The sequence below is a fragment of the Polyangium jinanense genome (genome assembly GCF_028435365.1).
This window is the reverse complement of sequence record NZ_JAGTJJ010000001.1, coordinates 1,029,974-1,194,008: the sequence shown is the minus strand read 5'-3', so window position 1 is coordinate 1,194,008 and position 164,035 is coordinate 1,029,974. Positions and strand designations below refer to the sequence as shown.

The 164,035-nt window shown below is 67.7% G+C and carries 134 protein-coding genes; 60 read left to right on the top strand and 74 right to left on the bottom strand.

The window, feature by feature from the left end; translation table 11 throughout:
• Nucleotides 1–3,829: ATP-binding protein (locus tag KEG57_RS04955; protein ID WP_272458201.1), on the bottom strand; the 3,829-nt coding region annotated here is incomplete at its 3' end.
• 391 nt (nt 3,830–4,220) lie between these two features.
• The gene (locus KEG57_RS04950) at nt 4,221–5,342 is read right to left on the bottom strand and encodes a lysine-2,3-aminomutase-like protein (protein WP_272458200.1); all 1,122 of its coding nucleotides are present in this window, start codon (nt 5,340–5,342) and stop codon (nt 4,221–4,223) included.
• Nucleotides 5,343–5,479: 137 nt separating this feature from the next.
• Between KEG57_RS04950 and KEG57_RS04945 the strand changes: the two genes are divergently transcribed.
• A complete protein-coding gene (locus KEG57_RS04945; RefSeq protein ID WP_272458199.1) occupies nt 5,480–8,263 on the top strand; it encodes a tetratricopeptide repeat protein in 2,784 nt (927 codons plus the stop codon).
• Between the two features lie 85 nt (nt 8,264–8,348).
• On the opposite strand, the gene KEG57_RS04940 is transcribed toward KEG57_RS04945, so the two are convergent.
• The 4 genes from KEG57_RS04940 to KEG57_RS04925 form a co-directional block, all read right to left on the bottom strand.
• Nucleotides 8,349–9,044, bottom strand: coding sequence for a hypothetical protein (locus KEG57_RS04940; RefSeq protein ID WP_272417729.1), 696 nt, complete (start codon nt 9,042–9,044; stop codon nt 8,349–8,351).
• A 75-nt stretch (nt 9,045–9,119) separates the two neighbouring features.
• The gene (locus KEG57_RS04935; RefSeq protein ID WP_272458198.1) at nt 9,120–10,088 is read right to left on the bottom strand and encodes a tetratricopeptide repeat protein; all 969 of its coding nucleotides are present in this window, start codon (nt 10,086–10,088) and stop codon (nt 9,120–9,122) included.
• 27 nt (nt 10,089–10,115) lie between these two features.
• The gene (locus tag KEG57_RS04930; protein WP_272458197.1) at nt 10,116–11,672 is read right to left on the bottom strand and encodes a serine/threonine protein kinase; all 1,557 of its coding nucleotides are present in this window, start codon (nt 11,670–11,672) and stop codon (nt 10,116–10,118) included.
• Nucleotides 11,673–12,106: 434 nt separating this feature from the next.
• Nucleotides 12,107–13,033 (bottom strand): hypothetical protein, encoded by a 927-nt coding sequence (locus KEG57_RS04925; protein ID WP_272458196.1) that lies wholly within the window; start codon nt 13,031–13,033, stop codon nt 12,107–12,109.
• Between the two features lie 96 nt (nt 13,034–13,129).
• Here KEG57_RS04925 and KEG57_RS04920 point away from each other — a divergent pair, with 96 nt between their 5' ends.
• Nucleotides 13,130–14,884 carry a M1 family aminopeptidase gene (locus KEG57_RS04920; RefSeq protein WP_272458195.1) on the top strand — a complete coding sequence of 585 codons (1,755 nt, stop codon included), beginning with the start codon at nt 13,130–13,132 and terminating at the stop codon, nt 14,882–14,884.
• Between the two features lie 229 nt (nt 14,885–15,113).
• Nucleotides 15,114–15,575 (top strand): hypothetical protein, encoded by a 462-nt coding sequence (locus KEG57_RS04915; protein ID WP_272458194.1) that lies wholly within the window; start codon nt 15,114–15,116, stop codon nt 15,573–15,575.
• A gap of 3 nt (nt 15,576–15,578) precedes the next feature.
• On the opposite strand, the gene KEG57_RS04910 is transcribed toward KEG57_RS04915, so the two are convergent.
• From KEG57_RS04910 to KEG57_RS04875, 8 genes are all read right to left on the bottom strand, one after another.
• Nucleotides 15,579–16,439 carry a sugar ABC transporter permease gene (locus KEG57_RS04910; RefSeq protein ID WP_272417735.1) on the bottom strand — a complete coding sequence of 287 codons (861 nt, stop codon included), beginning with the start codon at nt 16,437–16,439 and terminating at the stop codon, nt 15,579–15,581.
• Nucleotides 16,436–18,697, bottom strand: a complete 2,262-nt coding sequence (locus KEG57_RS04905; protein WP_272417736.1) for an extracellular solute-binding protein — start codon at nt 18,695–18,697, stop codon at nt 16,436–16,438. The genes KEG57_RS04910 and KEG57_RS04905 overlap by 4 nt, the downstream gene beginning before the upstream one ends.
• Nucleotides 18,698–18,701: 4 nt before the next feature.
• Entirely contained in the window at nt 18,702–19,781 is a 1,080-nt protein-coding gene (locus KEG57_RS04900) for an ABC transporter ATP-binding protein (RefSeq protein ID WP_272417737.1), read from the bottom strand.
• A gap of 17 nt (nt 19,782–19,798) precedes the next feature.
• A complete protein-coding gene (locus tag KEG57_RS04895) occupies nt 19,799–21,730 on the bottom strand; it encodes an alpha-amylase family glycosyl hydrolase (RefSeq protein ID WP_272417738.1) in 1,932 nt (643 codons plus the stop codon).
• A gap of 25 nt (nt 21,731–21,755) precedes the next feature.
• Nucleotides 21,756–23,435 (bottom strand): carbohydrate porin, encoded by a 1,680-nt coding sequence (locus tag KEG57_RS04890; RefSeq protein WP_272417740.1) that lies wholly within the window; start codon nt 23,433–23,435, stop codon nt 21,756–21,758.
• Between the two features lie 67 nt (nt 23,436–23,502).
• Entirely contained in the window at nt 23,503–24,822 is a 1,320-nt protein-coding gene (locus tag KEG57_RS04885; protein ID WP_272417741.1) for an ArnT family glycosyltransferase, read from the bottom strand.
• Complete coding sequence (locus KEG57_RS04880; RefSeq protein WP_272417742.1) at nt 24,819–25,607, bottom strand: BtpA/SgcQ family protein; 789 nt, start codon at nt 25,605–25,607, stop codon at nt 24,819–24,821. Before KEG57_RS04880 ends, KEG57_RS04885 begins: the two co-directional genes overlap by 4 nt.
• Before the next feature lie 22 nt (nt 25,608–25,629).
• A complete protein-coding gene (locus KEG57_RS04875; RefSeq protein WP_272417743.1) occupies nt 25,630–26,475 on the bottom strand; it encodes a coiled-coil domain-containing protein in 846 nt (281 codons plus the stop codon).
• Between the two features lie 115 nt (nt 26,476–26,590).
• Here KEG57_RS04875 and KEG57_RS04870 point away from each other — a divergent pair, with 115 nt between their 5' ends.
• Nucleotides 26,591–27,466 (top strand): hypothetical protein, encoded by an 876-nt coding sequence (locus KEG57_RS04870; protein ID WP_272417744.1) that lies wholly within the window; start codon nt 26,591–26,593, stop codon nt 27,464–27,466.
• A 34-nt stretch (nt 27,467–27,500) separates the two neighbouring features.
• On the opposite strand, the gene KEG57_RS04865 is transcribed toward KEG57_RS04870, so the two are convergent.
• The 7 genes from KEG57_RS04865 to KEG57_RS04835 form a co-directional block, all read right to left on the bottom strand.
• Entirely contained in the window at nt 27,501–28,247 is a 747-nt protein-coding gene (locus tag KEG57_RS04865) for a hypothetical protein (protein ID WP_272417745.1), read from the bottom strand.
• A gap of 1,075 nt (nt 28,248–29,322) precedes the next feature.
• Nucleotides 29,323–29,958: a cyclase family protein gene (locus KEG57_RS04860; RefSeq protein WP_272417746.1), complete on the bottom strand. Its 636-nt coding sequence runs from the start codon at nt 29,956–29,958 to the stop codon at nt 29,323–29,325.
• A 233-nt stretch (nt 29,959–30,191) separates the two neighbouring features.
• Nucleotides 30,192–30,905, bottom strand: a complete 714-nt coding sequence (locus KEG57_RS04855; RefSeq protein ID WP_272458193.1) for a hypothetical protein — start codon at nt 30,903–30,905, stop codon at nt 30,192–30,194.
• Between the two features lie 25 nt (nt 30,906–30,930).
• Nucleotides 30,931–31,392, bottom strand: coding sequence for a hypothetical protein (locus KEG57_RS04850; protein ID WP_272458192.1), 462 nt, complete (start codon nt 31,390–31,392; stop codon nt 30,931–30,933).
• An 82-nt stretch (nt 31,393–31,474) separates the two neighbouring features.
• Nucleotides 31,475–31,777 carry a CPCC family cysteine-rich protein gene (locus KEG57_RS04845; RefSeq protein WP_272458191.1) on the bottom strand — a complete coding sequence of 101 codons (303 nt, stop codon included), beginning with the start codon at nt 31,775–31,777 and terminating at the stop codon, nt 31,475–31,477.
• A gap of 540 nt (nt 31,778–32,317) precedes the next feature.
• The gene (locus tag KEG57_RS04840; protein WP_272417750.1) at nt 32,318–32,782 is read right to left on the bottom strand and encodes a hypothetical protein; all 465 of its coding nucleotides are present in this window, start codon (nt 32,780–32,782) and stop codon (nt 32,318–32,320) included.
• Between the two features lie 98 nt (nt 32,783–32,880).
• Entirely contained in the window at nt 32,881–33,852 is a 972-nt protein-coding gene (locus KEG57_RS04835) for a PAS domain-containing protein (protein ID WP_272417751.1), read from the bottom strand.
• Nucleotides 33,853–34,545: 693 nt separating this feature from the next.
• On the opposite strand from KEG57_RS04835, the gene KEG57_RS04830 reads away from it, so the two are divergent.
• Genes KEG57_RS04830 through KEG57_RS04820 form a run of 3 tightly spaced genes read left to right on the top strand, consistent with a single transcriptional unit; the run spans nt 34,546 to nt 37,047 of the window.
• Nucleotides 34,546–35,148, top strand: a complete 603-nt coding sequence (locus tag KEG57_RS04830; protein WP_272458190.1) for a hypothetical protein — start codon at nt 34,546–34,548, stop codon at nt 35,146–35,148.
• On the top strand, nt 35,145–35,831 hold the full coding sequence (locus tag KEG57_RS04825) for a hypothetical protein (protein WP_272417753.1): 687 nt from the start codon (nt 35,145–35,147) through the stop codon (nt 35,829–35,831). Before KEG57_RS04830 ends, KEG57_RS04825 begins: the two co-directional genes overlap by 4 nt.
• A 7-nt stretch (nt 35,832–35,838) precedes the next feature.
• Nucleotides 35,839–37,047, top strand: coding sequence for a hypothetical protein (locus KEG57_RS04820; RefSeq protein WP_272458189.1), 1,209 nt, complete (start codon nt 35,839–35,841; stop codon nt 37,045–37,047).
• Between the two features lie 32 nt (nt 37,048–37,079).
• Here KEG57_RS04820 and KEG57_RS04815 read toward each other — a convergent pair whose 3' ends face one another.
• The 13 genes from KEG57_RS04815 to KEG57_RS04755 all read right to left on the bottom strand — a co-directional run bounded on the left by KEG57_RS04815 (nt 37,080) and on the right by KEG57_RS04755 (nt 48,088).
• Nucleotides 37,080–37,631, bottom strand: coding sequence for a hypothetical protein (locus KEG57_RS04815; protein WP_272417755.1), 552 nt, complete (start codon nt 37,629–37,631; stop codon nt 37,080–37,082).
• A 34-nt stretch (nt 37,632–37,665) separates the two neighbouring features.
• A complete protein-coding gene (locus KEG57_RS04810) occupies nt 37,666–38,667 on the bottom strand; it encodes a hypothetical protein (RefSeq protein WP_272458188.1) in 1,002 nt (333 codons plus the stop codon).
• Nucleotides 38,668–38,700: 33 nt separating this feature from the next.
• Nucleotides 38,701–40,404, bottom strand: a complete 1,704-nt coding sequence (locus KEG57_RS04805; protein ID WP_272417758.1) for a VanW family protein — start codon at nt 40,402–40,404, stop codon at nt 38,701–38,703.
• Nucleotides 40,405–40,566: 162 nt separating this feature from the next.
• On the bottom strand, nt 40,567–41,322 hold the full coding sequence (locus tag KEG57_RS04800) for a trypsin-like serine peptidase (RefSeq protein ID WP_272417759.1): 756 nt from the start codon (nt 41,320–41,322) through the stop codon (nt 40,567–40,569).
• A 15-nt stretch (nt 41,323–41,337) separates the two neighbouring features.
• Complete coding sequence (locus tag KEG57_RS04795) at nt 41,338–41,769, bottom strand: cysteine peptidase family C39 domain-containing protein (protein WP_272417760.1); 432 nt, start codon at nt 41,767–41,769, stop codon at nt 41,338–41,340.
• 59 nt (nt 41,770–41,828) lie between these two features.
• Nucleotides 41,829–42,266: a hypothetical protein gene (locus tag KEG57_RS04790; protein WP_272417761.1), complete on the bottom strand. Its 438-nt coding sequence runs from the start codon at nt 42,264–42,266 to the stop codon at nt 41,829–41,831.
• A gap of 50 nt (nt 42,267–42,316) precedes the next feature.
• Complete coding sequence (locus KEG57_RS04785) at nt 42,317–44,323, bottom strand: tyrosine-type recombinase/integrase (RefSeq protein ID WP_272458187.1); 2,007 nt, start codon at nt 44,321–44,323, stop codon at nt 42,317–42,319.
• A gap of 202 nt (nt 44,324–44,525) precedes the next feature.
• On the bottom strand, nt 44,526–44,924 hold the full coding sequence (locus KEG57_RS04780) for a hypothetical protein (RefSeq protein ID WP_272458186.1): 399 nt from the start codon (nt 44,922–44,924) through the stop codon (nt 44,526–44,528).
• A gap of 459 nt (nt 44,925–45,383) precedes the next feature.
• The gene (locus KEG57_RS04775) at nt 45,384–46,301 is read right to left on the bottom strand and encodes a hypothetical protein (protein ID WP_272458185.1); all 918 of its coding nucleotides are present in this window, start codon (nt 46,299–46,301) and stop codon (nt 45,384–45,386) included.
• A 6-nt stretch (nt 46,302–46,307) separates the two neighbouring features.
• Entirely contained in the window at nt 46,308–46,670 is a 363-nt protein-coding gene (locus KEG57_RS04770) for a hypothetical protein (RefSeq protein WP_272458184.1), read from the bottom strand.
• Between the two features lie 397 nt (nt 46,671–47,067).
• Nucleotides 47,068–47,661, bottom strand: a complete 594-nt coding sequence (locus KEG57_RS04765; protein ID WP_272458183.1) for a sigma-70 RNA polymerase sigma factor region 4 domain-containing protein — start codon at nt 47,659–47,661, stop codon at nt 47,068–47,070.
• Nucleotides 47,658–47,921, bottom strand: coding sequence for a hypothetical protein (locus tag KEG57_RS04760; protein WP_272458182.1), 264 nt, complete (start codon nt 47,919–47,921; stop codon nt 47,658–47,660). Before KEG57_RS04760 ends, KEG57_RS04765 begins: the two co-directional genes overlap by 4 nt.
• Nucleotides 47,918–48,088 (bottom strand): hypothetical protein, encoded by a 171-nt coding sequence (locus tag KEG57_RS04755; RefSeq protein WP_272458181.1) that lies wholly within the window; start codon nt 48,086–48,088, stop codon nt 47,918–47,920. The genes KEG57_RS04760 and KEG57_RS04755 overlap by 4 nt, the downstream gene beginning before the upstream one ends.
• Before the next feature lie 24 nt (nt 48,089–48,112).
• Between KEG57_RS04755 and KEG57_RS04750 the strand changes: the two genes are divergently transcribed.
• Nucleotides 48,113–48,541 carry a hypothetical protein gene (locus KEG57_RS04750; protein ID WP_272458180.1) on the top strand — a complete coding sequence of 143 codons (429 nt, stop codon included), beginning with the start codon at nt 48,113–48,115 and terminating at the stop codon, nt 48,539–48,541.
• 149 nt (nt 48,542–48,690) lie between these two features.
• On the opposite strand, the gene KEG57_RS04745 is transcribed toward KEG57_RS04750, so the two are convergent.
• Entirely contained in the window at nt 48,691–49,788 is a 1,098-nt protein-coding gene (locus KEG57_RS04745) for an oxidoreductase (RefSeq protein WP_272458179.1), read from the bottom strand.
• Between the two features lie 214 nt (nt 49,789–50,002).
• On the opposite strand from KEG57_RS04745, the gene KEG57_RS04740 reads away from it, so the two are divergent.
• Together KEG57_RS04740 and KEG57_RS04735 are read left to right on the top strand one after the other, a co-directional pair.
• Nucleotides 50,003–51,226: a hypothetical protein gene (locus KEG57_RS04740; RefSeq protein WP_272417763.1), complete on the top strand. Its 1,224-nt coding sequence runs from the start codon at nt 50,003–50,005 to the stop codon at nt 51,224–51,226.
• A gap of 46 nt (nt 51,227–51,272) precedes the next feature.
• Nucleotides 51,273–54,722, top strand: a complete 3,450-nt coding sequence (locus KEG57_RS04735) for a VIT domain-containing protein (RefSeq protein ID WP_272458178.1) — start codon at nt 51,273–51,275, stop codon at nt 54,720–54,722.
• A gap of 12 nt (nt 54,723–54,734) precedes the next feature.
• Here KEG57_RS04735 and KEG57_RS04730 read toward each other — a convergent pair whose 3' ends face one another.
• On the bottom strand, nt 54,735–55,514 hold the full coding sequence (locus KEG57_RS04730) for a hypothetical protein (protein ID WP_272417765.1): 780 nt from the start codon (nt 55,512–55,514) through the stop codon (nt 54,735–54,737).
• A 522-nt stretch (nt 55,515–56,036) separates the two neighbouring features.
• Here KEG57_RS04730 and KEG57_RS04725 point away from each other — a divergent pair.
• The 8 genes from KEG57_RS04725 (at nt 56,037) to KEG57_RS04690 (ending at nt 68,595) form a co-directional block, all read left to right on the top strand.
• Nucleotides 56,037–57,479: a sigma 54-interacting transcriptional regulator gene (locus KEG57_RS04725; RefSeq protein ID WP_272417766.1), complete on the top strand. Its 1,443-nt coding sequence runs from the start codon at nt 56,037–56,039 to the stop codon at nt 57,477–57,479.
• 164 nt (nt 57,480–57,643) lie between these two features.
• Nucleotides 57,644–59,086 carry a serine/threonine protein kinase gene (locus tag KEG57_RS04720; protein ID WP_272417767.1) on the top strand — a complete coding sequence of 481 codons (1,443 nt, stop codon included), beginning with the start codon at nt 57,644–57,646 and terminating at the stop codon, nt 59,084–59,086.
• A 15-nt stretch (nt 59,087–59,101) separates the two neighbouring features.
• A complete protein-coding gene (locus KEG57_RS04715) occupies nt 59,102–60,232 on the top strand; it encodes a tetratricopeptide repeat protein (RefSeq protein WP_272417768.1) in 1,131 nt (376 codons plus the stop codon).
• Between the two features lie 21 nt (nt 60,233–60,253).
• Nucleotides 60,254–62,965 carry a MopE-related protein gene (locus KEG57_RS04710; RefSeq protein ID WP_272417769.1) on the top strand — a complete coding sequence of 904 codons (2,712 nt, stop codon included), beginning with the start codon at nt 60,254–60,256 and terminating at the stop codon, nt 62,963–62,965.
• Nucleotides 62,966–63,042: 77 nt separating this feature from the next.
• On the top strand, nt 63,043–63,606 hold the full coding sequence (locus tag KEG57_RS04705; RefSeq protein WP_272417770.1) for a hypothetical protein: 564 nt from the start codon (nt 63,043–63,045) through the stop codon (nt 63,604–63,606).
• A 154-nt stretch (nt 63,607–63,760) separates the two neighbouring features.
• The gene (locus tag KEG57_RS04700; RefSeq protein WP_272417771.1) at nt 63,761–65,569 is read left to right on the top strand and encodes a DUF3604 domain-containing protein; all 1,809 of its coding nucleotides are present in this window, start codon (nt 63,761–63,763) and stop codon (nt 65,567–65,569) included.
• A 161-nt stretch (nt 65,570–65,730) separates the two neighbouring features.
• Nucleotides 65,731–67,350, top strand: a complete 1,620-nt coding sequence (locus KEG57_RS04695; protein ID WP_272417772.1) for a sensor histidine kinase — start codon at nt 65,731–65,733, stop codon at nt 67,348–67,350.
• 195 nt (nt 67,351–67,545) lie between these two features.
• Entirely contained in the window at nt 67,546–68,595 is a 1,050-nt protein-coding gene (locus tag KEG57_RS04690) for an SGNH/GDSL hydrolase family protein (protein WP_272417773.1), read from the top strand.
• A 4-nt stretch (nt 68,596–68,599) separates the two neighbouring features.
• On the opposite strand, the gene KEG57_RS04685 is transcribed toward KEG57_RS04690, so the two are convergent.
• Genes KEG57_RS04685 through KEG57_RS04675 form a run of 3 tightly spaced genes read right to left on the bottom strand, consistent with a single transcriptional unit; the run spans nt 68,600 to nt 72,218 of the window.
• A complete protein-coding gene (locus KEG57_RS04685) occupies nt 68,600–70,951 on the bottom strand; it encodes an Eco57I restriction-modification methylase domain-containing protein (protein WP_272458177.1) in 2,352 nt (783 codons plus the stop codon).
• Nucleotides 70,948–71,811: a hypothetical protein gene (locus KEG57_RS04680; protein ID WP_272458176.1), complete on the bottom strand. Its 864-nt coding sequence runs from the start codon at nt 71,809–71,811 to the stop codon at nt 70,948–70,950. The genes KEG57_RS04685 and KEG57_RS04680 overlap by 4 nt, the downstream gene beginning before the upstream one ends.
• Complete coding sequence (locus KEG57_RS04675; protein ID WP_272417776.1) at nt 71,796–72,218, bottom strand: hypothetical protein; 423 nt, start codon at nt 72,216–72,218, stop codon at nt 71,796–71,798. Before KEG57_RS04675 ends, KEG57_RS04680 begins: the two co-directional genes overlap by 16 nt.
• Before the next feature lie 164 nt (nt 72,219–72,382).
• Here KEG57_RS04675 and KEG57_RS04670 point away from each other — a divergent pair, with 164 nt between their 5' ends.
• Nucleotides 72,383–74,986: a DUF2169 family type VI secretion system accessory protein gene (locus tag KEG57_RS04670; protein ID WP_272417778.1), complete on the top strand. Its 2,604-nt coding sequence runs from the start codon at nt 72,383–72,385 to the stop codon at nt 74,984–74,986.
• Nucleotides 74,987–75,043: 57 nt separating this feature from the next.
• Nucleotides 75,044–75,310: a hypothetical protein gene (locus tag KEG57_RS04665; protein WP_272417779.1), complete on the top strand. Its 267-nt coding sequence runs from the start codon at nt 75,044–75,046 to the stop codon at nt 75,308–75,310.
• Here the strand turns inward: KEG57_RS04665 and KEG57_RS04660 are convergent.
• The gene (locus tag KEG57_RS04660; protein ID WP_272417780.1) at nt 75,249–76,922 is read right to left on the bottom strand and encodes a sensor histidine kinase; all 1,674 of its coding nucleotides are present in this window, start codon (nt 76,920–76,922) and stop codon (nt 75,249–75,251) included. The genes KEG57_RS04665 and KEG57_RS04660 overlap by 62 nt on opposite strands.
• A gap of 537 nt (nt 76,923–77,459) precedes the next feature.
• On the opposite strand from KEG57_RS04660, the gene KEG57_RS04655 reads away from it, so the two are divergent.
• Entirely contained in the window at nt 77,460–78,302 is an 843-nt protein-coding gene (locus KEG57_RS04655; RefSeq protein WP_272417781.1) for a sigma-54-dependent transcriptional regulator family protein, read from the top strand.
• A gap of 6 nt (nt 78,303–78,308) precedes the next feature.
• Here KEG57_RS04655 and KEG57_RS04650 read toward each other — a convergent pair whose 3' ends face one another.
• The 10 genes from KEG57_RS04650 to KEG57_RS04605 all read right to left on the bottom strand — a co-directional run bounded on the left by KEG57_RS04650 (nt 78,309) and on the right by KEG57_RS04605 (nt 90,942).
• Nucleotides 78,309–79,040, bottom strand: coding sequence for an N-acetylmuramoyl-L-alanine amidase family protein (locus tag KEG57_RS04650; RefSeq protein ID WP_272417782.1), 732 nt, complete (start codon nt 79,038–79,040; stop codon nt 78,309–78,311).
• A 60-nt stretch (nt 79,041–79,100) separates the two neighbouring features.
• Nucleotides 79,101–79,811 (bottom strand): N-acetylmuramoyl-L-alanine amidase family protein, encoded by a 711-nt coding sequence (locus KEG57_RS04645; RefSeq protein ID WP_272417783.1) that lies wholly within the window; start codon nt 79,809–79,811, stop codon nt 79,101–79,103.
• Nucleotides 79,812–79,895: 84 nt separating this feature from the next.
• A complete protein-coding gene (locus tag KEG57_RS04640; protein WP_272458175.1) occupies nt 79,896–82,031 on the bottom strand; it encodes a type VI secretion system Vgr family protein in 2,136 nt (711 codons plus the stop codon).
• 15 nt (nt 82,032–82,046) lie between these two features.
• Nucleotides 82,047–82,907 (bottom strand): DUF4123 domain-containing protein, encoded by an 861-nt coding sequence (locus tag KEG57_RS04635; RefSeq protein WP_272458174.1) that lies wholly within the window; start codon nt 82,905–82,907, stop codon nt 82,047–82,049.
• Entirely contained in the window at nt 82,904–83,266 is a 363-nt protein-coding gene (locus KEG57_RS04630; RefSeq protein WP_272417787.1) for a PAAR domain-containing protein, read from the bottom strand. Before KEG57_RS04630 ends, KEG57_RS04635 begins: the two co-directional genes overlap by 4 nt.
• A gap of 14 nt (nt 83,267–83,280) precedes the next feature.
• Nucleotides 83,281–85,365, bottom strand: a complete 2,085-nt coding sequence (locus KEG57_RS04625) for a type VI secretion system Vgr family protein (RefSeq protein WP_272417788.1) — start codon at nt 85,363–85,365, stop codon at nt 83,281–83,283.
• A gap of 134 nt (nt 85,366–85,499) precedes the next feature.
• On the bottom strand, nt 85,500–87,608 hold the full coding sequence (locus tag KEG57_RS04620; protein ID WP_272458173.1) for a type VI secretion system Vgr family protein: 2,109 nt from the start codon (nt 87,606–87,608) through the stop codon (nt 85,500–85,502).
• Between the two features lie 18 nt (nt 87,609–87,626).
• Complete coding sequence (locus KEG57_RS04615; RefSeq protein ID WP_272417790.1) at nt 87,627–88,484, bottom strand: DUF4123 domain-containing protein; 858 nt, start codon at nt 88,482–88,484, stop codon at nt 87,627–87,629.
• Nucleotides 88,481–88,843, bottom strand: a complete 363-nt coding sequence (locus KEG57_RS04610; RefSeq protein WP_272417791.1) for a PAAR domain-containing protein — start codon at nt 88,841–88,843, stop codon at nt 88,481–88,483. The genes KEG57_RS04615 and KEG57_RS04610 overlap by 4 nt, the downstream gene beginning before the upstream one ends.
• Nucleotides 88,844–88,857: 14 nt before the next feature.
• The gene (locus KEG57_RS04605; RefSeq protein WP_272417792.1) at nt 88,858–90,942 is read right to left on the bottom strand and encodes a type VI secretion system Vgr family protein; all 2,085 of its coding nucleotides are present in this window, start codon (nt 90,940–90,942) and stop codon (nt 88,858–88,860) included.
• Nucleotides 90,943–91,040: 98 nt separating this feature from the next.
• On the opposite strand from KEG57_RS04605, the gene KEG57_RS04600 reads away from it, so the two are divergent.
• Nucleotides 91,041–92,261 carry a hypothetical protein gene (locus KEG57_RS04600; RefSeq protein WP_272417793.1) on the top strand — a complete coding sequence of 407 codons (1,221 nt, stop codon included), beginning with the start codon at nt 91,041–91,043 and terminating at the stop codon, nt 92,259–92,261.
• 7 nt (nt 92,262–92,268) lie between these two features.
• Here the strand turns inward: KEG57_RS04600 and KEG57_RS04595 are convergent, their stop codons facing one another.
• The gene (locus tag KEG57_RS04595; RefSeq protein ID WP_272417794.1) at nt 92,269–92,469 is read right to left on the bottom strand and encodes a hypothetical protein; all 201 of its coding nucleotides are present in this window, start codon (nt 92,467–92,469) and stop codon (nt 92,269–92,271) included.
• A 1,087-nt stretch (nt 92,470–93,556) separates the two neighbouring features.
• On the opposite strand from KEG57_RS04595, the gene KEG57_RS04590 reads away from it, so the two are divergent.
• The 4 genes from KEG57_RS04590 to KEG57_RS04575 all read left to right on the top strand — a co-directional run bounded on the left by KEG57_RS04590 (nt 93,557) and on the right by KEG57_RS04575 (nt 99,125).
• Nucleotides 93,557–93,865: a hypothetical protein gene (locus tag KEG57_RS04590; protein ID WP_272417796.1), complete on the top strand. Its 309-nt coding sequence runs from the start codon at nt 93,557–93,559 to the stop codon at nt 93,863–93,865.
• 135 nt (nt 93,866–94,000) lie between these two features.
• Nucleotides 94,001–96,985, top strand: coding sequence for a hypothetical protein (locus tag KEG57_RS04585; protein ID WP_272458172.1), 2,985 nt, complete (start codon nt 94,001–94,003; stop codon nt 96,983–96,985).
• Between the two features lie 96 nt (nt 96,986–97,081).
• Nucleotides 97,082–97,594, top strand: coding sequence for a hypothetical protein (locus KEG57_RS04580; RefSeq protein ID WP_272417799.1), 513 nt, complete (start codon nt 97,082–97,084; stop codon nt 97,592–97,594).
• Nucleotides 97,595–97,727: 133 nt separating this feature from the next.
• Nucleotides 97,728–99,125: an STAS domain-containing protein gene (locus KEG57_RS04575; protein ID WP_272458171.1), complete on the top strand. Its 1,398-nt coding sequence runs from the start codon at nt 97,728–97,730 to the stop codon at nt 99,123–99,125.
• Between the two features lie 38 nt (nt 99,126–99,163).
• Here the strand turns inward: KEG57_RS04575 and uvrC are convergent, their stop codons facing one another.
• A complete protein-coding gene (gene uvrC, locus KEG57_RS04570; protein WP_272458170.1) occupies nt 99,164–101,308 on the bottom strand; it encodes an excinuclease ABC subunit UvrC in 2,145 nt (714 codons plus the stop codon).
• Between the two features lie 93 nt (nt 101,309–101,401).
• Between uvrC and KEG57_RS04565 the strand changes: the two genes are divergently transcribed.
• From KEG57_RS04565 to KEG57_RS04535, 7 genes are all read left to right on the top strand, one after another.
• Nucleotides 101,402–102,676, top strand: coding sequence for a S1C family serine protease (locus KEG57_RS04565; RefSeq protein WP_272417802.1), 1,275 nt, complete (start codon nt 101,402–101,404; stop codon nt 102,674–102,676).
• A 5-nt stretch (nt 102,677–102,681) separates the two neighbouring features.
• Nucleotides 102,682–104,226: a substrate-binding domain-containing protein gene (locus KEG57_RS04560; protein ID WP_272417804.1), complete on the top strand. Its 1,545-nt coding sequence runs from the start codon at nt 102,682–102,684 to the stop codon at nt 104,224–104,226.
• A gap of 35 nt (nt 104,227–104,261) precedes the next feature.
• Nucleotides 104,262–104,654 (top strand): hypothetical protein, encoded by a 393-nt coding sequence (locus KEG57_RS04555; protein ID WP_272417805.1) that lies wholly within the window; start codon nt 104,262–104,264, stop codon nt 104,652–104,654.
• Nucleotides 104,647–105,771: a D-Ala-D-Ala carboxypeptidase family metallohydrolase gene (locus tag KEG57_RS55450; RefSeq protein ID WP_272417806.1), complete on the top strand. Its 1,125-nt coding sequence runs from the start codon at nt 104,647–104,649 to the stop codon at nt 105,769–105,771. The genes KEG57_RS04555 and KEG57_RS55450 overlap by 8 nt, the downstream gene beginning before the upstream one ends.
• Nucleotides 105,772–105,849: 78 nt before the next feature.
• Entirely contained in the window at nt 105,850–107,295 is a 1,446-nt protein-coding gene (locus tag KEG57_RS04545; protein WP_272417807.1) for a serine/threonine-protein kinase, read from the top strand.
• A gap of 8 nt (nt 107,296–107,303) precedes the next feature.
• Nucleotides 107,304–108,275 (top strand): hypothetical protein, encoded by a 972-nt coding sequence (locus tag KEG57_RS04540; RefSeq protein ID WP_272417808.1) that lies wholly within the window; start codon nt 107,304–107,306, stop codon nt 108,273–108,275.
• 17 nt (nt 108,276–108,292) lie between these two features.
• Complete coding sequence (locus tag KEG57_RS04535) at nt 108,293–109,111, top strand: hypothetical protein (protein WP_272417809.1); 819 nt, start codon at nt 108,293–108,295, stop codon at nt 109,109–109,111.
• A gap of 21 nt (nt 109,112–109,132) precedes the next feature.
• On the opposite strand, the gene KEG57_RS04530 is transcribed toward KEG57_RS04535, so the two are convergent.
• The 3 genes from KEG57_RS04530 to KEG57_RS04520 all read right to left on the bottom strand — a co-directional run bounded on the left by KEG57_RS04530 (nt 109,133) and on the right by KEG57_RS04520 (nt 112,865).
• The gene (locus KEG57_RS04530) at nt 109,133–110,044 is read right to left on the bottom strand and encodes a M23 family metallopeptidase (protein ID WP_272417810.1); all 912 of its coding nucleotides are present in this window, start codon (nt 110,042–110,044) and stop codon (nt 109,133–109,135) included.
• A gap of 61 nt (nt 110,045–110,105) precedes the next feature.
• Nucleotides 110,106–112,361 carry a hypothetical protein gene (locus KEG57_RS04525; RefSeq protein ID WP_272417811.1) on the bottom strand — a complete coding sequence of 752 codons (2,256 nt, stop codon included), beginning with the start codon at nt 112,359–112,361 and terminating at the stop codon, nt 110,106–110,108.
• Between the two features lie 105 nt (nt 112,362–112,466).
• A complete protein-coding gene (locus KEG57_RS04520; protein WP_272417812.1) occupies nt 112,467–112,865 on the bottom strand; it encodes a PilZ domain-containing protein in 399 nt (132 codons plus the stop codon).
• A gap of 42 nt (nt 112,866–112,907) precedes the next feature.
• On the opposite strand from KEG57_RS04520, the gene KEG57_RS04515 reads away from it, so the two are divergent.
• Nucleotides 112,908–114,611, top strand: coding sequence for a class I adenylate-forming enzyme family protein (locus KEG57_RS04515; RefSeq protein WP_272417813.1), 1,704 nt, complete (start codon nt 112,908–112,910; stop codon nt 114,609–114,611).
• A gap of 31 nt (nt 114,612–114,642) precedes the next feature.
• Nucleotides 114,643–115,578, top strand: a complete 936-nt coding sequence (locus KEG57_RS04510) for an ATP-grasp domain-containing protein (protein WP_272417814.1) — start codon at nt 114,643–114,645, stop codon at nt 115,576–115,578.
• On the opposite strand, the gene KEG57_RS04505 is transcribed toward KEG57_RS04510, so the two are convergent.
• The 7 genes from KEG57_RS04505 to KEG57_RS04475 form a co-directional block, all read right to left on the bottom strand.
• A complete protein-coding gene (locus KEG57_RS04505; RefSeq protein WP_272417815.1) occupies nt 115,579–116,589 on the bottom strand; it encodes an AAA-type ATPase lid domain-containing protein in 1,011 nt (336 codons plus the stop codon). It lies immediately after the preceding gene.
• A gap of 203 nt (nt 116,590–116,792) precedes the next feature.
• Complete coding sequence (locus KEG57_RS04500) at nt 116,793–118,187, bottom strand: Ig-like domain-containing protein (RefSeq protein WP_272417816.1); 1,395 nt, start codon at nt 118,185–118,187, stop codon at nt 116,793–116,795.
• Nucleotides 118,188–118,246: 59 nt separating this feature from the next.
• Nucleotides 118,247–119,434, bottom strand: a complete 1,188-nt coding sequence (locus tag KEG57_RS04495) for a serine/threonine-protein kinase (protein ID WP_272417817.1) — start codon at nt 119,432–119,434, stop codon at nt 118,247–118,249.
• Nucleotides 119,435–119,436: 2 nt separating this feature from the next.
• Entirely contained in the window at nt 119,437–120,495 is a 1,059-nt protein-coding gene (locus KEG57_RS55445) for a LysM peptidoglycan-binding domain-containing protein (RefSeq protein WP_272417818.1), read from the bottom strand.
• Nucleotides 120,496–120,535: 40 nt separating this feature from the next.
• On the bottom strand, nt 120,536–120,862 hold the full coding sequence (locus KEG57_RS04485; RefSeq protein ID WP_272417819.1) for a tellurite resistance TerB family protein: 327 nt from the start codon (nt 120,860–120,862) through the stop codon (nt 120,536–120,538).
• Nucleotides 120,863–120,884: 22 nt separating this feature from the next.
• Nucleotides 120,885–122,333, bottom strand: coding sequence for an ArnT family glycosyltransferase (locus KEG57_RS04480; RefSeq protein WP_272417820.1), 1,449 nt, complete (start codon nt 122,331–122,333; stop codon nt 120,885–120,887).
• On the bottom strand, nt 122,326–123,954 hold the full coding sequence (locus KEG57_RS04475; RefSeq protein ID WP_272417821.1) for a helix-turn-helix domain-containing protein: 1,629 nt from the start codon (nt 123,952–123,954) through the stop codon (nt 122,326–122,328). Before KEG57_RS04475 ends, KEG57_RS04480 begins: the two co-directional genes overlap by 8 nt.
• A gap of 93 nt (nt 123,955–124,047) precedes the next feature.
• On the opposite strand from KEG57_RS04475, the gene KEG57_RS04470 reads away from it, so the two are divergent.
• Genes KEG57_RS04470 through KEG57_RS04455 form a run of 4 tightly spaced genes read left to right on the top strand, consistent with a single transcriptional unit; the run spans nt 124,048 to nt 127,063 of the window.
• Nucleotides 124,048–124,593 carry a hypothetical protein gene (locus KEG57_RS04470; protein ID WP_272417822.1) on the top strand — a complete coding sequence of 182 codons (546 nt, stop codon included), beginning with the start codon at nt 124,048–124,050 and terminating at the stop codon, nt 124,591–124,593.
• Nucleotides 124,594–124,648: 55 nt separating this feature from the next.
• Nucleotides 124,649–125,872 carry a DUF1015 domain-containing protein gene (locus tag KEG57_RS04465; protein ID WP_272417823.1) on the top strand — a complete coding sequence of 408 codons (1,224 nt, stop codon included), beginning with the start codon at nt 124,649–124,651 and terminating at the stop codon, nt 125,870–125,872.
• A 58-nt stretch (nt 125,873–125,930) separates the two neighbouring features.
• A complete protein-coding gene (locus KEG57_RS04460; RefSeq protein WP_272417824.1) occupies nt 125,931–126,518 on the top strand; it encodes a hypothetical protein in 588 nt (195 codons plus the stop codon).
• A gap of 11 nt (nt 126,519–126,529) precedes the next feature.
• Complete coding sequence (locus KEG57_RS04455) at nt 126,530–127,063, top strand: hypothetical protein (RefSeq protein ID WP_272458169.1); 534 nt, start codon at nt 126,530–126,532, stop codon at nt 127,061–127,063.
• Between the two features lie 32 nt (nt 127,064–127,095).
• Here KEG57_RS04455 and KEG57_RS04450 read toward each other — a convergent pair whose 3' ends face one another.
• Together KEG57_RS04450 and KEG57_RS04445 are read right to left on the bottom strand one after the other, a co-directional pair.
• Nucleotides 127,096–128,007 carry a hypothetical protein gene (locus KEG57_RS04450; RefSeq protein WP_272417826.1) on the bottom strand — a complete coding sequence of 304 codons (912 nt, stop codon included), beginning with the start codon at nt 128,005–128,007 and terminating at the stop codon, nt 127,096–127,098.
• A 32-nt stretch (nt 128,008–128,039) separates the two neighbouring features.
• A complete protein-coding gene (locus KEG57_RS04445; protein WP_272417827.1) occupies nt 128,040–129,383 on the bottom strand; it encodes a hypothetical protein in 1,344 nt (447 codons plus the stop codon).
• Nucleotides 129,384–129,479: 96 nt separating this feature from the next.
• On the opposite strand from KEG57_RS04445, the gene KEG57_RS04440 reads away from it, so the two are divergent.
• The 9 genes from KEG57_RS04440 (at nt 129,480) to KEG57_RS04400 (ending at nt 138,339) form a co-directional block, all read left to right on the top strand.
• Entirely contained in the window at nt 129,480–130,235 is a 756-nt protein-coding gene (locus KEG57_RS04440) for a hypothetical protein (protein WP_272417828.1), read from the top strand.
• 277 nt (nt 130,236–130,512) lie between these two features.
• Nucleotides 130,513–131,460: a tRNA glutamyl-Q(34) synthetase GluQRS gene (gene gluQRS, locus KEG57_RS04435; RefSeq protein WP_272458168.1), complete on the top strand. Its 948-nt coding sequence runs from the start codon at nt 130,513–130,515 to the stop codon at nt 131,458–131,460.
• A 12-nt stretch (nt 131,461–131,472) separates the two neighbouring features.
• The gene (locus tag KEG57_RS04430; protein WP_272458167.1) at nt 131,473–132,435 is read left to right on the top strand and encodes a serine/threonine-protein kinase; all 963 of its coding nucleotides are present in this window, start codon (nt 131,473–131,475) and stop codon (nt 132,433–132,435) included.
• A 140-nt stretch (nt 132,436–132,575) separates the two neighbouring features.
• A complete protein-coding gene (gene pcnB / locus KEG57_RS04425) occupies nt 132,576–133,886 on the top strand; it encodes a polynucleotide adenylyltransferase PcnB (RefSeq protein ID WP_272458166.1) in 1,311 nt (436 codons plus the stop codon).
• A gap of 61 nt (nt 133,887–133,947) precedes the next feature.
• Nucleotides 133,948–134,394 (top strand): nuclear transport factor 2 family protein, encoded by a 447-nt coding sequence (locus tag KEG57_RS04420; protein WP_272458165.1) that lies wholly within the window; start codon nt 133,948–133,950, stop codon nt 134,392–134,394.
• Between the two features lie 61 nt (nt 134,395–134,455).
• On the top strand, nt 134,456–136,102 hold the full coding sequence (locus tag KEG57_RS04415) for a transglutaminase domain-containing protein (RefSeq protein WP_272417833.1): 1,647 nt from the start codon (nt 134,456–134,458) through the stop codon (nt 136,100–136,102).
• Nucleotides 136,078–136,536: an NUDIX hydrolase gene (locus tag KEG57_RS04410; protein WP_308215608.1), complete on the top strand. Its 459-nt coding sequence runs from the start codon at nt 136,078–136,080 to the stop codon at nt 136,534–136,536. The genes KEG57_RS04415 and KEG57_RS04410 overlap by 25 nt, the downstream gene beginning before the upstream one ends.
• A gap of 176 nt (nt 136,537–136,712) precedes the next feature.
• Entirely contained in the window at nt 136,713–136,862 is a 150-nt protein-coding gene (locus KEG57_RS04405; protein ID WP_153823572.1) for a hypothetical protein, read from the top strand.
• 283 nt (nt 136,863–137,145) lie between these two features.
• Nucleotides 137,146–138,339, top strand: a complete 1,194-nt coding sequence (locus KEG57_RS04400; protein WP_272458164.1) for an RCC1 domain-containing protein — start codon at nt 137,146–137,148, stop codon at nt 138,337–138,339.
• Here KEG57_RS04400 and KEG57_RS04395 read toward each other — a convergent pair.
• Nucleotides 138,326–140,584, bottom strand: coding sequence for a carboxypeptidase-like regulatory domain-containing protein (locus KEG57_RS04395; protein ID WP_272458163.1), 2,259 nt, complete (start codon nt 140,582–140,584; stop codon nt 138,326–138,328). The two genes, KEG57_RS04400 and KEG57_RS04395, sit on opposite strands and share 14 nt — an antisense overlap.
• Before the next feature lie 64 nt (nt 140,585–140,648).
• Here KEG57_RS04395 and otsB point away from each other — a divergent pair, with 64 nt between their 5' ends.
• A complete protein-coding gene (gene otsB, locus KEG57_RS04390; protein ID WP_272417837.1) occupies nt 140,649–141,455 on the top strand; it encodes a trehalose-phosphatase in 807 nt (268 codons plus the stop codon).
• Here otsB and KEG57_RS04385 read toward each other — a convergent pair.
• Nucleotides 141,433–142,002, bottom strand: a complete 570-nt coding sequence (locus KEG57_RS04385; protein WP_272417838.1) for a TlpA family protein disulfide reductase — start codon at nt 142,000–142,002, stop codon at nt 141,433–141,435. The two genes, otsB and KEG57_RS04385, sit on opposite strands and share 23 nt — an antisense overlap.
• 170 nt (nt 142,003–142,172) lie before the next feature.
• Here KEG57_RS04385 and KEG57_RS04380 point away from each other — a divergent pair, with 170 nt between their 5' ends.
• From KEG57_RS04380 to KEG57_RS04360, 5 genes are all read left to right on the top strand, one after another.
• On the top strand, nt 142,173–142,772 hold the full coding sequence (locus tag KEG57_RS04380; protein ID WP_272417839.1) for a hypothetical protein: 600 nt from the start codon (nt 142,173–142,175) through the stop codon (nt 142,770–142,772).
• 81 nt (nt 142,773–142,853) lie between these two features.
• On the top strand, nt 142,854–143,108 hold the full coding sequence (locus KEG57_RS04375; protein ID WP_272417840.1) for a DUF4266 domain-containing protein: 255 nt from the start codon (nt 142,854–142,856) through the stop codon (nt 143,106–143,108).
• A 74-nt stretch (nt 143,109–143,182) separates the two neighbouring features.
• Entirely contained in the window at nt 143,183–145,372 is a 2,190-nt protein-coding gene (locus KEG57_RS55440; protein ID WP_272417841.1) for a DUF3570 domain-containing protein, read from the top strand.
• Nucleotides 145,369–145,971, top strand: coding sequence for a hypothetical protein (locus KEG57_RS04365; RefSeq protein WP_272417842.1), 603 nt, complete (start codon nt 145,369–145,371; stop codon nt 145,969–145,971). The genes KEG57_RS55440 and KEG57_RS04365 overlap by 4 nt, the downstream gene beginning before the upstream one ends.
• Nucleotides 145,968–146,510, top strand: a complete 543-nt coding sequence (locus tag KEG57_RS04360) for a hypothetical protein (protein ID WP_272417843.1) — start codon at nt 145,968–145,970, stop codon at nt 146,508–146,510. The genes KEG57_RS04365 and KEG57_RS04360 overlap by 4 nt, the downstream gene beginning before the upstream one ends.
• 802 nt (nt 146,511–147,312) lie before the next feature.
• Here KEG57_RS04360 and KEG57_RS04355 read toward each other — a convergent pair.
• On the bottom strand, nt 147,313–147,825 hold the full coding sequence (locus KEG57_RS04355) for a DUF3224 domain-containing protein (protein WP_272417844.1): 513 nt from the start codon (nt 147,823–147,825) through the stop codon (nt 147,313–147,315).
• 586 nt (nt 147,826–148,411) lie between these two features.
• Between KEG57_RS04355 and KEG57_RS04350 the strand changes: the two genes are divergently transcribed.
• From KEG57_RS04350 to KEG57_RS04340, 3 genes are all read left to right on the top strand, one after another.
• Nucleotides 148,412–148,915 carry a hypothetical protein gene (locus tag KEG57_RS04350; protein ID WP_272417845.1) on the top strand — a complete coding sequence of 168 codons (504 nt, stop codon included), beginning with the start codon at nt 148,412–148,414 and terminating at the stop codon, nt 148,913–148,915.
• Between the two features lie 171 nt (nt 148,916–149,086).
• Nucleotides 149,087–151,084: a hypothetical protein gene (locus tag KEG57_RS04345; protein WP_272417846.1), complete on the top strand. Its 1,998-nt coding sequence runs from the start codon at nt 149,087–149,089 to the stop codon at nt 151,082–151,084.
• A gap of 49 nt (nt 151,085–151,133) precedes the next feature.
• The gene (locus KEG57_RS04340; protein ID WP_272417847.1) at nt 151,134–152,483 is read left to right on the top strand and encodes a hypothetical protein; all 1,350 of its coding nucleotides are present in this window, start codon (nt 151,134–151,136) and stop codon (nt 152,481–152,483) included.
• A gap of 19 nt (nt 152,484–152,502) precedes the next feature.
• Here the strand turns inward: KEG57_RS04340 and KEG57_RS04335 are convergent, their stop codons facing one another.
• From KEG57_RS04335 to KEG57_RS04325, 3 genes are all read right to left on the bottom strand, one after another.
• Nucleotides 152,503–153,948: a S41 family peptidase gene (locus KEG57_RS04335; RefSeq protein ID WP_272417848.1), complete on the bottom strand. Its 1,446-nt coding sequence runs from the start codon at nt 153,946–153,948 to the stop codon at nt 152,503–152,505.
• 117 nt (nt 153,949–154,065) lie between these two features.
• Complete coding sequence (locus tag KEG57_RS04330) at nt 154,066–154,473, bottom strand: GFA family protein (protein ID WP_272417849.1); 408 nt, start codon at nt 154,471–154,473, stop codon at nt 154,066–154,068.
• A 407-nt stretch (nt 154,474–154,880) separates the two neighbouring features.
• Nucleotides 154,881–155,090 (bottom strand): RtcB family protein, encoded by a 210-nt coding sequence (locus tag KEG57_RS04325; RefSeq protein WP_272417850.1) that lies wholly within the window; start codon nt 155,088–155,090, stop codon nt 154,881–154,883.
• A 290-nt stretch (nt 155,091–155,380) separates the two neighbouring features.
• On the opposite strand from KEG57_RS04325, the gene KEG57_RS04320 reads away from it, so the two are divergent.
• The 3 genes from KEG57_RS04320 (at nt 155,381) to KEG57_RS04310 (ending at nt 160,869) form a co-directional block, all read left to right on the top strand.
• The gene (locus tag KEG57_RS04320; RefSeq protein ID WP_272417851.1) at nt 155,381–156,415 is read left to right on the top strand and encodes an STAS domain-containing protein; all 1,035 of its coding nucleotides are present in this window, start codon (nt 155,381–155,383) and stop codon (nt 156,413–156,415) included.
• Between the two features lie 62 nt (nt 156,416–156,477).
• Nucleotides 156,478–159,621 carry an amino acid adenylation domain-containing protein gene (locus tag KEG57_RS04315; protein ID WP_308215609.1) on the top strand — a complete coding sequence of 1,048 codons (3,144 nt, stop codon included), beginning with the start codon at nt 156,478–156,480 and terminating at the stop codon, nt 159,619–159,621.
• 948 nt (nt 159,622–160,569) lie between these two features.
• Nucleotides 160,570–160,869: a hypothetical protein gene (locus KEG57_RS04310; protein ID WP_272417852.1), complete on the top strand. Its 300-nt coding sequence runs from the start codon at nt 160,570–160,572 to the stop codon at nt 160,867–160,869.
• A 144-nt stretch (nt 160,870–161,013) separates the two neighbouring features.
• Here the strand turns inward: KEG57_RS04310 and KEG57_RS04305 are convergent, their stop codons facing one another.
• The 4 genes from KEG57_RS04305 to KEG57_RS04290 all read right to left on the bottom strand — a co-directional run bounded on the left by KEG57_RS04305 (nt 161,014) and on the right by KEG57_RS04290 (nt 164,007).
• A complete protein-coding gene (locus KEG57_RS04305) occupies nt 161,014–161,400 on the bottom strand; it encodes a hypothetical protein (RefSeq protein ID WP_272458162.1) in 387 nt (128 codons plus the stop codon).
• Between the two features lie 219 nt (nt 161,401–161,619).
• Nucleotides 161,620–162,042: a hypothetical protein gene (locus KEG57_RS04300; RefSeq protein WP_272458161.1), complete on the bottom strand. Its 423-nt coding sequence runs from the start codon at nt 162,040–162,042 to the stop codon at nt 161,620–161,622.
• A gap of 85 nt (nt 162,043–162,127) precedes the next feature.
• A complete protein-coding gene (locus KEG57_RS04295; RefSeq protein ID WP_272458160.1) occupies nt 162,128–163,189 on the bottom strand; it encodes an RNA polymerase sigma factor in 1,062 nt (353 codons plus the stop codon).
• A gap of 107 nt (nt 163,190–163,296) precedes the next feature.
• Nucleotides 163,297–164,007, bottom strand: a complete 711-nt coding sequence (locus KEG57_RS04290; protein ID WP_272417858.1) for a hypothetical protein — start codon at nt 164,005–164,007, stop codon at nt 163,297–163,299.
• Nucleotides 164,008–164,035 lie beyond the last annotated feature (28 nt).

The following is a 164,035-nucleotide window of genomic DNA, read 5'->3' as shown; positions in this document are numbered from 1 at the left end:
GGATCTCGCATGGGACGAGGTCGGGGTACGCGCGCTCGAGGCGCCGCATCGCCTCCGTCGCGCCCCATCGGCCGTAGGCCCTGTGCGCCTCGGTGAGGTAGGCGCGGGCGACGGTGGTCTTGCCGAGCGCGCGGAAGGAGAGGCCGGCGAGCTCGTTGGCGAGCGCCTCGTCGTGGAGGTAGCCGCCGCGCTGGGCGAGGACGATCGCCTCGTCGTAGCGATTCCACGCGGCGAGCATGTCGCCGCCGGCGCGCTCGAGCTCGGCGCGGAGCAGGGCGCTGCGGTGCGAAAGGTTCTCCGGGCAGAACTCCGCCCAGCGCGAGAGTTTTTGAGCAAAGCTCTCCGCGCGGGCGAGGAAGAGCGCGCGCTCGTCCGGGGAGACCACGTCCGCCGCCTGCGTGAACGCGACACCGGCGTAGAAGAGGAACGCGGAGGTGCCGAGCCAGGCGGCTACGGTCGGGATCTCGATGTTCGGCAAGAGCGCGGCGCGCGCCGCTTCCTCGAACGCGCCCTGGAATACGTCGAGGATCACCATGTAGAAGTGGGCGAAGAAGAGCGAGCCCTGGCTGTCGATCCGGCGGGCCACTTCGAGCACCTCGTCGATGTCGATCCACGCGCCCTTGAGCATCGCCGGGCGCGCGGTCTCGACGGAGAGCTGGTGCGCGATCTGTCCGACCGCGCCGTTCATCCAGGTGATGGCGTTCCACTTGTCGAGCTTGCATATCGGCTGGTGGCTCTGCGCCTCGGCGAGGAGGTCGGAGAGCGGAAGGCCGCGCAGGAGGCTGCTCGTGCTGACGTTGACCGTGTTGTAGAACGCCCAGATGTACTGGCCGGTCTCGACGCCGGCATGCATGCCGAGGAGCACCGTCTCCCTGCAGGCGGCGTAGCTTTCTCTCCATTGCTGCACCATGGAGCCCCACATGTTGAGGAGCATCGACTCGGACTTCTTGTCCGGGTGGCGCTTCGAAAGGTCGACGGCGGCGCGGCCGAAGCGGTAGCCGAGTTCGATGTCGCCGCGGCCGCAGAGGAACATCGCGAAGGTGACGCAGCCGTAGATCGCGTGCTCCGATAGCCCGTGGCGGAGCGTGTTCTCGAGGATCTTCGCGGTCGTGATGGCGAGGTTGTTGGGGCTCACGAACCAGCCGGGAGCAAAGAACTCCTGGAGCACGTCCTGCATGGCGCGGATCTCCGGGTCCGCGAGCGGCGGCAGGCCTGGGAGCGCATCGAGCGTCTTTTCCCGGACGAGATCCATCGTCGCCTGGACTTGGGCGTTGACCATGAATTCGTCGGGGAAGGGAGGCAGGTCGAGCCCGAACGGGCGCAGGGCTGCGAGTCCCTCCGCGAGCGCGGCGGGCAGGTCGTTCTTGAGCACCTGCACGCCCATCTTGAGCCGCAGCACCTCGGTGCGATCAAGCCGACTCGCGGCCCGCTCCAGGCAATCGGAGAGGATCGCGAGGGCGTCGTCGTGCAGGCCGCAGAGCGAGAGCATGAGGCCGGTCTTTTTCGCGTACGCGAGGCGGAGCCGGTACTGCGACGTCCAGGCGTCCTCCGGGAGGCGCAGGAGGCCGAGCTTCAGGTAGCGCAGGGCGGCGCCGAAGGCGGCCGCGTCCTCGGCGCGGCAGGCGGCCTCGAAGCTCATCCGGGCGAGGCGCAGGCGCTCCGCAGGGTCCGACACGAGGTCGCCCGCGCTGCTCAGGTGGCCGACGACGTCGAAGAGGTTCTGGCTCTCGGAGAGGTCCAGCTTGTCCGCGAGCAGCCGGCCGATCCGGAGGTGGAAGGCGGGCCGGTCCGCCTCCGGGATCATCGCATAGGCGCCCTCCTGGACCTTGTCATGGGCGAAGCGGTAGTCCTCGCGGCGGGCGATCACGAGCCCCTCGCTCACGGCAGGATCGAGGCGGCCGTACGCGTCTTCCGGCGAGCACTCGCTCACCGTGGCGAGCACGTCGAGCTCGAACCGGTTGCCGATCGCCGCGGCGAGCTTCAGGGCCGTCTGGGTCGTCGCTGGTAGCCGCGCGATGGTGCGCACCATGAGGTCGACGACGTTGTCCGTGTACGCGAGCGCTTCGATCTTGGCGAGGTCCCAGCGCCATCCCGACCCGGCTGCGAACGTGAGCACGCCGTGGTCGTGCAGCGACCGGACGAATTCCTTGACGAAGAACGGGTTGCCGCCGGTCTTCTTCAGCACCACGTCGGCGAGCGGCGCACAGTCGTCGCGTTTGAGGCTGTCCGAGAGCATCTCGAGCAGGTGCGGGCGCGCGAGCGGGGCGAGGACGATGTCGCACACGGCGAGCCCGGCGCGCTTGAGCTCCTCGATGGCCATGACGAACGGGTGCCCGGGCGATACCTCGTTGTCGCGGTAGGCGCCGCAGAAGAAGAGCGACTCGAGCGAGTCGTCGGCGAGCAGGGTGCGGAGCAGCACGAGGCTCGCGGGGTCGATCCACTGCAGATCGTCGAGGAAGAGGACGAGCGGGTGCGCGTGCCGCGCGAACACCGAGACGAACAGCAAGAAGCACCGGTTCAGGCGGTTCTGCGCCTCGAGCGGGCCGAGCGCCGGGACGGGCGGCTGCGGGCCGATCACATGCAGAAGCGAGGGGACGACGTCGCAGACGACTTGCCCGTTCGGCCCGAGCGCCTCGAGGATCGCGCTCCGAAAGCGGAGGATGCGCGCCTCGCTCTCGGTGAGGATCTGCCGCACGAGGCCGTCGAACGCCTGGATCACCGCGCTGTAGGGCGTGTCGCGGTTGTACTGGTCGTATTTGCCGCTCGTGAAATACCCCTTCTGCCGCGCGAGCGGTTTGAGGATCTCGTGAACGAGCGAGGACTTGCCGATGCCCGAGTAGCCGGAGACGAGGACGATCTCGCGGCTTCCCTCGAGCGCGCGCTCGAACGCGGTGGTGAGCGCCTCGATGTCATGCGCGCGGCCGTAGAGCTTCTGGTGGATCCGGAAGAGGTCCTGACGATCGCGCAGGCCCGCGACGAAGGGCTCGATCGTCCCCGTGCCGCGCAGGGCCTCACGGCAGCGCTCGAGGTCGGCGAGCAGGCCCTCGGCGCTCTGGTAACGGTCCTCGGCGTTTTTCGCGAGCAGCTTGAGCACGACGTCGGAGACGGCCTCGGGGATCGTCGGATCGACGCGGGACGGCGGCGCGGGCGCGAGGGCGAGGTGCGCGTGAATGAGCTCCATCGGGTCCAGGGCCTCGAAGGGGCGTTGACCCGTGAGCATCTGGTACAGGATGACGCCGAGCGCGTAGAGGTCGGTCCGGTAGTCGACGCCGCGGTTCATGCGGCCTGTCTGCTCGGGGGAGACATAAGGCAGCACGTCGGCGATGACCGCCGGCGCATAGAGCCGTTCGTGCGCGTGGGTGATCTCGGCGTCGACGCCGAAGCTATTGATCTTGACCGCGCCGCGCGCGCCGACGAGCACGTTCTGCGGGCGCAGATCGCGGTGGACGAGCCCGGCCGCGTGCACCACGGCGAGCCCTTCGGCGAGCGCAGCCGCGAGATCGAGCGCTTCGCCGACCGGCATCCTGCGTGACGGGCGCGCGGCGAGGATCCGCGCGAGATCGCGGCCCGGGAAGTCCTCGAGGACGACGATCAAGGAGCCGGCGAGCGCCTCGACGCCGCACAGCGCGACGAGGCGGGGCGAGGCGAGGCGCGCGATGCGCTCGTACTGGTGCTTGAAGCGCGCGACCTCGGCGCCAGTCGCTCTTTCCGCGCGCAGGATTTTCAGCAAGACCGGGACGCCGTCGCCCTCGCGGCACGCGCGGTACAGGGAAAAATCGGCGGTTTCCTCGATCTTCTCGCGGAGCGCGTAGCCTCTCCCGACGATCATCGAAAACCTTGCTCGCTCGCCCGTCAAGGCGACGCACTACGACCAGCTATTTTTATATCCCAAAGGGGGTGACTTGGCACCGGCGGAGTTTGGCCCACGCAGAGCTCGTGCGACTCTTGGGTGTGCAGGCGCGTGAGGTCGTCATGAAACTCCGAACGCCGCCCTGGAGTCCAGACGCTCGGCGCACCCCTTGGCGGCCAGGGGTCTCATGGGAGGGGCGCTATGGGCAGCGTGGACGTGGTGCGTCCGAGCTGCGGACAGGAGAGGCGTCGAACCATCCCTCGGCTCTCGGTTCGGCCCGGGAGGTGCTGGCATGCGTCCAGGTCACCCACGCCATGCATTACATCGATACGGTCTGCGCCTGGAAACGCCCCGCCTGACCTGCCCCCCTTCAATCCCCCGTCTTCCCGTTCCCCGGCGGATACTCATGCCTCCGCCCCCACGGATCTTCCACCGTCCGCCGCCCGTCTTCCCCTTCCGCGCCCAGATACCCCGGCCCGATCGGCACCTTCCCGTAACCGCCCGGGATATCGAGCACGTACGTCGGCTGCGCGATCCCCGACAAGCTCTGCCTGAGCTCGCGCAGGATCGTTTGCCCCTCCGCGATGCTCGTCCGGAAATGACCCGTCCCCACCGCCAGATCCCCGTGGTGCAGGTAATACGGTTTGACCCGTAAAACCACGAGCTCGCGGAACAGCTCCTTCAAGGTCTCGGCGTCCGCGTTCACCCCGCGCAGGAGCACCGTCTGCGACAGCATCGGGATCCCCGCGTCCACGATCCGCGTGCACGCCTCGCGCGCCTTCGGACCGAGCTCGCGGGGATGGTTGGTGTGCAAAACGACGTACGTCGTCAGGCCCGGCACGCGCAGCGCCTCGATCATCGCCGCGTCGATGCGCCCGGGCTCCATCACCGGCACGCGCGTGTGCACGCGCAGGATCCGCACGTGCTCGATCGCGGCGAGCGCGGAGGTGATCTCGGCGAGCTTGCGGGGCGGCAGGATCAGCGGATCGCCCCCGCTCAGGATCACCTCCCACACCTCCTCGTGCGCGCGCACGTACGCGAGCGCCGCCGCGAGCTCCTCGCGCGACAGCACCTCGCTGCCCGGACCGACCTTCTCGCGCCGGAAGCAGAAACGGCAGTACGCGGGACAGACGTGGACCGGCTTCAAGAGCAGCCTGTCCGGGTAGCGGTGCGTGATCCCCTTGACCGGCGTGTGCGGATCGTCGCCGATCGGATCCACGCGTTCTTCCGGCAGGATCCGGAGCTCGCGTTTGCTCGGTACGAACTGCTTCGCGATTGGGTCGTTCGGATCACCCGGCGTGACGAGGTCCACGAGGTCGGGCGTGATGGCCACGCTGAAGCGCTCCGCGACACGCTCGAGCGCCTCCATCTCGCCGCGATCCACGAGACCCTTCTCGACCAGCTCGCTGACGCGTCGCGACGTCCGGCGCGCGTCTTCGTGCGCGCCCTCGCGCTCTTGCGCGCGTTCCACTTCGCATGCCCTCGCACCCACGGCGCCGCTCCTCCTAGACTCCTTTCGGTCCAAAAGCCAGCGACGTCGCGCGCCCGCCTGCTCGCCAGCGTACGCTCGCCCTGGAAAGGGGCCGGCGCGCGTCGTAAGAAAGAACCTGCCTTTCCGGCTCGACGAACATGCGCACGAACCGCTCCTTCCTCGCTGCCCTCTTCGCTGCCACCTTGCTCGCTCCGGCTGGATCCTTCGCGGACGACACGTCCGGCAAGGCCGTCGGGCGCGCCGCGATCCTCGCGCAGAAGGGCGACTACGCCGCCGCGCAGAAGGAGCTCGACGCCGTCAAGTCCGGGCCCGAGCGCGGCCCGGCCCTCGTCGAGAAAGCGCGGCTCGAACTCCTCCAGGGCCGCTACGCCGACGCCGTGAAGACGGCGAAGAGCGCCGCGGCGCTCGGCAAGGACACGAAGATCCAGGCCGCGCCCATCATCGCCGAGGCGCTCGCGTCGCAAGGGAAGGTGAACGAGGCGATCGACGCCGTGAAGGACGTCGCGGACGAGGACACGGCGCACAGGGCGCGGCTCGTTCTCGGCGAGCTCTTGATCCGCAGCGGAAAACGCGGCGCGGCGAGCGTGCCGCTGCGCAGGCTCGTCGAGGCGTACAACGACGACACGATCAACGATCGTGACGCCGAGGGCCTCTCGCTCGTCGGTCGCGCGGCGCATCTCCTGCGCTCGGCGCACGACGCGAACCAGGCGTACGGCGAGGCCGAGAAGGCGGGCGCGAAGACGCGCGTCGAGACGCTCCTCTGGCGCGCCGAGCTCTTCCTCGACAAGTACAACCCCGGCGAGGCGGGCGAGTCCGTCAAGGCCGCGCAGAAGATCGCGCCCAAGGATCCGCGCGTCCACGTCGCCATGGCGCGCGTCAAGCTCGAGAACGCCATGGACTTCGAGGCGGCCGAGAGCGAGATCAAGCAGGCGCTCGAGGTGAATCCGAACCTCACCTCGGCGTACGTGATCCGCGCCGGACTCGCGCTGCGCACGATGGACATCGCGGCGGCCGATGCAGCGGTCAAGCGTGGCCTCGAGGTCGACGCGACGAACCTGGAGCTGCTCTCGATGAAGGCGGCGACGCGCTTCCTCGCCGACGATCTCGCGGGTTACGAGGCCACGAAGAAGCAGGTCCTCTCGCTGAACCCCGAGTACTCCGCGTTCTTCCAGATCGTCGCGGAGTACGCCGAGTGGGAGCATCGCTACGAGGACATCGTCCGCATGATGGACGAGGCCACGCAGGTCGACGCGCAGGACATGAAGGCCTTCGCGACGCTCGGCTTGAACAAGATCCGCCTCGGCGACGATGACGGCGGCCTCGATGCGCTCCGCAAATCGTGGAAGAAGGATCGGTTCAACGTCCGCGCCTACAACACGCTGAACCTGTTCGAGAAGACGATCCCCGGGGAGTACGTCGCGACGAACGGCACGCGCTTCCGCATTCGGTATCACAAGGAGGAGAAGCCCGTCCTCGAGCGCTACGTCCCGCGCATGCTCGACGAGGCGTGGGATTCGATGGTGAAGCGTTATGGCTTCACGCCGAAGATGCCCGTCTCGATCGAGCTCTACGCCGACTCGGAGCACTTCAGCATTCGCACGAGCGGCCTGCCGAACGTCGGCATCCAGGGCGTTTGCTTCGGCCAGTCCCTCGCGGCGCTCTCGCCCGGCGCAGGACCGTTCAACTGGGGCAACGTGCTCTGGCACGAGCTCGGGCACGTCTTCGCGATCCAGTATTCGAAGAGCCACGTCCCGCGCTGGTTCACCGAGGGCCTCAGCGAATACGAGACGATCATTCGCCGCCCCGAATGGCAACGCGAGGAGGACCCGGCGCTCTTCGCCGCGCTGAAGGGCGGGCGCATCCCGCCGCTCGACGGTTTCAACCGCGCCTTCACCCACGTCGACTCCGTGGAGGACGTGACGATGGCCTATTTCGCGGCGAGCCAGCTCGTCGTGTTCATGGCCGACAAATACGGATTCGACAAAGTCGCGGCCATGCTGCCGCGCTGGGGCAAAGGCGAGCGCACGCCGGACGTCATCAAGGGCGCGCTCGGCGTCTCGCACGACGAGGTCGATCGGCAGTTCCGCGAATGGCTGAAGAAGCGGCTCGCGCGTTACGAAAAGCAATACGTGCCGGACCTGCACGCGCCTCCGCTCGACGAGGCGCGCAAGGCGCTGCGTACCGATCCGAAAAACCCGAAGAAGCTCGTGGAGCTCGCGCTCGCGCTTTTTTCGGACGGGCAGAAGCCGGAGGCGCTCGCGGTGCTCGACGAGGCGCTCGCGCTCGATCCGAAGCAACCCGACGCGAACTTCGTGCGCCTGCGCCTCGCGATGGGCGAAAAGAAGCTCGACGACGCGGCGCGGATCCTCGACAAGATGGTGGCGAACGGCCACGACGGCTACGTCCTGCGCATGAAGGCCGCCGACCTCGCCGAGATGCGCAAGGACAAGACGCGCATGAAGGCCTGCTTCGAGGCCGCGTTCAAGTTCGACCCCTCGCAGGCCGAGCCGCTCCAGGGTCTCTACGACCTCGCGAAGGAGCAAAAGGACATCGCCGGGCAGCTCGACGCCTTGCGGCGGCTATCGCTGCTCGATCAGCACGATCGGCGCGTGTGGGTGAAGCTTCTGGAGCTGCTCGTCGAGCGCGGCCTCTGGGAAGAGGCGGTCAAGGTGGGCGAAAGCGCGATCTACGTCGACGTCTCGAACACCAAGGTCCACCGCCTCTACGCCAAGGCCCTCGCGCGCTCGGGCCAGCAGGTCTCGGCGATCTTCGAGCTGAACAGCGCAATCCTCACGAAACCCGAGCCCGCCGAGATGACCCAGATCTACGAGGACCTCGCCAAGGGCTACGACAAGCTCGGCAAAGCCGATTACGCCAAACAAGCCCGCGACCTCGCGAAGCTCGTCGCGCCGAAGGGCTGAGCGCCTCTTTCCCTCGTCTCCCCTCTCCCGCAAGGGAGAGGGGCCGGGGGTGAGGGAGTTGTTCGGGGGCGAGGGAATCGTCCCGTTACGCGCGTTTTTCCTTCGCGTCGGCGCGCTTCTGGGAGAGCTCGTCGAAGCCGCCGAAGATCCGCTCGTCGAGATCACGCGGCATGTGCGGGTGCTCGACCAGCTCGTCGCGCAGCGCGGCGCGGAAACGGCCGAGCAGGCCGATCGTGGTCACGCGCAGCGCCGTCTGCTGCCGGAAATACTCGAACCCCGTGGCTTGCCCGCGCCCCGCGAGGAGCTGCGCGAGTTTGTCGCCGTGATCCACGAACGCGCTCGCCCAGTCGTAGAGCGTCTTTCCGTCGGGCGTCGGCGCGGCGCGCAGATCGGCTTCGAGCTCCGCGAGCTTCGGCCGGTTCTGCTTCGCCGCCGCCGCTTCCTCCGCATAGCTGTCGCTGAGCACGCCGAGGTCACGGATGAACGCCTCGCGAATGCGACGCGCCGCCGCGCGCCGCTCCTCGGGCACGAACGGATGGGAGAGGACGGCCTCGGTGTAATGCCAGATCGCCGTGCCGAGTCCGTCGTGATGCGCGTCGGCCTCGGTCAGATCGCCGACGGGCCTGCCCCCCGCGTCCTCGAGGTTCTCGATCGCCTTGCGCTTCGCGGCCAGGATCGGACCATACAGCTTGCCCGTCTGCGTGGCCTTCAGCGCCTCGTCGCGGTGATGGAACAGGTCCAAGAGGCCCGCGCGCAGGTCGGACAGGGTCAGGTTTCGCATGACAAATCCCTCCGTGATCCTTCGTTCCCGACGGAGGGTAGCAGCCGGGCTTGGCGCGGGGGAAGAACGAGCGGCTCAGAATCGTCCGAGGAGGGAAACGCCGCCGCCGAGGGGACCGACGGTGGGCACGACGGCCATGGCCGCGCCGCTGTCGCGCTTGGCTGGTGGTGTGACGAGCCAAAGGACGCCCGCAGCCACGACGCTCGCGCCGCCGAGCCCGAGGCCGATCGCGGACGTGGAGCGCGTCGTCCCAGACAAACCTCCCGTCGCCAGGGACACCCCGGCGATGCCCGCGCCCACGAGGAAGGCGCTGGCGCCGCCGACCCCGAGCACGAGCGCGGCCGTGGTGCGCACGCTCGGGGCCGGGGTCGCTGCGCTCGCGTGCGCCACGGGAATCGTGGCTTCGACATGAGGCACGGGCGGTGCTTCGTGCTCGCCGCGCAGCGTAGGCACGCTGAGCTCGACGGGGACGGACGTATCGCGCACGGGCACGACACGACGATAGGGCTTTCGCCCGGGCGCCATGGCTTCGAGCACGTGCTCGCCGAGCTCGACCGGGAGCGGATCGCCGGTCCAGGCTGCCCGATCGAGTGGCCTGCCGTCGATCGTGACCTCGAGATCGGGCGTCTCCGCGACCTCCTTCGGCACCCAGACGACGAGCCGCGCGAGCATCGCCGACAGCGCCTCGCTGCGCAGGCGCGCCCGGCTCTCCCGATCGGTCATGCCGGCGCGCTTCGCCTCGATCGCGACCTCGGTATAGAGCCGATACGCGGTTTCGCGGTGGCTCGTCTTTTCATAACATTCCGCGAGCCTGTACCGTGTGCCCATGGCCGGATCGAGCTCGAGGCTCTGTTCGAGCATGGGACAGGCCTCGACGTCGCGTCCCTCGGCCGAGAGCTCCATCGCGCGGGTGAAGAGCACCTCCGCGCGCTCGACCGGACCGAGCCCGTGCGTGGACGTGGGCTCCTCGGCGCGCGCGGCCGTCATCGTGCAGAAAAGGGCGATCGCTGTGAACAGCGCGGCTCCTGTGTGTTTTCCGGACATGTCGAAGCTCCTTCCTCGATCGCCGCGTCAATGGCGCCCCGTGAAGGGGTCGTAAGGGCGGTGCCCGGTCTGCCCGGGTTTGGTAGGGCTTGCCGCCGTGGGCGTCGATCCCGGCGTTTTTCGCGAGGGCTTGCGGTCCGCGTCGGCGGACGCCGAAGCGGTCGGCGCGGGCTCGATATCGATATCCATTTCGTTCGCCGCGGGCGTCACCGTGGACGCGGGCGCGGGTGGCTGCGCCGCGGGCGCGGGGAGCGATTCCCGCGTGGTCGTGAAAGGCACGTGCACGCCGAGGGCCCTCGTCTCCTGGGTTCGTTGCGGCGCTGCCCGGAAGGCGGGCCATTGCACGCCGATCGCCGCGACCCCCGCGCCTGCGAGCGCCGAGAGCGCGGTCAAGCCCGCGACGAGCACGAGGCGCACCGGCCGTGAGGCAGGTTTGTCGTGCGAGCCCTCCCAGGGCCCCATGCTCCGATCGTCTTTCTCGATCACCTCGGCAGCGGGCTCCTGCTCCTCGAGCAGGGCGAGGTGGGGACGGCTCGGCATACGCACGGGCACCGAGGGCGGCGTGGACGTCCGCGCCGGCGTCGGCGTCGGGGGCGACGATTCGAGGGTTTCTCGCGGCGTGACCAGCCGGAGCCGGCCGGGCGGAATGCTGCTGCGGCGCGCGAGGGTGCCAAGACGGGTCGCTTCCCCGTCCTCCTCCAGCGTCGCGTCCCACGGCCCGAACGGCCGGAGCGCGTTGAGCAGCTCGGTGGCCGAGGCATACCGGCGCGAGGTATGTTTGTCCAGGCAACGCATCACGACGTTATCGAGGCCGCGCGGAACGTCGGGCCGGATCGCGGAGGGCAGCTTGACGGGTTTGGCGAGGACGGCCGCGAAGATCTCGGGCACCGTGGCCGCCTGGAACGGAGCGCGCCCCGTGAGCAATTTGTAGAGAATGGCGCCGAGGGCCCAGACGTCGGCCCGTGCGCAAACCTTGCTCGCCGAGCGCATTTGCTCCGGCGCCATGTAAAGTGGAGAGCCCATGAGGTCGCGCGCGCCGGTCATCTCCGGATCGTCCACCTCGGGCCTCGTGTGCTTGGAGATCCCGAAATCGAGAACCTTGATGCAGGGCGATCCGTCCGAGCGGCGCGTGAGGAAGAGGTTTCCGGGCTTCAAATCGCGGTGGACGATCCCGGCGGCATGGGCCTCGGCGAGCGCATGGCAGGCTTGCGCGACGTACAGGACGGCCTCCTCGATGGGGAAGGCGCCGCGGCGCTTTTGCATTGCGGCGAGATCCTGTCCTTCGAGCATCTCCATCACGATGTAGGGCGCGCCGGAATCGAGGCGGCCGACGTCGTACACCTCGGCGACGTGCTCGCTGCGGAGGCGAACGACGGCGCGCGCCTCGCGCAGGAAACGCTCGACGCATTGCTCGCTCGACGCCTCGGGACGCATGAGCTTCACGGCCCGGACCTCGCGCAGGTCGAGGTGCGTGGCGGCGACGACGACGCCCATTCCGCCCATCCCGAGCACCTTCTCCACGCGATACTTGCCGGCGAGGACGTCCCCCACCGAAACGATGTTCGATGCCTCCTGCTTCGACATGGTGCCTTCCGATCAAATGAAGAAAGGTAGGTATGGCCCCCACGCCCCCGAGGGCGCGCAGCGGCGAGCGCACGAAAGCCCTGCGTCCGCCGCTGAATCAGCGTCACGGACGTTTCGTTGTGGCATGGCCCGCCGGTCGGGCCGTAATGTGTCCCACCCCTGGAGCTTTGCAAGTCTCTGCAAAACCGGGCGACCCGAGATCGCGGCGAAAAACCACGAAATCATGCCAAGGATTTTTTTCGTGGTCGGCAGCCTTCTACCCGGGTCGTCCGGGCAGCAGCGCATGTCCGCGTCATGCGGAGGCTTTTCCCCGATGCAGGGCGTTCCTGAAGGAAACACGCGATCAGGACGAGATCGCGGTGTCGTGGGTCGGAAGGAGGGAATGCGGGGGAAAACGCGGTGCGCCGCGACGGATGCGCGGGCGCCCGGAACGATTACTTCCGCGGCAGCGACACGCGCACGACCTCACCGCCGCTCGTCCCGACCCAAACCCAGGCCGAGCCTTTGTTCGTGATGAGCATCGTGGTCGGCTCCCCGCGTGCGCCGAGCGCGAGGGAATGCGTCGGGGTCATCGGCCCGCCGCCCGCGGCGTCGAGCGTCTGGCCGTCGAAGAGCGCCGCGCGTCCGTCGGCGAAGCCCACGACGAGGCTCGTCTCGCTCACCGCCGCGCACGTGATCGGCACGCCAATGTCGACCAGCTTCGCCGCGAGCCGTCCCCCGCGCTGGGTCACGATGCACGCGGCGCTATCGCCCTTCTTGTAAAGCACGTGCAGGGCCGTGCCGCTGCTCAGGCGGTCGAACTTTTTTGCCTCGGCGGGAAGGCCCACGCGTCCGTTCGCGCCGGGCTCCGGCGTCGGGCCGGGGTGCATGCGCAGCTCGAGCCCGCCGGGGACCTCCACGACGACCGTCGTGTCGACGGCGCCGAGGTCGGCGGCTTTCACGGTTCCGCGCAGCACGAAGGGCCGCGCCTCGACCTCGTTGCCCGACACCGAGAGCTGGATGGCGTTGCCGTCCCAGGTGAGCGCGAGCGCGTGTTCGCCCGAGGGGCGACCGCGGAGCGAGCGCACGTCGCTGGCGACGCGCTCGAGCTTGGCGCGGTGGTGGATGTCGAGCACCGCCCAGACCTCGTTTTCGCTGCGCACGAGGGCCACGTCGCGCGACAGCATCGCGACTTCGTCGCCCTGGCCGAGCGAGAGGTTCACCGTCTTGTTCGTGCCGCTGCCGATCGGCACGACGGCGAGGCGCGCGGGCGCGGCGGAGACCATGGCCACGAGGCCCGGATTGTCGATCGCGGCCGCGCCGCGGACGTCCGCGTCGAGGGACTCGACACGACGGGGAGCAGAGAGGCTTTTGTAGGGCATCGCGAGGAGCGTAATGGATCCCGTGCCCGGTGCGGAAGCACCTTTCGCCGCCCGCGCGCATCTTCTCGGGTGGGCATTTTCCTGTACGATGCCCCCATGCGCTTCCCCTCAAGCTCCTGCCTCGATTCGCCCCGAAAGCTCTTTGCCGGCCTCACGGCGCTCGCCTTGCTCGTCACCGGTTGCAGTGACGACCCCGCCGCCAACTGCGGCGTCGCCGGATGTGGCGAGGGGGGGGCCGGCGGCGGCGGCGGCGCGGGCGGCGCCGGAGGCGGCGGCGGCACGGGGCTCACCGGAGACATCACGGCGAACGTCGTCCGATACGACTACACGTTCGATCTCGTCACGGCCGAGGCGCAGTCGTTGCTCGCGCTCGACGTCGCGGCGCCGGGCGGGGATTGTTACAGCGTATCGTGCGAGGCTTCCTCGCTCACGGACGTCACGTGGAACGAAGGTCCCGCGGCATCCGCCGAATTTGCGAGCAACGTGCTCAAAGCGTGTGGCGCGGGCATGCCCGCGGGCCCGACGGTCACGGTCGGGGCAACCACGACGGTTTCGAAGGATACGTGGTGGGGCCTCGACGTCGGGTTCTCACGCAAGAAGGACCTCGCGGGCGGCGAATTTTCGTATCTGCTCTCGTGGGTCGGCGGCTGCGACAGGTTCGGTCCTTGCGACGATGATCCCGCGCGCATGAGCGATTTCCATTTCGAGGTCACGCACCCCGCGGGCACCGTCGTGCTTTGCCCGGGGACGCTCACGGCGGGCGAGACGAAGACGACGTGCGATGTCACGAATGCGCCGACCTATTCCGCGTTCGCGATCGCCGCCGATCCGCTCTGGGAACGCGCGCCTTATGGCACGTTCGCGGACGTCGAGCTCGTGTTTTACGAGGTCCCGCTCGGCACCCTCGCCGCGTCGCTCGACAAGCAGAGCGTCGGCGCGTTCATGGACTGGATCACCGCGCTGCTCGGGCCGTTCCCGTATGGCAAGGAGCTGCGCATCGCGGGCGGGCCGACGGCATGGCTCGGCTTCGAGCACCCGGGCAACATCGTCTTGCAGGAGCAGCTCGACAAACTCCAGACCGATTACGCCGACGCCCCGATGCACGTGCTCATGCACGAGATCGTCCATCAATGGGCCGGCGACCACACGACGCTCGCGTCCGCGACCGATTTCGTCTGGAAGGAGGCGACGGCGGAGTATCTCGCTTACGTCTTCGAGGAGCTGGCGCGTCCCGAGGGCGAGGCGGCGGCGACGCGCGCCTACTGGGATGGCGTCTCGCCGTTCTCCACGCATTGGCCCCGCCCCATGGACGAGCCCGCGCCCGAGGTGCAGGACTTTTACGGGGACGTGTATGGCCCCGGGCCGATGGTGCTTTACCTCCAGCTCGAACCGCTCATCGGCAAGAATGCGGTGCTCGCGGGCATCGCGGACTTCCTCTCGAAATCGGGGGGTCGCAGCGTGGCGGAGCTCAAGGACGCGCTCGAAGCTGCGTCCGGGCAGGACCTCGACGTTTATTTCGACGCGTGGGTCTTCGGCAAAGGCGCGCCGGTCTGGCCCACGTTCGACGTCTCGGCGACGCAGCTCGACGGCCTGGCCACGATCACGGTCACACAGCAAAACCCCGCCGGAAAACTCTTCCCCTGCGTCGTCGAGGTCGAGGTGAAGGGCGCGACGGAGACGGCGCGCGTCAACGTCGATTTCGGCCTCGCTCCCCAGAACGCCACGGCCACGATGCAGGTCCCGTTCTCCGAGGCGGTCGTCACCGTCACGCTCGATCCGGATCATCGCCTCCTCGGCACGAAGGCGGGCGTGCAGCCGATCACGATCGCGCGGCCGGTCTGGATTTTCTGACTCTCCGCGTTCGACGCCATTTTCGCGAGCGCGCCCGCAAGCCCTGACGACGACGCCCGCCGGGCATCCGTTGGCATCATCCTGGCAATCGCTCCGGGACGAGGGGTCCGGTTGCCTGGGGCGCGCGCAAAACGCGCTCCCCCGGCAGGGCCGCTGGAGGGATATGGTCAGGTCCAAAGGTACGGGACTCGGTCGACTCGCTGCATTCGCGCTTCTTCCGCTTTCCGGCGTGGCACTCGCGGATACGGTCTCGCTCCTGGCGCAGCGAGGCGGGCCCGACGGAGGGGCCGAGGTTCCACCACCCCCAGGCGGACCAAGTGTTTCGTCGGACTGGTCCTACGACGAGCTTTTCACGTTTGCCCTCGATAACGGCTGCTGGTACAGCGCCAGCATTCGCGGCACGGTGCGCCCGATCGTCGCGGGCCGCGATGCGGGGCAAAAGGTCGAGCCCAACCTCGCGGTGACGGCCGTGCTCTCCTGCCAGGGCGCGCCGACGGTCAAGGTTGCCGAGCGCGTCGACAGTACGGGTCCGATCACGCGGGCGCAGGTGGAAAACCTGCTCGAACGGCGCGCGAGCATTCTGACCGACGAGGCTGGGAAGAAATGTTCGTACGTGCCGGAAATCGATCTCGTGGGCGAGGGGCTCGTGGGGGCGGGCGTCACCTACCTTTGCCCGCTGTCGAGGCCGTAAAGACTACCCCTTCACGCCACCTGCCGTGAGACCTGCGACGAGATGGCGCTGCGCCACGTAAAAGAGCGCCATCACCGGGAGCGACACGACGAGCGCGCCCGCGGCGAATTTTTCCCATTGCGCGTCGTACTCGCCGATGAACCGCTGCAGCATCACGGGCAGCGTGAACATCTCCTCCTTGTCGAGCAGCGTCGCGGCAAGGATGAACTCGTTGTAGGCGCCCATGAACGCGAAGAGCGCGGTCACGGCAATCGCAGGGCGCGCGGCCGGCAAGACCACGCGGACGAACGCGGAGAAACGCGTGGCGCCGTCGACCATCGCGGCCTCTTCCAGGTCGACCGGGATCGCCTCGAACGCCGCGCGGAGCTGGAAGATCGAAAAAGGCACGCTCGTCGAGGCATAACAGACGACGAGGCCCGTCCGCGAGTTCAAAAGGCCCAGGTAATTGAGGATCATGTAGAGCGGGATCGCGCTCGCCACGGCCGGGAACATCTGCGTGGCGAGCAGCGCCCGCACGCCGGACTCCTTGCCGGCGAAGCGGAACCGCGCGAGGGCGTACGCCGTCGGAATGGCGATGAGCACGCCGACGAGCGTCGTCGCGAGCGAGACGACGAGCGAATTCGCGAGCTGGCGGCCGAAGAGCCAGGTCTCGACGCCATCGACCTTGCGCGTGGCGCCCACGACGGCCGAGAGGTGCGCGAGCGTCGGCGCCTCCGGAACGGGAATCACGCGGGGCGAAGGCGTTTGCGTGCCCGAGAACGCGAGCGCGACGACCCAGAGGACGGGATAGAGCGCGAACGCCACCGCAATCACGAGGACGACGTGACACGCAGCCGATTCGAGAAACGGAGGCTTCTTGTTCACGCCGCACCTCCCGCCGCCTTCGCGATCGCCGCCGCCGAGGCCTCCTTTTCGCGCGCCTCGCGCCGCTCCGCGAGCCAATCCGAGAGCCGGGTCCGACCGAAGAGCAGGAGGAAGATCAGCACGGCGTACGCCGCGGCGTACCCGTATTGCGCATTGCGGGTGAAGGCCCAGCGATAGGCCTCGGTGACGAGGATCTCGGTCGTCCCGTCGGGCTCGCCGCCCGAGACGAGGAAGACGACGTTGAACATGTTGAACGTCCAGACCGCGCCCATCGTCACGGCAGGCAGGAGGCTCGGCCGGATCATCGGGAGCGTGACGAGCCAGAGCCTTTGCCAGCGGCTCGCGCCGTCGACCTTCGCCGCTTCGAGCACGTCGTCCGGCACCGCGGTGAGCGCGCCGATCGTCACCACCATCATGAAGGGAAAGCCGAGCCAGACGTTCGTCGCCACGTTCGCCGCGAAGGCCGTGGAGAAACGAGCGAACCACGAAATGGGCTCGAGGCTCGTGCCGAAGGTTTCGTTGAGGGCCTGGATGAGCCCCGTGACCGCCCCGAACTGGCGGTGGAACATGCCCTTCCACGCGAGCGCGGTCACGTAGCTCGGCACGGCCCAGGGGATGATCAGGAGCACGCGGTAGAGCGCGCGCAGCCGCAGCATCGGCCGGGAGAGCAGGAGCGCGAGCGCGACGCCGATCGCGACGTGGAAAAACACGTTGATCACGGTCCAGAGGACGGTGACGAGCAGGACCACGTAAAACGATCCCGTCGAGAGGAGCGGGCTGCCGCGCGCCGTGAGGATCTGGACGAAATTGTGGAGCCCGACGTAATTGTTCCAGCCGACCTCTTTCAGATTCTGGATCGAGCCGCCGAGCAGCGACGTGAGCGCGCCGAGCACGAGCGGCAAGACCACGAGGACGCCGACTGCAATCATGGCATGCGCGACGTACGCGTACGCGGGCAGCGAGCGCTTCACATCTTTTCGGAATTCCGGATCCTTCGCGCGCCGGACGAGCGTCAACGCGCCGAGCAGGAGCAGCGCGCCGAACACGACGAGCCCGGGCGTGCGCGAGGCGGGCGGCGGCGCCGGGCGGCGCACGTCGTCGAATCGACGCTTGGCCTCGGAGAGCGCGGCGGCGGGGAGCGCGTCGCGGCGGAGGACCTTGCGAATGGCCCGGTCCGCAGGCTCCCACACGGAGTTCATCGCGAGCGAGGAGGGCATCGCAATCGAGGACCTGGCTTGCTCGGCGAATGCGGCGAGGAACGCGTCCTCCGGCGGCAAGGGGACGTCGATGCGCGCGGGCAAGGTGCGCGCTCGTTCGAGGCGGATCTTCGTGGCCTCGGGGCTCGCGAGCAGCCGCGCGAGCGCGCGGACCTCGGGGCGCGTCGCGCCTTTCGGCGTGAGCATGACGGCCTCGACGCCGAGATAAGGCTGGATGGGTTTTCCCGCCGCGCGGATGAGCGGCAGCGGCGCCACGCGGTAATGGAGCGAGGTCGCTTCCGCCAGGCTCGTCGCGAGCCACGGGCCGTCGATCGCAAACGCAGCCTTGCCAGAGCGGAAGAGGTTCGTGACGACCGAGACGTCGGTATCCTCGGCGACGACCTTTTTCGCGCGCAGGTCGAGGACGAAATCGAGCGATTTTTCCGCCGCGGGCCCCGCGAACCCGAACTGATCGTCGGGCGTCAGCATGAGCCCGCCGAACGCGTGGACGAACCCGGCGTGGTAATACGTCGACTGCGAGTAGTAGGCGAGGGGAACGACCCCGGCCGGGAGATTTTTGGCGAGTGCCTCGATCGATTCGAGGTCGGCCGGGATTTCCTTGACGAGGTCCGTGTTCACGTAAAGAGCGATGCTCTTCTGCGTGATCGGAACGCCATACGGCTCGCCGTGGAGCGAGACGGCGGCGAGCGTGGGGCCGGCGAACGCGTTTCGGTCGAGCGCGTCGCCCACGGGCGCGACGACCTTGCGGCCGTCGTAATCACCGAGCTTGTCGTGCGCGTCGACGAAGAGGTCCGGCCCCTCGCCGAACTGGACGGCGGCGGAGACCTTGGATTTGAAGGCGTCCGAGGGGAGCGCGAGCAATTCGACGCGCTCGCCCTGAAAGCGGGCGACGATCTCTTCGAGCGCCTTTTGCTCGTCGCCGCGTTGCGCGTGCCAGAGCCGGATCGGCTCGGCCCGGGCCGCGGGCGCGAAAAAGACGACCACGAACAGCAGTGCGAAGGCCCAGAACCCGCGGAACGGTCGCCGCTCGGTCGATTTCACGCTTTCACCTCGCGCGGAGCGATTTTCCGGTGGCCGCGTCGAACAGGTGGATCGATCGGAACACGAGGGGAAGCGTCTCGCCTTTTTTGATGCTTCGGCGAGCTTCCACGCGGGCAATGAACGGCGCACCCGCGATCTCGCCGTGCGCATACGTCTCCGGGCCGAGCGCCTCGACGACCGTGACCACGAGCTTCGTCGTCTCCCCGCCACCCTCGGCGAGCGCCACCTCGTGCGGCCGAATGCCGAGCGTCACCTTCCGCCCCGGTTCGAGCCCGCCGAAGGTCGCCTCGTCGACCGGCACGACGAGGTGATTGGCGCGAAACACCCACGCCGAGTCTGCCCGTTCCAGCGCCCCGTCGATGAAATTCATGGCGGGGCTCCCGAGGAACGCCGCGACGAACTTCGTCGCCGGTTTGTCGAAGATTTCCAAAGGCGCGCCCGATTGCTCGACCTGGCCCTTGTTCAGCACGAAGATCACGTCGGCGAGCGTCATCGCCTCGACCTGGTCGTGCGTGACGTACACGCTCGTCGCGCCGAGCTCGTCGTGGAGCTTGCGGATGTCGACGCGGACCTGCGCCCGCAAGGCCGCGTCGAGGTTCGAAAGCGGCTCGTCGTAGAGGTAGAGATCCGCTTTGCGGACGATCGCGCGCCCCATCGCGACGCGCTGCCGCTGCCCGCCCGAGAGCTGCTTCGGCAATCGATCGAGCAGCGCCCCGAGCCCGAGCATGTCGGAGGCGCGCTTCACCTGCTTTTCGATCTCGGCTGGGTCGGTCTTGCGCAGCTTGAGCCCGAACGCGAGGTTTTCCCGCACGGTGAGGTGCGGGTACAGCGCGTACGATTGGAACACCATGGCGATGTTCCGATCGCGCGGCTCGAGCCGCGTGACGTCTCGATCCCCGAGCTCGATCTTGCCGGTGTCGGCCTCTTCGAGCCCGGCGAGCAGGCGCAGGAGCGTGGATTTCCCGCACCCACTCGGGCCGACGAGGACGGCGAAATGGCCCTCGGGCACGCGCACGTCCACGCCCTTGAGCACTTCGGTTTGTCCGAACTTCTTCTTGAGGGCCGTGACCGTGACCGACGCCATCGTGGGGAGCTCCGGGGCTAGCGCTGGGACTCGGGGACGAGGACGGCGCCGCTCGAAGGCGGCAGTTGTATGGAAAGGCGGCCGTCGTTCGTGACGGTGTAGGTTTGTCCGCCCTCATTGAGCACGTCGACGAGCACCGTGCCGGGCGCGGCGCCGACCTGCATGGGCTGGCCGCCGAATTCGGGCGAGCCTTCCTTCTCGATGTTCGCGTTGATCACGACGATCGCATAAGAGTCGCCCGCGTCGCCGCCCGTGCGCTCGAACGCGAAGACATTCGCGTCGGGATCACTCGGGCCCGTGCGATCGCTGGCCCAGAGGATCTGGAGGTCGCCCTTGCTCAGGGCGGGGTACTTGCGCCGGATCTCCGAGAGGCGGCGAATCCACTGGAACGTGGGCGCCCCCATGTTGTAGCCGGACGTCCAGAGGTCCTCGCGATTGCCGGGGTCGTTGCCGCCCTGGAAATCCTGCTCGGTGCCGTAATACACGCAGGGAATGCCCTCCTCGGTGAAGAGGAAGAGCAATGCGTTGTGCAGCATCTTTCGGCGCGTCTCGAGCGAGAGCGGCGTGCCGAAGGTCGGATCCTCGGGGTACATGCCCGCGCCCGTGAAGAGGAAGCGGGGCACGTCGTGGTTGTCGAGGAAGTTGACGAGCAGCTTTTGCGGGGAGACGCCCTGGCCCGCCGCGTTCACCGCGCCGCCCTGCGCCGGCGTCGCGCCGTAATTGACGACGCGATCGGCCCAGAGCTTCTGGATGTTCGAGGTGGGCCCGCGATAACGGAAGACGTCGCGGATGACCTGGAATTGCTGCGGGAAGTAGAACACGCTGTCGAGCATGTCCGCCGTCAGCGGGACGCCGTCCGTCACGCACTGGTTGTCCGTGGCGAGCTCGTCGGCCGGCGGCGGGGCGTCGTTTCCGTTTTTCGTGAACGAACCGACGAGCTGATCGCGGCCGTCGAACGCCTCGCCGAACATGAAGAAGTTCGTCTTGCCCTTCGCGGCCAGGCGCTGCCGCACCTTCTGCGTGAAATGCCGCCAGAAGCCGTTTTCGACGTGCTTGACCGTGTCGATGCGGAAGCCGTCGATGTCGGTGAGCTCGATCCAGCGCGTGTAGGCGTCGACCATCGCGTCGCGGATCGGGCAGAGCTCCGTGTTGACGTCCTTCAATCCGCCCGGGAAGTCGCCGCGCACGAGCTGATCGGGGTCGTCGAAATTGTACGTGCGGCCCTTGCGGTTGTAGGCGAGGGGGTTTTGCAGGATCTCCGGGAACGGCGGCATGTGGTTCGACGCCGGGTCGTGCGCGAAGATGATCGGCGCGAGGCCCGATTCCCCGAGGGAGGTCTCCGCCTGCACGCCGCGGACGTCGTAGGTCGGGTCGTACTCGTTCTCCTTGAGGACGTTCGGCGTGCCGGGCACGGATTGGTTGAGCGGGTCGTCCGCCTGCCCATTGCCGTTGATGTCGTAGAAGAAGAGCTGCCCCATGTGGTTCGTGACGATGTCCAGGATGACCTTGATGTTGCGGCCATGCGCCGCCTTCACGAGGCTCTGGAGCGCCGCGAGGTCACCGAACTGCGGGGCGGGCTGGGTGAGGTCCTGCGCCCAGTAGCCGTGGTATGCGTCGAATCCGGCGTCCGTGTAGACGTTCTTCACGACGGGTGAAATCCACAGCGTGGTGACGCCGAGCTCGTCGAGGTAATCGAGCCGCTCTTCGAGCCCCTTCCAATCGCCGCCGTGCCATTTGCCGGGCGCCGACGGGTAGACGGCAAAATTGTTTCCCCAGTCGCCGTCGGCGAACCGGTCGACGAGGATCTGGTAGATGATCTCCTCGCGCCAGTCGACGACGTTCGTCTTGAGCTCGACCTCCGGCGGGTCCTCGAACTCCATGCAGCCGCTCGTCGCGAGTCCGGAGACGACGAGGCCGAGGATTGCGGCCGATGAACGCGCTCGATTCATGAGGCTCCTTCGATTCGCTTTCATGTCATCCACCGTAGGTCGTCTGCGCGTTGAACCACCACTCGACCCCGACGCCGAAGAAATGCTCCCATTCCCGCAGGCTGAACACGTCGTCCTTCGGGTACATCGAGCGCGCCCCCTCGTCGCGGTGCGTGAGGAGATAAATCAGGCGGAGCTGCGGGCGGCTGTAGCTGCCCTTGCCGGCGGGATTCAGGAAAGGCACGAGGCCGATGCGGAAGAGGCCACCCATGACCGGATCGTTCGTGGGCGCCGGAATGGGCTGGCCCGGCGGCGTCGGCGGCTGGTACCGCACGCCGCGCTGCTGCGCCTGGTAGGAGATCTCCGTCGCGATGCCGCCCCACTCCGTGAGGAAGAAATGGGGACGGGCCATGATGATGCCCTCGTCGACGTCGTTGTAGTCGAGGGACGTGCTCGCATCCCGAAAACTCCGGAAATAACCGGCCGCCATGAGCCCGAGCGGGCCTGTTTCCCAGTTACCGCTCAGGGTGATCCAGAGCTCGCGCGCGCCCGCCGAGGTGCGGTCCGGCGCGAGCTGGAACGGCGTGCCGAACTCGCCGTACGCCGCGGCGCCGCCCGCATACCGGATGAACAGGTTCACGTGCGAGGCGTCGCGCCCCGTGAACGCGCCGAATTGCGCGCCGACCACGTACCCGAAATCGGCCGGCATGGTCTGGAACGTGCCCTTGACCTCGGTCTCGCGCTGGCCCGAGGGGATGTCGTGGAGCTCGCCGTAAAAGACCGCCTTCACGCCGGCCGTCTCCCCGACCTTGACGACATGGCTCGCCTTCAGGCTCGTGATAAACTTCTGCCGGTCGAGGATGTTGACGTTCGTCGCGCCGACCTGGTTCAAGGCCGGCGTGCGCGTCACGGTTTGGCTGAAGAAACCCGTGCGCGGCTGGTTCAGGCCGGCGTGCCAGGCGATGAAGGTGCGGCCGTTCGCGAAATCGTAGCGCAGGCCGCCGCCCATCGTGTTCAGGTTGTCGAGGGGCCAGTAATCGATGAGGTAGGCGTCGTCGCCGCGGTACATGCGCGAGCCGACCCAGGCCGAGAGGCCCTTCGTGACGATGTTGTTCGCCTGGAGGAACAGGTTCCGGACCGCCATGCGGATGTTGAAGTCCGCATTGTAATGAAAGAGCGGCGCCGAGGTGCCGAGCGTGATGACGGCCCGCGTCGTCGTGCCCGTGGCTTTCCAGTAATCCTGGCGCTGGACGTCGAGCTCGAAATAAGGTGATTCGTCGAGGCGCGATCCACGCGCGACGATGTCGGCGTCGCGACCGGGGCGCTTTCGGAAATCGGTGGCCGCACCGACGCGGCCGTACGAGCCCAGGAAAAACCCGCTCTCCGGCGGCGGAGGTTCGGCCGCTTTGGGCGCCTCGGCCGTTTTCGGCGGCTCCGCCTTGGGCTCGGCGGGCTTCACGTCGCCTGCGTCGGGGCGCCTTTGCTCCTTTGCGCCGTCGTTCGCGGGGGGCGGATCCGCCTGCTTGCCCGCTTCTGCCGCGGGCGGCGGCGGCGCATCGGGCAGCGGCGGCGCGCCTTCGGACGCGGCAGGCTTCGGTTCGGCGGTGGGCTCGGTTTGCGCTGCCGCGAGAGACGGGGAGGCACAGAGCGCCGCGGCGAGGAGGGCCAGCGGGACGCCGTGAACACGGCTCCTTCGCGGCCCGAATTCGGGTCCGGGTCGTCGCACGCCGGCACGGTACACCAAGGTGCGGCCCCGCGTGAAGATTGCATCGTCGAGACGCACGACCCCGTCGTCAAACCCGGGCTCTGCGCGACAGGATGCTGCGGACCCACCCGAGCACGCGCGCGTACCCGTCGAATGCGAGGGCGATCACGATGCCATCGTAGGGTACGCGATACCGTACGTCTCCAAAGTAAACCATCGCCATGAGCACGAGCGCGACGAGGTGCGCGGAGAGGAGCGCGTGCCGCGCGAGGTGACGGCGGACGGAGGCGGCGAAGGCCACGAGCATCGGCGGCAGGAGCAGCACGTTGTGCAGATCGATCGCGCGCCGCATGGGGCGGCGATAGTCGTCGGTGCCCGAGTCGGGCCAGACGATATTGTAGCCCCAGAGCAGCACCACGTGGCCGAGGGCGTATCGCGCCTGCCGGAGGAGACCGGTCGTCGCGACGCACTTCCGCGCGAGCGCGTAGAACGGGCCGTCATTCCACATCGTGCCCTGGACGGTGAGCCTCACGCCGAACGCAGGATCGAGCCGGACGAACGCATCGGGGTATTTCTTGTCGCGATAGGCGAGGTAGCCCATCGGAGGCGGCCCGAACGAGGCGTAGTAGCCACGCGTGCGCGCCTCGATGTCGACGGCGTGGCATCGGCCGAACGCATAATTGAGCGGGCCGTTCGCGGAGATCAGGCCGACGCGGTCCACGTGGTGATGAAAACGCGCGGCGGAGACGGCGAGCACGAGGACGACGGGCACGAGGGCGCGCGCGAGGTGCGCGGGGCGGATGCGCGGCAAGGCGCGGCGGCGCGCGAGCCAGACGAGGAAAAGCAAGGGGAGCGAGAGCAGGATCTGCGGGCGGAACGTAGCGCCGAGCGCGACGGCCGCGCCGAAGAGATAGGCGTCACGCGCGCGCCCCGTATCCGCGAGGCGAACCGAAAAGAGCGCGGCGGCGGTGACGCAGACTGTGAAGGGCAGCTCGCTCAGGAAGTATCCACCGAGCGAGATCCACGGATAATAGAAGCAAGCGACGAGCGCGGCGATCCGCGGCGCCATTCGGCCGCGGCCGATCCGCTCCACGAGGAGCGAGACGAGCGGCACGAGCGAGGCGCCGAGGAGCGCGTAGAGGACGGCCGGCGCGGCATGGTTTTCCCGGCCAAACACGGCGCGGACGAGGGCGAGCAGGACGTGGGTGCCGTACGGGAAGAAGGCGGCGGAGGGGTCCTTGCGGAGCGGGGCGTCGAGCAGCGCGGTCGAGCGCTCGAAGTAACCCGCCATGTCGGAGTAGAGGTGCTCGGACGGCGGGTGGACGACGAGGTTCCACACGAGCCGGAGCGCGAGCGCGAGGAGCGTGACGGCGACGAGGAACGTGCGGCGCGGAGGCCGGATCGTCATCGACGCGAGGCGCGGAAAGCTTCGGCGAAGCGCGCGGCGAGGTCGCGATCGATCGGAGCGCCGGCGCGACCGCCTGCGCGGAGCGCGGAGCCGACGATGATGCCGTGGGCTTTTCGGACGGCGGCGAGGTTTTCCGTGGTGACGCCGCTCGCGACGTAGACGGGGACGGAGACGGCGCGCGAGACCGTGTCGAGATCGGCCTCGGAGGCGGCGCGGCCGGTGCCGCTGCCCGTGACGAGCAGGGCGTCGGCGAGACCGCGCTCGGCGAGGTCGTGCGCTTCTTCTTCGATGGGGCGCGGCGCGAGGGGCGCGGAGTGCTTGACGTCGACGTCGCAGAAGATGCGGACGCGATCGGCCGCGAGCGCGCGGCGCGTGCGGAGCGTGTGGTGCGCGGCGCCTTGCACGAGGCCCTGATCGGTGACGCGCGCGCCGGTGTGCACGTTGACGCGGATCATGTCGGCGTGTGCGGCGACGGCGACGGCGAGCGCGGCGTCGGCATCGTTGCGCAGGATGTTCACGCCGAGGAAGAGGCCCTTGCTGCCTTCCCGCGCGGCGCGCGCGCAGGCGGTCATGCACGCGATCGTGATCGGCGGGACGGGGCCGGGGAAGAAGGGCGCGTCGCCGAAGTTCTCGATGACGATGCCGTCGTAGCCGGCGGCCACGAGCAGCTCCGCCTCGCGAAAGGCGCGCTCTTCGGCGGGGCCGAGATCGCCGTCGGATCGAGGGCTGCCGGGCAGGGGCGGGAGGTGGATGACGCCGAGGAGGCTGGGGAGGACGCTCGTCACGCGGAGACCCTTACCACGAGGTTCAAGACGATCGCTTCTTCGCCGTGAACTGGTTGTAGGTCATACGGATCGTCTCCTTCTGACCGCGGTTCAGATAGGGATCGCCATCGAGCGCCGCGATGAAATCCCCAGCGCCGCCGCCGCTCGCCGCTGCGGCCGCGGGGGCGGGCGTCTTCGCTGCTTCTTCGCGGGCTTTTCCGAGTTCGGCTTCGAGGGCCGTGGCCTTCTCCTGGGCTTCCTTCGCGGCCGCTTCACGCTCGTAGAGCTTCGCCTCGATCTCCGAGAGTTGCTTCTTCGCGGCGACGGCCCCCTCCTCGGCGGCCTTCTTCTGCCGCTCCACGTCGGCGAGCTTTTTCGCGGCGGCTACCGCCTCGGCGCGCGCGGCGCTCTCGGCCTTCGCGAGCTCGCTGATCTTCTGCTCGCTCGCGGCCGCTGCGCTGCGACCTTCCTCGGCGACCCGGGCGAGCTCGGCGATGGTCTTCTGCGCGACGTCGCCTTCGAAGGCCTTCGCTTCGAGCGCGCGTTTCGCTTCTTCCTGCAGCTTCTGCGCCGCGTCCCGCTCCTCTGCGAGCCGCGCGACCTCGGCCTCGCTCGCTTCGAGCTTCTGCCTCGCCTCGGCGGCCGCTTCGGCTTCCTTCTTCGCGGCCTCGGCCTCCTTCTTCGCGGCCTCGGCTTCCTTCTCGGCGGCGGCGCGCTGGGACTTCAGGTGGATGAGCTCGCTCGTCGCGCGCTCGCGATCTTTGCGCTCATCGAGGAGCTGCCGCTGCGCGGTTTTGAGGCGCGCGACGGTTTGTCGCCGGAGCAGCGAGAGCATCACGCAGAGGCCGAGGGCGATGAGGGTGAGCCAGTAGAGCGAGGACTGCGGCATCGAGCTTTGGGGTCTACGGTAACGGAAACGGCGCTTCGTTTCACCTCCCGCGGGGGAGATCGGCTCGCCTCGATCCTGTGGGAAAAATCCCGAAGACGGACTAGGCTCCGCCGCCATGTGGTGGCTGTGGATCGTCGCGCCGATCGCCGCGGGGCTCATCTTCGTGCTCACGGGGCAGGTCGACAAGCGAGCACTTTCGGCAATCGAAGCGTGGCGTGACGCGCTCGGCGCGCGGCGGACCGGGCAAGGCAAGGCCCGGGCGAAGGCGGCGGGCGCGAAAAAGAAGAAGGGCAAGGACACGCGTCCGAAGCGCGTGGGGAACCTCCCGCCCGTGCTCGGGCCGGTGGCGGAGCTCGCGGGCGGCGGGAAGTTGCTCGGCGATTACGAGATCGTGCCGAAGGTGGCCTACGCGCGGTTCGTCCAGGGAGACGTCGCGGGCAGCAGCGATCACCAGACGGTGATCGTGGCGCTGGAGGAGGCGGGCCCCGCGTTCACCGCGCGGCCGCTGCTGGTCGTGGACGGCAAACCCGCGCCGAACACGGGCATCCAGTTCCGCAAGCACCCGGAGTTCATGGAGGCGTACGTCGTCGAGGGATCAACGGCGGTGGCGAAAGCGATCGGCAAGTGGCTGACGCGACCGCTGCGCGATCTTCTGTGCGAGTCGGGCGAGGTGTGGGTGCGCGTGGAGGGGAAGGCCATGGCGCTCTCGATCTACGGGACGGTGCGCGAGGAGAAGATCGCGGCGCTGCTCGAGATCGCCGACCTGTTCGTCGCGGAGCACGGCGCGGCGGGCGGGCCGTCGCTGTTCGGTGAGGACGAGGAGACGCGCGCGGCGCGGCTCGCCGAGGACGAGAGCGACGACGAGGACGAGAGCGACCTCGAGGACGACGAGGACGAGGACGAGGACGAAGAAGAGGACGACGAGGAAGAAGAGCCCGCGAAGCCTGCGGCGAAGGCGCCGGCGAAGTCCTCGAAGTCGGCGAAGGGCTGAGGGGCCGGCGCCTAGATCCGATTGGGCGGGCTTGTCAAGCCTGGGCGGGGAGGGGTGCGTCCTCGGACGGGGCTCCGCTCTGCATGGCGGCGCGCGCGCGGTCGGCGCTCAGCTTGTCGATGTAGGCGAAGAGCGAGGCCTCGTAGTTGGCGGGCAGGAGGGAGGCTTCCTCTTCGAGCTCGTCGCGGAGCGCGTCGCGGAAGCGGCCGAGGAGGCCGAGGGTCGAGGCGCGGAGAGGGGCGGTGCTCGCGGCGTTCTCGGCGCACGCGAGGAGCTTGGCGCGCTCGCGGAGGAGGGAATCGATCGAATCGCCCGCGGCGAGGAAGTCCGTGGCCCAGGCGAAAAGGTTTCCGCCGCCAGGGGTGGTGATGGCCGTGAGATCGGGTTCGAGGGCGTCGAGCTGTTTGCGCGAATCGAGCGCCGCGGCGGCCTCGTCGATATAAGGACGGCGCAGAACGGCGAGCTGGGGGATGAAGGTCTCGCGAATGCGCTTGGCGGCGTCTTTCTTGGAAGGCGCGAGCATGGGGTGGGCCTCGACGGCAAGGCAGACGTAATGGATGGCGGTGCCAAGCCCGTCGTGGAGCCCGTCGGTGGACGCGAGCTCGGCGGCGAGGGGGGCCTGGGTGAGCGCGGGATCGGGGATGGATTCGATCTCGGTTTGCTTCTTGCGGAGGCGCGGCTCGTAGAGCTTGCCGGTCTTCGAAAGGCGCAATTCGTCGACGCGAGTATCGAGGAGATCACGGAGCGAGAGCCTGAGGTCACCGAGGGTCAGATTTCGCATGGTATGCCTGCCTTGTAAATTGACGGCACGGGTACAGACGAACGAGGGGCACGGAACGTCAATGGCAGGGCGGGCGAGCAAGAACTGGACGGTGCTGTTGGCAGGTGTGTGGGTTGGGACACGGATGGTTAGCGGATGGCAGGAGACGGGACGAACGCGAAGAACGGGAGTGTGCGTCGACCGCGAGATACAATCGGGGTACGGGCAGATGCCCGCGCCATACATGTCGCCGCATCCCTCGCATGCTCGCGGGATCCGCAGGGGACTATGAGCAAGCGTCGCTACGCGCCTGCCACATACGGCTATACGCGCTTGCCCTTCGGATCCTCTCCTGGCAGGCCGCGTTGTTGTCGATGGTATCGTCGTAGCCCCGGCGGCAGGCCGCTCGGAACCGTTCCGTGATGGGCTCCGGCTCAGGGAGGCTCCCGAAGATGCTCGCAAGGGTCCCCACCCCCTCGTAGCGCAGATCGCGGCAGAAGTCGTTCGCTGCGTCCGATCCCGTCTCGTACGCCTGCAGTTCGAGGTCGTTGGCCAGCGCAGAAGCGCCGGCGACCATGGACAGCGCCGCACAAACGATTCCGAGTATCATTGCTGATTTCATGTCACGTCTCCTTTTCGAGTGCTCGTGATCGTCGTCGACCTATGCGCTCTGCATTCTGCCGGGCGCATCGATCGTGATCCGATCCGTCACATGTCCGTTCACGAAGCAAGGCCTGTTCCGTGTGGAAGGTATGGCTAAAGGAGCCGACGAGGTGCATGAGCTGGAATCGATTGCCTAGGATATCCCGAGGCGCACGCAGGCGATGCTGCACGGCACGGTGCGAGGAGCGCTATGGACCTGGGCATCCTTGCGGTACGTTGCCGGCTGTCCGTCTTTCGTCTTGTAGCGGATGTCAATGAACAGCCGGGTTTCCCCGCGGCGGTTGGCTCCGCGCTTGGACCGGGACATTCAGTTGCAGGTGGGGGCACCGTCGATGAACAGCACCCGACCGGATTGGGTCGGGAGCACGACGCTGCCGCTCACGGGTGCATCGTAGAGCCCGGAGACCGGATCCCAGCGGTTCCACTTCCTGCATCAAAGCGAGAAGAGCAGCGCGCGCACGGGGCTCGCCTCGAGTGCGACCGGCAGAGGCGGGCAAACGAGCGTGTAGCTGCCCGTCGCGACGCCATCGAGATCGAGCGCGACGAGCGCGGGCAGCCCCGCGGTCGCAAGGCGGGTGTGGGCGGGGAAGGTCGTGGAATCGAGAGGGTCGAGGCTGTAGGCATCGAATCCGATAAGGACGGGGCGGCGAGCGAGCAGCGCGTCAATCGCCTGCGGATCCAGAAAGGCGAGGTCGACAGCGGGAGAAGGACCATGCCAGCAGGCGCTGTTGCGCGTGCGGAGGAGGAGGCGACTCCGGCGCGGGATGCGGGTGAGGTCGCCGAGGTCGGAGGCCTCGATGCGGTCCTTGGGGAGGCGCGCGAGATCCACGACGAAGGCGGGGCCGACGAAGGTGTCGGGCGGAAAGGCGGAGAGATCCGGCGCGCCGAGGAGGAAATGGGAGGGCGCGTCGAGGTGGGTGCCGACGTGGGCGTGAAGGTGGAGGCTGGAGACGTCGAGCGGGGCGCCGTCACGAATGCGCGCGAGGGGACGCAACTCCGGGGGTGGATCGCCGGGAAAAACGGGGGTTGTCGCGGCAAGGGGGAGCGAGAGGTCCTTGACGAGGCGCATGGCTTGCGAGGGTAGCCGGCCGAGCGGGGAGGTGTCGAGGGAGTCAGCGTGTCGAGCGGCTACCCTCGTGTGTGCAGCGCTCGAGGAACTGCTCGCGACGACGGAGGTACTCCTCGTGCGTCACGCGTGGATACGTTCCCGACACCTCGACATATCTTCATGAGCTTCCTGCGGGTCGAACGCTGGGCTGTGCTGCGGACGCGGGAGCAATAGGCGCGCCATATGCATCGCGCCTATAGCCCACGAGACACCCATGCTTCCAGTCCCGTGCGCTTTCGTGGAGCCATGCTCAGAGCGGGATTCGCGAGTACGTCGCGAATCATCGGCTCCAGCTCTGCGGCAACATCGTATATCCATGTATTCTGACCGCTCCTGGCATGACGAAGTGCCACCCAAACAATCTCCGTGGCAAGTCGCAATTGAACAACCTCGCCCGAGCGCAACAGTCCGCACAAACGCCGTGGCGCGATGGGAATATCAGCGAGAAGGCTCGCGGCGGTCTGCCAACGAATGCGCCCCGTCGTAGCAGCCTCGAGAAGAGCCGCCTCCGCGCTCGGAGGCCCGAGGCGCTTTAGGCCGTAGGCGGCACCTTCGCGAGATATCTGCTTGGGCGCATCGCGAAGGAGGGCGCAGAGATCCGGGAGAGCCCGTTCTCCAAGGATCTTCGCAAGCGCGGGACCGGCGTAGCTCTCCGCGAGCATCCCCGGTGCATTCAATAGAATCTCGCGTACTGTGGCGTAACCAAGCTCGTGGCCGATGCAACCGAGAAGGTGCGCAGCCAGCCAGGGCGGGGCCTCTTCGGCGCGATAGGCCTCTACAAGAGCGCTGGCAGCGTCGGCATCGGGCGTACGCCGCTCGAGCTCGGCCGCGACGTCCTTGAACCGGGCATGATTCGCAATTGCGGTGGTAACGAGCTTGGTGGACGTATCCGACATCATCGTCGACAACCTCGTGACTCTAGAACGTTGACGCTCAGCCGCCGGCGGAGCCGGTCGGCGGCGGGTTCGCCTCCGGCACTTCGATCCATCCGGTGCTCCAGCATCCGCCACAACGAGCAGCGCACCCAGAGAACTCAACGCTACCAGTACCGTTGCACGCCTCGCAATCGACGGCGCTCACGGGACGCGTCGGCCGGAGGAAGCTGAGTTGGGGATACCGCTCGCTGGCAGCGATCCGGGCCAAAAGGCGCCACTGGGGATCTGCCTCCGTCTCCCATTTGGCGTTCCGATCCCACACTTGGTTGGTCGAGACGATGAGAACATCGCCCTCCGTGGTGATCAGCAAGGCCCCGCCCATGTCGGCGTACACCGGAAGAGCTGAGGCCTCCCGGGCGGCATCGACCAGATCAGCGACCATCTTGCGCGAATCTGTCGACTCGAGATACCGAGACAGTTCCTCGCCAACCAGGGCTTGCTGCTCAGCCGTCAGCTTCATCGAGCAGCCTCTCGCAAGAGGCTAACGAAAGCTTCTGCCGCGGCGCAGAGCGCCGTCGACAGCAGGCGCTTGTTGGGCTGCGTCACGCATCCGCCTCCGGTGGCGACAGCGGCTCGTACCGAAATCTTCCGCGGTCATGCACGGGGAGAACGTGCACCAGCATTTCTGCATCACACGCGCCGATCTCGATGAAATTGGCCCTTGCTTGCCGCAGGGTCATCTTGTTGCAAAGGGAATACTCATCCAATTCATTGCCGATGAACGCGTCATCCTCCCAGAAGCATACGAGGCAGATGAGGCTCATGCCGCGCTCGGGCAGACTTATGTACCCGCAGCAAGGACATTGCTCACGCGGCGTCGTATCCTTTGGTTCGTACCACGGCATGAATTTCTCCGCTCGAGCTTCTCTGACGCCGACGCCCGAAGCGCCTGAAGCACGCTGCCGGGCAGCGTACCACGAGCAGGGCAACAAAGCTCAGGCTCAACCGTCGCCGATGACGATGGGGACGAGGCCGGAAAGGTCGATCTGCACGACGGTGGCAAATCGGATGCTTGGGAAGCAGACAAGGCGTGCAGCGCGACGAAGAATGGAGGGCGCCTCGGGCTCTCCAGTGATAGCGACTACAGCGGGTGATACCCAAGCCGTTGCGGCAATTAGCTTTTGAACCAATTTGGGCGAGTAGACAGTGGGGCCATACGAGCAACCTAACGGTGTAACTAGACCGCCGCCGCATAACCCCGCCTTCGCGTTGGTTAGCCCATTGCGGCCTCATGGCGCAACGCAGCGGGATAGACAGCGGCCGCACAACCCGCCTAAAGGTACGTGCGTGGGCCCGCCGCGCGGGCTCGAGATCGGAGAGCTGGACGAAGCCCCCTACGTCCATGGCGACCGAATCGCCCCCGTGCCTCCCATTCGCCTTTCCGTCTACTGGGCCTGCGTGTTCTGCACTGCCTTGCAGCCGCCGACAGGGCAATCGAGGATGTAGCTCGCCTTCTTCCCGCACCCCTCTGCGCCGAACGTATCGGCGTTGAGTGTCGAAAACTTGAGCTGCTCGGCGCTGCACGAAAGATCGAAGGTCGCCTGCTTCGTGATGATTGCCTTCACGTCGGTCCCTTCCGTATTCCCGCCCGGCGGGCTCACGTAGCGCCAGAGTTTGTCGCACCCTTCGGCGTAGTACGGCCCCGCGGGTGGCCCCGACGGGGATGCTGGACGCACCTGAATGGATTGTGGGTCGCACTGAAGATCCGTAGGAGCGCGCGCGCGCACCCCCTCGATCCCTCCCCCGCATGCGGGGAGCGCGATGAGCGCAAGGAAGAGCCAGACGGGGGGATGGTTCGCGCGCCGGTGCATCGAAATGCTCGCTTGTTTCGGTTCAAACAAGTTCATCATGCGCCCCGTATCATGTCCTTGCGACGGGCGAAAGGGGACTGCCAGAGCTGCCCGCGCGCACCAAGTGCCGGATGTAGGTCACCAAGACCCACGCGGGCTCACTTTCCCACGCGCGCGATTGCCCCCGGCCGCGCGATGGTTCCGAGCGCATATGCGATACCGCTTCGCAGCGTGCTGCGCGTGATGATCCCGGTGATGTCTGCGTTCATGTCGACGAGGGTCTGCGCGATGGCCGGCTTGATGCCGGTAAGCACCACCTGCGCGCCGAGCAGCCGCGTGGCCTGCGCGGCTTGCACGAGCGCCTGGGCCACCTGCTCGTCGATCTCCCGGACCCCGGTGATATCGATGATCACGATGGTCGCCGCGTGCATTGCGACGCCCGCGAGCAACGTCTCGAGGATCTGCTCGGCTCGTTCCCCTTCGATTGCGCCGACGAGCGGCATGGCCACGACCCCGCGCTCGATCGGCAGGAGCGGCGTGACGAGCTCACGGATCGTCTGCTTCTGGGCCGCGATGATCCTGTCCCGGACTGCGGCTTCTTGTGTCTCGAGTTGCTTGCGGGCGGTAACATCGGTGGCCGTCACGCCGATCGCCACGATGGTTCCCTGGTGGAAGATCGGAAACTTCAGCGTGAGGAAGACGCGTTCGCCCTGGGGGTGCTGGATCGTGTCCTCGGCCTCGACCGATTTCCCTGTCGCGAGGACCGTGGCGTCGGACGCCTCGATGACCTTTGCAAACTCAGGTGGAAAAAGGTCCCGATCGATGATGCCGAGCAGCTCTGCCTTCTCCATTCCAAAGAAGTTTGCGCAATGCTGGTTGACCAGGATGAGGCGCCCCTGCAGATCTTTGGCGTACATCGGCGAGGGGGCATGATCGACGAGCGCCTGGAGGATGTTGAGGTTGACGCCTCGCTCCTCTACGGCACTCCTCGGTCCGCTGGCGAGCGCCCCTCGCGCGGATTCGAGCTCCGCTTCGAGCGCGACCACGCGCCCCTCCAGCTCCTCGACGCGCGCTCGCCAGGCGAGCGCATCGACGGATGCTGCCATCTCCTTGTTCGCGTCTTCCGTCACGCGCGGCCCCTCCCTCCCGTCGCAGCTCATCTCGCACGGTAGGCTTTCGTCCGCGGCAGATCAAGACAGCTGGGTACTCTTGAGCTCGTGCGGCAGAAGTCCCTTCTGCCCCAACACCGAATCGCCACAGCGTGAGCGAGCGTTATCGGCGTCCAACCTCTACGGGGAATCCGAGTTCACCATGCGGGAGATGCATCCCTCATGGCTTGCGCCGAGGTCCCTCTGTGCTTCCGAGTCTTCTACGGGTTCCTCCATCGTGAGGGCATGCGACGATCGGAGGCGCCTCGCGTCACGTGGTCGACGCTTGATCTTGTGCGTACCCGCTTGCCGCTTCCACTTGCCGCTTCCGCTCCTGACTCCGCTACTTGCCTCGTCGCCGAGCCCCCGGCCGTGATCGGACTCCGTCGCTTGCCTCGCCGCCGAGACCCCCGCCCTGATCGGACTCCGTCGGGTGCCTCGTCCGCGAGACCCCGGCCCTGATCGGACTCCGTCGGGTGCCTCGTCCGCGAGACCCCGGCCCTGATCGGACCTCGTCGGGGCCTCGTCGACCAGGCACCCGACGAGGTCCGATCTCCTCCGGGGTCTCGTCGACGAGGCATCCGGGTGAACTTACCTTGTGCTGGTGTGTAGGTCCCGCTTCATGGCAGTGGTGATGCGTCGGAAGGCGCGTTACAAGGGTAGGGGGAGGATGTCGTGACCAGCGACAGCGAACGATTGTCGACGGCGATCCAGCTCACGGACGGCGCCATGGCGATGGACGGCGGCTCTCTCGTTCTTCACGCCGTGGACCAGGACGGAGCTCGGGTCGAGCTCTTCCTCGATTGGTCCATCCGGAGCCATCAGGAGGGCAAGACGCAGTTTTACGCAAACGGCCAGCCTGTCCCCCGAGGGTCGCCCGAAGAGGCTCGCTGGCTTTCGCTCATCGGGGGTGCGGTGCCAAAGCCGTCCAATTCACGGCCCACGCCCGAGGAGAAGGGCAGGGCCGGCAAGACCGTGATCTTGGCAGAAGACGCCGCCGGGTATTTCAATGCCATCGAGAAAGGACCCGCGTCCGCCCTCGCGCACCTGGCGAACCGCTTCGTCTCCCTGATCTCATCGCAGGCCTATAAGGAGGCCCGCGCGCCCGCTCCGCCGCAAGCTCCAGAGGATCGCGTCGAGTCGTTGTTGAGGGAGGGCAAGACGATGGCGGCCATTCAAGCTTTTCGTGAAGCTCACCCTCACATCGGGCTCGAGGCGGCCAGCAGGGCCGTGAAGGCAATGGCGGCAGAGATGGAGGAGGCTACGCTGCGGCGATGAGCGTCCCCATGGCAGAACACCTTTCTCGGACGGTCGATTATTTTCTGGTGCTGTCCCGCGCACGCGACCTCCTGCCAGATGCAAAGGCAGTTCTCGACGAGAGGGCTCTCGTGAGTCCCGACCGGATGGTCGAAGCATTGCGGATGTGCGGCACGACGCCAGCGTGGGCGACCTTCGATCCCGAAGATGCCTCGCACCTCGAACGGCTGATCGAGGCGGTCGACGGGGACGTTTATGTCGTTGGTGATTCCGCGTATTCGGCCGGCTTGCAAATGATTCACGTTCGACATGACGAATGGGATGACGTTCAGCTCGACGTCGATCTTGGTTTCGACGCCACGCTGATCGGAGTCACCGCTCCAGCCATCGTTCTCCTTCATCACGAAGGACTGTGCGCAGTCGTGACCGGCCTCAGAGCCCACGGGTCGCCAGAAGACGCGCGAGAGCTCGAACGACATCTGGTGGAGCAAGCCGAGCGACGACGTCGCGAAGCGCTGGAGCGCGTGCCACGGGGAGTGCGGGAGGGCATGCTGGCGATTCTCGAAGAGAAGAGGCGCGTGGATGCCATCAAGTATCTTCGAGCACAGCTCGGGTATTCGCTGGCGACCGCGAAAGACATCGTCGACGCCGTTCAACCGGGGTGGTGGACTTGCGGCGCGGATGGGCGACTTGCGACTCGATGAGGAAGCAATGGCCACGTACCCTTCCGACATCGAGGAGATCCCCGGGTTCATGGACTGGTTCGTGGGGGAGCCCGCCGCGTCCCGCGGGGAGCCGGCCGAGAGCGTCGAGGTTCATGGATTCGGTTGCTCGTTCTCTCGCTCGCTCACCGAAGAAGAGCGGGCCGAGGTCCTCGACTTTCTTCGCAGCCACGTCGACCCATACAAGGAGTACCGACTGATCGGAACCCTCTCGTTGCCTCTGGCGGAGATCTCGATGGAGCGCATCGATGAAATTCGCACCGTCGCGCGCGGGATCGAGGTCGCAGGCGGTCATGGCGGCCGCTGGCTGAGTTTGGAATCGAGGGTGATCCTTTGTTTCGGCACGCGTCGCGAGGCCGCCGAGAAGAAACTCGAGACGCTCGGGCCCAGGGTGTATGGCAGGCGGATCGTGGACAGCGACGGAGAATGCCTCTTGATCGGGCAGCTCCAGATTCCCCTCCGCGAGGACCTGGGGACGAGCGCCGAGGTCGAGCGGTACATCGCTCTCGCACGCAAAGAAATCGGCGACGACGAGTTCGAGGCCCCGCCGAGGTTTCTTGCCGAATTATCCATGCTCTTCGACGAGCGCGCTGCGGCCGAGGCCATGCGTCCGCGGTTCGGCGCCATCGGGCTCGGGACCAAGGTCGTCGAGGAAATCCACAAAATGGTGCGCTCGACGGTCGTCGCGTGGCAACAGGCCTGGCTGGTGACGTCGGGGCGTGTCGAAGAGCTGATGCGACCGGGCGTGCTCTCCACGGCGGGATTCCTGGGAGAGGCGGAGCGCCTCGGGGACGTGCTGAAGGAGGACGCGAGCACGCTGGCAGCGCTGGGGGTCACCCCCGCCGATGTCGCTGGCCGTATTCGCGAGATCGTCCGTGCGGCACTCGGCTCTCGGAAGAGAGAGTGGGAAGAGGGCGGTGACGTGATCGGCAGGTTTCGTGTTCGATTGAGGCACTGGGGCGGATATCAGCGATGCCCTTGGCTTTGCACATCCAATACCGCCTGGGGTTCGTTCGATTTCATGATCGAGAACCGCCGCACGGGCGCGAAGCTCGAGGGACCCGGCCTCATCGTGCACTTGATCGCCGAGCATGGCTTTTTCGAGGGCAAGGAGAGCCCCTACCGCGTGGACCCCAGGCATGCGGCGGAGGTCCTGGGGCTCCCGCGCACCTTCTGGGATCGGCTCTTGCGGCGCTAGAACATCGATCGGTTTGACAACCGCTCGATGTTCTAGGCGCGCCGTCCGCCGACGGCAGCGTGTAGCCGACCGAGCATGACACGCCCTCGTTCGATGAGCGCTTCGTGCTCGGCGGAGAGGACGAGCATGCCTTCGTCCTCCACCGCGCCAGGGATGTGAGGCGCGAACTCCTCGGCGAGCCCCTCCTCGGCGATCTCCGCGAGGTATTCGGGCTGTTCGGTGCAGCGCAAGGCAGTCATGGCGCGGCGAAGTTTCGGGACGGAGTTCTCCTTCAACGCCTCCTCGGCTTGATGGAGCGCCGCCTCGATCACCGACGGAATGAGCGCCGGCCAGTACGAGCGCAAACGCTGCTCGGGCGTCTGCTGCTTCTTCTTCGCGAGCGAGACGTAATTTGCGAGATCGCCGAGCTGCTGAACGATCACGGTCAATCCGCGGTTCGAGGCCTTCCGGCGCAGCGATCGGAGCTTCGAGCTCACCGCCTCGAAGTCGTAGCCGGCAAAGTCTGCATCGCGCGCCGCGTGGTATTCGCTCCAGAGTCGACGGGACTCTTCTTCAAAATCCAGGGGGACGTCCGATTCCTTCATTTACGTCGTGAGCTATTCGTGATGCGGCGCTAGGTCAATCGTCCCGCACGAGCAGCTTCCGCAAGAGCTCCAGCGGATGGAAGCCGAGCATCTCTTCGAGCTCTCCATGCTGCGCGCTCTTCGCCGCCCGATCCCACAATCGCTCGATCGACCCCGCCACCACGCCATTCGAATCGACCCGCTCCATCACCTTGCGCACCGCCAAAAACGCCGCCCGGCTCGCGTCGATCCCCAGCGGAATCGCCATCGGCGCAGGCAACGGCGAAAGAATGATGTCGCGCACGAACGCCGCACGCGCCCACGCGCCGGGGCTCGGGTCCACTTCGAGCGCGCGGAACGTCGCCGTCTCCGCATAACAGCCGAACGCGATCGGCCCGACACGATCCTCGATCGCATGCGACAGGTGCCGGTAGTCGCGGCGCCAGTCGCCCGAGAGCAGGCCCATGTCGCCGCGGATCTCGTCGGGGCCGAGGATCAAGCTGATCCCATCCTGACCACGACGCAGCGCCACGCTCGTCCAGAGCTCGCCGCCCTCGAAGATGCCGAGCACCATCGCCTTGCCGATCGGACACACCGCGTCGAGGCTCGTGCGCACCATGCCCGACGTCGGGATCGGCACGCCGCGCAGGCGCAGCGGCCACGCCGAGAGACGGCCCGCCGCGAGCTCGGTTTGCGCGAGCGAGAAGAGCGTGACCGTCTGCGCCGCGAGGTCGTCGCCCTTGCGCGAGCGCGAGGCGAAGCGCTCCATGATCCGTTCGAGCGTGCCGCTCTCGAGCACGATGCAGAAGCTCGCGTCGTTTCGCTTCGCGAGCTCTTCGGCCGTCATCGGCCACTCGATGTCCTCGATCCCGAGGCGGCCCACGTTCGTGTGCAGGAGCTTGCGCAGGCGGCCGCGGTCGTGGATGGCGATCACGCCGCCGCGCGGGCGGTTCGGATCACGCAGCTCGCCCGTGGTGCGACGCGGCCGGAAGAGCGACAGGACGCGGACCCAGTCCGTCGCGGTGAACCCCTCGAAGCGTACGTGGGGGGAGAGCACGGCGGCGGAGGGTACCCCGACGCGTGGAGGTTGTCAGGTCCCGCTCTCGGCCGCGGGCTTCTTCTTCTTGCGCTTCTTCTTCTTGCCCTTGTCGTCCTCGGGCTTCTTGGCCTTGCCCTCGTCCTTCGACTCCGCCGAGGCAGGCTGCGCCGCCGGCGCCTCGCCCTCGCTCGCGCCTTCGGCCGTGTCCTTGCTGCGGTAGTGCGAGAAGCCGAGCTTCTCGTAGTAGCCCGGCTTGCCCGTCGGTCCGGGCTCGCGGCTCTCGATCGTGCCGCCACCCGGCTGGGCCTCGGTGACGCCCGGCGTGCGGATGTCGGGGCCCTGCGTGACCACGAGGTACTCGTCCACGACGTACTCGGGGTGCTCGTCGTCCTTCGCGTTGACCTCGAGCTCCTTCGGGCCCGTGCCGACGTTGATGATCTGCGCCGTCGGCGGGTACGAGTCGCTCCACTTGTAACGAAGCGCGTGCGCGCCGTCGCGCACGACGCGCGAGCTCGTGGTCTTGAAGCCGGGGATGCCGCGCTGCGCGAGCACGCGCATGCCCTCGGGGAGTTTTGGTGTTTGGCGCTCGACCTCCTCGAACGGGAGGACCTCGTCGATGCGCCGGAAGTACGTGACCGTGTGGCGGCGCTCGGGACCGAGGATCTCGGCGCGCACGACGCCGTTCGAGACCGTCTCGTGCAGGACGATCGGGAAGTCGAAGGGGTTGCGGAAGCGGAAGCTGATCGTCGGGTACACGACGGTCGCGTCGAGACCAAGCTTGATGTAGGAGCTCGGCCGCGAGTGCGGGTAACGCTCGACGATGTCGAGGCCCGCGAAGAAGGCAGCGCCGTGCAGCGTGCCGGAGATCTGGCAGGTGCCGCCGCCGAGGCCGTCGACGAGCTCGCCTTGCGCGATGACGGTCGCGACGCGGTAGCCGTGCGCCTCGTCGCGCGGGCCGACGACGTCGTTGAAGTCGAAGACCTCGCCGGGCATGACGACGGCGCCGTCGAGCTTCGAGGCCGCGAGGCGCAGGTTGTACGTGCGGTCCTTGGTGCGCTCGCCTTGCGTGTAACGCGTCTCGAAGTAGCCGAGCACGTGGCTGAACTGGACGTTGCCCATCTGCTCGGCGCGGCGCTTCGGCGGGACTTTTTCCACCGCGGCGGCGACCTCGTCCGCGCCCTGGCGGAAGGCCGCGTCGATGCGCGCGATCGTGCCGTAGACGTCGAGCCGGTGGCCGTCCTTCTCGGGGACGAGTTTTTTCTGCGCGAGGTCGACGTACGCGTCGGTCGCGGCCGCGTCGAGCTCGCTCTTCAGCGCGAGGAGTTTGTCGACGGCGGCCTCGGCGTCGAGGATGAGCGGCAAGGGGACGTCGAGCGGCTTGCCGGGGTTCGTTTCGTCGTGCGCGCGGCGGAGGGGGCTCTCGGGGCGAAGCGCCTCGCGCACGAAGCCGGCGAGGCGGACGCGATCGATCTCGGCGCCGAGTGCACCGCGGCGGATCTTTCGGCCCGTGCCGTCGGGCAGCTTGATCGTGATCTCGCCGGCGGCGTACCTGCGCACGAGGTCGAGCGCGTTCGCGACCGGGTCGCCCTGCATCGGCACGGCCATGCCGGCGACGCGCAGCTCGGGCGTGGGATGCACGACGGGCGTGTCGGGCGCGGGCGGCAAGAGCAGCCACGTGATGCCGAGTCCGGAGGCGATCGCCACGGCGGCCATCGCCGCGTAACGTTTTACCTCGGAGGATCGCGGGGCTCGCATCGCTCCGGCATCTTGGAAAGAGAGGCGGGGCGCGTCAAGAAAGGGAAGTGTTGTTCGGGGGAGTCAGCGGTCGGTCCCACACGCCGCGCTCATCCTCCTTGCGCTGGAGCATCGCAGTCATCGCGTCGTGCAGCCCGTTCAATGCTCTGGCAGCGGTGTGCATCACCCCCGAAGGAGATCGAGAAGAGGTGCCACCTTCGTCGCAAGGATCAGCTTCTCGTCTGGGCACCACGTCGTAACGATGCCGACGAGCAGGCAGAGATCGGGCTTCCACGCGTCGACACGCTGCCCGCTCGCGCCGATGCGCCACACTGGGCTACCCGAGAGGCCGTGGGGATCAAGCCAGTCGGCGGCGTTGCCATCGCGCAAGAACATGTTCGTGGGATCGAAGTCCATCGCGAACTGGAACGGCTTCATGCTGGCGGGAAGCTCGTCCTCTCGCAGCATGACCCCGTACGGAAGCGACTGTTTCGCGAGGCTGCCAAGGAGCGGGCTGAATCGCGAGCGGACTCCAGGGAAGCCATGTACGAAGAGATAGTCCGTCGAGAGCTTCTCCTCGTAGGGATCGATGCGCTCCTTGGGCCAGAACGCGAGCCCATGGGTGGGGTACTCGGCGGGGAGGAAGTACGCTGCCACGTCGAACTCGTCGTCGATACGGGCAGGATCGCCGTGCAACTCGAAAGGTGCCTCGCCACGCACCGCAGTGACGGCGAACCGTCCACCGCTCCGTGCCTCACGGACGACGTGCGCTGCTGTGATGATGATGTTGCGACCAGCGACCGCGCAGCGCAGCGCGGACCCGACGTGACGACCGGTGTCATCTTCGATGGCAACGAAGCCAGCGATGTGCGGGTACGTGTGCAGGGCCATCGGCTCGATGGTCGATTGGACGAACCTGATCTTATCCTGGACATCCATGGATCGTCGATCTCCTCATCCAACTCGCCACAGGACACCATTGTACGCTCGTGTCCATCGCTCGAGGAACGTCGCCCGCTTCATCACCACGACCGCGCCAACTGACGGTTCTGCTTCCGTTCCAGCAGGATCACGTAGGCGGACGTCAGTCGAGCCGACCTCATCGACGATGACGAAGTGTCGCGAAGGCATCCGCAGTAGGGCGATGAAGGGTGCTTTTCCTGCCAGAGCGTCAAGGTCTTCGGGCCGAACTCCGCCATGTCTATAGGTCGCGCCAGGATGGAGCACAGTGAGGGCGTCGGCTAATCCGTCCAGAAGCATGGGCATCTCTGGGTGGTAACCTGCGATGTCGCGGATGGTCGCCTCGGGCACGTCGATCTGCGCCTCTAGCAAGATCTGACGCACGCAGGCGGCGCCGCATGACATCGGCAGTTCCTGCCGGACCATGAGAATGGTCGGTTCTCGACACATTGTTCAGGTCGCGCTGATCTCGATATGTCGTTCGATCAACGACCGACCTCGGCAGAGAGCATGCCTCGATCGCGGTAAACTCGGAGGATAAACTCGACCGCCTGGGTGAGGGTAGCAACGGTGACTTCTTCGTCGGCAAAGGGTCGAACGCCAGCAACCGCTGCGGTGAAGTGCCCTTCGGGCTCCTCCAAGATCATGAAGGGGCGCTCGAAGCCTCGAATGCCGCAGTCAAGGAAGGCGCTCGTGCCTCCCAGGATGTGAACGCGCTCCCCTGGGCCACGCCCACAAGCAAGCCCTGCCTGCGACAGCTTTGCGAGTGCCGCGTCGACCGTCAACTCCGCAGGCAACGTCGCTCGAGCTGCATGGCCGGAGATCACACGGAGGCGATCAATACCCCTCCTCAACCATGGGTTGCGAAGGAGATCAGGTAACAGGAACAGGCTGCTGGTCGGCATCTCCGTGGAATGCGCCATTTCCGTCCTTCTCTATCGTTCCTGATCTCACCACACGTTCGGCACTGGGATCATGCATCCCGGTTGGGACGTCGGTCAACCCTCGTCCTGTGCGCTGTACCGCGCCTCGGAGCAACCAAGGACTTGGCTGCGCACGACGTCGCCATCCGCGCGGCCATCGCCGCGTAACGTTTTACCTCGGAGGATCGCGGGGTCCGCATCGCTCCGGCATCTTGGAAAGAGAGGCGGGGCGCGTCAAGCGAACGGCTCGATGCAACAGTGTTGCAAAAGCATCCGAGGTCGTTTAGAAGGGACGTCGTGGCACGACGGTGCGTTGGTCGACCGTCGTGCGTCACGCCGCTCGCGGGGGCGCGGGTTCCCGGACCCCTTCTTCCCCGCGCCTCCGCGGGCGTTTTCTCTTTCTCCTGTGCTTTCGCGGGTTTGTGCGATCCCGCGTGTCGCCGGGGCTGCTGCCGTTGCGAAGCTTGGGCCGAAACCTTTTGGCGCCACGTCATCGCCGTGTGCGGTCGCTCGGTCATGTCACCGGGGTTGCGCACCAGTCGGGGCGGGGGGAGAGGAGCGAGGCCGACGAGCGCTGCAAGCTCAGGAATCGCGCGGACGCTCGGCGCGAGGTCTCCTAGCTCCGTCTCGGCCCACCGGCGCGAGGGACGTTGATACCCCTCTAGCGCGTCGAGCGTGTGTCCCGTCCGATCCGTGATCCAGGACAACGGGCGCCCCTTGGCGAGAGAGTACGTGCAGAAGAGCGCGCGGAGGTCGTGCTCTTCATGCGGCCATGAGTGCTCGGTCCGTGTGAAGAGCGAGGCGCGGCGGATCCCCGCGTCCCAGATGGCAACGCGGATCGTCTCGGCCAGGTTCGAGCCCGACAAGGGACCGCCGTTTGCTCCGACAAACAAGGGTGACGTCGGCCCGAGTTGCTCTCCCTGTTTCCGACGATAGGTGAGCCATGCGCGGATCATCGCGGTGTCGTCGGCGTCGAGCGCCCACGAACGCGGATCGCGATCCTTCGTCTTGCAGAGCGTGATCGTGGCGCGCTCGCCCTGGAACGTGATCGACGCGAGGGTGAGCCGCGACGCGTCCGCGTAGCGCGTCCCCTGCCGCGCTTGCCACGCCATGAAGACGCGGAGCCACACGGGGATCGCGCGGCAGGCGAGCACGGCGTGCTCCTCGCGGGGCATGAGGATCTGTCGTTCGAGCTTCGATCGGCCTTGCGGAACCCAGCGCGGCGGCAGCGGGTTCTCTTTCGCCCACCGAAGCGGAAACACGGCATAGGAAAGGAGCTGCCGCACCGTCATGGCGATCCGAGCCCGATACGTCGGCCCGATACGCGTCGGGATGGCCGAGAGCGCCGCCTCCCCATGGTCGAGCGTGAAGCCGCGAACCGGGACTTTCGCCAGCACAGGGAGCACGTGGGCGAGGGCGGGACGATCGGCCGCGTGACTCTGCTTTGCGCGCACGCGGCCCGGAAATGCGGCGGCGAGTTTTCCAGCCATCCAAAGCTCGGCCACGTGGCCGAAGGTGCCCGGCGTCGTGCCCGGGCTCGGCGCGAGCAGGGCGGCGCGATCGGGCGAGAGGCCCGGCGTGATCCAGTCGGCCGAAGGTGCGTCTTGCGGCAGGGCGGCGCGGCCGTCGGCGGCGAGGCGGGCGAGTCGAACCGCGGCGCGCGCGGCGTCGTCACTCGGGGCCGAGACGATGCCGCCGAGCACGGCGGCAAGCTCGTTTGCGGGGCGTCTCGCGCCGAGCAGCAACTCCATAACTTCCCGCGCCGCGTCGAGTCGCGTCTCAGGCAGGGCGGCGAGCGACCGCGCGAGAGGTTCGAGCGTGGCATGGGGAAGCGCTCGACCGTCGCGGGCGAGCGTGGCGATCACGTCGCGGTAGCGTCCGGCGCGCGTGGTCGCCTCCGGTGTCTCGGTTCGTCCGAGCGCCGAGAGGCGGATCGTTGTGCGCTTTCCGGCGAGGGTGATCCGGACTCCGTAGCCGTTCGCGCGGAAGCAGGCTTCGCCGGTGATCGGCCGCCCGCCCCGGGAATTTGTCCCGTCGTTTGTCGTGGTGCTAGTCAAGGTGAGCCTCCGGCCCATCGGTTGTGGGTTTGGGGGTAGGCGCCTCTCTCCGGTTCCAGCGGGGGGAGGCGCCGCTTGTCTTGCCGTGAGCCTCGATCATCCGGCCGAGTCCGCTCGGCTGCAAGCGGTGATTAGAGAACGCGGACCTTGATTGTCCGACCACACTACTCTGCGACGTGCCCGTTTTAGCCCCACCTCGTCCCTATCCCTTGGTTTCCCATCCCACAACGAGATCGTCTTCCAGCGTGACGCGCAAGCCGTATCGGTTCTTGCCCAATTGATGGTACTTGAATATATGGCGTGTCTGTTTCGCAGTCACCCGCTCGTCAATGTCAAGTGGCTCGCCCAACGCTTCGATCACCATCTCCCGTGTCGCGCCCTGCCATATCGTTCCGTCAATAATTCGCGTCGCATCCCGTTCGCCAAATCTGCTGATTAGGTCTTCGAGGCGAGCCGCTTTCTGCTCGGCTTCCCGTTGGGCGATTGCCTGCAAGCGCGCCTGCTCCCGTCTCTTTCGTAGTCGGTCTCTCGCCGACAATAGTGCAGCCGCTATCGCCGTGGCAATGCCGAATGTAACGACAAATGCGATCATTAAGTCCATTTTTTTTTGCCTCAATCCCGCCAATAGGCACTCGCTCGACAGTTACAAGAACGGCAATGTGTCTGTCAAGTCGCGTTGCAGGCTCCGGTACTGCGTTGGCTCATAACCACCGAAGTAAGCAGGTCGAGCAGGTCGTCGTCGGCTGCCGTGCTGGTCGCCGGGCCCGAGGTCGAGCAGGTCGAGCAGGTCGTCGTCGGCTGCCGTGCTGGTCGCCGGTCACTTCCCGTTTGCTCGCGCGAGACGGGCCCGTGCTGCGATCGGGCGTGCCCGGGTAGCGGCGCCGCCTCTCGATGCGTCCTTGCCCCCTTGGCGGCTGTTCTAAAGGGCATCGTGGCAGGGCTGCGGAGCGAGGGGCGAGCATGGTCGTGTGTGACAATGTGTGTATGGGTAAGCAGTTCCCCACATTGGGGCACAAACCTAAACTTTGCGGCTTGGCAGGGGCCTGGCATCCGAGAGCAATCAAGAGCGCGGCACGTTCGCTTGCTTCAAAACGGGGCGTCCCCAGTGGTCCGTGGTAGCCATGCGAGCTTTTCGCAGAGCTACCAGCGCAGGAATGTCGTCGTGGATCGCGGGCGGAATGCGATATAACTCGTATGGCGAAATCTTCGCGAGTTGATCCGGATCCGCCTTCGATAGCGCGAGGTGAAGCGCCTGGCGGTCCCCTTTCGCCAGACCAGGGGCGTAGTACGCGCCGATCGCAGCCAGCACATCGTCACTGGTGATGGACTCCGCGTACTCGGTCTTCGTCCTCTCCCTGGATCCATCATCCCTCCCTAATAGTCTCCCATCATCTCTCCCTAATAGTCTCCCTTCGTAGTCTACTATAGAGGGAGAACTATAAGGAGAGTAGGTGCGCGGTACGCACTCCGGCGAGGTGCGCGGTACGCACTCCGGCGAGGTGCGCGGTACGCACTCCGGCGGCGACTCATCCGCGTCCTTCATGGGTGCGTGACGCGCACGGGGGGGACTATCCGAGTCCGGAGCCCTCTGTGTGCGGCGCGCGCGGTTCACCTTCTGCTTTGGGCTTGCAGGCGTTGGGGGAGGCAATGCCGCATCATAGACGAACCGCACAATCGTACCAATGAGGAGATCGCCCTCTAGACGTATGTTCGTCACGCCTCGTGCATTCAATACGTATATGGTCTTTCGGACAGTCTCGGTTGACATGTAGGCGCCTGCGACCTTGGCAAGGGTCAACCCGTGCGTACTCTCGATGGCCCCATCCCTATTGGCCTTTCGGACGAGTGTTTCCAGCACGATCGCCTGCACGAGAGCCGACGCACTCGGCTGAGTTTCAAGACGACACGCGCCCATGTGCACGCGTTCAAGCGCGACGAACGTGAGCGCCGCGGCCTTCGGCGTCGATGTCTCGGTCATGGCCGATCACCTCCTGCTCCGACGCCGCGATGCAGGCGCATCGGACGCAGGCTGATCCGTGAAGGTGAAGCCGAGATCGGAGCCGAGCTTCCGCGCGGCGGAGTCCTCACTCTCGGGGCTCGGCTCGGCGGCAAGGTCCGTGTCGTTCTCGACGGGATGCTCCTCCCTGTTGAGGTTCGGAGGCGCCGCGCCGAGCGCGCGCAAGTAGGCGATCATCGCCTCCGTGTCGACCATGCGGAGTTTGCCAATCGGGGTGACAGGCAGCGGGAATCCCGGCGCGCGGACCAGTGCAAGGTAACGATCCCGCGGGATCCCGAGCAGGTCGAGCGACGTTCTCTGCGATACGAACGCGGCGCGCGGAGCGACCATGGTGATTACACCGACGGGAAGCTCGATCGCGACCGTGGGGGGGGCGAAGGGCTGGCGAGAAGATGCATTCGGCATGCGCCCCACCGTACGGGGGCAATCCGCGCTCGTCTAGCCTTTGGCTTGAACAGCATACCAGCGGACGCCGCCAAACGTCAACGGTTTTTATGTCAGCAGGCGATAGGCGTGTCGCCGTCGTTCCCCGGGGTTTTTGCCGCGTTGTCAACATGTTTTCGCGGCGCCCCGTTTTGATTCACGGAATGCATCTAACTGCAAGCGAAAAGATTGCGCTCCCAGGAAAAACGTAGGTTGGGTCGTGATGGTTGTTGGTTGTGATGCGTGTTGCTTTGACCGGATACTGAGACGATCGGGCGCCCAGCGGAGGGCGCCCTCTCGACGTTCAGCGCTTCCGCTTCCGCTGCTTCCACGTGGGGCGTGGAGCCTGCTTCGGGGCGGGAGCCGCGCCGAGCTTGCGGAGGGCGGCGCGGAGCTTCTTCTCGTGGGCGTGGTACGTCGCCCGCGGTTGCCCGACGGCTCGCGCCGCATCCGACCCGATGAGCCCGCGCGCGGCGAGCGCCACGACGTGGGCGACCTTCGGACTCGACGCCATGACCCGCGCGAGCAGGTCCGCCGCCTCGATCGCCTGCATTGGATCCGGCGACAGGAGGATCGGCACTGATCGGAGCGAGGACACGGGATCCTCGCGTCCTGAGCCGCGCCGCGAGAGGTTCATGGCGTGAAACCACGCCGTTGTGCGGGCGAAGCCACGCAGGGCCGCATCGGGCGGCGTGCGCTCCCCGCCGCGGACACGTCCCTCGTTCAGGGCTTCCCACGTCGTGATCATCGTGTCCTGCACGACGTCGTCCACGTGCCGCCGTTCCACGCCGATCACTCGGGCATGACGGAGGAGCATCGGGCGCATGGCCTCGATGTCCCCCGCGTCCGCCTCGACAATCGGCGCGCCCCCACCGGGGGAGGCGCGGTAGCGGATCACGGCGCCGCACCGGGAAGCCCGAGAAGGGCGGCCAGATCCACACGCGTCACGCGCGCCACCTGGGCGGCGAAGTGCACCGACGGGCGGATCTCGCCCGCGATCACCGCGTGCATGTAGCGCCTGGCGTAGCCGAGGCTCCGCGCGGCGATCCGCACGCTCGTCCCTCGGGCGAAGCGTTCGAGTCGTTCCCGGACTCGCGCGGCCTGTTCGTCCGTCAGCACCGCGGGGGTGCTCGGCGGCTCTTTCTCGTGCTCGCTCACGATGCACCCCCCTTCCGCTTCGGGGGCGTCACGAGGACGAGGGCGGGCGCCTTGCGGGGCGGCGCCTTTCCGGAGAGCGCGTCCTCGACCGTGAGCCCGACGGCGCGGGCGATGCTCCGCGCGAGCGCCATGTGCCCGGGCTCGGTCCCGTCCATGAACGCGAGCACGACGGAACGCCGGAAGCTCAGGAGGTGAGCGACCTTCGTCCACGTTCCGTGCTCACGGTGAAGGTGTCGAAGCAGGGCGCGGAGGTGCGACCGCTGGATCTCGATCAAGCCTCCGGAGTAGAGAGGCCGATCCATGCGAGCGGGGCGGGTCATCGGGCACCCCCCTTCCGCCGCATCGGGATCACGTTCGTCGGAGCAGACGACGACGCGGGCGCAGACGACGACGCGGGCGCAGACGACGGCGCGGGACCGAGCGCGGCGAGGGCGGCGAGCCATCGCGCCGCACCTTCATGGTCCCCTGCTTCATCGGCGGCGAGCGCACGGGCGGCGAGGCGCGCGCGCATCGGGTCCACGCTCGTCTCCTGCACGGGCGCAGCCGAGAGCGCGGAAAGCGGCGGCTCCGCGTTCGGCGTGGACGAGGACGAGGACGAGGGCGGGAGCGTTTTGGCGTGATCGGCGCCCGGTTCCGGTGAAGCAGGGCAGCGAACGAACGCGATCGGGGTCGGCGTGCAGCGGGGATCGCCGCGATCGGCGTCGGTTGGGTCGTCAGAGCATGCAGGACCCCTTCTTCCCCGCGCCCTCGCGAGCGTTTTTTCTCGGCGTCAGCGCGACTCGTCCGCCACAAAACCCTTCCAGCGGCGCATGTAGTCGATGAACCTCGGGCTGAGGCCACGCTCGGCGAGCTCCGCGGCGGGCATCGGAGGGCGCCTCGGCTCCCACGTCGCATCGCGCGCGCGGAGCGGCCAGTCGGGGTTCAGGATGGCGGAGCGCGCGAGCGAGACGCCGTCGGCGCCGAGGGCGAGGAGCGAGTCGGCCTCGGCGCGCGTCCAGATCTTGCCCGCGACGAAGAGCGGGACGGAGGCAGGGAGAGCGCGACGGAAGAGCGGGATGGGATGCTCGTCGGGGCGCTTCTTCGTGCTCGCAAAACTGTCCCAGAGCGAGACGCCGAGGAAGTCGATGCCGTCCTCGGCGAGCCAGCCCGCGAGCGTGAGGTTTTCGTCGAGGTCGAGGCCCTTGGCCTGGCCCCAGTCCTCGGGCGAGATGCGCACGCCGACGAGGAACGACGCAGGGACGGCGGCACGCACAGCGCGCGTGGCTTCGCGCAGGAGGCGCGCGCGGTTCTCGAAGGAGCCGCCGTAGGCGTCGTCGCGCTTGTTGCCGGTCGCGCTGAGGAACTGGCCGAAGAGGTAGCCGTGCGCGCCGTGGAGCTGGACGCCGTCGAAGCCGGCGCGGTGCGCGCGCACGGCGGCGTCGCGGAAGGCGGCGATCACGCGCTCGATGTCCTCACGCGTCGCGGCGCGGGGGTTACCGGGGTCGCCTTCGATTTCGCTCGCGCTCCAGGGGCGCTCGCCGGTGACGCTCGCGTCCGCGCGGGCGCCGCCGTGGAAGATCTGCACGATGGAGAGGGTGCCACGTTCGCGGAGCGCCGCGGCGAGGCGCGTGAGACCCGGTAGGAGCTTGTCGTCGTAGATGCCGAGCTCACCGGGCCAGCCCTGGCCGTCCCGCGTGACGTGCGCGGCGCACGTGGCGACGATGCCGAAGCCGCCCTCGGCCCGCAGGGCGAGCCAGCGGAGCTCGTCGTCGGAGAGCGTGCCATCGGCGTGGCTCTGCTGGTTCGTCATGGGCGCGAGCGCGATGCGATTGCGCGCCGTGCGGCCGTTGCGAAACGTGATCGGTTCGAAGAGGTCTTTCGAGGCCATCGTGCGGCGAAGCTAGCAGCGGCGGGAGCACGGGTCACCTTCGGTCATACAATGTCCGAGCAAAGAGCCTCGTGCATTGAAATGGGCCCGGCGATCCATTAAAGAGAGCAGACGCACCGCGGCCGGTAGAGGGACGCGGCGAGGGTGGGCCGGACACGCCGGCTGCCCGCGCCGCGCGGGCGCGCGGACGCACGCTTTTTTCCACGAGGCTCGCATGAACCTTGCTGCACAGCGCTCGCCTGCGGCGCGCTCGGGCGTGGACGATCGATTCGTCGCCGATGAATTCCTCACGCTTCGCGGCCGCGCGGTCCGATGGGAGCTCGCCGCCTGGTCAGGGGCCATCACGCAGGCGCTCGCACGGGCGCTCGCGCAGAGCCGCGAGGACAGGGTCGCGGCGCTCGCCCCGTGCTTCGAGGAGGCCACGATCGTGGCAGGGCACCTCGGCCGGCACGAGGACGCGCGCCGCGTCGCGGAGGCCGCTGTCCGGTTCTATGCGGCGATCGCCCGGCAAAAGCGATCGGCCGAGGCGCTCGCGTTCGCGGTCTCGGCGCTCGTCGGGCTCGGCGCCGCGGAGCGCGCAGCAGGTCGGCTCGACGAGGCGCTGCTACACCTCGGGCGGGTGCGTTCGCTCGGGCTCGGCGCGGAGATCGGCGCGGGGCTGCTCCGCGTGTCGCGCGCGCAATGGGAGAGCGTGCTCGCGCTGGAGCCCGCGGCGGCGCGGTCGATCGCGCTCGCGTCGGCGACGGAGACGCTCTCGGCGTTGCTCGCGGCGCGCAGGCTCGAAGACGTGGTTTCGCTGGCGCTCGTCTCGCGCCGTGGCGCGACGGATCCTCCGACGCTCGAATGGGCGCGCAAGGAGGCCGCGCTCGCCGCGCTTTGCCACCTCGGCCGCCCCGACGAGGCGCTCGCGCTCGCCGCGCGTTACACCGTGGAGGCCGGCGAAGGCGAGCGGCTCGTCTTCGAGCTGCGCCGGGCCGAGGTGCTCGCGTGTTTCGGCGACGCTGCGAAGGCGCGCGCGCTCGCCGAGGTGGTGCTCGGACAACTCGAACGCAAATGGCGCGCGCGCCCCGGCACGCTCGAAGACGTGCGGCTCGCCGCGCGTGTGGCGAGGCTCTGCGCGCTGCTCGGCGAGGCGACCTCGGCCGATTTCTGCTGGGCCGCGCTGGCCGAGGCGCTCGCGATCGGCGACGTGCCGCTGCAAGCGGAGCTGCTCGTGTCCATCGTGGAGACGGATTGGGATCAGGAGCGGCGCGAGGACGCGTCGGACCTTTTGCGCGCGGTGGCGCTCGGGTCGGGGTATCGATTGCCCGCGGCCGAGCGCCTTCTTTCGCCTGAGGACGGACCGCGCTCGTCGCGTTCGGCCGACGAGCGTGCGCCGGGCTTCACCTCGCTCGTCGCCTCGCTCTGCGCGCTCGACCCGAGCAAGCGCACGTCGTGACCCTCGAAAGCCGCGCCGATCCGTGTAGCATCGGTGTCGGCCCGCCATGACCGATCCCACGACCGACCGAATCACCCAGGGGACGATGCGCACGTCGAGCGGCGCGCCTTTGCCGCTCGAGCACACCGACGTCGAGGCCAAGATCAGCGGCCCCGTCGCGAGCGTCACGCTGAAGCAGCGCTTTCGCAACACGACGGGCGGTCCCATCGAGGCCGAATACCTCTTCCCGCTTCCGCACGAGGCGTCGGTGCACACGATGCGTTTTCGCATCGGCGCGCGCACGGTTGAGGCCGTCGTCAAAGAGAAGGAAGAAGCGAAGCGCGCCTACGAGGCTGCGCGGCGAGAGGGGCGCAGCGCGACGCTGCTCGAACAGGATCGGCCGAACCTGTTCACGTTGAGTGTCGCGAACATCCCGGACGGCGAGACGATCGAGGTCACGCTCGGTTATCAGGAGAAGCTCGCGTTCGACGAGGGGGAGTGGCGCTTCGTGTTTCCCATGGTCACGACCGAGCGTTACCACGCGAGGACGGCCGCCGACGTGCCGGACGCGGGGGCGATTCAGCCGCCGCGCCCGGCGACGGGCGAGCGGAAGGCGGACGTGAGCGTCAGCCTGGAGATCCGCCCCGGCGTGCCGATCGAGCCGCCCCGCTCGCCGTCGCACCGGATCGACCTCGAGCCCCTCGAAGGCGGCGCATTCCGGGTGAAGCTGCACGCAGCGGAGACCGTCGCGAACCGGGATTTGGTCGTTGCTTATCATGCGCAGCACGACAAGGGCGTGCGGCCGCGGGTGTATTTCGAGCGCCAGGCCGACAAGATGGGCACGTTCCTGCTCGTCGTGACGCCGCCAGTTGCGCCGATCGAGGATCTCTCGCTCGCGGAGGCTGGCCCGGCCGGCGATCACCGCACGTTCCGCTGCAACAATTGCGGCGGCGCGCTGCGGGATCCTTCGGTCGTGAAGGAATGGCCGGGCCTCGGGCCGGCGTGGAAATGCGAGTATTGCGGCGTCGTCGTGGCGGCGACGCGCGAGCTCGCCAAGGTCGGGCTCCCGCGCGACGTCGTTTTCCTCGTCGATCGATCCTGCTCGATGCGCGGGCAAAGCCTCCCGCAGGCCCGGCGCGCGGTGCGCTTGATCCTCGATCACCTCGGGCCGGGTGATCGCGCGCAGGTCTTCGCGTTCGATCACGACCGGATCGCCGCGGATCAGCAAGGAGAAAAATTCGTTCCGATCTCGAAAGAATGGGCCGAGCAGATCGACGTGTTCCTTCGAGGCATGACGTCGCGCGGCGGCACGGAGCTCGAAGAAGCCCTCGTCCGCGCCGCGAAATTGCAATCCGACAAGGGCCGGACGCGGCTCGTCGTCTTGCTGACGGACGGCGCCGTGGGCAACGAGGGCCGGATCTTTCGGCGCGCGCCGGAGATCCTCGGCAAGGAGACGCGCCTGTACGTGCTCGGCGTGGGGCCTTCGGTGAATCGTTATCTCGTCGAGCGGCTCGCGCGGGCGGGAGGAGGCGCGAGCGACGTGCTCTTGCCCGGCGAGGACGTGGAGACCGTCGTGCCGCGTTTCGCGCGCCGCGTCCGCCAGGCCGGCCCCGTGCTCACGAATTTGCGTTTGTCCTGGGACGACGCGATGCCCGTGGACGTGTATCCGCATCCGGCGCCCGAGCTCTTTGGTGGACAAACCGTGCAGCTCCTCGGGCGTTTCGCCGGATCGGGAAAGAGCAGGCTCGTGCTCACGGCCGAGCGCGCGACGGGGGAGCCGTTTCGGCAGGAGGTCGACGTGGAGCTGCCGGAGCAATCCGATCAGATCCCGGGGCTCGAACGGCTCTGGGCAAGGCTCCGGATCGACGCGCGTTTGGCTCGGCTCGCCGAGGCGCCCGGGGAGGCGGCCGAGGTGCGGATGGAGGTGCTCGCGCTCGCGCTCAAGCACAAGCTCTTGAGCCCGTACACGGCGCTCGTGGCGGAGGACAGCGAGAAACGCGTCGAGGGGCCCGCGAAGAAGGTGCAAATGGAGGCCGTGGCCTCGCACGAGGACGCGTTCGTGGAGGAGGCAGAAGACGAACCGGTCGCGGAAGGCGCCGGGGGGTTCGGCGAAAAAATGGCGAAGGGGGGCGGGGCAAGGCGGGAGAGAGGGGGCGGCGGCGCGATGGATATGCTTTCCGCCCGCTCGATCTCCTTCGAGGACGAGCTCGACGACGGCGCCGAGGAGCATTCGAGGAGCACGCGCGCCGGCACGATGGGAAGGTCTGCGCCCGTCGCCGCGGCGGCGCGCCCGGCGATAGCCGTGCCCCCCGCGCCGGGAGCGCCTCGGTCGCGAGGATCGTTTGGCGCGCCACCCGGGGCCAAGTCTCCGCCGCCGCCCTCCTCGGCGTCGGTGTTCGATGCCGAATCGGTCGAAGCGCCCAAGCGCGGCGGAGGGTTTTTCTCGAAGGTAAAGGATGCCCTGGGGATCGGCGGAAAAGAAGAGGCGCCGCCCCCGGCGCCGGCCATGGACTTCATGCCGATGGAGGATGAGCCGGCTCCGGCCGGTCGGGCGCAGCAAGGCCGGTCGCAAGGCGCGCCGCCGTTGCAATCGAGCGATTCCGAGGCCTATTCGCCCGAGATGATCGCCCGCGTGGCGAGCGCCGGGGTCGGCGAGCTCGATCTCGTGTTCCTCGTCGACGAGACGGGCAGCATGGGCGAATACATCGAGGAGGTGAAGCGCAGGCTCGTCGAGATCATCGACGCCCTCCGGCGCGCCCCGCTTTGCCGCAGCCTGCGCCTCGGCCTCGTGAGTTATCGCGACCATCCTCCGCAGGATCGCTCTTTCGCGAGCCGCGTCGTGCCCCTCACCGACGATATCGCGTCGATCAAGAAGGGAGTCGAGCGCATGCAGGCCTCGGGCGGCGGCGATGGCCCCGAATCGGTGACGGACGGGCTGTACGACCTCGTACGGCTCGATTGGCGGCCCCGCGCGGCGCGTGTCGTCGTCTGGGTCGGCGACGCGCCCCCGCACGGCGTAGAGCCCTCGGGCGACGCCTTCCCCCAGGGCTGCCCCTGCGGGCACCACTGGTATGCGCAGGCCGAGAACGCCCGCGAGATGGGCATCGTCATTCACGCCGTCGGCTGCCTGCCCACGCTGCGCCAATACGTGGGCGCCGAGGACGTGTTCAAAACGGTGGCGCGGACGGCCCGCGGCCTTTACTTGCCGCTCGAACGCGCGAACCTCTTGATCCCCATCATCACCGGCGTCGCCGAGACCGAGCTCGACAAGCAACGCATCGAGGAGCACATCGCCGAGGTGCTCGCGAAATACGAAAACGTGCTCGTCCCGGCCGATCAGGAGGAGCGCGTCCGTTTCGTGACCGACGTCCTCCGCCAGGGAAACGTGCGCCCGCGCGGCCTCGTCTACGACCCTTCCAAATCCGGCCCCTCGCCGCTCCGCTTCCGCGACATCACGTCCGCCGACGTGGAGGAAGGAATCGAGCGGCTCCGCAGGGTCGCCCGGACCTCCCTGTAAAACTCATTCCTCTCAATGGCAGAGCTCGGGCTGCGAGCTCCGCGGACTCGAGGGCCGCTCGCCCGTGATCGCGCGGGCGCTCGCCTGCGCGGCTTGCACGCATTCGCGCAAAAAATGCCGGTAGATGTCGAGCGCGCCCGCGCCGATCTCCGCGAGCTGCTCGGCGGACTCGGGCATTCCGTCGAGGATCGTCTCCAGCGTCGAGCCATAAAGCGCCGCGCGCTCCACGCCGACCGACGCGCGCTTGCGCAGCCACGTGAGCCGCTCGGCCATGTCCACGCCGAGCACCCGCTGGGACTGGATCAGGAGCCCGATGGAGAGCGCGCTCGTGATGCGCTCGATCTCGTACTGGATCGCCGCATACCCGAGGGGAAGGTCTGCCCCGAGGACCTCCTCGTTCAGCACACGATAGGCCCGCATGACCACGGTCGGGCGCTCGGCGAGCATGGCGACGTCGATCGAGATGCCGCATCGCATGGCGATGATCTGGGCGACGGCGCGCGCGTCGCGCAGGACGAGCGAGGCGCGGACGTCTTCCTCCGCCGCGTGCTCCCGGAACGACTGGGCGACGGCGTGGAGCCCGAGCTTTTCGCATTGCTCGGCGGCGCGCCGCGACCAGCGCGCCGTTGGCTGCGTGAGGTAGGGCGTCCGGGCGAACCATTCGAGCAAAAAGCACTCGACCAGGACGGGGGATGCGTCCGCCGCCAGGATCTCCCCGAGGACGTGATCATTCTCGACCTCCGCACGGAGAGAAAGGACACGTGGCTCGTAGAGGGTCTTCAAGCTGTTCATAGGAATGCCTCGTACGGATGAATTTGCATTCGCCATGCCACGAGCGAAAAAGGCCGGGAAACTGAAACCGTCACGGGATTGTCGAGCCGATTCTGCTCGATTGGCGCTTCGAGGGCCCTCGTTCGCGCGAGATCGTACTGACGCGCGTGCCCTACGGTGATGCTTCGCCGCATCAGGGATGCGACGCAGGCTCCCCATCGCGGCGCACCTCCGCACCCGAGGTTGTTTCGTATATGTTCACACATCAAACTTGACTGTTGACAAGGAAACGTTTTTCGTGTGGAGGGCCCGTCAGGTGTTCGTGTCGCCTGGACGGAGTGAGCGGGGACGCCGGGAAAAAGGAAGCAAGTTCACCGAGACCACGCCCGACCGCCGCTTCGCGAGGTCACACACGGCGCGCGGTCACCTCGGGGGTGGTTCGAAGCGAACACGCAGGCGCATGGTGGCTTGCGTTTCGGGTCGTGCTCGACCTACGGTTCCGCGAGCGGTGCTGTCCATCGGAACGAAGGGAACGACGAGAACGTGAAGGGGCGCCTCGAGCTCGCAGTCTTCGCCGCGGGCGGCGTCACCCGTCACCCCCTGCCCGCCGAGGGGAAGGTGATCCTGGGCCGCGCCGAGGAGAGCGACATCCGGATCGACGACGGCTCGGTCTCGCGCCGTCACGCGCAGATCTACCTCGGGCCACCCTTGCGCATCGAGGACCTCGGCAGCGCGAACGGAACCACGGTGCGTCGCGAGAAGGGCGCAGGCGGAACGGTGCGCCTGCTCGACACGCGCGTCGAACCCGGGAAACTCGTGGAGTTCGGCGTCGGCGATGCCATCAACCTCGGCTCGACGATCCTCGTCGTTCGCAAGGTCGACGACGAAGAGCCCGAGGTGCGCGGTGACGGTTCGCCGAGCAGCTACGTCATCCGCGACGAGGCGATGAAGCGCCTCTACGCGCTCGCCGAGCGCGTCGCCGAAGGTCCGATCAGCGTGCTCTTGCTCGGCGAAACCGGCTCCGGCAAGGAGGTCCTCGCCGAGACGATCCACCGCAAGTCGCCGCGCGCGTCGGGGCCGTTTTTGCGCTTGAACTGCGCCGCGCTGAGCGAGTCGCTCCTCGAGAGCGAGCTCTTCGGTCACGAGAAGGGCGCGTTCACGAACGCGGTGCGCTCGAAGCCGGGCCTCTTCGAGACCGCGGAGAAAGGCACGGTTTTCCTCGACGAGGTCGGCGAGCTGCCGCTCGGCATCCAGGTGAAGCTCTTGCGTGTGCTCGAGGACCGCCAGGTGATGCGCGTCGGCGGGCTTGCGCCGCGCCCCATCGACGTGCGCTTCGTTTCCGCGACGAACCGCGACCTCGCGAGCGAGGTGCAGAAGGGCACGTTCCGCCAGGACCTGTACTTCCGGCTCAACGGCATCGCGCTCTCGATCCCTCCCTTGCGCGAGCGTCGCTCGGAGATCGAGCCCCTCGCGCGGACGTTCGCGGGGCGCGCGGCGGCCTCGATCGGCAGGAGCCCGCCGGAGATCACGCGCGAGGCGCTCGCGGCGATGACGAGCTACGACTGGCCGGGCAACGTGCGCGAGCTGCGCAACGCCATCGAGCGCGCCGTCGTGCTCTGCGAGGGCGTGATCCGGCCCGAGGACCTCGTGCTGGAAGGGCGCGTGCAAGGCACGGCTTCTTCGCCGCGGAACGTGCCGCTCACGGGCACCGTCCCGCTCACCCCGATGATGGAGCCGCTGCTGCCGTCGTTCACGGTCGCCGCCGACGATGCGACGTCGCAGCTGCGCGGCAGCGTCGTCGACACGAGCTCGTCGGGCAGCTTGCGCGAGGAGCTCGGCTCGCTCGAGCGTCAGCGCATGATCGACGCGCTCGAAAAATGCGCGGGCAACCAGACTGCGGCCGCGGCGATGCTCGGAATGCCTCGACGTACGTTCGTCTCGAAGCTCTCGGCCTACAACATCCCTCGGCCGCGGAAGAAGGGCTAGAGCGCCGAACCGTTCGGGTTTGACCGTAGGGGCGTAGTAGCTCGGCGAGCCGAGTCACGCCCCATACCCCCCGAGGGGTGTCGGGATCCGGATCGCGCACGAAACGTACGATCTTGGTCCCCCGCGCCCGAACTCTGGCATAATGGGGAATAATCGAGGAACGCATGGGCGCGCCGAGCGTGGTCTTTCTCCCGACTGGAACGCTATTTCACGAGCGTTATCGTGTCCTTCGGGGCATCAAGGCGGGCGCGATGGGCGCGGTGCACGAGGCGCGCGACGAGCGCACCCACGGCCTGTGCGCGCTCAAGGTGATGCTGCCCGGCGTACTCGAAGACGCGGTGCTGCGGGATCGCTTCGCCCAGGAGGCGCGGATCACCGGCGAAATCCGGAGCGATCACGTCGTGCGCGTGACCGACGCGGGCATCGATCAAGCGACGAGCATGCCGTTCCTCGTGATGGAGCTGCTCCACGGCGAGGAGGTCGGCGCGATGCTGAAGAAGCGCGGCCACATCCCGATCGACGAGGCGCTCGTCTACCTCGGGCAGGTCGCGTTTGCGCTCGACAAGGCCCACGCCGGGGGCATCGTCCACCGGGATCTGAAGCCGGGCAACCTCTTCATCGCGGAGCGCGACGACGGCACGCCGTGCGTGAAGATCCTCGATTTCGGCATCGCGAAGATCGTCTCCGAAGGGACGAACTCGAACATGACGCAGGCCGTCGGAACGCCGACGTACATGGCCCCCGAGCAGATCGCCGGCAGGAGCAACCAGATCGGGCCCGCGACGGACATCCACGCGCTCGGCCACATCACCTACACGATGCTCACGGGCGAGGCGTACTGGCAGGAAGAGGCGCGCGAGCACGGCGTCTACGCGCTCATCCGCCGCGTCGTCGACGGGCCGGAGGAGATGCCGACGGCGCGCGCGCTTCGCCGTCGCGGCATGGTCTTGCCGCCCTGGTTCGACGGCTGGTTCGCCCGCGCGACGGCGATCCACCCCGAGGATCGTTTCCAGCGCGCGACGGAGGCGATCGCGGAGCTGCGGGATCAGTATGCGGAGTCGGGGCCGGATTCGTTCCGGATGAACTTGACGATCCCGCTCGTGCGGCGCTCCGAAGGGCCGGAGCGGCCGCTCGAAGAGGCGTCGACGACGCGCGCGTCGGTGGCCTTGATTCAGGCCTCGACGCCGCCTGCGCCGCCGCCTGCGCGGTCGCGCTGGGCGACGGCCGTGCTCGTCGCGCTCGTTTGTAGCGTTCTCACCCTCGTAGGTGGGCTCGGGGTGCAGGCGCTCGTCGGCGCGGCGCCGCTCTCGGTCGCGCGCGCGGGGTTGCCCGATACCGTGCCGCTTCCGCCGATCGCGGCGGGCGAGGTGCCGCGCACCGAGCTCGCGAATCCCGCGCCCGAGGCCTCCGCCGAGGCGATCGACATCGAGCCTGCCCCGGCGGCCGGGACGCCTGCGGCTGCGCAGACGGCTGCCTTGTCCGGAAAAACCGGATCGATTGGGCAACCTGTACGCCCGGCTTCCACCGGGGCACAACCTCCGTCCACGAAGAGCACGGGGACGAAGTCGACCCGCAAGCCCTACGAGCCTCCGACCTCGATCGATTAGGAGACCGCTTTGCCCATGATGAGCGGAAAACCCAGCGCGTGGATCGTTCGTTCGTTCGTCGCGCTCGGGGGTATCCTCGTCGCGTCGGGCGCGCGCGCGGCAGACCCGGCCGACGAGGCCCGGGCGAATACGCTGTTCCAGGAGGCGCGCGCGGCGTTCATCGCGGAGGATTACGCGACGGCGTGCCCGAAATACGAGGAGGTCGTCAAGCTGCGCCCGGGCCTCGGCGCGCGTATCGGTCTCGGCGATTGTTACCGGAAAATGGGCCGGCTCGCGCGGGCGTGGGAGACGTACCGGGGCATCGTGGACGACGCGGCGCGCATCGCTTCGACGTCGAAGGGTTTTACCGAGAAGTCGACGGCCCAGAAGCGCGGGAGCGAGGCGAAATCGCGAATGGGCGAGATCGAGCCGCGGCTCGGCTGGATCACGGTTTCCGTGCCCGAGGCGGTCCTCGCGCTCCCGAATCTCGTGGTCACGCTGGACGGCGTCCCGCTCGCGCGGGAGGTGTTCGGCACGCGCCTGCCAGCCGAGCGTGGCGAGCATGTGGTCGACGCCAGCGCGCCCGGGAAAAAGTCCTGGGAAAAGAGCCTGGCCATTGCCGAGGGCGCGGAGCTCACGGTTGCGGTGCAAGCGCTCGAGGATGAGGCCGCGCCGAAGCCCGAGCCGAAATCGTCCCCGCAGACGATGGGGCAGGAGTCGCCCAAGGGGACGAATCCGGCGACGACCGCAAATCCGGCGATGATGCAGGGCCCCTCCGGACCGCTCGGGCCCCGCGAGCCGGACCGCATTCCGGAAGCGCCGACGGAGAGCTTTTTCAGCACCCAGCGCATCGTCGGCCTCGGCCTCGGCATCGCGGGGCTCGGGGCAGGCGCCGTCGGCACGTATTTCGGGCTCCGCACGATGCAAAAACGCGACGAGAGCGAGGTGGACGGGCATTGCGCCGGCAACACCTGCAACGAGTTCGGCTACGACGCGCGCAAGGATGCTTATCAGTCGGGAAACCTTTCCACGGGGCTTTTCGTCGCGGGCGGCGTCGCGTTTGCCGGCGGCCTCGCCCTCTTCTTGACCGCGCCGAAGCGCACGAAGACGCAGACGACGTCGCTCATTGTGGGTCCTTCTTCTTTGTACTGGACGGGGCAGTTCTAGCGCCCGAAAGGGAACTCGGTCATGCGGCGTGCATTGGTGCTTGGGCTCGTGCTCGTGGGGATTGGGGCGGGGGCCGTCGGGTGCAATGCAGCCCTCGGGGTCGACGATCCGGTGCTCGTGCAGACGGGGCCTGGTGGGACGGGCAGCGGCGGCCAGGGCGGCGTCGGAGGCCAGGGCGGGAGCGGCGGGGCGGAGTGCACGGCCGTGGAGACGGCCTGCGACGGGATCGACGACGATTGCAATGGAACGATCGACGACCTGCCGCTCGCGAGCTGCGGGGACGGCGTCTGCCGTGTGACCGTGGAGGCGTGCGTGGACGGCATGCCCGTGCCGTGCGTGCCCGGCTCGCCCTCGCAAGACGAGCTCTGCGACGACGACAACGACGGCATCGACGACAACTGCAATGGCCAGGTCGACGAGGGCTGCCCCTGCAAGGTCGGCGAGACGCAGGCCTGTTACACCGGCTCGCCGGACACGCGGAACATCGGCGCGTGCAAGGACGGCTCGCAGACGTGCATCGCGGAGAACACGTGGGGGCCCTGCGAGGGCGACACGCTCCCGTCGCTCGAGACCTGCAATGCGGTCGACGACGATTGCGACAACCTCGTCGACGACGGCTTCCCGGAGATCGTCTGCGGCGAGGGCGCTTGCCAGGTGACCGTGTCCACCTGCAATCCGGCCGGCGGCGATCCGCCCGAATGTACGCCGAAGGACCCGGTCGAGGAGACCTGCAACGGCCTGGATGACGATTGTAACGGCGTCGTCGACAACGGCGATCCGGGCGGCGGCGGGGCGTGTATGTCGGGGGTGCCGGGGCAATGTGCCACGGGGACATACCATTGTGATGGCGGCGCGCTCAACTGCATCCCCGACGCGAAGCCCACGATGGAGACCTGCAACGGCGTCGACGACGATTGCGACGGCACGACGGACGAGGACAACCCCGGCGGCGGCATCGACTGCCCGACGGGCCAGATGGGCGAGTGCGGGTTCGGCAAGACGAAATGCTTCGTGGGCTCCTTGATCTGCGCCGCGCCGCCCCCGGTGGACGAGATCTGCGACGGCAAGGACAACGACTGCGACGGCGAGGTCGACACGCACGGCGTCGACGCCGACAAGCCGTGCACGACGGGCATGCCGGGCGAATGCTCGCCGGGCAAGACCCTCTGCGTGGCGGGCGAGCTCCAGTGCAAGCCTTCGATGTTGCCCCAAATGGAGTATTGCGACGGCAAGGACAACGACTGCGACGGGACGACCGACGAGGGCAACCCGAACGGCGGCGCGGCCTGCACGCTTTCCTTCAACAAGGGCGTGTGCGCGGCGGGGACCGAGACGTGTGTGGGCGGCATCGTCACCTGCGTGCAGAACGTGCAGCCGTCGGCCGAGACGTGCGACGGCCTCGACAACGATTGCGACGGCGACGTGGACGAGAGCCTCGCCTGCGGCACCTGCGGCTCGTCGACGATCGCCTCGGGGAGCTGCACGAGCTTCGCGATCCCCGCGCAAAACCCGCTCACGACGAATTGCGAGCAGGTCTTCCCCCCGGCGTCGAGCATCCAGAACTCGATCGCGGAGACGGCCGTCAAGTATTACGTCAATGCCGCGGGCGGCAATGACAACAACGACGGCAAGAGCCCCGCGAAGGCCTGGGCGACGCTCTGCAAGGCCGTGGCGATGGCGCCCGCGGGCAGCACGATCCTCGTCGCGCAGGGCGGCTACGCGTCGACCTCGGTCATCGTGGCCAAGGAGCTCACGATCAAGGGCGGATTCAGCTCTTCGTTCGCGAACTGGAACCCGGACACGTACACCACCGCGTTTTACGGGCAGCTCACGCTCGACCACAACAAGGCGGTCTGGGGCGGCTTCCGGATGCACGCGTCGCCCACGAGCTCGCTCACGCAGCACAACCTTCGTGCCGGCACGTTCGTGCGCAATTACGTGGAGACGCTGTTCAGCGGCGGCGCCACGACCTCGGCGGCCCTCGGCGCGACGGCCTGCCCGGGAAGCACGTCGACGCTCTTCGGCAATGACGTGTATGCCCGCTCCACCACCTCGACGACGCACGCGGCCATCCAGTTCGGCAACCAGCGCGGCACGACGATCCTCGATTCGAACCGCGTCTGCGTCGAGGGCAAGAGCAACGGCGCCACGACGTATGCCATCAACGGATCCGGCCCGAGCACGGCCAACGTGGCCTCCCTGATCGCCCGGAACAACGTGCTCGAAGCGGCGAGCAACAATGCCTACCTCGTCAATTTCCTGGGCAGCAACGGCGGCGTCGATTTCAACCTGATCTTCACGAACAACACGATGTTCGCTCGCACGTACGGCGTCTGGGGCACCGCGGCGACGAGCGGCAAGATGCGCTGGCGGTTGACGAACAACATCCTGTTCAGCATCACGGGCGGCAGCACGGCGGTGAACCTCGGCGCAGGCGCGGGCGTCTCGCTCGACTCCGCGGAGGGCAACCTCGTCTTCGGGTTCAACAACAACCTCTTCAGCGCGCCCGTCCCCCTGGCCTCGTCCGGCAACGACACGACGAACACGCCCACGGTGACGAGCGTCTTCATCAATGCGACGGGCGGCGATCTCCGGCTGAAGACCGGCGGCCAGGGCGACGGTACCGGGAAAAACGTCTACAACCAGGCCACGTACGGTACGGTCACGACGGACATCCTGCAATCGGCGCGGCCCCAGGCGGGGGTCTGGGATCGCGGGGCGTTCATGAATTGAGGGCCAGGCCTCGGGGAACGGCGCGGTTGGTGCGCCCGGCCTCTTGCGACGCGCCGCGGATCGAGGCTCAATGAGGCATGCACAAGCCGCTCCCCGGAGCGCGCATGGACCGCCGTGTCGCGCTCCAGAACCTCGTCCTCGCGGTCGCAGCAGCCGTCGTCACGAGCTGCGACAACATCGATAACTTCGAAGTGGACGTCGGCGCCAAAGCGACGATCCCCGCTGGCACCGTCCTCGACGAGCTGCTCGGCGTCCTCGCGTTCAACGAATTTCAGAGCATCAATCTCACGCAGGAGCTCGACAACCAGGGCGTCACGAAGGACGACGTCGATTCGGTACGCATGATCTCGCTCTCGCTCGTCATCGATGGGCCTGCGGGGGCGAACTTCGATTTTCTCGAATCGCTCGCATTCTACGCGGAGACCGAGGGACAACCCAAGGTGCTCGTCGCCGAGCTCGATCCCGTCCCGAAGGGGCAGACGTCCCTCGATCTCGTCGTGTCCGGCGCCGAGCTGAAACCGTACGTCGTCGCGCCCTCGATGAAGCTCACGACCACGACGAAGGGCAAGCGCCCGCCGGAGGAGACGATGGTCACGGCCGCGGCGGTGCTCGACGTCGACGTCACCGTGCCCGGTTGCTGAGCTTGACGACGGCGCCGAGCACGTTTTCCATGGCCTGGTGAGGATCGTCGGGCTCGCTCTTTTTCTTCCCCTCCTCTTCGACGGATGCGCGGAGGCGCCTTCCCCCGCGGCGCCCCCACGCGTGCCGCGGCCGCGCGCTCCTTGCGCGGAGCGCGTGCCCACACGCGTCCCGCTCTATGGCGATCTTCACGTCCACACGGCATTTTCTTTCGACGCACGCTCCTACGACACCGTGGTCACGCCGGCCGACGCGTATCGCTTTGCGCGCGGCGAGGCGATCCACCTGCCGCCGCTCGACGCGTCGGGCAAGGGCACGCGCGAGGCGCGGATCGACAGGCCGCTCGATTTCGTGGCCGTCACCGACCACGGCGAGTTCCTCGGCGAGATGTACCATTGCACCACGCCCACCTCGCCCAAGTACGACACGTTCACCTGCCAGACGTACCGCGAGGAGGTCGGGCAGGGCGCCTCCACGTTCGCCGTGCGCCTCTCCCAGGCAAACCCGATGCGCGTGGCCGAGCTCTGCGGCGAGGGCAAGGACTGCGAGGCGGCGGCGCGGGAGCGCTGGCAGGCCATGCAGGACGCGGCCGAGGCGGCCTATGATCGCACCGCGTCCTGCTCCTTCACCACGTTCGTCGGGTACGAATACACGAACACGTTCGGGATCTCGAACCTGCACCGGAACGTGATCTTCGTGAACGACATCGTGCCGGACCTGCCGGTCACCTATTTCGAGGCCCCGACGCCGCTCGACCTCTGGACGCTTTTACGCGACGGATGCAGAAGCGCCGAGAACGGCTGCGACGTGCTCGTGTTGCCGCACAACTCGAACCTCTCGAACGGCCGGCTCTTCGACCCCACGTACCCCGGCGGCGCGACGATCGAGGAGGAGGCCTCGCGCGCGGAGCTCCGGGCGGAGATGGAGCCCGTCGCCGAGATCTTTCAGCACAAAGGATCGAGCGAGTGCCGCAATGGCTTCCTCGACGTCGAGGCCGACGTCGATCCGCTCTGCGACTTCGAGGAGCTCCGGCCGGACGACGACGAGCAATGCGGGGACAAACCCGGCTCGGGCGGCATGCGCCTCTGGGGCTGCACGCACCGGCACGATTTTCTCCGGTATGTCCTGAAAACCGGCCTCCTCGAGGCCGAGCGGCTCGGGACGAACCCCTTTCAATTCGGCCTCATCGGCTCGACCGACACCCACAACGGCACGCCGGGCAACACCTCCAGCGTGGGGTTTCCCGGGCACGTCGGGCTCGTCGATGATACCCCGGACAAACGCCTCGGCGCCGGCACGGAGACGCACGACGGCGTCATCAACAACCCCGGCGGCCTCGCGGGGGTCTGGGCCGAGGAGAACTCGCGCGAGTCGATCTTCGAGGCGATCCGCCGCCGCGAGACCTTCGCCACGAGCGGCCCCCGCATTCCGATCCGCTTCTTCGGCGGCTTCGGCTACGACGCGGGCCTCTGCGGGCGTCCCGAGCGGCTCGAAGAGGCCTACGCGGCTGGCATCCCGATGGGCGGGATGCTCGGGGCGTCGTCGGGATCGGAGCCGACGTTTTTCGTGCAGGCGAGCGCCGATCCCGGCACGGCGAGCTGGCCGGGTCGGCCGCTCGAGCGGCTCCAGATCATCAAAGGTTACGTGCGCGAAGGAAAGGTGTACGAGAAGGTCTATGACGTCGCGGGCACGGCCGCCGCGGAGCCCTCCGTGGATACCTCGACCTGCGAGGTGCTGGCCGAGGGCGCGGAGGAGCTCTGCGTGGTCTGGACGGACCCCGATTTCGATCCGAAGGAGCGCGCGTTCTATTATGCCCGCGCCCTCGAGGTGCCGAGCTGCCGCTACAGCACGTACGAATGCAACGAACTCGATCCGGCCTCGGCGCCCGCGGCGTGCGCCGATGCGTCCCTCCCGAAGACGGTGCAGCACCGCGCCTGGAGCTCGCCGATCTGGTACGGGCCGTGAAGGCCGCCCGCCTGTCAGTCCCGGGCGGCGGTCGCGGGCCCTCGACAACGTCCGCCGTTGCGCCTACGAACTTTCCGGAGTCGTGCGCGCCCGACTCGTATCGAAACGAGAGGAGGCCGGAATGGAGCAGAACGAGGGCCAATGGGTAGCGCGAGGAGCCCATGACGGAACACGCCTTCTCCAGCATTCATGACTTTACCGCGGAGGCCGTCCTTCTCCTCCGCAGCGCCCTCGATGTGCTCGACGAGGCGATCATCATGGCGGATCAGACCGGCCGGATCGTCGCGTGGAACAAGACGGCGGCGCGCCTCATCGGTCTGCCCGTCGACGCCTCGCCCGAGGCGTGGAACGAGGCCTTTGGCATTTTCCTGCCGGACGAACGGACGCCTTGCCCCGCCGAGGCCGTCCCGCTGTGGCGAGCGCTCCAGGGCGAACGCGTGGACGACGTCGAGCTTTACGTGAAGAACCCGCGTATGCCGCAGGGGGTTCACGTCTTCGTCTCCGCGCGGCCCATTCCGGGCGAGCAAGGGCGCGTCCGCGGGGGCATCGTGGTCTTCCAGGACGCGACGTTCCCCAGGCTCGCGCAGGTCGCGCGGAGGCATGGCGAGACGCGCCTGCGCGCGATCGTCGCCAACACGCCGAACGTCGCGATCGAGGGGTACGACATGCAAGGCCGGGTTCTCTACTGGAATCGCGCGGCCGAGCGTCTCTTCGGCTGGTCCGAGGAGGAGGTCGTGGGCAAGACGCTCGACGGCATGATGCTGGATACGCCCTCGACGCAGAAGTTCGTGGAGACGCTCGAGGAGATCGCGCGCACGGGGAAACCGAACGGGCCCAATGAATGGTCGTGCCATCGCAAGGATGGCAGCGAGGTCTGGGTCTACTCGACGATCTTTGCGATCCCAACGATCGCGGGGGCCTGCGAGTTCGTCTGCATGGACGTGGACGTGACGCCGCTCAAGCTCGCCGAAGACCGGATCCGCGAGCAGGCGAAGCAGATGGAGGCGCAGGCCATCGGCAACGCGAACCTTTTTCACGAGGCGCTGCAGGCGATCTCGGCGCGCGACGACTTTCTCGCCGTCGCCTCGCACGAGCTCCGCACGCCGCTCACGCCGCTCAAGCTGCAGCTCGAGCGCCTCGTGCGCGACGCGCGCGCGGGCGTCTCGCAGGAGCGCATGGCGCCAGCGCTCGAAGTGGCCTATCGGCAGGTCGGACGGCTTGCGGCGCTCATCGATCGCCTGCTCGACGTCTCGCGCATCACGGCCGGCAAGCTCGATCTCTGCCTCGACGAGGTCGATCTTTGCGCGCTCGTGCACGATGTCGTCACGCGCTTCGGGCGCGAGGCCGAGGACGCCGGGTGTCTCGTCGCGTTCCACCATGACAAACCTATCTGGGGCACGTGGGATCGGCTGCGGATCGAGCAGGTGGTCACGAACCTCCTCGGCAATGCGCTCAAGTACGGCCGCGGCAAGCCGATCGAGATCGAGCTCGAGGCGGACGAGGGCACGGCGCGCCTCACGGTCCGCGACCACGGCGTCGGCATTGCGCCCGAGGATCAGGGCAAGATCTTCGAGCGATTCGAGCGCGCCGTCTCCAACCAGTCTTTCGGCGGCCTCGGGCTCGGGCTGTGGATCGTGCGACAGATCGTGGAAACGCACGGCGGGACCGTGCGGGTGGAGAGCGCGCCGGGCGTGGGCTCCACGTTCCGGGTGGAGCTGCCGCGGCGGGGGAAATCGCTCGACGAATCGCACGGCACGATTTCGATTGCCCCGGGGACGTGATCGCTGTTGCCAGCGGCGCGCCGGGGAGCGATCCTCGCGCGCATGCAGAAGCTCGCGCTCGCCTCCTTTGCCTCCTTCGCTCTTTTTGCCCTTGCTTGCAGCTCGCCTTCGGGCGGGGGAAGTTCGCAGGGTTCGGGCTCGGGGGGCGGTGGCGGTGGCTCCTCGTCATCAAGCGGCAGCGCGTCGTCGAGCGGCATGTCGTCCTCCTCGGGCTCCTCGTCGTCGAGCGGCGCCGGGGGCGGCGGGCCCATGGCGGAGGTGCATTTCATCGGTCGATTCACGAACGAGGCGGACCCGCGTTTCGCCTGGCCGGGCAGCACGATCGTCGCGCGCTTTTCGGGCACGGGCCTCGACGTGCGCCTCGCGGACGCCGGCAACAACCATTTCGCCGTGGTGATCGACGACGGGCCGCCGACCGACCTCGCGACGAGCAGCGCGAAGGATACGTACACGCTCGCAGCGAACCTGCCCGCCGGGGAGCACACGGTCCTGCTCGAAAAACGCACCGAATCGTTCGTGGGCGTCGTGCAGTTCAAGGGCTTCGTGCCAGCGGCCGGCGGCGCGCTCGTCCCCACGCCCGCGCCGTGGACCCGCAAAATCGAGCTCATCGGCGACTCGATCACCTGCGGTTATGGCAACACCGGCGCGGGCCCGCTCTGCCCGTTTTCGCCCGAGACCGAGGACGAGTATTCGGCGTACGGCGCCATCGCGGCGCGCAAGCTCGGAGCCGCACACGTGGGAGTCTCGTATTCGGGGATCGGCGTGTACCGCGATTACGGAGGTGTGACGGAGAACCAGATGCCGGTCCGCTTCGAGCGCACGCTCGCCGATGATCCTGCCTCGACCTGGGATTTTTCCTATCTTCCGGACGTCGTCGTCGTGAACCTCGGGACGAACGATTTCGCCAAGGGTGACCCCGGGCAGGCGTACGTCGACGCGCTCTCCGGGTTTCTGGACAAACTGCGCGGGCATTACCCGAACGCGTACCTGCTCTGCGCCGTCGGCTCCATGCTCAGCGACTCGTACCCGTCCGGCGCGACGCACCTGACGAAGGCGAAGCAGTACGTGAACACGGCGGTCGAATCCCGCAAGACGAAGGGCGATACGAACGTGGGGTTCGTGGACCTTGGCGAGCAGAACTCGGGCGTGGACGGGATTGGCTGCGATTACCACCCGAGCGTCGCCACGCACCAGAAGATGGCGGACAAGCTCGCGGCTGCCATTCAAACGGCCAAGGGGTGGTGAGGCGTCAAGGCGAGGGGGCGCGATCCGGGGTCACGGTCCGCGCCCATCGTTCGATGGGCCCCCGCTCCGGCGGCGCGACGCCGAGCGCGCGGGCGACGAGGTCGTCGAGCGTGTCCTGCTCGGACCGGCTGATGCCCTGATTGCGGGTGCCGAAGTGCCCGGCGAACGCTTCGATCTCCGGGACGAGCTCGGGATGGGCCGGCGCGGGGAGCGCGCGCAGGTGGGTGATCTTCACCTGCGGCATTCCTTGCCGGGCGTCACGGTGCCGCATGTAATGGTAAAAGCGAATGGGGCTCGCGTTGAGCCAGCCGAGCAGAAACGCCGCGCTCCATTGATCGTCGGAAAAACCCGCGAGGATCGAGTTCCGGAAGGCGATGCCGTCCGACAACGCGACCATCGGGAAGCGGGCCGTCTGGCGGATGAGGAGGCGCACGGCGAGCCATTCGACGTCCTTGCGGAAGCGACCCGAGAAATCGGTGGGGTCGCAATAAAGGCGCGGAGGACGCCGGGAAAACGGCTCGATGTCGCCGCCCACGCGCAGGCCGATCTGGAAACGGCCGTCGGGCGCCTCGCGCTCGTGGAGGTGCCGGACGTCGTCGCCGTTGCTCTGAAAACCCCGCTCGCCGAAGAGGTGCGGCGGGAGCTTCGGCAGGGCCGAGAGTTTTTCGAGCAGGGCTGCCGTCTCGGCGTCGAGGTCCGAGCGCGCGAGGGGCCAGGCGAGGGCCGTGCCGAGCGAGGCTTTCTCGTTTCGACGCGTGGAGAGCAGGCCCATGCTCGGCTGGAAGACGCCTTCGAAGGCGTCCCCGAAATCGGGCAGCTCGTCGTCGCACACGCAGAGCACGTCGTGCGCGCGGCGTGAGGGCTCGTAGCCGCCGAGGTCGGACATCGACGTGGGCAAGACGAGCCCGAGCCGACCTCCAGGACGGAGCATGCGGGCGCACTGGTGGACGAAGAGGCCCTGCAGATTGCGATATCCGGCGAAGGCGGGATTCGTGCGTCGATAAAATTCGCGAAGATCGTCCGCGAGCGGCTGCGCGGCGCGGCCGGCGTACGAGACCCAGGGCGGGTTTCCCACGAACGCGTCGAAGCCGCCGCGACCGAAGACCTCGGGCAGCTCGATGTGCCAGTGAAACGGAAAGCGGGTGGCCGCAAGCGCCGCGGCCTCGGCTTCGAGCTCGGCGAGACCCTCGCCGGTGAGATACCTCGCAGCGAGATCGGGCAGGGCGGCGAGGCGTTCTTTCTGGGCTTTTTTGTCCTTCGAGGCAAAATGCGCGGCGAGCAGGGCATGGCCCACGGTGCGCAGCGGCGCGAGGGCGCGATCGGCCTCGGCGAGCAGATCCGGATTGGCCGTCTCGAAAAAACGTCGCCGCGCCGTCGCTGCCTCGGCCAGGCGCTCGCGTACCGGCGCGGGGGAGACGTTTTCGATCTCCTCGCGCCCGAGGCCCACGAGCGAATCCCCGTGGCGCAGGCTGGCTTCGAGGAACAAAAAGGGATGCGTCTTCGGCGCCGTGAGCAGCCATAACGAGACGCGGGCGAGGTCCACGGCGATGGGATTGCGATCCACGCCGTACAGGCAAACCTCGGCGACCCGCCTCCGCGCGAGGGATTGCGGGTCCTCGTCGGGCGCCTCGGGCGCGGACATTCCTGCGCGCTCCCAGGCGGCGACGAGGCGATCGGCGAGCCACCGACAAACCTGCACGAGAAATGCGCCCGCTCCCATGGCGGGATCGCAGACCGAGAGGCCGAGGATCTCCTCGGCGCTCGCGTCCGGGCGCACGAGCGGGGCGAGCGTGCGCTCGACCATGATCCGCGTGAGGAGCGGCGAGGTGTAATGGGCGCCGAGGCGCCGACGCTCCTCGGAAAAACCCATCAGGGTCTCGTAGACGGTGCCGAGGTGCTCGACGTCGAGCTCGGCGTAGGCGAGGCGCTCGCCCGCGGCGAGGAGGAGTTTGTCGAGGATACGCAGGACGACGGCGTCGGAGAGCGGCCCTTCGAGGAAGGGATACGCGTCCGCGTCGAAGAGCGAGCCGCGCCGGGCGGGGCCCGGGGGCGGGGTTTGTCCGAGGAATCCTTCGTGAAGATGGCGAAACAGGGCGAGGACACGCGGCCAGGCGTCGTGACGATCGGCGAGCGAGGCGCGGTCGGCCGCGGTGAGCTCGGCGTGGAGGGCGCCGAGGTCGTCGCCTGGAAAGAGCCCGCGCGACGACGCGAAAAGGACGACGACGAGGCGCAGGATCGCGCTCACGAGCCCCGCGGCGTCCGCTCCCGGAAATCCGGAGGCGAGCTCGCGCAGGGCGAGGGGTGCCTGTTCTCGCAAAACGCCCGCGCCTCGGGCCGCCTTCACGCTCTCCGTCACTGTTTTTCGCAATGGATGAGCTCGATCCAGGGGAGCGCCGCCTCGCTCGCGTCCGCCTCCGCTTGGCTCGTGTACGTGTCGTTTCGCGCATACCCGGTCGCGGCGCCGTTGCTCACGAGCCCGATTCCGTGGGAGGTCGTGGCGAGCGAGACCTCGCCTCCGTGGAGATGCGTGCGCGGGGTCGCGCTCGAAAGAGGTTCGCCGCCGAACGAGAGATCGGCAGGCGCGTCTTTCGGCAGGCCCACGACGAGCCGCCCTTGTGTCGCGGCGGCCTGCTGGAAGCCCGTGGGGCACGTGGGGCCGTCGTAAAAGATTTGCATGCCCTTCGGCAAAGGTTTGACCCCGGCCACGGGCTCCGCGAGCTTTTTGCACGCGAGGAGCTGAACGTAGGGCAAACGCGTGGTCGATTCCTCGGAGGTCGTCACGAATTCGACCGTGCCGGCCGCGGCGACGCCCTGGTTGCCGCCGCCCGGGGCGCCCGCATACGTGATGGGGACGAGGTCGAACGCCGCGCGCACCCCGTGCGTGTGGGGCCGCTCTTCCCCGCTCAGGAGCGGCTCGCCCACGGTCGTGCCACCCGACGCGTCGGCGATCGTCGGCAAGATCGTTCGTCCGGCCGCGGCCTTGTACGGCTCCCATCCGCTCGGGCAGGCGGGTACCTGGAAAAACCCGATCGTGTTCGTGGGCAATGCGTCGCCGCGCGCCCCGGGGCCGCCGCCCGCGCCGCCGCCGCTCCCGCCGCTTCCATTCCCGCCGGCGCCGTCCGACGATCCACCGGTCGTCGAAACCGACCCGGCCGCGCAGGCCGTGACGAGGGCGATCGCCGCGATCGTGACCATGCTTTTCATTGCTTGACGCATGCGATCACCTGCACGAAAGGAAGGCCCGACACACCCGGATCGGTGGTCCCTGCAATGGCGTACGTTTGCGCCTGCGCCCCCGCCTGATTGCTCCCGTCGGCGGCCGCGATCGCCTTCGAGGGCAGGGCGATCTCCCCCGCATAGTCGTGGGTGTGCGTGCGATCCTCGCGGTCCGAAAGCGGCTCGCCGACCTGCACGCCGACATCCTTGCCCTCGGCGACCGCCACGACGAGCCGTCCCTCGATGTTCGGCGCGGGCGCCCATCCAGGGGGACAAACACCACCCTCGACGTGAGCCACCATGCCGGGCGGCACACCATCTTCCTCCACGGGTTCCCCGGACGCGCTCCGGCTCGCGACGAGCCCGAGGCCAAGACCGAGGCCGAGGAGCAGAAATCTTCCTGTCATCGTACCCGAGATTGGTTTGTGCATGTGCGAGGCGTATCGACCCGCTCCCGCGGCGTCAACGGGTAGCGTATGACGCACCGCTCCCGTGTCCGACTCCACAGCGTCGACACCCCCTTCCATTTTTCCCGTCGGATCCCGTGCCATTTGAGATAGGCTCCGGCGCGATGCAAATCCTCTCGGTCGGTCCCCTGCGCACCGGATCGCTCGTGTGGCAGAAGCGCGCCGGGGGCTTCGTCCTCACGGTCGTTTGCAAGGCCACGTATTGGCTTCAGCCCGGCGAGGCCGTGCTCAACAACGAGCAAGAGGCCCTCAATGAGGCCGACGATCACTGGGACGACGACCCGAACCGGAGCTTGCGCGCCGCGAGCGACCTCGTGCCGCTCAAGCCGCGCCCCGAGGTCACGCTCGTCGGTTATGCCTACGCGCCGAACCAGCAGCCCGTCCGATCCCTCGTGGCCCGTCTCATCGTCGGCGAGGTCGACAAGTCGATCGAGGTGTTCTGCGATCGCTCGTTCCTGCCCGATGGCTCGCTCCAGGAAGGCAGCCGGTTCACCCGCATGCGCCTCACATGGGAGCGCGCAGGCGGCGGGCCCGGGACGAACAACCCCGTCGGCGTGCGCGCCGACGTGCGCGACGGATATGGAAGACGCGCGCTGCCGAACCTGCAGCCCCTCGGGATGTACGTCTCCTCGGCCGACGATTTCGTGCCGCCCGTGTGTTACGCGCCGATCGCGACGAGCTGGCCCTCGCGCGCGGACCTCGTGGGGCGCGCGCCGCCGCCTGCAGGCGTGGGCCTCGAGGGGCCGAGCGAGGCGTATTTCAATGCCGCGCCCTCGGATCAGCTCCTCACGGCGCTGCGCGACAACGAGCGTATCGTGCTCGAGAACCTGCACCCGGAGCACACGCGGCTCGTGACGAACCTGCCGGGCGTGCGGCCCGCCATCTTCGTCGACCGTGGGCAAGGGCCGGCGCAACGGCAGAAGGTGCGCGCCGACGCGCTCTGGATCGATACGGACCGCGGGATCGCCACGCTGACGTGGCGCGTGCAGATCCCGCTTTCGCGGCCGGACGAGCCGGGGCGTATCATCGTCGGAATGGAGATGCCCGGCCACGAGATGAGCTGGGGCGAGATCGTCCAGGCCATGGCGGCCTCGGAATCGAAGGGGTATTCGGAGGAAGACCATACCCAGACGAACGTGATCTCGCAGGCGGAGGCCGAAGCGGCGCGCCGCGCGGCGCTGCCCTTCGCAGCCGCATCCCTGCAGCCGGCCGCGCGCGAGCCGCAGCCCTCGCTCGCGGGGGATCTGCCGTTCCAATCGTCGGCGCCGCGCCCCTGGCCGCAGCAGCTCCAGACGCCGCAGCCGCCGACGATGAAGCCCCCGCCCTTGCCCTCGGCGGCGCGGGGCTCGCTACCGGGGACCGTCGTCTCCCCCGCGATCGTGCCGCCCGTGCCCAAGCCCGCGCCGTCGGTGCCACAGGCCACGCCCAAGCCCGCGTCGATCTCCACCCCCGCGTTCGTCCCGCCCGTCGTGCCCGCGCCGGTCGTGCCGCCCGCGCCCGTGGCCGCACCGCCGCCGGTCGTCTCCGTGCCCGTTCCAGCGCCCGTGCCGGTCCCGGCGCCCGTTCCTGTCTCCACGATTCCCGCGGCGCCCCCGTCGCGCCCGCCGGCTGTGCCTGCGCCGGTTCGTCCTGGAACAACGTCGTCGTCGGAGGGCGGCCGCGCGCCGAGCCCGTGGGCCGGCGGCGCGCCCGGCGGCGTGGCTCCGGGGCGCGAGACGCTCGGCACGGCGGCGGCCGCGGCCGCGGCGGCGGTCGCGGAGGCGCCCAAGGAGTCGGCGTCCGACGGCGGCGCGCTCGGCGCTTCGAATGATGCCGCGGGCTTGCGCCCGTGGAGCGCGCCGCGCCGGGAGATTCGCTCGCTCGTCGCGGAGGAAGAGGCGGCAAAGCCCGTCATCGTCCGCGAGCTTTTGCACCTCGTATGGTTCGAGCCGAGCTTCGTGCCGCGCATCCGGCGCGTGCCCGCGTGGAAGAGGTTGCTCTCCGAGCTCGAGCAGCGCGGCGCCGACAAGGAGATCGACGACGTGCTCGCCGGCAAGGAGGCGTGGGAAATCGAGGATCGCCGCGAGATCTTCGAGATCCTCGCCCGCGCCGATCGAATGGACGACCGGAGCCTCGTCGAGCTCATGGACCAGGCCATTCGCGAGGACGGGAAATACGCGACGCCGATCGTGCTCGTGGGCGGCGAGATCGAGACGCCGTTCGACGAAATGGAGACGCTGAAGGCGCTCTCGACCGCGGCGGCGCCGCTCGTCGGGCCCACGGACGAGGGGCTGAAGGCGGCCGTCGAGGCGGCGGACAAGTTCATCGCGCGGTCGGGGCTGTCCTGGGCGCCGGTCGTGCCGGAGGGTTTGTCGAACCGGATCCGCGAGGCGTTCGCCCGGGAGAAGAAGGGTTTGCCCGCGGACGCGCTCGACATGCAGGCCGAGCGGGCGCTGCTCGGCGGGCGTCATTATCAGAAGCGCGAGGTGCTCGGCGGGACGTACCTGCGGCTGCTCCTGCGCATCCATTCGGACATCCTGCCCATCGTGGCGTACGCGCCGGACGCGGTCGCCCGCAAGCTGCCGATGTTCCGCAAATTCCGGGCGCGGCTCGTGGGCGAGCTGCACCCGGCGCAGGACCAATACGAGGGGCGGGGCGAGGCGCTCCGGGCGCTCGCGATCGGGACGGTGACGGTGCCGGAGCGGGGGACGGCCGGGGCCAAGAGTTGATGGTGGAGCCCCACCCTGGCGACGGCGGCGCCTGGCCCCACATGCGGGCAGAGGCGCATGACGGAGCTCATTGGCTGGGTCAGCTCGCTCATCCTGCTCGCCACGCTCACCGGGCAAAATTGGAAACAGTGGCGCAGCGATTCGGTGGCGGGCGTATCGAAATGGCTGTGGATCGGACAAACCGCGGCCTCGATCGGGTTCACGTCGTACAGCGTGCTTCTGGGAAACTGGGTGTTCATCGCCACGAACGCGCTCTTGCTCGTCAATGGCCTCGTCGGCTTCGTGGTGGTCCACCGCCGGGCGAAGCGTGCTCGATCGGTTTGACGGGGAGGGTGAACGAGAATGTCGTCCCCACGCCGAGCTTGCTGTCGACGGACACGATCCCGCCGTGGGCCTCGACGATCCCCTTGACGATGTACAGGCCGAGCCCCGCTCCCGCGCCGCGCGCCGCGCGCGGACGCCAGTAGCGATCGAAGAGACGCGGGACGTCTTCCGGCCGGATCCCCGGCCCTGTGTCGGCGACCGAAAATCGCACCCAGGCGTCGTCGAGCTCGGCAGAGAGCGTGATCATCCCGCCCCCGGGGGTGAACTTCAATGCATTGCCGAGGAGGTTCGAGAGGACCTGGATCACGCGGCCGCGGTCGCACGTCGTCGAAAGGGCGCAGCCCAGCGTGCGGGTGCCGAGCTCGATTTTCTTTTGCTCGGCGATCGGCGCGTGGATGTCGGCAACCTCGGCGAGCAGCGCGTCGACCTCGCACCGCTCGCGCTCGAGCGCCAGCGTGTTCGCCTCGATGATCGCGGCGTCGAGGAGGTTGTGGAGCAGCTCCATCGCGTGCTCGGCGGTCACCTTGAGCTTTTGCGCCCGTTCCCGGACCCATTTCCCGATTTCGTCCTCGGGCGCCGTCCGCATCATGGACGAGGCGACCAGCGTGATCGCCGAGAGTGGATTCCGGAGGTCGTGCGCCGCAATGGCGAGCGCCTCTTCCCGCGCGAGCCGCGCCCGCTGCTCTGCCTCGTACAGGCGTGCCCGCTCCAGGGCCTGCCCGCATTGCTGGGCGAGCGTGCACATGTACGCCCGATCGTCCTGGTTGATCCTGCAGGTATCGAGGTACGTGACGCCGAGCGCGCCGATCGTCCGATCGCCGACCTTCATCGGGACAACCACCCAGGTCTTGGCCCAGCGCTGCGAAGGCGCATCGGGGTAGGCCGCGCGAAACGCTTGCGGGGAGTCGTAAACGAGGAGGCGGCCGGTGCGAATGCAATCGGCCCACGGCAAAGCTGCGGTGAGGAGGGGCACGCGGCGCAATCGCTCGAGGTCATTTTCCGGATAACCGGGGGCGAGGAGGACCTCGATCATGCTGCCCTCCGCCAGCGCGACGTACCCCGCGTCCGCGTAGACGGCGGCGAGCCCCTGCCGCAGCACGACGTCCGCCACCTCGGTGGGCGTCACGGCGCGCGCAAGCTCGGACGTGATCGTCTGGAGGCGCGCCATTCGCGCCTCGGCCAGCTCGACCCGGATGCGCGCCGCCCGTTCGCCGGCGAGGTCGCGCTCCCGCGCCTCCTCGGCGCGCTTGTAGCGCCCGGTTTCTTGCATGACTTCGAGGATGTGGAGCGGAGCCCCCGAGGGGCCGCGGGCGACGGAGCGGGTGACCGCGACCCATAGCGACGAGCCATCCCTTCGTAGCAAGCGCTCCTCGGTCGTGGCGGATTGCACGACGCCCTCGCCGAGCACCTGCATGTGCTGGAGGGCGGCCTTCGTGTCGTCCGGATGTCGGAGGTCCTGCGCGGGGCGCCCGGCGAGCTCTTCTTCCCTGCGGCCGAGCAAATCGCAGAGCTTCGGGTTGGCGCGGAGCAAGACGCCTTCGAGGGAGACGACCGCCATTCCCACGGCGGCCAGATCAAACGTCGCGTCGGGTCGCTCCCCTAGGTCCGCCATGGCGCGGCTCGACTCCATCTTTCGCCACGGAAGGTTTCGTCAGGCACCTCGCGCTCGTACACTTCTCAGGATGTAGTCTAGACACAGCGGAGAGCGGAAGATGGCCATGTGCACCAAACTTTCGCTCGGAGATGGGAGGGGCCATGGTCACGGTGTCCCAGGAAGGCGTTGTCGAAGCAGGGCGGCTTTACCGGTCGACGGGAGCCATTTCGTCGGCGCTTTTGCGTCCGCACGTGCGGAACTCCTGGGAGCGCTCGCACCTCGGCGGCGCCAATCCACGACGCCCGTTCGCCGAGAGGCTCGGTGTGCTCGACACCGAGCGCCTGCGCGCGCGGCACGACACGCTGGTTCGCGCCGCGCAGCCGTACATGCAGGCGCTCTCGCGCGCCTCGGGACGCGAGCTGCACGCGGCCATTCTGGGGGATTCGCGGGCGGTGGTCCTCGACGTGCTCGGCGACGCGCGGACGATCCATGGCCCCGGGCCGATGCCCGGCCCCGGCTCGTTGCTCGACGAGGGCGTCTTCCGGGACGAACGGGGTGGGCACGGCAATCGTGGAAAACGCATACGTGGAGATCGTCGGGCCGGAGCATTTCATCGAAGGGTTTCAGGTCTTCAACTGCCAGGCGATCCCGGTGCGCGACGGCGCCGGGGCGATGGCCGGCGTGCTCAGCATCTCCGTGCGCAAGCACGAGGCCGGGCATCGGCTGCGCGAGATCATGCTCTGCGCCGCGCATGGCATCGAAATGGAGCTTTTGGCCGCGCGGCTGGAGGAGGAGCTGAAGCAGGCGCTCGTGGTGGGTGGGCAGCTCGAAGAGGCGCTCGAGCGGCTCCTCGGCGACATCCTCCAGGCGCAGGCGGGCGTGCGCCTTCGGCTCGCGTTTGCCGCGGAACAGCTCTCCTTCGACCGGTTGACACACGCGCGCGACCTCCTCGCGCTCGTGACCACGATCCTCGAGCGGTTCCGGCTTCACGCGGCCTTGTGGAGAGAGCTCGCGCGGGACGAGCCCGCCGCATCGCGTCCGGTTCCTCTCGACGCGCTGGTGCATGATCTCCTGGAATTGCTCCAGACCGAGGCGTCCATGCGCAATGTCGAGGTCGTCCTGCACGACATCGAGCCCCTCGTGATCGAGGCGGATCCGAATACCCTGTCACGAACGGTGTTTCGTCACCTGCTCGGGGCCATGCGGGCCGCCCGCGGCGGCGCCATGCAGGTGGACCTGCGCCGAAATGCCGATGGCGCCGAGCTGCACATCCTCCCCATTCCCGGCCCGGGTTTGACGCGGGAGAGCCTCGCGCCGTGGAAGCTCGTGGTGCCGGGCCGTCTGATCCTCTCGCCCGATCTGGGCGACGGGATCGCAGGGGCGTGGCTCAGCTCGTGAACGAATTCATCGATTGGCCGGGCGGGGCTGCGGGATGGGCACGTTCTTCGGCAGGCTGGAGTCCTCGCTGAAGATGGCCTTGTTCGCGAGGATGAAATCCTCGACGCCGTCGGCGATCTCGGCCGCGATCTCGCTCTGCTTCGTCTGGCAGGCCGTGCGGTCGGCGTCGTTCGAGATGAACCCGAGCTCGATCAGCACGGAGGCTTTCGTCTCCTTGCCGAAATGGTTCTTGTTGAGCACGTGGAGGTCGCTCCTGGGACTGATGGCGCCCTTCGTTTTGGGCTTGACCACCTTGGCGCGCGCGGAGATCGCAGTCGCGAGCTTGACCGAGTTCTTGAAACTCGGGTGATGGCAGACCGACTGGCCTGACGCCGACGCGCCGGCCGCGTCGAGGTGGAGGCTGATGAAGATGTTCGCCTTCTTGTCCTTGGCGATGTTGGTCCGCCAGTGGAGCCTCCTCCGGAGCTCGCTGATATCGCCGTCGCGCGTCAGGTGGACGGACTCGACGCAACTGGTCTTCGCCTCGAGCTTCGGCTTCAGGAGCTTTCCAATGGCGAGCGCGAGGTCCTTCTCGTAGATGTCGCCATGGACGCAGCCGGGGTCGATCGGGTTTCCCTTCTTGAGCCGGTCTCCGTGCCCGGGGTCGATGACCACGATGACGGCGCATTTCTGGACGGCGCTGCCGTCGCTCTGCTCCGTTGCGAGCGCCTTTTCTTGGTCCGGGGATACGGTCGTCATGATGGGATCGAGCCTCCGATGTCGTCGAGCAATCGGGAAGCGTGAATTGCTGAGCTCTGGTCAGGGGCCGCAGAGCGCGGCGCGATTGGCGCTCGCGTACGAGCAGATCCCTTCGCAGAGATACTCGGCGATCGGGTCCTTGTTGTTGAGGACGGCCGTGCGGTCTCCCGTATTCGAGATGAAGCCCAGCTCGAAGAGCGCGGCAGCCTTCACCGATTGGAAGATCGTGGAATCGCGCCAGATGCCGAGCTTTTTCGACTTCCACTTGTACGTGGCAAGCACGCTGAGGCCCATCGTTTTGACGCCCCGGGGGTCGAGCGGCAGTTTGTATGCCGCGTACAGCGAGGCCGCGAGCTTCGCGCTCTCCGCCTTGTTGGACGCTTTCTGATTGTAGTAGACCTCTTTGCCCAGGGCCGCTGTATTCGCGTTGGAGTTCAGGTGGAGGCTGACGAAGATATCGGCCTTCTTGGCGACAGCGACCTTCTGGCGCCACAGAAGCTTCTCCTGCGAGGGGTCATTGGCGATGCCCTCACGGGTCAGGTGCACCGCCTCGATGACGTCGGTCCGCGCGGCGAGCTTGCCCTTGAGGAGCTTCGAGACCTCGAGGACGTAGTCACTCTCCTGGAGGCCACCGCCGACGGCCCCCGGGTCGACGACGCTGCTCTCGTCGTGTGTATCGCCGTGCCCCGGATCGATCACCACGACGACGGCGCACTTCTGGACGCCGTTTGCACCCGCGACCTGCTGCTGCTGCTTGGACGAAACGTTCATGCCGGAACCCAAAAAATCGTGGCTATTCGTTGGCTTCCAGGAAGATGGTCCAGCTTGCCAGGACGAACCTCTTTGAAACGGACGTCATGACGGGATCGAGGTCCCGTCCTCGTCGGCGGGATCATCGACCGGGGCGTGATCATTCGGGCTCTCGTCGGACGTGGCCTGCTCCTCGGGCGGGGGCGGATCGAAGGGCTCCTCGGGCTTGCTGCCGCTGCCGTCGCCAGGCTCGCCGCGCTCGTTGATCCACACCATCGTGCCCCAGATCGTGACGCCCGCGCCGTCGAGCTTGATGAAGCCGCCCGGGCCCTTGATCGTGGCCGCGCCGCCCGCCTCGCCAACCCACTCCTCGCCGGCCACGTGGTGAATCTCTTGGCCTGCCCGGAGCGCGCTGCGACCCTCGACCTTCTCGTGGCGGCTCTTCTTCACCGTGAGGGATTGCTTGCCGTCGATCCGCTCGCGCCGGCTGCCCTTCACCACGAGGTGGACGTCTTTGTTGTACGTCTCGTTCTTGTTTTGCTTCGTGACCTCGTCGTAATCCTTGCCGACCCAGAACTTGCGGTTGCCCATCGTCTGCTCGGATTCGTCGTTCTTCACGAGCTTCTGCCGGTCGTGGACGATCGTGGCGAACTCGTCGTTGTTGACGTTCCGGTTGCGGTCCTTCTGCGCCTGCTGCCAGACGAGCTCTTTCTGCGCGAGATCCTCGAACATGATCTCGTTGAACCCGTCCGAGCCGAGCGAGGAATCGCTCTTCCACGTGCTGCGCGTCTTGTCTTGCGGCAGCTTGTACGGGACCTGCTGGGCGGCGTTGTAGACACGGCCCACGATGATCGGGTGGTCCGGGTCGCCCTCGAGGTACGCAATGAGCACCTCGTGGCCGATGCGGGGCACGGTGACCATGCCATAGCCCATGCCGCCCCAGCCCTGGCTCACGCGGATCCAGCACGAGCTCTGCTCGTTCTTCTGGCCCTCGCGATCCCAGTGGAATTGTACGCGCACGCGGCCGAACTCGTCGACGTGGATCTCCTGGCCCGAGGGCCCGACGACCGTCGCGCTTTGCAAGCCGTTGATGCGCGGCTTCGGCGTCTGCCTTGCCGGACGATAAGGCGCCTCGGCGAAGAACGCGTGGCCGTAGAAGCTGAAATCGCCCGTGTCCGTGCCTTCGAGCGAGGCGCCGACGACGAGGAACTGGCGGCTCTCGGGGAGTGCTGCATGCGGGTGGCGCGCCATCGAGAAGATGACGCCCGGCGCGAGGTCGAACGTGTTGGCCGCGAAGGAGACCATCCGCTCGCCCGTGCGCTCAGCTTCGAGGACACGCGTCGAGAGCTCGGTGCCGTATTTGCCATCGTGCCGCGCGAAGCCGCGATCATCGGCGTTCGGCGTGCCTTCGGCCTTGCCCGTCTCGACGAGGAAGGAGCCCGCGTCGTAATGGTATTGCTCCATCTTGCCCTCGATGCCGGCCGTCGGCTCGGCCTTGCCGAAGAGGGCGAGATCGGGCTTGCGCGGGTCGTAATCGCGGAACGTCGCCGCGCCGGGGCGAACCTCGCGGCCGAAGCGCACGCGGCTGATGAACTCCTTCTCGGCCGCCTCGTTCGGGTTGTCGACGTACGGAATGGGCGGGCCGGAGCGGGGCGGGTTCGTCTGGATGCGATCGCCGAAGACGAGCGTCGTGCCACGTTCGGGGTGCTCGCTCAGGGTATACGCGATGCCCGCCTCTTCGAGGAGGCGGCACATGAAGGCGTAATCGGTCTCCCGGTACTGGACCTTGTAATCGAGCTTCGGATACTTGTCGCGCTCGATGCGCCAGGTCGGCCGGATGTTCCACTCGCCGAGGAGGCGATCGAGGATGTCCGGAATCGAGACCTGCTGGTAGATGCGATTGTTCTGGCGATGCGTGAGCAGCCAGAGCTCCGGCACGATGTGGATGTGGTACGTCGAGAGCCCGTCCTCGGCGGAGACCTCTTGCAGCGCGTGCGCCTGCTCGGCGCGGGACACGATGCCCGTCCACGTGCGCTGGGCGCCGCTCTGCACGTGGGCATACCCGGCGTGCAGGCGGAAGCCCGCGGGATACCCGACCACGGCCCCGAGGTCGAGGCTATGGTCCGGCGAGCGGACGAGGAGGTGAATCGAAAAGAGGTTCGAGACGGCTTCCCGGACGGAAAAACGCCGCACGTAGAGGTCGCGTTGACCGGAGGCGAGGGAGAGCTCGAGGTTTGCCACGGCATTGACTCCGAATCAGTGAGGCCTTACGAGCGCCGAGATCGAGAGGTCCTCTTCCTCGACGAAGATTTCCTCCATGCCGGCCGAGAACTCCTGGCGTTGCGCGGGGCTGCAGGTCGGCCAGAAGACGCGGAACACGCCCGGATCGTAGAAACGGAAGTAGACCTTCTCGTTCGTCGATTCGAGGGTCACCATCAAGAAGCGCCGCCAGTGCCGCCGCACCTCCACGAACTTGTCGTAGCTCGTGCAGAAGATGCCCCAGCGGTTGCCGAAACCCTCGGCGAGGAGACGGTCGAGCAGCGCCGAGTCCTTGCGGAACGGGCCCACGAGATACGGCGCGACGTCTTCGAGCGTCTCACCCTGCAGGCCGTCGTAGAGCGATTGATGCGGCTCGACACCCTCGCGCAGCACTTCGAGGATCCGGCGGTCACGCGCGCCGTCGACGACGGCATAAAGCGGCGCCTTCGCCGCCTCCGCGCGCAAACGCTCGCACGCACGCGCCGCCGCCTCGATGCGCGCTTCTTCGTCCTCGGGTGAACGTTCGAGCTTTCGCCGCGGCGGCTTCGTCTTGCCCTCGACGTACACCAGGAAATCGGTCTCGCCCGCCTGAATCCAGCCGCCGTGCGGGACTTCGCCCTGCGTGGTGGCCTGGCCGCCGAGGCGCGTCCCGCCCTGGCTGCTGAGGTCACGCAAGAGGCACGACGCGCCGTCCCATTGCAGCTCGAAATGCGTGCCCGACATCTGCCCGTCGTGCGCGATGACGAGGTCCGCGAGCTCGGTGCGGCCGACCTTCAGCGCGTGACCCGCCTCGACGGCCTTTTTCGTGCCGGCGAGCTTGCCATAACGCACCTCGACGATGAGCCGAGGCTCCGTCACGACCCGTCCCTCCCGGCCTTCTGCCGCGCGGCGCGCTCGGCGGCCTTCCTGGCGCAGTCCTCGCAGAAAGGTTTGTCCGTCTGGAGGACGGCCATCGGATTGGAGCCGATGATGACGGTTGGGCACCCCGACGCGATCGTTCCGCCGTGGTTCGTGGGGTCGCCTTTTCGCGCGGCGTCCTTCCCGCCGATGATGACGGTGGGCTCGCCGGCTGAAATGGCCGCGCCGCAAGCCTCGGCGTCGCCGACGCGCGCCTGGGGCTGAAAGCCGACGATGACCGTGCCCTCGCCCTCCACGATGACATTCGGCGGATGAATCCCGCAGTTGTGGCGATCCGTGATTCGTGCGGCAGGAGGCATCTTCGTGGCTCCTTTTATTGCGCGATGAGCGTCTTGCTCACGTCGTCGACGACCGCCTCGATCGCCTCGTCCGGCTTCTCCGGCGACGCGCCCGAGCCCTGGCCCGCCGCGCCGCCGCTGTTGATGTAGACCTTCGTGCCGCGGATCGTGACGCCGCTGCCGTCGATGCGGATGAACCCGCCCGGGCCCTTCAGCGTGAGATCCTCGGCCTCGATCACGAGCGCCGTGCCCGCCTTGATGTGGAGCTCCTTCGACACCGCGAGCGCGTGGTTCTCGCCGATGAGCTCGTGCCGATCGCCCTTCACTTCGAGCGACTGATTGCCCTCGATGCGCTGGTTGCGCTTGCCCTGCACGTGCAGGTGGCTGTTGCCCTCGACGCGCTCGCGTTTGTCCTGCTTGATGACGATGTCCTGGTCCTTGCCGACGAACACCTTGACGAAGCCGATCGTCTTGTCCTGCTCGTCGTTCGAGACGAGCTTCTGCCGATCGTGGCCGATCGTGATCGTCTCGTCGTTCTTGACCAGCCTGCGCCGGTTCTTTTGCGCCTGCTCCCAGACGAGCTCCTGGCCCTTGAGATCCTCGAACATGATCTCGTTGAAGCCGTTGCCGCCGAGCGACGTATCGCTCTTCCACGTCGAGCGCGTCTTGTTGTCCGGCAGCTTGTACGGTACGGCCTGCTTCGCGTTGTAGACGCGGCCCACGATGATCGGCTGATCCGGATCGCCGTCGAGGAAGCCGACCATCACCTCGTGCCCGATGCGCGGGATCACGATCATGCCGTACCCCGTGCCCGCCCAGCCCTGGCTCACGCGGATCCAGCAGGAGCTATTGTCGTCGTTTTTCCCCTCGCGATCCCAGGGGAACTGCACGCGCACACGGCCGAACTCGTCGGTGTGGATCTCCTGGCCGGATGGACCCACCACGACCGCGCTCTGCACGCCCTCGACCTTCGGCTTCGACGTCTTCTGCTGCGGCCTGTAGGGCGCGTCCGTGAACACGGCTTGCCCCGACATGCTCCACTCCTCGCCTGGCGTGCCCTCGACCGTGAACTCCGTCACGAGCAGGCGTTTGTCGTCGCCGAGCTCGGCGTGCGGGTGTTTGTCGACGGAGAAGATTTGCCCCGGCCAGAGATCGATCGTGTTCGTCTCGAAGGCGATCGTGCGCTTGTCCGCGCGCGTGCCACCGAGCATGCGGTCCGCGCGGTCCTTGCCGAACCCTTGATCGTAGCGCGCCGTGCCCTTGTCGTCCGCGGTCGGCGTGCCGCCGCCGCCCTTGCCGTTCTCGACGAGCGTGGCGCCCGGCTGATAATGATACTGCTCGTACTTGGCCTCGGGGCCCTCGGCCTTCGGCGACTCGCCGAAGAGCGCGAACATCGGATTGCGGAAATCGTAGTCGCGAATCGTGTGCGCGCCCGGCCGGACGAGGTGCGTGAGGCGGACCTTCGAGAGGTACTCCTTCTCGGACTCGCGGTTCGGGTTGTCCACGTAGGGCAGGGCGCCGCCGGGCCGCGCGGGGTTCGCTTCGAGGCGATCACTCAGCGTGAGCTTCGAGCCCTTCGCGTCGTCGTCCGGGAACGTGTACGAGATGCCCGCCTCTTCGAGCAGGCGGCTCACGAAGGCGAAATCGGTCTCGCCGTACTGCACCTTGTACTCGAGCTTCGGGTAGCGGCCCCGATCGATCTCCCACTTCGACTCGACGTTCCACTCGCCGAGCAGACGATCGACGATGTCGGGGATCGAGAGGTGCTGGTAGATGCGATACCCGCGCCGCTGCGTGAGCAGCCACAAGGTCGGCACGATGCGGAGCGAATACGTCGACAGCTCCTTGCCTTGGCCGCCCGGCTGCACCGCGTGCACCTGCTCGATCGAGCTCACCACGCCCGTCCAGAGCCGCGCGCCGCCGAGGCGCGCGTACTGCCAGCCGCTCACGACGCGGAGGCTCGCTGGCTGCCCGACGATCGCTTCGAGATCGATCGAAGGGCTCTCCGAACGCGCCATCACGTTCACGCTGAACAAGCTCGAGACGCTCTCTTGCACCGAGAAGTGGCGCACCGACAACGACGTCTCACCACTAGCGAACGATAGCTCCAAGATCGGCATGGAAGCCGCCTCCTCGACGTGACGTGACCGCCAGGACCAATGCGCGTACTGTCCGAATTTTGGCACCGGCACCCTAAACCGGCTTCGCGGTCGGGCTCAAGATCAAAATGGGCGCAAAAACGTGTCGCTCTGCGTCAATGCTGGCAGCTCGCCTCTTCTTCGTCGCCGAGCTGGCCGGACCCTTCGCCGAGGCCCTCGTCGAGCTTGGGGCCCGTCTGCTCGCCGAACGCGGGCGCCTCGGCCTTCGCGCCGCGGCCCTTGCCGGGGGATCCGCGCTCGTTGATCCACACCATCGTGCCCGAAATGGTAATGCCGCCCCCGTCAATACGGAGGAAGCCGCCGGGCCCCTTCACGGTCGCGTCGCCGCCACCCTCGCCGACCCAGTTTTCGCCGGCCACGTGGTGCACGTCGCTCCCCGCGCGCAGCGCAAGGCTTCCATTGACCTTCTCCTGGAGGTCTTTTTTCACCGTCAGTGAATGCTTGCCTGTGACTTCCTCACGTCGGCTGCCTTTCACCACGAGGTGAGCGTTTTTCTCGATCCATTCGTGCTTGTTCGTTTTCGTGACCGCATCGAGATTCTTACCGACCCAAAGCTTTTGGTTGCCCTCGATACGCTCGTTCTCGTCGTTCTTCACGAGCTTCGTCCGGTCGTGAACGATCGTGGAGAACTCGTCGTTTTCGACCTTGCGCCGGCGGTCTTTTTGCGCCTGTTGCCAGACGAGCTCCTTCTCGGCGAGGTCCTCGAACATGATCTCGTTGAAGCCGCCGCCGCCGAGCGAGGTGTCGCTCTTCCACGTGCTGCGCGTCTTGTGCTGCGGCAGCTTGTACGGGACCTGCTGGATGGCATTGAAGACGCGGCCGACCACCTCGGGCTGATCGGGGTCGCCTTCGAGGAAGACGACGAGCACCTCCTGGCCGACGCGCGGGAGGTTCAGCATTCCATACCCGAGCCCGCCCCAGCCCTGGTTCACGTGGATCCAGCAAGAGCTGTCGTCGTCGCGTTTGCCCTCGCGATCCCAGGGGAACTGGACGCGGACGCGGCCGTATTCGTCGGTGTGGATCTCCTGGCCCGCGGGGCCGACGACGGTCGCGCTCTGCACGCCGTGGAGGAGCGGCTTCGGGGTCTTCTTCGGCGGGCGGTATTTGTAATCGGTGAAGAAGGCGCGCGCGCTCATCTCGAACTCGCCTGTGTCGGAGCCGGAGAGCTTGCTCTCGACGACGACGAGCGAGCGGCCCTCGGAGAGCTCCGGGTGCGGGTGGCGCGCGATCGAGAAGACGACGCCGGGCGAGAGGTCGAGCGTGTTGCCTTCGAGGGTGACGTCGCGGTGATCGGCGCGCGCGGCTTCGAGCGTGTGGCGGGCGAGGCCGTAGCCGTACGTATGATCGTGCCGGGCAAACCCCTTGTCGTCGGCGACGGGCGTGAAGCCGGCCTTGCCCGTCTCGACGAGGAAGGAGCCGGCATCGTAATGGTACTGCTCGAGGGGTTTTTCCACGCCGGTGTGCGGCGCGGCGAGCGCGGTGAGCTCGAGCTCGGGGTGGCGCGGGTCGTAATCACGATACGCGACGGCGCCGGGACGCACGACGCGGCCGATGCCGACGTTCTTGACGTATTCTTTTTCGGCGGCGACGCTCGGGTTGTCGACGTACGGAATGGGCGGGCCTTTGCGCTTCGGGCCCGCTTCGAGCGCGTCGCTGAAGACGAGCCGGCCGCCGTCCTCGAAGACGAACGCGACGCCGGCCTCTTCCAGGAGGCGCGAGACGAAGTCGTAATCGGTCTCGGCGTACTGGACCTTGAACTCGAGCTTGGGATACGCGCCGCCGTCGATGCGCCACTCGCCGCTGATTCCGAATTCGCCGAGGACACGCTTGACGATGTCCGGGATCGAGAGGTGCTGGAAGATGCGATTGCCGCGGCGCTGGGTCAAAAGCCAGAGGTCGGGGACGATGCAGAGGACGTAGGTCGAGAGTCCATCCTCGGCGCTGACCTCCTGCAAAGCTTCGACCTGCTCCGCATAGGAGACGATGCCCGCGAGCGCGCGCGTGCCGCCGCCCGCGACGTGCTCGTAGCCAGCTTGCAAGCGGAAGGTGGCGGGCTTTCCGACAATGGAGGAGAAGTCGAGGCTATGGTCGCGCGAGCGGACGAGGAGCGTGACCGTGAAGAGCTCGGAGACGCCCTCATCCATGGAGAAATGACGGACGAAGAGCTCGTGTTCTCCGGCGACCTTCAAATCCAGGATGGCCATCGCAAAACTCCCAGTGCGTCAGCGCGGCAGGCGGAGGAGCGAGAGGTCCTTGCCCTCGACGAAGATGTCCCCGAGCGTGCCGTAAAGCTCGGTTCGTTGCGCGGCATTGCACGTCGGCCAGAAGACCCGCGCGACCCCGGGGTCGTAGAAACGGAAATAGACCTGCTCCCCGGTTTCGTCGAGCTCGACCATCAAGAAGCGCCGGAAATGGCGGCGCACCTCGACGAACTTCTCGTCGCTCGTGCAATAGATGCCCCAGCGCTTGCCGAAGCCCTCGCGCACGAGGCGATCGAGCAACGCGGAGTCGCGGCGCATCGGGCCCACGAGGTACGGCGCGACGTCCTCGAACGTCTCGCCCTGCGGACCGTCGTAAAGCGAGCGGTGCAGCTCGACGTGCTCGCGGACGAGGGCGAGGATGCGTCGATCCCGGGCCATGTCGAGGACGGCATAAAGAGGCTTGTCCCCGGCGAGCGAGCGCAGGGAGAAGAGCGCCTGTTCGGCCGCGAGGACACGCGCCTGTTCCCGCGCGAGCTCGTCCTCTTCGAGGAAGTCTACCGGCGGATTCGTCTTGCCCTCGACGTAGACCATGAAATCGGTCTCGCCCGCTTGAATCCAGCCGCCGTGCGGGACCTCGCCTTGCTCGACGGCCTGCCCGCCGAGGCGTGTGCCGCTCTGGCTGTGGAGGTCCCGCAAGGCGCAGCGCGCGCCGTCCCATTGCAGCTCGAAATGCGTGCCCGACATCTGCATGTCGTGCGCGATGACGAGGTCGGCGAGGTCGGTCCGGCCCACGCGCAAGCCGCGACCGGAATCGATCACGGTCTTCGTGCCGGCGAGCTTGCCATAACGCACCTCGACGATGAGCCGAGGCTCCGTCACGACCCGTCCCTCCCGGCCTTCTGCCGCGCCGCACGCTCGGCGGCCTTCTTGGCGCAGTCCTCGCAGAAAGGTTTGTCCGTCTGGAGGACTGCCATCGGATTGGAGCCGATGATCACGGTTGGGCAGCCCGACGCGATCGTGCCGCCGTGGTTCGTGGGGTCGCCTTTTCGCGCGGCGTCCTTTCCACCGATGATGACGGTGGGCTCGCCGGCCGAAATGGCCGCGCCGCAGGCCTCGGCGTCGCCGACGCGCGCCTGGGGCTGAAAGCCGACGATGACCGTGCCCTCGCCTTCCACGATGACGTTCGGCGGATGAATCCCGCAGTTGTGTCGATCCGTGATGCGCGCGGCAGGAGGCATCGCCCGGCTCCTTCCTATTGCCCGATCAGGGTCTTGCTCACGTCGTCCACGACCGCCTCGATCGCCTCGGCCGGCGCCTCGGGCGACGCGCCACGGCCTTCGCCGGGCGATCCGCCGCTGTTGATCCAGACCTTCTTGCCGCGGATCGTGACGCCGCCCGAATCGATGCGGATGAACCCGCCGGGGCCCTTCAGCGTGAGATCGCTGGCCGCCTCGATGACGATCGCCGATCCGGCCGCGACGTGGATGTCCTGCACGACCGCGAGCGCGTGGTTTTTCCCAACGACCTCGTGCCGGTCGCCCTGCACCACGAACGAGCGGTTGCCCTCGATGGCCGTGCTCTGCTTGCCCCACACGGCCAGGTGATCGTCACCCTCGACGCGCTCGCGTTTGTCCTGCTTGACGACGACGTCCTGGTCCTTGCCGACGTAGATCTTGAGGTTGCCGAGCGTCTTTTCCTGCTCGTCGTTCTGCACGAGCTTCTGACGATCGTGGCCGATCGTGATCGTCTCGTCGTTCTTGACGAGCCTGCGCCGGTTCTTCTGCGCGTGCTCCCAGACGAGCTCCTGATCCTTGAGATCCTCGAACATGATCTCGTTGAAGCCGTCGCCGCCCTGCGAGGTGTTCGTCTTCCACGCCGAGCGCGTCTTGTTCTCGGGCAGCTTGTACGGGACGGCCTGCTTCGCGTTGTAGACGCGGCCCACGACGATCGGCTGATCCGGATCGCCGTCGAGGAAGCCAACGAGGACCTCCTGCCCGACGCGCGGGATCACGATCATGCCGTACCCCGTGCCCGCCCAGCCCTGGCTCACGCGGATCCAGCACGAGCTGTCGTCGTCGTTCTGGCCGTCGCGATCCCAGGGGAACTGTACGCGCACGCGGCCGAACTCGTCGGTGTGGATCTCCTGGCCCGAAGGCCCGACCACACGCGCGCTCTGCACGCCCTCGACCTTGGGCTTCGGCGTCTTCTGCTGCGGCCTGTAGGGCGCGTCCGTGAACACGGCTTGCCCCGACATGTGCCACTCCTCGCCCGGCGTGCCGTCGACGGAGAAGCGCGTCACGAGCAGGCGCGTCTCGTCGCCGAGCAGCGCGTGCGGGTGCTTGTCGATGCGGAAGATCTGGCCCGGCCAGAGGTCGATCGTGTTCGTCTCGAACGAGGCCGCGCGCCGGTCGCTCCGCGCCCCGCCGAGCATCCGCGCCGCACGATCCTTGCCGTGCGACTCGACGTACCGCGCCGTGCCCTTGTCGTCCGCGACCGGCGTGCCGCCGCCCTTGCCGCCTTCGATCAGCGTGGCGCCGGGCTGGTAATGGTACTGCTCGTACTTGGCCTCGTTGCCTTCGGCGTTCTGGGCGTCGCCGAGGAGCGCGTAGCTCGGGTTGCGGAAATCGTAGTCGCGAATCACGTGCGCGCCGGGGCGCACGGCCTGCGAGAGGCGGACCTTGGAGACGTACTCTTTCTCGGACTCGCGGTTCGGGTTGTCGACGTACGGAAGCGCCGGGCCCGGGCGGAGCGGGTTCGCTTCGAGGCTGTCGCCGAGCGTGAGCTTCGAGCCCTTCGCGTCGTCGTCGGGGAACGTGTACGAGATGCCCGCTTCTTCGAGCAGGCGGCTCACGAACGCGAAGTCGCTCTCGCCGTACTGGACCTTGTACTCGAGCTTGGGATAACGGCCGCGATCGACGGCCCAGGTGCGCTCGAGGCTCCACTCGTCGAGGACACGATCGACGATGTCGGGGATGGAGAGGTGCTGGAAGATCTTGTAGTTGCGGCGCTGGGTGAGGAGCCACAACGTGGGGACGATCGTGAGCGAATAGGTGGAGAGCTCCTTGCCCTGTCCCCCGGGCTGGACGGCGTGCACCTGCTCGATCGAGTTGACGATGCCCGACCAGAGGCGAGCGCCGCCGAGGCGGGCGTAGAGCCAGCCGCTGACGACGCGCAGGCTCGCGGGCTTGCCGATGATCGCTTCGAGGTCGATGCCGGGGCTCTCGGACCGAGCCATCACGGACACGGTGAACAAGCTCGAGACGGCCTCCTGCACCGCGAAGTGGCGCACGGACAAGGACGTCTCTCCACACGCGAACGAAAGCTCGAGAATCGGCATGAAAGCCGCCTCCTGGGGGGCCATGACTCTAAAGCGGCCCTTTCCTGGAAGACAAGCGTAAACTGCGACGCGGCTCGCGGCGGCGTCGCTCGGGCCACGTGGATGTGGTATCCACGAGCGTGCCCTCGTTCCTCGAGCGCTACGTCGATCCGGTGCCCATTCGATCGCGCAGCGCGTACAACGTCGTCGCAGCGAGGCGCGCGGACGATGGCGGGCGCTGCACGGTGGTGCTCCCTGGAGCATCCGCGAATCCGAGGCGGATCGGCGAGGCGCTCGCCGAGGTGGAGCGCACGCACGCGCTTCTCGATCACCCGCGGATCCCGAAGGTCGCCTTTCGCGGCGAGGCGCAGGGGACGCCATTCCTCGAGCTCGCCTGCGACGCTGTCGTCGACGGTCAGGACGTGGTGCGGGCGATGGCCGATTCAACGCAAAAAATCCCCTATGGCGCGGCCGACGGGTTCATCGTGGGGCTGCGCACGGCGATGCAGGCCGCGCACGCGCAGCGTGACCCGCGCACGGGCGGGCCGATCTGCCTCGGCCGCATTTCTACAGGCAATGTGCTGTTCAACGCCGAGGGCCGTTTCTTCCTCGTAGGATTCGGCAGGAACTTCCCGGTCGAGAAGGACGACGGGACGAGCGACGGCACCCTCACGCCGTATCAAGCGCCCGAGCTCGCAATGCAGGGGAGCGCGTCGCCGATGGGCGATTACGTGGCGCTCGTGCTTTTCATGCGCTCGCTGATGCCTTACGTGGACATCTCGGACGCCGTGGGTCGCATCGTGCGGGGCGAGCTCCAGCCGTCGGACGCGGAGCTCGTCGATTGCTTGCGCTGGGTGGAGCAACGCGTGCTCGGCGAGCTGCCAGCGCTCAGGGCGAGCATGGAGGAGGCGATCGAGGTGGCCGACCGCATCCGCGCCTGCGTGGGCGCCGTGCCGGAGCCGGAGGCCTTCGAGGCGCACGTCGCCGCGCTGATCGGGCGGGGCGGAGCGCGGACGGGCGCGGAGCTCATGCTCACGCTCGGACAGGACGCGGCCTGGGTGGCGGGATCGGATGGAGAGCGGCGCCGGCTCGGCCGGGCGCAGCGGCGCATTTTGCTGGCGCTCGTGGAGAAGCAAAAGGCGGGGTCGGGCGAGCCGCTCACGATGTGGGAGCTGCTCGAAGCGGGGTGGCCCGGCGAGCGGCCGAGCTTCGAGGTGGGCGCGAACCGGGTGTACGTGGCGCTCACCCGGCTCAGGCATTTCGGGCTGCGTGAGGTGATCGAGCGATTCGAGGACGGCTATCGGCTGGCGCCGAAGGCCATGGTGCGCGTCGTCGATTGAGGCGCCGTCAAGGCGCGGGCTCTTTCACCACCGGCTCGGGGTCGAGCGGATCGACGGGATCTAGCGTGCCCGTCCCCGGGTCCGTGGCGGCCGCCGGCGGGCATCTCGGGGGCTGGTCGCCGCCGGCGCCGCTCCATCCGCACGATTTGCACTGCACCCAGCCGATCGAGCCGTAAGGTCCCTTGATTGCTTCCACGTCGTGAGCCATGGGGCATTCTCCTTCGAGGTCCGGTGAACCTCTCTCGAAAGGATCGATATCACCCTGCGGCTCGGTGGTGTCCTTACAGGTCCTTTCAATCGAACGATACGCACCTTACCCGTGGGATTGGGGCGGGGGTGGGGTCGGTGTTTCGTGAGGCGAGGGGCGGGTATGGCGGGGAGGGATTGGGCGTCGGGGGCAGGTTTGAGCGGGGTGGATGGGAGGAGGGATCAGGCTGGATTGGGGAGCTGGTGGATGTCGGTGCGGAGAGGAGTGGGCGTGGGGGTGAGGGAAAGGGGTCTCGGGGGGAAGAGGGGCGGGACTGGGGGCGGCGGTAGGTGAGGGGGTCGAGGGGAGAGGTGCGAGAGGTCACGGGGGGAGGCGTGGACATGTCCGGGCGAATTCGGACAGTTTTGGGAGATGGTTCGGAGTGGATGCGCGGCCAGGTGACAGTGGGTCGCGGGGGGGTGCGACTGTCTTGGAGGTGTGGTGCGACTGTCTTGGAGGTGTGGTGCGACTGTCTTGGAGGTGTGGTGCGACTGTCTTGGAGGTGTGGTGCGACTGGTGCGCGACGTCCCCCGAACACGCGCGCACGGTCCGGCGGACGGAGCGACAAGGAAGCCCCCGCCGGTCCGGTCATCGACGCGCCGCCGAGCGAACCCATGTAGCCCTGCGTGCCCGGCAGGCTTTGCCGGGGAGGGGGAGGCATGGGTCGAGGTGGCAAGCGCTGGTTCCATCCGGCGCGGATGAATGACCTCGGCGCTAGAGTACGCGCACAATGAAGCACTCGCCCCAGGAGTTGATCGAGCTCGCTCGCCAGTACTATCCCGGAATCGGCATCTCGCCTAGCGAGCGCGAATATAGGCAGACAGCGGAACATCGACGGCTGATCGAACGGCGCAGACAGGCCATCACAGGCGCGGAATACGAGGTCTGGCGCGGCCTGCTCCGCCGCCTCCGGGACCGGTTCCCGGAATGCGACGTAGAGAACGCGTTTCCGCATTTTTGGGGGGCAGGACCGGTCGGGGCTCACGTGGGGGGCATCCGTCTCCCCACGTGAGCCCGGGACGTTGGTTTTCACTCGCTCGCCTTCGGGGTGAGCTTTCTCGTACCCTACTACGTCCTTCATAGCTATCGCTATCTCTTCTTCGACGAGCCGGACGGCCACGGCAATCTCTTCCCACCGGCGGAGCGGCGTATCGAGCTCACACCCGAGGAGCAACCCTATGCGGATGGGATCGCACAGGAAATCGCAGTCGCGTATCCCGGGTACGAGCTCATGCCGCCCGAAATCGGTCATGTCGTCGTTCCGGACGTTCAACACCCGTCGAAATGGGCAGGTGAGGCCACGATCTACGATTGCCTGATCGACGAGCTGACGCTCCCACCCAAAAAGGACGCATGAGCTGATCAGCCCACGCTGCAGCCTTCGCGCAAGGCTGTTCTTGACGTTCGGGTGCAGTTTGTCTTACCTACGCCAAGCGTCGCCGTAACCCGCGGTCCGACCCCGGCCCCTTCGACCCACCCCCCATCGAAAACCATGCTCACTGCCCGCCAGATCGAAGAGATTGCCTTGCGGTTCCTCCCGTTCGAGCACGACGGGGTCACCTTCGGGTTCAGGAGCCTTTTTTATCAAGACAAGTCGCCATCCGACGACATCGAGATCGAAGGCGATACCCTCACCCTGACCTACATGCTCGTGATAAGAATGCCCGATGGCAGCATCTCCGACGTCATGGAGTTTGCGAGGACGTACGACCTGACGAAGCTCACCGAGGAGCGCTGGGTGGCCTATCTGGAGGGCTTCCGGCGGGCGTTTCCCTCCCTCGAGCACGACCCCGGCGTGGCGCGTGAGGAGGCGTTCGACGATCCGGCGAACGTGACGGCGGACGATTTCGAGCGGGCGTTCCTGACGCCTGATCCCGAGGACGAGGACGACCGGACGTTCCTCGAGAAGACCGAGGAGGGCTACCAGGCCTACCTGCAGAAGGCGCGGCCCAAGGGCAAAGAAGACGCCCGGCGCCGGCGCGCCGAAGCCGTCGACCAATGCATGGCTCGCCACGCGGAGGTGGCGGCCCGGGTCGAGCAGACCTACGGGCTCCTCCTGCCCAAGCATGCGGCGCTGACCTGGGCTTTTTTCTCCAGCCTCTCTCCGTATGAGTGGCGGGCACCAGCCCAGCGCCTCGGCATCGGCCCCTATACGGTGTCCTCGGGGGTGCTCAGCTTCTATTCGGAGCGCGCTTTCCAGCGGCCGCTCAAGGAGGGCTTCGAGCCGCAGATGCACTTCGTTGCTCCGGCCTTCCCGCCCGAGGCCCTGATCATGTTCCTCGGGGACTTCCACGCGTTCGCGCTCTTTTATGACGATCCGGCCTACCTTCCCAGCGGCGCGGTCATTTACGACATGGAAGACAAGTCCCGTTGGATGGGAGAGACCTTCCTCGACTTCTTCCGGGACTGGGCCCGTGAGCTCATCAAGTACCCCTGGACTCTGAGGGGCGAGGACGGGAAGATCGACGAAACCACGTTCTTCAACGTCCGCTTGTTCCTGGAGGCGCTCGAGGAGTTCGAGGAGTATACCGAGCAGGTCCGCGAGGAAGATCGCGCCCGGATGCGCTGGCCTTACAGCGAACGCGCGCAGATGGCGGAGCATCGCTCGGGGGTCGGCATTTGCACCGACCTGGGGGACGGCGCGGGCTTCGAGATTCCGTCGGACATCCATGCCGCCGAATCCCAGGAGGCCGTCACGCAGGCGGTCGCGCGCGCCAGGCAGCTCCTCGCGGAAGGAGATCCGCGATATGCATTGGCGCTCGGCCGGGAGCTCCATTGCGCCTGCGGCGTCCCGGATCGGCAGAACTTCTCCACCCTCTGGCAGGCCGAGGCGCTTTCGTTGATGGTGGCCGCGTACGAGGCGCTCGGGCGAGGTGCGCTCGCGCGCAAGGCGGAGGTCCACCACGCGAATCGTGGGATCTTCATGAAGGACGCCTACAAGGACGCAGATCCCGCCACCGAGCCGCTGGGGCTCGAGTTTGCCGTGTCGCTTGCGGGAGACTACTTTCCCTTCCTGATCCAGCGCGGCGAATACAAGCTGGGATTCGAGACCGCGGACGGACAGGCCGCGGATCCGAGCGACTGTATCCAGCTCCAGGATGGAATCCTTACCATGACCCTGGCCTTCACCCACACGGATCCCGAGGACGATTCGGCCGTGGGGTTCTTCGTTACCGCGCAGTACGACGTGAAGAACGTCTCCGTGCAGCGCTTTCACTCGTTCCTCGCCGGGTGGCAGAAGGGGTTCCCGGACATCGCGAGGCGCTGGAAGCCGTGCATCGACCGCCTTCGAGCGGAGGAAGACGCGGGTCAGGAGGTCATCGACGCGATGGACATCCGTGACATGTGGAGCGACTACGCGCTGGCCAATGAAGCGAATACCACCGAGGAGGACTTCGCGTGGGCCATCCGGGACGGTCTCCAGAACGGCGGCAGAAACAAGGAGCAGCAATACAGGGCCTATCTGGAGGCCGAGCACCCTTCGGACGCGGAGCAGGACAAGCGTCGTTGGGCCGCCGCGCTGGAGACCGCCCTTTTGCGCTTCCCGGCGGTCGCGGCGCGGGTGGAGAAGACGTACGGGCTGCGGCTGCCCAAACATGTCGCGCTCGCGTGGGCCTATTTCTCGAGCCTGCAGGAATCCGAGGCGCGTGGTTTCCGGGAGCTGTTCAGCATCGACCCCGCGGGCGTGATGGAGCTATTCGAAGACGGCGGGCTCGATCGAAAGGTCAAGGAGGGCTTCGACGAGCGACTGCACCAGGTCCAGCCGTGCGATGCCCCCGAGTACCTGCTCGTCGCGGCAGCCGGTTCCGACCATCGGCTCGCCCTGGTGTACGACGATCCGTCCTGTACGCCGAGCGGCTTGATGCTCGTCGATAATAGCTTGCACTTCCAGGTTTGGCGCGGGGAGACGCTGCTGGACCAGATCCGCGCGTGGGCGAACGGCGTCCTCGAAGACAAGGTGGGCGCATTCCACTGCCGAAAGGACCAGATGCTCCTGGCGCGGCGGCTGCTCGAGGTGCTGGATGGGTTCGCGGAGCACGAAGCGCGAATTCGACGGGAGGACCGCGCCGCCATGCGCTGGTCCTACGAGGAGCGGAGCGCGGTGGACCCTAAGATGGGTATCTTCGGCATCCGGACCGACCAGGGAGATGCCCAAGGAATGGAGCTCGAAGGCGCGCTGGCGAAGTACCAGGATGCGGAGGACGAGGTCCAAGCAAAGCTGCCGAGCTGGATTGCGCGCGCCAAGCGAGAGCTCGCGGACGGAGATCCTCGTTATGCGCTGACGCTCGGGCGGGAATTACACGCCTCCTATCCCTGGCCTCCCCAGGACGAGCGCCCCCCGCTTTGGCAAGCCGAGGCCCTGGAACTGATGGTCGCAGGGTATGAGGCCCTCGGACGGCACGCCCTGGCGCGTCGGGTGGAGGCCCACCACGCCCATCGGTCCCTGTTCGACGAGAGCGCATTCGAGGACGGCTGAATCTCGCCACGGAGCGCGATCCGAGCATCGACGCGACGCCGAGCGGACCCATGTAGCCCTCGCGTGCCCGGCAGGTTCTGCCGGGGAGGAGGAGACATGGTTCGAGCTGGCAATCCCTGGTTTGCGTGGATGGTCGCGGCCTTTTGTGCAGCGATTCCTGCGATTGCGCAGGCGGCTTCGGAGGATGTCCCGGAGGACACGGAAGGGGTCGCGGAAGCGGAAAGTCCGATCGTGTGGATCGGCGGCGTCTCGGAGGCAGAATTCCCCTTCATCACCGTCGTGGCCGACGGCGGGACGGAGCAAGCCGGCGGATGGCAAGCCGCCGGCACCACGCTGCGCTTCGTGGATGGTCGGGGTATTTTCTTCTCGAATGCCTGGTCTTGCCAGGTCTTCGTCTGGATGCCGATCCGGCACGCGGTTCACGGGGTGATCACGCCGCAGAAGGCCGCGCAGGTGACCGCCGCAGCCTCGAGCAGCGCGTCCACGCTCGTGATGCATCGAAGGCCGCACTGGATCCGTGCGTCCTTCTGTTCGGACTTTGCGACCGAGCTGGAAACGCAACTGAACACGCAAATGACGGGGCTCGGCGCCAAAGCGTCGGCACGTTGACGCCGGAAACCTGGGTCGCGGGTGACGACGCCTGGTATTCGTCAATGCGTTGACGATTCATGCCGCCGCGAAGCCCGGGCGAGAGCGTGATCCCTGTTGCAACGCTTCGTGCCGCTCGGATACGTTCGTTTTCATGAATGGCTCTTCCGAGGGGGGATCCGACGAGCGGGGATCCGTGGAGGCGCTGTCGCGGCGTATTGCAGCGCTGGAGGAGCAGGTCGCTCTGCAGGAGCGAACCATCGAGGCCCTGCGCGCCAAGGAGGCGCTCCTCGAACGCATGGGGGAGGAGCGGCGCGTCATGATCGCCGCCCTCGAGTGCTGCACGGATTTCGTGGGTATCGCCTCGCTCGAGGGGGAGGCCATTTTCGTCAATTCGGCCGGCCGCAAGCTCGTGGGGCTCGAGAGCGCGGAAGCGGTGCAGGGCACCGTGATGCCCGATTACGTGATGCCGGAAGAAATCCCCCGGCTGATAAACGAGATCGTCCCCATTCTCATGACCGAAGGCCGCTGGGAGGGCGAGCTCAGGTTCCGGCACATGCCCACGGGCGAGCCCGTCGCCGTCTATTACAGCGCGTATCTCGTCCACCACCCCGAGACGGGGGCGCCGCTCGCCCTGGCCACGGTCACGCGCGACCTGCGGGCGTCGAAGCGGGAGGCCGAGGAGCGGCAGCGGCTTTTGGAGCAGCAATCGGAGGCGGCCGCGGCATTGCGCCACGGGCAGGCGCGCATCGAGACCCTCGACGAGGAGCGTCAGCAGATGATCGCCGCCGTGGAAGCCTGCGCCGATTTCATCGGCATCTGCACGCTGGACGGCCGCACGATCTACTGCAACGCGGCCGGCCGCAGGCTGATCGGATTCGACGTCGACGCGGACATGCGAGGCTTCGACGTCACGAAGGTGCTCACGCCGGAGGCCACCCGCTATTTCGTGCAGGACATCATACCGGTGATCCTGGAGACGGGGTGCTGGAAGGGGGAGCTCGAGTTCAGGCACCTCGAGACGGGCGAGGCCTTCCCCACGCAATACAACGCGTTCCTCATCAAGGACCAGCAGACGGGACAGCCGATCGGTATCGGGGCGGTCACGCGTGATTTACGGGCGGCGAAACGGGCGGAGGAGGAGCGGCAGCAGCTCGCGGAAGAGATCATCCGGGCGCAGGCGGCCATGCTGGCGGAGCTTTCGACGCCCCTCATCCCCATCAGCGATCACGCGGTCGTGATGCCGCTCATCGGTACGGTGGACGAGGCGCGCGCCGAGCGTGTGCTCGATAGCTTGCTTTCGGGCGTGGCGGCGCGGGGCGCGAAGGTGGCCATTCTAGATATCACGGGCGTGGCGACCGTCGACGCCGCGGTGGCCGAGGCGCTGCTGCGCGCCGCCAAGGCGGTGCGGCTGCTCGGCGCAGAGGTGGTGCTCACGGGGATTCGCGCCGAGGTGGCCCAGGCGCTCATCGGTCTCGGCGTGGATCTCGGCAACATCGTCACGCGCAGCACGCTCCAGAGTGGGATTGCGTTCGCCATGCGGCGCGTGTAGGGCTCTCTGAGCCGTTCTCGATCGTGCGAACGGCTCACCTAAGCTTCGTCCTTGCGGTCTTCTGCGGGCGTAGCCTCTGCGGCAGCCGGCCCCGGCGCAGGTTCCGCCACCGCCCCCGGCGCCGCAATCACCTTCCGAATCGCCGTCAAATGCCGCTTCGTCACGCCCGTCACGGCGAGGATCTGCGCATCCGTCGCCGTGCGCAGCGCCGCCATCGAGCCGAGCTCGCGCAGGAGCGCCTTGCGCACGGCGTCGCCGAGGCCGGGGATGTCTTCGATCTCGGAGCGCAGTCGCCGCGCTTTGCCGAGCTTTTCGCGAATATGGTTCGCGAACCGGTGCGCCTCGTCGCGTGCACGCGCCAGGAAGAACAGTGACGAGCTGCCCGGCCGGAGCAAGATGCCGTTTTTCTGGCCAGGCAAATACACGCGGTCGACCATCTTCTCGCCGATCACGCTCTCCCGCTCCTTTGCGAGGCCCACGATCGGCAAGTCGTGCAGGCCCAGATCGCGCGCCGCCGAGAGCGCGACATTGAGCTGGCCCCGGCCGCCGTCGACCACGAAAAGGTCCGGCAAATCCCAGTCGGCTTCGGCCTTCTTTCCCGACGACGGCGGCGGCGGCTCCGAGGGCGTCTCCGTCCGTGCCTCGTCGATCACCTCCGCGGCCGCATCGAGCTCCGTCCCCGGCTCCGCAATCGCGGAAGCCTCCGACGCGAGCTCCGCCTCCGCCGCCGCTTCGGCAGCCAGTTCCGCGGCCAGCTCCGCCTCCTTGACCTCCTTCGCCGTGCGGCCGCGCCGGAAGCGGCGGGCGAGGACCTCGTACATCGCGGCGTAATCGTCGCCCTCGGTCTTCGTGCGCACCCGGAAGCTTCTGTAATGCTTGCGGTCGGGCTGGCCGTCCTTGAGCGAGACGATCGAGCCGACGGTGTCGCCGCCGCCGAGATGCGAGATGTCGCAACATTCGATGCGCCGCGGGAGCGCGGGCAAACGCAGGCGCTCGCGCAGGTCGTCGAGCCGCGCCTCGATGTCGTCCGAGGCGCGCTGCTTTTCCTTGAATGCGTGCTCGGCATTCTCGCGCGCCATCGCGAGGAGCTCGACCCGCGGGCCGCGCTGCGGCACGACGAGCGCGACCTTGCGGCCCCGGCGATCGCCGAGCCATTCCGAGACACCCTCGGCGCCGTCCGGCAAGACAGGCAGGAGGATCTCGTCCGGGATGACGTCGACCGGAACCTCGGCCTCGTCGCCGTAGTATTGCGTGAGGAAATTGCCGAGGATTTCTTCGTCGGGCAGCTCGACGCCGCGCAGGGAGAACGAGACCGTGTCGGCGACGCGGCCGCTCCGGACCTTGATGAGCTCGACCTCGGCGATCGAGCCCTCGCGGTAGAGGCCGACGACGTCCTGGTCGACGTCCTTCACGGAGACGACGCGTTGCGATTCGCGCGCGCTCTCGACGGCCTTGAGCTGGTCGCGGTAGATCGCCGCGCGCTCGAACTCCATGGCGCGCGCCGCTTCCTTCATGCGTTTTTCGAGCTCGCCCGTGAGCTCGTCGTGGCGGCCTTCGAGGAAGAGCGAGACGGAGCGGACCTGCTCGGCGTATTCGTCACGGTCGACCTCGTAGACGCACGGCGCGGGGCAACGCTTGATCTGGTATTGCAAGCAGGGCCTGCGCCGCGAGGCCATGTCGAGGTCGGTGCAGGTGCGGAGCTTCCAGTGCTTGTTGACGAGGTGGAGCGTGCGGCGCGCGCTCGTCGCCGAGTGGAAGGGGCCGAAGTAACGGGCGCCGTCGGGCGAGGGGCGGCGCACGGTCTCGAGGCGCGGCCAGGGGTTTTTCGTGTCGATGCGCAGGCAGAGGAAGTCCTTGTCGTCCCGGAGCTTCACGTTGAAGCGCGGCTTGTGCTTCTTGATGAGCTCGTTCTCGAGGACGGCCGCTTCCTTCTCCGTGGAGGTGACGACGGTCTCCAGGTCCCGCACGATCTTGCGCAGGATCGGGATGAAGTACCGCGAGTCGCTGCCACCCTCCTGGAAGTAGCTGCGGACGCGCGAGCGCAGGCTCTTCGCCTTGCCCACGTAGATCGCGGCGCCGGTCTTGTCGTAGAAGAGGTAACAGCCGGGTTTTACGGGGAGCGTGTCGAGCTTCGCGAGGACGGGATCGGTCTCGGGCTCGGGAGCACGTGCGTCGTCGGACACGTCCTTCGTCTAGCGCCGGATCGGCGCTCCTAGCAAGCTCTGGCTTGACGCGACGCCGAACCGAGAGCGACGCTCCTCCCCGCGAAAGCGTCCATGCCCAGCCCCAAACCTACGCCCAAGCCAGCACCCAGGCCCACGCTGAGCCAGCCTTCGGCAGGCTTTCGTGTCGCGCTGGTCCTCCTCAAGATCGTCGCGATCGTCTGGGGGTTCGTCGCCACCCTGGTCTCACTCATGGCCGCGGTCGGCGCGTTGACGGAGAACGGTTATGCCCGGGCGCTCATCGCGCTCGCCGTGACCGTGATCGTGCCGCTCGGGATCGCCGACAGGCTGCTGCCCGAAGGAGAAACCAAGGGCGGGGCGAGCGTCGTTTCCGACGTGCTCGCGATCTTCCTGCTCGGCGTGTCGCTCGCGTTCACGGGCGCCGCGAAGTTCACCGGGTCGCTCTACGTGAAGGAAGGCGATCGTCTCGCCGCCTCGGGCTACAAGACGCTCGCGCAGGTCGCGTACCTGCTCGGCGGCGTAAAGCCCGCGTTCCCGGAGCCCGTGCCTGCGCCCGCGCCCGCAGCGGACGCGGCCACGGATGCCGGCGCGGACGCGGAAGCCGCAGCGGATGCAGGCGCAGCAACGGACGCGGCGGCGGTGACGCCCGCGGCCACGGACGCAGGCGTGGCGGTCGATGCGAGCGCGCCCGTGGACGCCGGCGCGACGGGGAAGGCCGACAAGACGCCCGCCGAGCTCTTCCGTGATCTCTCGCCGTCGGTGGTGACGATCTTCGTGAAGAAGGGCGAGGCGCAGGGCGGCGGGACCGGGTTCTTGATCGACGAGGCCGGAGTCGTCGTGACGAACCACCACGTGATCGACGGCGCCGGGTCGGCGCGGCTCAAGTTCGAGAACGGCGCGACCTACGCCGACATCCAGGTGCTCGTGGACAACCGCGAGGCGGACCTCGCGCTGCTCGCGATCGAGATCAAGAAGCCGCTCGAAGGCGGCACGCCGCCGAGCGCGAAAGTGCTCGACCTCGGCGACTCGGACAAGATCGTGGTCGGCGAGAGGGCGATCGCGATCGGCAATCCGCTAGGGCTCGAGCACACGCTGACCGACGGGCTCGTGTCGGCGCGTCGGCTTCACGAGGGGCGGCAGTGGATCCAGATCTCGGTGCCGATTTCCCCGGGAAACTCGGGCGGACCGCTGTTCAACATGCGCGGTGAGGTGATCGGGATCAACACGGCCCAGTTCGGTGGGGCCTTCGCAGGGGCGCAGAACCTGAACCTCGCCGTGCCGGTGAACGAGCTCAAGCGCCTCGTCAAATCGAGCTACCCCGGGCGGCGCAAGCTCGGCGATCCGAGCGCCTCCTCCAGCCAGTGGTGAGTCCATTGCGCCAGAAAATCGTCTTCGTCTTGCTCATCTGCCTCCTCGGAGGGTTCGGCGCGATCTTCGTGACGCGGAGCCGCGCACCCCACACAGCGCCGCCGCCGCCGAAAGGCGAGGCCGCCGATGCCGCGCTGCCCGTCCCGAGCGGGAGCGCGAGCGCAGGCCCCGGGACGAGCGCCGTCGCGAGCGCGGGGCCTGTGCCAGGCACGAGCGCGAGCGCAGGCCCGGTGCCCGTGGCGAACGGGAGCTCGAGCGCAGGCGCGCCGCCGGTCGATGCGAAGCCGCAGGCGCTGCTCGATCGGCCGCTGAAGGTGGTGTCGCTCGGCTGGGAGCTCGCAGCGCCGGGGATGCTCGCGAACGAGGGACAAACGCCGGGGCCGAAGAGCGTGTTCACGGCCGCGGGGCTCGACGTGCGGATCTCCGTGTCGGACGCGATGAGCGCGGTCGAGGAGGCGCTCGCGCGCGGCGGCGGCGACGAGAACGGCGCGGACGTGGCCGTGGTGCCGCTGCCGACGTTCATCGCGGCCTACGAGCGGCTGCGGGCGCTCTCGCCCGAGGTGTTTTTCGTGGCCGGGTTTTCCCGCGGGCGTGAGGCGTTCGCGGCGAAGGACGGTTTGCCCTCGGGGCCCGTGAAGGGCGACGTGACGCTCGTGGGTACGCCGGGCGCACCGTCGACGTTCGTGGGGCTCTTCTTGCTCGACGTGGCGGGCGTGCCGTCCGCGAACGTGAAGGTCGTGGCGCCGGGAAGCCACGACGAAAAAGAGGCTGGGTTCGTCGCGTTCGATCGGACGGAGATGGGCGCGGACGGGGCCGCGGGACGCAAGATCGTGCTGACGACGGCGGACGCGCCGCGGCTCGTTCCGCTCGTGGCCGTGGCGCCGCGTGGGCTCGTCGCCGACAAGGAGCGCGCGCTCGTGGCGCTCGCGAAGGGCCTGCTCGAGGGCCAGAAGAAGCTCGCGACGGATCCGCCGGGCGGGGCGCGGATCGTGGCCGCGGCGAAGGGCGCGCCGGAGCCGCTCACGCTCTTGCGACGGCTCGGGGACGTCGCGCCGGCGTCGATCGGGGACAACGCGCGGATGGCGGGATTGTCGGGGCGCGGGGCGCTCACGTTGACGACTTTGTTCCAGCGATCGTGGCAGCTCTATCGCGGGGCTTCGGTGCTCGCGACGCCGCCGCCGGAGGCGCCGCCGATCGCGACGAACGTGATCGCGGCGCTCGCGCGGTCGGGCGCGCTGCCCGGCGGTGACGCGAAGGCCGAGGCGGGCAAGGGCAAGCTGGAAGAGGGCGCGAAGCCGCTCGTCGTGTTCCGTCAGGAAAAACTCGACGAGGAGGCGCTGATCGACACGATCGGGCTGCTCGCGGCGGTGTTCGAGCGGAGCGTGGTGCGCGTGTCCGTGACGAGCGGGGCAGGCGTGGACGGGGCGAAGACGAAGAAGGTGATCGAGGCGGCGGCGGGTCGCTTCGATCTCGAGAGCGGAAAGCTCGTGGCACCGAAGAAGGCGGGTGCGAAGGGGGCGGCGGTGGTGGAGGTGATGGCGCTGCCGTAGTGGGGCGCCGTGATTTCGGAGGCTGTGGCCGGGCCATGTTGAGAATCCTTCGCGAACAGGTCGATGCGCTGCGCCAGGCGGAGCTCGAAGAGTACCGGGAGCGCGTGCTCGCGCAGATCCAAGGGATTTTTCCGGCGGAATGGTCGAGGCTCGGCGAGGAGGGATGCGCCGCGCTCGTCGATCGGGCGCTCGGGCGCGCGGCGCGTCACGGGTGCAAGTCGGAGCAGGACGTGTTCCGCTACGTGTCGCTGATGCTGGTGCTCGGGCCCGATTTCGAGGAAGATCCGGCGCTGCCCTGGGTGCGCGAGATTCTCGAAGACCCGGAGGCGAGCGGGTGGCAGAAGGTGAGCGCATTGATGGACCGGGCCATCGCGTGGCTGCGCGAGCGCGACGCGCCAAAGGCTTCCGAGGAGGTGGGTCGTGAGTGAAGGCGATGTGCCCATTCCGCGGCCGCGGCCGGAGCGGCCGGAGGACCAGACCGCAACGGCCAACCAGCTAGAGAACGCGAACCAGGCCGCGTCGAACATGCCCGCGTCCGAGGCCGGCGCGGCGTGCGCGGATTGCCCGGCGGGCTTCAAGCTCGAATACAAGAGCCGCTACACGGAAGCCGGGCAGAAGGACAAGACGCCGAACCGGTACACGAAAGAGGTGTGGGTGCCGGCGAAGGAGTTCATCTTCCTGATCGGGCAGGATCGGAAGCTGACGGTCCGGACAAACCCGCCGATGGCCGACGCGGAGTGGGAGGTGAAACCCATCGGGAGTCACAGCGGGACGCCGACGCCGAACAAGGGCAAGGGCGCGGAGTTCACGTGGGTCCCGAAGGTGACGGCGTCGCAGCGGCCCGTGGGCGGCTCGAAGTCGCCGAACAAGCCGGTAGGCTACGAGATCACGGTGAAGCTGACGCGGGGGCGGTCGACGACGTACACGGAGAAGATCGAGCAGGACGTGCGCGACATCATCCGGCAGGAGTACGTCGATTATCGTTCGCTGGCGGCGAAGAAGACGTCGCTGCACGTGCCGTATCGGGACCAGATCGTGACGGCGCCGCGGGAGGAGTTCCTCAACAACAACAACTACGCGTCGCACCGCGTGGTGCTGAACTCCGGAATGCTGGAGCTGCTCCAGGCCGTCGAGGCGGAGTATGGGGAGCGGGTGACGGTGAACAGCTCGTGGCGGTGCCCGCAACGCAACAAGGCGGTCGGGGGCGTGCCGAACTCGAATCACCAGCACGGCGGCGCGATCGACATGGCGCCCGGCAATTACAACAGCACGCGGGGGACGCAGGCAGGTCGGACCGCGATCCTGAACCTCTACCGGGCCGCGCTGCGGGCGAAGGAGACCGCGGGCGGGCGGATGGTGCTGCTCGAAAAGGGGACGAAGGCGCTGCAAACGGGCAATACGGATCTGCCGCTGCCGAACGCGAAGAACCCCGACGAGAACAACGACGGGCTCCGCGACAACGACACGACGTCGGTCGGCAAATTGAACATCGCGTCGCACGTGCACATCGACAAGGAACCACCGGGGGGCGGGAACGACGATTAGCCGGCCGTGACGAGCCCCGCGAAGGGCTCGTGATCTGGAGGACTTCCAGAGATCGGGGCCCTCGTGTACCCTGGTCGGATGGCATCCGAGCGCGGCCGTTACGACAAGCTTGCCGAGATCGCGTCCGGCGGCATGGCCACGGTCTACCTCGCGCGTGCCCACGGCCTCGGCGGGTTCGAACGGCTCGTCGCCGTGAAGGAGATGCATCCGCATCTCGCCAAGGAGCCGGAGTTCGTCGCGATGTTCCTCGACGAAGCCCGGCTCGCCGCGCAGATCCGGCACCCGAACGTGGTCGCGACCCTGGACGTGACCGAGAACGAGGAGGGCTCGCTCTCGCTCGTGATGGAATACGTCGAGGGGCCGAGCCTGCAGCAGATCCTGCGGCGCGCCGTTCGTCAACACGATCGCGTGCCGATCGACCTCGGGCTCCGGCTCTTCCTCGACGCACTCTCGGGCCTCGAGGCCGCGCACGAGCTCACGGACGAGAGCGGCACGCCGCTGCACATCGTGCATCGTGATGTGTCCCCGCAAAACATCCTCGTGAGCACGGATGGGATTGCCAAGCTCACGGATTTCGGGGTCGCGCGCGCCGATTCACGGCTTTCGAGCACGCGCACGGGGACGGTGAAGGGGAAGGTGCCGTACATGGCGCCCGAGCAGATTCGCTCGAAGTCGCTCGATCGGCGCACGGACGTGTATGCGGCGGGGGCGGTGCTGTGGGAGATGCTCGCGTGCCGGCGGCTCGTGCAGGGCGATAGCGAGGTCGCGATGATGTACCAGATCACCGAGGGCGTGGCTGTCTCGCCACGCGAGGTGATTCCGGAGGTGCCCGAGGGCGTTGCGCGCGCTTGCTTGAAGGCATTGGAGAAAAACCCGGACCAGCGATACCCGAGCGCCGCCGAATTCGCCGAGGCGCTGGAGGCGTCCGCGCGCGCGGAAGGGGTCGTGGTTGCGAATCACCGCGCGGTGGCGGCGTATGTCCGGGCGATCAACGTGCACCGCGCGCCGTCGGCGCTCGCCCCGGAGGGCCGGCGCTCGGTGATATCCGGCCTTTCGAGCGTGACGGGCTCGGGGTCGGGGCCGGCGAGCAAGGAGGCGCCGCTGTCCCCGCCCGCGACGCCGGCGCGCACGGCGCTCACGAGCACGCGGGATGCGGACGTCGAGGCGTCGAAGAAGAGGTCGTTCCGGGGGGTTTTCATTTCAGTGGGCGCGGTGGCGGTGGCGGCGCTCGCGTTGTTCGTGTGGATCCGGTATGGAAAGCCGCCCACGGACGCGAATGGGCCGAACGAGCGGCCGGCCGCGCAGGGCGCGCCGGTCGAGACGCAAGCGCCGCCCGCGACGACGGCCGCGGTGCCGCCGCCGGCCGCGTCTGCCACGGCGTCCGCGGCGACGTCGGCGAATGCGGCGCCCGCGGAGGTGGTGCAGCCCGCGGTGGCGAAGCCCGCGGCGCCTCCTTCGACGGCCACGACGAGCCGAACGGCAAAACCTCCGGTGAAGGGGGGCTATCGCCCCCGGGAGTTATGACGGGTTTCATGCGACGTTTTCTCGCTTCATTCGTGGTGGCGGCCCAGCTCACGATTTCGAGCGCGCCCGCGTTCGCCGAGCCGACCACCGCATCCCCGGCCGCGGCGCAGAAGGCGTTCGACGCGGGGCAGGATCTATTCGACAAGGGCCGGCACGAGGAGGCGATCGCCAAGTTTCGCGAGGCCTACTCCATCACGAAGAGCCCGAATGCACGATTGATGGTCGCACGCGCGCTCCTCGCGCTGGGCAAGGTCGTCGAGGCGTACGAAGAGCTCGCGGCCACGCGGATCGAGGCGGCGACACTCGCCGAGCAGCAACCAAAATACGAGCGGGCCCGCGACAGCGCGGCCGCCGACCTCGCGGCGCTCGAGCCCAAGGTGGCGAAGGTGATCGTGGCGCTCGCGCAGCCCGAGGGCGCGCGCGTGACCCTCAATGGCACGGAGCTGTCCGCCGAGCGGCTCGGCGTGGCCATCGTGGTGCTGCCGGGCAAGGTGGTGGTGGACGTCGAGCCGGCGAAAGGCGCGCCCATGCACCGCGAGGAGGTCGTGGTCGGCGGGCAGACGAAGACGATCTTCGTGGCCCCGGGCGCCGAGGCGCAAAAGACCGAGCCGAGCGCGCCCGCGCCCGCAGAATCGACGACGGGCGGCGGGGTGCGGATCGCCGGATACGTGGTCGCAGGGCTCGGCGTGGTGGGGCTCGGGGTGTTTGGCGTGACGACCGCCATGGCGCAGAGCAAGTATGATGGGCTCGTCGCCGATTGCGGGGGCAATCGGTGCACGGATCCGCGCTATGCGGACGTGATCGACGAGGGAAAACGGCTCGATACGATCGCGCTCGGCTCGCTCGTGGGCGGCGCGGTGGGCGTGGCAGCGGGCGCGCTGATGATTGCGCTCGGCGGGCCAAAAGCGGCGAAGAAGGCGGACGCGAGGGTGATGGTCGGGCCCGCGGGCGCGTTCGTCGAGGTGGGCGGGGCGTTCTGAGCCGGGCGAGGTTTGGCATGACGTACAACAACACGATTTCGAGGCTCGCCTGGTTGCCGCTCTTCGTGGGTCTCGTCGGTTGCAGCCGAGACTGGGACGCATACGATCCGCGGCTCGGCGGCGGAGGCGCGGATACGGGGACGAGCGCTTCGAGCAGCGATTCCGGCGTGGGCGTTTCGGTGAGCAGCAGCAGCGCAAGCTCCGGCACGGGCGGCGCCGGGGGCGCCGGGGGCGCGGGCGGCGCGGGCGGCGCGGGCGGCGCTCCGCAGTGCACGATCGACTTGAAGGACGATTTCGACGATGGGATGACCGATCCGGCGAAATGGTCGATCTACGTGGAAAACGGCGGGTCGATCGCCGAGTCCGAGGGCAACCTGGTCGTGGAGATCCAGTCCGGGGCCCCCGGGTACGCGGTGCATTACTCGACCCAGCCGTACGACGTTTCGAATTGCGGCGCGTTCGTCCAGGTGCTGGAGGTCCCGAACCCGGCCGCCAAAGCTTATGCGTCGTTCCAGATCGGCACGGGGAGCGACAACGCGGTCGAGATCGCTTTCTACCAGGGGACGCTGTACTTCCACAAGATCCTCGACAACAACTACACCGATGTGGCGTTCACCGAATACGATCCCACCGAACACGCGTTCTGGCGCATTCGCGAGCAGGACGGGACGACGCTCTGGGAGACGTCGCCCGACGCGCAGCAATGGACGGTGCAGGCGAGCGAGCCGAACCCGCTGCCCTTCGGGGAGATGTACGTGGCCTTGACCGGAGGAATCGACGAACCGGCGCAGGACCCGGGCCGCGCGCGTTTCGACAATTTCAACATCCTGCCCTGACGCGGGCAGGTTTTCCGCGCGTCACTGCGATTCGACGCTGATCTTGTTGCCCTTCACGTCGACGGCCACGGCCCGGACGCGGAGCATGCCGCTCGTGACGGTGCCGACGAGCCCCGTGAACGTGAAATCGATCTCCTGCGCCGGCATCGTGTTGTTGTATTTTTGCGGCCGGACGAGGATTCCCTCGTTGTTCGGGTCGTCGATCACGACGTCGGATTCGCTCGACGTATAGGTGCGATTCCAGGTCTCGATGTCGTAGGTCCGCTCGGAGAGAGGCACGAGGCCTTCGAGGATGGCGGCCGCGTCGGCCTCGTAGGTGGCGACGGAAACGCTGCGAAGATCGAGCTCGCCCGCGCCCACACGGGCCGTGACCGTGACCTTGGGCTGGAGAGGGGTTGTCATGTCCACCTTGCCGATCTCCAGCGTGGGCGCGCCTTTGTCGGTATAGGGCAGGACGTCGAGCGGGTGGACGCAGTCCTTCTTGTTGTCGCCGGGCTTGCGAATCTCGAAGTGCAGGTGCGCAAAGCCATTCGAGGCCTTGCCGCTCTCGGCGATGAACTCGCCGGCGTCGACCCTGTCTCCGACGTCGACGTCGACCTCGGAGCAATGCACGTACGTGCTGTAATAGCTGCCGTGATCGACCTTGACGAGCATACCGCCAGCGCTCGTGTCCTCCTGAATCTCGCTGACCACGCCCGCGGCGATCGAGTAGATGTCCGTGCCCTCGGGGACGGCAATGTCGATGCCACGATGAAAGTCGTATACGTCGTCGTCCGTACGAACGCGGGGACCAAAGGTCGATGAGAGCGGAAAATCACCGTCTGTCGCGCCGCTGATTGGCCAAACGACAGGCCCGTCGGCGCCGCAGCCGCCGAGGACGAGCGCGCTTGCAGAAACGAGGACGGAAGCACCCCGCGCCAATAAGAATTTCATGAATGTATGATAACATTCGTGGCCGGTCGCGGGAGGGAAATGCGCTTCCCAGGGCGACCGTTCAGGGCAGCGCGGCGCCCTGTGGCAGCTCTACGCGAAAATTCGGCGCAAGCAGATCTCGCGCGAGCTGAACCTCGACGAGATCGAGGACCGGACTGTCCGCGACTTTGCGCAAACGCTCCGCCGCCGCCGGGTCGCCCGACGCGCGGCGTGCCATGGCCGTGTAAAACTCCGCCTCGACTCGCTGCGCCGCATTCTGTGCCGCGGCGAGCAGGCCGTCGTCCGTCATGCGCCCGAGCGCCCATTGCGCGAGCTTGACGACCCACGCGTCCCGATCGCCGTTCGTCGCAAGCGCGCGCGTGGCCGTGTCATCCGGCGTCGCGCGGAGCTCCCGTTCGAGGAGGTGGAGCCAGAGGCCGCCGTAGATGCGCTCTTCCTGATCGACGTCGGCTTCGAGGCCCTGGCGGACGGCCGCGCGCGCCGCGTCGAGGTCGCGACGCACGAGCGCGCGGGAGGTGACCTGGAGGATGGTGGCGCCGAGCGCAGGACGATCGGTGGCCGCGACGGCGAGGGCACGATCGTGCGCGCGCCTTGCAGCCTTGGCATCGCCGTACGCTTCGAGGACACGGGCGAGCAAGGTCTCGGCCCGCGCGCGCATCCCTGCATCGCCACGTTGCTTCTGCGAGGCGAGCGCGGCGGTGAGCGCGTCCGCGAGCTCGGCCTTGGCGGCGTCGGCAGCGCCGAGGTCGCGCTGGATCTCGAACGCGAGCAGGTGCGCCTCGGCGAGGTCGGCGAGGGCGACACGCGCGTCGGGCGCGGCATACGCGCGGCGCAGGTTGTCGAGTGCGGCGGCAGAGTCCTTCGCCTGGCGATCTGCGCGCGCGACGCGGATCCACGCGGCGACCGAGGGATCACCTTTCGCGGCGGCCACGAAGAGCGGGCGCGCCGCGGCGAGGTCGCCACTGCGGACCTCGACGGAGGCCATGAGCAAGCGCAGGCGCGCGGGCGTGGGTTCGAGGCCGGCCGTCGCGATCTCCGGTCGATCCGCGGCCGCGAGGATCGGCGCGGCGGCGCGGAAGGTGCGGCGAACGGCGTCGACGTCGCCCGCGTCGGCGTCGACGGCCATGGCCTCGAAGACGATGCGGTTCGCGGCCGCGACGAACCTCGCACTCGGCTGCGCCCCGAGCGCGCCCGCGAGCACGGCCGGCGCGCCCTCGGACATGCCGAGGCGCACGAGCTCCTCGGCAAGGAGCGCGGCCATGCGGAAGTTCTTCGGGTCCTTGCGGTACGCCTCGAGCACGCTGCCCCAGACGCCCGCTTCGACGAGGCACGGATCGAGCCGCTCTTCGCGTTCGTCCTCGTCCTCGCTCGTCGGCGCGCCTTCGTTGGCGAACGCCGCCGCGACCATCTCCCACGCCTCTGCATCGCCGTCCTCCGAGGCGACCATGAGGCTCCTGCGCAGCGCGGGCTCGGTGATGAGCCGGACCTCGGAGCTCTCGATGCGCGACAAGGCGCCCTGGGCGTCGCCGTGGCGGATGAAGATCGACGCGAGCATGACCGCGCCCGTCTCGATGGAGCGCGCCGCCTCCATGGCCTCGGCGCGCTCGGGCCGCTTACCCGTTTGCCGGAAGATGCGGTTGATCTCGATGCCACGATTGACCCACGCCTCGATCGCGTTCGCCGCGGCGTCGAGGGTCTCGCCGGACGGATCGACCATCGCACGCGCGGCCAGGTAACGCGCTTCGGCGCCGAGCCGCACGCCGGGGCTGCCCGCGTGGGTGTCGCCGATCCACCGTTCGAGGTTCGAGAGGTGCTCGTCGAGCTCGGCGCGGCCCGGGGCGCTCGTGCCGAGCGCGGTGGCGCGCATGCGCATGAGCGCGTGCACGCGGCCCTCGTCGCCGAGCGTGCTCAGGTGTCGGATCGCGCCGTCGAGCGCGCGCGCGCCGGACGCGTCGACCATCGCGCCTTGTCCCTCGCCGACGCGGACGAGGTAGAGCGCGCCCATCACGCTCGAGGTCCCTCGCTCGGGTGCGCCGAGCGCGAAGCGTCGCTCGGCGTGGGCGAGCTGGCGGCGCACGACGCCCGCGACGGTGCCGAGCCGCTCCGGGGTGCGCGAGCCGTCCGAAAGGACACGCGCGAGCGTCGTGGCGAAGTCCGCGTCCTGGACGTCGACGGGTTTGACCGGGCCCTCGACGACCTGCACGGGGGTCTTCGTGGGCCGGGCCGACGTCCCGCAGCCCGCGGCGCCGGCGGCGAGGAGCGAGGCGAGGATGGCTCGGGCGAACGCGCGCGCGCGGGGCGTAGATCTCGGAGGCATCTTCGCGGAGTGTACACGGCGGGCGCGAACCTGCACGAGGCGACGAGTCCCTCCGGACGCCGAAGCAAGCTTGAAACCGGCGTAGACGAACGGAGCTCTTCGCGCTTACGCCTTCGTGTTCGGCTTGTGTCCGAGGAGCTTGCCGGCGAGCTCGTCGCCAAGCTCGTTCGCCATGAGCTTCTCGACGATCGCCTCGGTCTCGCGGCGCTCTTTCTCGTCGTTGTACTGGAACTCGATGCCCATGCCGGCGGGCGAGTCGGGCGTGGCGTCGACGGGGCGCACGATCCACTTGACCCGACCGCGGAGGCGGAGCGGCTCGGCGAGGTTCTTGATGCTGAGCGCGAAGACGAACTCGGTGTTCACGTCGAGGGGCCGATCCGTGCGGATGAACGTGCCGCCCTTCGAGATGTTGCGCGTGTAGTCGGCGAAGAACGTGTTGAGGCGCTTGTACTCGACGTTCAGCTCGATGGCCGCGCGGCCTCCGGTGGTTCGCCGGTCACTCACGGGAGTAACCTATCCCCAACGTCGCGAGACTACAATCCGCGCATGCACTGGAAGGAGAGGCTCTCCTCGCTGAAGCAGGCCGCCGAGGGCATGGTGTTCGGGGCGCGGACGGTAGGCCGCGTCGCGATCCAGACCAAGATGCCGCGTCACGTCCACTGGTCCGGGCTCGAAGCCGCCGCGCGCGAGCTTTTTCGGACCAAGAAGGCCGCGCCGCCGCTCTTGTTCCACTTCATGGCCCACAACGATCCGCACACCGTGGGCCTCGTGGGGCTTTCCGCGCTGCCGAGCGGCAGGCTCGTGGAGGAGCGCGCGTACTCGTTCGCCGAGATGAACGAGCGGATCGAGCGCATCGCCGCAGGCCTCGCCGAGCGAGGCGTTCGGTCGGGCGATCGCGTCGCGTTGATGCTCAAGAACCGGCCGGAGTTCGTGCTGCTGCAGATCGCCGCCGGCAAGCTCGGCTGCGGGGCGGTGAGTTGTTCGTTCCGGTCGACGCCGAACGAGCTCGAGTACGTGGCGACGCACTCGGGCGCGCGTGCGCTGTTCTTCGACGTGGACGTCGCCGAGACCGTGCAGGAAGCAGGGCCGAAGCTCGCGCAGATCGGCGCATCGCGATGCTTCTCGGTGGGCGGCGCGGCCGCGCCGTTCCCGACGCTCGAAGCGCTGGTCGCGTCGGCGAAGGGGCCGCCGCCGGACGCGGGCGACGAGCCCGCGGTGGTGATGTACACGTCGGGCACGACGGGCAAACCAAAGGGCGCGGTGCGGCAGTTCGCCAAGGGCGCGACGACGGCGGCGCTCGCGTTCATCGGGGAGACGCCGATGGAAATGGGCGAGGTGCACCTCGCGGTGTGCCCGCTCTATCACGCGACGGCGTTCGGGTTCATCACGATGTCGTACCTCGTCGGGAGCACGGTGATCGTGCTGCGTGAATTCCGGCCCGAGTCGTTCCTCGAAGCGATCGAGCGCTACCGCGTGACCACGACCGCCGTGGTGCCGACGATGCTGCACCGGATCGTGGAGCTCGGGGAGGAGAGGATCCGGCGCTACGACACGTCGTCGCTGAAGGCGATCTTCACGGGCGGCGCGGCGATCTCGGTCCCGCTGGCGAACGAGGTGCTCCGGCTCTTTGGGGACAAACTGTTCAACTTCTACGGGGCGACGGAGACGGGCGTGGTGACGCTGGCGAAGCCCGCGGATCTGCGCGCGGCGCCGGGCACGATCGGACGCGCGATTCCGGGCGCGGAGGTGCGGCTCTACGACGAGTCCGGGCGGATCTGCGGGCCCGGCGCGGTGGGCGAGCTCTACGCACGGAGCGGGCAGCTTTTCTCGGGCTACCACGCCGACGACGCGGGGACGCGCGACGCGATGCGGGACGGGTTCTTCTCGGTCGGCGATCTCGCGCGGAGGGACGAGCGCGGCTACTTCTTTCTCGAAGGTCGCAAGCGCGACATGGTCATCTCGGGCGGCGTGAACGTGTATCCGGCCGAGGTGGAGGGCGTGCTCCACGATCATCCGGCGGTCGCGGAGGTCGCAATCGTGGGCGTCCCGGACGAAGCGTGGGGCGAGCGGGTGCGCGCGTTCGTGGTGCTGAAAGCGGACGTGAGCGCCGAAGCGAAGGAGCTCGAGGCGTTCGCGCGCGCGCGGTTGTCGGGCGCGAAGGTGCCGCGCGAATTCGTGTTTCTTCCGTCCTTACCGCGGAACCCGACAGGCAAGGTCCTGAAGCGCGAACTCCGCAGCATGGCCCTGTGACGAGCGCAGAGGTTTGGTGTAGGACGGCCCTATGGTCCTCCGCGTTGGCTTGCTCGTCGGACGTGAGCGCTCCTTTCCCGATGCCCTGATCGCCGAGGTCGCGCGGCGCGACGCCGGCGTGGTCGCGAGTTACGCAGAGCTCGACATCACCTCGATCGATCGTCCGCCGCCGTACGACGTGCTCGTCGATCGCATCTCGCACGAGGTGACCTGTTACCAGCCGGTGCTGAAGCTCGCGGTGCTGAACGGCACGCGCGTGGTGAACAACCCCTTCTGGCGGATCGCCGACGACAAACTCTTCGGGACCGCACTCGCCGCGCGGCTCGGCGTGCGCGTGCCGAGGACGGTGGTCTTGCCGTCGAAGTCGTACGGCGAGGGGGTGTCGAGCCAGACGCTCTGCAACCTGCGTTTCCCGCTCGACTGGGAAGGCGCGGCGCGCGAGCTCGGCTTTCCGATGTTCATCAAGCCGCACTGGGGCGGAGGGTTTCGCGACGTCTACCGCGTGAGCTCGATGGAGGAGCTCTGGGGCGCGTACGATCGGACCGGGACGCTCACGATGATCGCGCAGGAGGCGATCCCGTGGTCGCAGTACGTGCGGTGCATCGTGATCGGCAAGGAGCACGTGCGGCCCGCGCTCTGGGATCCGCGGCTCGGGCATTTCGACCGGTATGTGCGGGCGAGCGAGACGATGCCGCCGCTCGAACCGGCGCTGCTCGCGCGCTGCGTGGAGGACGCTCGCTCGCTCTGTCGCGCGCTCGGCTACGACATGAACACGGTCGAGCTCGCGATCCGCGACGGCGTGCCGTACGCGATCGACTTCATGAACTCGGCGCCCGACTTCGACATCACGTCGCTCGGGCCCGAGCACTTTCCGTGGGTGGTGGAGAAGATGGCCGACCTCGTGATCCGGCTGGCCCACGAGGGTTCGCCGAAGCCGGCCATGAGCTTCAAGGACGTGATGCGCTGATCACTCGGCGTCGGCGAGCACCTCGTGCGCGTCGGCCTTCGTCGTGGTCGGCTTGCGCGCGCCGAGCGGCGGTGCGAGGCGCTTGCGCTTGATCATCTCGACGAGCGTCGTGCGGTTCAGGCCGAGCAAGCGCGAGGCGCGGTTCTTGTTCCAGCCCGTGCGCTCGAGCGCCTGGAGGATCATGCGCGTCTCGAACTCCTCGACCGCGGCGCGCAGATCGAGGCCGTTCACGGGCAGCGCGCCGAGCAGGAGCGACGAGCCGAGCGGCTTCGATCCGCGGATCTCCTCCGGCAGATCCGAGACGGTCACGTACGGGCCTTCGGCGAACGCCATCGCCTGATCGATCGCGCGGTCGAGGCCACGCACGTGGTCGGCGAAGGTGTGCCCTTCGAGCAGCGCGGTCGCCTCGGGCGACAGGCCGCGCAGATCGGTGCGGCGCGAGCGCGTCGCGTGCAGCTCGAAGAAGTGCTGGATGAGCTGCGGGACGTCCTCGGCGCGCTCGTGCAGGCTCGGGAGCTTCACCGTGCTCGTGGTGAAGAGCGCGCAGAGCGCGGCGTGACAGCAGCTCGGATCGAGCGCCATCGTGGAGGTTGCGACGAGGCGCGTGTCGCCGCGGCTCGCCAGCGCGACGAGCTCGTCGGCGAGCTCGGGGGTGAGACGATCGATGTCGACGACGACGAGCGTGCCGCCGCGAGCGCTCTCCGTGGCGGTGCGGAGCGCGGCGGCGTCGATGGGCGCGGCTTCGTCGGAGAGCAGAACGAGCGGACCCTGGGCCGTCGTCTCGTGCAGGACCCGGGCGAAGAAGCGCTTGCCGGCGCCGGGCTCGCCCACGAAGAGCACGGGCGTGCGGGACGTCGAGAGGACTCCGATGTTGCGGACGACCTCCTCGATCGCCGCGCCTTGTCCGACGACGCGCGATCCCATGGAGACGAGCGCCTGGCGTACGGCGCGGGTCTGCGAAGAGGGCTGGGTTTCGTGGATGTGCTGGTCCTGCTGCGTGGCCGTCGACATGTCAGGAACTCCCCGATGCTGAAGTCAGGTCCGGAATGGACATCAGCAACGGTCATGCCAGCCAAGGAATTGGCGGAGTTTCGCAGGTTTTTGTCGGACGGGGGGTCGCGACAGACCCAGGGGTGAGTTTGTAAGCTGGCGAAATGCCGTGTGCGTCGTTCCTGTGGCGGGCGGAAAGGGGGGTCGCACAGGACCCATGGGGGTCAACCTCGACCCACCCTCCGATTTCGCCGTACGAGGGCTGCGAACCCAGCGAGGGCGGTGAGCGCGAGGCCCGCCGGGGCGGAGGTGGGCGCGTCGTTTCCGGCGGCGCGGCAGGCGCACCCGCTCTCCTGCGAGATGTCCTGCGACGGCGCCACGGGGCCGCCGAAGCCCACGCCCTTGAGGACGATCTCCTGGACCGGGTCGTTCGGGTCGTTGGACGCGATGAACAACGTCGCCTCGAAGGGGCCGTTTTTCCGGGGCATGAAGCGCACGGCCGTGTCCGCCGTGACGCCGGGCTCGATGTCGATGCTCGGATCCCACGCGGGGAAGAGCTCCGGGCTGCTCGACACGAGCGTCACCTTCGCGCGCGCCTCGCCCGCGTTCCACACGCTGAAGCTCTCGAGGCTCTTCTGGCCGACCTCGACCTCGCCAAAATCGATCTCGGCCTTCGGCAGCACGACGTCGGGCAGAGGCACGTGCACGCGTTGCTTGGGGAACGACCACGTCGTCTGCGTGATCGGGAAGGTGATCGGGATGTCGACGAGGTCGAACGCGAAGTTCTGGCCGAGGATCTCGATCCACATGCCCGGGATCAGGTGAATGATGCCGTCGTAGTCGATGTTCCCTTCGGGATGCACGTCGAGGTCGATCGCGGGGCCGTTCAAATACTCGGCCTTCGTCTCACCGTCTTCCTCGGTGATGTCGCCGCCTTTGACGCTCTTGCCCTCGGCGGTCTCCACGACGATGCGCTCGGTCGTGTACGTCGCGGCGAGCTCCATCTGCACGTCGACCTTGAGGCCGCCGTCCACGAAGACGCTGGGGATGCTGATGATGTCGCTGAGGCCGACCTCGATGATCGTCTGCGGCTGCGTCTTGCTGGCGAGCGTGGCGCCGGGGTTCCATCCCCACGCGTTGAAGACCTGTTCGCCTTCGACCTGGAAATCGATCTGCGGGATATACGGGATGTCGCCGACCCAGTCGTACGGGATGCCCGCGATCTCCACGTGGAACTGCGCCTGCGCGCCGAGCTCGACGCCGTAGTGATACGAGAGCAAACCGCCGTCGACGTTGCCCGGCGCGCGGAGGAGAAGCGCCTCGGGCCAGCTCGTTTCGAGCGCACCCTTGAGCGAGACGCGCGTGGTCGCATAAACGCCCGCCCAGATGTGGACCTGCAAGGGCGAGTTCGCCGGGACCCAACCCGTGTCGAAGCTCCATTCGATCGGGAGAGAGTCGCTGTGCGAGAAGCCGATCGGAGCGGTCTTGCACCAGTCGGGATCGACGTCGCAATCGACGGCGACGACCTCGGCGCGCGCCGCGCTCGGAAAAAGCGCGACCCCGAGTGCGACAGCGGAGGCCGCGAGGAAACCTTTCTTCCCAAGAAAGCGCGTCTTCATGATCGCGCGCATTATCGCCGCGATGCCGCGCGAAAGCCATCCGCGATGCGCGTTGCCTGCTATCGCGCGCCGGCCATCGCGCCGACGGCGATCGCCACGGCCGCGAGCACGACCGCCACGAGGATCCACGGCCACCGCACCGGCTGTCCCGGGCGCTCCGCGGCGGCCTTCGTCGTCGACGCCTTCTGCTCGAGCGCGACGGCCTTCGCGACGGCCGTGCGGAGCTCGAGCTCGGTGTCGCCCGTGGCGAGCGCGTCGGCGTCGTCCACGGCGGCCGGCGCGATGACGTGGTGTTCGTCGCGCGCGGCGGAGAGGGCCTCGGCGAAGGCGCGCGCGGTCTCGTATCGCTCGTCGGGGTTTTTCGCGAGGGCGCGATGGACGACGGCTTCGAGCGTGGGCGGGATGTCGCGATCGGGGCTCGAGGCGCGCGGGGAGGGGACGGGCTCGGTGAGGTGCGCGGTCATGGCCGCGATGGGCGTTTTGCCCGCGAACGGCGCGCGGCCCGTGAGCATCTCGAAGAGCAGGACGCCGGCCGCGTAGATGTCGCAGCGATGATCGAGCTCGTCGCCGCGGACCTGCTCGGGCGACATGTACTCGGGCGTGCCGAGGATCATGTTGCGCTCGGTGAGCGAGGTGCCCGAAGGATCGCGGTGCAAGGCCTTGCCGAGGCCGAAGTCGACGACCCAGACCATGGGCGGGGGGTTTGGGGGCGCAGCTCCGCTTGTCGGAGCGGAGCCCCCATGCGTTGGCTGACGGCCCGTGCCGAGCTCGCCCTGGATGATGACGTTGCCGGGCTTGAGATCGCGGTGCACGAAGCCACCCGCGTGCGCGGCGCCGAGCGCGGCGCAGATCTGGAGCGTGATCTCCACGGCCTCCTCGATCGTGGGCCTGTGCTTGCGCAAGGTCGCTTCGAGCGAGAGGCCCTCGACGTACTCGAGCACGAGCACGGGCAGGCCGTCGTCCTCGGTGACGTCGAGCAGGCGCACGATGTGGTTGCCTTCGAGCTGCTTCAGGATCGAGGCCTCGCGCGTGAAGCGGCGCGAGAAGTGCGGGTCGAAGCAGAGGCTCCTGTGGATGACCTTGAGCGCGACACGCGCGCCCGTCTCGCCGTCCGTGGCGACGTAGACGATGCCCGTCGCGCCCTCGCCGACGACGGACGCGACGGTGTACCGCGAGGCGACGACGGTGCCCGGCGCGAGATACTCGGCGTCGGAGGAGGCCGGGGCGCGCGTCTCGCCTTGCTGCACGCCTACCGACCTCCCACGGGCGAGCGGCGCGGCGCGCTGGGGGGCGTGGACGAGGCTGCGGACGCGGATGCTGGGGCGGACGGGATCACGGCGGCGGGCGGAGCCGCGGCGCCGAGGGTGCTCGCGTTCGTGCAGGCACGCACGATCTTCGGGGAGAGCTCGATCGGGTCGAGGACGAGCGCGGGATCGGCCTCGCGCCAGGCGAGGCAGGACGTCTCGGCGAGGCCCTGGGCGTCGAGCGCGACGTAGGCTTCGACGAGGCGCTGGTGGATCTGGGCGAGCTGCGTGCGCGAGAGCTCGCCGGAGCCGAGCATGCGGCTCGCGCGGGCGACGGCGTCGACGTAGCGGCCGCTCCGCACGTCGGCGGCGAGCTGTGGCAGCTCGGTCTCGGCGCGACGCTGGGCTTCGCGGGCGCGGCCTGCGCCTTCCGAGCGGACGAGCGCGCCGGCGCTCGCGGCGAGGGCTTTTCCTTCGGTCGTGAGCTCGAGCTCGGTGAGCGGCACGAGCACCACGTCGCCGCGCTGCAGCGACTCGCCGCCGAGGCGGTTGTACCGATCGAGCATCCACGCCTTGTCGCGCTGGCCGAGGAAACGGTAGGCGACGGTCAGCGTCGAGTCGCCCGGGCCGGCGACGTAGCGCAGGTTGTAGGGGACGCGGATCTCCTGGCCTTCGGTGGGCTGGATCCAGGGCTTGGCTTCGTTCGCGAAGGCGAGGACGTCGCTGCGCTCGGGGTGGCCGAGCAGCGTGTCGGCGAGCGAGGTCCAGGTCTCGCCGGCGGTGACGCGGTGGTGCCCGACCGACGGGATCTCCAGGCGCATGCCGGGCACGATCGACAGGCCTCTGCCCGCGTCGAGGGAGTTTGCCGCGACGAGGATCTGCTCCATCTCGACGCGGCCGTACACGCGCTCGGCGATCTGCGCGAGCGTCTCACCGGAGCGGACGACGTGCGGGAACGCGCCGGCGGGCCTTGCAGGGGTGATCGTGAGGGCGAGCGCGGTCGCCACGCACGCGAGGGTGATCCCCCACGGCCCGTGCCGGCGACCGAGACCTTGGCGAAGCACGCCCCGAGCGTACCAGACGGACGCTGGGGGTGGCGAACGGTTACGCTAGCAACTGCTCGAGAAGCTCGAAGCTCTCCGCCTCTTCCGGGTCCACGTTCCCGTCCGCCTTGATGATCCGGCGTGCGGCGTCGAGCACCATCTTCCGGTGCGCGGCCGGGATCGTGGCCGGGTCGACCTCCTCGGCGCGCGGCGGCACCTGCAGCCAGCCCTCGACTTGCTTTGCCTCGTCGGGATCGAGCTGGAACTCCTTGACCATCTTGTGGACGAGGGCGCGCTCCTTGGGCTTGACCTCGAGGTCCGCCCAGGCGAACGAGCACACGAACCGCATCACCTGAAGACGATCCTCGTGGCTCAGGTTCTTCAACATGACGGTACTCTATCAGACCTGGTCAGGACGGTGGGGGAACGTCTGCGGCTGCTCGTGAGGGAGCGGCGAGCGCTCCGGACGGCCGCAACGCGAGGGCCGCGAGCAAGCAGAGGACCGGCGTGATCACCACGTGATAGCGGTCTTCGCCGAAGAAGATCGCGTGCGTGAGCGCCACGGTGGCGACGGCGAAGACCAGGTAACCGACGGCCGCGTTGCGGGCCGGCGCGCCCGGGAGCGGCAGGGCGCCGAAGAGCACGATCAGCACGGCGAGCGGCCAGAACGGATGCGCGTCGGAGAGGATGCCGTGGAGCACGACGCCCAGGACCGCGAGGAGCGCCGCGATCTGCGTGAGGCGCGCGCGGAGCGGCAAACGTCCGAGCGGGGAGGCGACGAGTCCCAGCGCGGCGAGCGCGAGCAGCGCGACGTGCACCGTGGTGAGCACGGCGCGGCCTGTGGCTTTGCGCGGCTCGGGCCAGGCCGCGGGGTTCGCTTCGCCGAGGTAGCCCATCGGGAACGATTCGTGATCGAAGGTGTGGCTGAGCTTCTTCGGGACGAGCGAGAGCCAGCGGATCGGGTCGTTCGTGATCCAGCGCAGGCCCTCGTCGCGCCAGCATTGATCCTGCTGCACCTGGCCCGTGACGACCTTGCAGCCGTCGCTCGCGCGCAGCGTTTCGAAGCGGCCCGTGGCGCGCGGGGAGGCGCCGATCGCGAGGTTCCACCCGGCGTTCGTCGACACGAACGCGCAGCCGTCCATCACGCGGCAGTTGCGCGCGGTCCACGGCAGGACGACGAGCACGGCCGTCGCGAGCGCGATTCCGGCCGTGACGAGCCCCTTCTTCAGCTTCGTGCGCAGCGTGCCGTCGCCCAGCGTGAACAAGCCGAGCGCAGGCGCGCAGAGCAGGCTCTGCGGCCGCACCAGCGTGGCGAGGCCGAGCGTGAGGCCCGCGAGCAGCGCGCCGCGCATTGGCTTGGTCTTCGCGTCCCGCGCGACGAGCCACCCCGCCGCGACGAGGCCGAGCGCGGCGAGCGGCTCGGTCATCACGAGCGCGGCGTAGACGATGAGGCCGGGATCGAGCGCGCAGAGAAGGCCCGCGGCGCGGGCGCGGTTCTTCGTCGTCGCGTACCTCGCGAGCCTGTGTACGAGCACCACGACGAGCGCGCCCGTGACGGCGTTGACGACGGGCGCGGTCATGGGGCCCGCGCCGAAGAGCCGATAGAAGATCGCGAGGAAGCCGCTGTAGCCGACGGGGTAGTGGCACCAGGGATGCCAGACGCGCTGACCGCCCACGACGACGTCGTCGGAGTAGCCAAAACCCTCGGCGATGCGGCGCGCGCCGAAGTCGTAGTAGTGCCCGTCCCACACGGGCTCGCGGGCCCAGGCGATGGCGACGTAGAGGCGCAGGAGGAGCGCCAGCACGAAGAGGGCGGCCGAAAAGAGCCGATCCCGTCCTTCGTCCGAAGGCTTATCCACTGCCCCTCGCGCGCCCAAGGGAGATATCCCGCAGCCTTCGCGTGTACGTCTTCGCGACCTGCGCCGGGTCGAGCTTCAAGAACTTCGCGACCTGCTGCACGAAGCCCTGCACGTACACGAGCGCGGGCAGGTCCCCGAACGACTCGTTCTCGATCGCGTTGAGGTGCGCGACGTTGATCTTCGTGCGCTGCGCGATCTCGGTGATCTCGATCCCCTGCGACTCGCGCACCTTGCGCAGGAGCGCGCCCGTGAACTGCGTCTCGGCGTTGATCTCGCGCGCGAGCTCGGCCTGCAGCATGGCGAGCTCGGCTACCTGCGCCGCGTTGCTGCTGCGCTGCGGCACGACCGTCGCGGGCGTGTCGTCCGGGAACGTGGAGAGGTCGTAGGCGCGGCGGCGCACGGGATCGAGCAGGGTGTCGTGCGCTTCTTCGATGCGCGCTTGCACCTTTTGCAAGACCTCGGGCGCGACGACGGAGCAGAGCGGCAAGCTGCCCTCGCGGAAGATCTCCCGCTGGCGCTTCACTGCACGGCGGATCTCGTCGTCAGCGCCGGTGCGTGGCACGCCGAGCACCTCGTAGAGCGTGGCAGGCAGGGCGCCGGCACGTTGGGCGACCGGCGCGCGGGCCGGGAGCGCGCCGCCGCGGGTGCTCTGCGCGGCGAGCAGCGCGAGGATGCGGCGCGCGACGCGCTCGATGTTGCGCGCGCTCTTCGACGTGGGGCTGTCGATGAGGAGCGGCTGCCTGCGCCGCACCGTCAGCCACACGGCGTCGTCGTGCTCGATGTGGCCGAGGTAGTCGAGCGAGATGCCGAGGAAACGCTCGGCGATGACGTGCATGCTCATGCCGAGGTCGAGGTCGGAGCGCAGGCGTGTCTGGCCGACGACGAGGTGCGCGGCGACGCTCAGCATCTCCTCGGCCGCGACCTTGGCCACGCCGTCGTCGTAGCGCTTGATCTCGGCGACGATCGCCGGCGGCGGGGCGAGCGGTGGGAGCGCCGCGATCACGCGCTCGACGAGGCGCAGCTTGAAGCGCTCCTTCGTGAGCGCGCGCCGGAGCACGCGCAGGTAGAGCGCGCGGCAGAAGCGGTAGGTCGTCTCGATCGCGAGCGGCTCGGGCGCCGTCACGCAGATCCCGACGTCGGCCTGGAGGAAGAGATCCAGCGTGGAGGCCGTCGTCGAGGCGCCGAGGTTCAGGAGGACGTAGTCGACGTCGAGCTTCTCGATCTGCCTCGCCCAGTGCGATCCGCGGTTCGGGCGGATCGGTGTCGCGGTCATCGGATCGTAGGCCGTGGGCAAGAGGCGCAGCCCCGGGACGATCGTGCTCACGGGCTTGGCCTTGCCTTCTTCGAGGGCCTCGCTCGTCACGAGCGGCGGCGTCTCCAGGCCGAGCACGCCGTGCAGGTTCGAACCGAACGGATCGGTGTCGCAGACGACGACCTCGCGGCCGAGCTGGGCGAAGTAGACGCCGAGGTTCACGGTGAGCAGCGTCTTGCCGACGCCGCCGCGCCCGCCTCCGACGGCGATGACACGTCGCGTCCGGGCGCCCGAGGCCGACTCGATCATGGGCGGCGGCGGGATCGTGGGTGTCAGCCGCTCGTTGTCGTCGTCTCCGGGCACGGGCACGGCGGGACGTGTACCACAGGATCCGACCGATCGGCTCCGAGCGCTTGACCGGGGCGCGCTCGCGGGCCGACACTCTCGGGCAAGGGGGCGGCCATGTCGACGCCGGACTCGGAGATCGATCGAGCCTACGCGGCCGCGCGGTTCGCGGAGATGTCCGATGAACAGCTGAGAGCGGTCGTCGGCCCCGCGCGAGAGGACTACACCGAAGAGGCCCGGGCGCTCGCCGCCGCGGAGCTGCAAAAGCGAGGCGCGCGCGTCGATCGGAAGAAGCTCTCGATCGCGCGTCGGGTGCAAGAGGACCCGCGCCTCGGATTCTCGTGGTTGAACTACTACCCGGCGCTGCTCGGCATGAGCGGCGTGGGGACCGCGTTCATCGCTGCCCAGACCTTCTGGGAGGGGCGGAGCAGCCTCATAGCGTTCCTCGTCACCGCGTTGCAGTGCTCGTTCGTGGTGACGGTCGCCGTCTTGCTCTCGCGGCGGCGCGCGTTCGGCTACTACCTCCACTGGGTCCTGCCCGTCGCGGCGATCTTCCTCCACTACGCGCCGTTCGCGCTGCTCTGGGTCGTCGGCAACCAGGTGTACCTGTACCGGCACCGGCGTGTCTTCCTCTCGACCGAAGAGCCCGTCCGCCCTCGTTGAGGGCCTGCGCGCCGCCCATCTCGACACGACGCCCGAACCGGGTTAACCGCCTCGCATGGCCAAAGTCCGCCCCTTCCGCGCCTTCCGCCCCCCGCCCGCCTTGGCCCTCGAGGTTGCGAGCCCGCCGTATGACGTCATCTCCACGGCCGAGGCCCGCAAGCTCGCCGAGGGCAACCCGGCGAGCTTCCTGCACGTCTCCCGGCCCGAGATCGACCTCCCCGAGGGCACGGACGAGCACGACGATGCGGTCTACGCCATGGGCGCGAAGAACCTGGCGAAGCTCATCGCCGAGGGCGCGCTCACCCAGGACCCCGAGCCGCACCTCTACCTCTACGCGCAATCCATGGGCGACCACCGGCAGATCGGCGTCGTCGGCTGCGCGGCCGTGTCCGAGTACCTCGCCGGCGCGATCAAGAAGCACGAGAAAACCCGGGCCGACAAGGAAGACGACCGCACGCGCCACATCGAAGAGCTCGCCGCGCATGACGAGCCTGTCTTCCTCACGTACCGCAAGGACCCGACGATCGACGCGCTCGTCCGGGCCTCGACCGAGGCGCCGCCGATCTACGACTTCACCACGAAGGACGGTGTCGGCCATCGCTTCTGGGTGCTTGGCCGCGACGCCACGCGCGCGCTCGAAGAGCGCTTCGAGGACGTCGCGTGTCTCTACGTGGCCGACGGCCATCACCGCAGCGCCGCCGCGGCGCGCGTGCACCAGATCTTCCGCGGCGACGGCCGCGAGCACGACATCTTCCTCGCGGTCGTCTTCCCGCACGACCAGATGAAGATCATGCCGTACAACCGCGTCGTGCGGGACCTCGAAGGCCGCTCGCCCGAGGCGATCCTCGAGCGCCTCGCGTCGGTCATGCAGGTCGAGCCGCGCCCCGACGGCCTTGCCGCGACCCCGCCCGAGCCGCGCACCTTCGGCGCGTACCTCGCGGGCAAGTGGTACCTCCTGCGCGCCCCGCAGGATCCTGCGCGGGACCAGGATCCGGTCGCCTCGCTCGACTGCTCGATCGCGCAGGACCTCCTCCTCGGCCCGATCTTCGGCGTGAAGGACCCGCGCCGGGACAAGCATGTCGACTTCGTGGGCGGCATCCGCGGCTACGGCGAGCTCGAGCGGCGCGTCGACGCGGGGGAGTTCACGCTGGGCCTCCACCTCTATCCGACGCAGATCGAGCAGCTCTTCGCGGTGAGCGACGCGGGCCTGCTCATGCCGCCGAAGAGCACGTGGTTCGAGCCGAAGCTCCGGAGCGGCTTGTTCGTGCACACCTTCTGATGCGCCTGGCTGCTTGCCGAGCGGCCTTCCACGTGGAAACGAGACGCTAACCTCGCCGATGCCCCTCACGCGCCGCCAAGCCCTCGCCTCCGGCCTCGCCCTCTTCACGCTCGGCGGCGCTGGCTACGTCTTCTGGTCGGCGTCTCGTTTCCCGCCGGATACCACGCCCGAGGGCGCCTACCTGCGGGTTGCGTTCAACCTCTCGCAGGGCGACGCGCGCACCTGCTTCCATTACCTCGAAGACTCCGCGCAGCACGCTGCCTACAGCATCCGCGATTATCGCAAGAAGGCGAGCGACCGCATCACGCAGGCCTACCCCGAGCCCGAGCGCACGCGCCTGCTCGACGCGTACCGGACGCACGCGACGGCCGAGGACGGGGCGGACGTGTGGGTGGATCTGGCGACGAAAAAAGGATTCGTGACGCGGCTGCGGCGGGATCTGTCGGGAATGGCGAAGGTCGAAATCGTGGGCGAGCGGGCGACGGTGGAGACGGCGCGCGGGACGCGGTACGGGTTTCGGCGGCGCGAGAATGGGATCTGGGGGCTCACGTTGTTCACGGCGGACCTCGTGGCCGAGTCGGAGCGGGCGGCGCGGGATTGGGACATCGTCGAGCGCGCGGCGAAGGATTACGAGCGGGGTCGGTAGGAGCGATTTCGATGGCGGACGACGACGATCTCCAGCAACGGCTCGACGCGCTCACGGTCTCCGAGATGCGCCGTCGTGTCGACCTCGTGGTGGCTTTCCTGCGCGAGCAACGCCGCGCCCTCGCGGTGGAGGTGGGCATGACGCTCGAGGACGCCCCTGGGCCGAGGCCCGCCGTCGACCATGAGCAGGGCCAGCGGCACCTGCAGGAGCTGGTGGAGATGCTCCCGCTCCTTCGGAGGCGACTCACGCCGGAGGAGCGCGCGCGGATCAAGCCCATGAGCGAAGCGCGAGCGGAGCAGATGAAAGAAGTCCTCGACGAGCTCGCCTCGCAGCCGGAGCTCTTCGATTCCCTGATGGAGGAGGGGGGAATCGATGTCCGGCACGCGGACATCGTGCGGATGCGCGAGGGCGTCGAAAAGATGGAGATGCTCAAGGACATCGAGCGCGAGGTTCGGCTCCTCGTGGAGGAGCTCACCGCGTACCGGGAGCGCCTCGAGGAGAGCGTCGCGGAGATGATGAAGAAGGCGGGCGGGCCTTCGAATTGAGGGGCAGTCCGCTCGACAGCCGATTGAAAACGTCACTCCTCCTCGACGACGCGGATGGGGATCCACTGGAACCCGGTCACGCCCGCGTCGCGGAAGATGCGCCAGACCTTGGGGGTGACGAGGAAAAAGGGTTGCCCCAGTACGGCCGTTTTCAGATCGCCGTTCCACTGAACGTGACCGAAGCGCTCCCACATCCGGTTGACGTCCTGGGCCCCGACGAGGTCCTGGGCGCGGTAGGCGACACGCAGGGGCCCCGGGCTTGACCTTTCCAGCTTGCTACGCCCGCAGGTTTTGCACGCCCGGTCCCAGGAGACCCCTGTCGAGCGTGGGGACATCGGTGGCAACGTGTGCGACGCCCACATCTGCCGCCAGGGCAGCTTGGTCTGGCGCTTATCCTTCTGCAGGACGTACACGCTCCGGAACGAGAGCCCCGAGAGGCCTGTGCCTTCGAGGACCTCGGCCAGCCGCTCGTTCACCAGGATCTCCTCGTTGCTGGCGACGGCGGGAGACTTCTCAAGTTTTCCGATCTCCTCGGGGTATGCGCCATCGATCACGAACGCCGAGGTTTGCCGCATCCCCGCGCCGCACGCCGGGCACGCGCTCGACAGGTCGTAATCCGTTCCGAACCTCGGGCCCCCGTTGACGTCGATCTCGATGAGCGGGCGCGCGAGGATCAAGCGCGCAGCGTCGAAATCCTCGTCCGTGTACTCATCCCAGCGCTCCTCGCTCCAGTCTACTTTGTAGGCGAGAAGGAGCTTTTGCAGGAGCGCCAGACGAGGATCGTCGACGTTGAGGGTGACGTAGACGAATACCGAGAGCCTTCCCTGCCATTCGATGTCGCTCACGCGAGCGACGTCGGGCCCGCAGCCTGCAGGTTCCAGGACGATCTGCTCTCGTCCTGGGACCTCCGTGCCGTGAAAAAAAAGCTGTACCTTGGTTTTCATTCCTTGTCCTTCACGGTCCACGGGTGCCTTGCTCACTCCCCGAAGTAGTGCGTGATAGCCTTGAGCCATGCAGGGTTGGCCTTGTAGACCTTCTTGTATGCTTCCCACAGTTTTGGGAGCTCCCGCTCACCGATGCCTTTCGTAGCCTGTGCCAATTCGGTCGTGAACCTCTGATGCACCTCCTTCGAAAGGATCACGCACGGCCCATCCAGGGGATCGAGGCCCGCCTTGATCATCCTCGCCGTCTCGTAGACGTGATGCGCTTGCCAATCCCGTCCATACTTCTTCGTGAAGTGCTGCAGCACGCGATACGGCCCGATCACCTCCGCCTTGGCAAGAGCCTCCGTCAGCTCCTCTCCAAACTCCTCCGCCAGGTACTTCGCCGCGTCCTCCGATAGCTCACCCACGTCCTTGATGACGACCTTCTCCCCGCGTGCCAAGGCCTCCGACGTCGCCTTCATGAACTTGTTGCCGAGCGCCATCGCGACCGGGGAAAACATCACCGCCGCGGCCGCCGCCTGGAGCCTCGGGTCGTTCGGCCCGTCGGCGTTCATCCCGCCGACGATCCCGTATTCCTTTCCGTCGGGCCGATGGAGGTCCTCGTTCATTTGCAGGTTGAAGATCGCCCCCGCGATCACCACCTGCTCCAGGAGCGCCCCGGCCCGCGTCTTCTGCTTCCGCGCCGGGCAGCCCTCCTTCGTCTGCTCGCACGACGTGACGTTCAAAGGCTTCCGGTCCTCCGTCTCCACGAGCAGCGGCAGCGCGCCGCCTCGATCCACGAGCCCGTGCTCCTTGTCGGCCCACTTCGCCTCTCGTCGCGGGAGGATCGGTTCGCTCGACAAGACGCCTTCCCGCGGCAAGACCGGATCCTGTCGCTTCTCCGGGGCCGAAGCACGCGGAGGCGGCGGGCCCTCCTTCGGCTGCGGGAGGCGATGCTCCTCGACGCGCTTCTCGACGCTGCCCTCGTCGTCCCCGCCTTTGCGTTCCTCGTCGCCGCCGCGCTTGCCAGGCGCTTTGCTCGCGCTCCCGTCCTCCGCTTTCTTCTCTTCTTTTGGTGGCTCCTTCGCCGGCGCCGGTTTCGGCGGCGGCGGCGGGCATTTCAGCGCGTTGTACGGGATGGGCAGGACCCGGACGCTCTCTGGCGGGGCATGAGCGTCGTATATAAAAACGGCGCGCCCCTCGACCCTCCGCGCGAACTCCATCCGGCTGCGCGTGGTCCACACCTTCGCCGACCCCTGCTCATAGGCCCACTGGGTCATGCCGGGCGGGACGTCCGGCGGCTTGACGCAGACGCGGAACTCCAGCGCATGCGCAGGCGAGGCGAAGAAGAGAAGGGGCAGTGCCAGCAGGGACGAGGTGAAGACGCCACGGCGCATGGGACTTCCCGCGCCGATGCTACCGCCGTTTCGAACGCAACTGGAAGCCCTCTTGCCTTGCCGTTGTACCCCATGATACCGTCCCGGCCATTCTCCATGGCCCTCAAAAACCTCCAAACCGAAGAAATGCTCCAGGTCTCCGCCACCTGGGTCGACCCCCAATCCCTCGCCCGCGCGGCCATTCTCGGAAACCCCGATCTCTCCGCCAAGCTCTCCCGTATCGACGAGATTCATTCCATCCTCGCCGCCGCGGCGCAGCCCTCCAAGAATCCGCGGCTCGACGAGATCAGCGCCGAGCAGGCCAAGATCGACGTCCGGCACGATTCGATCATCCGCGGCATCTTCGGGTTCCTCACCGCGACCGCCGAGCTCCTCGGGGGCGAGACCGGGGCTGACCTCATCCAGCTCCGCGATCTCCTCATCCCCGACGGCCTCCCCAGCGTGCAAAAGACCTATCGCGCGCAAGCCGGCCAGGCGCAGCAGCTCGAAGGCCGCCTCACGCCCGCGATCAAGGCGCGCACGAATGTCATTTTTATTGGCCAGGGGCCCGCGCAGACATCCCTGACGGAGTACCTCGACGAGTGGATTGCCCTCGGCAAGCAGCTCGGCGAGCGCGAGGACGAAAGGGGCCGCCTCCTCGCCGAGCAATCCGAGCTCGCCTCCGGGATGTCGCTCGTCAAGGCTCGCAATCGGTGGATCCGGGTCGTCAATGCCTTCGTCGCCGACGGCGAGCTCGCCGAGCTCGCGCCCGCCACGGAGGCGCTCGTCTTCGGGCCGCTCCGTGACGCGGAGAAGAAGGCCGACGCGCGTGCGAGGAGCGCCTTCGCCGCGAGCGTCCCCGCGAAGGCCTAGTCGAACCACTTCGAACCGCCGCCGACCCGGCTTTCAGGTGGTTCGAAACCACCTCGAACCGCCGCCGACCCGGCTTTCAGGTGGTTCGAAACCACCTCGAACCGCCGCCGACCCGGCTTTCATGTGGTTCGAAACCACTTCGAGCCGCCGCCGACCTGGCTCGCCGGTGGTTCGAAACCACCTCGAACCGCCGCCGACCCGGCTCGCCGGTGGTTCGAAACCATTTCGACCCCTCGACGACCCGCCTCGCGGGTGGTTCAGTCCCTCTCGTCCCACCATGCCCGCCTACCGCGGCCGATTCGCCCCATCCCCCACCGGCGCGCTCCACCTTGGCAGCGCCGCCGCTGCGATCTTCTGCGCCGCCGCCGCCCAGCAAGCAGGCGGCACCCTCGTCCTCCGCATGGAAGACATCGACCGTCCGCGCGTCGTCCCCGGCGCGGCCGAGGCCATCCTCGACGACCTCGCGTGGTTGGGTCTGCGCTGGGACGAATCTCCTCTGCGCGGCCCCTTCGCGCCCTACGTCCAATCCGAGCGCCTCGCCCTCTACGAAGCCGCCCTCGACGACCTCGCCGCGCGTGGACTCGTCTACTACTGCGACTGCTCCCGCGCCGAGATCGCCCGCGTCGCCAGCGCGCCGCACGCTGGCGAGGAAGGCCCGCGGTATCCCGGCACGTGCAGGCCCTTCGGCATGCAGAAGCGTGACTTTCGTCGCCCGCCCGCCGTTCGCCTCGCCGTGCCCGACGACGACCGCGCGATCGTCACCGTCCACGACCGCGTGCTCGGCACGTACACCGAGCACGTCAGCGTGGTGACGGGCGACTTCGTCCTTCGTCGTGGCGACGGCGTCTTCGCGTATCAGCTCGCCGTCGTCGTCGACGACCTCCACATGCAGATCACCGACGTCGTGCGCGGCGGCGACCTGGCGAGCTCCTCCGCGCGCCAGATCCTCCTCGGAACACTCCTCGGCGGCGCGCCGCCCACCTTCGCGCACGTCCCCTTGCTCGTCGCCGACGACGGCAGCCGCCTCGCCAAGCGCGACAAGCTCATGGCGCTCCGTGATCACCGCGCCGCGGGAAGCGACCCGCGCGCGCTCGTGCGCGCCATCGCCCACGCGTACGGACACGACCTCGGCGACACCGATGCGCCGCTCGAAGCCCTCGCCGAGACGCTCGACTGGTCTCGCTTGCCGCGTGAACCCGTGCGCGTGTCGGCGATCGTGCGGTAGGATGGATTGCCGATGCACCGCGAGAGCTCCGCCACGTCCGATGCGCTCATCGGAGCCGTCATCGACAAGCGCTTCCGCGTCGTCCAGTACCTCGGCAGCGGCGGCGTGGGTCACGTCTACGTCGCCGAAGGACTCGTGCGTGGCGCGCGCAACGGTCCTCGCGTCACGGTGAAGGTGCTCCGCCCCGAGCACCAGTCGAACGACATGCTCCGCGCGCGCTTCCACCGCGAGGTCGCCGCCGCGACACGCATCTCCGATCCACGCGTCCTCCAGATTCACGACTTCGGCACCTTGCCGAGCGACTTGCCCTACTTCGTCGCCGAGCTCCTCGTCGGCCTCGACCTCGCCGACACGCTCTCCTACGCGGGCACTCTCTCTCCCATCCGCGCCACACGCATCGCCCTCGATACCGCCTTCGCTCTCGCCGCCGCGCACACGTCGGGCGTCGTGCATCGCGACGTCAAACCGGAGAACATCTTCCTCGTGCACGCGCCGGACGGCCGCGAGCTCGTCAAGCTGCTCGACTTCGGCTTCGCCTGGATCGATGGCGATCCGGGCGGCCCGGGGTTTGGGGCGCAGGGCGCCGAAGGCGACCCGAAGCCCCAAGCGTCGAAGGACTCCTTCCGCCTCACCACGCGACGCGGCGCCGTGGGCACGCCCGAGTACATGCCGTCGGAGCAAGCCGCGGGTGAGCTCGCGCAGCCGACCGCCGACATCTACGCGCTCGGCGTCGTGCTCTTCGAGATGCTCGTGGGCCGACCGCCCTTCACAGGACCGCCCGCGGTCGTCGCCGAGAAACACGCGACCGAGCGTCCGCCGCAGCTCCGCGCGATGAACGCCGCGCTCGAAGCCTCCACCGCGCTCGAAGCCGTCGTCGTCCGCTCGCTCGAAAAAGACCCGGGACGCCGCTACGGCTCGGCCGCCGCCATGGCCGAGGCCCTGCGCGACACCCCCGAGGGACGGGCTTTGCGGTAAGATTTTACACTATCCTGCGCTGGACGTTTGCCCCCGGGGCCGTCCCCTGCTAGACGCCCTGAATCCTCTCGAAGGGCGGCCCAGGCCGTGCAAAGCGCTCGGACGAGCCGAGCAACACTCCCACGAGCCGCATGGAAGCCATGGGGCGAACGACCCCCTCTCCTCTGAATCCCCTCCCCGATTTCGCCGAGGCCGACATCGAGCCGAGCTACACCATCGGCCCGGCGCCGCTCCCGCCGTCCGAACCTGCGCGTCGTTACGACGTTTCCTTCGAGGAAGCGCGTATCGACCCGGACGTGCAGAAGGTGCTCCGGCGCCTGACGCGGCACGGCCACGAGGCGTACCTCGTCGGCGGCTGCGTCCGTGACCTCCTGCTCGATCGGAGCCCCAAGGACTTCGACGTCGCGACGAGCGCGCGGCCCGAGGAGGTGCGCGAGCTCTTCCGCAACTCCCGCATCATCGGCCGTCGCTTCCGCCTCGTGCACGTGCTCTTCCAGGGCGGCAAGGTCATCGAGGTCGCCACGTTCCGTCGCAACCCCAAGGACGACGCGGACGAGTCGACGGAGCTGCTCATCCGCAGCGACAACGCGTTCGGCGTGGCCAGCGAAGACGCCATGCGGCGCGACTTCACCATGAACGCGCTGTTCTACGACATCGACGCGCGTCAAATCCTCGACTGGGTGGGCGGCATGGCCGACGTCGAGCGCCGCGTGGTGCACACGATCGGCGACCCCGAGACGCGGTTCCGCGAAGATCCGGTGCGCATCCTGCGCGCGCTCAAGTTCGCAGGCAGGCTCGGCTTCGCGATCACGCCCGACGTCTACGACGCCATCGTCTTCTGCCGCGAGGCCCTCGCGCTCGCGGCGCGCCCGCGGCTCTCGGAGGAGATCCTGCGCCTCTTGCGCGGCGGTCAGGCGCGCCGGACGATCTACCTCGCGTGGGAGACCGGCGTGCTCGACGTGCTCCTGCCCGAGCTCTCCTCGCTGCTCTACGACGAGGAGCGCGAGGACGGCCCAGGCGCGCGGCAGTGGCGCTTGCTCGAGTACATCGATCGTCGCACCACGGAGTCGGGCCCGCTCGACGACACCGTCCTCTGGACCTTGCTGCTGCTCGAACCGCTCAAGGAAGCGTGCGACGGCGCGCGTGACCGTGGCGCCGCCGTGGCCGATTTCCTCGACCCGCTCATCGAGCGGCTCGCGCTCTCGCGCAGGTACGCCGACGGCATCCGCCGCATCATCGGCGTCATGCCGCGCCTCTCCACCGGCCGCGCAGGTCGCTTCGCCCGCACCGAGCTCTTCCAGGCAGCCCTCGAGGTCGCCTTCGCCGACCTCACGGCCCGCGGCGAGCCAACGGCCGCGCTCGAACGATTCCGCGGCGCTGCACCCTCGACGTCCCTGCCGCACCACCACCATCGCGAGCGGCCGCATCCGTCGCATCGCGGTCGGCGGTGAGCGCTCGACGCAGTTCGCTCTGATACGCTTCGCGGTGTCCCGCACGACAGGAGGACCCGCGATGAACGACCTTCCCTCGCGCATCGATCGGCTCGAAGCGCTCGAAGCACTCCGCACGCTCAAGGCTCGGTACATCGTCCTCGCCGACCGATGCCTCATCACGCCGAGCGTCGACAACGCCCACGCTCTCGTCGAGCTGTTCACCGACGACGCGACTGCGGACTACGGCCCCTTCGGCAAGTTCTCCGGCAAGGACGGCCTCGTCCGCGCCTTCGCCGAGGTCCTACCCGCGGGCTCGCGCTGGGCCGCCCACTACGCGATGACCCCCATCCTCTCGGTCGACGGCGACACCGCGGAGGGAACGTGGGCGTTCTTCGTGCACAACGTCCCGCGCGAACCGAAGGACGCCGCGCAGCGCACGTATTTCGGCAGCTACGAGGAAAAGTACCGTCGCGTAGGAGGCGTCTGGAAGATCGCCTCGCTCGTCGTCCTCTTTTCCTCTCCCTGACGCGATCACACGCGCCTCGCGTGGAACTTCCGCGCCCGTCGTGGTTCACTAGCGGAACGTCATGCGCGTGGCTCCTTCACCGCTTCCCGCCCGCTCGCGACTGCGCCGCGCCCTCGCGCGCCTTCCGTTCGTGCCCTTCGTCCTCGCCGCGACGATCGCCCTCTCGGGCACGGTCGACGCGCAGAGCACGATCCTGCACGAGTTTCTCCCGCCCGATCCGCAGGAGAACCTCTCGTTCAACACCACGACCATCGACGGTGACTTGCCCGCCGCCGTGCAGACGCCGAGCGGCATCGCCACCGCGCCCGATCCGCGCAGGCCGCCCGACGCGCGCAACCTCTACGGCGGCTCCACCACCGACGACACCCCCGAGTCCACCTACGAGCCCGACCGGGACACGCGCCGCCCCAACGTCGAGAACTACGAAGATCCCTTCACGCCCTCCACCGCGCCCTTCAAGCGCCTGCGCGCGTTCGACGCCGTCCTTGACGACTACACCCTCGCCGTCCGCGACAAGACCCTCCGCCCCGTGCCCATCGGCGGCACGCTCGCGCCCGGCGAGGAGACGTTTTACGGCGACTTCTCCGTCGGTCTCGTCCCCGACCAGCCCGTACGCATCCCGAACGTCGGGCCCGGCACGCGCCTGCTCCGGCTGAGCTCGAACCCCGAGACGCGCATCGAGGTTCTTCGCGACGGCGCCGACAACTGGTTCGTCCGCGGACACGATCGCAAAGAGGTGCGCCTCGTGGTCCAGCTCGGCATCCCGCGCGCCACGTTCGGCAGCGCGTTCGCCGACATCGGCTGGTCCGAGCTCGAGCGTCTCGTTCCGCCGCAGCCCACCACGCACCGCACGGCCTTCGCCCAGGTCGCCGACGCGATCGGCATCTCGCGCGCGATGCGCCCGCGCGACGTGCTCGAGAAGATGGTCGGCTACTTCCGCTCGTTCGAGCCCTCCGACGATCCGCCGCGCGGCCGCGAGGACATCTACCTCGACCTCGCGCTCACGCGAAAAGGCGTCTGCCGGCATCGCTCGTTCGCGTTCCTCGTCACGGCCCTCAACATCGGCCTGCCCGCGCGCATGGTCGTCAACGAGGCGCACGCGTGGGTCGAGGCGTTCGATGGGAACCTCTGGCATCGCATCGACCTCGGCGGCGCCGCGCTGAACATGGAGTCGCAGCAGGACGATCGTCCCGCGCACCAGCCGCCCGCCGATCCGTATGCGTGGCCGGAGAACCAGGACTCCGGGCAGGAGATGGCCGACCGCGCACGGAACAGCAACAGCGGCGGCCAGAGCGGCAACGCGCAGAACGGCGGCACGAACGGCAGCGCGCCTTCGCCGAGCGCGACGACCTCGTCCAGCACGACGCCGCCCGAGCCCGCGCCGAGCGCCTCGGAGCCCGTCGATCCGAATGCGCCGCCCGCGGAGATCACGGTGGGCGAGGTCGGCCGTGACGTGCGTCGAGGTTTGCCGGTGATCCTGCGCGGCGAGGTGAAGAGCGGCGGCAGCGCTTGCCCGAACGTGCGCGTGGATGTGCTTCTGCGCAGCACGAACGCGCCCGAGGGCATCGTCGTCGGCTCGCTCTCCACCGACGATCGGGGCGGGTACAATGGGCCCGTCGTCATTCCGCGCGAGCTCTCGCTCGGCGAGTACGAGCTCGTCCTGCGTACGCCGGGCGGTGCGCGGTGCGGGGCAGGGGAGACGAAGTGAAGGTCCCAGGCGCGCCTTCGAGATTCGTCGAGGGCGCGCCCCGCCTCGCTGTCGGGGCGGCTGTGATCGATCGTGGGGAGGACGAACCGCGCATCCTGCTCGTCCGCCGCGCGCACCCGCCGATGGCGGGGACGTGGTCGCTTCCGGGAGGACGTGTCGAACCGGGCGAGCGGCTGGAGGTCGCGGTCGCTCGGGAGGTCCTGGAGGAGTCGGGGCTCATCGTAAAGGTCGGTCCGCTCGTCGAGGTTGTCGAGGTCGTCGATCCTCCCTACCATTACGTGATTCTCGATTATGCCTGTCTCCGGACGGGGGGCGACCTACAGGCGGGGGATGACGCGAGCGAGGCGATCCTCGCGCGTGTGGACGATCTCGGCCGTCTCGGGGTGACGGAGGCCGTTCGGCGCGTCGTGACCCGGGCGCTCGTCTTGCAATGAGGTCGAATGGCGCGATCGTCCGCGCGCGGTGCCAGAGGCCTGCGCAATGCCCGTGCAAGGGCCGCGCATCGGGAAGCTGGTCCTTCGACTGGGACGGATGAATTGCATGTGAGGGACGTGGGAATCCGCGCGCCACGCCGGGGTTCTGTGGCCCATCGATTGCACCCCTGACCTGCGTGCGCATCCTCGAAGTCGACCCCGGTCGCTGGCGCGTCGAATTCGACAGCGGTCTGGGCCTCGAAGTGGTCCTGCTATTCAGCCGCACCGTGGCCTTCTGGCGATGGGGCGGTGAGCTCTTCGCGGAGGTAAATATCGGCGAGTCATGAAGGCGAGTGGAAATGCAGAGGAGGTCCCCGAAGAGCCTGCCGGATGGCGGGCTCTTCCTGTTTTCGGCGCGGAAGTCAGGTGTGGTAGCCTCCTCGCCCGAAGCCCATGACGAGAGCACGACGAGCGTTTTTACGAGTCACGGGTGCGGCCACGTTTGCCTTGCTCTCCGCGGCTTGTGGGGCGGGCAAGGACGTGGGCGCCGGCCCCGCGGTTCTGGGGCCGCCGCCGAAGATCTCCGCGGGGTATCGGGAGTCGCCGCGCGTCCTGTCGGGCCACCGCTGCTTGCGCCTCGCGGACGGGCGGGTGGCGGTGGCGTCGGTCGGGCGCGGGGGGGATCAGGTGATCCTGCAGGCGAGCTGGACGTCCTCGGAGCCCGTGCTCGATTACCTGTGTCGCCGCGAGGACGTCGTGCTCCTTTTCCGGGATGGCCGCGTGGCGCTTCGCAGCTTCGACGCGCACATCGGCCCCGAGAGGCCTTACAACGACTTCACCGAGGGGGGAGTCGGGTTCGAGGCGAAGGGCGGGACGCGTCTCGCCGAGGTCGTCAGCCGTGATTATGGCCTCGCCTGCGTGACGGGCGACGGCCAGGTGCGTTGTCCGCGGGACATGAAGGCGATTTACGGGGAGCTCGAGGCGTACGGCCCCATCCGGACGATGTACGCACAGGGCCGGGCCGCGCTGCTCGCGGACGGTCGATTCGTCCTCGGAGGGCCCGGACGCCCGGAAAAACAGGTGCTGCTCGACCGGGTGGTCCGGGTGTCGATGGCGGACTTCGGATTCAACAGCCTCGTCGGGTGCCTGGTGCGCGACGACGCGAGCGTGTGGTGCTGGGGTCGGAACGATTTCGGCCAGCTCGGCGACGGCACGCGCGAGAGGCGCGACATGCCCGTGCGGGTGGTCGGATTGCCGCGCGTGGTGGATGTCGCCACGTCCGGCGAGCACGCCTGCGCGATCGACGAGCAGGGCGACGTGTGGTGCTGGGGCCGCTCGAAAGACGGAGAGACGGGCGATGCGGGCAAGAAGGCGACCGCGGACGTCAAGGTTTGCCCCGTCGACGAGAAGGCGACCCAAGAGGCGCGGAAGTGGGCGGAAGAGCATCCCCCGTGCGAGCCGTCCCCGAAAGCGAGCTCGCTCGTCGAGGCGGTCGATCCAAATGTGCCAGTGCGACGACCCGACGACGCGTGCGCGCGGCTTCAATGGAATGCGCGGCGCGCCGGGGAGAGCGTGCAGCCCGTGTACAAGCGCGTCCCAGGTTGCGTGATGCCGGACGACGTCCGCGAGGGTCACCCATTGCCCGTCCGGATCGACGAGGTCGAGGACGCCGTGGCCGTCGAAGCTTCGCCCAGACGGACGTGGGCGGTGCGCCGGGACGGCGTCATCGTGATGTGGGGAGCCGACGCGAAGGTCGGCGGCGGGCCGCGAATGCAGGCCTTTCCCGTGGAGAAGGGCGCGGGGGCTTCTCCTAGTTCGCGCTGACGCTCTCCTTCCGCGTCGCCGCCACCCAATCCAGCGCCTCCCAGCCTCGCTCTTTTGCCATCCCCACCGGCACCGGCCGATACAGCGCCGTCGCTGTCACCGTTACGCTCGGACAACCCGCCGGCAGCACGAACGAATGCTGACTTGTGACAGGCGTGAACGGCGGCAGGCGATTGTCGCTCACCATGTCCACCGCGCGGTAATGCGGGACGAACCGGTTTCCCTCCGCGTCCACGAGCACCCGCGCGAATGCTTGCCCCGCCGCGCCCGCGAGCGCCGCCGCGCCCGATCCGTCCATCACCTCGGCCGCGAGCGTATCCCCGAGGAAGACCCGATCCCCCGGCATCACCTCCGCCACGCCCTCCGTCACGATTTGGCCGTTCGCCGCAGATACGATCTTCCATTCGGCGACCGGCACCCGGATCGGAATTCCCTTTTCCGCCGGGGAGAGCGCCGGATCCGCAAAGATGCCGACGCCCGGATAGTCCAGCCAGTTCCCCGTCTCCCGCACCACCCGCAAAACCTGCCCCGGCTTCGCGTGGGCCGCGCCCTCCGGCCAGGACCATTGCGTCCCCGTGACCGCCACGCCTTGCCCGATCACCCCCTCCGCCCACGCGCCGCCCACGTCCGGCACCGTCGGCCCCGCGCTCGCCACGAGCAGCTCGCCGCAGGCCTCGGCACGGACCACGAGCACGAGTGATCGCATCGGCTCGCCCGTCGGCAATGCGTGCCCGCATCCCTGGTTCGACAGCGTCACTGCCACGTCGACCACGCCTGCCGCCGTCTTCGCCGTCATCCACATTCCGAGCGCCAGATCCAAAAGACGCGGCGTCCCCGTGAGCGGGCCTCGAAATGCGTGGGATCGAATCTGCTCCGGCGGCCGCACGAATCCGAATGTGATGCCTCCGTTCTTCGGGGTCGTCTTGTCCAGCGTGTTCCAGAGCCCCTCGTTCGGCGGCATGTGGCAATGCTGGCAAGGAGCGCCGACTTCGGCCCACGGGCTCGCCGACCACTCCGCGAACGTCGAATGCACGGGCAGGCCACCGGGAAAACGCGCCGGATCGACCGTCTGGCCCGGGAGCAAGGCCGGCTGCGTTTGCTCGTGGCAGCCCGCGCAGAACGTCGCCTCGGAGAATTTCGGCTGATAACTCCCGCCCATGAACTCGTTCGGCACGTCGGGCAGCGGGCCGAACATCACCTGGCGGAGTTTTCCGAGGGGCTCGTCGGACACCTTCTCGCTCGGCCGCTGCATGAGCAGCCGTCCCGCCGTTCCCGGCGGTTTCGTCAGATCGATGTCCCGCACCTTGTGGCACGTGTCGCAATGGTTTCCATTCTCGAACGCGATGCCCGTCGCCTCCAGCAAATCCCGCCCGCCCGCCTTTCCATCGAGCCCCGCCGCGTGGCAATCGGCGCACGCGCCGAACGACGTGGGTTTTTCCGCCGCCGGTAGCGCCGGATCATCGCAGGCGAGCGCGCCCTTCGCGCCGCACCCATTGAGATCCGGCAAGACCCCGCCGCCGAGATAACAACGCGGCCCGGCCTCCATCATCGTGCCCGGCACCCGCCCCGTCCGCCATTCCCCGCCCGCTGCCGCGCACGACGCCGCGTCCGCGTGCGCGCGCGAAGTCCCCGCATAAAGATCCTGCACGAGCGGGTCGCGCGTCGCCTTCGCGTGCGCCGATTGCTGAAATTGCGCCACGAGCGTCGTGTGACAGTGCCCGCAAACCGCCGTCGTCGCGTCGAGGTTCTCGTCCCCCACGCCCGGCGGTCCGAACTTGTAGCCGTCCGCATTGTCGGGCGGCGCCACCTCGTGCAGTACGAGCTCGAGCGGCCCCTCGGGAAGCGCGTCGAGCTCGATCCCGGCGCTCCGGTAGCCCACCTTCGCCGCGACCACCGTGGGCGCGCCCGGGATCGACGCGGAGAGCTCGATCGAAAACGCACCATCGTCGCCCGTCACGAGCGCGGGCGCGCCGCCGCCTTGCATCACGATCGCGCCGGCGAGGGGCGAAGCGCCGTCCGTCACCACGCCCGTCACGGTGAAGACCTCGGGCAACGCGCCTCCCGCGCCCGTCGTCGGACCGACCGACGCCGAAGACGACGACGAGGACGACACGGTCGTCGCCGCGCCGCCCGCGCCGCCTGCACCCGCGGGTGCGTCTTCCCCGCAGCCGGAGAGCATCCTGGTCGTGGCCGCGACCACGATCGAGGCCGCGGCGAGACGCGCGTGTTTCACGGGACCCCTCATGCGCGAACGCTACCACCACGCTCGCTCGTTTGCGCTCGGCGTGCCTTCGGGGGAGGCTCGGGCCATGGATGAGGATGTGCTGATCGCGCGGGCGTCGCGCGCCCCGTCGTTGCTCGTCGCGACGGACTTCGACGGCACGATCGCCGACATCGTGCGCGAGCCGGACAACGCGCGCGGAAGGAACGACGCGTTCGCCGCGCTGTCCAAGCTCGCGTCCATGCCCGCCGTGGACGTGGCCGTCGTCTCGGGGCGCGACATGGAGAGCCTGCGCGCGCGGACGGCCATGCTCGGACGGATCTACCGCATCGCCGAGCACGGGGCCTTCATCGAGGAGCCCGACGGCAGCGTCATCCGATCGGTGCACGGCGTGATGTCACACGAGGTCATCGATCGCGTCGCGCGTCGCGCCGAGGCCATGGCCGCGCGTGTGCCCGGGATGCGCGCGGAGCGCAAGGTGAGGGGCGCGGCCCTGCACGTGCGCGAGGTCGAGCCAGCGTTTCGCGACGCTGCGGCGGAGGTGCTCGCCGCGTTTCGCGAGATCGCCGCGGCCGAGGGGCTCGCGGTGATGGAGGGTCGGCAGGTGGTCGAGGCGCGTGACCCGGCGGCCTCGAAGGAGGACGCGCTGAATCAGCTTCTCTGGGAATTTTCCCAGAAGACGTTCCTGATCTACGCCGGAGACGACACCACCGACGAGGGCGCGATCGCCCTCGCGCGGCAGCATGATGGGGCGGGGATTTACGTGGCCTCGGCGGAGCGGCCGACGCCGAACGTCGAAGCGGACTTGGTGCTGCCCGGCCCACGCGCGTGGGCCGAGCTGCTCGATCGCATCGCGGAGGCCCGCGCCGCGGTCACTGACCGATCAGCGCCTTGATCTCCTCGGCGATCTTCTCTTCTTCGCCCTCGCCGTAGCCGGCGTGCATGTGGCGGATCGTGCCCGTCTTGTCGACGATGAACGCGGTCGGCATCTTGGGCGGGCTGTAGGCCTTCGCGGCGCTCTTGTTCTTGTCCCAGACGATCGAGAACTTCACGCCCGTCGCCTTGACGAACTCCTCGAGCTTGGCCTTGTCCGTGTCCTCCTCGTCGACGCTCACCGCGATGACGCTGAGGTCGCCGCCGAACTGATCGACGAGCTCCTGGTACTTCGGGAACGACTTCTTGCACGGTCCGCAGTACGTCGCCCAGAAGTCGATGATGGTCACCTTGCCGGAGGCTTCCTTCACGCTCTTCGGGCCCTCGCCGGTGACCGCCTCGGCGGTGAACTCGGGCGCCGGCTTCCCGACGAGGTCGCCCTCGGCGCCTCCGGTCTCTGCACCGCCACCCGACGCGGCGCCGCCGCCGCACGCGGCGAGGGTGAGCGAGAGGGCCGCGCCCATGACGAGCGCGCTGAGGGTGCGGACAATCGACGATCTCGAGCTCATTCAGGTCTCCTGGTTTTGCTAAGACGGCGCTCTTTGCGCTCGGAAACTGCGGCTTCGGGCCTCGATCGCACGATCACGATCGGGGGCGAACCGCGCGCACGGCGCGAGCTTACCTCAGCCCAAACCCACCCAGTCGACTTTGTGACGAACCAAGGGCACCATGCGGGCCCATGACCGCGAGAACCTCGCCCAGGGTCCGGTCGCGCCACACCCTCCGCGCCGCCCTCGCCTCGATCGCCGTCCTCGCGCTCGCCGCGTTTGCAGGCTGTCAAATCAGCGTCGGTGATCAGGCGTGCACCGAGCAGTCCATCGTCAACGACAAGGACGACGCCTGCCCCTACGGCCCGCCCGGAGGCCCCAAGGTCCGCGAAACCGGCTGCCCCGAGCTCACGATCCTCGACCCCTCGGCATGCACCACGGCCCCGAGCTGGGCCGAGGTCTACGAGATCCTCCGCGGCCCCTCGGCGGGCTGCACGATCGGCGGCTGCCACGGCGCGGCGCCGGGCGCGCGTGGCATCTTCCTCTCGGCCGACAGCTCCGACGCGTTCTACGACGAGCTCAAGGGCTACGCAGGTGCGCAGGGGTATCCGTACATCAACGAGGAAGACCCCTCGCGCTCCTGGATCCTCTGCAACCTCCAGGGCACGCCGGGCGGCGGCGCGCCGATGCCGCCGCCGAGTGGTCTGTCGGACGCCGACTACGCCCTCATCGAGCAGTGGGCCCTCTGCGGCCTGCGGCGGACGGGCGGCGGCAGCGACGCCGGTCCCTGAAGCGCGGGGTCACCTCTGGAAGAATCTTGACGCGGGGCGAGAAAAACCCCGTTATACAAGAGAAAACCGGAGCTTCTCGCGATGCTGAACGAAGACACCTCTGCCTCGCTCGTCGTGCGCGCCGGTCGCGCGCTCCTCGTGGTTCTCGTGCTCGGCGGAGGCCTCTTCGCGAGCACCGGCTGCGCGCCGGTCGCGCCCTATGAGCGCGGCAAGCTCGCGCACCCGACGATGACGGCCGCGGACATGGCCGGGTTCGGTGAGTCGCACCTGCGCGCCATCACCGAGGGCGCGGTCGGGGGCAGCGGCGGCACCGGCAGCGGTTGCGGCTGCAACTGATTTCCTCCTCCGAGCCGAAGGTCGCCATCTTGTCGGATCCTTTTTTTCGGGGACGGGGCTATCGTGGCCACCGCGTGATTCGCCGCCTCGCACAAGCCCTCCTCGCCCCGCTCGTCGCCGCCGCGATCACCTTCGCGCCCGCGCCCGCGAGCGCCGCGCCCAACGACGAGGAGGTCGAGACCCTCGTCCAGACGGTGCTCGAGGCGAGCTACAAAGAAGGCAACTACAAGGAAGCGCTCGACACGCTGAACCTCGCGAAGCAAGCGTGCGCCAAGAAGAGCGCGTGCAGCTCCAAGGTCCGCGCCAAGCTCTACGTCGCGCTCGGCACCGTGCTCGCCGGCGGCATGAAGAAGCCGAGCGACGCGAAGGCCGCGTTCGCCACGGCGATCAAGGAAGACCCGACCGTCGCGCTTTTCCCCGACTTCACCTCGCCCGAGATCGAGAAGGCGTGGAGCGAAGCGCGGAACGCGGGCTCGCCGAGCGGCGGCAACCAGGAGACGAAAGAGGCCAAGGCCGCGTCGGGCGGATCGAAGAAGCTCAAGGCCACGTACGAGGGCCAGGCCCCTGGGCGCGGCTGGCGCACCGGCGAGGGCTCGTTCTACTACGAGCAGGCGATCAAGGCGGAGAAGCAGAGCGAGTGGCTCGACTGCGCCACGTACGGCAGGGCGTCGTACGAGGCCGAGGATCGCACCTCGACGCTCTTCCTCGTTGCTTCATGTGAGTCGCGCGCCGGCCTCTGGGTCGAGGCCGTCTCCGACTACGAGGCCACGGCCGAGGCCGCGCAGCGCAAGAACATCCGCCAGATGGCCGCGCAGGCCCAGCGACGCGCCGAAGAACTGCGCGGAAAAATTCCGAAGATCGTCATCCAGAAGCCTTCGGGCGCGACCGACCTCAAGGTCCGCATGAACGGCGTCACGCTCGAAGACGATCAGCTCGGCAGCGAGATCCTCGTCAACCCCGGCGAGCGCACGGTCATCGCGACGGGCAAGGTGAACGGCGCCGAGCAGTCCTTCGAGCAGAGCGTGAACGTCGGCGAGGGCGAGACGGCGACGGTCGAGATCAAGCTGCGGCCGAAGGGCAAGGCGATCGACCGCGCCCTCGTCCAGTGCATGCAGAACGCGCAGACGCAGGACGAGTTCGACGAGTGCATCGCGAAGAACAGAAAGCTCCCGCTGAACCTCAAGTTCGGCCTCGAGTTCTCCGCGTACCACGACTCCGACAAGGTCGACGTCGTGAGCCCGACGCTCTTCTTCAACGTCGAGAACCCCACGAGCGGCTGGGGTTTTGGTGGCTCGTTCCTCGTGGACGTGGTGACGGCTGCCTCGACGGACATCGTGGCCACGGCCTCGCCACGCTGGACCGAGCAGCGCTACGTGCCTGCGCTCGGCGGACACAAGAAGTTCGGCGACGTCGACGTGAACCTTCACGCGGCGATGTCGATCGAGCCCGACTACCTGGCGACGAGCGTCGGCACCACGCTCGCGCTCGACCTCCGGCAGAAGACGGTCACGCCGAGCCTGAGCTACGACTTCTCGTACGACGTCGCGGGTCGATCGGGCACGAGCTACGAGGTCTTCTCGCGGCGCATCCAGCGCCACGCGGTCGACCTCGCTTCTTCGTTCGTGCTCGACAAGAACTCCGTGCTGACGACGAACTTCAGCTTGGTGATCGAGTCGGGCGACAGCTCCAAGCCCTACCGCTACATCCCGACGTTCGCGCCGGACATCGCTCCGCGCGTCTTGCCGGGACAGTCGCTCGCGACGGTGAACTTCTACCGCAACCCCGAGCGCATCCTCGAGCAGCTCCCGCTCTCCCGCCAGCGCTTCGCGCTCGCCGGCCGCTACGCGCGTCGCTTCTCCGCGAGCACGCTGCGCATGGAAGAGCGTCTCTACGCGGATAGTTGGGGCCTCAAGGCCACGACGACGGATCTGCGCTACCTCTACGACGTCGGCAAGAACGTGCGCATCTGGCCGCACTTCCGCTTCCACGCGCAGACGGGCGCGGCGTTCTGGCAACTCGCGTACGTGGCGGAACGGACGCCGACGGGCCTGCAAGTTCCCGCGCTGCGCACCGGCGACCGTGAGCTCGGGCCGCTGCTCGGCGTGACCGGCGGGCTCGGCACGCGCATCGCGTTCGGCGAGGCCAAGAACTGGGGCCTCATCGCGAGCGGCGACGTCATCTACACGCGCTTCATGAACACGCTCTTCATCCTGCAGCGCTTCGGTTACTTCGGCGCGCTCACGCTGGAGGTCGACGTCGAATGATGACGGTCAAGACCGCCTTCGCCTCGTCGCTCCTTGCCCTTGGCACGCTTGGCACGTTGGGCCTCCTCGTCGGCTGCGGCAACCGCGCCGTCGACGAGCGCATCGCCGCGCTCGGCGAAGAGGATCCGAACGTCCCCGTCGGCGAGTTCCATCGCCCCGGACAACCCTGCGTGCTTTGCCACGGCGAGTACTTGCGGGAGAACCCGATCATGAGCGTCGGCGGGACGATCTACGCGTATCCGACGCTTTCGGCGGAGCAGAAGCCGCTGCCCGTCAAGGGCGTGAAGGTCAAGCTGACCGACTCGTTCGGCGAGCAATACGAGGTCGGCACGAACTGCGCGGGCAACTTCTTCATCGAAGCGGAGAAGTGGGACCCAGCCTTTCCGCTGCGCGCCGAGATGGAGTACCCGGTGCCGGGGTCGCTCGAGAGCACGAAACGCGTGGTCATGTCGACGCGCATCAGCCGCGACGGATCCTGCGCGGGCTGCCACGTGGGCACGCGGAACCAGGGTTCGCCTGGGTGGGTGACGTGCGCCGAGGCCGAGACGGAGCCGCCGTTCCCGCCGCAAGATGCCACCTGCCCGGGAGCTCCGAAATGAACACACGACGCAAGGCAAGCCTTCTTTGCTTCGGCGTGACGCTCCTCGCCGCCGCGGGCTGCGGCGACCTCGGCCCCGCCGTGAACGAAATCGCGGCGCCGCCCTTCGACCCGACCTCGTTCCGCGCGGTCTCCGCGGTCCTCGAGCGCCGCTGCGGCACGCTCGATTGCCACGGCCACATGGCGCGGCCGCTGCGGCTCTACGGGCAATACGGATTGCGTCGGTACGAGGAGCGGAACACGCCGAACGTCGAGAACTACGACGAATACTATTCCGGCGGGAAGGAGCCCACGACGCTCGCCGAGCTGGAGGACAACTACCGCTCGATTTTGGCGCTCGAACCGGAGCTTGCGGCGAAGGTCTTCGCGAAGACCGCGGATCCCGAGGTGCTGTCGATCGTGCGCAAGGCGCGATTGCGCGAGAAACACAAGGGCGGACTCTTGTGGAACAAAGGCGACCCCGGGGATGTGTGCCTGGTCAACTGGCTGACGGGGAATACGGATACGACGCAGTGTGAGGTCGAGCTCGGGCATCCGTAGCGCGACGCGTCCGTAGCGCAATGAAGTGCCGAGGCGGGTTCAGCCCGCCGTAAACGCGCCTGTTGCGCAAATGGGCGCATATTTTGCGCGAGTTGCGCAATGCACCAACTGCGCATCCGAGGCCATTTCGGGCCCCGTGCCGAGAGCTGCCCGGCGGAATTCAGCGGCTTCCGTTGTTGGCACGATAACTGCCTCGCGTCCGCGCCCCGCGATGGCGCCGTCGTCATCTCGCGGATTTGTCGAGGAGGTTCATCATGTTTCGTAGGTTTGCAACGTTGATCAAGCCCTTGGCTGCGCTCGTGCTCTTCTGCGCTGCCCCGGCCGCATGTTTCATGGGGAGTCCCGACCCGCAGGAGAATGTCGAGGCGGACACCGACGAGGCGAGCAGCGCGCTGCTGCCAGTGGGCAGCCCGTGTTCCAAGGACTGTCAATGCGAGCTGGGCACGGCCTGCAAGTCGTATGAAGGCGCTCCAAAGGTGTGCACGAGGCTCGCTGCGGGCAGCCCGCCCCCGCCGAGCCCCCTTTGCGCAGCCACATGCCAATGTCCGGGTTCCACGACCTGTGTCTTCAACGGGGGACTCTATGGCACCTGCCAGGCGCCGAAGGAGCCTTGCAGTAGCGATTGTGATTGCGGCGTCCGTAAGATTTGCTCCAACGGTGTCTGCAGCACTGCCTTCCAGCCCTACCCGCAGTGCGTTTGCGACAAGCACTGTCCCTCAGGGAAGGCCTGCGTCAGCGGCGGCTGTCAATAGCTGCGCAGCGCGGTCACCGTCGTGAGACCTGGGGTCCCGCCCCATCTCGATTAGAACCGTAGGTGACCTCGGTATGAGAATGTTATCGGGTCGTCTTCGACGTTGTCTTTGAAGTCGAGTCTCCCCGTGACACCCTCGAAAACACCCGTGCCGCTGCCCGGTACGATGGGATGTTGGCATCGTCCAAAGATCTCAGTAGCCGGGTCGGGGCAATCCTCGTACTTCGCCTCGAACCGGTAGGTCGTCTCGAACGTGCCTTCGTTTCCGTTGTACGAGCCAACGAAGATCTCCCTGCCCGTCTCGAGATAGGTCCCACTCGGCTTGCATTCGCTGGTCTCGACGATGACATAAAGGCACCCGTTCAAGTCCCCCGTCATCGGGTTGAAGAAGTCGGCTCCGAAGGTGTCGAGGTCGGGACATTCTGGGGTGCTCTCGGAAACGGGAGCCAAGGCGAGCCCGTCTATCTGCGTCGCACCCCCGGCAAGCACCGGGGAGGGAGCCATCGAAAAAGCACTGATGATGGCCCCCACCGATATCACCGCGACGATGTAACCTTGCCTCATGGTCAGCCTTCTTCTTCATGCAGGGTTCTGCGCAAGCGAGAGGTGGAGGAAAGGTACTCGTCGAGGATAAATCGTGAATGGGGAATCCCCTGATTTTCACCCCGAGAAGGGTGTAAATGACATGTAGGCGCTACAGGCCGGGGCAAAAACCCCTCTCGGACGGTCGCGCTGGGGGGATATTGCCAGCGGTCGCTCGGTCGCTTGATCGACGCGCTCACGCTACCAGGCGCCGGTGCTCGGCGCCTTCCCAGCGTTCCAGAGCCAGATGCTCAGCGCGCCCATGCCAGAACCGTAGGCACGAAAGGCCCAGGGATCGAACCCCACCGGCGCGTTCCAGCCATAAGGGTCGATCGTGAGCCTTTGGCCATCATTGGCGCGGGGTTGCCGTGGTGAGCCTGCAAAGCTTCAGCGAGAGCGCCATTTCGGTCATTTCCGACATGATCACGCGGCCTTGGCCAGGTCGAAGAGATTCCCACGTTCAGCATCCTCACCCGGCCAGCTGCGGGGCGGTCGATCATGCTATCTGGCAGGGTCGTTTTGCTTTATTCTGCGCGTACAGCGCCTGATCACGCGTCCAGGAGGCCCCATGTTCGAAATTATTCAAAGGAATGACCAGAGAGCCCCCCTCGCCATCATGGAGGACCATATCAATAACAACGTAAACGATCCGTGGACGACGTGCCCGTGGGTGAAGGTTGGAAACCTTTACATGTCCGTGACCCAAACGTCCGATTCATCCTGGCCGACACTGGTCAGGCACCTTCAGAGCCAGGGACAAACGAAATTCACCGTATTCTCGGGACGGCACGGTACACAGGCTGGGCAGGCGGTCTCGGAAAGCAAGGGGATTTTGAGTTCCAAATACGTCCTCGACAAGGCATTTTATCAAAACGATGTGAGGGCGGCGGCGCAGTTCGGCAATGCAGTGAAGGTGGTCGACGTCGGGGCGAGCCCCCAGACGACGACCACGGTCGATTTTGCAGGCCAACACGAAGCAAGCGCTCGCCAGCGGTGTCGTCATCTATGCGTGGTGCCACTCGCTGTTTTCGATGATGGACCACAGCGCAGAACTTTACAGCGCCGTGTATAACAAGAAAGTCGTGAACAAGGATGGAATTCGCATGAGGAACTACGCTGTCGAATCGAGAGCGTTGTGGCTCAGCAACCTCAAAGTCGCGCAGCTCGTGACCGATTGGTACAGTTGGGTCCCTTGAGGCCTAGGCCTTGCGCTCGGCCGCTCGCTCGGGCATAGGCCTCGCCCATGGGCGCCTTCTTCACCAACGTGCATGTCCGCCTCCCCAAGGGGGCCTCGTTCGAGCCGTTCCGCGCCGCGCTGATCGCCGCCGCCGAGGAAGAGGGCGCGGAGCTCTGCGCCGAGGGCGCGGAGCCGGACCGGACTGTGCTGATCCTCGGGCCGAACAAGCACGGCTGGGTGTCCATTTACGACGAGCGCACCGAGGGCCAGGACCAGGCGCTGCTCGACGGTCTCGCCGCGCTGGCCTCGCGCGCGCTGGGGGCGCCCGCCATCACCGTACTCGTGCACGACAGCGACGTGCTTTGCATGGACCTCTTTGCCGAGGGCGCCTGCGTCGACCGATACAATAGCCATCCGAGCTATTTCGGCGAGGAGGCCGATGAAAGCGACGCCGAAGAAGTTTCGGGACACCCGGAGCGGTGGGCGTCGCGCTTCGCGCTGGGAATATCGGCCGCGGAGCTCAGCGCCATCTGGAGCGGCAAGGAGCTCTTCGCGGAGGCCACGCTGGCCGAGACGGCGCGCGCCCTGGGGGCACCGCCGGAGCGGATGGGCGTGGGGTACCGTTATCTGGACGAGAAGACCCGGGCGAAGGCGACGGCGCTGCGCTTCCGGCTACGCGAGCGGCCGGGGTACGAGGCCGCCGCCGCGGGGCCGACGGTGCTCGTGGCACAGACGGTCGGGGAAAGCGTGCCGGCGAGGTTTTCGGTGGGCGACGAATTGCGCGTATCGCTGACCACGCATAACCACGGCGGGCCGTCGCAGGGATTGCAGGTGGTGGCCTGGGGCGAGGCGATCACGCAGGGCCTCGTGAAGGTGGAGCGCTTCGAGGTGCTCGTCGGCGATGTGCGCGCGGGCGCGCAGCACGAGAATGTGGCGCCCTCGGCGCGCGACTACAAGTGCACCCCGATGGTGGTGGCCGAGCTGGAAAAGGCCGTCTTGCCTGCGGGCGTGCCTGGCGGCTTTCATGCAATGGCACCCGGCGGGGACTGGCAGCGCGCCTTCACGGCCATGCAACGGGCGCAGGTGCACGTGAACGTGGTGGGCCGGGTGGTCTCCGCGGGAGCGGCGACGCTCCACGTGGGATTGAAGCCGCTCGCGCATCGCGAGGGGCGGACGTCGATCACTTACGAGCTTACCCTGGACGCGCCTCTCTGGCGTCCGCTGCGCGCGGCGCCGGAGATGCCATCGCAGGTGCTCCTGCCGCTCTCGATGGGGCAGCTTTGGGTGGCATTCGTGGTTTTCCCCGACCGCAGCGAGGCCGTCGTCCAGCACGCGGCGCAGGCGTTCGAGAAGCTCGCGACGCTGGTGGCGCCAGCGTCGGGCTTCGACACCGCCATGTTCCTCGCCAAGGCGGGCCGCCGTCCCGACTCGAAATCGGCGCCGGGCAAAGGGTTTTTCGAGGGCGCGCGCTGGCGGAAGCTCGTCGAGGGAATGCACAAGGAGCAGGTCGTCACTGTACAACGGCAAGAGGACATGCACGCGCTCATGGCCCAGGCGGCGGCCACGGGCGTGATGCCAATGCCAGGGCTCGGGGTCTCGTTCGGCGGCTCGATCCTGCCGCAAAACAAGCCGGAGACCGCGGTGCTCAGCCTATGGGTGAACGTCACGGAGCTCGCCGAGGCGCAGGTATCCGCGGAACGGGCGCATCTCGTCGAGGTGGTGGAGGGCGCCATGGAGCGGCTTGGCGCGCTGCAAGGGTTTCTGACGCGCTGGGGGACGGCGCCGTCGAACAGCCTGAACACGACGCCGTACGAGGTGGCGTGCGGCATTCACGGGGACACGCTGCACCCGAGCTGGGCCTCGCGCTGGCTGCGCGCGGTGGGGAGCGAGGCGACGTGGATCGGGGCGCCGCTGCTCGCGCATCTGGACGCGGATTCGCGGAAGAGGCTCGCGCAGGTGGCGGACGTGCGCCCGGGGACAGGATGGCTGCGCGTGGAGCCGCGGCCGGGGGAATCGCTGACGGAGATCGAGCAGGCGCTCGCGGCGTTGTTGCCGGAGCGTTGAGGAATGTCGGTTATTTGCCCTTCGTGCTCGTTTGGGCAAAGAAGCCGTCATGCGATTTCGCGATGTAGCGCTCGGGCTCGTGGGATTTTTCGGTTGTGCTTGCGGCGGCAAGTCCGCCCTCGAAGTGGAAAGCGGTGCCGGCGGTGCTGGGAACGGAAGCAGCAGCGCAAGCTCGTCCAGCTCCGGCGGCGGAGGCGTCGGACCTGGCGCGCCCTATAGCCTCATGCTCTCGGGCAAGCTCGCGACCTATCCCCTCGCCATCGCCCCAGACGGCTCCGCCTGGGTGTTCGGCGGGACCTACACCGAGCCAACCCCCGGCTACCCCGAATGGGAGAGCGCCTGGGTCTCGAAGATCGATCCCCACGGAACCATCGTGTTCACCGGGACCCTCGACGGCGAGGACATCGTCGTCGAGCCCATCGCCATCAAAACCGACGCAGAAGGCAACGTGCTCCTCACCGCCTATGCGAAGCGGACGCCGGGCTCGCAGGCGGACCTCGACATCCTGGGGAACAAGTTCGGAACCTACGACGAAGCTCCCTTCATCGTGCGTCTCGATCCGAGCGGAAACATTCTGTGGGTATCCATCACCGACAGCCAGAAGACCCCGAGTGATCCGCCCGCGCATCGCTTCACCGACATCGGCGCCGATGGCGAGGGGAATGTGTATGTGGCCGGCTCGATCTCGAGCCCGTTCGTATCGGATGAAATCGATTCCGAGGTGACGGTTCGAGCGCCTGGTGGAGGCACGTATCTGGACGGGTACACGATGCCGGCCATGAAAACCGTGTTCTGGAAGCTCGAAGTGGAGCCGAATGGGGACTTCTGGCTCGCGCGATCATCGTATTACCAGAAAGCACGGGTCCAGAGGTTCAAACAGGGTGGGCAGTTGCAGAGCGAGGTGACGGAGAGCGTGTGCTGGGTCGATGTGTTCGCCTTCGCGCCCGACGGCAAAGAAGGATTTTTCATGGCCCGCGCAGAGGACCCCGCCGAGCACTGTTATTCCTCCCTACGGCATCACTCGCTCGACGGGAAAAGCGATTGGTTCATCGAAGGAACCGAGTTCTACGCCGTCCACACGACGCTCACGAGAAGCTCCCCCGGACGTGCATGGCTGGGCCTCGGGCTCGAAGGGACCATCAACATCAATGGATCCACGCTCACAGGCAAAGATTACGGCGATATCGTCGTTGCCGAGATCGACGAGCACGGGACGTTCTTGCAATCCGCGACGTACGGAGGACCAGGAGACGATTACGTGGAGCAAATCGCGCTCGATGACGAAGGTCGTCGGTACATGGCCGGCTATTTCACGAGTCAAATCGACTTTGGACAAGGCGAGCTCGTGAACAGCAGCGGACAGCCGCGCGCCATTTTCGTGACCCGGTTGGATCCTTGAGTCGGGCGGGCTCCCCCCGCTACTTTGCCGCCGCCTCCGGGCGAGCGGAAAGCTGCGCCAGCCGAAGGACGGCTTTGGCATGTCCGTTCGACAGGTCATCCTTGGGAAAGATATCGATCGTCTCCTCGGGAGGAATGCCGCGCGCCTCGAACAGCTGGCCTTCCGTGTCCAGGTAGATCTCGTTCGACAATTCCACCTTCCAGCCGTTCGGCAGAGGCTTCTCGAGCACGTCGGAGAAAGCGCCTCGTGTCGTCGTCCCGAAGTGCTTGACGTGGGGGAGAGCCCGCATGGCGAGCGTGAACGTTTCTCCAGCGCTCACGGTGACGTCGCTCGTCAGCAGATAGACCTGACCGGTAAAGCGCGGCCGCGGGCTCGGCTCCACATGGAATGCCTGCGGCGCCATGCCCTTCGCGCGGTAGGCCTGCTTGGTGAAGGCAAGCCGCTTCTGGTCGGCAAAGCGGTTCGCAATCGCGCGGGAGATCAGGTCGTAGCCGCCGCGGTTGTTGGTGACGTCCACGATGACCGCAGCGGCGCCGTGAAAGGCTGACATGGCCTCGTCCAGCACGAGGTCCAGGGCGGAGAGCTCCTTCTCGCGCGAGAGCTTATCGCCGAAGCCCCCCATCGTGACCACGTTGAGATACCCGACGCGCGGGGCGGCGAACCCCCATAAGATCCGATCGTTGGCGGCCTGATGCCCCTTTCCGCCGAGGATGACCTGCAGAATGCCATCGCGGTAGGCCCGCAACCACGCGCGCTCGACCTCCTTCGCGGGTCGACCCTCGGCGCGGGCACGCGCCGAGAGCAGCTCGAGCGTTGGGCTGTGCGTCTCCTCGAAGTTCAGCGCGTCGGCGCCGATTTCGGCCGAGAGATTGACATGCGCGTCGCCGAGGCCTTGCAGCGTCGTGGAGAGGACGTCGAACAGCTTCCGCTCGGGCATTCCAGGCGACACCTGCGCGCGCCCCGCTTCAACACGTGCCGACCAGTCCAGGTTGCGTTCCTTGAAGAATGCGTAGTGCTCCGCGAGGGTGGCGGCGAAGACTTCGAAGACCGCAGGTGCATCCCACGCGCGGTTCTCATCATTGCAGGAGGCCGGCAGCCGGTCGATCCTGTCGAAGAGGTATCGCGTCTCGTCCGGACGGCTGAGAAAGTGCATGGCACCCTCCGGTCCGGGCTGGCTATAGCCAAAAATCTCGAGCAGCCCCGCAGTCTCGTTGGGGTCTGCATAGCAGCCTGCGGCGCTTTCGTGGTGAAGCCGTAGCCCCTTGTCGGATACCGTCAGGAGCCAGCCGTAGCCGCGCGAGCGCCACGAGCCTCGCACACCCTTCGCCGTCGTCTCTCCCTGGATGACCGGGCTTATCGTGGCGGCCGCCGGCGGGGCGAGCGGCGGAGAGCTGCCGCCGGGGCCCGATGCGGCGCAGCCGGTCATCAGAACGCAAAACCCAGCAAGAAGGCGGAGATGCATCATATCGATCGAGGTTCTAGAGCGCCGAACGGTTCGGCGCTCTGCGAGATCGCGAAGCGGTTTCCCCCTCGGGACGAAAGAAGGCTAGAACATCGAGCGGTTGTCAAACCGATCGATGTTCTAGCTGAACTGCTCCATCACCTGCTGGCCGGTCATTTCCCGGGTCTGGTTGGCGAAGCAGTAATAGGCCGGTTTCTCGTCGATGTAGACCTGCAGGTTGAAGGCCCACTGGGTATCGCCGTCGAGCACGCCGACCGGCACCGCATGGAAGCCGCCGGCCTTCAAACGATAGAACAGGTGGGTGCCGCACTGGCCGCAGAAGCCGCGCTGGGCCCAGTCGGAGGAATCGTAGATGCTCGGCTCGCGACCGCTGAAACGTACCTGTTGGGTGCTGTGCACCACCAGCAGCGGGCCACCGGCCCACTTGCGGCACATGCTGCAGTGGCAGGCGCTGACGCTGGCATCTTCCAGGGTGACGCTGACCTTGGTAGCACCGCAGAGGCAATTACCGTGTTTTTCAAGGGACATGGGGATGGCTCCGTGCGCTGGGTAGGGCCTGACGGTCTAGCAGGTCGGTGAGCGCATAGGGCAAACCGGGAATTCCTGCTCCCCGGCGCCTAGCACGCTTCCCGTGCGGCTGGCAACCGTGTCCTTATCAGATGGGAGACACTCGACGTCATCGAGCGGGAGGCCCGCGTCTCACCCACCGGCGAGGCACTCGGGATTGCAGCGCTCGGCGATGCAACCGGGGACTTGACGCACGGAGCACAGGACTCGGACAGGCTCTTCGTCATCGTGCACGCGGCGACTGACTCGGGGCTCACCGGCGCCGGGCGAAGTTTCATTCGCCCACGCTGGTAGCACTCGGGCGGTCTGGACGTCACGACCGTTCCGCCCAGGGCGCGCAGAGGGAGTCCGAGGAGAGGCGGTTTCTTTCATCCCTTCACGGTCGTGAGCGGCCAGAGGCGGGCCACTCGCCGCGCGACCCCCGCGTCTTCCACCGATTGCACGACCGGCGTTATCGGTTTGTATGCATAGGGCGCCTCCTCCTTCATACGCTGGTGATACTTGGCGAGGATATCCCGCCGGCAGCGCACCTGAGGTGAGTCGGGATCGCTCGGCGTCACCACGCGGAGCCGGGCCATGGCTTCCGTTGCCGCGGTTCGTCGTGCGGGAGGTCGAGGAGTATCTCCGGTGCGGACTCCTCGAATATGGGGTCATTCGTGTGGCGTACGCGGCGTGGAAGGACACGGTTGCGTTTGCGGCATCGTCGGTTTGTCCACGGGAGCGGGGGAAGATCAGGGACATCCTCCCCCGCCTTCATGATCGAAGTGCCGAACGCGCTGCTCTCGCTCGATACCGATCACGGTCCATCCTCCGTGCGCCTCGGGTACGGGCGTACGCATTCTGATGGGGACGGTGCGCCCTTGCCCTGGTGCTGTCCAGCCGTTGCGAATGTCCCGCATTCAGGGTGGCGCGTTGGCGTGCATCTATCCTAGAATCTTGGTGGAGGTGGAGTATCATGAATACGCTCACCGGCGTGGAACCACAAGCACTCGACGATACGTCCCCGTCGAATCGCACGGATGCACTCGGTCCGGAGACATATCTCCATTGCAATGGTATCGCGTGCGCTGAGGAGGAAGTGCGCACGCTGAGGGCTGTCGTGAAGTCGCAGACCTCCATGATCGAGCAGCTTGGCGTTGCTCAGGCGCTCGTCAATTACGCCCTCGACGGCATCACGCTCACGTCCCTCGACGGCCGCGTTATTTATGCGAACGCGAGCTTCAAGGCAATGAGCGGGTTTGGAGAGAGCGCCGTCGGACTCACTCTCGAGGAGTTCTACGATCCCGAGAATTATGCAAGGCTCCAGGCTGAAGTCGTCCCTGTGCTCTTTGACACGGGCGCATGGAGCGGCACCCTTCGAATCAGGCGTCCGAATGGCAGTGAATGGCTGGGACAGACCTCCGCCTTCCTCATCAGAGACGCCGCGGGGGCGCCCACGGGAATGGCCGGATTTTTTCGGGATGTCACGACGAGCACGGCCGAGCGCCTCCAGCTCAAGCTCCAAACCGAGCTGGTCAAGACCCAGCAGCGGGCCCTCCGCGCGCTCGGGACTCCGCTCTTGCCTATCGCCGACGGTGTCGTGGCCATGCCCCTCGTCGGAGATATCGACGACGCGCGGGCAGCGGAGATCCAAAGGGCGCTCATCGACGGCATCGCTTCGCACCACGCACGGGTCGCCATCCTCGACATCACAGGCGTGAAGCTCGTGGATGCCGAGATTGCAGATGCGCTGGTGAGCGCCGCGAAGGCAGCCCGGCTGCTCGGCGTTGAAATGTTGATGACCGGCATCAGCCCCGCCGTCGCGAAGACCCTCGTCGAAATCGGAGCCGAGCTTTCAGGCATCGTCACACGCGGAACGCTCCAGAGCGGGATCGCGTATGCGCTATCGCGCGATCGGCGCTGAGGCTCAGCCAGTTCCTACCGCGGAATTCTGTTGGCAAGGGGGAAAGCGTGACACTGACAACGATGATGAGCACGGATGCGCCTCGTGACACAACGGTTCACTCTCTTTTCGAGGCGCAGGCCCGAGCGGCACCAGACATGATAGTGGCCGTGCACGAGGGGCGAACACTCACCTATGGCGCGCTCGATCGCAGCGCCGGACGGCTCGCACGCAGATTGCGGCGGTGCGGGGTGGGACCGGGCGTGCTCGTCGGCATATCCGTGGCCCGGTCACTTCCGATGCTCGTGGGCATCCTCGGCGTTCTCAAGGCGGGGGGCGCTTATGTTCCCATGGACCCCACATACCCCAAGGAGCGCCTGCGATGGATGCTCCACGAGACCGAGGCTCCGGTGCTCGTCGCGCAGCCGGACCACGCGCGTCAGCTTGGATTCCAGGGCGACGTCGTCCCGCCCGATGACGACAAGGCGAACGGAGATGCCTACCTTCCATCGGGCGATCCGTTACAAAATCTCACATCCGAGGCCCCGGCGTACGTGATGTTCACGTCCGGCTCAACGGGCCGCCCGAAGGGCGTCGTCGTGCCTCATCGCGCGATCGTCCGGCTCGTCGTGCAGACCAATTACATCGAGTTTTGTCGCTCCGACCGCGTCATGCACGCTGCGAGCCTGTCCTTCGACGCGTCCACGTTCGAGATATGGGGCGCGCTGCTCAACGGCGCGCGCCTCGTCCTCGTCCCGCAAGACACGTTGTTGTCGCCTGCCGCTCTCCGCGCCGCCAAGGACCGCGCCGGCATCACCGTGATGTTCGTGACGACCTCGATCTTTCATCATTTGGCGAGCGCCGATCCCGATATCTTCTCGGGCCTCGAATATCTCGTCGTCGGCGGGGAGACGCTCGACCCGAAATGGGCTCGTGCCGTGCTGCGTACCGGCGGCGTGAGACGACTGATCAACGGGTATGGTCCGACCGAGAATACGACATTCTCCACGACGCATCTCGTCCGTGATGAGCCCCATGACGCCTCGAGCATCCCGATCGGTCGGCCCATCGCAAAATCTACCGCCTACGTGCTCGATCCGGACCTCTCGCCCGTTGCCGCGGGTGTACCTGGCGAGCTTTATGTCGGCGGCGACGGGCTCGCCATCGGGTATCTTCGCCAGCCCGAGCTCACGGCCGAGCGTTTCATTGCGGATCCGTTTTCGAGCAAGCCCGGGGCGCGGCTCTATCGTACCGGGGACTTTGCTCGTTATCTACAGGACGGCACCATCGACTTCCTCGGGCGACAAGATCGTCAAGTCAAGATCCGCGGCTTTCGCATCGAACTCGGGGAGATCGAGGTGGCGCTCTGCGCCTGTCCCCTCGTCAAAGAGGCCGCCGTGGTCGTGCGGGAGGACGTCCCCGGCGACAAACGCATCGTGGCTTATGTCGTCGCCCACGCGAGCGTCGACACGAAGCAGATAGGCGCCCACCTCGAGGCACGCTTACCAAGCCACCTCCTCCCCTCATACACCGTACTCTTACCCGCGCTCCCCCTCTCGTGCAATGGCAAACTCGACGTCTCCGCCCTTCCGTCGCCACGGGACGTGCGTGCACGGGCCGAGTTCGACGAGGCGTCGCCTCCTTCCACGAGCACCGAGACGCACCTCGCACGAATCTTTAATGATATCCTCCGCATGGAGGGCATCCACCGGGAGGACTCCTTCTTCGACCTAGGAGGTGATTCCATCCTTGCCGCGCGGCTCATCGTCCGTATCCGCCAGGATTTTCGGGTTGACTTGCCCGCGCGATATCTCTTCGACGCGCCGTCGCTCGCGCGCCTTGCGCAGAATATCGACGATGCTCGACGCTGCGTCTGCAATGACGTCGCGTCGAGCACGATCGCGTCGTTCCACGACGACGTCGAGCTTGATCCGAGCATCCGCCCAGGTCCTGCGACCCGCCCGAGCGGCCCTCCCCGGCATATCTTCTTGACCGGCGCCACTGGCTTTCTCGGCGCCTTCCTCCTGCGCGATCTCCTTCGACATACACGCGCGGAGATCCGCTGCCTCGTGCGCGCGGAGGATACGCAGGCGGGCATGGAGCGTATTCGCGCGGCGCTCACGATGTACGGACTGTGGCAGCCGCAGCACGAGGCACGCATTCTGCCCATTCCTGGCGATCTGAGGCAGCCGCTCCTCGGGCTCGATGCGCCGCAATTCCACGCCCTGGCCGGGCAGATCGACACGATTTACCATTCCGCCGCCGAGGTCAATTATGTCAAGCCCTACCACGCGCTCAGGAGCGCGAACGTCTCGGGGACGTGTGAGGTCCTCCGGCTGGCGTGCGCGATCCGGCAGAAGCCGGTGCATTACCTATCATCGATCGGTATCGTCGGCCATGTGGGTTATTTCAAGGGCGTGAGCGTCGTGTACGAGACCGACAATCTCGCGCACGGCGCGCCCTACCTCGATACGGACATGGGCTACTCACAGAGCAAGTGGGTCGCCGAGCAACTCGTCTCCACGGCGCGCTCGCGTGGGCTCGCCACGAGCATCTTCCGACCGGGGTTCATCATGGGCGACACGACGACGGGCGCCGCCAACGTGGACGATTTCGTCTGCCGGTTGATCGAGGGTTGCATACATGCGGGCTGTTATCCCGACCTGCCGCGCCAGCGCAAGGACTTCGTCCCTGTCGATTACGTGAGCGCCGCCATCACGCGCATCTCGCTGAACCCTGCAAACCTGGGCCGGACGTACCATCTCGTGCCGCCGGTGGCCGAGTCGCCCGATCTGCAGGGCTTCTTCGAACTCCTGCGCGGCGCCGGACATGCGCTCCGGAGGCTCCCGTTTGCGTCTTGGCTCGAATGCGTGGTCGATTCGGCCGGGCGCTCTCTGAGCAGCCCGCTCCTTCCGCTCATCCCGATGTTGACGGAGAAGGTGCACGAGGGGCTCACGCGATGGGAGCTCTACGAAGGCATGCCGGTCTTCGATGACACGAACACGCGCCAGGCGCTCGCGGATACCTCGTTATCATGTCCACCGCTTGACGCCAGGTTGCTGCGCGTCAACCTGGCCTATCTAGGCGGTCGCACGCGCCACCGAGGGGCGCGACGCGAATTGAGCGGGGTGATGGAACCGACCTCCGAGGTTACCTTCGAGCCTCGCTCGGAGCTCCGACCTAAGCTCCGACGTCACCTTCGAGCCTCGCGCAGAACTCGGACCTGACCTCCGAGAACGGTTCCATCCCCCCTGACCCGGCGTGACCCGCTCGATCCGCGTCCCATGGACGCCGGATCGCCCCCGTTGACGCGTGGTGGTGCCACTTCGGATCCAGTGGCCACCCCTTGGGGCGCCCCGCCGGCGCGTGGTGGTGCCACTTCGGACGTTGCCGCCCTTCCGAGCTCCGGGGCCGAGCCACGCACGGACCTTCTCGCGGTGCTCATTCCGCAGTGACGCCAATCAGCACCTCGACGCCGCCGATTCTTGAAACCGATCGCTAGTCGACGCGGAACGTCCCGACCTCCCGGCCGTCGATGATGGCGGTCGCCATGCCGCTATAACCTCGTTCATTGGGGACCGTATGACCGAGACAGCCCCGTTGATGACCCGTGTCGAGCGAAACCGCGCCGCATGAATCGACGCTGCGAAGGACGCATCGAGTGCCAGACATGACACACACTCGGGTCACGGCGATCCGGTGAGGGCGACCCGTGTGGTTGTTCATGGCGACGAATGCTTGAACGCTTTGCCTGCCCCGCGAAAATCCAAGGCATACCTGATATTTGACACCATCATGATCATACGTCGGCCCACATCGAGTGCCGCCAGCCCACCGAGGGAGCGGCTTCCAAGTGGCCGCGTCCGCCGTAGCCGGGCAGAGGAGATGGACGGCCGCCGCGAATGCGAGGAAAATCAATGATTGCTTGACGATGTTCATGCGCGCCCCTGCCAAGCTCGTTGCGTCCACGGCGCCGTCCGTCAAGCAGCCCGCGCAGAGCTCGTTCCCAGCGGCCCCTCGGCAGCAGCACCTTGCGCAGCGCCATACTCCCGTCCTGCCACCGCTTCACGTTGCGGCTCACCCATCGCGCCGTCGCGTTCACGCTCTCGATTGGATTGGCTCGTCGGCGAGCGTGAGCTCCGATTGTGTCTCGAGCGCGCCGGCCTTAGAAAAGATTGAGCATCACCGATGGTCGCGATGACAAAGGGGAGATCATGAGAAAAATGGTAACTGCGCTCGCGCTTGGCGCGTTCTCGCTGTCTCTCGTGCTGCTCAGCGGTGGCTCGGCGGTGGCCCAGCATCGACCGCGGGGATCGTACATGCGCACCTGCAGGAACATCCGCATGGAGGGGGGGACCCTGTTCGCGATGTGCGAAGATCGTGGCGGGCACTTCCGGAGGACGATGCTGCGCGATTTTCATCGCTGCAGGGGCGACATCTCCAACGACAACGGTCGACTGCGCTGCAGGCGCTGAAGAAAGCAATTCCTGAGCGGCTCGCCGGATCGCAGAGGAGGCGTCCATGGGGGCCGGCCCTGAGGGGGTGGGGTGTCTGAGGGCATCACCTCCGGGGCCTATGGTGTCGGGAAAACCGACACATCGTGGGCATGTGTGTCGCGGTCACGGCGAGCGTCCGCAGGCGCGCTTCTCGCCCAAATCCACTCGCTGACCCGGCTGACCCGGCCTTATCACCCTCATGCTGCGAAATACGTGGCAGAAGCCCGGAGAGTCCCACTCGGTGCGTAGGTAGCGGTGGTAGACGGCCTGTTCGCCGCACCTCGTGGCGTGAGTGCGCCTGACAAAATTCGGATCGTCACAGGCTGCTGCGGCTGGCGATGGGCTGACGACCAGCAGCGGGCCGACCAGCGCAAAGATGGCAGCGATACAGGACTTTTTGGCCCTGAGCCTCCGCTTGTACGAAGTGGTGGCGGGTGCGCTCATCGGTTTTCCGGCTGCTTCGAGCTCGGAGGCGAGATTGGCCAGAAATTCGGGCTTGATTGTTTCCACGTTCATCCCCTCCACGTTGATGGTATCGTTCCGTCTCTCTCGTTCGAGCCGAAAGCAATACATCGTTCGTGCCAAACGAGGCGAGAAGCTCCTTCCACCGCACCATGATGGCCCCCGCAGGTGCTCCCCAAGGTTCTGGACGTCAACGAGGTCACGTCATCAAAACTCGACGACCCGGTACGGCTCTTCCTCGACGGACGCGGCGCCGGCTGCCGTCTTTCATAGCTGGGCGCGATCGCTCGCCGCGCGCTTCCGCGCGAACACCTCCACCGTGATGTTGAACGCGGCGCGGTGCAATACCTCAGCCGCGCGCGCAGCTTCCTCCGCGGTCGCGACAAAGCCGCGGAACACGTCCCGGCCTTCCGCGTCGATGACCCCCTCCTCCACGTAAATGCAGCCATCACTCCCGAGCGCAAGCTTGTGGAGCATGCCCCACGCGAGCACGTCCGCCGCGTTGAACTTCATGACCTCTTCCGCATGCAATGCGTAACCAACGAAGACCGGACGCCCCGGGGGTGGCTCGTCCTCGAACTGGAAATAAAGCTTGCCGTCGCTGGCGAGTGCGAGCTCCGTGGTCAGCTCCGCGGGTTCGGACGGCTCGGGAGCGGGGGGGACCATTCTCTTGCTGAGCTTCCTGGGCATGGCTCGTTTCCTTCGGCTCGTCGTTGGGACGGACCTACTTAGGGGGATTGGTTCAGCCGCGGCGAAGGGACACCAAAAAACTCACTCAGCGCGCGGCCTTCACGATTTTCCCGAGGACCGCTGCCCTCACGTTGGGGAAGGGATTCGCAGGGAAACGGCGATCGTAGCGAGCAAGAACCTCCCGAGCATCCGCGATGTCCCCCTGCTCCAAGGCGCCTCGGGCCCGATCCAGCAAGGCGCGCGCCTCGAGCAGGGGATCCGCCGGTTGCTGCCCCGCAGTGAGTTTCCGCGGTGGCACCGCTGGCGGCGTGGTTGGCTGCGCAGGCGTCGCGTCCACGGCAGGGACGTGCGGGACGCGCTCGTCAATGTAGGCCCGTGCGGCCACCGGCACCGGGGCCGGCGTGGTCTGCATGAGGAGATAAACGATGACCCCACCCACAATCCCGCCCGTCAAGTTTCCGCCGACAAACGAGCCGACGTTCGAAGCGACAGACGTGGCCGCCTCGGCATTCGGCACGGCATCCGGAACCGCTGGCTGGGCCCCCGACGCGGGGCTCTGCTCGACGATGGCGCGGAGCTCGGCGAGCTGGTCCTCCGGCACCTGCTCCGTGCGGGCGCGAATGAACGCGAACAGCCCGTCCACCGCGAACGGCAGGACGACGAGCCCGCGGTCGCGCATCTTCCTCTTGATCCGGCGGGAAAAATCCTGCCGCGCCCGTTCCAGCCGATCCTTGACCGTTCGTTTCGAGCCCCCGATGAGCTGCGCCGTCTCCTCGTAGCTCAGCTCCGCGAGCTCCACGGCCGTGAGCACCTCGCGCAGATCCTCGTCCATTTCCCCGATGGTCTCGTGAACAAGCCGCTCATATTGCGCTGTCGCCATGGCTTCCTCGGGGTTTTTCGCGCCCACCGGCAGGACGGTCACGTCTTGCTCGTCGGTGAAATCGCTTCGATAGTCCTCGCGCTGGCGAAGATCGCGCGCCATCCGCCTCGTGATCACGTACAGCCAGAGGCCCAGCGAACCTTTGGCCGGGTCGTACCTCGACAAGCTTGCGATGGCCGCGAGCAGCACCTCCTGCGCGAGGTCTGGAATGTGCTCGTCGGCGACGGGCCCCCAGGGCGGCGTGAGACGGGCCAGCCAGATAGGCACGCGGCGCGAGAGCTGCACGAGCTGGTCACGAGTCGATGGGTTCGAGGTTCGTTCTTGGGTCACATCTTCGGGGATTGGGTCGAGCCCCCGAGAGGGACACCAAAATCCTACGGTCGACAGCAAATCGTCGACGGGCGGAGGCGCTCCACCTCGCCGGTGGACTCACCGTCGATCGGCTGACACGTGCCCGGGTGGTATTTGACGTCCGACAGGGCCTTGCTTCCGAGTGCCTGTCCTGGTGGCGTCAAGGGCAAACACACCTCTTGCAGCGACGAGATCGGGTATCCCGAAATCAGTGGCGTCTGACACATCGCATCCGAGTAGATCGAGGCGGTCGCGGTACACAGGCTGCCGACGACCTCGGGCGAGCACGTGCAATCCGTGCAGGTCCGTTTGTCGTCGTAGCCGGTATAAATGACGAGGCGGTCGGTATAACTTTCGCCTTCGCAGGGGACGTCCCCTTCTTGATACACGCAGATCCGGAACTCGGGAGGGGGCACGGGCGCGGGGGCACACTTCGACGCGGAGCCGCACCCCACCTCCCCACCTTCCGGAAACCCCTCGCAGCCAATGACCGTCAGCCCCCACCTCGGCACGTCGGAGGTTCCCGTGAGGATCTGCTCCTCCTCTACCTCGCAGCCGACGTCCACGGCTTGCATCGGGCCAATCGTGAGAGACTCGACGCACGCTTTCCCGCCGCATTGTTTGCCGGCGGCGATTGCGCTCGCGTTCGAGCAGGCTCCATCCCACTCGGTCGGAGGATCGAACGACGTTACCACGGTCTCCGGCGCGTCGCAGGCGGCATTTTGCGCGGTCATCGTCGCGGGAAGGATGCACGTCCCGGTG

Bases quoted from the DNA above. Each gene is read 5' to 3' on its own strand.
- KEG57_RS04945 (WP_272458199.1), top strand. From the start codon at position 5,480: ATGCGCACGAACCGCTCCTTCCTCGCTGCCCTCTTCGCTGCCACCTTG.
- KEG57_RS04940 (WP_272417729.1), bottom strand. From the start codon at position 9,044: ATGCGAAACCTGACCCTGTCCGACCTGCGCGCGGGCCTCTTGGACCTG.
- KEG57_RS04935 (WP_272458198.1), bottom strand. From the start codon at position 10,088: ATGTCCGGAAAACACACAGGAGCCGCGCTGTTCACAGCGATCGCCCTT.
- KEG57_RS04930 (WP_272458197.1), bottom strand. From the start codon at position 11,672: ATGTCGAAGCAGGAGGCATCGAACATCGTTTCGGTGGGGGACGTCCTC.
- KEG57_RS04925 (WP_272458196.1), bottom strand. From the start codon at position 13,033: ATGCCCTACAAAAGCCTCTCTGCTCCCCGTCGTGTCGAGTCCCTCGAC.
- KEG57_RS04920 (WP_272458195.1), top strand. From the start codon at position 13,130: ATGCGCTTCCCCTCAAGCTCCTGCCTCGATTCGCCCCGAAAGCTCTTT.
- KEG57_RS04900 (WP_272417737.1), bottom strand. From the start codon at position 19,781: ATGGCGTCGGTCACGGTCACGGCCCTCAAGAAGAAGTTCGGACAAACC.
- KEG57_RS04895 (WP_272417738.1), bottom strand. From the start codon at position 21,730: ATGAATCGAGCGCGTTCATCGGCCGCAATCCTCGGCCTCGTCGTCTCC.
- KEG57_RS04885 (WP_272417741.1), bottom strand. From the start codon at position 24,822: ATGACGATCCGGCCTCCGCGCCGCACGTTCCTCGTCGCCGTCACGCTC.
- KEG57_RS04875 (WP_272417743.1), bottom strand. From the start codon at position 26,475: ATGCCGCAGTCCTCGCTCTACTGGCTCACCCTCATCGCCCTCGGCCTC.
- KEG57_RS04870 (WP_272417744.1), top strand. From the start codon at position 26,591: ATGTGGTGGCTGTGGATCGTCGCGCCGATCGCCGCGGGGCTCATCTTC.
- KEG57_RS04865 (WP_272417745.1), bottom strand. From the start codon at position 28,247: ATGCGAAATCTGACCCTCGGTGACCTCAGGCTCTCGCTCCGTGATCTC.
- KEG57_RS04860 (WP_272417746.1), bottom strand. From the start codon at position 29,958: ATGCGCCTCGTCAAGGACCTCTCGCTCCCCCTTGCCGCGACAACCCCC.
- KEG57_RS04850 (WP_272458192.1), bottom strand. From the start codon at position 31,392: ATGAAGCTGACGGCTGAGCAGCAAGCCCTGGTTGGCGAGGAACTGTCT.
- KEG57_RS04845 (WP_272458191.1), bottom strand. From the start codon at position 31,777: ATGCCGTGGTACGAACCAAAGGATACGACGCCGCGTGAGCAATGTCCT.
- KEG57_RS04840 (WP_272417750.1), bottom strand. From the start codon at position 32,782: ATGATGAACTTGTTTGAACCGAAACAAGCGAGCATTTCGATGCACCGG.
- KEG57_RS04825 (WP_272417753.1), top strand. From the start codon at position 35,145: ATGAGCGTCCCCATGGCAGAACACCTTTCTCGGACGGTCGATTATTTT.
- KEG57_RS04820 (WP_272458189.1), top strand. From the start codon at position 35,839: ATGGCCACGTACCCTTCCGACATCGAGGAGATCCCCGGGTTCATGGAC.
- KEG57_RS04815 (WP_272417755.1), bottom strand. From the start codon at position 37,631: ATGAAGGAATCGGACGTCCCCCTGGATTTTGAAGAAGAGTCCCGTCGA.
- KEG57_RS04805 (WP_272417758.1), bottom strand. From the start codon at position 40,404: ATGCGAGCCCCGCGATCCTCCGAGGTAAAACGTTACGCGGCGATGGCC.
- KEG57_RS04800 (WP_272417759.1), bottom strand. From the start codon at position 41,322: ATGGATGTCCAGGATAAGATCAGGTTCGTCCAATCGACCATCGAGCCG.
- KEG57_RS04795 (WP_272417760.1), bottom strand. From the start codon at position 41,769: ATGGTCCGGCAGGAACTGCCGATGTCATGCGGCGCCGCCTGCGTGCGT.
- KEG57_RS04790 (WP_272417761.1), bottom strand. From the start codon at position 42,266: ATGGCGCATTCCACGGAGATGCCGACCAGCAGCCTGTTCCTGTTACCT.
- KEG57_RS04780 (WP_272458186.1), bottom strand. From the start codon at position 44,924: ATGGACTTAATGATCGCATTTGTCGTTACATTCGGCATTGCCACGGCG.
- KEG57_RS04775 (WP_272458185.1), bottom strand. From the start codon at position 46,301: ATGACCGAGACATCGACGCCGAAGGCCGCGGCGCTCACGTTCGTCGCG.
- KEG57_RS04770 (WP_272458184.1), bottom strand. From the start codon at position 46,670: ATGGTCGCTCCGCGCGCCGCGTTCGTATCGCAGAGAACGTCGCTCGAC.
- KEG57_RS04745 (WP_272458179.1), bottom strand. From the start codon at position 49,788: ATGGCCTCGAAAGACCTCTTCGAACCGATCACGTTTCGCAACGGCCGC.
- KEG57_RS04740 (WP_272417763.1), top strand. From the start codon at position 50,003: ATGAACCTTGCTGCACAGCGCTCGCCTGCGGCGCGCTCGGGCGTGGAC.
- KEG57_RS04735 (WP_272458178.1), top strand. From the start codon at position 51,273: ATGACCGATCCCACGACCGACCGAATCACCCAGGGGACGATGCGCACG.
- KEG57_RS04730 (WP_272417765.1), bottom strand. From the start codon at position 55,514: ATGAACAGCTTGAAGACCCTCTACGAGCCACGTGTCCTTTCTCTCCGT.
- KEG57_RS04720 (WP_272417767.1), top strand. From the start codon at position 57,644: ATGGGCGCGCCGAGCGTGGTCTTTCTCCCGACTGGAACGCTATTTCAC.
- KEG57_RS04715 (WP_272417768.1), top strand. From the start codon at position 59,102: ATGATGAGCGGAAAACCCAGCGCGTGGATCGTTCGTTCGTTCGTCGCG.
- KEG57_RS04710 (WP_272417769.1), top strand. From the start codon at position 60,254: ATGCGGCGTGCATTGGTGCTTGGGCTCGTGCTCGTGGGGATTGGGGCG.
- KEG57_RS04705 (WP_272417770.1), top strand. From the start codon at position 63,043: ATGCACAAGCCGCTCCCCGGAGCGCGCATGGACCGCCGTGTCGCGCTC.
- KEG57_RS04695 (WP_272417772.1), top strand. From the start codon at position 65,731: ATGACGGAACACGCCTTCTCCAGCATTCATGACTTTACCGCGGAGGCC.
- KEG57_RS04690 (WP_272417773.1), top strand. From the start codon at position 67,546: ATGTCGTCCTCCTCGGGCTCCTCGTCGTCGAGCGGCGCCGGGGGCGGC.
- KEG57_RS04680 (WP_272458176.1), bottom strand. From the start codon at position 71,811: ATGCGTCAAGCAATGAAAAGCATGGTCACGATCGCGGCGATCGCCCTC.
- KEG57_RS04675 (WP_272417776.1), bottom strand. From the start codon at position 72,218: ATGACAGGAAGATTTCTGCTCCTCGGCCTCGGTCTTGGCCTCGGGCTC.
- KEG57_RS04670 (WP_272417778.1), top strand. From the start codon at position 72,383: ATGCAAATCCTCTCGGTCGGTCCCCTGCGCACCGGATCGCTCGTGTGG.
- KEG57_RS04665 (WP_272417779.1), top strand. From the start codon at position 75,044: ATGACGGAGCTCATTGGCTGGGTCAGCTCGCTCATCCTGCTCGCCACG.
- KEG57_RS04660 (WP_272417780.1), bottom strand. From the start codon at position 76,922: ATGGCGGACCTAGGGGAGCGACCCGACGCGACGTTTGATCTGGCCGCC.
- KEG57_RS04650 (WP_272417782.1), bottom strand. From the start codon at position 79,040: ATGACGACCGTATCCCCGGACCAAGAAAAGGCGCTCGCAACGGAGCAG.
- KEG57_RS04645 (WP_272417783.1), bottom strand. From the start codon at position 79,811: ATGAACGTTTCGTCCAAGCAGCAGCAGCAGGTCGCGGGTGCAAACGGC.
- KEG57_RS04630 (WP_272417787.1), bottom strand. From the start codon at position 83,266: ATGCCTCCTGCCGCACGAATCACGGATCGCCACAACTGCGGGATTCAT.
- KEG57_RS04625 (WP_272417788.1), bottom strand. From the start codon at position 85,365: ATGCCGATCTTGGAGCTATCGTTCGCTAGTGGTGAGACGTCGTTGTCG.
- KEG57_RS04620 (WP_272458173.1), bottom strand. From the start codon at position 87,608: ATGGCCATCCTGGATTTGAAGGTCGCCGGAGAACACGAGCTCTTCGTC.
- KEG57_RS04610 (WP_272417791.1), bottom strand. From the start codon at position 88,843: ATGCCTCCTGCCGCGCGCATCACGGATCGACACAACTGCGGGATTCAT.
- KEG57_RS04605 (WP_272417792.1), bottom strand. From the start codon at position 90,942: ATGCCGATTCTCGAGCTTTCGTTCGCGTGTGGAGAGACGTCCTTGTCC.
- KEG57_RS04595 (WP_272417794.1), bottom strand. From the start codon at position 92,469: ATGGCTCACGACGTGGAAGCAATCAAGGGACCTTACGGCTCGATCGGC.
- KEG57_RS04585 (WP_272458172.1), top strand. From the start codon at position 94,001: ATGCTCACTGCCCGCCAGATCGAAGAGATTGCCTTGCGGTTCCTCCCG.
- KEG57_RS04580 (WP_272417799.1), top strand. From the start codon at position 97,082: ATGGTTCGAGCTGGCAATCCCTGGTTTGCGTGGATGGTCGCGGCCTTT.
- KEG57_RS04575 (WP_272458171.1), top strand. From the start codon at position 97,728: ATGAATGGCTCTTCCGAGGGGGGATCCGACGAGCGGGGATCCGTGGAG.
- KEG57_RS04565 (WP_272417802.1), top strand. From the start codon at position 101,402: ATGCCCAGCCCCAAACCTACGCCCAAGCCAGCACCCAGGCCCACGCTG.
- KEG57_RS04555 (WP_272417805.1), top strand. From the start codon at position 104,262: ATGTTGAGAATCCTTCGCGAACAGGTCGATGCGCTGCGCCAGGCGGAG.
- KEG57_RS04545 (WP_272417807.1), top strand. From the start codon at position 105,850: ATGGCATCCGAGCGCGGCCGTTACGACAAGCTTGCCGAGATCGCGTCC.
- KEG57_RS04540 (WP_272417808.1), top strand. From the start codon at position 107,304: ATGCGACGTTTTCTCGCTTCATTCGTGGTGGCGGCCCAGCTCACGATT.
- KEG57_RS04535 (WP_272417809.1), top strand. From the start codon at position 108,293: ATGACGTACAACAACACGATTTCGAGGCTCGCCTGGTTGCCGCTCTTC.
- KEG57_RS04530 (WP_272417810.1), bottom strand. From the start codon at position 110,044: ATGAAATTCTTATTGGCGCGGGGTGCTTCCGTCCTCGTTTCTGCAAGC.
- KEG57_RS04525 (WP_272417811.1), bottom strand. From the start codon at position 112,361: ATGCCTCCGAGATCTACGCCCCGCGCGCGCGCGTTCGCCCGAGCCATC.
- KEG57_RS04515 (WP_272417813.1), top strand. From the start codon at position 112,908: ATGCACTGGAAGGAGAGGCTCTCCTCGCTGAAGCAGGCCGCCGAGGGC.
- KEG57_RS04510 (WP_272417814.1), top strand. From the start codon at position 114,643: ATGGTCCTCCGCGTTGGCTTGCTCGTCGGACGTGAGCGCTCCTTTCCC.
- KEG57_RS04505 (WP_272417815.1), bottom strand. From the start codon at position 116,589: ATGTCGACGGCCACGCAGCAGGACCAGCACATCCACGAAACCCAGCCC.
- KEG57_RS04500 (WP_272417816.1), bottom strand. From the start codon at position 118,187: ATGAAGACGCGCTTTCTTGGGAAGAAAGGTTTCCTCGCGGCCTCCGCT.
- KEG57_RS04485 (WP_272417819.1), bottom strand. From the start codon at position 120,862: ATGTTGAAGAACCTGAGCCACGAGGATCGTCTTCAGGTGATGCGGTTC.
- KEG57_RS04470 (WP_272417822.1), top strand. From the start codon at position 124,048: ATGTCGACGCCGGACTCGGAGATCGATCGAGCCTACGCGGCCGCGCGG.
- KEG57_RS04465 (WP_272417823.1), top strand. From the start codon at position 124,649: ATGGCCAAAGTCCGCCCCTTCCGCGCCTTCCGCCCCCCGCCCGCCTTG.
- KEG57_RS04460 (WP_272417824.1), top strand. From the start codon at position 125,931: ATGCCCCTCACGCGCCGCCAAGCCCTCGCCTCCGGCCTCGCCCTCTTC.
- KEG57_RS04455 (WP_272458169.1), top strand. From the start codon at position 126,530: ATGGCGGACGACGACGATCTCCAGCAACGGCTCGACGCGCTCACGGTC.
- KEG57_RS04450 (WP_272417826.1), bottom strand. From the start codon at position 128,007: ATGAAAACCAAGGTACAGCTTTTTTTTCACGGCACGGAGGTCCCAGGA.
- KEG57_RS04445 (WP_272417827.1), bottom strand. From the start codon at position 129,383: ATGCGCCGTGGCGTCTTCACCTCGTCCCTGCTGGCACTGCCCCTTCTC.
- KEG57_RS04440 (WP_272417828.1), top strand. From the start codon at position 129,480: ATGGCCCTCAAAAACCTCCAAACCGAAGAAATGCTCCAGGTCTCCGCC.
- gluQRS (WP_272458168.1), top strand. From the start codon at position 130,513: ATGCCCGCCTACCGCGGCCGATTCGCCCCATCCCCCACCGGCGCGCTC.
- KEG57_RS04430 (WP_272458167.1), top strand. From the start codon at position 131,473: ATGCACCGCGAGAGCTCCGCCACGTCCGATGCGCTCATCGGAGCCGTC.
- pcnB (WP_272458166.1), top strand. From the start codon at position 132,576: ATGGGGCGAACGACCCCCTCTCCTCTGAATCCCCTCCCCGATTTCGCC.
- KEG57_RS04420 (WP_272458165.1), top strand. From the start codon at position 133,948: ATGAACGACCTTCCCTCGCGCATCGATCGGCTCGAAGCGCTCGAAGCA.
- KEG57_RS04415 (WP_272417833.1), top strand. From the start codon at position 134,456: ATGCGCGTGGCTCCTTCACCGCTTCCCGCCCGCTCGCGACTGCGCCGC.
- KEG57_RS04395 (WP_272458163.1), bottom strand. From the start codon at position 140,584: ATGAGGGGTCCCGTGAAACACGCGCGTCTCGCCGCGGCCTCGATCGTG.
- otsB (WP_272417837.1), top strand. From the start codon at position 140,649: ATGGATGAGGATGTGCTGATCGCGCGGGCGTCGCGCGCCCCGTCGTTG.
- KEG57_RS04385 (WP_272417838.1), bottom strand. From the start codon at position 142,002: ATGAGCTCGAGATCGTCGATTGTCCGCACCCTCAGCGCGCTCGTCATG.
- KEG57_RS04380 (WP_272417839.1), top strand. From the start codon at position 142,173: ATGACCGCGAGAACCTCGCCCAGGGTCCGGTCGCGCCACACCCTCCGC.
- KEG57_RS04375 (WP_272417840.1), top strand. From the start codon at position 142,854: ATGCTGAACGAAGACACCTCTGCCTCGCTCGTCGTGCGCGCCGGTCGC.
- KEG57_RS04365 (WP_272417842.1), top strand. From the start codon at position 145,369: ATGATGACGGTCAAGACCGCCTTCGCCTCGTCGCTCCTTGCCCTTGGC.
- KEG57_RS04360 (WP_272417843.1), top strand. From the start codon at position 145,968: ATGAACACACGACGCAAGGCAAGCCTTCTTTGCTTCGGCGTGACGCTC.
- KEG57_RS04355 (WP_272417844.1), bottom strand. From the start codon at position 147,825: ATGAGGCAAGGTTACATCGTCGCGGTGATATCGGTGGGGGCCATCATC.
- KEG57_RS04350 (WP_272417845.1), top strand. From the start codon at position 148,412: ATGTTCGAAATTATTCAAAGGAATGACCAGAGAGCCCCCCTCGCCATC.
- KEG57_RS04345 (WP_272417846.1), top strand. From the start codon at position 149,087: ATGGGCGCCTTCTTCACCAACGTGCATGTCCGCCTCCCCAAGGGGGCC.
- KEG57_RS04340 (WP_272417847.1), top strand. From the start codon at position 151,134: ATGCGATTTCGCGATGTAGCGCTCGGGCTCGTGGGATTTTTCGGTTGT.
- KEG57_RS04335 (WP_272417848.1), bottom strand. From the start codon at position 153,948: ATGATGCATCTCCGCCTTCTTGCTGGGTTTTGCGTTCTGATGACCGGC.
- KEG57_RS04330 (WP_272417849.1), bottom strand. From the start codon at position 154,473: ATGTCCCTTGAAAAACACGGTAATTGCCTCTGCGGTGCTACCAAGGTC.
- KEG57_RS04325 (WP_272417850.1), bottom strand. From the start codon at position 155,090: ATGGCCCGGCTCCGCGTGGTGACGCCGAGCGATCCCGACTCACCTCAG.
- KEG57_RS04315 (WP_308215609.1), top strand. From the start codon at position 156,478: ATGATGAGCACGGATGCGCCTCGTGACACAACGGTTCACTCTCTTTTC.
- KEG57_RS04300 (WP_272458161.1), bottom strand. From the start codon at position 162,042: ATGCCCAGGAAGCTCAGCAAGAGAATGGTCCCCCCCGCTCCCGAGCCG.
- KEG57_RS04290 (WP_272417858.1), bottom strand. From the start codon at position 164,007: ATGACCGCGCAAAATGCCGCCTGCGACGCGCCGGAGACCGTGGTAACG.